This is a genomic window from Flavisolibacter ginsengiterrae DSM 18136 (assembly GCF_059568575.1).
In genome coordinates, this window is record NZ_JCANTR010000001.1 from 57,672 (window position 1) to 288,357 (window position 230,686).

The following is a 230,686-nucleotide window of genomic DNA, read 5'->3' on the forward strand; positions in this document are numbered from 1 at the left end:
TGCCAGCCAGGAGATCTGCGGGATCGGCATAGCCACTGCTGACATCATCAAGGTAATCTGTAAATGTTTTGCGCAAACCTACTTCAAGTCCTATTTGCACCCTGTCACTGATGGCATATTTTACACCAGCACCAAAAGGAATGGCAAGCTGTGTTAGTTTATAAGGCTTTTCCGGATAGCCCTGTAACCCCTGCCCTTCTGTACTCAGGGGTTGCAGGTAAACTTTAGATTGAATGGAGTCGTAAGTAAAAGGATTAAAATGAAAAAGTGCAAGCCCGCCAAACAGATAGGGTGTCCAGCGAATATCTTCTATATTAAAAATATTATATTCTCCCAGCACACTAAACTCGGTGATCTTAGATTGGAAACTAAGGTTGCGGGCAATCAATTCAGGCTTGTCACCTAAACTATCTGCTCCGGCTATTTTTCCCAGGGTAAGTCCTGTCCTGATGCTGAATCGTTGTGTTATTGGAAAAGAGGCTGTAATGCCAAAAGCAGTTTTAGAGCTTTTATAAGGTTTGTCTGTTAGATCGCCCTGGTAATTGGATAACCCTCCAAAGATGCCTAATCTAACCTGGCTGAAAGATGGTAAAGTGATGATGGATACAAGAAAAAAAACAATGGTTTTTCGCATCAAGAGGAAATTTTATTCCTATTTAACAAATTTAAGGCCGCTTTATTGTACGCGAGGTATTAAAAGAGATTTTTGAAACCATACAGCTGTAAAGACTACAGTCAACGGCAGAGAACATACGTGTGTTATTTATTTTCTGAAGGAACGTCAGTAACCAATGCACCCAGGTGGTCCATGCCCGCAACATTGGCTGCTGTCCACCTGATATTAAACAAGCCGCCAGCCAACAACCTGATATTTGTGAATCCCTTTTGCACCAATGTATTAGCTGCCATATAAGCCTCAGGCGATCCTGAAAAAGCATACACGAAAACCGGTTTATTACGATAAGCTTCTATCTCATTCATCCGTGCTTCTAATTCAGCAACTGGAATACTGACTGCATTCTTTATATGACCAATGTTCTTATAACTTTCCTTTGCCTTGTTAGATACTTCATCCAGGGTACGTACATCAAGGATAAGGTGATCATTTTTATTTTTTATCAGATTTCCAAATTCAGCAGAACTTATGATAAGGTAACTGACAGCAGGAATATAAATATCCTTGCATGATGTATTATCACTGCTGGTAATTAACCACCTGTCAATTCCCTCCAGCAAAACTGAAACATTTGTAAAGCCTTTATCAACCAGTAGGTTGGCCGCTTTTGCCGCATCAGCACCATAATTATCAGTCAGGATGATCGCTTTATTCTTAGGCAGATCGTTGATTTGCGATGAAAGTTCATCCAGGGCAATATGCCTGGTGTTTTTAAAACTTCCCATGGCATTGACTTTTGGATTGGAAGTAATATGTTGCCAGGCTGAATCAGGCCGAACATCCAGAAGTATCATGTTTTTAGAATGGCCCTTCCACTGCCTGCACAGTTCTGAAGCCGAGATAATCGCATATTTATTTTTCGTTTCCAGCAAGGTATTACTGCAGGGTAACTGGTTATTATCCAGAGCTCTTATTGCAGTCATGCCACCATTGATATTGATCACATTACGAAACCCACTATCCGCAAGCATTTTGCTGGCCCTTCGGCTCCGTTGGCTATGGGAGCAATAAACAAAAACCGCTTTGTCTCTATAAGCATCTAATGAATGCAATTGCAGGGGCAACTGGCGCACATCTATATTCAGAGCGTTTTTTAAATGTCCAATATTCAACCCTGTGCTGGAGGATGTATCATTGTATTCCCCTTGCGATCTTACATCCAATACAAGAGCACCGGGATATTTATTTAATTCCTTACATAGATCTTCGGGATACGTAGTCCTGAAAAGAAGGTTATCATTTTTATACTGGGCATTTGAAAACCTACAAAGCAGCAGGCAGGAGAATAATAACGCAGTCCTGGTTATCTTAAAAAGTTTCATTCTTTAATGTATAAAAGAAAAGCTAATAACTATGCTCTTTTATTATGAATGGAAAACCGGGAACTATTTCATTGGCATCGTTTCCCTAAGTTTTATGGATAAGGTGATTTGTAGAAGGTAAAGGACAAAAATATTCGGGTTCCAGTCCCAGGTAAAAATCATATCATTTGGCATTAATCCGGGTAACACCGCTCCTGAACAATGATTTAGGCAAAACAGGGCTTTTTTTGTAACTTTAGAATACAACTCCAGCATCCTGCAAAAAGCTGTTTGAATACCAATTTTTCGTGGCAAAGCTTTTGAATCAATACTAAAAAAGATTGGTTATGTACTTAATGGAAATTGCTGGTGATATCACAGAAAGGATCCAGGAAATTGCTTTTGGATTGTCCATTATTATTTCCGGATTGTTCCTGCTTGAGTATAAGCGCTTTACGCAGGAGCAGGAAAAACAGGAAATGATAGACAGTTTTTTAAATGACAATTGATCATCCTGCTACTTCCTTCATTCAACTGTCCCGAATCTTTTCCTTTTTAATAGATCCATCAAGGGATACACATCTCTCACAATCATACGCTACCTCATTATATAATCGGTGGCCACCCGATGAACCTGTTTGACAGTATACTAGTAATCCAATAATTGATACCTTCAGCCTTTTTAAAATCAACCAACTGATGAATGTCAAGATTGAATCGTCCTGGAAAAATGAATTAAAGGATGAATTCAAAAAGCCCTATTTCAAGAATATCACAGAACATTTAAAAACAGAAAAAGCACAGGGAAAAGTAATTTACCCTCCAGGATCATTGATCTTTAATGCGTTTGACAAAACCCCTTTTGATGCTGTGAAAGTGGTCATCCTGGGCCAGGATCCTTACCATGGTCCAAAGCAGGCAATGGGTCTGAGCTTCTCTGTTCCAAAAGGAATTCCCGAACCACCTTCACTGGTAAATATTTTTAAGGAATTACAGGATGATGTGGGCATTCCTGTTCCAAAGGATGGAGACCTGACCCCCTGGGCGCTGCAAGGCGTTCTATTATTAAATGCTTCCCTCACGGTGAGAGCCGGAGAGCCTATGAGTCATTCAAAAATAGGCTGGCACAGTTTTACCAATTGTGTCATCCGAACTTTGTCGGAAAAGAAGGAGCACATTGTATTCCTGTTATGGGGGAAATTTGCGCAGGAGAAGATGGAGCTGATCAACATAAAAAAACACCATATATTGAAAGCTGCCCACCCCTCACCTCTTTCCGCCCATAATGGTTTTTTTGGATGCCGGCATTTTTCGAAAACCAACACTTATTTAATGAAACAGAATTTGGATCCAATTGACTGGGCTTTATAATATTTGCACATGAATTTATTGAAGAATATACTGGGAAGGATCTTTGCATTGTGGGCACTGTTGGTTTTTGCTATTTCCCTGCTGCTCTATTTTATACCTATCTGGATAACAGGATTATGGCCGGAACCGAAAAGGACCATATATGTGTTTAAGATCTTTGATATATGGATGACCACTTTTTTTGTTTTCTCAGGCGTCAGGAGAAAAATTACAGGCAAGGGAAACTTTAAAAAAGGACAGGTTTACGTGGTTGTCTGCAATCATAATTCCTTTATGGATGTTCCCCTATCCAGTTCGGCCATACCTGGGGCTAACAAAACCATTGCAAAGCATGAAATGGCGAAAATACCTGTATTTGGTGTGATCTATAAAAGAGGCAGTGTGCTTGTGAACCGCAAAAGTGAAGAAAGCCGTAGGGCCAGCTATACCAAAATGAAAGAAGTGCTGAAAATGGGTTTACATATGTGTATCTACCCTGAAGGTACCCGTAATAAAACCTCGCAACCATTACAGCGTTTCCATGACGGTGCTTTTAAACTGGCGGTCGAAACCGGAAAAGCGGTTATACCAGCTGTTATTTTTAATACAACCAAAGTGCTCCCTACGAACAAGACCTTTTTCTTCTGGCCGCAAAGAGTGGAAATGCATTTTCTTCCGGCCATCGAATCCGCAGGTATAACTACCCAGGAACTAAAAGAGGAAGTGTTTGAAGTGATGAAGAACTATTACTTAAATCATCAATAGTTCACAAAGGTCCTGGTACGGTTGATCCTGAGATCCTGCAGGATTGAAGACTTGGGGCTAATGCTGATATTAAAATACCGGTAGTTACCAATTGGGGTAACGTTAATGGCCATTTGCCAGCAGTGCATATCTCTTGATATAGACATGGTAAACGTCGTTAACTGTTTTGTTTTAAAATCATAAAAGCCATTGGTAGTAAAATTCCATTTTGGCGTCAGGCTAAAACTATTATTAAAGGAAGCACTCGAGGTAACAGTTGTCTTGAATTTTTTTTGTGCCTGGTCGAATTGCTTAAAGAAACTCAAGGAAAATGATAACCCAATAGACCATGGAATATTGAAATCTACAAATTCAGCCGGGTTCCTTCGCATATAATCCTGCAATCTTTGTTCATCAGCCATGAGTGCAGGATCATTGATATGGCGCCCGATTTGCGCATTGGGATTGGGTCCCTGTTTAGGATCACGGGGCTTGCTTTGGAATTGGGTGGACATGGACACACTTCCGGATCTTAACTGGCCAAGACTCAAACGCCCCCCACTCCAGGCATATTTATTAATTCTTCTTCCCAACGTATCGTATTGGTAGGGATCGAGGTCGCCGGTAGCAGAAAGACTGAGCTTTTCAAACAAGGTGCTTCTCAGGTATAAATTGAATGGGATCAGTTTAAAAGAATCCAGCAGGAAATTATACCCGCTCTGGAAACCAAAACCATCTATCAATCTTATTTTTTTAATGGCTGCATCGCCTGTGTCCTTTTTACTGCGCCATTTCATTTCCAGGTTATTATCTACGCCAAAACTGATACCTCCAAACCTGCCATATCCATAACCGGAAAAGATCCTGTTATTGATAAACTGGGGCAATGCTGCAATATGCCCAAAACTGTCCACCTGGATCACATCATATTTTCCTTTGGAAAGGTTGGGTGTATAGTTAAAACTAAAGCTGGGCCGGACTACGTGTCGTATGGCCATGAGCCTTGATTTTTTGAAAGCCAGGGTTCCGTAAATATTGGTGTTGACGCCCAATGAAAAACTCATACGCCTGTCGGTAAAAAATCCTTTTTCATTGGATATGGTGTCGATCTTGCTGGCCACAGGATTCCACTGTCGTCTCATCCGGTGTGTCAGCCAGGTCTCTTCATAAGAGATGGAGGGAGAAACAATGAATTTACCTAATGGTGGCAAGGAAAGGCTTATAGGAAACCGGTGTTGTGCGCCCCATTCCAAAGTATCTAATATTTTGCCAATACTATTAGATGCCGTATCATAAAAAGATACCTGGTTCCTGGCAGTAACAGTATAGCCCAATCCTATTTTCTCATACCATTTTGGAGATCCTATCACTTCCTTGCGCTGAAAAGGATAGAAGGTACTGATGTTGAAGCCGGCATCCGGGAGTGTAAGATTCATCAAATGGTTTACACTGTTCTGGCTTTGGTTGGCGCTCATGGTAAAGTTCATGGGCGTGGTCCCCGTCCAGGTCTTGGAATAGTTGATGGAGGATTGCTGGCTGTTGCTCACATTGCGGATGGGATTGTCAGCCAAAAGCTGGTTGTACTTCGTTGATCCAAAGTTCACATTGGCACCGAAGTTGGTTCCCGGCTTGGCTTTACTATCAACAGAGTGGTTCCATGAAACATTAAAGGTTTTATTCACACTGAAATCCGGATCACCCTTGAAGTTTTGCTTGGTGCGCATCAAACTTATGTTCAGGGAACCATTGTACCGGTAACGCCTTCTATAGGTAGGTGTCAGGTTGGCCATCCATCCGCCATAGGAATAAATATTCCCCCGCAGTGTGACATCCACATAATCATTCAGCACATGGTAATAGCCACCATTGATCAGCCCTATACCAAATTGTTCATTTACTTCAAAGGTTGGCGCCAGTATGCCCGAATGCCGCCCGGGGTTCAAAGGGAATAAACCAAATGGTAAATAAATAGGTATGGGAACCCCTTCAAATTCCGGGTGTATGGGTCCTGTAACCGCTATTTTATTATTGATAAATTTTCCCTTACTGCTCACAAAACCAAAATGGGGTTCATCGTAATCACAGGTGGTCATGATCACATGCCTGGCAAAAGTGGTATTGGCATTTACTTTTTTAATAAGGTTGGCCTGCACCCACATATCCTGCTGCTTGGTATAGGTATTAAAGGTCAACCCACGTTGCGTTTTAAAATTGTAGGTAATGGTATCGCTTTCAAAATTCTGTTCGGTACCTTGCTGGAACCTCGCCCGCGTTGCCACATTACCAAGGCTGTCCCTTGAATTGTAAGCCGTCACAATGCCGGTTTCCTGGTTGATCAAAACTTTGGGAGCAGTTAAGGTTACATCTTTATAAGTCGTTTTTGTTTTTCCATATAGGATAAACATTTTCTCCTTCACCAACAGCACCGCACTATCCTCGGCCTCGTAATTTACAGGAGCATCCAATGTGTCTTTTGACATCCTGATGGAGAACGTATCTATTTTCGGGCTGGGAGGAAGTGTATCTGTATGCTTTAATGAATCGCGTAATGTGTCAGTGCTGAGAGATAAGGAATCGTTTCGTGATAGTGAATCCCTCAAATTATTTTTACGAAGGGGTATTGTGTCAGTTGTTAAAGTGCTGTAAATTTCAGCGGTGAACAAACCATGGGCTTGTGTTTTACACGTTATGGCAATGCTAAATGCAATAGCTGCAGATACAAAACAGAAATATTTTGGCCTAAATTTGTGCAGTTGAGCCATAAGGATGTTAAAACAAAAGTAACCCTTTGAAACTTAAACAATTTGTGAAGATTAAACCGTCAAACAAAATCTGATATGCTTAAAAAAACTTTAGTGCTTGTTTCATTCCTTGCTGGTTCTGCTCTTCTCTATTCATTTACTAAAGTTACTCCTCACCAACAGGTTTTAAAGACGATCATCATAGATGCAGGACATGGTATCATGTCAAATGGCGGTTATAACGGAGCACGGGGCTCTTATTCTTATGAAGATGAGATCTGCCTTTCTGTTTCCAAAAAATTAGTGGCTATGGTAGCCAAAGATCTGCCCAATGTTAAGATCATTGAGACCAGGCCTACAAAGTATATAACAGATCTGCATGAACGGGCAGATATTGCCAACCAGAACCGGGGCGATCTATTTGTATCGATCCATGTGAATGCCATGCCCCCGATTCAAAAAAGGGAATTTGTTGGATATAGAACCAGTGTTCACTATACCGGCAAAGGCAAGAAAAAAAGAAAGCATACAAGCAAAGTTGCCCAGTACAGGTATTATGAAGTGCCTAATACTTCTGCCCGTGGCACACAAACCTACATCTGGGGTGCACACAAAAGTGAAGACAAGGAAGTGGCAGTGAGAGAAAATGCCCCAATGCTTGCTGAAGACAATTACAAAGAAAAATATGGGGATATAGATCCTAACTCTCCCGAATTTGTTGCACTTTCATTGGTAAAAACCAGGCAATTCGCTAAACGAAGTGTGACACTTGCCAGTATGGTGGAAGAACAATTTTCTAAAGTGGGGCGTATCAGTGGTGGAGCTCACCAGCGCCAGGTAGGCATCTGGGTTTTACAGGCTACAGCCATGCCAAGTATATTGGTAGAAACCGGGTTTATTACCAACCCCCAGGAAGAAGAATACCTCAATAGCGATTCAGGACAAACCGAGATCGCACAGTGCATCACTAATGCACTTAAAAACTATGTGGACTGGCTGGAAAAGAAGCAAAACACAAATACAGTAACCGGCTTTAGCACTCCTAAAACCAACTCTAACCCTGCAGCCTTCCTACAGGATGTGGAAATAGCTGAAAGGAAAGCAGCTTCACGGTAATATTATATTTTAATCCTCTATCTGGGTAAAGGTTAAGCCTGGTGCTACCTAAGGCCCCGCCATTCCACCATTATCGGCGGATCTATCCAATTATACCAGTGAATTTAATCCTCTATATGGTTGGTATGATTTTTTAACCAAAGCTCTTGCAAGGACCGGGCAGTTATAAGGTTGGAGATTTATTTCTTATTTTGAGACGGAATTAAGGATTTGCATTATAGATAGTGATCAATAGACAGCCTGTGAATAAACGAATACTGGCAGGTATGGAAAAAATAAAGATTATACATGAAATTAACCAATGAAACTAAGGTAGGCTTACTGGCTATTGCATCTATAGTGGTCCTGGTTTTAGGCTTTAACTTTTTAAAGGGTAAAAGTTTATTTTCTAAAACACCTGTTCTTTTTGCGGAGTTCTCTAACATTGGTACCCTGGAAAAATCCAACCAGGTAAAAATTAATGGGCTGCCTGTGGGCACTGTTTATACAATGGTGCCAAAAGATAAGGAGGTCAACAAGATCATTGTTGAAATTCATTTATCCCGCGATGTCAATATTCCTAAAAATTCTGTGGCTTTTATTGATGGTCCCTTAGTCGGTGGTTCATTTATTAATATAACAAAAGGCGATGCCAATACTTATTTAGCTCCGGGGGATACCATTTCAACTAAACTTGACCAGGGACTCATGAGTGATATAAAAGCGCAGATAACCCCTACCATTACACGTGTCAATGAAACTTTGGATTCATTGAAACTGACCATTGGAGCGATAAATGATATATTCGATCCCAATACCAAGAACAACATGCGCAGCCTGATTGCCAACCTGGCTATTTCTTCCGGCCATCTGCAACAAATGCTGAATGCCCAATCCGGCATGTTGGCGAAGTCGCTGAACAATATGAATTCTATAACCGGTAACCTGGCTTCGAATAATGATGCTATCACCAGTTCGATAAGAAACGTAGAGGTTACCACTTCCAAACTGGCCAACTCCAATATTGATGGTACAGTTGCTGCCTTACAGGCTACGATCAATGAACTAAAGAATACGGTCAGCAGTTTCAACAGCAGTAAAGGAACCCTTGGTTTATTGATGAATGACCGCGCCATTTATGACCGTTTGGACAATATGACCAACAGGTTAAACACGGTTGCTTTAAGTGCGGAAATATTATTTGATGATATACGTGTGCACCCCAAACGCTACGTTAATATTTCTGTGTTTGGTGGAAAGAACAAGGGTGAGCCTTTAACTTCGCCTGTAGCCAAAGATACCCTTGTGGTGGTTAAGCAATAAGATGAAACAAAAGCTAACTTCTTTCCTGTTCTTTTATTTCTTTCTTCTTACACTGGCACATGCGCAAGCCCCAACAGGTGATACGACCAAAGTGAATATCATCAGGGCTAATTTCCTATACCTCAAACCTGAAGGTCAGTTACAAATATTATCCGGTAATGTACAATTAAGACAAGGCACTACCCTTTTCAATTGTGACAGCTGCATCGTTAACAGCAGCGCCAATACATTTGAAGCTTTTGGAAATGTACACATCAATGATAGTGATACAACGAATGTATGGGCCAACCACCTGAATTACATTGGAAACAAAAAAATGGCCTACCTGAATGGCAATGTAAGGCTTAGCGACGGTCATGCAACACTGACTACCAAAGACCTTGACTATGATGTGGCGACAAAGATTGGCACCTACCATAATGGTGGCAAGGTTGTCAATAAAAAATCAGTACTTACCAGCCGTGAAGGCGTATATTATACAGATATCAGGGATATCTATTTCAAAGACAATGTGGAATTGAAAGATCCTGCGTACTATTTAAAAACAGATTCACTTCTTTATAATACTGAAACACAGGTTGCCAGGTTCATTGCGGAAACCTTTATAAAAGATAGTGCAGGTAAAACAATAGCAACAAAGGAGGGTTATTATGATGTGGCGCATAGCCGTGCAGAATTTACCTCCCGTACAACGATAAAGGACAAGGCAATGACGGCCACCGGCGACAGGATCGCCAGTGATGATTCCACCGGCATCATCCAGATTGAGGGTCGTGGCGTATTGATAGATACAGCGCAGGGAGTGAACATACTTGCCAATCGGATTTTTGCCAACAAAAAGACCAGTGCTTACCTGGCCACTCAAAAGCCTCTAATGATCATTAAGCAGGAAAAGGATTCACTGTACCTGACTGCAGATACTTTGTTCTCGGCAAGGCTAACAGATCTTTATAAAAACGCTGACAGTATTTTAAAAAAACTGGGTGTGAAGGAAAAAGACAGTACCAACCGGTATTTTGAAGCATTCAGGCATGTTCGCATATTTTCTGATTCCATGCAGGCGGTAAGTGACAGTGTATTTTATTCATTTAAAGATTCCATTTTCCACTTATACCAAAACCCTGTGGTATGGAGCCGGAAAAGCCAGATGACGGGTGATACCATTTACCTGTATACGAAAAACAAAAAGGCCGATAAGATCAAGACCTTTGAAAATAGCTTTATGGTGAATGAAGTGCAGCGGGGAGTATACAACCAGGTAAAGTCAACAAGGATGGACGGTTTTTTCAAGGAAGGAGTTATTGATTCTGTGAGGGCCCGGGGTGCAGCCGAATCGGTTTATTTTATACAGGACAAGGACAGTGCCTTTACCAGTGTCAATCAAACCAGCAGTGATGTACTGGATGTATTTTTTGTAAAAGGAGAAGTTTATAAAGTGATCCTGAGAAGTACAGTAAAAGGAACACTCTATCCTATCTCGCAAAAGCATCCTTCGGAAATGCACCTGCCCAGTTTCCAGTGGCTGGAAGAAAGAAGACCCAAGACCAAGTATGAACTTTTCGAGTAGGCATACCTGGTTTATTAAACCAGGCAAGGTATTTACTACCCGCCAAATATCTTTTCCTGCAGTATATAGATCAATGCACCTGAAAAATATCCCATGAGTGCTAACCAGCTGATCTTTTTCAGGTACCACATAAAGTCAATTTTTTCAATACCCATGGCAGCTACCCCTGCAGCTGAACCAATGATAAGCGCACTGCCACCTGTTCCCGTACAATAGGCCAGGAACTCCCAGAAATAATGATCGGTAGGGTATCTTTCCAAAGGATACATTCCCATAGAAGCTGCCACCAATGGTACGTTATCAACTATGGAAGATATCAGTCCTATTGACAATACAATGATGTTTACATCCTTAATATTTGAATCCAAATTGGCGGCAAGGCTTGTGAGCTGGCCGGTTGACTCCAGTGCGGCAATAGCCAGTAATATGCCCAGGAAGAATAAAATGCTGGGTGCATCTATCTTTCGAAGCGCATAGGTAACCGTATAAAATTTACGGTCCGCTTCATCCTTATCGCTGTGCAATATTTCCACGATGACCCATAATAATCCCAGTCCTAATAATATGCCCATAAATGGCGGTAAATGGGTCACTGTTTTGAATACGGGTACAAGCAGGAGAATTCCTATACCGGCAAAAAACACAATATTACGATGCCTTTCCAGCGGTTCATTTTCTCCTGCTTCTTCCTCCTGTACAGGACGAGTGACATTACCTTTCAAAATAAAGCCTAATGCCATTAAGGGAACAAGCAGGCATACCATGCTGGGGAGCAATAATTTAATAATGATATTGAAGGCAGTGATCTGTCCTCCAATCCAAAGCATGGTGGTTGTAACATCACCAATAGGCGACCAGGCACCACCGGCATTGGCAGCAATGACAACAGCACCCGTGAACATCAGCCGGTCTTTTTTATCATCCATCAGCTTTTTGACCAGTGATACCATTACAATGGTTGTGGTCAGGTTATCCAGGATGGCGGAAAGAAAAAAAGTGAGCAGGCAAATGATCCAAATGAGCCTTTTTTTATTGAGGGTAGTAATGCGACGGGTAATGATCTCAAATCCATCATGAGCATCTATCAGTTCGACAATGGTCATGGCCCCAAGGAGGAAAAAAAGAATTTGCGATAATTCACCCAGGTGATGGCTCAGGTTAGAATCCACTGCGTGTACGTCGTCTGCATAAAGAATATATACCGTCCAGCATAGAATACCTGTGATCAAAGCAATGGCGGCTTTATTGATCTTCACTTTATGCTCGAAGGCGATGGCCAGGTAACCTATAATAAAGATCGAAAGTAAAAGCCCTGCCATAATTCTTTTATTTGGTTTCTTATGATAGCGTAAACTTTACAAATAAACAACTTAAGAAAAATACTGAACAGTTTTATGTCCATAGGTATAGGATTGATAAAGTAGAATGTCCTTTCATTACAGATAAGCTTAAATTGCGTTTTTACTCATTCAAGATTTCTCAAATGCGGGTATTTGGCATAATTCTTAAATTTTTCTTAAGGTTTTTGCGGTTTTGTGCAGCATATTACTTTATTTTGGCGGCAATTGAACTAACGAGATGCTTAAAAGAGAAAGACAAGCCTACATTCTCCACCAGGTAAACCTGCACAATAAGGTACTTTCCACAGACCTCAGTCATCATATCAATGTGTCTGATGACACCATCAGGAGGGATCTGCAGGAATTAGCTGAAGCCGGCAAACTGATCAAGGTTCATGGAGGAGCCCTCTCCCCTTCTTTTCATCACGGCAATCAATCTTCCAGAGAAATCTACTCCTATACACAAAAGAAGATCATCGCCCAAAAAGCTGTTTCACTGGTACAGGATGGCATGTTTGTGCTTACGGGAGGTGGAACCACAATTATTGAACTGGCGAAGGTGCTACCCACACAATTGCACGCCACTTTCATTTCAGGTAGCATACCAGCCATATATGAATACATGAACCATCCGAACATTGATGTTATTGTTATTGGAGACAAGATATCCAAGAACTCCAAGATCACTGTCGGGCTGGAAGCTATTTCACGCATCAGGCAATTACGGGCTGACCTCTGCATTTTAGGTATTAATGCTATCAACCTGGAAAGTGGAGTTTCCGACAATGACTGGGAAGTGGTTCAGATCAAAAAAGCAATGATCGAATCGGCAAAAAGGCTGGTATGCCTGACCATTTCAGAAAAGATCAATTCGCAACAGCCCATACAGGTTTGTGACATTCAAAAAATAGATACGCTTATTACCGAACTATCACCAGATGATCCTGTTTTAGAGCCTTATATAAAAGCGGGGATCAAGGTATTATAATATTTAAAGAGCTATATAGAACTACGAAAGGATGAGTCTAACAAACAGACATTTTTTTATTGCACAATTAAAGTTTAAAACGCTTAACATGAGAAGAATTCTCCAACTGGCATTCCTAAGTTTTGGATTGCTATTATTTGGTTTTTCCGGTCTTGCACAGGAAAGACCCATCTCAGGTAAGATAACCGGGGATGATGGTACACCGTTAATAGGTGTTACTGTATCAATTAAAGGCACTGACCGGGCCACCCAAACTGATGCCCAGGGTCGTTTTACCATTGCAGCTCAAACCGGGCAAACCCTGCATTTTTCCTATGTAGGATATACCGCCCAGGAAGCTGTGGTTGGTGAAGGCAATACGGTATCAGTGAAATTGGCTACACTTACCAATAATTCATTGGAAGATGTAGTGGTGGTTGGTTATAGCACCCAAAAAAGAGGTAACCTCACTGGAGCCGTATCAACCATTGATGTAAAGAAAACATTAGGTGGAAGGCCAATTGCAGATGTAGGAAGAGGTTTACAGGGTTCTGCATCCGGACTTAGTGTAACCGTTCCAAGTGGTGAAGTAGGATCTGATCCCATTATCAAGATCAGAGGACAGTTGGGATCTTTACAGGGAGGAAGTTCACCATTGATCTTATTGGATAATGTTGAAATTCCAAGCATCCAGGTTGTCAATCCAAATGATATCGCTTCCATCACTGTATTAAAAGACGCCGCTTCTGCATCCATCTATGGTTCTAAAGGTTCGTTTGGTGTTATATTGATCACCACCAAGAAAGGTTCAGGTACCAGCAAACCTCAAATAAACTATTCCAACAACTTTTCTTTCCAGAATGTATGGAAAGACATTAAAATGGCTGATGTTGATGGCCTGAGATATACAGTAGACGCAGCGGAACGTATTGGTGTAACCACTCCTACCGGGGCTTTCTATTATGTGGACAGGGCAAGCTATAATAAAGCAGTTGAATGGAAAGAAAAGTATGGCAGTACGCTTGGAGCCAATGATCCTACAGTATTTGGAAGGGATTGGTATACACAGGGACCTACTAACCAAAAAATGGGCGTAAGGACTTATGATCCATACGACTATATGGTAAGAGAATGGGCGCCTACCCAACAACATAATTTGTCAGTAGGACTTACGCAAGGAAAAACATCTTACAACCTTGGTCTTGGTTTGTTAGACCAGAGCGGTATGATGAAACCTGCACAATCTGATAAATTTTCCCGTTACAATGTTTCAATGAAAATATCCAGTGATATCAATAAGTACCTGACCATTCGTGGGGGAACATTGTATTCCAGGAGAAATAAAGAATATGCCTATGCCACCAACTCCACAACCGCAGATCCCTGGTATTATCTATACAGGTGGAGTTCATTGTATCCATTAGGCAGGGATGAAAACGGTGATCTTATCAGGAGCCCATACAGTGAAATAGCTTCTGCGAACACCGCTAATATTTTGCAGAACTATTCCAATTATAGCCTGGGAGCAACAGTTAACATTACCAATAACTGGAAAGTAGATTTCGATTATACTTTCTCTAACCAGGACGAAACATGGAAAAGACCGGGAACAAGATTTACTGCCAGGAACTCATGGGCAGCACCAAAGGCCCGCTTAGATGCCAATGGTAATCCTGTATATGTAGATAGCACAGGTAAAGTAGTTGCAAGCACTGCTCAAGGTGCCAAACCTGCATTTGACCTGACAAATGAAACATATACAGCAGCCGGATCCAACCCGGATCATATTGCCCGGACTGCAACAAACTTCTTTAGTAATACCATTAATGCTTTGACGACGTATAACCTGAATGTAAAGGAAGACCACGCCTTTAAGTTTATTCTTGGTATCAACCGTGTAACGGCAACTACAGAATGGCAATCATCCCAGGTGACAAATAATCTGGATATTACAAACCCACAGATCCCATTTGGTATTGGAACAGCAACTGTTGCCGGAGATAAAAATTGGGAATCTCAATTGGGCTATTTCGGACGTATCAACTATGCTTTCAAAAACAAATATCTTTTGGAAGGAAACTTACGTTATGATGGTTCTTCCAAATTCCCGGAATTCTTATGGTGGAGATGGTATCCATCTGTTTCTGCCGGTTGGGTAGCTAGCGAAGAGAAGTTTATGGAATGGACAAAACCAGTACTTAATTCTCTTAAGTTCAGAGGCTCATGGGGTTCTATTGGTGACCAAAGTGTCCCTAACACTTTATACCTGCCTATTATGCCAATCGGTCAATCAAACTGGATCAATGGAACAAGGGTAAGCTATGTAGGATCGCCTGCTGCCATTGACGCCAATATACAATGGCAGGATATCATTAGTAAAAATATTGGTGTAGATATTGGACTGCTTAAAAATAAAGTAAACGTTTCTTTTGACCTGTTCCAAAGAAACACAGAGAACATGATCGTCCCTCAGGAAGGCATTCCTTTAACATTCGGGATAGGTGCACCGCTAGGAAACTATGGCGCACTTGAAACAAAAGGATGGGAATTGACAGTTGATTTTAACCACAGGTTTGACAATGGCCTGGGCATTAATTTCAGAGGAAATATCTCTGATGCGAAAAGTATATTAACTTCTTATGGTTCAGGAACCCAGGTTACCGGCAATTATAATGGCAAAACCATTGGTGAGATCTGGGGATATCGTACAGACAGGTTGTACCAGAATGAAGATTTTGAACTGGATGCCAATGGTAAACCTATCCTGATTACACTTACATCTGCTGAGAGTGCGCTTTATGCAGGCAAAAAAGTTTATAAATTAAAAGCTGGTGCTGATGGCAAAAAACCTGTTTACCAGCCATTTTTGCAAACCTCATCCAACTTCTTTTTTGGCCCTGGCGATGTGAAGTTTAAAGATGTTAATGGCGATGGTGAAATCAATAATGGTAAAGGAACATTGGCTGATCATGGCGACCTTGAAATGATTGGAAATTCAAACCCCCGTTATGAGTATGGAGTAAGACTGGGAGCTGATTATAAAGGTTTTGATATCAGTGCTTTTTTCCAGGGCGTAGGAAGCAGGAAAATATGGGGAGATGGAATGCTGGCCATACCTGGATATAACTCTGGTGATGGCGCCATGCCTGAAGCATTTGCAGGCGACTACTGGAGACCTGACAATACAGGTGCCTTCTACCCTGCAGCCTATAATAATGGTGGCAGCAATGCAGCCAATAACATGCAGGTTCAGGACAGGTATCTTCTGGATATGTCTTACCTGAGGTTGAAAAACTTCACAGTAGGATATTCCCTGCCAAAATCGCTGACGGATAGAGCCAGAATTAGTTCCTTAAGAGTGTATGTAGGTCTTGAAAACTTCATTACCTGGGATCATTTAGGTGATCTGCCAATTGATCCTGAAACGATCAGTGGTTACTCCATGTGGAATGGTTCAAACTATAATTCAGGACGTACCGGAATGGGTGTTCCAGCTTTCAAAAGTGTTTCTTTTGGTGCACAATTAAATTTTTAAAACTATCATGATGAAATTTTCAACATACTTCTATAGCTTAATAGCTTGCCTGGTCCTTCTTTCCTGTAAGAAGGAAGTATTGGACAGGCCCCCACTTACTAAAGTAATTGATGGACCTGATTTCTGGAGAAATGAAAATGATCTCCGTTTGTATGCTAATAACTTTTATACTAATTATTTTAATGGATATAACTCTTCGTTTACCGTAGACTATACACCCGTAAGAGGATATACTTTTTCTGATGACCTGACAGGCAAGAATGTTCAGTCAAATTTTGAAAGCAGTGTCCCAACATCCAGGGGCTCTACTTCAGAAGCAGCTGCCTGGATGTCGCAGTATGCCGGACCAACATGGGACTTTGCATGGGTGCGTAATTCAAATATTTTTATAGATCGACTTAACACGGTGGTAAAGCCTAAGATTTCTGAAGAAGCTTATAACCATTGGATGGCCGTTGCCAAATTCTTTAGGGGCTTTGAATACAGCCGTTTGGTGAGTGTGTTTGGAGATGTGCCTTATTTTGATAAGGAAGTATTAAACACTGATCTCGCCACCTTATATAAGGACAGGGATAACAGGGGTGTGGTAATGGATAAAGTATATGATGACTTTAAATATGTACTTGCTAATATCCGCGAAAATGACGGCCCCTTGAATTTAAACAAATATATCGCTGCGGGTTTCATTTCCAGGTTCATGCTATTTGAAGGCACCTACCAGCATTACCATAATTTGGATGCTGCCAGAGCCAAAAAATACCTGGAGTTTGCTGTAGAAGCAGCGGATATAGTAATCAATAGCGGTAAATATAATTTCAGTAAGGATTTTAAATCGCTATTTACATCAGAAAGCCTGGCAGGTCATCCTGAAGTGCTGTTGTACAGGGTTTATGATGCTGCATTAAACATCACGCACAGTATTGGTTCTTATTCCAATGGAACTGAAGTTGTAGGTGTTGATCCCAACCTGGTTCTGATCAAATCGTTTATTGCCAATGACGGAAAAGTATGGCAAAACTCTACAGTTCCAAACGCTAACAGTTTCGCGATTGCAGACCTGGTGAAAACCAGGGATCCACGTTTCGAGGCTTCTTTTATAGATAAAGTGAATGCTGCATCAGCTACACTTTTATACGGGTATAAGTTTGCATCAAGAGAAGCGATCACCTATATCGGCAAAACATATCCTGCTGCATGGGGTAGTAATACCAACACCAGTGATGCACCAGTTATGCGCCTGGCGGAGGTTGTGCTGAACTGGATTGAAGCCAAGGCCGTATTAGCTGAATATTATGGAGGTCCTGCTGTAACACAGGGTGACCTTGATAAATCAATTAATGCCATTCGTAATCGTCCATTAGAAGCCGCAGCAATAGCTAAGGGTGTACAAAAAACAGCACCTCTTATGTTAAGCGCCCTTCCGAATGATCCGGCAAAGGATGCAGAAATTTCGGATCTGATATGGGAAATTCGCAGGGAAAGAAGAATGGAATTTGTATTTGAGCATACAAGGTTATTAGACCTTAAACGCTGGAAGAAATTGCAGTATATGGATTTCAGCACCAATCCTGATTATTTACTGGGTCCATGGGTGAACGTGAAAGCTGAAATACCCAGCTATCTTACTACCGCAAACAAGGGCAAAGTAAGAGTTAAGAAGGAAGATGGCACCATTGTAACCTGGGATGGTACCAATGCAGATGCCATGGTAGGATTCTGGATGGTAGAGAATGGCCAAAACAGGCTTTCTTTTACTGACAAGTCTTACCTGTCCCCTATAGGTCAGGCACAGATCATTCAGTACCAGGAAAAGGGCTTCACGCTCACACAAACAACCGGCTGGTAAAAGTTCATAATTAGTATTTAATCGGAAGTCTCAAAAAGACTTCCGATTTTTCTTTTACTCTATTTGACAATGAAAAAACTCCTATTCTCCCTTATCACCTTATTTTCTTTCATCCAATTATTTTCACAAAACAACCCGCTTACTTTCGTTCATTTAACGGATACCCACGTGGGTAGTAGCACCGGGGCAGAAGACCTGCGACGAACTGTTATAGACATCAATCAAAATGATTCGATCCAGTTTGTTGTTATCTCAGGCGACATAACTGAGTTTGGCGCCGATACTGAAATTCAGCTGGCCAAACAGATACTTGACAGCCTGAATAAACCCTGGTATATCATTCCGGGTAATCACGATGGCAACTGGTCCGAAAGTGGCGCCAATACCTTCAAGAAAGTGTTTGGTAATGAGACCTTCTATTTCCAAAAAGGTGGATATTATTTTTTAGGTACCAATTGTGGGCCTAACATACGCATGGGTCCCGGCCAAATACCCAGGGAGAATATCGTATGGCTGGATTCTGCCTTGCAAACCATACCTGATAAAGCACCCATCATATTCGTAAACCACTATCCACAGGATTCTTCATTGAACAATTGGTTTGAAGCCATCGACAGGTTGAAAAGAAAGAATGTCCAGTTGATACTTTGTGGTCATGGCCATTCCAACCATAAACTCAATTTCGAAGGCATACCTGCGGTAATGGGTCGATCAAACCTGAGGGCAAAAGATACAGTCGGAGGATACAATATTGTAACCATCATTAACAACCAGGTAAGCTACCGGGTCAGGATACCCGGCGTGCAAACAAAACCTGTTTGGTTAACGCTTCCAATGGAGGAACATGATTTTTCACATGATGCTGCAAATTATCCACGACCCTCCTACACTGTTAACGACAGCTTTCCCCAGGTAAAAGAAAAATGGAATTACCAGGATAACAGTGACATTGGTTCCGGCACGGCATACAATGAAAATCTTGTATTCACCACCAATACCAATGGAGGGATATTGGCCCTTACAAAGAGAAACGGTAAGGTTAAATGGAAGTATAAGACAGGTGGAAAGATCTATTCCATCCCTGCAGTAAAAGACGGTCTTGTTATCGCAGGCTCTTCCGATGATCATATCTATGCACTTTCAGTTACAACTGGCAAACTCGCGTGGAAATACAAAGCAGAAAAAGCTGTTTTGGGTAATCCAGTGATCCATCAACATGCCGTTTATATAGGTTCTTCTGATGGACACTTCAGGAAGCTGGATTTGCATAGTGGAAACGTTCTATGGGATTTCCCTGGAGTTATAGGATTTGTGGTAACCAAACCATTGATATATAATAACAGGATACTTTTCGGTTGCTGGAATAATGATTTTTATTGCCTTGATATTTCCACCGGCAGCTTATTGTGGAAGTGGAACAATGGTAGTTCCAACCGGATGCTCTCTCCTGCTGCCTGTTTCCCGGTGGCCACGCATAACCGTGTATTCATTGTGGCACCTGACAGGTATATGACTGCACTGGATGTAAATACAGGTAGTGTAATCTGGAGAAAACAGGTCCCTGAAATAAAGGTTAGGGAATCCATGGGATTATCAACGGATAGCTCGTTGGTATATGTAAAAACCATGCAGGGATATGTAGAAGGAATTTCAACTACTGCCAATGAGATGAGCTCAGTTTGGAAGGCTGATGTATCACTTGGCTACGAGATCTGCCCTACGGCTATTGTTGAAAAGAATAACATAGTATTTGTACCCACGCAATCCGGTGTAACGGTGGCGCTGGACAGGGCTAGCGGCAAAGTTTTATGGAAACATAAAACATCAAATGGATTAATTACCAATCTGCTACCTGTAGGTAATAAAGAAATATTAGTAACCACCATGGATGGGAAAATCAGTTTACTGAACTTTTGAATCTTTGGGTTATAGTAAAAGAGGCAACAATTTCATTTTGTTGCCTCTTTTTTATTGGTTCAATCTTTAACGTCCGAAAAACATATAAGCCAGTAAAATGGCAGTAATAACTCCAACAAGGTCGGCCAGAAGCATAGCACCCACAGCATACCTTGTATCCTTGATGTTGACGGCTCCAAAATAAACTGCTATCACATAAAATGTAGTATCTGAAGCACCTTGCATAATACTCGACAATCTACCTGGAAAAGAATCAGCGCCGAATGTTGTCATTGTACTTACCATCATACCTCTTGCACCACCGCCACTTAAAGGTCTTATGAGGGCCGTTGGCAAAGCATCAACAAACCGTGTATCCATTCCCAGGAAAGCAAAAAATGCTTTCATACCATCAATGACCATATCAAAGCTGCCGCTGGTCCTCAATAAACTGATCGCCACCAACATACCCACCAGGTAAGGAATGATCTTGACTGCAGTATCAAATCCTCCTTTGGCGCCATCAATAAAAGCATCAAATACATCGATCCTTTTATAAAAAGCACCTAAAATGATCAGCAGGAATATCAAAAGAATAAGCCCATTGCTTAAAATACTGGAGAATGTCTGGAGGCCTTCTACACTTAACCTGTTCAGGTAAATGACCAGCATAACAATGAGTGCAGAAAACCCACCCACCCAGGCCATTATTACAGGTTGAAATAAATTGATCTTTTGTTTATAGGATACAATAAACATAGCAGCCATGGTAGCCACAAATGTGGTGATCATGCAGGGAACAAATATGTCGGTAGGATTTGCAGATCTCAATGCGGCTCTTACAGCTATAACGCTTACAGGAATTAAGGAAAACCCTGCTGCATGCAGGCATAAAAACATGATCTGTGCGTTCGATGCTCTTTCTGCACTTGGGTTTATTTCCTGAAGGCTTTGCATGGCTTTTAATCCGAATGGCGTAGCTGCATTGTCTAAACCTAAAAGGTTGGCAGAAAAATTCATCATCATATGACCCATGGCAGGATGCCCTTTTGGAAGTTCAGGAAAAAGCTTTGAGAAAAACGGGCCAATGATCTTAGACAACAACCTGATGCCCCCTGCCCTTTCTGCAATGCTCATAAACCCCATGAACAAGGCCATTATGCCGATCAATCCGATACTGATGTTAACAGCGCTTTTGCAGGTTTCAATAATTCCATCAGCATTCTGCACCTGGTAATATTCCAGCTTGCCATTGCTGGTTCGCTTTACTGAAGCATTACCCATTGCCATATACCCAACAGAATCCAGATGGTGTAGTTGTATTTCAGATAATGTCGTGGTATCTGTTTGCCTTAAATGAATGGTATCACCGCTTTTACCGGTAACCATTGAGCTGAAAATTACCTTATTGTCCGATGCGACAATTCTTATAGAAGCCACTAAAACTGCAATAATCACAAATGCCGACCATATTCTGCTTAACGCCATACTAAAGGTTTAAGGTTTAAGGCCAGGGTTCTAAGGTTCTGAAAGCCATGGCTTAACCTTTACCGCCTTCCTTTTTCGGGTTTGAAGTTAAACGTTTCATTTTGAAATCGGCAACCCGAGATGCTTATCTTTGCGTCCCGAAAAAATAGCTGGCGGTTAACTGGTAAATAATTGTTCATGTTTGATGAGTACCGCCGGCAAAACATAAATAAGAAATTGCAATTATGGCTTTACAAGCAGGTATAGTAGGACTACCCAACGTAGGAAAATCAACCTTGTTCAATGCAGTAAGCAATAGTGCCAAGGCGCAGGCCAGCAACTATCGCTTTTGTACCATTGATCCTAATGTGGGACTGGTGGATGTTCCGGATGCCCGGTTGAATAAACTGGCGGAACTTGTTCAACCAAACAGGGTGGTTCCCACTCAAATAGAGATCGTGGACATTGCAGGCCTGGTACGTGGTGCCAGCAAGGGCGAAGGATTGGGCAACAAATTCCTGGGAAACATTAGGGAAGTGGATGCCATCATTCATGTGATCCGCTGTTTTGAGGATGAAAACGTGCTGCGTGAAGAAGGAGCCATCAACCCGGTTAGTGATAAAGAGATCATTGATACCGAATTACAATTGAAAGACCTGGAAAGTGTAGAAAAGAAATTGAGCCGTACGGAAAAGATGGCTAAAACAGATCCAAAAGCGAAGGTGGAATTAGATATCCTTCAGCGTTGCAAAACACACCTGGAACAGGGAAAAAGCATTCGCTCCCTTGACCTGGATAAAGAAGAACAGGCAGCTATTGCTGATCTTTTCCTGTTAACCTCCAAGCCAGTTCTGTATGTGGCCAATGTGGATGAGGCTTCCATGGACACGGGGAATAAATATTCCGAAATGTTGAAAGAGGCTGTAAAAAATGAAGACGCACAGGTTATCATCATGAATAACAACGTGGAGGCACAGATCTCTGAACTGGAAAATAAGGAAGATCAGCAAATGTTCATGGAAGAATACGGCATGAAGGAGCCGGCATTAGACCGTTTGATCCACTCAGCCTATAAATTACTGACCCTGCAAACTTATTTCACAGCCGGAGTGCAGGAAGTAAGGGCCTGGACCATACATGAAGGCTGGAAAGCACCGCAGGCAGCCAGTGTTATCCATACTGATTTTGAAAAAGGCTTTATTAAAGCTGAAGTGATCAGCTATGAAGATTTTGTAAAATATGGTTCAGAAGCTGCCGCCAGGGAATCTGGAAGATTACGCATCGAAGGAAAAGAGTACGTTGTTAAAGACGGGGACGTGATGCATTTCAGGTTTAATGTCTAAGAAAATCACAAGCGAATAATAAATGATTACTACCGGAAGAGCCTTCACTAATGAAGGCTCTTTTTATTTCTTTCGTTACATACCTTTCAATGCCTGGTCAGAATAATGCCCTGATCGCTGCCCTCCCCACATGGACGGTTCTTGCCTCGCCAGGTTTCCTTCCCTCATATTGAAAGTTTAACTCCACATTATTCAGTAAGCGCTTGGTAAAATCAACAGACCATAAATAGTTTTTGCCGGGCAGCAATCCATCCAGCATTATATAACTCACAGTTGTATTAGCCGGGTAATTATAATTAATATTATTGAAGGTAAACCTGGCATTGATGGAACTGTTTTGCAAAACATTGTACTTGGTCTCCAGGTTCAATGCATTAGATGTCGATCTCTCACCCCCATATTCCTGGCTATTTTCTTTTTGTTCATAACGGTAACTGGTTTGAATGCGGAATACCGTACCGCGGATATAGGATATCCTGGGTTCTGTATTGTAAATGCTTAAAGCATAATTGCGGTTGGAAAAGCTTGTATTAGGTGTGTACAATGCATTCAGGCCTTTCTTTGAATTGATGTCAAAAGTAATTGAAGTACTGAGGTTCCATCTTAATTTGGCTATCCAGTCATTTGCCTTGCGACTTTCATATCCATAAGTGAGCAGGGCCTTACCTGTGTTTTGTAAATTACTGATATCAATCCCCCATTTACTTGAAAAACGATTAAAGGAAATTGTATTCAGAAAGGAGGTTGAAAGTGTTAATAAGGCGGTATCATTAATGCCGTACTTGAATGGATTGAATTCAAAATCACCCTTTGCAATTGACTTCTTATTCTTTTGCATGGAGGTTTGCCAGTTAAATCGGCTGATGAATTTTCCTATATTACCTACGCCTTCATAATTAAGCGCTGCTTTTGGATTGAAAGAAAAATTGTAATTCAGAGTAGTATAATTAGCCTTGGTAAACTGGTTGGTGGGAATAAATATCCGAATGAATTTGGCCTGGTCCTGGAACAGGGCTGTTTCAAATTCATTTAATTGCTGGATGCCATCATTATTATAATCGTTCCAGGTATATTGTCCCTGGCCAGCCGGTACTTCCAGGTAGGCAAAATCTCTTCTTTGCTCCTGTCCTGTTCCCAGTTCATAGAGGACACTTCCAGTTAACAGTCCTTTCCATTCGTTCACCAGGTATTCTGTCCTACCCAGAATAGTCTTATCGTTTTCCTGCTTCGAATAGGTATTATCATATACTTTCAACACCCTGTAGGTAGCATTGAACAATAGCTGGTGCCTGCTGCTTTGTAATATCTCAGCCTGGAAATTGACATTATAACTTCTGTCAGCTTTTATCAACTCTTTCCTTGCAGGATATTTATCGGCCCTGGTGAAAAAAGTAAGCCCGTATTTATTCTTTTTTTTCTCGTTTGATTTAAGGTAAGCAGTATAGGTGTCGAAAGAAAAGCTCTGGAGAGACAGTGTATCTTTTACTTTATCCCTTATATCATTCTTTTCAAGTGCATACTTAAAACCAACTTTCATTGAAGCCATCTGCTTCAATTCTTTGCTTATATCTATAACAGGTCTTATATAGCTACCTTTTGAAGAAACTGTATTGAATTGAGTAATTGCAAATTGATTGACCATGTTCCATCCCAGCCAATTAGCTGAATGTTGTACCAGGTTTTGAAAGCCTTTGTACTCATCACTTCTCTGGTAACTCATAAACTGGTAACTAAGGCCATGGTTGTTTTTGTCTTTTAAGGCAGATGAGAAACGAATAATGTTTTCAGTGGCCGGCTGTACAAGTAGTGGCAATCCCCAGTCACGACTGAATTCCACATAACGAAGGCGCTCCAGTGGCTTGAACTTCTTATCTACGTGTTCTACATCAATATTTGAAGTAAGAGATAGTTTCCGCGATGATCCTAAGGCAGTAATATTAGTGTATTGAACCTTTGCCGCCATTCCTTTATCATCACCTCCATCCTTTGAAGAAAATGTATTGACATCATTATTACTCAGTGCAAATTCTGTTTTGATAGAATTGTTCTTGTCAACCTGGTAGTCTGCCCCTATACTGATCAATTGCTGTTTCTTTGGGGTCACCAGGATCATTACCGGTTCATACCGGCCCTGTTTCAAACCATTTAAACGCGGTACAAAACGAAATACTTTTCCATTGGCCCCATTAAAATCCGGCATATAATCACCATTTCCCTGCCCGAGGTCAGTAAAAGACAAAGAATAACGGGCAGCACCAGGATCGACAGAATACCGGTAGAAAGAATCGATGGTGGCGCCACTTGAATCATAAACCCTTTCGTAGAGGATCTTATCTTTTGCAAATGTATCCAAAGCCACCGTGGGGTATAATGCCTTCCCGATACTATCGCCTACATCATACAGAAACTGTTTCTGGCGTGTATCCAGCGTCTGGTTGATCTGGGAGTTTTTGGCATCGCTGTTATTAAAGGCACTCACTCTCAGTTTCAGCTTATCATTGATCCCAATTTCCTGGTAGGCATATAAATTGGCATTCAGGTAATTCCTGTCAGCATATTCAAACTCTATCTGTATGCGCGAATCTTTGGTGATCATCCGGTTAGGCATGAACGTTACTTCCGCCGTATTATAATTGATGATATAGTCCCTGTCCTCTCCTCTTTGCAGCAACTCTCCATCCAGGTACACTCTTTCTGTATTGGCCAGGACAATAAAGAAGAATTCATTGTTGGCACCCGTCAACCTGTAGGGTCCCTGGTTGCCTTCCATTCCCTGCAATACATTCCTTGTAAATTTACCTTTGGCAATTGACCCACTAACAAGTGTAGTTGACTGCACCGATGATGAAAGATGAGACGTGGTTTGAAACGATATCCCCTGCAGCCTTTTATAAAAGTTCAGGAAATACATATTGTTTTGCCTGATATCGATATCACCAAGGTTCAACTGCCAGTTCTTCTTTTTGAATTGAAGAAATACCTGGTCAAATTCATTGAGTTGCTGCGTTGTGCCATCTGGCTGTATGGGAATGTTATTATCTGAAAGAGCCGCAGCTATTTCGATGCTGTCCTTCAACATTCCATTTAACTGCAACTGGAATGTAGAATTGACCACGGCATCCTGGTTATTGCCAAAGGAAAGCGCTCTTCCGAAACTTCCATTGTACTGAATGCTTCCAAAATCAAACAAACCCTTCGACTCAGCCCCTCCTGCATTGAACTCGTATGGCTCCATGTAAAAATTGTTCATCACACTTTCATAGCTAAGCCTTTGTACTACAGAATTTAATTTATAAGGAAATACACGGTAGGTTATCAAGACAGTATCTGTAACAGGTCGCTTTTTCCAATACAGCTTCGCCTGTACAAAGTCTAAATGATAAGTGGATGTATCAACACCTGCGATGGCGAATGTCTTTGGAATGATGCTTACAGTATCGAGCAATAAACTATCAGAATTGAATGCAACTTTTTTGAAGCGGAAGTTGGAATGTGTGGCCGAGGGAAAAGGTGCCTGTGCCCTGCCCTGTTCAACAAAAGCCAGCATGAGTCCCAAAAGCAGTATACAGCTCCAAAGCTTCAATAGTAAAGGTTTTTCAGGAATGGTTGCTATTCCAGGTTTTTCAACGCTTAAACATAATAATAATTGTTCAAATTCAGGCAGATCGCGGGTTTTGGGCAGTATTGCAACCCTGTCGCAAAGGAACCAAAACAAAAAAAGCAGGGACTGGCCCTGCTTTCTGTATTGAGATCTTCCCTGGTTAATTATTTTTCTGAAGAAAGGCCTGCAAAAAGGTAATCCTTGTGCATCCTTGATATGTTGGTGATGGATATCTCCTTTGGACAAACTGCCTCGCAGGCCCCTGTAAAGGTGCAGCTGCCGAAACCTTCCTTGTCCATCTGTGATACCATGCTTAAAACCCTGTTCTTCTTTTCAGGATATCCCTGGGGCAATAAACCCAGGTGGGCTACCTTGGCTGAAAGGAATAAAGAAGCAGATGCATTTTTGCAGGCTGCCACACAAGCACCACAGGCTATGCAGGCCGCCGCCGCAAAAGAAGCATCAGCTTTATCTTTTTCAATTGGAATGGCATTACCATCAACAGCATTTCCTGTATTCACAGAGATAAAACCCCCTGCCTGGATGATACGGTCAAAAGATGTTCTGTCAGTGACAAGATCTTTCAATACCGGGAAACCATTAGCCCTCCATGGTTCTACCACGATGGTATCTCCATCTTTGAAAGCCCGCATATGCAACTGGCAGGTGGTGGTAGCATGCCATGGACCATGAGGACGCCCATTGATAAACATGGAGCACATGCCACAAATACCTTCACGGCAATCATGGTCAAAGGCAATGGGATCTTTTCCTTCCAGCACCAGTTGTTCATTCAAAACGTCGAACATTTCGAGGAAAGACATTTCCGACGAAATATTCTTCACCTGGTAAGTTTCAAATTTGCCTTCACTGGTTTTATTGGATTGACGCCAAACCTTCAGCGTCAGATTCATATTGTAATGTTCCATTAATAAATTTTTATAGAACGCAGATAATTTTGATTGTTTACTGCAGGCCTCAAATGATTCAAATCCCGCATTGCTTTATTTATAAGAACGTTGCGTTGGTTTCACTACATCATATTCCAGTGTTTCTTTGTGCAGCTCCCATTGATGCGGTGACTGGTATTCCCAGGCAGCTACGAACATAAATTCCGCATCATGACGCAATGCCTCACCTTCTTCTGTCTGGTGTTCTTCCCTGAAATGACCTCCGCAACTTTCACTTCGCTGTAACGCATCAATGCACATCAATTCACCCAATTCAATGAAATCGGCCACACGTCCTGCCTTATCCAGTTCCGGGTTGAATTCATTGATAGTACCCGGAATTTTCAGGTCACTCCAGAATTCCTGCTTCAACTGGCGGATCTCCTGAATGGCTTCCTGCAACCCCTGTGCATTACGGGCCATACCGCATTTATCCCACATAATCTTGCCCAGCCTTTTATGCATACTTTCCACTGTCTGGGAACCTTTGATATTCATCAGTTCTTCGATCCTGTCTCTTACTTTTCTTTCTGCTTCTTCGAATGCAGGATGGGATGTGGGTATCGCATTCACCCTGATCTCGTCTGCCAGGTAATTTCCAATGGTATAAGGAATTACAAAATATCCATCAGCCAGTCCTTGCATCAATGCTGAAGCTCCCAGGCGGTTAGCACCATGGTCAGAGAAATTACATTCACCCAAAGCGTATAAACCGGGAATGGTGGTCATTAGCTCATAATCCACCCAAAGGCCGCCCATGGTATAGTGTACCGCAGGATAAATACGCATCGGCACTTCATAGGGATTCTCACCGGTGATCTTTTCATACATGTCGAAAAGGTTACCATATTTTTCCTTCACCACTTCCTTACCCATAAGGGTTATGGTCTCTGCATCCACATTAGACAAACCTCTTTTACCGGCTTCTATTTTACCATACCGTTGAATAGCCGCTGCAAAATCCAGGAATACGGCCTGCTTTGAAGTGCCCACACCATAACCTGCATCACACCTTTCTTTTGCCGCCCTCGAGGCCACATCTCTTGGAACCAGGTTTCCAAAAGCAGGATATCTCCTCTCGAGGTAATAATCTCTTTCTTCTTCAGGAATATCTTTTGATTTCCTGGTATCTCCCTGTTTTTTTGGTACCCAGATCCTGCCGTCATTACGCAATGACTCTGACATCAATGTCAGTTTCGACTGGTGATCTCCTGTAACAGGAATACAGGTTGGATGTATCTGTGTATAACAGGGATTACCAAAATAAGCCCCTTTCTTATGTGCTTTCCAGATTGCTGTTGTATTGCTTCCCATGGCATTTGTGGAGAGATAGAATACATTTCCGTATCCACCGCTGCACAAAAGGACGGCATGGCCAAAATGCCTTTCCAGTTCGCCTGAAACCAGGTTGCGGGTAATGATACCTCTTGCCTTTCCATCAATGGTCACCAGCTCCAGCATCTCGTGGCGGGTATACATATCCACGTTACCTAGGGCCACCTGTCTTTCCAGTGCCTGGTAAGCGCCGATCAATAATTGCTGGCCGGTTTGACCTGCTGCATAAAATGTTCTTTGTACCTGCGTGCCACCAAAAGAACGGTTGCTTAACAAGCCGCCATATTCCCTGGCAAAGGGTACACCCTGCGCCACACACTGGTCTATAATATTGGCACTCACTTCTGCCAGGCGGTGCACATTGGCTTCACGGGAACGGTAGTCTCCCCCTTTGATAGTATCATAAAAAAGACGGAACACAGAGTCTCCGTCATTTTGATAATTTTTGGCTGCATTGATCCCACCTTGTGCAGCAATGGAGTGCGCACGGCGTGGAGAATCCTGGAAACAAAAAGCTTTCACTTTATAACCCAGCTCTCCTAAAGCTGCTGCTGCAGATGCACCAGCGAGACCTGTACCTACAACGATGATCTCGAGTTTGCGCTTATTAGCAGGATTAACCAGCTTTACATGGCTTTTATAATCATCCCATTTTTTATCTAAATTTCCTGCAGGGATTTTTGCGTCAAGCATAATTCGTATTTCTGTTTTTTGAATGGCCGGATAGCTTCAAATGCCGCCGGTCATAAATTCTATTTTTTCATTCGCTGTATTGAAACTGGTACTACATCAAACCAGTTAAAAGCTAATTAAATGGACTTACCCAATTTAAATACATGCTTACAGGCATTAAGGCAAATAACAGGCAAACCACAATAGAAAATCCATATCCAAGACTCTTCAGCATGACCAGGTATTTTTTATTGTGCACTCCAATAGAACGGAAGGCACTATGAAAACCATGTAGTAAATGAAACCCAAGTGCAGCTACACCAACAAGATAGAGGATCACCACCCAACCATGTTGAAAGACCTCGTACATTCTGAGATAAAGGTTATGCATCTCTATACCATTATACGTTACTTTTTCAAGGTCGTGAGACACCCTTGATGGCCACCAGAACTGGGCTACGTGAATGACGAGGTATAAGAAGACAAGTGTTCCCAGTAAGGCCATGCTCCGGCTCATCCAGGTACTGCCCCTGCTTCCCAGGCTGACCTGGTAACCTTTGCTACGCAGACTCCTGTTCTTTAGTTCAACAGCATAACCCTGTATAATGTGTAACAGGATGCCTGCAAACAAACCGATCTCCATGATTCGTATAACCAGAGAAGCTCCCATAAAATGAGCTGCACGGTTAAACATGGAACCATTATCATTATGGTCAAAATAAGGAAGATCATTAAAAATGCAGGAATTTAGCCCGACGTGAACAATTAAAAAAGAGATCAAGAATAAACCCGTTAACGCCATCACTATTTTTCTACCAACAGCAGATGTGAAGAAGTGGGACCATTTCATATTATGACAAAAGGGGTTGAAAAAATTTGACGCAAAGGTAAGTGCCGATTGTTAAAAATTATAACAATTAAATAAAATAAAAGGTTCTAAAGTGGCAGCCTGCTGTTTAACTCTGTATCTATTTTTTTGTATAAATGGAAGGGACTATAAATTCTCCAGTTAGAGATGTCCATCAGTTCAATAAAGTAATTGAGCTTCGCTTTTTTAAAATCATACTGCGTGGCTTCCGGCATGTTCAGGCATACAATCCAGCCATTTTCATCACTTGCTTCTTCATACCATTCTTCGTAATAATCCTTATCACCGCTGTGAAAATTAAGTACGTTCTCCGCTATGAGAATGAATTTACTGATACCCTCATGTTCAAACTGGTCAATGACATCCCGCTTTAAGGTCATGATATCATTTTCGATGGCATCATTCCATTCACCTATCAGTTCAATGATCACGTAATTTTCTTCATAATTGGCCTGCAACACTTTTAAATACAATGTGCGGCTACCAAATTCATCCCATTGCGGATGTATATAATAATTGTAAACAGTAGCAGTGAATTCAAACTCAGAGTATTCCCTTTGATAGAAAGGTGACCTTTCATCTTCCTCGCTGACATAAATATGTCTCCAGTTATAAAATGGCTCTATATCGTGCACTTATTCCTTTAGTTTAAAATTATCAACTGCTTTTTTCACACTGCCATATTTCAACAATAAGCTCTTAGCCTGCTCATAATCGGAAAGGCTTAAATTATCCATTATCATTTTCGTGCCACGATCGATCAACTTCTCATTGGTAAGCTGCATATTCACCATCTTGTTATCTTCTACCCTTCCCAATTGTATCATTACTGTTGTAGAGATCATGTTAAGGATGAGTTTTTGTGAAGTACCGCTTTTCATCCGGGTGCTACCCGTAACAAATTCAGGACCTACTTCCACTTCTATTGGAAAGTCTGAAACATCTGTCAATGGAGATCCTGGGTTGTTGGTAATACAGCCCGTAATGATCCCTCTTTTTTGACATTCCCTTAAAGCTTCAATGACATAGGGCGTAGTGCCGCTGGCGGCAATGCCTACCACTACATCTTTGCTGTTGACGGCGTGTTTTTTCAGGTCCAGCCAGCCCTGCTCTTCATTGTCTTCAGCATTTTCAACCGCTTTTGTAATGGCCTCGTCACCACCTGCAATTACCGCAATGACCAAACCATAGGGCACACCATAGGTAGGCGGACATTCACTGGCATCTACCACTGCCAGTCTTCCACTGGTACCAGCGCCTATGTAAAAAAGGCGCCCACCTGCCAGCATTTTATCGGTCACTGCACTTACCAGTCTTTTTACCTGCGGAATAGCTTTTTCTACTGCCAGGGGAACGGTTTTGTCCTCCTTATTAATATTCGTCAACAATTCACTGATAGACATTTTTTCCAAATGCCTGTACCTGCTTGATTGTTCAGTAATTTTTTCAAAATTGTTCATCAAAGATTTCAAGGTTGTTTTAATTTTCAGGGTAATAGATTAATTCAAACATCAGGATACTATAAATTGTTCAAAGTTACACCGTAGTTACATCATGGTATTTCACCAGTCCCTGCATCGGGTTTTTCAATATGTTTCCCAATTCGAATTCATAGGAATTACATAACTGCTGTATCACATCTTTAAATCCATCCGCTACGCTTCCCACAAAATTCACAGGATATTTCCAGACCTCATTGTACTTACAGAGGTGCTGAAAGAAGAAGTCATTCAAACCATCTTCTATAATATTCTCTATCATATAATGCCCCCGGTTCTCTGCCAGGAACATGGCAAAACCTGCCAGGTAACGGTTAGGCAATGGTTTCTTATATACATTATCCAATATCTCCACCTGGGTGGTAACAAATTTGGCATCGAATAAGGAACGCAGATCCTCGTCAAAGGTGTTGTATAAATAATACTGTATTACCTTTTTGCCAAGATAAGCCCCACTACCCTCATCACCCAAAACATACCCAAGCCCTGGACTGTTCTTAATTATGTTCTTTCCATTGTAGTAGCAACTATTAGATCCGGTACCCAGTATACTGGCGATGCCTTTCTGATCTCCACAAACTGCTCTTGCCGCAGCCATCAGGTCTGTATTCACTTCTATCTTTGCACCGTTGAATAGTTTTTGCAAGGCCTTTTTGATGCTCTTTGCATTTTCAGGGTTCGAACAGCCGGTACCATAATAGTACACCTCCTCTACTTCTACATTTTTGATCTTTTGCTTTAATTCCTGGTCCACCAGTTGACCAACCTGTGCCGTATCAAGGAAGTAAGGACTGATGCCCTGCGTAAATATGGTTTTTTTTCTCCCATCTCCTATCAACACCCATTCTGCTTTTGTGGCCCCGCTATCGGCTATTAGTGTTACTGACATCGCTTAAAGTATTGTTGAAATATTTATCGAATCGCCTTTCATTCTATCAAATCAGCTATTTTGCAACAATTTACAAAGTAACAGCAGACGATGAGGAATAAAAAATTACAGGTATGGCTTCCACTGATTTTTTCGATCGTAATGATCGGTGGAATGTTCTTTGGTTTCAAATTGCACCAGGAAACCGGGAGCAGGGAAAGCTTTTTTAAGAACGCTAAAAAAACATCCTTACAGGAAGCGCTCGACCTGATACATGACAGGTATGTAGATTCTGTAAAAATGGATTCCCTGCAAAATGATGCCATCAATGATGTCATGAATCACCTGGATCCGCATTCTATATATATACCTGCCTCCAACCTGGGCGAAATGACAGAGGACCTTGTAGGAAACTTCCAGGGCATTGGAATTGAATTCAATATTTTTAATGACACCGTGCATGTGCTGTACGTGGTGCCAAACGGCCCCAGTGATAAGGCGGGCCTGCACATTGGCGATAAGATCCTTAAAGTGAATGATTCTTCCATCGTTAGTAAAACCTTACCCAGTGCTGATATCAGGAAGATGATCAGGGGGGAAAGTGGTTCAAAGGTCAAGCTTACCGTTTTGAGAGGAAGCACAGTTCAATATTACGATGTGGTCAGGGGCACTATTCCATTACCCTCGCTCGATGCTTCCTATATCCTGGAGCCGGGAACTGGTTACATCAAACTGAGTAAATTTTCAGAAACCACTTACGGGGAGTTTATGAGAGCTATGGAGGACCTTCAGAAAAAAGGAATGCAGAAATTGATCCTTGATCTGCGGGGCAACGGCGGTGGTTTCATTACCCAGGCTACCAATATAGCGGACGAATTTCTTGATGGCAATAAACTCATTGTATATACTGAAGGATCCAATATTAAAAGGCAGGATTACAGGGCCAGCAAGGAAGGTGTTTTTGAAAAAGGAAAACTAGTGGTACTGGTAGATGAATTAACTGCCAGCGCCAGCGAGATCCTCGCGGGTGCCTTACAGGATTGGGACAGGGCTACTATTATTGGCAGGCGCACATTTGGCAAGGGACTGGTGCAGGAACAATACGGATTGGCAGACGGTTCGGCAATACGCCTAACTGTTGCCAGGTACTTCACTCCTTCAGGACGCAGCATTCAACGCCCTTATGATCATGGCAAAAAGATCTATATGGAAGAATTGTATAACCGTTATGAAAAGGGCGAGTTACTCACAGCAGATTCCATTCATTTGTCAAAAGACCATCCTTATAAGACCAATGGTGGCAAAACAGTGTACGGAGGTGGTGGTATCATGCCAGATGTTTTTGTTCCTATTGACACCAGCCTGTATACAAGAAGTGTTACCCGGCTTTACCTGGATGGACGTTTCAATAATTTTGTTTATCAATACTATATTGGTCACATTCCCCTGTTTGAACAATACAAAGCGCCGGTAGACCTGGCTACGAAATACCAGAATACTTCAGATGCATGGGCTCAACTGGTTACCTATGCTATGAAGGATAGTATCAACCTTTCCAAAATTCCTGAAGAAGACAAAAAGATCATTCAAAACCGCATCAAGGCCTACCTGGCAAGGTTAAAATGGAGAACCCAGGGTTTTTACCAGGTTTACAATATGTCTGACCCGGTTATTATTAAAGCCAAAGAAATTCTTGACAAATAAAAAGAGGCTACCTCCTTTTGGAGACAGCCTCTTTATTGTATAAGCAATTAGGCTTAGATGTCCCTTCTTTTGTTTAACCACTCTTTCTTTTCTACAGCATAGGAGCTAATCAAACCCAGTCCACCACCTATAGCGATCAGGGAGAAATAAATGGCAGGGTTATCGTGATGACTGTTGGCCATATTCATGTCTATCAGGTAGGCTATTAATAATCCCAGGCCTGCACCCATGAACAATAATCCTGTTTTTAAACTACGATACGGAGCGGGGCGGTTATTGTATTCTTTTGGATTGATACCTTTTTCCAACATGGCAAGGTTTTCCCGGGTACGTAAATAATAAATGCCAAAGACCATAGCGAAAGCTCCGATGCAAATTAAGATTGGTACTAATATTCCAGCGTCATGCATAAAATAAGATTTATAGTTTTTATTAAATTTTGATTGCCAGCTTTTTAAGGCATTTGAACTATCTGACTACAACTTGTCGACCCAGGTTACAGGTAATTCAAATATTTTTTTAAAGAACTGGTTTACAAGATATAGGACTACAGGTTTTATTGTCCGGTTACAGTCTTTGGGAAGATATTTCAGAAAATCCAGGAAATTCCCGACACTGGCCTGGTTACCAGGGTCCATTATATATAAATAGTACCCGAATGTAAGTATTCAAACAAGATGAGTTAGGATAGGATTTTACCTATAATGATATATATTAATACCTGATACAGCGCTGTTGAAATGAAATAGGACCCTAAAATAGGAATTGGACCAAGGGTTTGGTCCAATTTCAACGACCTGTTTCCATTAATAAATAACTAACAGGTTATAATTGAATAACCTGGGTATTTCAAAAGCAGCCTGATAAACTTAACTTGCAGCTGTAACCTAACTGCATATTATAGAGTCATATACTTCAGAATGCATACCGAGCCTGCTGATATGGACATCATCTCCCTGGTGTTGAAAGGTGACCAAAATGCCTATTCAATACTGGTTGAACGTTACCAGAACTATGTTTTTACCATAGTGCTGCGGTATATTAAAAGCCGTGAGGATGCGGAGGAAGTGGCACAGGATGTATTTATTAAGGCCTATCGTTCCTTAGCAGCGTTTAAAGGGGATGCCAAGTTCAGCACCTGGTTGTACACGGTTACGACAACCACCTGCATCACATTTTTGAGAAAGAAAAAACTGGAGGTGCATTCGCTGGATAATGAAAGGGTATTTGAAGTGGCCGATAGCGTGGACAGTGGGATGAGTGCTAACCAGATAGAACAAAAGAGCAAGGTAAATATGGTGAATGAAGCCATTAAGATGCTTAGCCCGGATGATGCACAGGTGATCACCTTGTTTTATAAAGGAGAGCAAACGCTGGAAGAGATAGCACAAATAATGGGAAAAGAACCCAATGCGGTTAAAGTGCAGTTGCACCGGGCAAGAGGCAGGTTGAAAGAAAAAATGGAAAAATATTTCAGCGCCGAGGTCAGGGATATCTGATCTCAGGGTTAAAAATAATTAGATAACTGTAAAACGGTACAGATATGAAAGATACGTTCAACGTTCCTTTAGAAGAGGATGATATAGAGGTAAAGCTTTGGGAATATATTGATGGCCAGGCTAAAGCAGATGAAAGATCTGCCATAGAAAAGCTGGTGCAGGAAAATGCCGAATGGAAGGCAAAGTACCAGGAATTGCTGGAGATCCATCAATCACTGAACCTTATTGAACTGGAGCAGCCTTCATTGCGTTTTACCAAAAACGTGATGGAAGAAATTGCCAGGTTGCAGATAGCCCCGGCCGCAAAGCAATATATCAACAGTAAGATTATCTGGGGTATTGGAGGATTTTTTATCACAGTCATTGTCAGCTTCCTGGTGTATGGCCTGGCACAAATAGACTGGTCAACATCGCAAAGTGTAAACACAGGTGTGCTTGATAAAATAACTGAAGCAGATTACAGCAAGGTATTTAACAACACATTTGTGAATGTCTTCCTGATGCTTAATGTAGTATTGGGCCTGATGTTGTTTGACAGGTACCTGAATGATAAGAAGAAAAAATTAATAAAAGAAGCTTGAGTGATCCGCCGGCTTTCAATAGCTGGTGCCTATCTCAGGTTCGGTAACGCCCTTCTGTTTCCAGGAGGGCTTTTTTATGCAGGTAAAAATATCGAGGTTTTATAATGCTTCCAGTATCTCTTTCACTGAAATCCTTTTGCGGTAATCTTCGTTGAAATACCTGAAAGTGACAGCTCCATCCCTGTTGATAATGTAGACAGCTGGTACAGGCAATAATGCTTCTTTTTGATGGTTCAATGCCAGCAGGTCTATGCCAGCATTCTTATAACGACCAACCGTCCTATCATCCACTTTAAAACTAACGCCGTAATTGCTGCTGATCTTCATGCCCTCATCGCTGATAATGGAAAAAGCAGCCCCCGTTTTGGCAACGGTTGAATCTATACCTTGTTTTCCTTCAGGGGTAATGGCAATGAGTGTTGCACCCTTATCTTTTATCAATTGCAGCGAGTCGTTCATGCGCTTCAAAGCCTTATTGCAATAGGGACACCAGTATCCACGGTAAAACATAACCACCACCGGCCCTTTCTTTCTCAGGTCCTTTAGTACAACCTGGGAACCATTTTGATCTACAGCCTGGAAATCGGCAGCCTTGGAATTGATAAACAAACCTTCAGGCTTTTCCTGGGCATTCACCACCATTCCCGCAGCCATTATAAAAAAACACAAAAACAGATTCTTCATATCATAGGTTGTACTATAAAATTATTGGCTGTTTTATTTAAACAGAAGAAAAGAACTAATAATTAACACAATCTTCAGCCATTTGGAGGGGCTAATTAGAATAGCCTATGGCTTCCCTGTTACTAATTTATGTAAGGCTCGTAAGTTTCTTTAGAGGGTCAGGAAGATGGCTTTCTTTGATTTGCCATACAATGAGTAATCAATACCAAAATAATGGTGAACTATTCGATCAAGAAAGCCTCTCAATCATGCCCAATTTGATGTATGTTGATCCTGGAATTGATCAGGCGTGGCCTCCCTGATTCTTTCTTGTTTTTAAGTAAATTATTGAAGCCTATTTGTGCGCAGGCATCAGGAAAGACTGATAGGCCTTCCAAGTACCACCTTAATCCGCTTAAATAGTGTCATCCGTTGAAAGCCAAGGTTATGCATGTACTTTAATGATAATCGAAATGCCTCAATATTTGAACAAAAAAACTCATCAACATAGGCAATCACCTTTCCTTGTCTCCTTAAATAAATTAATTCGTATGAAGTATTCATTTTCCCTCGCCAGATCGAAGATCTAAACATGCCATCGAAATCTTCAAAGTGAAATATTTGCTGCCGGCCAATCAGACTCTTTATACTAATGGTTTTACCAATTGTGTCAACTATAATCTGTTTTGAATTATGCCAGACAACAGGCGCTGTCATAGTTAGCGCAAGCAGGACCAATACTGTCTGCAGAACGAATTCACGATCAGAATTTATCGAGATTTTAATAAGTTGAATTCCTATAAGGTGTTGGCTTAAACCAGATATGAAAAGAGCTATCAGAAATATAGTCACTCCTACAAATAACCAATAAGTAAAATTCCCTTTTGCTCGCACCATAATGTTCTGTTACAGGCTTATCTTTCCCGCGTGTCTCATTTGCCACTTAAGCAAATGGACTTGGGGAATATAAAAAGATTAGTATTCAATTTACAGGGCCTGATCACTCGCCGCCGCTACCCAAAACATAAAATAAACCGGCAGAAATAGTACCGTTCTTCACATCAGAGCCGTTTTTATCTAAAGATGTCAATCCTGCACTATAGCGGGCATTAATGCCAAAACCGGAACCAAACTTATAACCCAGGCCCAGGTTCAAGGCAAAATCAACCGATTTCATTTCGCTCTTAACATCTGCAGAAACGCCATCTACTTTTGCTTTGGCTGTAACAAGGAAACCTACCTGTGGACCAGTTTCAAGATAAAAACCAGAAGAGGCCACATAGCGCTGGATCATAACCGGTACGTTTACATAAGAGAGAACAGTTTTTTGTTCACCAAATTTTGCACCCTGCATGGAGTAAAATATTTCAGGCTGAAGCGCGTAGGAAAGAAATCCCTCCTCATCCTGGCCAATAGTAATCTGGGCAAGACCACCGAAATGCGGCCCTTTTAACGCACTAGCTTCAGGAGCTTCGCTACCTGTGAAGGTTGAGAAATTAGCACCACCCTTTAAGCCAAAGTTCACATTAACCTGTGCCTGGAGTGTAAAACTGCAGAAAAGAAATGCAGCAATTGAAAAAAACAAAGCTCTCGCTCTCATAAAGTTTTTGGTTTTTGAATTTGTAAAAAAATGATTGATCATATGTCAGTTTGGATTGGTTCCCAAAGTATTGGAAATATACCCCGGTTAGCCTGGTACACATTTTCTCAAAAATGTATTTGAAAAAAATATTATGGGGCTAAAGAAACTAGTTGTTTCTGTAAATGGCAACTACCGGAGTTAGAAATGTTATTATTTTTTACCAGTTGTGGAAAAGTCCTACTACTATTTGTAATGAGTAATACTTTACCCCTAGATAAAAGACAACGGAGTCCTTAATTTTGGGCTCAAGATCCCAAGATGCGTTTTGCACATCAAACTGAAATAATCCAGTTCAACCAAAACACCTATTTGCTTGAATCACAAAGTAACCGGGATGTGTCGAACCGTAATTAGAGTTAGTAGAAAATTATTGATTGAACTCCGCCATTTTTTTGGCAATATGATCCATTACTTCTTTTAATTCACTTTCGGGACTAAAATCAATCAATTTTGCATCTTTCTCCACGATAGCTGTATGTCCAGGCTGCATATAGAAAACATCACCTGCCTGTATTCTTTCTTCTTTTCCATCATCATATTTCATCAATAACTCACCTTCTAAAACATATCCCCAATGTGGACACTGACAACTATTATTTTTTAGTCCCTGCAACAAAGGAGAAATGTCTGTACCTGCAGGCATCTCATTAAAAGCGACAGTCATTCCTCCCCAACCGGGAAGTCCTCTCATTACTGTACCAGGAGCTTCCATTGTAACAGGAATTTCTTCCTTTTTCACTTTCATAAAATTTGTTTTAATAGTTATGAAAGACAACAGCTAATAACTAATTTAAGATCTATGATCCTACCAAATCATATAGAGATAATCCTTTAAACTTTTCTTGTTACTGCAAAAATAATACACCATTAATAAGTTGTGTACAGACAAAAGCGAGGGCAAAACGACTATTCCCTTCCCCGATGAGTCACCGCAGCAGTAGCTTGCATCTCAAATCTCTCCGGCGGGACTCATCGGTTCTGTTCCTCCCCTCCCTTCCGTCCAAGTATAGCAAGACTCCCATAATCTCCAGGTAATCACGCAGCAGAGGATTGTCTCTATAGCCCATTTCATAAAAAGCCGCAGAACGATTACGCATTGTCATATTTATTCTTGCATTACCCATTGTTTCATGCGGGGATCTGATGCATTTTAATTGAGTTGGTAAAACTATTTAAACACCAACAGTACCCGTCTTCACTTCCCCATCACGCTTGTAATTAGTAATGATTACTCCCTTTGGTGTAACAATACTATCCTTTAATGTAAATGCTGCTGGTATTGCTCCATTTCCAAAAAGCTTTTTTCCTTTACCTAAGGTCAGTGGATGAATTTTGAGCCTGAGTTCGTCAACAAGGTCATTTTTCAATAGTAGCTGAATAAGCTCACTGCTCCCCCACACCTGGATGTCAGCGCCTTTTGATGCTTTGAGCTTTTTGATAGCTGCTAGGGTTTTTACAACTACTGAGTTTTTCCAACCAGTCACCAACGGATCTGTGTTTTTCATGCCTTTGGAAAACACATATTTGGCACCCTCATTAATGCGCGGCCAAAAGTCTCCATGATCAGGCCAGTAGGCCGCCCAAATCTCAAAAGTTTTTCTGCCCAAAAGATAATCGGCAGGCTGTTGCAACTCTTCCTGTACCACTTTACCATATACTTCATCTCCATAGGTTGCCGTCCAACCCCCATATTTAAAATTGCCTGATGTGTCTTCCTTCGGTCCACCGGGTGCCTGCATCACCCCATCCAATGTGATCATTGATAAAACAATTATTTTTCTCATTGTATGGCTTTAATTTATATGCCGTCGCTATTTGGTTTCAACAACCTTTTGCCAATGCTGTTAATCTAATATCTCACAATTAAATCCATGCTCTTTTACCAGTATCATTATCCTTACCGTTTCCATGTTGTCTCCTTCAACCCTGAGAACCTTGTCACAATCCGAAAGGTCAAAATTAATTCTGAATGTGGGAAATGCTTCAGACAAAACGCAAAGCAGCATTTTGCTTTGTGACTTCTTCTGAACATTTGTTTTAAAAACTTCAACCATTGCTTAATAAATTACTGTATATGCCAGTAGCTTGTATCAGATCGTGATGCTTGTATATTCTTTAATATGCAGTTTGGCCTACTGGTCAAAGCCCAAAGGATACTCTTTTTATAAGCCCTATTCAACCACCTCCCCCCGATGTTCGGGGTATTAAATGTTGATAGCTAGCCTGACTTTTTTAGTGCTGTTTGAAAGGATAGATAAGGGCTATAATTATAGTTTATGGATTGTTAAGTTGATTACTTCCCTGGTTGTTTTGACAGGGCTTTGTAATAACGCAAATTATTTTTTAGATAAGGTGGCCAATAGTTCTTCCAGGTTGCTCAATGACATTTTCATCCCCTTAGTGAAGCCATCAAGAATTCGCTCCAATCTTTCAAGGGATTCATTGTAAATAGAAATGTACACTTTAGTGGTTCCATTATGCTCACTGAAAGTATGATCCCATTCAGAACCTGGCAGTTCAGGATTTTCATCTTTGTCTGCAAAAGCATTGTACATTTTAAAATTGGTCTTTGGCGTAATGGAAGTGTATTCCTGGATTGCCCAACGTTCTTGTCCTTCTGGGGTTATCATAGCATAAAATCTTTTGCCACCAACTTTAAAATCCTGGTATTTTGTTTTGGCTGTCATGGGTTTAGGTGGTAACCATTGGTCAAGTAATTCTGACCTGGTGAAAGCATCCCATACCAATGAAAGTTCAGCGTCAAATTCCCTTGTGATGTTGACTGTTTTGGCTGCTTTGTCCACTGTAAAGTCAAATAATAAGCTGTTGTTCCCTGCTTCGGAAGCATTTACATTGTTCATCATTTTTTTTGTTTTTTTATGGTTGATAATACATTGTCCAATTGATTGAAACGGGTTTCCCAAATTTTCCTGTATTGGTTAAGCCATTTGTCTATCTCTTTCATCTTTTCAATTTGCAGCGAGTAATAAATTTCCCTGCCTTGTTGCTCCTGTTTTACCAGGTCGCATTCTGTTAGTATCCGAAGGTGTTTAGAAACAGCCTGCCTGGTAGTATTAAAATTTTCAGCAATGGCGTTTGGCGTCATAGCCTGCAGAGCAATTAAGGCTATAATAGCCCGCCTTGTCGGGTCGGCTATGGCCTGGAAAATATCTCTTCTCATTTTCTCTGATTTTTAAATCATGAAACTATTCAGTTGCAAATATATGCGCAACTTATTGGTTTCGCAATTTATTCATGGTTTTTTTTAAAATTGAGTGTTAGATGTCTTACTCTTCCTGTCACAATAATTTTATAATCATACTGGGAATCGGAGTTTTCTACTATCTGGTTAGGCTTGTCGAAAAAAACTTAAAGCTTATCCATCTTCAAACATCAAATTCTGACTTCTCCGCTTTTAGTCCATTTTAAGCCTATCCCAAACCCTATCATAGGAAGGAATATCCTCGGGACATCTGTGGCTGATGTTCGGAAAATATTTGGGTCATCTATTGCTTTATTAGCAATTTGCTATTATTTTTAGCATTTTTTAGTAAAACGTACCTTATGGCCAAACTAAACGGACCCCTGGATTTTGAGGGAAAACTGGGCGGTATCTCCGCCTATAAAATGAAAGGAGTTAAAAAATCAATCGTGAGAAAACCTGGAGGACCTTCCAGGGATTATATCAAGACAAAACCAAGCTGTGATATTGTAAGAAGGATCAACTATGAATTTGGAGGATGCTCCACGGCAGGCAAACATGTACGGTGGTGCTTTAAACCGTTGATGTCAGTTTCTGATTTTAACCCCGGCCCTTCCATTTGCTCAATCATGCATAGCATACAACTTCTTGACACAGTAAGTGAATATGGTAAGCGAAGTGTACTTATTTCCAAAGCCCTCTATTTACTGAATGGCTTTAATATCAACTTAAGAAATCCTTTTGATACTATGGTGTGCCATCAACCACAAGCAATAATTGACAAGGCCAGCTTGTCTGCATCTGTTGGGTTCACCGCCCTGGTGCCAAACGTAAATTTCTTTCCACCCGGCTCCCACTCCTATTTCAGGATAGTGGCGGTGCTGGCAGTGCTGCCCGACCAGTTTTTTAAAGTTGAAGATTATGGTCCGGAAGGCGAGTTTTCCATTTATCCTGTAAAGACTGTGAGTGAATGGCTGATCGTAAAGACAGGTTCAGAGCCCATTCAACTGGACCTGCAGCTTCCTGCTGCTCCCTCCTTCAATAGCTATAGCCTGGTGCTGTCTGTTGGAGTAGAAATGGGTGGAGCTGGCAAAGGGGGAACTATTGAAACTATAAAACACACCGGTTGTGGAAAGATACTTGCAACCGCTTAACCCTTAATTCCTGAACATGAAATAAACGGCTCCTAAAAGGAAACAAAAACTAACAAGGTATTTTAAATGAAAGGGCTCTTTTAAAACCAGCACGGCAAAAAAGCTAAAGACAACAAGGGTGATCACTTCCTGTACGATCTTTAACTGGAAAGCACTGTAGCCATCTACAAAGCCAATACGGTTGGCCGGTACCATCAGCATGTATTCAAACAAGGCTATCACCCAGCTGAGAACTATAGCTTTCCAGAGAGGCCAGCCTGTATGCTTTAAATGGTAATACCAGGCTGTTGTCATGAATATATTGGAGGCTGTTAAAAGTCCGATGGTTTTGAGCATGGAATGAATTATTGAAATGAATACGATATTATATAAAACTACTGAATGCAGTAATTGTTTAGGTTCTGATTAACTATGTCAAAATAAAAAAGTCTTCCGGGGAAGACTTTAATGAAATTATGCAAAGTTCTTTCTGATTAGTTTAGGCTCCTGAAATCTACAGGCACCAGCTTGCTTACTCCGGGCTCCTGCATGGTCACTCCATAAATAACATCCACCGTACTCATGGTAGTTTTATTGTGCGTAACAATAATGAACTGGGAGTTGTTGCTGAATTCACGGATCATATTGGTGAACTTACCAACGTTGGCGTCATCAAGCGGCGCATCCACCTCGTCAAGAATACAGAATGGTGCCGGCTTTATCAGGTAAATGGCAAATAACAATGCCGTAGCGGTTAGTGTTCTCTCTCCCCCGCTTAACTGCCCGATGCTGCTGGGACGTTTACCTTTTGGCTTAGCCATGATATCGATTCCAGTTTCAGCCAGGTTATCTGGGTTGTCCAGAATCAGGTCGCACTGATCATCTTCTGTAAACAGGCTTTTAAATACACGGCGGAAGTTTTCCCTTACCTGGTTGAAGGTTTCGAGAAATTTCTGGTTAGCTGTTGTTTCCACTTCAGCAATGGTTTGCAATAAACTTTGTTTGGCATTAACCAGGTCATCTTTTTGCTCAACGATAAACTCGTAACGCTTTTTCATTTCTTCAAAAGCTTCGATAGCCGTAGGATTCACCTCGCCCAGGTTTTCCAGGCGCTTTTTCATGCGGTCAGACTTTTCCTGCAATTCTTCCACAGGCGTCTCTGATGTTCGAGGTTCATCTAAAATATCTTCCAGGACGATTCTAAATTCTACATTTAAACGTTCTTTCATTCCTGCCAGCTGAAGCTTGACATCCGTAAGCTTGTCTTTTATTTCAGAAAGCAAATGTTCGATCTGCTCTTTTTCCTTGACCTTATGTCTCAATTCACTTTCCTTGGCTGACAATTGATTTCTTAAATTGTAATAGGCCTGGTCAGCTTCATTTAAAATATGCTCCTGGTCTTCTTTTCTGCGCATCAACTCAAAAAGCCCTTCTTCCACCTGTTTCAGGTTATCCTGGGAGGATGTAATATTCTCTGTTGTTTCCTTGAGTTGTACCGTATTTAATTCAACCTGGCTTTTGAGGTCATTCAGCTGGTTGCTTTTAAAATTCAGCTCCTGCTTTAATGCCGTGATCTTGCTTTGTTCACGGGTAACCTGGAGATTCAGGTTATTATACTGCGTATTGATCTCGTTGTATTCCAGCTCAATATTCCTGTAGGCTGTTTCTGCTTCCTGTAATTGAGCAGCATAATCGGAAAGTGTCTGATTTAACTGGGTAAGTTCATTGCGCACATTTTCAATGGAAGCATGCGTACTGTCCAATTGAGATTGGAGATCCTCAACCCGGTTTTGCGCAGTAGCCTGTGAATGGGTTAAATTTTCCAGTTTATTCTGCTGGCCATACAATTGGTTATTCAATTGCTGTATCTCCTGTTCCGTTTGCCTGATCACGTTTTCTTTCAGATCGGCATTGAAGGTTATTACCTCATTATGACGGGCCTGTATCTGGCTATTGAGTTCATCAACGATCAGTTTTTGAGAGGCGATCTGTTCCCTTAATTTCTCTAGGTTCTTGGCCCTTCCGATCTTTTTTCCTTCAAACAAACCCACACTACCACCAGATAATGTATAGCTGCCTTTTACATATTTACCATGCTTCTCCAAAATAACAAATCCATTGCTATTCACCAGGGCTGAATCGTCATTGGCTATAAATACATTGCTCAATAATTGCTCCGCTAATTTGCGGTATTGTTCATCTACCTCTATGACATCAAGAGCTGGAATGGTATCACCTGGTAAATGGCCGGGAGATACAATCGTAGCATCATTGACCTTGTCAAGCAAAAAGAAATTTGCTTTTCCTTTTTTATTATCATCCAGCAAATGAACTGCCTGTAAGCCTTCTTTCAAATCATTGACTACGTAATAATTCAGGTAAGGCTCCAGCACATTTTCAACCGCCGCCCTGAATTCTTCTTTTACATAAATGATATCAGAAAGAATGGGCGCCTTATGATTCCAGCCATTGTTGTTGTGAAGGAATTTTACGCTTTCAGGATAACCTTCCATTGAATCTATAAGACTCTTTAAAAGGTCATGCTCATTTCTTTTGGAATCGAGCTTTCTTGTTTCTTCGGCCAGTTTGGATCTTAATCCTTCAAGAACTGCCTGCGTTTGTAATATCTGTTCTTTGGTATTATTATGGTGCTGTTGCAACTGCTCAAGGTCTACCTGCCTGGCCTCAAGCGTCTTTTGCTTTTCTTCTTTTTCAATTTCCAATTGCTGTATCTGGTCCTGCCTGTTGGCTTTCTCTTCTTCCAACTGGAATATGGTTCTTTGCAGATTTTGTATGGAAGTATCGGCTACAGCCACTTTTTTCTCCGCATCGAACTGGCTGCGTTGTACCTGCTGGTAGGAAGAACGCAGGTTGTTCAGCGTGTTCCTGTTCTCATCCAATACATTTCTGCGGGCATCTACCTGTGAACGCAATTCTTCCAATTGACCCGTTAAGGATTCCAGTGTCTGTTCTTCTTCGCTTAACTGCTGCTGGGTGAAATTGATGCTTTCATCAATCCCGGTTATCTGGCCTTCAGCTTTACCCAGGAACTGGGTAAGGCTTGTTTCCCTTTCCTTTAAATATTCAAGACGTTGTGCTGCCAGGTTCTTTTCATTTTCCCTGGTTCGTACGGTTTGAACCAGTTCATTGAAGCCTTGCTGCAGGGAATGTAATTCTTTCTCTCTTGTGATGAAACCTACCCTTTCCTGTTCCAGGCTGGCTTCTTCACCAGCCACCAGGGCTTCCAGGGCAATGCGCTTGTCTGTTTCGGTATCATGTTGTTCATTGAGTGATCTGAAGGTCAGGTTAAAGCCTTCCAGGGCAGCCTTGGCCAATTCTATGCTTATCTCCCTGTAATCCTTTTTGATCTCGTAATATTTCTGGGCCTTCTTTGCCTGGTTTTCGAGTGTTTTCAACTGGTTGTTGATCTCAAACAACAGGTCTTCAATACGGGCAAGGTCCTGCTCCGTGGCATCCAGTTTTTGCTTCGCTTCTTTTTTACGGGTCTTATAGATGGAGATACCAGCAGCCTGCTCCAGCATCCTGCGGCGGCTATTTTCCTTATCCTTGATCAGGTCATCCACCATTCCCAATTCAATGATGGCATAGCTATCGGTAGAGATACCGGTATCCATAAAAAGATTCTGGATATCCTTTAAACGGCATTGCACATCATTCAGCCGGTATTCACTTTCACCATTCTTATAGAATTTCCGCGTGATAGTGATAGTAGTAAATTCAGTAGGGAGGAGATTCTTGGTATTTTCAAATGTCAGGCTTACTTCGGCCAATCCACTTGCACTCCTGGTTTTGGAGCCATTAAAAACAAGGCTTTCCAGGTTTTCAGATCTTAGATGAGATATCTTTTGTTCGCCAATAACCCAGCGTATACTGTCCACAATGTTGCTTTTACCGCACCCATTGGGACCTACGATACCAGTAATGTTTTCATCGAAACTAACCAGTGTTTTATCAGCAAAGCTTTTAAAACCCTTGATTTCCAGTGATTTTAGTCGCACTCTTCAGCAATTTTATGACCGGCAAATATAACGGAATGAATGTAGAAAATCAGTCATTTTAACAGTAGGCTCAGCGTCTTTATACCCATTTTTTTCACAGGAGGGACTGCAATATTGTCTGTTTATTGTGATGTAAACAGGCTTCTGCATTTTTAATCTCTGATAATTTTTACTTCTTTTGTGGGGTAACAAAAATTCCAACGAATATGAACATTATTGTTCCTACTGATTTTAGCCCAATTTCCCTGAATGCCGCCAATTTTGCCGCGAAAATGCTTGCTGGTCAATATGAGTCGACCCTGGTATTGTACCATGTTTACGGTAACGCCAAAGAAGCTGCTGATGCCAACAATAAACTCCAGGAGCTGAGAGAACAACTATTAGGTGAAGGCATAGTAAAAATAGAAACCATAGCAGAAGAAAGTGATGATTTTATAGAAAGCCTGGATCGCAGGATACGTTACCTGGACGCTGTGCTTGTGGTTATGTCAGTTAATGATAAGACCAAGCTGGAGCAGGTGATATCCAGCAGCAATTCACTGAGGATGATTGAAAAGAACCTATGCCCTGTTTTGGTGGTTCCCCATAATGCCAAATTCAACCAAATCAGGAACGTGGCGTTGGCCTCTGATTTTAAAGATGTGCAGAATTCCATTCCATTGGTTCCTGTAAAAAAGGTTTTGAGCCTGTTCGGCCCTAACCTGCATATTGTAAATATCAATAGTGAGATCTATGTTTCCCTGAGTGAGGAATACCTGGAACAAAGAAAGATCATGCTGGATATGTTCCATGAATTCCATCCAGAATTCTACTTTATAACGACTTATGATTTTCATGAGACTTTACGCCAGTTCATAGATGATAAAAATATAGACCTGGTACTTACCTTTCCACGTAAACATTCCTTTATTAATAATTTGATAAAAGGGAATAACACCAGGAAATTAGTATTGGAGAGTGCCATACCGGTACTGGCTGCACACGAATAATATATCGACACAGACCAGTTTTCAGGAAACCATACTTTCCAGGATCAGATCAAGGTACCGGCATTCTATACAAGGCCAGTAACTTTTTTTTACGAACCTCCTGGCCTAATTTCGGCCCGGAGGTTTTTTATTAACGATTGTTTGCTTTTATGAAGAATATTAAGCTGATAGAGGTTCCATCCGAAATAGGTGCCGGCACACGGGGTGCGAGCCTTGGGATTGAAGCTATCAAGATTGCCGCCCTGGATTTCATGAGTAATTTCTTTATTCATTTTCCATCAGAAAAGATCCCTACCGAAAATAAATTATTGTACGAAGCCATTGAGTCACCTTATGCCAAACGCATAAAGGGCATCGTATCCATGTATGATAAGGTAAGCAAGGCAGTATCTGATTCCATAAAGAACAATTTTTTCCCTGTAATATTAAGTGGAGATCATTCCATTGCAGGCGCTACCATAGCCGGGATAAAAATGGCTAAACCCAAGAGCAAACTGGGTGTGATATGGATAGATGCCCATGCTGACCTGCATACGCCCTTTACTACACCATCGGGGAACCTGCATGGTATGTCACTGGCGACTGCCATCAATGAGGACAATAGTGAAAGTGCAGTTCACGAGCCGGATCCTGAAACGGTGAAACAATGGAATTACCTGAAAACAATTGGCAAAATAGCTCCCAAGGTATTACCTGAAGATGTGGTTTACATTTCCTTAAGGGATTTTGAAAAAGAGGAAAAGAATCTTATCGACAAATATGGCATGAAGGTGATCACCACCAAGGAGGTCCGAAGCAAGGGCCCGGAGAATATAGTAAGAGCTGTTACCCGCTACTTTAGCGATTGCTCTGATATTTATATTTCGCTGGATGTGGACAGCCTTGATTCTTCCATCAGCAAAGGAACAGGCACACCGGTAAGTAACGGTTTAAAGGAAAGGGAAGCAGAAGACCTGATCAGCAAGTTCATGCAAAACAGGAAAGTATGCTGTTTTGAAATTACCGAAGTAAACCCTACCCTCGACAAAGAAAACCTTATGGCAGAAATAGCCTTTAATATATTGCAACGCAGCGTGAACGTGTTATTAATGAGTTAGTGCAACACTTGATAAAATATGATTGTCAGGTTAAAAAAATTATTGCAAGGATCATCCCCCTTTTATCATTTGTCTTTTTATATTTCAGTTGCAGTAAAGAATCAGGAAACGATATGCCTTCCCGTTTCTTACAGGAAGAGAAAAAGATCAGTTTTTCCTTATGGACAGATATAGGATCTTACTATTTCTCCTCTACCTTAGCACCTCATATCCTGGAAGTGAAGGATGTTTCTGAAGAATAAATTTTATGCGTAAAATACTATCCGTAGCCTGTCTATGTTTTTTCAGCCTGGTATCAATGGCACAGCATAGTTATAAAGATTCAATCAGGTTATTTATTGATCAATACAGGGACAGTCATGAAGTAGTCAAAGGAGATGATAAAAAGAAACTCCGGTTTTTTCCTGTAAATGAGAAGTATCGGGTAAAAGCCAGGTTTGAAAAGACGGAAGCCAATACCTGGTTCCTGATGCCAACATCAGGACTGCTTAAAAAAACATACAGGTTATATGGAGTGCTGCATTTTAAGATTGATGGTAGTACCCTTCAACTGAATGTGTATCAATCACAGGGTCTTTTACAAAATGACAAATATAAAAACTATTTATTCCTGCCTTTTACTGATGCTACCTCAGGGAAGGAAAGTTACCATGGTGGCAGGTACCTGGACCTAACATTTGATGATATACAAAACAACGAGGTTATCCTGGATTTCAACAAAGCTTACAATCCTTATTGTGCATACGTAACAGGTAAGTACAATTGTCCTATTCCTCCACCCGAGAACCATCTTACTATTGCCCTTAAAGCCGGTGAAAAATCTTACAAGAAAGAATGATGTGCAGCAAGGTAAATTGTCCAGTAGAATAGTTTGACTGAATCACTAGCTGAAAGTCTTTTCTAATCCTTCAGCAAATCGAATAGGGCTGTAGCCCAGTTCGCGTTGGGCTTTGGAAATGGTAAACCCTGTTTTTAATGGCCTCTTTGCGGGTTCTTTCAAATCCTTTTCCGTAATTTCTTTTATTAAGCTGGCGTCGAGGTTTAAATAATGGGCTACACTGACAGCCACTTCGTAGGGAGATAGCCTATCAATACCAGAAAGGTGGAATATGCCATTGGCATTCCTTTCGATGATTCGCAGGATCCCATCAGCCAGGTCCTCTACATAGGTGGGTGTTCTCAACTGGTCTGAGAAAATAGTTAATGACCTACCCTCTTTTAATGCTTTTGATACAACCGTCAATAAGTTATCCCTGTTGGCAAAAGGCTTACCGTACACCAGTACAGTTCGAACAATAGCCCAGGAGTGAGGGTATCGCATGACAGCATCTTCGGCGAGAATTTTTGTTTGTCCATAATAATTAACGGCGCTTCTTTCATCCTCTTCCCTGTACATGCCAGTTGTTCCATCAAATACAAAATCAGTGGAAAGAAAAATAAACCTGGATCCCACCTTATTACAGGCATTTAATAAATGAATGGTTGCGGCCACATTGGTTTGATAAGCATGGTGGCGGTCCCGTTCACATTCATCGGGTTTGGAAACAGCTCCGCAATGAACCACAATACCAGGTTGATGTGTTGCAATAAGATTTTCCACCAGTTCCTTTTGTGTAAAATCCAGGGAGATATATTGAAATCCTACATCCTGAAAAGGTAACCGAGATTGACCCCTGCCAGTTGCTATTACGGTGAAATTATTTTTCAATAACAATTCTGTAAGATAATAGCCCAGGAAACCATTAGCTCCTGTGATCAAAACCTTGTTCATCAATCAAAAATAATGGCAACCTTCCTGCCTGCAATGCAAAATGATAACCGAAGTCAATTTTGCTTAGGTTTGCGCTTCCATAAATAAGAACTTATGAATAGAGTTTCAGTTATTGGCGCCGGAACCATGGGGAACGGTATAGCTCACCTGTTTGCCCAAAATGGTTTTGATGTAAACCTTATAGATGTTTCCAGCGACCAACTCCATACTGCCATTGGTACCATAACCAAAAATCTTGACCGACAGGTTGCCAAGGGTTTGCTTACTCCTGAAGCTAAGGATGCAGCTTTAAAGAAAATAACAAAACATACCTCGTTGGCAGAAGGAGTGAAATTCGCCGAATTGGTAGTGGAAGCCGCCACGGAAAATAAGGAATTGAAACTGAATATATTTAAGGACCTGGATGCTCATGCGCCTGCAGGTTGCATTCTGGCTTCAAATACATCTTCCATCTCCATCACCAGTATTGCTTCGGTCACATCCCGTCCCGAACAGGTTATAGGCATGCACTTTATGAACCCTGTTCCTGTTATGAAGCTGGTGGAGATTATTAATGGATATGCTACAAATAAAGCGGTAACAGAAACCATTGTGGAACTAAGCAAGCGCCTAAATAAGGTGCCCTGCATAGTCAATGACTACCCAGGATTTATTGCTAACCGGATTTTGATGCCTATGATCAATGAAGCCATATACAGCCTGTATGAAGGAGTGGCAACTGTGGAAGCCATCGATACCGTTATGAAGCTAGGTATGGCACATCCCATGGGACCCCTGCAATTGGCCGATTTTATAGGCCTGGATGTGTGCCTGAGTATATTGAATGTATTACACGAAGGTTTTGGAAATCCGAAATATGCCCCTTGTCCCTTATTAGTGAATATGGTTACTGCCAAAAAGCTTGGGGTAAAGACCAAAGAAGGATTTTATAGCTATACTACCAATTCGAAAGATCTTATTGTAAGTGATCGTTTTCAATAAGGAATAAAAAAAAGCGCATGAATCATGCGCTTTTTTTATTTTATTTTTTAGCTGCTTTATTGATATCCCAATTTCAATTCCACTCTCCTGTTCCTGGAACGGCCCGCAGCAGTTTTGTTATCAGCAACAGGCTTGTCCATACCATAACCAACAGAACTGATTCTGCTATCAGCAATACCTTTAGCAACCAGGTATTGTTTTACACTGGCAGCTCTTTTCTCACTCAAAGTTTGATTGTATTCAGCTTTTCCTACATTATCTGTATGGCCTTCGATAGAAAGCTTTAAATTATTGTCATCGTTTAGGATTGAAACGATTTCATCTAAAGCCTTATTTGACCTGGATGATAATTTCGCACTGCCGGTTATGAAGAAAATATTCTTGGCAGCATAGTTTACTTTAGCGATCACTTCCTGTTTTACTTCCGGACAACCATTATTTTCTTTTGTACCAGCAATTGTTGGACATTTATCCTCTTCATCATTTACACCATCATTATCCGTATCAGGTACAGGACAGCCATTGTAACGGGCAACCCCTGCAACCGTTGGGCACTTATCCTCTTCATCATTGATGCCATCCTTATCCGTATCAGGAACAGGGCAGCCTTTGTACTTAGCCAGGCCTGCCACGGTAGGACATTGGTCTTCTTCATCATTGATACCATCGTTATCGGTATCAGGAACGGGGCAACCATTATATTTCAGGGTACCAGCTACGGTAGGGCATTTATCGGAATTGTCAGGAATACCATCACCATCCGTATCTACAGGAGGTGGCGGAGTAGCTTCCTTGATAACAGGCTCTTTTTTGTTAGCAATAACACCAGAAATACCAATACTGTTTACGAAATGATAATTATTGGTTTCTGTAGTGACCGGAACACGGTATTGAGAAGAAATGAATAAGGATGCTTCATCAAAAAAGTTGATTTTAAATCCTAATCCTAATGGCATGAATGCGCCATAATAACTTTTATACTTGCTGGCCCCTACACCTGCAATCAGGTAGGGAGTCAATATATACTTTTCAGGCAGGAGCTTGAAATTGAAAGAAGCATCGCCTTCAAAAAGCGCAGCACTGTTGGTGCTGGTATTTTTATCGGGAAGAGGAATGGTAGGAAAAGAAATGCCTATAGTACCAGCAAAATCTATATATTTTCTTAAGCCATTGAAATAGGTAACAGCGATTCCAGGTGACATTTCACTGAACTTCGCCCACTGATTATGTGTAAACACACTGGAAAGGCTTCCCTGGCGGATACGTTGTGGCGTAACAAAATCATTGAAAAAGAAACTTACCCCAATAGCTTTAGGCCTGATATTGTTTTCCTGGGCAGATACGGATTGAAAAAGAGAACCAAGTATAAGTAACGAAGCCGCGACTTTCTTCATAAAAGTTGTTTGGTTTATGCGGGACAAAATTAAAAGCATTGCAATAAAAATAGGAAAATATTTAACCTTAATGCAGAAGTTGGTCTCAGCCAGGATCTTTTTCCAATACTTCTACTTTTACCTGGGTAAGCCCCCTGCCTGTATAAGCCAGTTTTTTTGCAGCAGATCTGCTTAGGTCCACGATGCGTTTCATCCTGGGGTGCAACCTGTCATTGGTCTTTACAATGACTGATTTATTATTTTTAAGGTTAGTGACCCGGATCCAGGTGCCAAGTGGAAGAATATTACAGGCGGCCGTTAGTTTATCATGGTCATAAATCTCTCCATTGGCCGTGGGACGTCCATTGAATTTGTCGGCATAATAACTCGCAATGCCATAATACACCTTAGGTTTGGGATCACGATAGTTTTGTAAGCTGATTTCCCTGGCTTCCCAATTCAAACCGAAAAAAAGATGAAAGATGGAATAAAGCAGGATAACATGTTTCATAGGAATTATTTATCTGAAAAAATCTTTTCTCTAATTCTCCTATCATCGCCATAAACATCCTCATAAAAAATTACATCGTCTTTTACAACATCGCAAGTAAAGTACCTGATAAACAAAGGAATCTTTTTTCTCACTGTGATCAGGTGCTTTTCTTTCAGCGCAAGCCAGTTGTTTACTGAATCAACCGGAACAAATTTTTCACTATATAAACTATCATTGCGCAAAATAAAATTGGTAAGCTCCTGCCAGGCCTGCACCCGCACACATCCATGACTCAAAGCTCGTTTGGATTTGCTGAATAAATAACGCTGGTTGGTATCATGTAAATAAACAGCGTATTTGTTAGGGAAATTAAACTTCATTACCCCTAAAGCATTTTCATCGCCACTCCCCTGCACTACGCTATATGGAATACTTTCCTTGTATTTAGCCCAGGTAATTGTGTAAGGGTCTATTTCATTGCCATCTTCATCAAATAATGTATATCCCTTACGGATAGTATAACCCGGATCCCTTTTCAGACCAGGTAAAATATCTTTTTTGATAATACTTTCAGGAATATGCCATTTGGGGTAAGTAATTAAATCTGTAATGGCACTGGTGATCAATGGCGTTTTGGTTTCAGGTTTGCCAACCACAACTCTTGATTTTAAAACCACGGAGTCACTATCTATCAGCTGGAGGTAATAAGCAGGGATGTTCACCCATATGTATTGTTGGGGTAAGCGCTGCAGCATCTTATATTTATCCAGGGTGATAGCTATCCTGATAAATCTTTCTTTATCCGTATCATTAAGCCTGTCTACCAATGACTGGGATACCAGTCCATCTGCCTTTAAACCTTTTTTCTTTTGATATTTTTTTATGGCCCTGGATATGGTAACAGAATCAGGATCATCATTGTTCAATAAAGTGGAATCTTCTTCTGAGAGCCTTTTATAAACCAGTTCGGGAAATTGTAAACTGTCTTTTGGTTTTATTATAAAGTAATTTTTAAAATGAGCCTTTGAAAGAAATCTCTTTAACCCATTTTTTAATTTTCTGTACCCTGGATTGACTGGCTCCAGTTGAGCGGTAAAAGAATCTATATTATCCCGGCCAAATTGCTTTAGCTGTTTGGAAAAAAATTCCGGTGTCAATAAGGAGTCGGTGGCCAACAGGCTATCTGGCAGTAATCTTCCTCTTGAAAGGTCTTTGACTATTTGTACGAATGCGGATGTCAACAATAAATCACTGTAGGCCCATTTTGAAGCGTCAAGTTTTATTTGTGAGGATGTATCCAGTTTTAATTCTTTTTTTAAAGATCCCAACCTGCTGTAGTAATAATCGCTGGAGAATAATCCATAGTTCCGTGCACTATCCATTAGCCTGAAAAGGGAATCTCCATTATTTAAAAAGCTGCCTTTTTTTGACCATATGGGTTGAAAGGAGTATTCGTTATAGATGTATTGAAGTATGGAGGCATTTTTAAGCTGGAAGGAATCTTCAATTTGCCTGTTATTTTGAAGAACATCTTTTAATGTGCCTTCAATAATATCTTCAGCACTTATATTTATATCTTCTGCTTTTGCAACGATCTTTTTATCTTCTATGGTAACATGGTGATCATTGCAGGCGCTGATCAAACAAACTGGGAGCAGGAGTAAAAAACCAATAATGCCTGCAAAGGAAAGGTCACATTTAGGTTTGATCATAGGTTAAATAGCTTAACGACCATACAATATAAATATTTTGCCTGATCCTTTAAGAGCGCATTTATTTGTAATTCTATTATGATTAATTCTAATAATTGCCGGGAAAAATAAAACTAAATATTGAGAAAGTATAATTGAGAAGCCTTTTCTAAGACTTCTTTAATAAGGAATGAAAGAAAAAACGGTAATTTTTTTACTTCTTTAGGAATTACATACACGTGGAAGCCTTTGCTCCAGGAGCATAAGGTCTGCAAGGACCATTGCAGTTATGGCTTCTAGAACCGGTGGTACACGTAAAGCAATGCAAAGATCGTGACGACCTTTTACAGAAAACTTTTCCAATGCACTGGTCTCCCAATTCCATGATTCCTGTTCTTTGGGAGTGGATGATGTGGGCTTAACAACCACCCTGAAAATTATATCATTACCATTACTGATGCCGCCCACAACGCCACCAGCATGATTTGTTACTGTATGGCCGGATGCGGTGTTTATTGCATCATTATGATCACTGCCAAACATGCTAGCTGCTTTAAACCCCGCTCCAAATTCGATGCCCTTGATGGCAGGAATGGAGAATGCCGCATGACTGATAAGAGATTCTACCGAGTTAAAAAAAGGCTCGCCCAAACCCAGAGGCACTCCTGTAACCTGGCATTCAACTATGCCACCAACTGAATCTTTGGCATCTATTGCTTTTTGTAAACCCTTGTCAATGTCTTTTTCACCTGCTACTTCTATAATTTTTGCTGAAACAGTTATGCCACCTAATATTTTTTTGGCTACCACTCCTGCCGCAACCAGGCAAACAGTCAGCCTTCCACTAAAATGACCACCGCCTCTGAAATCCTCAAAGCCACCATATTTTTCATGAGCTACAAAATCGGCATGTCCCGGACGGGGTATTGCTCTTTGCTTTTCATAGTCGCCTGACCGGGTATTTTTATTTTCGAATAATATAGTTAATGGAGCACCAGTGGTTTTATTATTAAATACACCTGTAATAAAAATGGGTATGTCATCTTCTTTCCTGGGAGTAGTACCTTTTTGCAAACCTCCTTTTCTTCTTTCGATATCAGTTACAAAATCTTCCTCATTTATTGGGAGGCCTGCCGGAACTCCATCAATGGTAATACCTACAGAGGGACCGTGTGACTCACCGAAAATTGACGACCTGAATATTTGTCCAAAGGTGTTCATGCAATGAAATTAAAGAGGTTTAGGTTATAGAAGCTTGTATAGAACGAAGATCATTATAAAAGCCGGGATAGGATTTATTTACAGCATCAGCATTATCAATAACTACCTCACCGTTAGCTGCTAATGCGGCAACTGCACAAGCCATTGCAATCCTGTGATCATGGTGAGAATGAGTGACCGCCCCATTTACTCCGGTTCCACCTTTGATCAGCATGAGATCTTCCTGCAGTATGATTTCAATTCCCATTTTCCAAAATTCCTCCTGTAAGGTTACGGCGCGGTTACTTTCCTTGTGCGTAAGGCGGTGAACACCCTCTATGACAGAAGTACCATTGGCATATGCTGCTAAACTTACCAGGGGTGGAAACAAGTCAGGACAATCAGTAGCATTAAAATGAAAAGGTTTCAAGGCGCTTTTACGTATTTCAATTTCAGATTCCCTGATGCTCATAGAAACATCCGCCTGCTGTAATGCCTGCAAAATGGCTTTATCAGCCTGGGTAGAGAAAAGATCCAAACCTTTCACCGTGATATTGCCGGCAATAGCGCCTGCAACCAGCAAAAAAGCTCCCCCACTCCAGTCGCCTTCTACATTATAATTGATCTCGTTATTGGGAAAGCTGGCAATTGACTGCATAGGGAAATAAAATTCTTCATACCGATTGTTCATGGGAACATGTAATCCAAAATCCGACATCACTTTTAATGTCAGTTCGATATAGGGTTTACTATTCAAATTCCTGACAGTAATAGTAATGTCACGTGCATTTGCTGCAGCATAAGCCATCAACAGTCCCGTAAGAAACTGGGATGATAAGGAGCCATCAACAGTAATATTCTCCGGCACCAGGGGGCCTTTGACAGTTAAGGGCAAAAGTCCATTATTTGAGCTTGTCTCTACGTGAAGTTTTGGTAACACCTCACTAAAAAATGATAAGGGTCTTTTCAATAAACTTCCCTTCCCGGTGATGGTAATGGGCTTATTGCTTAATGCTGCTATGGGGGTAAACATGCGAACAGACAATCCACTTTCACCACAATTAATACTTCCTGAAACAGGGTCAACACCCTTACTATTTATGATAATAGTGGCTCCTGATCTTTCAACAGTAGCACCCAATTGTTTAATAATATCCAGTGCTGCATTGTCGTCTGCCGATATGCCGGGATTGTGTAAAATGGTCCTGCCTTTTTTGATCAGTGCAGCAGCGCAAGCCCTTTGCATGGCACTTTTGGAAGCTGGCGCCGTAACTATCCCGTTTAATGATCCTGGTTGTACAGTTATCCTCATTATAAAGTGCTATATAATTGATCTATGGAAATTTTTTCTATAACAGCCTTACCAATTTTCTCCAATAAAATAAAATTGATAGCGTTGTTTTCCTTTTTCTTATCCATCTTTAAAACGTTGATCACTTTCTCTTTATCAAATTGGGCATAGGTCGGAAGTCCATATTGTTGTAAGACGCCTGGAATACGTTCTGTGCTTTTACAACCATTTACTTTCCCTGAAAGATCAGAGGCGTAGGTCATACCAATAGAGATGGCCTGGCCATGAGAAAGTTCATATTGGTTTTCCAGGGCATGTCCAAGTGTATGTCCAAAATTCAGGAGTTTGCGGTCTCCTTTTTCAAATTCATCCTGCATTACTACCCTGGTCTTTATAAGAACATTCCTGCGAATAAGGCTGGATATTTCCTTTTTGCGTTTCATATAAAATGCCAGGTCATTTGATTCCAGGCTCCTGAACATAGCAGCATCTTTAATACAGGCATGTTTTATGATCTCTGCAAATCCATTTTGCCATTCCGGTTCGGGTAGAGAACTTAAAAACTGTAGATCCTGTAGAATAAATGATGGTTGCTTAATTGCCCCAACCATATTTTTATAAACGCCCACATCTATACCATTCTTGCCTCCTATGGAAGCATCAACAAGTGCCAACAAAGTGGTGGGAATGAATCCAAAGGAAATACCTCTCATGTAAATGGATGCAATATATCCTGTGAGGTCTGTTATCACTCCTCCTCCAACACCGATTAGCGTTGTCTGGCGGTCAGCACCCATTTCTATCAATTGTTCAATAACTGAATCCACCGTGCCCTGTATCTTAAATTCTTCACCAGTCTTTAAAACAATGGTATTCCAATTTTTAAACCTTTTAGAATGTGCAGCAAAAACATTTTCGTCTGTAAGTATAATGGAATTCTTTCTATCAACAATTTCCTTCAATTGACTCATACCAGACCCGAAAAAATAATTAACGGATGAAGTGCTGAAGCGGAATGTTTTCTTATCCATTAATCATTAAAGATTTTAGTTTGGTGTGTAATGCTTTCCAGGTGAACGGCATCAAAGTATTTAGTAATGAACTCTTTACTTAACCCTAATTTTTCTCCCTTTGTGCATGCTCTTTCCAGTATCTCATTCCATCTTTTCGTTTGAAGGATGGTAATATTATTCTCTTTTTTATAGGTAGCGATCTTTTCAGCGATTTTCATCCGCTGGCTTAATATAAACATCAACTCATCATCCAGGTGATTGATCTGTTGTCGTAATTTCTCAAGAGCAGCATGATATTCTTCTGATGCAACGTCTTCCTTTCTCCAAATAATCTCTTCCAGCATCACTGCCAATTGCTCCGGTGTTATTTGTTGTTTGGCATCGCTCCATGCGTTGTCAGGATCAATATGGGTTTCGATCATTAAACCATCATAGTCAAGGTCAATGGCTTTTTGTGCCACTTCCAACAAAATATCACGGCGACCGCAGATATGAGATGGATCATTAATGATCGGCAATTCCGGGTTCCGGCGTTTCATTTCAATGGCGAGGTGCCACATTGGGGCATTGCGGTATTCTGTATTGCCATAGGAAGAAAAGCCACGATGGATCAGGCCAATATCTTTGATACCTGCTTTGGCAACCCTTTCCACAGCACCTGTCCACAATTCCAGGTCAGGATTGATCGGGTTTTTGATCAAAACAGGAACATTAACACCCCGTAAAGCATCAGCCACTTCCTGAACGCTGAAAGGATTAACAGTGGTGCGGGCACCAAGCCACAATACATCTACATCAAAATGAAGTGCATCTTCAACCTGTTTAGCAGTTGCAACTTCAATGGCAGTAGGTATGCCTGTGATTTCCTTTGCTTTTTGCAACCAGGGAAGTCCTTTTGTTCCAATACCTTCAAAACTTCCAGGCCTGGTTCGTGGTTTCCAGATACCTGCCCGTAAAATATCCACTTTACCTGTTTTGGCAAGTCTTGAGGCTGTTTCAATCACCTGCTCTTCTGTTTCGGCGCTGCAGGGACCTGAGATGATCAATGGACGTTTATTCCATTTTTCTTTTACCAGGTCAGCATTTACTTTTTGTTGTGTTTGCATACTATAGTAATTTTTTAATGAATGGACTTATCAGGCCCCGGTTATTTTAGTATTCTTTTGATCTTATTGGCATTCTCTATCAACTCCTGTAAATAATCATAATTTTCCTTTTCCAGGCATGCTTTGAACTTTCTTAACTGGCTTAAATGTTCATTTAATACATCGAGGACATTTTCCCGGTTTTGCATCAAAACCGGTACCCACATGGCAGCATTACTTTTTGCCAAACGTACGGTACTTTCAAAACCGGCACTTGCCAACTCGAATATGGCATCCTCTTCCCTTTCTTTTTCCAGGACTGTATTAGCCAGTGCAAATGAAGTGATGTGGGAAATATGACTGATATAGGCAACATGCACATCATGTTCCGCTGCTGTCATATATACCAGGTGCATGCCCAATTTGCGGTACAGATGTTCTACTAATGCAACCGCATCATTGTCTGATCTTTCATGGTCACAGATGACGGTAGCTTTGCCAATAAAGGCGCCTTGCACGGCAGCCCCGGGACCGCTGTATTCTGTACCCCACATAGGATGCGTGGCAACAAACCGGCTACGCTTTGGATGACTGGACACGGCAGCTAATATCCCATTTTTTATAGAACCAACATCCATGATCACTTGCTGATCTACCATATTCAACATTGCAGGCAATAATTCTTCAACAGCATTTACAGGTATAGCAAGAATTACAAGGTCTGATTGACTTACTGCTTCTTCCCATCCGGTGATCTCATCAACAAGTCCAAGAGACAAAGCCAGGGCGGCATGTTCTTTATTAGATTCAACGCCGAGGATTTTTTCTGCCATTCCATTTTCCTTCAATGCAATGGCAAAAGAACCACCAATAAGTCCTGTACCAATTATAGAAACAATCATACTTTTTGCTCCTTTGTTTTTTTGATCCTTTCTATTGCCTCGGATATTTTTTCTTCTGCTGTGCACAGGCTGATCCTGATAAACTGATCTCCATTGTTACCAAAAATTCCACCGGGTGTAATGAATACACGTGCCTGATCCAATACCTGGTCACTTAATTGATATGCATTTTCAAAATGGCCTGGTATCCTTGCCCAAACAAACAGTCCGACCTGTTCTTTATCGTAAAAACAATTCAAATCATCTAACAGCTCATATACTTTTTGTCTCCGGACAGCATACACTTTATTTAACTGAGCATGCCAGTCTTCATCAAGTGTCAGGGCTTTGGCGGCTGCCATTTGGATAGGTTGAAACATACCACTATCCATATTACTTTTAAACCGAAGTATCTTTTCAATATTTTGAGCAGAGGCAGCAATTAATCCAACTCTCCATCCTGCCATGTTATGTGATTTGCTGAGGGAATTCAGTTCAATGGATACTTCTTTCGAACCAGGTATGCTCAATAAGCTTATTGGTGACTCATTGTTCAGAATAAAACTATAGGGATTGTCGTGGCAAATCAAAATGTCATTATTCATTCCGAATTTTACAAGCTTCTCGAAAAGCTCATGATTCGCAGGTTGTCCTGTAGGCATATGAGGATAATTGACCCACATAATTTTTACCTTGCTCAGGTCCCTGCTTTCCAATTCATTGAAATCGGGTTGCCATTGATTAGACTCCAACAGATCATACCCGAGGCAAACGCCTCCTGCCAATTGGGTAGCACTCCTGTAGGTTGGGTAGCCAGGATTTGGTATTAAAACCTGGTCCCCCTCATTTAAAAAGCTCATGCTGATGTGCATGATACCTTCCTTGGATCCAATCAATGGAAGTATCTCTGTATTTGGATCAAGGTGAACGGAATACCAACGCTGATACCAGTCGCCAAAAGCTTTACGTAAAGCAGGTATCCCTTTATAGTTTTGATAGCCATGAACATTTGGCTTTGAAGCTTCTTCCTGTAAGATCCGTATAACTTCAGGATGCGGGGGCATATCCGGGCTGCCAATACCCAGGTTAATGACATTTTCACCTTTTTGGTTTAATTCATCGATCTGGCGGAGCTTTTGAGAAAAATAATATTCTCCTATGCCATTTAATCTTTGAGCAATTTCAAGTTTCATACGCTTTTCTTTGCATTTCCATTTTTGTAGACCCCATAGATCTTTATGGCTTCAGTAATTTGCTGCATGCCATTTATTACAGCATTGAATTGTTCAATGGATTCAAATTCCATGTCTGCATGAAAATTATATTTCCAGTCACTACCCGGGATCGGGAAGCTTTGCAGTTTGCTTAAATTGATGCCGCCATTTGCTATGGTAGTTAAAACCCTGGCAAGGCTACCTTTGGAATGATCGGTTGAAAAACTGACAGAGGCTTTATCTGCATCCAGCTGATTCACGGCCTCCCTGTTCAGCACCAGGAACCTAGTATAATTATGCTTTTCAGTATGTATATTTTCTGCAAGGATGTCCAGTTCAAATAATTCGGCTGCTAATTTTCCGGCTATAGCTGCAGTATGTTTATTCTTATGCTGGTGAATTTTTTTGGCGCTTAAAGCGGTATCCTCTGTTTCTACCAGTTTCCAGTTATACTGCACCAGGTATTCGAGGCATTGCTGAATAGCCATGGGGTGTGAATGAACTTCGTGGATATCCTCGAGCGCCACTCCAGGATTAACCAACAAATGTTGCCTGATAGGCAGGTAAACTTCACCGGTAATTTTTAAGTTCGATTTTTGTAACAGATTATAATTTGGCAGTATACTGCCTGCAATAGAATTTTCAATGGCCATGATTCCAGCATCTGTTTGCCCGCTGGTTGTGAGGTCAATAACTTCCCTGAATGTAGCACAAGTGGCTACAGATATCTCTTTACCAAAAAACTGCCTTGCTGCTATCTGGTGGAAACTGCCTTCAAAACCTTGTATTGATACTTTCATAATCATACTGAAAACAAAAATCCCGACCATTTGGCCGGGATCTCTTATGCTGAATTGGTTTACTCATTTTCAACAAAAGCAGTCCCGGCTCCTACTAAAATAGAAGAAACTAAAATAGCAACCGTATGCTTTTGTAATTGTCATTGCCTGACAAATATAGAAATCATTTCAAAATGAACAAATTTTTTATCTGCGGACAGAATCAGCTTCATTCATTCGCAATCTTCTGCCTTTATATTTCTTTCCATCGATTGATTCGATCATTTTATTAGCTACCTGCTTATCAATTTCAATCCAGCTATTCATTTCCTTCATATCTATCCTGCCCAATACATCTTTAGACAGATCACTCATATCCAGAATAAATTGGAGGAAACTAGCCTTATAAAATCCATCCTTTGTTCCAAGGTTGATAAATAACCTGGTTGAGTTACCGCCCCCACTGAATTCCCTTCCCCTGGTATCGCGGCGTTTGTCTCCAAATCTTTCTCCACGTCCATCAGGTGCAGTTCTTGACCTATCATCTTTTCTTTCCCTTGTATTGAGATCTTCTGAATTCTCGTAGTATTTTAAGAACCTGTCAAATTCCAGTGCTGCCACTCTTTTAAGCACTTCATCCTTGCTCACATCCGCAAATTTTTCCTGGAGCATGGGCAGATAGGTTTCATAATCACCATGACTGATGTCTGTTTGCAATAGCTTATCCATGAAATAGAAGAATTGCTTCCTGCAAACATCTTTTCCAGAAGGAATTTCGAGTTTGTGGAAGGGCACCTGTACCATTCTCTCGATTTGTCTGATCCTGCCGGTTTCTCTTGAATGCACTATCGACATACAAACACCTGTCTTACCTGCTCTCCCTGTTCTACCGCTGCGGTGGGTATATACCTCAACATCATCAGGCAATTCAAAATTGATAACATGGGTGATACCCTGAACGTCAATACCCCTGGCAGCCACATCCGTGGCAATAAGGAGTTGCAAGGTTTTCTCCCTAAACTCATCCATAACTTTGTTGCGTTGGGCCTGTGTCAGGTCGCCATGTAAAGCATCAATATCGTATCCCTCACGGGTAAGCTTTTCTGCTATTTCCTGTGCATCAGCTTTTGTACGAGTAAATACAATCGCGTACATGCCCGGGTTAAAATCAATAAGTCTTTTCAATGCTTCATACCTATGTGAAGCAGTTGTAACAAAATATTGGTGATCCACATTCTTGTTCGCAGTATTCATCTTGCCGACAGTGATCTCCACCGGGGATTGCATGTACTTCTTACTTACCTTCCTGATCTCCGGAGGCATAGTGGCACTGAACAGCCAGGTGCTATCACGCTGAGGGGTATTCTGCAAAATAAATTCAATGTCTTCCTGGAATCCCATATTCAACATTTCATCTGCTTCGTCCAGGACAACATACTTTATCTGTTCGAGGTTGATGGCTTTCCTTTCTATCAGGTCAATCAACCTTCCAGGCGTAGCAACTATAATATGAACACCTCTACGGATATCCCTGATCTGCATGGAAATAGAAGCGCCACCGTAAACGGCTACAACATGAACGCCTGTCATATGTTTTTTGAACAATTCAATCTCGTTCACGATTTGCATGCACAATTCGCGGGTGGGACATATAATTAATGCCTGAGGATATTTTTCTTTAGATTCAATTAATTGCAATAATGGCAATCCAAAGGCTGCCGTTTTACCGGTTCCGGTTTGGGCTAAACCTATCAGGTCTTTAGTGCCGGATAACAAAACTGGTATGGCTTTTTCCTGGATGGGTGTTGGTTGGGTAAAACCTAGTTCACCTACAGACTTTAATAAGTTTTCCTGCAGGCCTAACTCTTCAAACGTACTCATATAAAAATTTGGGCAAAGGTAAATCACTCATAGCACAGATAATAAAGGAATTGTGCGATTTAAGGCAAACTATTCACAATTCTCCTTTAGAAAAACAGGGATGATTTCTTTTGATTTAGCATAATGGGAAAAAAGAAAGCCATCCCAAAACAGGATGGCTTTTCCAAGGATTGCTTGCCATATGAATTAGTTGATAACTACATCCGTGTTGGCAAAGCTTAACTACTCTTAGTGCTTTACTGTATCAGTAGCAGCATGAGTTGTATCTACTTTCACGGTAGTGGTAGTATCTACAGTTGTAACGGTAGTATCAGTTGTTAGAGGGGCTGTTGTTGTCGTTGTTGTTGAGTCTGTAGTTGTAGTGCTCTCGCTATTGCTTTTACAAGCAACTAGTGAACCAGCAATTACAATAATTCCAAGAACTTTTTTCATTGATATTATTTATGATTGTTTGATAATGACTGTTTATGGAAAAGAATCAATTCAATTATTATTTCTTAGTTGAATCGATCATTTCTTTTTTTGCATCCACTGAAGAATCGATCTTATCTTTCTTAACATCTACAGTAGAATCAATTTTATTCTTTGTTGCATCTGCAGAAGAATCAAGTTTATCCTTTTGCTCAGAAGCTACTGAATCCATAGTATCTTTTGCGTTATCTGCACTGTTGTTACATGCTGTTAATGCACCAGCTACTGCTAAAACCATGAAAATCTTTTTCATTCTTTTGTTTTTAAGGTTATTTATTATCTGCCTTTTTTGAAGCAGAATCTTTTTGATCAAGTTTATTTTCGATCTTTTGTTTTATTTCTTTGGCTTTTTCCTTGGTTGAGTCCCAAATTCTTTCTGCCGAGGTATCAAACTTTCTACCTATGGAATCGATTTTAATCCTGGTAGAACTTCCACTATCATTACATGCAGATAGAACAGAACCCAACACTATTACCACAAAACCAATTGTTTTCATATCTACGCTTGATAATGAGATTAATACCAATAATTAAAAAAGGTAACCCCCTAATTCAAAATATTTTTTTTATCACCTCGTTGGGTTACTATTTTTAGATTTTGGTATTAAATAGAGATAATTGAAAGCTGAGAATAACGAGAAGGCATTGCTCCAGGGTTTATCTAAAAGTGATAAAAAGGCTGTAGAAACAATATATAAGGATAATTTCAATATCGTTCAGGCATTGATTATCAATAACAATGGTACCGCAGACGATGCTAAAGATGTTTTCCAGGAGGCCATGATTGTGTTGTATGAAAAGGTTCAGTCCGGCTCTTTTGAATTGAATTGCCAGATCAAAACATTCATTTATTCAGTAAGCCGCAGAATCTGGTTGAAGAAGTTGATGCATCAAAACCGCTTTAATTTATTGGAAGGTCACGCTGAGATAGTCCCAGTGGATGAAGAAATGGATGACCATGAACAAAGGAACAATGAATACGGGATGATGGAAAAAGCGATGAATAATCTCGGGGAACCATGTAAAAGTTTATTAGAGGCTTTTTACATTCATAAAAGAACCATGACAGATATAGCAACTGGTTTTGGATACACAAATGCAGAAAATGCCAAAAACCAGAAGTATAAATGCCTGGTTCGCTTAAAAAGACTTTTCTTTTCTCAATATAAAAATGAGTCACTGTGATAGAAGATATTAAAATTCTGGAGGCTGTTGAACGTTACATTTCCGGGGAAATGACTCCTGATGAGCGGGTTTATTTCGAAGGATTGCGTAAGACCAACCCGGAAATCGACCAAATGGTGGTGGAACACACTTTCTTTCTTCAACAAATGAACAGGTTTGATGATATTAAGAATTTCAAGAACCTTTTAAATGAAAATCATATTCATCTGGCTGAAAAAGGACTCATTAAATCCCCTCGTTTAAAAGGAAAGGCCAAGGTTATTTATTTATACAATCGATATAAACGGGTGGCTGCTATTGCCGCATCTATCGCTGGTATTACTGCTTTAACCATGAGCGCTTTGGTTTGGTCCTTCTCACCAGGCAAACCAACACAGGAAGTGCAGGCTCTGAGAAGAGAATTGAAACAAAGCATTTCAAAGCTTGAGAATAAAAACCATGAACTCAACCAAAAGATTGACAATGTAAAAGACCAGGCGCAGGAAGTTATACAGACCCCAGCTATTACCTATAAAAGCGGCGGTACAGGTTTTTTACTGGATTCCAAAGGGTATATCGTTACCAATCAACACGTCATTGAAGATGCAAAACATATTGCTGTGCAGGACAATAATGGTGTGGATCTGAATGCGGTAGTTGTATATAGTGATCCTCAAAGAGACATTGCTATTTTAAAAATCACTGATAAACGCTATAAATCCCCAGGTTCCATTCCTTATTCCATAAAACGTTACGGTGGAGACATTGCTGAGCCAATTTACACACTTGGCTATCCGCGTAATGATATTGTTTATGGTGAAGGTTACCTTTCTGCTAAAACCGGTTACAATGGCGACACTTTAAGCTGCCAGATTACCGTACCGGCTAACAGGGGAAATAGCGGAAGTCCTATCCTCAATAAAAACGGTGAGATTATTGGTATATTAAGTGCCAAACAAAATACGGCTGAGGGTGCTGTTTTTGCTATTCATTCTAAATATATTCTTAATGCCCTTAATGAATTGCAAAAAGACACTTCCTTCAAAAACGTAAAAACCCCATCATCACCTGGCCTGAAAGGAGCTGATAGAATGCAACAGGTGAAGAAGATCTCTAATTTCGTTTTCATGGTGAAAGTTGATTAAGAGATATCATATAAAAGTAAAAGGTCCTGGCAAAAACCAGGACCTTTTACTTTGAAGATTAGTTATAATAAAATTATACACTGGAAGAAACGCTCCAAAGACTTTTTGGATAAGCACCTTTTTCAACCAGTTCACTCAAACTTTTTTGAACTACGGGTGCGTCTTCTTTATAGGTTACACCAAACCATTGTGAAGATGTAGGAATAACTTTTATGACGCCAAGATCCTTTTTAATAAACTGATCGGCAGAAAATGGGATAAGGTATTCTGATTTGGGATTATCTATATTCTCATCAAGAAAAGTTTTGAACCCAGCCTGGAGAAATGAAAATATGGAGGGATGAAAACACCAGAAATTCATTGATGCAATGGAATCTTCAGGTAAAGAATGTTTCTCTCCATTGGGATCCTCATAAACCATACTTCCATTTTCTCTATAGATCTTTAAACGTTCATTTATTGCCACCAGGTTGCTATGCTTATCAATCTCACAGACTCCCCGACTAACAGATCCGTTTTCAGAAAGTGTTTTGGCGAGTTCGTATCCTACGATAGCATATACATCTTCTTTGCACTCATTTTTTAAAAACCCGCAAGCTTTCTGAAATGCATCACTTCCATAAAAATCATCTGCATTTATTACAGCAAAAGGGCCATCAACTGCATCTTTTGCACACATAATGGCATGTGAAGTTCCCCATGGTTTTGTCCTGTTTTCCGGAACTTCATAACCCTCCAGGTATTTGTCCATTTCCTGGTACACATATTCTGTTTCTATCCGGCCATTGAGTTTGGGCTCAAATATTTCCTTGAAATCTTCAGCGAAATCTTCCCTGATAATAAATACAACTTTTTGGAATCCGGCCTTTATAGCGTCATAAATTGAATAATCCATAATGGTTTCACCGCTGGGGCCAAACTGTTGGATCTGTTTCATACTTCCATATCTTGATGCCATTCCGGCGGCCATTATAACTAATGTAGGTTTCATAAATGATTTTTAAATCGGGCCCGAAATTAAATAAATTAGAATTTTGACTGATAATGAGTTTGATCCCCTTCCAAAAAAGTAAAGTCGGTCCGATTTCTATTAACTATAAATTTCATACCACGGTTGATGCTCTAAGGCTGGATGAGATCCACCCGGTTGTTTCCGGGAATAAATGGTTTAAGCTAAAAAATTATCTTCACGATGCAGTAAATCGCAACAAAAAAACGATCCTTACTTTTGGTGGCCCATATTCCAATCACATAGTGGCCACAGCTGCAGCCAGCCAATATTATAATTTAAAAAGTATTGGAATCATAAGAGGTGAAAGGCCAAAAAACCTTTCTCATACGCTTCAACAGGCTCTCGCGTATAATATGGAACTGTATTTTATTTCAAGAAGCGATTATAAAGCTAAAGTCATACCTGGTGAAGCTCTGGTTAACCTTGATCCAGGAGATGTATACATGGTGGATGAAGGAGGATTTGGAAAAATGGGAATGACAGGCGCTATGGAAATATTACAGGAATTAAATTGTAATATTTATACGCATATCCTGGCTGCAGTAGGAACAGGAACCATGCTTAGTGGTTTGATTGCTGCCGCCCTTCCGGGACAAAGCATCATTGGATTCCCGGTATTGCAGGATGACAGCCTGGAACTTAAAATCAATAGTTTGTTGCCAGGAAAAAAGCAAGGTTTCCAATTGATATATGATTACCATTTTGGAGGTTATGCCAAAACTTCTCCGGAATTGATTCAATTCATGAATGACTGGTATCAACAAACCGGTATACCTACAGATTTTGTTTATACAGGGAAATTATTTTATGGGGCAAATGATCTCCTGATGAAAAATTTTTTTCCAAAAGAAAGTAAGGTGCTGATCATTCATAGTGGTGGCTTACAGGGAAACCTGTCCCTCCCGAAGGGAACGTTAATATTTTAAGCTAAAAAGCGCCCTGCAATTATATTTGCATGGATTGTAAGGAAGAAAGCTAAAGTCTTATTATGATGCGTATTATTTGTCTGTATTTTTTACTGATATGTTCTGCTGGTTTTTCAACATTGTCCGCCCAGGATACCTTGCCTGGATTTACAGTGAAAAATGCCGGCAATAACCGGATCATCATAGGTTGGGTGAATAATTACCCTGTCACCAAACAGATTTCTGTTCAGCGATCTTTCGATAGTTTGAAAAATTATAAAACTATTCTAAGTGTGACAGATCCATCTGCCATTCAAAATGGATTTGCTGATACAAAAGCTCCTAATGATCATATGTTTTACCGCCTGTTCATCAACCTTGATAAAGGCGAATTTTTTGTTACAGCTCCAAGAAAACCTTTCATTGATTCTTCTATTGCCGTTGTGTCTCCCGTGGTTGAACCGGCCCGGAATAAAGAAACCATTGTCAACAAATCAATACCCAAAAAACCAGATTTTGTTCCCTCTTTTTATGTCTATACCAATAAGGATGGGTATGTTTTTATAAATCTACCCGATGCAGACCGGAAAAAATACCACATTAAATTCTTTGAGGAGAATGATGAACCGCTTTTTGAAATAAAGAATATTAAACAACCCGCTTTAACCCTGGATAAGACAAATTTCATCCATTCAGGATGGTTCAAATTTGAATTGTATAGTGATGAAAAACTTGTAGAAAAAAACAAATTCTACCTTTCCAAGGAGTTTTGATTAGAAGCCATTTTCACTTTAAATACCTTCTCAAAGTTTTGTAAAATCTTTTCTTTTACAGAGGAAAGCTCTATTGCATGTCCCAATTCTGCTTTCATTGATGTCACTTGTTTATTCTGTATACCACAGGGTATAATATGATCAAAATATCCCAGGTCGGTATTCACATTCAAAGCAAAGCCATGCATAGTAATCCACCTGCTACACCTTACACCCATTGCGCAGATCTTACGTTCTTTACCTTTTATAAAACTATCTATCCAAACCCCCGTTTCGCCCGTTGACCTTTCACCGGTTATACCAAAATCTTTCAGGGTAAGTATGATTACTTCCTCCAGTTCACGTAGGTAACGTCCAATATCTGTATAGAAATTTTCAAGATCCAGAATAGGATACCCAACTATTTGTTCAGGGCCGTGAAAGGTTATATCCCCACCCCTGTTGGTGTGAAAAAACTGTATGCCCCTGGCATTTCGCTCTTCTTCACTGATCAGGATATGATCCATTTTGCCGCTTTTCCCTAAAGTATAGACGGGAGGATGTTCTACCAATAGTAAATAGTTGTTAGTGGGAATAACGGTATCACCATTTTTTTTAGACTTGGCCTCCAGGTTTCTTTTCAATAAATTTTCCTGGTAATCCCAGGCTTCCTTATAATTCATCTTCCCCAGGTCTCTGAATTCCACCATTTGAGTATCCATTACTCAAAAATACCAACTTTACACCCTTTATTTTTGCAGCATATGAGTACAGAGGCAATTGGTCCGGTAAACGACGACCAACAGGAAAGCAATGATGAACTGTATGAAAGGTTCACCTTTACTATTGACAAAGGCCAGGAGCCTTACCGGGTAGATAAATTTCTTATGAACCGGTTGGAAGGTGCTACCCGAAATAAACTACAGAGGGCTATCAATTCGGGGCTGGTGCTGGTGAATAATAAAGAAATCAAACAGAACTATAAAGTAAAACCTTACGATCAAATAGTTATCTATTCAGATCTTTCGCCTGAATCAACTGAAATTGTTCCGGAAAATATTCCGCTGAATATAGTTTTCGAAGATGATGACATTATTATCATCAACAAACCTGCCGGTATGGTGGTACACCCGGGAAGTGGAAACTATAATGGCACCTTGCTGAACGGCATTGCCTGGTACCTCCAACAAAAAATCCCTGATATTTCAGAAGAAGTCTTGCCAAGATTTGGTCTGGTTCACAGGATAGACAAAAATACCAGTGGCCTGTTGGTATTGGCTAAAAATGACAAAGCCATGCGACATTTGGCCAAGCAATTTTATGACCATACGGTCAAAAGAAAATACATGGCACTGGTCTGGGGTGATGTGCAAGATGATTCAGGAACTATTGTGGCTCATGTAGGACGCAACTTAAGACACAGGAAGCTGTTTGAGGCTTACCCTGAAGGAGACCATGGAAAAGAAGCTATTACGCACTATTCAGTATTAGAAAGATTTAATTATGTTACATTGGTACAGTGTATCCTGGAAACTGGACGAACACACCAGATACGTGTTCATATGAAACATATTGGGCACCCATTATTCAACGATGATTTTTATGGGGGCGATAAGATCGTGAAAGGTACCATCTTCAGTAAGTATAAACAATTTGTAGACAATTGTTTTATGATTTGTCAAAGACAGGCTTTACATGCCAAGACTCTTGGGTTTGTACATCCGGGCACAGGAAAAGAGGTCTTTTTTGAAACAGAGCTACCTGATGATATTAGCCAGGTTATAGAAAAATGGAGAAATTATGTGAAAACCATTAAAGATTAGAAAAAGAAATTTATTCTTTTTCAAAATCAAATAATGTGGCAGTGAATATGCCCCTTTCTCTTTTTTTGAATAGCACTTTCCAGTTTCCATTATACCTAAGAACCTGGGGAACCAGCCATTCACCAAATTTTGTCATTTCAACCTCCATGTGGACTTTAAAATCATATAAGGGAGTGTTATAGCTAAGATCATAATTGCGGGCTACGATCTCCATGGTTTTGGCATTGAACCAGGTAGTGATGTCGTCAAAAACGATTTTATCCCTATCCGAAGAACTCAGTTCATCCTTTGCCTTTATACTGAATACATAACAATTCTGGCCACTCATCTCCCCCATGTCGATTAGATAATTATAATATCGGGACATGCCAGGATCAAAAATATCCACTTTATCTCCCATGAATGGTATCCCGGGAATTTTCTTCCCGGGATCAAAAAACAACATCTTTAATTGCTCCTTATGCTTCTCTACTCCGGATTTGTTTTTTACTGACCTTTCAATACCATTTACGATATTGGATTCATTACAAACTTTTCCTTTGGTAAAAAAAAGACTTGAATACAATTCAGCTGTATAAAACGCCTTTATATCGCCATTCAACTTTTCCTGCAAAACTTCCATTTCCCTGCAATTATTAAAACGGCGTTGTTTTGTTTTACTGTACAGGGAAGCACTAACATTACCTGTTTTATCCAGCATCTTAATGTCATTGATAGATGTGTACCCTACAAGATGAAGATTTTTAAAAGCTTTATAAAAGCTGGAGTCATTTTTTACCCTTTGGAGAAAGTTCATCACATCCAGGTCATTACGGATCACCACCTCGCTCATTACAGTGATCTTGCTTAATATCTGGGCGTCAGAGGTATCAGTTTGTCCATAACAACTAGTGGTAAAACAACCGGAACAAATGGTGATACTACATATAATAAGCTTAGCAAAATTTACCATAATAGCAAATTAATGGACTGACCGGTGCGCCAAATGGCACATTATATTCCTATTGGAAATGGTATAGTTGGCCTATTTTGAGAATGACATTTTATAGTCAACCTTTATATTGCCTTTGGAAATATCATCAAGCTTTCTTTTCAAAAGCTTTCTTTTTAAAGGCGACAGGTAATCAATAAATAGTTTCCCGTCTATATGGTCATATTCATGAAGAATGATACGGGCTGTTACACCATTAAAAGTACGGGTATGCTTTTTAAAATTTTGATCCTGGTATTCAAGTGTAACTTCCTCGGCCCGGTAAATATCTTCCCTGATCTTAGGTATGCTTAAACAACCTTCATTATAAGACCAGTCATCACCGTGCTCTTCAATAATATGAGCATTGATGAATACCTGTTTAATGCCGGGAGCATCCGGGTAATTTTCTTCTTCCTTATCTTTTTCATCCATGTTGGAGAATATCTGGGCGCTATCCATGACAAACAACCTGATATCCCTTCCCACCTGTGGAGCAGCAAGTCCTACCCCATTACTGGCATACATGGTTTCCCACATATCCTCGATAAGTTTGTCAAGGTTAGGATAATTCTGATCAATATCATGACCTACTTTTCTTAAAATAGGATTACCATATGCTACAATAGGAAGAATCATTATTAAATATAATTTGGAATTCCTGCCCCGCAAAAATAAAGCAATGTTGTAAAGCTATGGTGGTCGAAAATCTTATTAAATCCTAAAGTTGGCTGGATTGCATGTATTCCTGCAATAGAATAGTTGCAGCTATTTCATCTATCCTACCCTTTTCCTGCCTTTGCTTTTTTCTTAGTCCCATGTCTATCATAGCTTGGGATGCCATTTTTGATGAAAACCTTTCATCAACTTCTTTAATAGGCGTGCCAGGAAAGAATTTTTTAAATGCAGTGATGAATTTTTGGACAAGTGGCGTAGCGTGCGTAGCAGAATCATCCCAATTCACAGGCATTCCAATGATAACCAATTCAACTTCTTCCTTTATAAAATATTCTTTTAAAAAACCAATCAGTTTTGGTGTTTCAACTGTGGTCAGGCCGGTAGCTATAATTTTAAGCGGATCGGAAACCGCCAGGCCACTTCTTTTACCACCATAATCTATTGAAAGTATTCTGCCCATTGAATTTCCTTATTACATCTTATTGAAGCGGAAAATAACCTTGGCTATATTATTTGATAAAAAGGTCACTTATTACAAATACAGCAAAAACTACGCTTGCTATACCATTCAGGGTCATAAAGGCCAGGTTCACCCTTCTAAGGTCATTGGGTTTCACTATTGAATGTTGATAAACCAGGCAAATGCCAAAAACCAAAACGCCCAGCCAGTACAACCATCCAAAGGCAGCCAATTTACCAGCCAGTACAACAGTTGACAGGCTTAAAAAATGCAATACTTCGGAAATTCTTAATCCGTTTTCTTTTCCCACCAGGGCTGGAATTGAATAAAGACTTTGTGATTGATCAAATTCTACGTCCTGTAAAGCATATATGATATCAAAACCACTTACCCAGAATAATACTGCGAAGGAAAATAGAATTGGCAACCAATGAAAACTGCCTGTTACTGCTAAATAGGCGCCTATTGGCGCTAAAGACAAACCCAAACCCAGGATAATATGACATAGTGCTGTAAAACGCTTGGTATAGCTATATCCCAACACCACCGCCAGGGCAACGGGTGAAAGGAAAAAACATACACGGTTTATAAAAAAGGTTGTGGCAATAAATAAAATACAATTGATAATGGTGAAAGCCAGGGCATTATTAGGTGTGATAATTCCTTTAGGAATTTCCCTTACGGCAGTTCTTGGATTCAAGGCATCCCATTTATGGTCAAGAAAACGGTTAAAAGCCATTGCAGCACTCCTGGCAAATACCATACATAGAATTACCAAAACCAATTTTACCAGTATGATTTTCCAGTCAATGAATAATGGAAAGATCCTGGTATGCCAACCCGGGACTATAGAAGTAAATTCAGCTAACCCTAAAAAAAAACCAATCAGGGCAAATGGCATCGCGAAAATGGTATGCGAAAATTTGACTAAAGAAAGATAATTTTTTACTTTATACATAATGAAGTCGCAAAGGTAATTTCAATTTTCACAGGTAAACAGCTGATTTGATTGGGTAGAAGATATGAGTAAAATCATTGTCTTATCCCGGAATTCCAGATTGTACCCTATTACGGACAAGTTCCCAAAGCACAACTCCGGCAGCAACAGAAACATTCAAGGAATGCTTCATTCCAAATTGAGGTATTTCCAGGCAACCGTCGCAGCTTTCAATAGTTGATTGCTCTACACCTGTCACTTCATTTCCAAAGACCACTGCAATCTTACCTTTGAGTTCAATTTCATTCAATTTTAAGCTGTTCACTGCCTGTTCCACGGCATAAATCGTATACCCCTCCTGCTTCAATTCCAATATTGCATCACTTATATGTTTAAAATGTTTCCAGGATACTGTTTCATCAGCACCCAAGGCTGTCTTTTTAATCTCTTTATGAGGTGGATGCGCAGTATAACCGCAGATATAAATAGCTTCCAGTAAAAAAGCATCCGCGGTTCGAAAAATACTTCCAACATTATATGCACTTCTGACATTTTCCAGAATAGCGATGATCGGCATTTTACTGGATTCCCTGAACTCTTCCACTGATTTGCGGTTCAATTCATCCATTGATAGTTTTCTTACCAAATTTTCCTGTTTTGCAGCAAAAGTAACCACCCAACTCTTACGTGGATAAAAAGTCCGTTTATAAAGGGAGATTTCCTTTGGTGCCGCTTATTTTTGCTCCAATCACATGAGCAAGGCACAAACTACCGAAACACCTCTGATGCAGCAGCATAAAGCCATTAAGGCCAAATATCCTGATGCTATCCTTTTATTTCGTGTTGGCGATTTTTATGAAACTTTCGGAGGAGATGCTATAATTGCTTCACAGGTATTGGGCATAACCCTTACAAAAAGAAACAATGGTTCGGCTTCAGAAAATGAATTGGCCGGTTTCCCGCACCATGCCTTGGATACCTACCTCCATAAACTGGTAAAAGCCGGTTACCGGGTAGCTATATGTGACCAGTTGGAAGACCCAAAAACTGTAAAAGGTATTGTTAAGCGGGGAGTTACCGAAATGGTTACGCCTGGCACAGCTACAAACGATAAACTTTTGGATTTAAGCTCCAATAATTTCCTGGCAGCGCTCCATGCAAATGATGAAAAATATGGAATGGCCTTCCTTGACATTTCCACAGGGGAATTTTTCATTGCAGAAGGTGATAAGGAATATGCTGATAAACTATTAAGCGGATTCAAACCCGCGGAGGTAATATTTCAACGCCATCACCAAAAGAAATTTAAGGAAGAATTTGGTTCCCGTTATTATACATATACCCTTGATGAGTGGATATTTCAACAGTCTTATGCAGAGGAAAGCCTGTTAAAGCATTTCGGCACACACTCCCTCAAAGGATTTGGTGTGGAGGGTTTAAGTTTTGGTTTGGTCGCAGCAGGTGCCATACTCCATTATTTGAAAGATACAGAGCATCCCAATTTACAGCATATAACTTCCATCCAGCGACTGGAACAGAATGATTATTTATGGATGGACAAATTCACCATTCGGAACCTGGAATTGTTGTACAGTAATGTAGAGAATGGTAATACGCTTTTGAAAGTCATTGACAATACCTGTACTCCAATGGGAGCAAGATTGTTGAAAAGATGGGTGGTGTTTCCATTGAAAGATATTCGTAAAATCAATGAACGGCTTGACGTAGTGGAGTATCTTATCCTTCAAACAGACCTGCGGAATAAATTCCTTCACGCCATGCGCCAATGCGGGGACATGGAACGACTGGTTTCTAAAATCCCATTGAAAAAAATCAATCCCAGGGAATTGCTGCAGCTGGCACGGGCCCTTCGACAAATTGATGTGGTGAAAGATCTGGCATCGAATACTCCCAACGAATATTTACAACGACTGGCTGATACACTCAACCCATGCCATTATATTGCAGATAAGATTGTCAAAGAGATCATAGAAAATCCACCTGCCCTAGCCAGCAAAGGAGGATTTATCAATATACAGGTTAACAGGGAATTGGATGACCTTAGAAATATCGCTCATCATGGAAAGGAATACTTACTTCAATTGCAACAAAAAGAAGCTGAACGCACAGGTATTTCTTCCCTCAAGATCAGCTATAATAACGTTTTTGGATACTATCTTGAAGTTACTAACTCTCATAAAAGCAAGGTTCCGGCTGAATGGATGCGCAAACAAACCTTGGCCAACGCTGAAAGATATATCACGCCAGAACTGAAAGAATATGAAGAAAAGATCACTGGCGCTGAAGAAAAAATGCTGCAGCTGGAGTTGCAGTTGTTTGAAAGCCTGATCAATGAACTATTTGACTTTCTATCCTGTATCCAGATCAATGCCCAAATGATCGCCACATTGGATTGTCTTACCTGTTTTGCCAACAACTCTTTGCAATACAATTATAAAAAACCTCAATTACATACCGGTGAACAACTACAAATAAAAAATGGCCGCCACCCTGTAATTGAAAGAACACTTCCACCATCAGAAGCCTACATAGGAAACGATGTCAGTTTTGATAAAGCAGATCAACAGATCATCATTCTTACTGGGCCTAATATGAGTGGTAAATCAGCCCTACTCAGGCAAACGGGGTTGATCACGTTGATGGCACATATGGGAAGCTTCGTGCCGGCTGATGAGGCCTTTATTTCACTTACAGATAAAATATTCACCAGGGTTGGAGCTTCAGATAATCTCAGCGCAGGCGAATCGACGTTCATGGTTGAAATGAATGAAACAGCATCAATTATCAACAATATCAGTAGTAGCTGCCTTATCCTGCTTGATGAAATTGGCAGAGGTACGTCAACTTATGATGGCATCTCCATAGCGTGGAGTATTGCAGAATACCTGCATAATGCACCCACTCAACCCAAGACATTTTTTGCTACACACTATCATGAATTGAATGAACTGGAAAATAAACTTCCCAGGGTTAAGAATTACCATGTTACCAATAAAGAAATTGGCAACAGGGTAATTTTCCTCCGAAAATTAGCACCGGGAGGAAGTACCCATAGCTTCGGTATCCATGTAGCAAGGATGGCAGGCATGCCCCCTGATCTTATTGAAAGAGCAAAAGAAGTCCTGGCACAATTGGAGGCTATGCACGCTGATGCAAAAGTGGAAAACATCAAATCCTTATCTGCACCCAGGCTACAGTTAAGCATTTTTGATGCCCATACCCAAACCTTTGATGACATACGAAATATGCTGGGGAATATTGATATCAACAGGCTTACCCCGGTAGAGGCCTTATTAAAACTGAATGAGATCAAAAATCTTTTAAAATAAACGACAGGCGGCATCCCGGCTTGTCAATAAACAGAACTCATACAATCCTGAAAAAGCTTAAAATGGTTGTATTAACTTTTAGGCGCATCAAACCATACTCTTGATTTGTTATTCCAGTCTCCGTTATAATTAATAAATAATTCTTCCCCTGGCTCAATGGCTTTCACTGTTTTGACAGTAATGGTTTGCTTGCTGAAATTCATTTCATATTCACAATTTGACTTATAGGAGTGGTTGTATAAAGGAATATATCCCAAAGCCATGCAACATTCCTGTCTTTTATCTCCCCATTCAAAAATATAATCATGAAGCAGGGTTTGATCAATCAACACCCTATCCCTGGCACTCATAACAATAACTGGTGAAATCTCAATGACAGTATTGGGTTTCAAAAAGCTCCTGGCAAAAACTCCCCTGCCCATATCCTTTGATTTATCTACATATATATCTTCTGAAATAAAATTTTTAGTCACTCCTTTCGAATTTTACACAAATTAATTTCACTAAATCATATTGAGATATAATCCATCCCTAATTTTGAAAATATGTCTGTGGAACTTTTAAAGGAACAATTAGAACAGGTGATCCATTCAGGTGATCCTTTACAGATCCGTGACCTGCTCGACCGCCAGAATATCAGTGATGTGGCCGACCTGGTTTACGAAATGCCTGATTATGAAAGCCAGATCATTGCTGCTATGTCTGTTCACAGGGCTGCAGGCGTTTTCAAAATTCTTGAATTTCCAACACAGCAAACGATCATTCAAACATTACCTCCTATCAAAACCGCAGAGCTCCTCAATGAACTTCCACCAGATGACAGAACGGACTTTTTAGAAGAACTACCCAGTAGCGCAGTGCGGGAGCTGATTAAGTTATTGGATAATGAGGAAAGAAAGATCACCTTATCGCTTCTGGGTTATCCGGAAAACAGCGTGGGCAGGCTAATGACACCTGATTATGTATATGTGTATGAAAATAACACCGTACAACAGGTGCTGGAAACCATTCGCAGGGTGGGAAAAAACAGTGAGACCATCGATGTGATCTATGTGATCAATAATAAAGGGGAGCTTTTGGATGATATCAGGATACGGGAATTCATATTGGCGACACCTGATAAAAAAGTGATGGACCTCATGGACAACAGGGTCGTGGCTTTAAATGCATATGATGACCAGGAACTGGCCAATGAAGCTTTTAAAATGAATAACCGCGTAGCCCTTCCTGTTGTAAGTAACAGCAATAAATTACTAGGGATTGTTACCATTGATGATATTCTTTGGGTTGCCAGTGAAGAATTCAGTGAGGATATTCAAAAGATCGGGGGTACGGCTGCTTTAGATCAGCCTTACCTCGAAATGCCTTTATTTCAACTTTTTAAAAAACGTATCGGGTGGCTGGTGGTCCTTTTTCTCGGAGAAATGCTTACTGCAACCGCTATGGCCTATTTTGAAGATGAAATTGCCCGTGCAACGGTTCTTGCCTTATTTATTCCACTGATCATTTCCAGTGGTGGTAACAGCGGGTCCCAGGCCTCTACCCTCATCATCCAGGCAATGGCAGTGGGTGAGATCAGTCTGCGAGACTGGTGGCGTGTTATGAGAAGAGAGATCCTCTCAGGGCTCTTACTCGGATCGGTCCTGGGGATCATAGGCTTTTTCAGGATTTTTGTATGGAACAGCATCAACCCTAATTTATATGGTGTTCATTGGATGCTTGTAGGTATTACTGTTGGATTTGCACTCCTTGGTGTGGTACTCTGGGGTACTCTTTGTGGTAGTATGTTGCCCATGGCCTTGAAACGCCTGGGCGCTGATCCTGCGGTTAGTTCCGCACCTTTTGTAGCTACCCTTGTTGACGTCACAGGTTTGATCATCTACTTCTCGGTAGCTTTTTTCACTTTAAGTGGTAAATTATTATAACTATCCTTTCTCACACTAATTTTTGGGTTCTCAGTCTTTTTATAGATTTTCGCAAGGCTTATCAAATCGAAATTAAACTCAAACACTTATGTGTGGTATCGTTGCGTACATTGGTCCACGGGAAGCGTATCCTATAATTCTGAAAGGTTTAAAAAGACTGGAATACAGGGGGTATGACAGTGCCGGCGTGGCTTTATTAAATAGCGGATTAAAAGTTTATAAAAAGAAAGGAAGGGTTTCAGAACTAGAAGAAAGCCTGCAGGGCGTTGATCTGCATGCCCACACTGGCATCGGGCATACCCGCTGGGCCACACACGGTGAGCCTAATGACCGTAATGCTCACCCCCATACTTCCGCCAGTGGCAAATTGGCCATGATTCATAACGGTATCATTGAAAATTATGCCCAGTTAAAAAAAGAGCTTTCCAATAAGGGATATACCTTCAAAAGCGATACCGACACTGAGGTCCTGCTCAATTTTATCGAAGAGATCAAAACAAATAATAACTGTTCTTTAGAGGAAGCATTGCGCATTGCTTTGAAAAGGGTGGTTGGGGCTTATGTAATAGTATTGATTGATAAAGAGAATCCTGATACCCTTATTGCTGCACGTAAGGGTAGTCCCCTTGTAATTGGCATTGGCAAGAACGAACATTTCCTGGCTTCAGATGCCTCCCCTATAATCGAGTATACCAAAGAAGTGGTGTATGTAAATGACTATGAAATAGCCATTATAAAAGCAGATGAATTGATCCTGAAGAACCTGGGTAATGAAAGGCAAACTCCTTTTATTACAAAGCTGGATATGGAGTTGGCAGCCATAGAAAAAGGTGGTTACGATCATTTCATGCTGAAAGAAATATTTGAGCAACCGCAAACGATTTATGATTGCCTGAGAGGAAGGCTGGATGCCCATGCAGGGACAATTACCATGAGCGGTATCCAGAAATATGCCGATCAGATCATGAATGCGAACAGGATCATAATGGTTGCCTGCGGAACAAGCTGGCATGCTGGCCTGGTGGCCGAATATATATTCGAAGAATTGTGCCGCATTAATGTGGAAGTAGAATATGCATCGGAATTCAGGTACCGCAACCCCGTCATCAATAAAGGTGATGTTATTATAGCTATATCTCAAAGTGGTGAAACCGCTGATACGCTTGTTGCAATTGAAAATGCCAAGGCTAAGGGTGCGCTCATCCTTGGCGTAGTTAATGTGGTGGGTTCTTCCATTGCCCGCCTTTCCGATGCAGGTGCTTATACACATGCCGGACCTGAAATTGGCGTTGCATCTACCAAGGCTTTCACAGCTCAATTAGCTGTTCTTACCATGATCGCTCTGAAAATTGGCTATGAGAAAGGCACACTCGATCATGACCGGTATATGCAATTATTGCAGGAACTGGACGCTATACCCGATAAGGTATCAGAAGTGCTAAGGTCAAAAGATAATATCAGGACAATCGCTGAAAAATATAAGGGTGCCAAGGATGCCTTATACCTGGGAAGAGGTTATAATTTTCCCGTAGCATTGGAAGGAGCCTTGAAGTTAAAAGAGATCTCCTATATCCATGCAGAAGGATATCCAGCTGCAGAAATGAAACACGGTCCTATAGCTTTAGTTGATGAAGAGCTCCCGGTAGTATTTGTGGCAACCAGGGATTCTTATCATGAAAAAGTAGTGAGCAATATGCAGGAGATCAAAGCCCGTAAGGGAAAAATCATAGCAGTGATCAATGAAGGCGATGAGCAAAGCTCTGCGCTTGCACAGGACGTCATTACGGTTCCAGAGGCTGATGAGATTGTGGCTCCTATGCTCAGTGCCATACCTATGCAATTATTGGCTTATTATATTGGTGTTGCCAGGGGATATGATGTTGATAAACCAAGAAACCTTGCCAAATCCGTGACAGTAGAATAAAAATTACCGTGACATTTTATTAAAGCTTCTAAAGAAAGGTAAGATGAATGAGATCATAAAAAGACCCCTTCGTTCTATTGGATACAACTTCATAAAAAATGAATACCTCCCGCAGGGGACTGATGAATATTACCTGCGCAATAAACAGAATAAAAGTGGTATCAACTATCGCAATCTTACCGCTTATGAAATAGAAGTTCTGGTCCGTAACAATAATACTTCTGACGACTGGAATAAATTACAGGTTTCCGATGCTTTCACCCCTGAGCTGGTAAAGAACTGTAAGTTTTTTGGGCTGGTGCGCATCGGCAAGCTGGAAGCCATTTCGCTTGAGTATCATAATGTCTGCATGCCGGTTGGATTATACAACAGCACGATCATCAGTTGTGATTTTGGAGACAATGTAGTGATCAATAATGTCAATTATATCTCGCACTATATTGTTGGTAACGAAGTAATGATTTCCAATGTACATGAACTGCATGTTACCGACCATGCTAAATTCGGGAATGGCATATTAAAAGAAGGAGAACAGGAAAACATACGTGTCTGGGTGGAAGTATGCAATGAAAATGCTGGCCGCAAGATCCTTCCTTTCAATGGAATGCTCCCGGGGGATGCGTATCTCTGGTCAAAGTACAGAGACGATGATGAGTTGATGGAAAAACTCAAACAACTCACGGAAAAACAATTTGATAAACTTCGTGGCTATTATGGTAAGATCGGTGACAGGTCTGTGATCAAGAATACCAGCATTATAAAAGATGTTTGGATTGGTAGTGATGCCTATATAAAGGGGGCCAACAAACTGAAAAACCTTACCATAAATTCAAATCCCAAGGCACAATCGCAAATTGGTGAAGGATGTGAGCTGGTAAATGGTATCATCGATTATGGATGCCGTATATTTTATGGAGTAAAAGCTGTCAGGTTTGTCATGGGTTCCAACTCCCAGTTAAAATATGGAGCAAGATTGATCAATTCATTCCTGGGTAATAACTCAACGATCTCCTGTTGCGAAGTACTTAATTCATTGATCTTCCCTGCCCATGAACAACACCACAATAATTCTTTCCTTTGTGCAGCGCTTGTTATGGGCCAGAGCAATATTGCGGCCGGAGCTACCATCGGTTCCAACCACAATAGCAGGGCAGCTGATGGTGAATTTGTAAGTTCCAGGGGATTTTGGCCAGGGTTGTGTGTTAGTCTTAAGCACAATTCAAAATTCGCAACATTCACCCTGCTGGCAAAAGGAGATTATCCAAACGAATTGAATATTCCTTTACCTTTTAGCCTGGTAAGCAATGATGAAAGTAATGACCGTTTAATTGTCATGCCTGCTTACTGGTTTATGTATAATTTGTATGCCCTTGCCAGGAATGAATCAAAGTACCAGGACAGGGACAAAAGACCAGAAAAAATACAACTCATTGAATACGATTGCCTCGCTCCTGACAGTATTAATGAAATATTTTCAGCAATAAGCTTATTGAAAAAGCTGGTTGCGCGCGCATATGACCCTTCCTTGTCCGGTGATACTGTTTCTGAAACTACCCTTGAACACAAAGGCGAAGCCATTTTAAATGACCCGGCCATTGATTTTAGCAAGCTGGAAATAATAGCACCAGGTTTTGAGAACAATAACCGCCCGGTGATTATAATAAAAACAAGGGAAGCGTATTTGATATATAAAAGGCTTATTATTTACTATGCAGCTGTTAATCTGCTGAGATATATTGAAGACAACAAGATCCTGACATTCAAATCCCTTATTGATTCATTGCCCGATGAACCAATACGTTTAAGCTGGATCAATATTGGAGGACAACTCATGCCTGAACCTGCGGTGGCTACTTTAATGACTGGTATAAAAACAGACAGCATTCAAAGCTGGGAGGAAGTTCATGAATTTTACCGCACAAATGGAGCATTATATAAGGATCAAAAATTACAACACGCTTATGCCTCACTGATGGAACTGGCAAAACCATCATCAAAGCAATTATCTCCAGCATTCTTTAAACAAATCCTGAACGAGGCCCTGGAAACAAAAGAATGGATGACAGAAAATATCTATACCTCAAGGGCCAAGGACTACCAGAATTACTTCAAAAAAATGGTTTATGACTCGGAAAAAGAAATGGAGGCCGTAGTAGGCAAATTGGAAGACAATTCCTTTATTAACCAGCAGAATGAAGAATTAACTGCTTTCAGGGAACGTATTAAAACCTTGTTATCAAATTTCTCCCTATAAAAAAAGCCCCTTAAAAAGGGGCCTTTTAATATCTATTTTACAGCTTATTTTTTAGTGCTGTCTACAGTAGTAGTAGTGGTTGTTGTTTTCTTAGTAGTATCAACTGTAGTAGTAGCTGTAGAATCAGTTACTGTTGGTGTAACTACAGTAGAATCAGTAGTGGTAGTTTTTGTTGTGGAATCAGCAGTAGTTGTGTTTTCGCTGCTGTTGCCGCAAGCAACTAATCCGCCTGCGATAGCGATGATGGCAAGAAACTTTTTCATTGTACTTTTTAAATATTTAGTTAACTAATGGGCGCAAAGGTAACGGCTGAAACGAATTATCCAAATTTTGAGTGATAATTTCCCTCTTTTATTTCTTTCTGAAGAAAATGCGTACAGGCACCCCGGTGAAATTGAAATTTTCTCTTAATTTATTTTCCAGGTAATTCTTATAAGGGGTCTTAATATCATCTGGAAAATTGGAAAAGAATGCAAATGATGGAACCACAGTTGGTAATTGCGTTATGTATTTGATCTTAACCGGGTTGCCACGAACCACAGGGGGATGATATGATTCGATTGCTTTCAGCATGATATCATTCAATTGAGCAGTAGGTATTTTACGTTTCCGGTTTTCATACACTTCCAAACCCACTTCAATGCCCTTGAATATCCTGGTCTTTTCTTTTGCGGATATAAAAAGGATGGGCACATCATTAAACGGTGCCATACGCTGTTTTAACTCTTTTTCATATTCCTTTGCGGTGTTTGTTTCTTTCGCCACAAGATCCCACTTATTGACAAGAACCACTAAACCCTTTCCCTTTTTAGCTGCAAGGCTATAAATAGTCAGATCCTGGGCGGTGATTCCTTTTTCCGCATCCAGTATCAACAAACAAACATCTGCTTCATCCAATGCCTTAATAGCACGTATCACTGAATAAAACTCGAGGTCTTCATGCACCTTGGCTTTTCTTCGGATACCTGCAGTATCTATCAATACGAAGTCTTTCTGAAATAACTTGTATCGTGTGTGGATGGTATCCCTTGTAGTACCGGCAATATCACTTACAATAGTCCTTTCTTCTCCTATCAATGCATTGAGAAGGGATGATTTTCCTACATTGGGCTGACCAATGATCGCAAATTTTGGCAAACCCTGTTCCTCTTGAAACTCTGAGTCATCTTTTATCAACCCGGTCACTGCATCCAAAAGGTCTCCTGTTCCACTGCCACTGATAGCTGAAAGAAAAAAAACATTTTCAAATCCTAGGCTATAAAATTCAGACGCTTCCAACAACCGTTCATTATTATCAACTTTATTCACTACCAGGTAAACCGGTTTGGTAGAACGCCTTAAAACATCAGCCATGGCATCGTCAAGATCTGTCATACCTGTAGCTGCATCAACTACAAATAAAATAGCACTGGCTTCATTTACGGCCACCTGCACCTGTTTACGGATCTCTGTTTCAAATACATCTTCACTATCAGGTACAAAGCCTCCCGTATCGATCACATAAAAGTTCTTACCATTCCAATCAGCAATGCCATACTGGCGATCACGGGTCACGCCTGGTGTATCTTCCACTATAGCTTTGCGTTGCTCTAAAAGACGGTTGAAAAATGTACTCTTCCCAACATTGGGTCTTCCTACTATTGCTACTGTAAATGCCATGCTTGCAAACCCCAAAGGGTATTTTCTGTTTTAAAAATTATGCTGAACAACACCTCTATATCTAAAGGCCCGTTTTATTATTACTTTTTTAATATTGAATTTAGCTCTGAAGCTTGCATCAATAACCATATTCCCTAAGGAATAATTCATTCTCCCTCCACTTGGGTCTCACTTTCACAAACAATTCCAGGAAGATCTTTTGATCCAAAAAATGTTCAATCTCTTTACGCGCCTGGAATCCTATCTCCCGGATCATTTTCCCTCCTTCTCCTATGATAATTGCCTTCTGTGATTCCCTTTGCACAATGATCTCAGCCCTTATTTTAATCAGGGTGGATTTTTGTTTGAATTCATTGACGGTTACCGTGGTATGGTAAGGTATTTCATCTTCAAACAGACTATAAATTTTTTCCCTGATGATCTCAGCAACAAAAAACTTTGTTGGGAGATCAGAGATCTCGTCCTCATTATAAAATGCCTGTCCCTCAGGTAATAACTGGACTATCTTGTCAAGAAGCTCAGGCACATTGCCAGATGTTAAAGCAGAAATGGCTACGGCTTCCTTGCAATATTTTTTGTCCTTAAAAAAACTGATAGCTTCTTTTATTTTTTCAGGATTGGTTTTGTCCGTTTTATTGATAACCACTAAGGCCGCAGCTTTCAATCGCAAAGAGGTAAACAAGCTATCTACTTCACCCCAGTTATCATTGATATCAACCAGTAATAGGGCAAGGTCCGCATCTTCCAAAGCGCTTTTTACGGCCATCATCATCTTTTCGTGCAACTTGTATTTTGGATCGATGATGCCCGGCGTATCCGAAAAAATAATCTGATAGGCTTCCGTGGTCAATATTCCCTTGATCCGGTGTCGGGTTGTTTGAACTTTTGACGAAACAATGGCAAGCTTCTCTCCCATCAATGCATTAAGCAAAGTGCTTTTCCCCGCATTAGGCTTTCCAAATATGTTAACAAACCCTGATTTCACCCTATTAAATTATTGACCGGCAAAAATAGACTATTAAAATTGTTTGGTAGTAAAGATGTACGCTTGTATATTTGCAACCCACATCGCGAAGTAGAGCAGCGGTAGCTCGTCGGGCTCATAACCCGAAGGTCGGAGGTTCGATCCCTCCCTTCGCAACAAGATCCCCCTTTTTGGGGGATTTTTTATGGACTTTCAAGTACATTTCGGAATTTCTACAGGAAATGTTAATTGATCTGAATTGCATTAGTTTCATCTGTCATTCCACCTTTTAAGGATCCTAATAACACCTTTCTGGTATTTATTAATCACCGGTAAGCTACATGCTGGATTTCTTCGATTTTCAAATACCTTCTCTTATCCCTTATCGTCCTATTCTAATATCCATTTTTAAAAATTCCACTTCCCGCTATTTACTTTCCATAAAAAAATGGTTAGCCTAAAGAGACAAGATTTGACCCATACAAAAGCCCGGCTATGAACCGGGCTTGCTGTTATTGTATCTGCTTTGACTGACTTTTAAGACTTTTTTGAAATTGAACTGGCTCCACTGGTTTTAATATCTCTTATCATGGCTGATCCTTTATAGTTGACACTACTGGCACCGCTTAATTTTGCTGATAATTCCTTATCTACAGTTATTTTAATACTGCTGGCTCCACTGGCGTCCACCGTGCAGTTCGTGGTAGTAAAATCATAGGCCTTAACATCACTGGCCCCACTAGCATCAATTTTAACTTCATCAGCTGTTCCATTGATCTCAACATCTGACGCTCCACTAATATGTATATCCAATGAACCATTCACATTCAATTTGCCTTTCAGGTCACTAGCCCCTGAAAAATCCAGTTTTAAACCTGTAGATGAAATAGAACCATCTATCCTGATATTAGAAGCACCTCCTGCTTTAATTTCATCTACATTCCTGATAGCTATATAGGCTTTCAGCTTCCTGTTCTTTGGCCACCAGCCTTTCTGGTCAAACCAAATTTTGAGCACACCATTTTCAACCGATGTTTTGATTCCGGCAATATCTTCTTTATTATTAGCACTCACAGCCAGGCCTTCCCTGGCATCCTGTGAAAGAATCACTTCAAAAGCATTGGAAATATGAATGGCGTGAAAAGAATTGACTGTTCTGGGTTCTGCATTGGCATCATTCACCACTTTTTGGGCATGAGCTATAACGCCAAAGCAGACTAAAGTAAAAGCAATTAGCAATGACCTCATAAAATGTTTTTTTTATGAAACGGCAGAATGATGAAAAGGTTACAGCGCATCAGAAAAAAATCTTTATTAATTTTACAGGGTTAATTTCAGATTCCCGGGGTGCTAATTCGCCATGAGGCAGAAAAGGCTGAGATCATACCCGCAGAACCTGATCAGGGTAATGCCTGCGCAGGGAGGCTTTGTTCATTTCAAAGTCGGGTTTCAGGGTATACATGAAACCTATAAACTTTGAATAAGGCACGTAACCTTCTCTTTCAACAGCATTTCCCTTTCATTTTAAAAAATCATGAAAATGAATAGGATTGTTTTTTCAGTTTGTCTTCTATCTTCTTTAAGCCTGGCAGCCCAGCAGAAAGACACTATTGACCTCTTACCTGTGGAGGTAAGGGCTGTAAGGGCGGGCTCCACTGCTCCATTTGCCAAAACAAACATCAGCAAGTCAGAGATTCAAAAGCAAAACCTGGGACAGGATCTGCCATTCTTACTATCACAGACACCATCTGTAATAGTAAATTCCGATGCAGGGAATGGTATTGGTTATACAGGTATAAGAATAAGAGGAACTGACGCCACCCGTATCAATGTGACGCTCAATGGAATTCCCTATAATGACGCAGAAAGCCAGGGAACTTTTTTTGTCGATCTTCCTGATTTTGCATCTTCCATCAGTAGCATCCAGGTGCAAAGGGGCGTAGGAACTTCAACAAACGGAGCCGGTGCCTTTGGTGCCACCCTCAACTTCGGCACCAATGAAGTAAATAAAAAACAGTACCTGGAATTGAATAATAGTTTTGGATCATTCAACACCTGGAAAAACACTATAAAGGCAGGTACAGGGTTGGTTGGCGATCATTTCACTGCGGATTTACGCGTATCCAGGTTAGTAAGTGATGGTTATATCGACAGAGCCAGCAGTAATTTAAAATCATTGTATTTCTCCACTGCGTATTTATCTCAAAAATCAGATCTAAGGCTAAATATATTTACCGGAAAAGAAAAAACATACCAGGCCTGGTATGGCGTTTCCGAAAATGACCTTACCACTAATCGCACCATAAATTATGCAGGGATGGAGAAGCCCGGTACTCCTTATGATAATGAGACGGATAATTACCAGCAAACCCATTATCAATTATTTTTCACCTATCGGTTTACACCTTTATTTGATTTCAACAGCGCGGTTTTTCTTACAAAGGGTAAAGGATATTACGAAGAATACAGAGCGGCGCAGGCATATGCAGATTATGGGCTAACCTCTCCTGCTCCAGGAATAGATACTACTGATCTTGTTCGCCAGTTATGGCTTGATAACAGTTTCTATGGGACTATTTTTTCTCTGCAGCACCATTCAGATAGATCATCCATCATATTCGGAGGTGCCATAACCCGGTACGATGGAAACCATTATGGAAAGGTCACCTGGGCAGAAAAAGGATTGATCAACCCTAAAAATTGGTATGATCTGGATGCAAATAAAAATGACCTTACATTATATGGGAAGTGGCAGCAGAACCTGACCAACCATCTCCAGGTATTTACTGACCTGCAATACCGGAAAGCAGGTTATGATATTAATGGATTTAAAGATAACCCTGGCCTGTTGATCAATAAAAACTATAATTTTTTTAATCCAAAACTGGGGCTTAGCTATCACTCCAATGATTGGTTAGCCTATGCCTCGTACAGTGTTGCCAATAAAGAGCCAAACAGGGATGATTTTGAAGCAAATATCAACGAACTACCCCGACCCGAAAAACTTAATGATATAGAAGCAGGTATTGAAAACAAGACCAGCAGGAGCAGCTTTGGAGCCAACCTGTATTATATGAAATATAAGGATCAACTTATCCTGACAGGTAAAATCAATGATGTAGGAGCTTATACCCGTACAAATATTAAGGACAGCTATCGTCTTGGCCTGGAATTACAGGGATCTGTAATTGCAAGTAACTGGTTTAAGGCTGCTGCCAATGTAACTCTCAGCCGTAATAAGATCAGGAACTTTGATGAATTTATTGATGATTATGATAATGGAGGCCAAAAAGTCAACTTTTATCCCGAAACAGATATTGCATTATCTCCTTCAATCATTGGTTCAGCTACATTGACCCTAACACCTGTACACTTTTTGTCTATTGACTTACTTAGCAAATATGTAGGTAAACAATACCTTGATAATACAAAAAATGAAGATCGCAGGTTAAATGCTTATTTTCTGCAGGATGCCAGGGCCTCCTATTCATTTGGTTATAAATGGTTGAAAAACGTGAGCCTTATTTTACAGGTAAATAACCTGCTGAATAAAAAATATGAACCAAATGGCTATACTTTCAGCTATTATTACAATAATAACCTGTCAACAGAGAATTATTATTTTCCTATGGCGGGCACCAATTGGATGGCAGGATTGAATATCAAACTATAAGTTCATCATAACAAATCCCGCCAGCAGCGGGATTTGTTTTATTAAGTTGTACACCAAAAAGAACAAATAATCTTTGCCCTTTTCTTGCATTATTCACTAAATTTCTCTCTCCATGCAAGAATGCCACCTTCAACATTATACGTATTTGTAAAACCCATTTGGTCCAGCACCATACAAGCCATCATGCTACGTTTGCCGCTGCGGCAATGAACGATTACTTCCTCATCTTTCAGGTCTTCGAGATCATCGATCTGCATGGTTTGAATTTTACCCAGGGGTACCAGTTTGCCACCCAGGTTAAATTCTTCATATTCATGTGGTTCACGGCAATCTATAAGGTTGATCTTTTCGCCGCTATCCATTTTCTGCTTCAATTCTTCTACGGTAATATTTTTCATTGTTAAAGTTCTTATTCTTAAGGTTGTTGTTTTGCCGGCAAAGAATCAGTTACAGGCTTTTCAAGGCTTAGCCAGATGTCGATCATTTGCCCGGCCCTGATACGCAACCTGGCTCCGTCGGTTGTCCTGGGCATAGGGTTTTGTTTGTAAACAAAGGCACTGGCAGTGTCTTTTACGTTAGGATCAACAATCACCAGCCCTGATAAACCCTGTGCATCCAGTAAGGCCCTTGCCTCATCGTAGCTTCTACCAACCAGGTCGGGCACATTTACATCCTCACTTCCCAGGCCACTTCCCAATACCAAAGATATTGTACTTCCCATTTTCAGCTTCGTGCCTGCTTTTATAGAACTGCCATTATACAATTGTTCCAGTACAGAATTTTTAGCGAAATCGAACCTGTAACTGGTATCTCCCATTCGCAAACCTAAATTTCGCAATACCATTTCTGCATTGCGATAGCTGGATCCTAAGAGATTAGGCATTTCAACATCGGGCGGTACAAACCGGTTGATGGTCACGTACACCGTGCGATTTATTTTAACCACTTCGTCTGCTTCAGGAACCTGCCTTAATACAAATCCGGGAGGCAAAGAATCATAATAGGCCGAATCCTGGACTACCACCTCAAAACCCTTTGTGTCAAGGAACTTTTCTACCTCGTTAATATTTTTCCCAACAACGGCGGGAACAGTTCGTGATTCACCATGCCTGGTGATCCAGTTAAGTGATAACAGGAATACCAGGATCAAAACAATGACAGCAACTATGGCAATTGCGATATGAAACCATAATGGCCGGGAAGGTTGAGTCTTTATTTTCTGTTTTTGTTGGGTTTTGATCATTCAGGTTTTTCTGTTTGGTGTGCAATATATAAAATTGATGCTAAGTCAGCCTGTCACTATGAATATCCCTGGCACCTGGTCTGTTGTTACCACCATCAGTAGGTCTGGCCAGGAAGGATATTATTATTACATGTTAATGATTTTGCAAAGCCTCTTCCAGCAGTTTGGAGTAAAAATCTTCCAGTTTTTCACCTTTAGCCCTTACCTGTTGGGGAATTACACTGGCATCACTTTGACCCGGTATGGTGTTGATCTCAAGCATGTAAGGGCGGTTTTCAACGGCATTGTAGATAAAATCTATTCTTACCACCCCACGGCAATTAAATACCTGGTAGATATTTGCCGCTGTACTTTCCAGCTGCTCTTTCCAATCATTTGTAATTTCGGCCGGGGTAACTTCAGTTGATTTGCCACCATACTTGGCTTCAAAATCAAAGAAATCTTTTTCTTTATGTGCAATCACTTCGGTGATTGGCAAAACTGTTATAGCACCCTGGGTTTTAAAAACCCCTACTGTAAATTCCCTGCCTTCAATCATTTGTTCCACCAATACCTGGTCATCTTCCCGGAAAGCCTTTTCCAGGGCCTCTTCTAACTGCGAGGGTTCATTCACCTTGCTCATACCAATACTCGAACCACCATTATTGGGTTTTACAAATAGGGGGGGTACAAGCTGCGAAAGAATTTCATCGAGATTATAAGCGGTATGCCTGAACAGGTGCACTGATTTTGCAACAGGAATGCCTGCCATATGCGCAACAGCAACAGTATATCTTTTATTAAAGGTGAGCGCAGATGTTGCAGCATTGCATGATGTATAAGGCAGGTCCAGCATATCAAAATAACCCTGCAATTTTCCATCTTCGCCTGGTGTGCCATGCATGCCAATAAAAACAGCGTCAAATTGAATTTTGCTGCCGCCGGGAGCTATTGTAAAATCATTCTTATCAACTTCGGTTCTGACACCGTTTACATCCTCATAAAACCATCCTGAAGGGCTGATATCAATTTTGTAAACCTCGTATTTTTCCTTTTCCAGGTGGTTATAAATTGTTGTGGCAGATTTGTAAGAAATGATAGCCTCGCCAGAGTAACCGCCAGTAACTAACGCAATTTTTTTCTTCATGTATATTGGTAATTAAAATGGGAAAGTAGAAAATAATTTGATAAAAACAGGAGCACCTTAGCACTTACCTGGTAATTGAAACGGATTTAAGACATGAACATTTGATCTAAGGTAATCTGGGCATGTTTGACGACAAATAATAAAGGTGAAGAAATTATACTCCTTCACCTTTTTACACAGGACATATCACCTGTTTAATTAGCAGCAAAGCTGCACCCTTACGGATAATGTTAAGGTACAACAATTATATATGAAGCCGCTCTTTTTTACTTAATAATTCTTCTACCGTCTCCCTGTACATTTCATCAGGAATACAGCAATCCACAGGACAAACCGCTGCGCACTGCGGTTCTTCGTGAAAGCCCTGGCATTCTGTGCACTTGCTGGGTACGATATAATAAGTGTCAACCGCTATAGGTGCATTTCGCTGGTCAACGCTGACAACGGTTCCATCAACAAGGGTATACTCACCTTTGACAGTTGTTCCGTCTGCAATAGCCCACTCTACACCACCTTCGTATATTGCATTATTGGGGCACTCTGGTTCGCAAGCTCCGCAATTGATACATTCTTCTGTAATCTTTATAGCCATAATCTATGTTTAATTAGATGGGAATTAATTTTGCTGACAAATTTAAAGTTCGGAAATGAAATTACAACAAAGAAAAGAGTTACTGGCCCAATTGGGAGCCTATATGAAGGGAAATGATGAGGAATGGGCAATTGTAAAACAAAGAGCCTACCAGGAAAACAATTGGTTCATTCCGGAATTTATAAACCTCGCGGTAAATAATATGGCAACAGGATTTTTACAACCTGGCCTACTGGATAAGCTTGCAGTTACCTACTCTATTCCCCAGGAAAACCCTTCTCCTCAAATGATTGGGATTGTCATGGCTGGAAATATTCCATTGGTTGGGTTTCATGACCTTCTCTGTGTTTTCCTTTCAGGGCATCGGGCTAAAATAAAAGCTTCTTCAAAAGATGAGGTATTGATAACGCACCTGGTTGATAAAATGATCAGCTGGCAACCTGAAACAGAATATTATTTTGCCTTCAGTGCAATGCTGAAGGAATGTGATGCCTATATAGCCACCGGAAGTAATAATTCATCTCGCTATTTTGAATACTATTTCAGCAAATACCCACATGTCATCAGGAAAAACAGGTCTTCAGTTGGTATTTTGAATGGACAAGAATCTGCAGCGGAGCTGGAAGCATTGGCAGATGATGTTTACCAGTACTTTGGACTTGGATGTCGTAATGTCACTAAGATCTTTGTCCCCCGGAATTATGATTTTCGGCCGCTTCTTGAAGCCTTTCGTAAATATGATCACCTGTCAGACTACCACAAGTATAAGAACAACTACGATTATAACCTTGCAGTGTATATGTTGAACAACAGGTATTATATGACTAATGGAAGTATTCTGCTGGTTGAAGACAGTTCCATCACATCCCCTATCAGCCAGCTAAACTATGAGTACTACAACAATGAAGATGATGTACGGGCCAGGCTTTTGAACAATGATTCTGTGCAATGCGTTGTAGGAAAAAATAATATACCTTTTGGTGAGGCACAGTGCCCGGGTATTATGGAATTTGCCGATGGAATTGACACTTTGGAGTTTCTATTGCATCTGCCGGACAATAAACAGGTACCAACTGTTAATGAAGTACGAAGACCTTAGTAAATTAATTGTTAAACTGCTTTAATGGTTTTAAAATAGCCTGACAGAATAGTTATTTTGTTATGCGAAGGCACACAATTTGAAACATTAGATTAATAAATTCAAACTGAATAACCATGAAATTTAAACAGCTTCTTTTAATTGTTGCTATCAGCGCAGGTTCTGCAGTGGGCAGTGTTGCGTTGTATAATAAATACCTTAATTCTGATAATATAACTGTGGGTTCGGCTGAAAAAGGATTACCTGCCAACTATGCAGGTTTTTTTGATGGTAAGCCTGGCGCCCCTGCCGAAGGTCTTGATTTTGTAAAAGCTGCGAATTCCGCAGTGCCGGCTGTGGTTCACATTAAAACCAAGATCCCTGCAAAAAAGGTTTCCAACAACCTTCCCCGCAACAGGAGCTTTGATGATTTTTTCGACCAGTTCTTTGGAGAAGGATTTGGACCTAATATCATTCCTGAACAAAGAGCTTCAGGTAGTGGTGTGATCATTAGCGAAGATGGATACATTGTTACCAACAACCACGTAATTTCCGACCAGGGAGGTGGAGTTGCAGCTGAGATCAATGTAACACTCTCCAATCGTAAGACCTATAAAGCCCGGGTTATCGGCCGTGACCCAAGCAGTGATCTTGCTGTGCTCAAGATCGATGCAAGCAAGCTACCTTTTATGGTATATGGCAACTCAGATAATATCCAGTTGGGCCAGTGGGTATTAGCCATCGGTTATCCTCTTACATTGGATGCTACAGTAACAGCAGGTATCGTTTCTGCTACAGGCCGTAGCATCGGCATCAATAGCCGTCAGACACAAAAGGGTGACACACCAGTAGAATCCTTTATTCAAACAGATGCTGCTGTAAACCAGGGTAATAGTGGTGGGGCATTGATCAATACAAATGGTGAGCTTATAGGCGTTAACTCTGCAATACTGGCCCCTTCAGGCACATATGCGGGTTATTCCTTTGCCATACCTGTCAATATTATCAAAAAGATCGTTAACGACATCATCCAGTATGGCGATGTTCAAAGAGGTTACCTGGGTGTAAGCTATTATCCTACCGATGATGTCTCAGATGAACAATTGAAATCTTTAGGCATACCCACCAATGTGGAAGGTGTATATGTATCATCAGTAAGTACAGATGGTGGTGCTTCAGCTGCCGGCATTCGCAAGGGTGATGTCATTACCAAGGTCAATAACAACCGGGTTGTTTCCGGCTTACAAATGAGTGCTCAGATTGCAGGTTTTCATCCTGGCGATAAGGTACCAGTTACCTACATACGTGCGGGTAAGGAATATACTGTAACCGTTGCCTTAAAGAAAAAAACAGATGTGATCAGCGCCAATATTTCCACCAGGTTAAAAGCCGACCTGTCAACCCTAAGCAGTGATAAAGCTGCCAAATACGGGATTGATGGAGGAGTGGTAATTAATAAGATTTACGAAGACAGTCCTTTTGGACGTGCCAGGATCCAACCAGGCTTCATTATCACCGGTGTGGCTGGCCAGCAGGTTACCAGCGTTGAAGACCTTACAGAATTGTTATCCAACATAGCAGGCACTGTGAAGGTGGAAGGTGTTTACCCGGGTAACGATATGCCTTATTCTTACCCCGTTAATCTTGACCAGTAATTCATCAATGTAAATAATATCAGAAGCCTTCTCTAATCGGAAGGCTTCTTTTTTTATATCACCTATACTTTATAAACTCCTTTCCCTCAACTCCCGGGTCCGTACATACGATTCAGTTGCCGGACCTAATTCTTCTTGCAACTGTCTTAAACTGAATACTTATATTTATTCCAAAAAATTACATGCGCATTTTTTTTCTTAGTGTAGCTATGGTATCACTGGCCACAGGTTGTAATAATAACAGCAGGGACAGTGAAGCATCTTTGAACGCAGATTCTGTGAAAAATAAACCTGACGTTCTAAGGGTGGACATGGACACTTCTGTAAATCCATCCAATGATTTCTTCATGTATGCGAACGGTGGCTGGATCAAATCAAATCCAATTCCAGCAGACCAGGGAAGCTGGAGTATCGGAAACCTGGTTATAGAAGAAAACCTGAAGCGATTGAGGTCAATCAGTGAAAAAGCCGCTGCTACAAAAGCTGCCCATGGATCTGCTGAACAAAAGATCGGTGACTACTGGTCAACAGCCATGGATAGTGCAAGGATCGAATCACAGGGATTACAACCATTGAAGCCTTACCTTGATATGATCAATGCCATTACTGATACCAAATCACTGGTGGCAACTGTGGCTGAATTAAAAAAAATCGGGTCCTCTACCCTCTTCAGCGATTATGTTGCACAGGATGACAAGAACAGTGATGTTATGAGTTATAAACTGGTACAGGGAGGCATAGGATTACCGGAAAGAGAATACTATTTTAAAACAGATTCTGCTACTTCTGATATACGGGCAAAATATGTGAATTATATCACAAGGACGCTTATCATGTCGGGAGAAGACAGCACTAAAGCTATAGCAGATGCAAAAAATATTCTTTCCCTTGAAACCAAACTGGCCAGGGCATCAAGAAAGATCGAAGACCTAAGAGACCCTTATGCCAATTACAATAAAATGGCCTTGACTGATCTTCCTAAAATGTCTCCCAACATTGACTGGAGCGTGTTTTTAAACAACACAGGCGTTAAAAGCCTTGACTCTGTAATAGTAGGACAACCGGAGTTTTTTAAGGCCTTGAATCTCATCCTGAAGACAACACCAATGGATGTCTGGAAAAGCGATCTGAAATTCAACCTCATCTCAGATTTCTCAGGAGCATTGCCTGATCAATATGGTTTGGAGTCATTCAACTTCACCAAATTATTTACAGGAGCCAAAGAAAGAAGACCCAGGTGGAAAAGGGTTATTCAGAGTGAAGAATCTTCCATGGGTGAAATGTTGGGTCAGCTATATGTAAAGGAATTTTTTAGCGAAACAGCTAAAAAGCGTTATTCAGATATGGTGGAAGCCATTCGGGAAGCACTAAAGGACCGTATAGGAAAACTTACCTGGATGACAGACAGTACCAAACAAAAAGCCTATGTAAAACTGTCCGCCATGAAGAAAAAAGTAGGTTATCCGGATAAATGGAAAGATTTTTCTTCCATGGATATAGGTAAAGAAAGTTATGTGCAAAACCTGGTAAACGCACGTACCTGGTGGCATAACTATAACATGAACAAATTGGGCAAACCTGTAGATCGTGATGAGTGGGACATGACACCCCAAACCTATAATGCCTATTACAATCCATCCAATAATGAGATCGTGTTGCCAGCCGGTATATTTACTGTTCCGGGTTATAGAGATGAACAACTGGATGACGCAACCGTGTATGGTTATGCAGGTGCCAGTACCATTGGCCATGAGATTACCCATGGATTTGATGATGAAGGACGCCAATTTGATGAAAAAGGAAACCTTAAAAGCTGGTGGACAAAAAAAGATGAGGAAGAATTTAAAAAGCGGGCAGAAGTGATGGTGAAGCAGTTCAATGAATACGAGCCTGTGAAAGGTTATCACATCAATGGAAAAGCCACGCTTGGAGAGAACATCGCGGATCTTGGTGGTATTTTGCTGGGTATTGAAGCCTTTAAAAAGACGGAACAATTCAAAAAAGGCGAAAAGATCCAGGGATTGAACCCCATGCAACGCTATTTCCTGGGATATGCCCTGGGATGGCTTGGACAGATCAGGGATGAACAACTACGCAATCGCTTGCTCACTGATGTTCACTCCCCTGCAAAATACCGTGTCAATGGCCCGTTTGTAGATGTGGATGAATTTTATACAACTTTTCCCATAACACCTAATACTGCTATGTTCAGACCCGACAGCCTTAGAGTACGGATATGGTAAGATATCAAACACTGTAAACAGAAAAGCATCCTGAGACAGGATGCTTTTCTGTTTTTATAAAGCGTCAAAAAATGGTCGCATTGATCTTATCCGAGGCAAACACATGACCTTTATAATTTATTCCAAGGCCTGGCAGATTAGAAGTTTGTATTTCCCCATTAGTATCATAATTAAGACCCGTTGCAAGGTCTTCTTCTAATAACAGTGGACCATCCGCGTCAATATAATCAGCTTGTGGCATCAGGTGCGCGATAGCAGCAGAACCAACAGAGGATTCATTCATACTTCCGATCATTACCTTCATATATAGTTCACGGGCTCTTTTTATCATGCGAAGCGCGGGAGTGATCCCGCTACACTTTGTAAGTTTAATGTTAATACCATGAAAATGACCGTGGCATTTTTCGACATCTCCCTCAGCCACACAACTTTCATCAGCAATTAATGGCAAGGGTGATTGGTCAAAAAGGTATTTCATTCCTTCCCAATCATCTTTAGCTAGTGGTTGTTCAATAAATTCCACTCCCAGGTCTTTAAATGCTTTTATTTTTTCCAGTGCCTCTCCCGCTTTCCAGGCTGCATTGGCATCTATACGAAATATGGAGTCGGTATGTTTCCGTAATTGTTCCAATATCTCAATATCCCTTTCTGTACCTAATTTGATCTTATAGATTGGCCATGGTTTTTCCTTTAGTTTTTCCACCATTTTATCAATGGTATCAATTCCAATGGTGTAATCTGTCCTGGGGTGAAGTACAGTTTCTACCGGCCAGAGATCTTTTAAAGGCTTACCTTTTATTTTACCATAGAGATCCCAACCTGCAATATCGAGTGCACAAACAAGGAATGAATTTGCAGGAAACAAATGATGCAGGTAATGCCAATAGCGCTCTGGTTCAGTAAAGGCAAACTTCTCCGTAAATATTTTTTTCCGTTCCAGGTCTTCGATCATTTTTTCCACGGGAATGTGGTAATAACTGATGGCAGGCGCCTCGCCAAATCCTGTATGTCCTAAATGCTGCAACTCAACTACCAGTGTGGGCTGATGCGTTTTGGTGCCTCTTGAAATTCCAAAAGGATATTTGAACTTAAGATTGTAAGATTGGTAAGATACTTTCATAGTATTAGATCTATTGATTTTACGAAGCTTCCACTCAATTTGTTGAACAGGAAACTGTTGCCAACCTAATAAAATTGACTGTTTTCCTATCTCCCGCTGTTACTGATATAGTCCTTCAACTCCTTATTAAAATCTTTTTCTTTAATTAATTGTTCCAGCGGAATATGCATCCTGTAATTCCAGTAGTGGTTAGGATTTGCCGGGTTGTTGATCCTTTCTTCACTGGGATCTTCCCTGCGTAGTTTTTCATTCATCCCCAATATGTCCTGCAACTGGAATACAGCCCACATGGCAGGTGAATACAAATGCTGCAGGATGATGGCCCTGTTGACCCATGGTTCGCAGAAATAAGGAGCAGTGCCATGTTCCCCAAGTATCATATTATAAAAGCGCTGGGTCTTTTCCCTGTTTTCTTCCCACCAGCCCCTGATGGTGCTCATATCGTGGGAAGAAGGTGTGATCACGGAGAGAAAGGGAGCATCTTTTGGATGGAAAAATTCTGTCTGTGGATTCTTTGGCATCCGCTGAATTTCCAGGCTTAAAATGCCCAGTTGCTGCATCACTTCAGGAACGGAATGAGGAACCATACCCAGGTCCTCACCACATATAAGCATATTGGTGGCATCCTTAAGTGCAGGAAGTTTTTTTAATGCTTCCTTTTTCCAGAACTCATCCTGCCTGCGATAAAAATAATCGACATAGAGTTCCTTCAATTTATGCCGGTCAGTTTCATTGAGGTGCTGGAATGAATAGGTGGAATCAACAAGTATGCGGAAATGAAAACGCTGCTGGCTGCTACCCGGCTCTTCGAAAAGAATCACATTGGTGATCAGGTCAAACAAACCCTGCCTGAGAAAGGCATTGGATTCAGAGGCTTCTTCAAGGGCGAAATACTCTTCCACTTTTTGCTGGGTGGCAAAATCCTCTTTCAGATCATACCCGTTTCTATTATTGGCAATTAAAAAATGATCTTTTACAAAAGGTGCATGTTCGAAAAATACCGACTGCAGAACAGTATCAGTTATGTAGGGTTTACAAAAGCGGTCAAAATCAAACCAGATACCCCTTTCACCAAATTCATGAACATGTACCGGCAAAGCAGGAATAAATCTTCCCAGTATGCCTTCTACTGAATGAACAGGGATGCTCCATATCCTGAAAAATCCAAGTATATGATCGATACGGAATGCATCAAAATAGTTGCTCATCTGGTGAAAGCGCTGGCGCCACCACTCAAACTGGTCTTCCTCCATTTTTTTCCAGTTATAAGTTGGAAACCCCCAATTCTGACCCTTAATAGTAAAGTCGTCCGGCGGTGCTCCTGCCTGCATATCCATATTATACAATTCAGGCGCCGTCCATGCATCACAACCATACCGGTAAATACCTATTGGAATATCACCTTTTACAGCTATGCCTTTTTTATGTGCATAATCAGTAGCTTCTTTTAACTGCAGGTGAAGGTGGTACTGAACAAAATAATAAAAAGCTATAGAGCGGAATTGCTTGGATTTTGTAGCTGTAAGCCTTTCTATTTCTTCTTTATTATAGACGGAATATGTTTTCCATTTGGAAAAGTCAGAGGTGCTGTATTTATCCCTGAGAAAACAAAATGCCGCATAGGGAATGAGCCATGATTTGTTATCCCCGTAGAACGATTCATATTCTTTATCCTTAATAAAGGACATGCCATCCATTTCGAATAATTCCCTGAGCACATTGATCTTAAACTGGATCACCTGTTCGTAATCGATCTCTGTCAATGCATTTAATTGCTTTTGTTTCTTAGCCAAAGACTTTATGATCTGGCTATGCTTTTTACCCGCAACTTTCTGCAGGTTGATATAAATGGGATGTAAAGCGAAAGCCGAGATGGCGGCATATGGGTAAGAATCTTTCCAGCTGTAAGTGGCAGAAGTATCATTAACCGGCAAGATCTGAACCATCTTCAAACCGGTCTCCCTTGCCCAATCTACGAGCAGTTTCATGTCTGCAAACTCTCCTACACCAAAGCTGTTATTGCTGCGCAGGCTAAAAACAGGAATAGCTATACCTGAGCCTTTCCATGTATTATTAGGCACCCTCAAAAATCCATCATGCACCAATATTCTTTTGTCAGCAGGAATATCATAGTGCAATACCCGGTTGTCACCTTCTTCAAATCGCACAAAGGTTTCTTTTTTCACATCATATATACCATACTTATATGCCACCGGGAAGATGGTTCCTGAAAGGTCTGCTTCAAATACCCACCAGTTCCCTTTCTTCTGCAATAACAATGGTTTTTCAATATCCCAGTTATTGAAAGCAGCTGAGTTTCCAGTAATAAAAACAGCTTCATGGTCACCCAATAGTGGTGCCTTTATTTTAATAGTATGGGTTGCAGCATCTGCCTTCTTTTGCCTGCTTTTAGCCCCGGAAGATGCTAAGAAGACATCGGTGAACGGAGCTGTAAAAAAAGCATTTTCATAAAAACTTTCATCATTCCATGTATCAAAAGCTACAAGGTCTTTGTGGTTTTTTTTAAGCTCAATGACCCTTTCTTTTTCAGCTTCCTTTTTTCTTTCACCCAGTTCATTCGTAAATACATACCTGTAGTGCAGGGAATGATAATCCGAAGGGTCTATTTCTATAGATGTGTGCCAGAACTCCTCGTTAAAAAAGGTAAGAGGCAGGGCCTTATTCGCATCATTTAAGCCTAACGAAGGAATATTTCCAACAAGCGAAATCGTTTGACCGAATTGCGTATGAAAACGCAAATAAAAATCTATTCTCATCAATAATATTTAGCAGATGTTAACGGTCGTGTGTAAAATACACATTACGGCGAAAATAATAAACCTTTACAAGATTAGTAAAACCTTCCTGTGTTTTAAATGCGATTATTTGATTCTGTGCCCTATTTTTGCGCAAAATTTTTATCATGGAAGTGAAAAGAAGTTCAAAAGGATTATACTGGATCTTATTCTTTATTTCAGTTATTGCTCTTGTTGTTGCCATTGCCACTCATTGGCCTTGGTTAACCCTTATCCTTCCATTTGTAACTACTTTCTTTGTATTGGCCATGGATATCATTTGATAATTCTTTTACCTTTTTATCTATAATGCCGGCTAAAAACCGGCAATTTTATTATTTGCCATTCATGATCCCGTACAGGTATGACCTGCTTGTTTTCTGGATCAGGCGCAGGGAATCCCTCCCCATTGACTTCATGCCTGGTAAATACTGTCCATATTGATACGAAGCGCTATCCATCTTTTGAAGGGCAGCAAGATCATTTACATATTTCCTGTGGTTGTCCAAAAGCCTGCCATTTTGGTCGTACACTTTTGCTGCCCCGGCAAAATTGTCTTTATCCACTTCAGTCATCACAGCCTCCAAATTCTCTCCCATTGCATAAACCAGCACTTTGCCGATAACCTCCCTGTTATAAAAGGCCAGGTACTGATTATATGGTGCAGGTTCAAGCTTATTATGGTTTTCCAGCAGCTTTTTTTGGCCTGTCCTGACCTCGGTATAAGAAAGAACTGACCTGAATGCCAGTGGAGACCTTGTACTATCAGCAATTTTCAAATTCAATAAAACTGGTTTCACTTCGCCATCTTTCAGGTTTCTGAATTTGATAATTATTTCCTTACCATTTACAAATGATGTGTATGGATATAATTTTTCAACTTTTACCCCTTCAGGCAATTGCAGGGTAAGTACAGCTTCGCGAATTGTAATATGCATCAAGCTATTGAGTTCCGTTTGAAGCATACCTGTTATTTTTCCCGGTTCATCAATAAAGTAATAATTACCGGATCCTGCCTCCGCCATGTCATTCAGTAATACTTCATTGAAATCCAGGCCAACTCCAAAGCCGGATAGGGTGATCCCCTCATCGTCCTTAAATCGTTGTACATTGGCTTTGATGCCTTTAGCACTGGTTAATCCTACATTTGCCAATCCATCAGTTATCAGGAATACGTGGTTGATATACCCCGGCTTACTATTTTTGAGCACCTGGTAATAACCGGTTTCGCATCCGCCCCAGAGGTTAGTTCCTCCCCGGGGCATTATAAGGTTGATCTTCTCTTTGATTCTTTCCTTCTCTTTGTCTGCAGCTGCAATGGCGGGTTGAACAATATCCACCTCATCTCCATAAGCAATGATGCTGACTATATCAGTTTCTCCTAATTGATCAACTATATTTTTGGCAGCTTCTATGGCACGATCCATTTTTTCTCCCTTCATAGAACCACTGCGGTCGATCACGATGGACAGGTTCAGGGGCAGTCTTTTTACACTGTCGACCTTATTTGTTTTAATTGCCGTTTCCAGGTAAAAGTAGCAATGCCTTGAGGTTTTATCCCTGGGGTACAAATCATTGTCTGTGCCGGATGAAAACAGGGTTATCCCGTTGGTTGAAATAATGGTCTTTCCCCTGTAATCCAGTGCATTTATAAAAGAAGGAAAACTGGTATCTGCACGCCCTAATATGCTGTGTGGAACTCGTCCAGGTAAATAAGAAAATGAAGCAAGGAATACGGATAATCCAACAATAGCAAGTAAGTGTAAAAACTTCATTCTCATTAATACAGTTGGTAACAGTTAGCGGCTTAAAAAAAGAAAGATAAGAAATCAACATTAAGAAAATGCAGCAAAAGAAATATACAGCATTTCTTTCAATAAACGCCTGTTTTACGACTGTACTTTATCTGGAATTAATAAGTAACTTAGGGAAAGCCTATTTTTATGAATCCAGAATTAAAACAGAAATTACACCTTTTGGTGGACAACTGTACTGACGAATTTTTGCTAGAAGAAGCCAAGGCCGTTTTGGAATCAGATCAATCAGGAAAAGAATTTTGGGATGAACTCGACGAAGAGGACAAGGAATCATTTCTTGGTGGTGAAGAGGAACATGAGCAGGGCCATTCCATTACCCACAACAGGTTGATGCATCAGTTTGGTGAATGGAAAAAGAAGTAAGCCACATGGCTTAATGAATAGTGCAACCGGCACAACAACCGGCTTAATGCACTATTTTGCTAAGAAGATAACAAATTATAAATAAAAAGATCCCACAGATAGCTGCGGGATCTTTTATTTTATTAAGGCCTGTTCTTCCAGGCATTATTATTTATTTCACTTCTTCGTATTCTGCATCTGTAACATTCTCGCCCTGTCCGCCCTGGTTGTGCTGTTCGCCACCAGCAGCGCTGGCTCCATCTCCTGCACCAGGTTGTCCAGCCCCTTGGGTAGCCTTGTACATTTCTTCACTGGCTGCTGTCCATGCATTGTTCAATTCAGTTACAGCAGGATCTATTTGAGCAATATCCTGTGATTTATGCGCCTCTTTCAATTTAGTAAGCGCGCCTTCGATAACAGATTTCTTATCCCCAGGTATCTTGTCACCATATTCTTTCAACTGTTTTTCAGTTTGGAAGATAAGGCTGTCAGCCTGGTTTAATTTTTCAACCTTTTCACGTTCTGCTTTATCTGTAGCTTCATTGGCCTTTGCCTCTGCCTTCATTTTTTCCACTTCCTCTTTGCTCAATCCACTTCCTGCTTCAATACGAATCTTTTGTTCTTTTCCAGTGCCTTTGTCCTTTGCCGTTACATGCAGGATACCATTGGCATCTATATCAAATATCACTTCTATTTGTGGAACACCTCTTGGAGCAGGAGGGATACCATCAAGATTGAAGATACCAAGGCTCTTGTTTTGGTTAGACATAGGGCGTTCACCCTGCAAAACATGTATCTGCACACCTGGCTGGTTGTCAGATGCCGTTGAAAATGTCTCGGATTTTTTAGTTGGGATCGTAGTATTAGATGGGATCATCGCAGTCATAACACCACCATAGGTTTCTATACCAAGGGTCAGTGGCGTTACGTCAAGCAGCAATACATCCTTTACTTCTCCTGTTAAAACTGCACCCTGGATGGCGGCTCCCACAGCCACTACTTCATCAGGATTTACACCTTTATTAGGCTTTTTACCAAAGAATTTTTCCACGATCTCCTGCACCTTTGGAATACGGGTAGAACCACCCACCAGGATCACTTCATCTATTTGCGAAGTGCTCAATCCGGCATCTTTCAGTGCTTGTGTGCAAGGCTTCAGGCAACGCTCAAATAAGCTATCTGCCAGTTGCTCAAATTTGGCGCGGCTTAATTTCTTGACCAGGTGTTTGGGCACACCGTCGATAGCAGTAATATAGGGTAAATTAATTTCTGTCTCAGAAGAAGAAGATAATTCCACCTTAGCTTTTTCAGAAGCTTCTTTCAGGCGCTGAAGTGCCATTGGGTCCTTTCGCAGGTCAACATTCTCTTCTTTTTTGAATTCCTCTGCCAGCCAATCCATGATCACTTTATCAAAATCATCACCACCCAGGTGCGTATCTCCGTTGGTAGATTTTACTTCAAATACACCATCACCTAATTCCAGCACAGAGATATCAAAAGTACCACCACCAAGGTCAAATACAGCAATATGATGATCCTTGCCACCTTTATCCAGCCCATAGGCCAGGGCGGCAGCTGTAGGTTCATTCACTATGCGTCGAACATTCAATCCGGCGATCTCACCAGCTTCTTTGGTAGCCTGGCGCTGCGCATCATTAAAATAGGCCGGAACAGTGATCACTGCATCGGTAACTTCCTGCCCCAGGTAATCTTCTGCAGTTTTCTTCATTTTCTGCAATATCATGGCTGAAATCTCCTGTGGAGTATATAATCTGCCATCTATATCTATACGAACGGTATTATTGTCACCTTTTGCCACTTTATAGCTCCAATGGCTGATCTCTTCAGTAACCTCGTCATAGCGGCGGCCCATAAAACGCTTCACACTCATGATGGTGTTTTGCGGATTGGTTATGGCCTGGCGTTTAGCAGGATCTCCCACCTTGCGCTCACCATTTTTCAAAAAAGCCACTACCGAAGGTGTTGTGCGCCTGCCTTCATCATTGGCTATCACCACGGGCTCATTTCCTTCCATTACAGCCACGCAACTATTAGTTGTACCTAAGTCAATACCAATTATTTTTCCCATTTGATTAATGAATTTAATAGTTCACTATTGTTTATCAATGATTATGCCGTGGGATAAATGAATGCAATTTTGGCAGTAAGGCCCCAGCTTATGCCATTTAAAATACCTTCTCCTATTTAATAAGGTTTATCTGCCAGGCCATTATGCATATTTACCTTTTCCGGGATATGGATAACTATTTTACAATGATTATAGGTTGAAAATTTCTATTTAATGGAAATCAGTGGATTTATGTATGGTTTGGTATCCTATTTTAGATGAAAGATTCTTTATGGCTGGCACATCCACAGCACAAAAAATGCGCATAAAAGAAGGTTATACCCTCTTGCCTATCCATGCACCCTCCACTTTTCAAAAAGAAATGGAACCCCTCCCTGCTGGTGTAACAATAAATGACAGGGCAAAAAAATATAACCAGGTGCACTGGTTTGTAAAGGATAAGGCTCAACTGGATGAAGAAATGGATGCTGTGATCCGCATGGTAAAAGATGATGTAGTTTGTTGGATCTATTACCCCAAAGGAAGCTCAGGAATACAAACAGATCTCACCCGGGATAAAGGATGGGAAGCATTGTTGAACCGCAAGGAAATGCAGTGGATCAGCCTGATATCATTCAATGATACCTGGTCTTCCTTTGGCATGCGTTTGAAAACCGACAAAGACAGGAAAAAAGAAGGAACTCCAAAAGAAAGAGAGATCTTTAAATACATCGACCCGGTTAAGAAATTAACTTTTCTGCCAGATGACTTTTCCAATGCACTTAAAAGGGTCCCTAAGGAAGAAGCATTCTTTTATTCCCTATCTTTTACCAATCGTAAAGAATACCTGGAGTGGATAGTCACGGCAAAAAGAGAAGACACCCGGGCTACCAGGATCAGAGAATCTATTGACAGGTTGTCAAAAGGGTGGAAAAACCCCGCCAACAGGTAATAAAAAATAATTTTTGAAACTTTTCCAGATAACTTTAATCAACCATTACATCAAAATGAAGACTGCTTTACACATTGAGGATGATAACCTGAAAAAAGCCGCCTTAAGACTCAGGGCTATTAACAACAAACTAAGGGTCATAATTCTCCAGTTGATCCATAAAAAAGGCTCTTTAATAGTCCAGGATATTTATCGAAAGCTCAAAATTGAACAATCCGTTGCTTCCCAACACCTGGCTATTTTAAGAAATGCAAATCTGGTAATTACAAAAAGAGAAGGAAAATGTATCTACTATTCTGTAAACTATCAACAATTGGATTTTTTGCATAAAACAGCTCAAAAGTTTTTAGAAATACGAAATACCAGCCCTGAAAAACTGGAGAAAAACTAAATGCAGATCATCACAAAGTCCGATAAAAAGAATTGAAATTCCTGTAGATCAAGTGGTAGTTGATCGTTTCTTTTAAACAAATTCCTAAATAGTTGTACCTGATAAGTAAATGTTGTCAGGAGATCTTGTGCAGTTTAAAATAATTCCTATTCGTACTGGCACGAAAATTTAATCTTTATCAGTATGAGATACAGGAATAAAATACCATAATACTGTAAATCAAATCCATAATCTTGTAACCCTGGATTAATGAGGCCTGATATCTTTGTAAAATAAATTATGTCGACACAACAAAAAAATAGTATTAAGGCGCTTTTCCTTCTGGTGGTATTCTCCATGAATACCCTGGCAGGGTTCGCTTGTTCTATTGGCGTTGACATGGGTTATAATAACCATCACCATGATCAGGAACATTCGCATAAGCATAAACATGAAGTAGCACATCATAATCATACGCACCCACATGTTCATCTGTCACCAGCTTCTTCGTTTAAAGACATAGACAAAGATGATTGTTGCTCTAATGCCGTCACAAAATTGAATCTTTCAGATAAATTAATTGTACATAACATTCAATTACAAGCCTCATTATTCGCAATTACCTATTTACCAGCTTTTACAGTTATTATTGAAAATCCAGTAGGTATCAATGTAAACTCCCTGTTTCAGTTTGTCCGACGAAGTTGTTCCCTCGACGATACCGATATTCGAATTGCTATTCAGTCCTTCCAGATCTGATTTAATGTAATGCTATGCTATGGTTACGCATGGAATACCATGCACGTATATATTCAATTACATAAATCAGGATAAAATGAAAAAAATACTTTTATTAGCAGTCCTTATAATAGGAGCATTTGTACACAACAGCTATTCACAGGATTCTACATCCCAACAACAACTCTCCCTATTACTAACAAACTATTATTCCATAAAAGATGCCCTGGTGGCCGGAAATTCAGGTACCGTTGCAATAAAGGCCGAAGAGTTTTTAAAAACTGCCAATAGCATTGATTATAAGATCATTTCAGAAGGAAATATCAATGCCCTCGTAAAAGATGCCACAGTCATCTCAGGATTAAAAGATATCAATAAGCAGCGGGCACGTTTTGCTAACCTTTCTGACAACATGTCTTCTTTGGCCAAACTGGTAAAACTTTCTTCAGAGCCTATCTACCAGGTTTACTGCCCGATGAAGAAAGCAAATTGGCTGAGCAGCGAAAAGGATATTAAAAATCCTTACTATGGTAGCGCTATGCTCACCTGCGGCAAGGTTGTAGACACCATACAATAAATTATCTTAACCATCATATTATAGGGAGTACTCGCTTTATCCCTTTTATCAATAACACATAAAACAAACTAATATGAAAACAATCCTATTCACAGGCTTCCTGGCAATAACAATGCTCTTTAGTGCCTGTGCTGATAATAGCGGTAAAACAAATGAATCGGCAGCTAATAATAAAGATTCTCTCACTCCTTCTGTTTCAGTCAATAAAGGATCCACAAGTTCATTAACAACCAAGGAAATAGTCTCTGCCTATTTAAATCTGAAGAATGCATTAACAAATGACAATGGAAAAGAAGCGGCTGATGCAGCTAATGGTATTAAGGCATCTTTGGAAAAAATGAATACAGGTTCTTTTACAACGGATCAAAAGAAAACTTATGAAGATGTAAAGGACGATCTGAAAGAACATGCCGAACATATCGCATCCAATAGTACCAATATTTCACACCAGCGGGAGCATTTCGATATGATGAGCCAGGACATGATCGACCTGGTAAAATCCACCGGATCAACTCAAACCCTTTTTAAAGACTTTTGCCCGATGTATAATAATAACAAAGGTGCATCCTGGCTAAGCGAAACGAAGGAGATTAAAAATCCATACCTCGGCAAAAAAATGCCGACTTGCGGCGAAATAAAAGAGGAGATCAAAGCAAAAGAATGAAATGGAGTAAAAAAATAGCCATTGTAATTATAGTTGGATTATTGATTATACAATTTTTTCGACCTGCCCGCAATAGGAGTAATAAAATATTAGAAACAGATATTTCTAAGACGTATGTTATTCCTGCGACTGTGGAACAGGTTTTAAAGACCTCCTGCTATGATTGTCACAGTAACAATACAAACTATCCCTGGTATGCTAATATTCAGCCGTTTGGTTGGTTATTAGCCAATCATATCAGGGAAGGTAAAGCAGAACTCAATTTCAGTGAATTCGGGTCGTACACGTCAAGAAGGAAAAAAAGCAAATTGAAAGGCATAGAAAATAGCATTAAGGATGGTTCCATGCCTCTGGAGTCATATACACTGATGCACAGGGAAGCTTTGCTCTCTAATAAGGAAAAAAAATTACTGATAGACTGGTCGGTTAAACTAAAGGACAGTTTATCCTTTAATGATCAAAGAAGATAAAATGATAAAGATTTTAGTAATAATGGTATTACTGTTTGCATGGTCATATGCCGGAGCACAAACCAAGGTCATTTATACCTGTCCAATGCATTCGCAAATAAAAATGGAGAAACCCGGAAATTGCCCTATCTGCGGAATGACCCTGGTAAAAAAAACCATTAAGGCTGCTCCACCAAAAGCTGTTCCCAAAAAACAAGTAGCTTCTAAAGAAGTTCAGCAGCCTGTTAAAAGAGACATGGAAGCAAAGAATATGGACATGGGAAAGGACACCGTAAAAAAAATGGATCTATCACAGCATGACCACCTTATGGAAATGGATACAGCTGAAACAGATTTGGCAAACCAGATCCAATCTAAAGTAAACCTACTACCAGGAAAAACGGTACGCTACGATCTATATGTAACGGATACCCTTGTAAACTTTACAGGTAAGCAAAAACATGCTTATGCAATCAATGGATCTATCCCCGCCCTTGTTCTGGAATTTACAGAAGGAGATACAGCAGAAATTTACCTGCACAATAAGCTGAAAAATGAAGAAACATCATTACACTGGCACGGGGTTATCCTGCCCAATCGGTTTGATGGCGTTCCCTATCTTACCAGTGCCCGCATTGGACCGGGAGAGACCCATTTATATAAATTCAAGGTAGTACAGTATGGAACCTATTGGTACCACTCCCATTCCAAATTGCAGGAGCAGGCAGGAATCTATGGCGCATTGGTATTCAAAAAAAGAGATGAAGCACCATTAGTCGCCAAAGAATTTCATGGAGGAATGCCTGGTGTCAATAAAATACTATCGGAATATACGCTGGTGCTAAGCGAATGGACAGATGAAAAGCCTGGACAGGTACAAAGAAGACTGCGTTCCGCCAATGACTGGTACGCCATTAAAAAAGGTAGTGTGCAGAGCTATTCTGAAGCCATCAGGGAAGGACATTTCGCAACAAAGCTAACTAATGAATGGAAGCGGATGAAAGCAATGGATGTAAGTGATGTGTATTATGATCGTTTCCTTTCCAACGGGAAACCCGAAAACACAATCCCACAATACAAAGCAGGTGACAAAATAAAAATACGGGTAGTCAATGGTGGAGCATCCAGTTATTTCTGGTTGCAATACGCTGGTGGTAAAATGACCGTAGTAGCCAATGATGGCAATGATGTTGAACCTGTTAAAGTCGACCGCCTGATCATAGGTGTTTCCGAAACCTATGATGTAGTGGTAACAATTCCGGAAAATATGAGCTATGAATTCCGGTCAACCCCGGAAGACCGCACAAAGGCAACTTCGCTCTGGCTCGGCTCAGGTATGAAAATGAAAGCACCGGTTTTGCCCCGATTGAAATACTTTGAAGGCATGAAGATGATGAATGATATGATGAAGATGAATGGAGACATGAAAGAAATGGGTATGAAGATGAGCCTTCAAAAAATGGACATGAATTCAGTAATGTATCCGGAACTAATGGATGCAGACGACAGCCAGGACACTATGCAAATGGATCATTCACAACATATGAAAATGGATGACCAAAAAAAGGATACAATGCCTTCAGACCATGACAATATGAAGGAAATGGATATGAACAGTAGCAGTTCAGGTATAGTAACCCTCAATTATGATATGCTTCGGGCTCCGGTTAAAACCACCCTGGCTGATGTGCCCTTTAAGGAACTACATTTTACGCTTACAGGCAATATGAACCGATATGTCTGGTCTATCAATAACAAAACAGTCAGTGAGTGGGACAAGATCATGATTGAAAAAGGAAAAAATGTGCGTATCATTCTTTTCAATAATTCCATGATGCGTCATCCCATGCATCTTCATGGCCATGACTTCAGGCTTGTCAATGGCCAGGGTGAATACGCTCCTCTTAAAAATGTAGTGGATATAATGCCTATGGAAACAGACACCCTGGAATTTGCGGCTAATCAAAGTGGCAATTGGTTTTTCCATTGCCACATCCTTTATCACATGATGGCGGGCATGGGAAACGTATTTTCTTATATCAACTCACCTGTTAACCCTGAATTACCGGATAGTAATAAAGCTTACAGGAATTTTTTGAAAGACAATCGCATGTTACATTTTATGGGCAGGGCTGGCATTGAAAGTAATGGCAGTGATGGTGAAATTATGCTGAATGGCAACAGGTATGCCTTACAGGGCCTATGGCACTTAGGCTATCATCCCGAACATGGTTATGAAGCCGAATTGAACTTCGGAAGATACCTGGGCAAAATGCAATGGTTGTTCCCCTATATAGGGCTTGACTATCATTACAAGAAGGTTGATGGCATTAAATCAGGTCAACCTGGCTACAAAAACATGTTTGGTCAGGTAAGTAACAAAAATGACCGGAAAACATTTGTTGCAGGTTTGCAATACACATTGCCTCTTTTATTGGTAGCAGATGCCCGTATTGACGGTGATGGAAAATTCAGGTTCCAGGTAAGCCGGGAAGATATACCTGTTACTCCGAGGTTAAGATTTAGTTTAATGGGCAATTCCGATAAAGAATATATGGCTGGTTTCAGGTATATAATTTCTAAATGGTTTGCACTTTCCACTCACTACGATAGTGATATGGGTTGGGGTGCTGGGATAACACTAACTTATTAATAAAATCACAAAACAAAAGCTTTGCAAAAAAGTGAACGTAAGATTACGCAAACCAACTGGTACGTCATTACCGGTGGCCCCGGCTCAGGTAAAACCACAACTGTAAACCTGCTGAAAGGCATGGGTTATACAACAACCATTGAACATGCCAGGCATTACATTGACACCATGCGTGTGAGAGGGAAAACTGTGGAAGAGATCAGGAAGAATCAAATTGAATTTCAATTAAAAATCCTGGACATGCAGATCGAAGAAGAACGATCACATGCTCCGGAAGAAATCATATTTTTAGACAGGGCAATTCCGGACGCCCGTGCGTATTACCGGTTCCTGAACATTCCTGAAGATCCAAAACTTGCCGATGTTCTGGAAAATGTCTGTTATAAAAAGATTTTTATACTGGATCCATTACCCCTGGTAAATGATTATGCGCGAACCGAAAATGCCACAGCGCAGAAACAAATTCACTTTTTCATTACAGAGGTGTATGAATCGCTTGGCTTCCCGGTAATTCATGTTCCGAAACTTCCCCCTGAAGCCCGCGTCCAATATATTTTGAATAAAATGTAACTAATAGCTATTCATTTAGACCTGGAATAATCATAACAGTTATGGAACACAACCATTCACAACATCAGCAGTATACCTGTCCCATGCATCCCGAAGTAATAAAACCATTGCCAGGAAACTGTCCGAAATGCGGAATGGATTTGGTTCCTGTTCAACAATCAGGAAATATAAAGCCACATGATCAATCGCTCCATCATGGTCATTCTAATGATGAACACACAGGTCATGATAAACATGCTGGTCACCATACGGAAGATTTTTTAAAACGCTTCTGGGTTTGCCTGGTATTGACAGTGCCCGTACTACTTCTCTCCCAAATGATCCAGCATTGGTTGGGATTTCATATTAGTTTTCCAGGTGATCAATATGTGCTGTTACTACTGGGAACTATCATTTATGTCTATGGTGGAAAGCCTTTTTTAAAGGGTATGGTCGGTGAGATCAGGGATAAGGCCATCGGTATGATGACGCTGGTAGCCTTAGCCATCAGTGTAGCTTTTCTATACAGTGTGGCGGTAATATTTGGATTAAAAGGCATGGACTTTTTCTGGGAACTGGCCACACTTATAGATATAATGCTCTTAGGCCACTGGCTGGAAATGCGTTCCACTATGGCAGCCTCTAAAGCTTTGGAATCGCTGGTAGCATTACTTCCTTCTACAGTCCATGTTGAAAAAGAAGGAGATGTGGTAGATATTCCATTGCAGGATTTAAAAAACGGGGATACAGCACTCATTAAACCGGGTGAGAAAATACCTGCAGATGGAATGGTGATCGATGGCAGTTCCTATGTAAATGAAAGTATGCTCACCGGGGAGAGCGTGCCGGTAAGAAAAGGGAAGGATGAGAAAGTGATCGCAGGTGCAATAAATGGTGATGGTGCACTTAGGATAAAAACCACGGGTGCAGGAAAAGATAGTTATTTGAATAAGGTCATAACAATGGTTCAGGCAGCCCAAAATGCCAAATCAAAAACCCAGAACCTGGCAGATAAGGTTGCTAAATGGCTGACCATTGTTTCTATAACCGTTGGAGTAGTCACTTTCATCTATTGGTTTAGTGTTCAGAAAGACATAGCCTTTGCCCTGGAAAGAATGGTTACAGTAATGGTTACTTCCTGCCCTCATGCCTTAGGTGTAGCCATACCGTTGGTAATTGCCATATCAACCACCTTATCAGCTACCCATGGTTTATTGATCAGGAACAGGACAGCTTTTGAAAGTGCGCGAAAACTTACCACGATCATTTTTGATAAAACCGGCACTTTGACAAAAGGATCTCATGAAGTTCAGAACATCATTTCAATCAATAATGAATACAGTCAAAAAGAAATTTTGCAATGGGCAGCCGCCGTACAGCAAAACTCTGAACACCATATTGCACATGGCATAGTGAATAAACTTAAAGATCAATCCCTGCAATTGTGGCCCGTAAATGATTTTATTTACACCCAGGGAATTGGCGTACAAGGTAAAGTGAATGGCAAGCAGGTTATATCAGCAGGTCCCAACTATTTTACTCAAAACAATATTATCCCCCCGGCCATACCCGAGACAATTGATCAAAATATCGAGACCATTAGCTTTCTTATAATTGACAATGAACCTGCAGGGATTATAACATTGGCTGATTCAATAAGAGAAACATCTAACGAAGCCATTCAGCAATTAAAAGAGATGAACATAAAATCATTCCTGCTCACCGGTGACAATGAAAAGATTGCCAGAGCTGTTTCCAGCAAATTAGGAATGGATGGCTATTTGGCTAATGTCCTTCCCCATGATAAACAAAATAAAGTAAAGGATTTCCAGGCTAAAGGTGAGATTGTAGCGATGACGGGTGATGGCGTAAACGATGCACCTGCATTGGCCCAGGCAGATGTCGGTATCGCTGTAGGTTCTGGTACAGATGTAGCAGCTGAAACAGCTGATATAATTTTAGTAAACAGCGATCCTAAAGATGTGGTTCAAATGATTTCCTTTGGAAAAGCCACTTACCGCAAAATGATTCAAAACCTCGCCTGGGCCGTTGGATACAATATCATTGCTATTCCATTGGCTGCAGGTGTTCTCTATCCTTATTTTACTTTAAGTCCTGCAATGGGCGCAGTGCTGATGAGTTTAAGTACCATTATAGTGGCTTTAAATGCACAGTTATTAAAAAACCAATTTAAATCGTAATGGTTAAATATCCTTTCATAGGCAAATTGGTAAATTTGATCAACCTCTAATTCTTATGTTATGAACAGAAGAACTGTTTACTTCATATGCTTTATTTTCTTTTTTCCCATAGTTATAATTACTGCGGCAGCTGCACAGCAAAAAGTAAAGGAAGAAAAAATGAACATGGAGGGGAATTCTGCTCCACTGGATACGGTAGCTATTGAAAAAATAATGGGCTTGAAAGGAAAGTTCAATAATGGAGAATATAAGATAACCGTTCCTCAAAATGACCTGAATATTGAAGTAGATGGTTTTAAGATTATCCCTGCCATGGGATTAGGCACCTGGATTGATTTTGCTCCTTCATCTGATGGGGCCATGATTATGGGCGACATTGTTGTTACCGAATCAGATCTAAAGCCTGTCCAACAGGAGATCATTCACCAGGGATTAACCATAAGCGCCATACACAATCATTTTGTCCGAAATCATCCCAATATTCTGTTCATGCACCTGGGTGGTTCAGGTCCCCTGGAACAACTGGCTCAAAAGGCAAAAGCGGTTTTGGATAAAATAAAAGAATTAAGAGCTGGCGATCCGTCAAAGGGTTTGGCTTCCAACGGAACAGTTGCAAATAGCCTTGATACAAAAAAACTGGATGAAATGATCGGCTTCAAGGGTGAAATGAGCAAGGGCGTTTATAAATATACCATTGGCCGGCCGGATGTACACCTCAAAGAGCATGGCATTACCATAACTACATTTATGGGCTTTAATACCTGGGCCGCTTTCCAGGGCACACCCGAAAAAGCTGCAGTGGCAGGAGATTTTACAATGTTGGAAAATGAAGTTGCGCCTGTTATCAAATCGCTGGTTGAAAATGGAATTGAAGTTGTGGCAGTACACAACCACATGGTACGCGAGCAGCCCCGGATTTTCTTTTTGCATTATTGGGGAATAGGCAATGCTGAAAGCCTGGCAAAGGGTTTAAAAGCAGCATTGGATCAAACAGGGAAATTGAGATCACCCATGAAGGCAATGAATAAGCATAACCAGGGCTAAAAAAATGTAAATGAGTTTATAAATGATTTAAAAACCCTTTCTAAGCATTTCGGCATATGCATCCGGCAACGGGCTATCCTCTACAGCTTTTGCAGCTTTTTCCACATCATATTCGAAACGAATAAATTCTACCTGAACTGAATCTTTTTTTATGATCGAACTTTCTGCATCTATGGTTAACATTACATAACAACCTTTCGGTGTACCATCCTTGGGTTTTCCTACCGAACCAATATTTATGGCATGGCGGTAATGAGTATTTTCAACCGGTTCCGTTGGCAATATCCTGTGATAAGGTTTGTGAGTATGTCCAAAACACATAATATCAGCATCCGCCTGCTCCATGATCCTTAACAAGCTCTTTTCTTCCCTGTCTTCAAATAAATATTCATTGATCTTCCTGGGACTGCCGTGTACTAAAAGCAGATTCAGCTTATCATTATTTAATTGAAACTCCACTTTTATATGAGCTGGCAAGGTCCTCAGATAATTTCTTTCTTCTGGCTTTACAATGGAGTTTGTATATGAAATGGATATTTTTCCCATATCCTTCTCAGTATCTGTTTTATAAGCACAACCACATTCATCACTCATCAGGCCAATCCCCTGGTCATAGTTGCCTGCAATAGTGGGAATGCCACGTTTCCTGATCTCATTGATCACTTCATTGGGCCAGATATTATAACCCACCAGGTCACCAAGACAGTAAACAGCATAAGGCTTCTGCTCTTCCATGCTTTTTAAACAAGCCTCTAAAGCCGGGAGGTTGGCATGAATATCACTGAATAATGCGATCCGCATAATGTAAACTTTAAGCGTTTTGTATTTGTTGCTTTGTATAGTATTTACGTCTTAACCAGAATGCTACATTCACCAGGGCTATCAGAGCCGGCACTTCTACCAGCGGACCAATCACCCCGGCAAAAGCTTGCCCGCTGTTGATGCCAAATACACCAATGGCTACAGCAATGGCTAATTCAAAATTGTTTCCAGCAGCGGTAAAGGCGATGGATGCATTGGTGGAATAATCCGCACCCATTTTCTTACCAATAAAGAAACTGACCATAAACATGATAGCAAAATAGATCACCAATGGAATGGCTATTCGTATTACATCAAAGGGTATCTGAACAATCAGCTCCCCTTTAAGACTGAACATGATAATAATGGTAAATAGCAAAGCCACCAATGTAATGGGTGAAATAATAGGAATGAATTTGTTTTGATACCAGTCCTCTCCCATTGACCTTCTTAATAACAGCCTGGTAAGTACGCCGGCAGCAAAAGGTATTCCCAGGTAAATAACAACGCTTTTAGCTATTTGCCCCATGGTAATATTAACTACTGAACCGGAAATGCCAAATAGAGGTGGCAGTACTGTTATGAACACATAAGCGTACACACTGTACAGCAACACCTGGAAAATGCTGTTCAACGCTACCAACCCAGCCGCATATTCCCGGCTGCCTTCTGCCAGTTCATTCCATACTATGACCATGGCAATACACCTGGCAAGACCAATAAGAATCAAACCAATCATATATTCTGGATAGCCGTGAAGAAAAATAATTGCCAGCATGAACATTAATATTGGTCCGATCACCCAGTTCAGCAGCAGGGACATGCCCAGCACTTTAGTATGGGTAAATACTTCCCTTAGCTTTTCATACCGAACCTTGGCAAAAGGGGGATACATCATAAGGATTAATCCCACAGCTAAAGGAATATTGGTGGTACCAGAGGAGAACGAGTTGATAAATACAGAGGAATTGGGAAAAAAGTAACCAATACCTACACCAATACCCATGGCCAAAAAGATCCACAATGTTAAATACCTGTCTAAAAAACTTAGTTGCTTTAGTTCATTTGCCGGCGCACAATTGCTTGTTGACATTGTATTGCTATAATTTTTTATTCTTTCAATCTTTAATAATTGCAATATTGCGATGAATCTAATTAAAAAAAATCAACAACAACCGTTCTTAACCTCGTAAGCGACAAAGAATTGCTGCATTTGCTGTTGATACTTTTTCCAAACCTTTTCGTCTATACAGTAGCATACACTAGCTCCTTCAATCGTTCCCTTAATAATCCCCGCAGTTTTCAATTCTTTTAAATGTTGCGAAATGGTTGCCTGGGCTAGTCCCAATTCTTCCACCAGGTCGCCACAAATACAGGATTTGGATTTGATCAGGTATTCAATAATGGCAATGCGTGCCGGGTGGGCCAAAGCTTTGAGCATAGTGGCCATCCTGTTCTGCTTTTCTGTAAATATTTCTGATTTGGTGGTACCCATCCATTGCAATATTACGATAAGCAATTTAAACCCATTATTTTTGACAATTAAATTATTTACCCGCGTGAATTGTAATGTACCTGAGTTATGGATCGAGCATAAAGATGCCTTGAGAGCATTTATTCTCAAACGTGTTCAAAATAAGGACGATACAGAGGATATATTACAGGATGTGCTATTAAAGGTCTATAACTTTTGCATGGCTAAGTCCGGGGTTGGCAATGTCCGAAGCTGGCTATTTCAAATAGCTCATAATACCATTGTGGATAGAACAAGGAAAAAAACGTTTGTAACGGCATCAGAAGAATTGCCAGAGATTTCTGATGATATTCATAATGATGCTTATAAGGAGGCTGTTGAATATATCCTGCCCATGATTGGCCTTCTTCCAAAAGAGTATGCTATCCCTTTGCGACTATCTGATATTGAAGGACTGAAACAATCTGAAATTGCTGAACAATTGAATGTAGGCCTCTCTGCAACCAAATCAAGGATCCAGAGAGCCAGGCAAATGCTCAAAGAAATATTCGTTGAATGTTGTGTCATGGAAACTACTGCGGATGGGAAATTAGTTTCATTTGATATTAAGACCGGGTGTAAGCCCTTACAGGCTCATAAAAGAAATTTGAAAAAACTTTAAAAAATCTGCGTCTTTTGAAACCTCCCTACGTCTTGGTGTTGTAAATAAAAATTTAAACATTAAAAAGATCAAAAATGAAAAGGTTTCATGTTCATGTAAGGGTAAAAGACCTAACAGATAGCATCAATTTTTACAATGCGTTATTTAATACAAAGCCTGCAGTTAAAAAAGAAGATTATGCAAAATGGATGCTGGAAGACCCCCGCGTAAATTTTGCCATTTCGACTGGCCATGCAGAAACTGGCATTGAGCATTTGGGGTTGCAGGTTGACAGCACCAATGAACTGAACCAGGTATATAGCAATATGCAAAATGCAAAAGGGACCATCAGGGAAGAAGGTGAATGTACCTGTTGTTATTCAAAATCGCAAAAAAGCTGGATCACAGATCCCCAGGGTGTTGACTGGGAAGCATTCTTTACGCATGGCACAGCTACTGTTTATGGTGAAGGTATCAATGCAAGACCAGCGCCTGAAGTAATGGAAAAATGGATAGGCAATGATGGTAAGGATGCATCATTAAATGCTGAGACTGTTGAAGAAAATAATTCCGAGGCAATTTGTAAGGTTTGTTCAAATTAACACAGGTTACTACCAAAGAAAGTATAAGAATTGGTATTGCACTGCCAATGCCAGTTCTTATGTAAATAATGAACCCATACAGAATCATTCTAAACATAACTTTCATCTGTTAGATAAGGTTATAGGCTTATTACCATAACCTTTGCAATACCAGTTCCCATCATCAGCTTCCGAAACCAGAACCCGGAAGATTTTATAATCCTTTTTTGAGTGGCATAGTCAACATATACAAGCCCAAACCTTGGCCTGTAACCTTCTGCCCATTCAAAATTATCGGTAAAGCTCCAGGCAAAATAACCATCTACTTTTACGCCTTCTTTCTTCGCCCTTAACACCTGTTCCAGGTATAGCTGATAAAAATGAATGCGTTGTTGGTCATCAACCTTCCCATCACGCAATTCATCATCTATGGCTACCCCATTTTCAGTGATGATGATCTTTTTGATCTTGCCATACCCGTCAAATTGTTTCAGCACTTTATATATCCCTTCAGGATATACTTCCCATCCCATGGCAGTATGCGCAACGCCACGGGCGCTTGCTTTCACCAATTTGGCATTTACATATGGCATCACAGCACTATACCGCACCACTTCACGCGTATAATTTTGCAATCCGATAAAATCCATGTCAAACTGTAATAATGCTTCATCACCGGCTTCCATATAATTTTGTAACTGCTGCAATATTTTAAGATCATACCATGGATACCCCATGCCTAATAATGGTTCAATAAACAACCGGTTGGTGAGCGCATCAACCCTTTGCGCAGCTTCTATTGTCAAAATGGAATCATCTTCTGGTTCCACTGGTGAACAGGACAAAGTAGTACCTGCCCATAAATTGGATTTGTGTGATTTGATGATCCTTCCCCCCAAAGCCTGGCATAAAGCAGCATGGTGAACGGCAGGTAAGAAATTATTTAAGCCTTTTTTCCCTGGCGCATGAATGCCTAAAAAATAACCCGCCCCGGTAAAAACGATCGGCTCATTTAATACCATCCATTTTTGAACCCTATCCCCAAACTTTTTGAGACAAAAGGATACATAGTTTTCAAACCAACCAACAATGTCCCTGTTTACCCATCCACCCTTATTTTGTAATGCCTGCGGAAGGTCCCAATGGTAAAGGGTTATCCAGGGTTCAATTCCACATTCCAGGCAAAAATCAATTATCCGGTTATAATATTCCACTCCCTTTTCATTGGGCAATCCTGTCCCTTCAGGAAATAACCGGGACCATGATAACGAGAACCGGAAATTGGGAATGTTCAGGTATTGCATTAAAATGATGTCCTGTATATACCGCTCGTGAAAATGGCAGGCATCATTGCCGGTATGCCCTTTATATATTTTCCCCTGTTGTGTAAACACATCCCAGATGGAAGCGCCCTTTCCGTCCTCATTATACGCACCTTCTGTTTGATAGGCAGAACTGGAAACACCCCAGCTAAATTCAGATCCAAAATCCTCCGCACTAATATTCATATCAGGCCTTTAATTGATAAAATATTTTCCTGATCATCAGGTGCCTGAATTTAGAAGCTGAAATACCTGGTTCAGGGCTTTTGAGTTTCTTCCTGTTTTCAGCAACGCTGTTTTCAAGGATCTCATCCAGGATATATTCTGTCTCATTCGGAAAACTCAATGTCACCTGGCAATCATCTTCCATCCATTTTTTTATAACCTGTAATTGTTTTGTTTTGATGTTTTTCAATACGGGTACACCCAGCAATTTTAGAGCTGCAGCATTACATTGCTGCTCATACTGACCTTTCATCGGTATGACCATCAACTTCTTTTTCAGAAACAGCACTTCTGAAGGTGTTTGAAATCCAGCCCCACAAAGAACACCTTCTGATGAGACCATACTTTGTATAAATTCTTCATTATTTACCGGGCGGATATGGATGTTATTATGCACATACGCCACATCGCTGTGCTTTGAAAATACTTCCCACCTGGTTTCAGGAAACAATTCCAGCAGGCGAAGGATCTTTTTGTCACTGAATGCTGGCAGGTACACTGTGAAATGTCCATTATTTGTTACCGGCAGTTCCCTGATTTCCTTGCGAATAATAGGTGTAAAAATGTTTTTATCATAAGGCAGAAAGTGAAAACCATACTTTGGGGAAGCAGGTGCATAATTTTTCAATACAGCTTTACCTATGATGTCCTTCTTATTAGGCTTTGGTGAACCCTTTTTGACAACGGCGGCCTGGTGGCTAGAGCCTATGCACATTTTATTTCTCAAATAACAAGCCCAGGCACTTACAGGTTCAAAATCCGAGATAACAAGATCATAATCTTCCACGGGTAGGTGCTGTATCTCCCTGAAAAACTTTTTGATCCTGCTCTTTTTATAAGTCTCCAGGTAATCAATGCCTCCATTCTTTCCAAAAACAAGCAAAGTCCATGCAACCTGTATTTAATCTCAAAGGGAAGTCCCACATCCACCTGCGTTCCACTTAAAAGGATATCAACTTCCGCTCTTCTCTTCAGGATGGGGATCACTTCCCTGGCCACCGTTATATGGCCATTACCTGTTCCCTGGATGGCATACAATATCTTCATATTTTTAAACTGCTTTTAACTGGTCAAATTCCTTTACCATATTTTCAAACAACTGGTTGCAGGAAAGTTCTTCTTCCTCTGATTCTATATCGCTCCAACTTTCTTCACTATAGAAATAGATCTCCCATTTACCCTTGGAATATTCCAATGCTGAAAGATTTTCTATCCAATCCCCTGAATTGAGATACACTGTAATTCCTTTCGGTGTTTTTACTTCCCTCATTTGAGGATGGTGAATATGGTCACAGATCACATAATGATACCCATTAATGATCCCTATATCTGCAGCTGTTTGTTCAAAATCATCGATATAGGAAACAGCTTTCTTAACACTGTTCTTAATTTTTTTGGATAACGACAACTTGCCCTTTTTAAATACCTTTTCCGATAAGTAGTTTACAAACCGGTTTAATAGAATTAGCGCATCGTATCCAACTGCCCCTGTCCTGGCCAGCCATTTGGAATGTCTCATGGTAACATCAAAAACATCACCGTGAAAGATCCAGGCCTTTTCCTTATTATCCAGGTCCAAAACCAGTTTGTTGACGATGGTAAATGACCCCATTTTAAACCCTTCGAACCTTCGCAATACCTCATCATGATTACCGGTCACATACCACACCTTAACGCCTTTTGATATCCATTTCATGATATGCCTGATCACCTTCATATGCGCTTTGGGCCAGTACCGTTTATTAAATTGCCACATATCAATAAAGTCGCCATTCAGAATGACTGTTTTCGGTTTGATGGAGCGCAGGTAATGAACCAGTTCTTTGGCATGACATCCATAAGTACCAAGATGCACATCAGAAATAACAACAATATCAACCTTACGAAGATTTTGCTTTTTCATATTTGATTGGTTGACCATTCATAAAGGGATGGTTATGAATAAACAGCTTTATGGATACAATTTAGCTCGCGGGTTTAAACGGAATGTTACCCTTACATTATGTAATTATGAACGGGCTCTAACCTGGAATGCAAATATTTCCTTTGTTGCATGGAACCTCAGTTTCTATTCGAAACACTGTTGATTTACAATAGCACGCCTTGTTACTATAAGATTTTTCGTTGCGCAGACTTATTCATTGGAGAACCTGTGAAGCACCATTACTTCAATAAAATAAAATTTCCCTACTTCATCATTAAAAAGAAAAATGAGGAATGGATCACAGAAGGATTTGAAGATGATAGTAAGCTATCCTTCTTATATAGTCAATTGGAAAATCACATAACTTCTCCGTAACAATTATGTAACAATATGGATAAATGGAATTGACAGTATTGAAAGAATATAAGCGTTTCTTTGCCTTAGTTCAAAGCAGCAATTTTCGTCCAGTTTGTCAGAAGCCAGGCCTCTCAAGCCTGGTTTTTTTATTCAGGGCTTTTCACCAGCTCTAACTATAGGCATAAGGACGTGGCTCTTTTGTTAACCAGAAGTCCAGTTGGGTAGCTTCATGAATAAACTGTAATATATTATCCTTGATCTGATCCCTTAATCTTCTTGTCTTTTCAAGTATTTCTTCTGGTGCTCCTGTAAATTGGGAAGGATCCGGAAACGACCAGTCGATTCTTTTACTTAACCCTGGAAATATAGGTGCCTGCTCAGAGGCTGATGCATCACAAAGGCTGATTACTGCCTGGTAATGTTTTCCCTTTTTAAATAAATCGAAAATATCCCTGGTTTCATTGCGCTTCACATCAATCCCTTCTTCTTCCATCACCTGTACTACATAAGGATTTAGCTCCCCTTTTTCCAGGCCGGCACTTTCCGCCCTAAACAATCCTTTACCATATTTCTGGAGAAATGATTCAGCCATTTGGCTTCTTGCAGCACTATGCTTGCAGACAAACAAAATGTTCCACATAAACTAATTTTAAAAGGCAAGGCTCAACTAACATCATATTTACATTAGTTGCCCGGTCAAGGGCCTGGTTTCTTCAATCACTATGAAATTATGATAAAAATTAGCTGGCCAATATTAAATCGAAGCTGATCATTAAGATTAATAAAACTGGTAAAAAAATGAAAATGATGTACAAAATCAGAATTTCCTTTTGTTTAATTTAATTCGTTACGTGAAGGTAACCTAGCTAGTAAGTATAGGATGTGAAGTATTTATACGTTTAACGAAAAGACAGTCAAACTCAAGTTTGCGCGAACCATTTGCCCTACTGATTGTTGATTATTAGTAAAACCCTTATCGTGTCCCGGAAATCTTCCCCAACATTAATATTTCCTTAATGAATCGAAGCCATGGAACCAGCATTACCGGCGTAACTTCACAACTCTCCGGCACTTTAGTGTCCTGCTTTCTGGGGCAAACTACATGTTGCCAGCCAGAATTACGTGCAACCTGCTTCTGCTTTCAAAAACGTTAAACAAATAGCATATTTATGAAAAAAGGAAAGAAACCAGATAAACAGGACATAATCAGCAAATATGTTGATCAACTTCTTACCGATGGTGAGCGGCCGGCCAATGTTTACAATTTCGCTAAAAAGCATGGTATGGATGAACAGGATTTTTACGAAAACTTTGCTTCCTTTGAAAGTATTGAGCAATCCATATTCACCAATTTATTCCAATCCACGCTTGATCTGTTGGAAAAAACAGAAGAATATGACCAGTACGATGCTAAAACAAAGCTGGTAAGTCTTTACTTCACTTTTTTTGAGCAGTTAACCGCCAACAGGAGCCTAATATTGACACTACTGGGCAAACAAAGGAATCAGTTGGAAAAGCTGAAGATCCTATCCGGTTTCCGAACCCTTTTCCTGGAATACATTAAAGGTCTTGAACTGGATACCCTGGAAATTCCGGTTAATAAGCTGAAAAAGCTTAAAAACAAAAGTATCGCGGAAGCTTCCTGGATGCAAATGTTACTCGTACTGAAGTTCTGGATGGATGACAATTCACCTGCTTTTGAAAAAACAGATCTGTTTATTGAAAAATCCCTTAATGCTGGCTTCGATGTGATCAGGTTGTTTGACCAGCAGAATATTATTGACCTTGGCAAGTTTATCTGGAAAGAAAAACTAAGCTTTAATTAATAACGCCCATGAAAACCATTGATAAAATACCAACCTCTAAAATCCATCGTGCTTCCAGGCTAATTCAAACAGGTGCTAAAGTTGGCATGAATTATATCAAGTATTATGGTGACAAAATGGTGAGCACCAAAGAGGAAGCTAAAGAAACCCTGGATGAATCGAATGCAAGGGATATTTATGATGGCTTGAAACAATTGAAAGGTAGTGCACTGAAGGTGGCGCAAATGCTTAGTATGGAAAAAAACCTGCTGCCGCAGGCTTACGTGGAGAAGTTTAGCCTGGCCCAGTTCTCTGTACCTCCTTTATCGCCCCCCCTTGTTATCAAAACTTTCAGGAAATATTTTGGAAAAGCTCCTTCCGAGATCTTCGAACGTTTTGATCCCGTAGCGATAAATGCAGCCAGTATCGGCCAGGTGCATAAAGCTTTTAAGAATGAGAAGGAGTTAGCCATCAAGATACAATACCCGGGTGTTGCGGAAAGCATCTCCTCCGACCTTGCAATGGTCAAGCCGGTGGCCATGAAAATGTTTAACATCAAAGGCAAAGATTCTGATCAATATTTTAAAGAAGTAGAAGGCAAACTCCTTGAGGAAACTGATTATTTAAACGAGATCAGGCAAAGCATGGCTATTGCCAGTGCCTGCAGCATCCTGCCCCACATTTCTTTCCCTACATATTATCCTGAACTTTCCACTGAACGCATCATCACCATGGATTGGATGCATGGAAAACATTTTTCAGATTTTACAAAGCAAAACAAGGATCCGGAACTGGCTAACCTCATAGGACAAACGCTTTGGGATTTTTATATGTTCCAGGTGCATAAACTTAGGAAAGTGCATGCCGACCCTCACCCGGGGAACTTCCTTGTGTCGGCCGATAAGAAATTGATCGTTATAGATTTTGGTTGTGTGAAAGCGATACCCGATGATTTTTATATTCCTTATTTCGAATTAGCCAGGGCAGAAAGCCTGGCAAACAAATCTCTTTTTGAAGCAAAATTGTATGAACTGGAGATCTTAAAACCTTCTGATTCAAAAGCAGAAAAAAAGTATTTCCTGCAATTATTTCATGAGCTGTTGTCGCTGTTCACCAAGCCATTCAACAGTGAAAGTTTTGACTTCTCCGATGAAGGTTTTTTTGAGCAGATTGCCGGCCTTGCACAGAAATATGCAAAAAGCTCAGAGCTTAGAAATATGAATGGCAACCGGGGCTCAAGGCATTTTATTTATATCAACCGAACCTTTTTCGGATTATTCAGCCTTATGCACGATTTAAAATGCAGCAATACCATAATTAATAATTATCGCGGTTATAACGTATAAATAGCTGACCAGCGGGATTTGTTGTTACATCTAAAGCCCTGCACCGCGGGTCTCATTTGCTTAAAGCAAACTGATTAGCGGTTATGGAATAATAATACAGCTGAAATTCAATGAAGGAATTTCCATAATAATTATCCTAACTAATCATAGTTTTACGTTCTACGTAAAATTTGCATCGCTGTATGCTTAAAATTAAATCCCCGGCCTCACTCACCAGCGCAGGTCTGCTATCGGCCATGGCAGCTTCACTCTGTTGCATAACACCTGTAGTTGCCCTGGTGGCAGGCAGTAGCCTGGCAGCCAACTTTTCCTGGCTGGAGCCGGCAAGGCCTTTCCTGGTGGGTTTATCTATTGGAGTTCTTGCACTAGCCTGGTACATCCAACTAAGGCCTCTCACGAAAACCAATAAAGATTGCTGCGAAACCACAAAAAACTCATCCTTCCTTCAATCAAAAACATTCCTGGGCATTGTAACATTCTTTGCTCTCCTCATGATGACGTTTCCCCTATATGCCAATTTGTTTTATCCAAAAGCTAAGACCCAGGTATCAACAATAATACATACCAATACCACGCAACAGGTCAAATTCAACATACAGGGTATGACCTGCGCGGGTTGTGAGGAGCATGTAAATAAGGAACTTTCGAAAGAAAACGGTGTCCTGGCCTACACAACATCATATACCAGTCGCAGCAGCCTGGTAAGTTTTGATTATTCAAAAACGGGTGTAAAAGCCATAGAAGCTGCCATCAACAGGTCAGGTTATAAAGTAAAAAGCTATGAACCTTTCCCCGCTTCCCATTCAGCAGGTTCATCCTCTACATCGACCGGGTCCTCTTCTGAAGCAAAGTAAAATCCTGTTGCGAAAAAGTCCAATAGCCATGGAGAAAACACTAACCTTTCAATCAACTATTACCTGTCCGGCCTGTGGTTTTCAAAAAGAAGAAACAATGCCCACAGACGCCTGCCAGTATTTTTATACATGCACCAATTGCCAGACCGTACTCAAACCAAAGAAAGGAGATTGCTGTGTATTTTGCAGTTATGGCACCGTAAAATGCCCGCCCATCCAGGCAGGATCTTCCTGCTGTTCCTGATATCATTTAGTCTTGAACCTAACAGTATAAGGTTTCAGCACATAACCTTCAGCTGACGTAAAACTTTTTTCAGTAAGGATAAATTCATATTCATGACCAGGTTTCAAATCTACCCCTACTGTAAAAGAATAACCATCTTTTGAATACCCGATAACACTGGCAATGGGTGAAAATTCTTTTCCCTTTTCTCCGTAGTTGATAGAATACCCTTCTTTATTCATAGGTACAGAAAAAACAATTTTTATTTCTTTAGTTGCTGCATCTACATCGGTATCTCCATTCATAAAAGGTTCTATTCGCAATACGTAAGGTCTTCTTGCTTCAAATCTTTGTACCAGTTCTTGTTTGTTTAATGGTTCTGTGTAGTAATTGGACCTGTTGAGGAAGGTTTCCACAGCGGCAGTATCAGAATAATTTAATTCGATGATCTCTTTGATAGCTCTCTTCTTGTTTGAGGAATGATTATAGTAGGCTTTGCAAATGGCATATCCCATAAAATAACCCAGGTCGGCTACCGATTTAGCCCTCGAGCCATTGTATAGCCAATTGGTGTAAACCTCACTAAACATTTCTAATTTGAATTGCTCTTTTAATTCAGTTTCATGAGCTCGTCCATAAACCAGGTAGTTATTCAGTAAAGGTTGACCCATTACCAGTTCCGTAATAAAGTCGCAAGCTCCTTCCCTTATGGATTGGTCCAGTAGCCTCCGCGATTCGCCCTTTTGCTGGGTATGAACATATTCATGTACGTTTAATGAAACTATATTCCCTGGCAGCTGTCTTTTAAATACTCCTTCCAGCCATTTGCCGGGCAATTCAGATACATCAGTAGTGGCATCGCCTGTGGCAATTTCCGATCCTACCAAAACCATATGGTTCATGGTGGTACCGCCAGAACGCAATCCACCAATAGTAAAATACATTTTTAATTTTTTAAGGCCTGGATACATCTTTTTCAGCTTTTGAATTCCAAGTTCAATTTACTTTGCCTTTTGTTTTACAGTAAGGGTGTTCGGCCTGATAGACCTCCAGAACCTGGGGTAACTACGAATGAGACTTACCCAGCGTTCCGTTGTATAATCCCTGGCTTCCATAAAGGCTTTTAGCCCTATTGTTCCTTTATCAACATACAATATTTGCATGTACTCCAGCTGCTTCAAACTGTCTGATGTAGTTAAACAACTATCATAGGCTATCCAGAAATTGTCTATATCAGATGTAATTACATTTTTTGAATTGTTTTGTCCAGATGCTTGAATATAAACGGCAAGAAAAGAAAGTATGGCTACTACTATCCGCTTCATAAATAGATATAGGTATGTACTTTTTTGAATACTAATGTATGTTATAATCCTAACCCATGAATAAAAGTATCACGGAACATTTACCGGGAAAAAACATAAAAATTTGCGTAGATTAACAGTAAGATTATTACCTCCTGTATCCTGCCGGAATTTCACTTCTTATAACTTTCAAACTGCAGATTATGTATAAGATTAATGAAATCGCTCCAGACGTTTATCGTATCTCGGTTTTTGTACCTGAAATTCAATTACAGTTCAATCACTTCCTGGTAAGGGATGACGAGCCATTGTTGTACCATGCAGGATTAAAACAAATGTTCCCTGTTTTGCTGGAAGCCGTTACTACTTTACTTGATCCTAAACTGATCCGCTGGATTGGCTTTAGCCATTTTGAAGTAGACGAATGCGGCGCCTTGAACGAATGGCTCCAGGTTGCTCCAAATGCCAAAGCAATTTGTAGTGAAGTAGGCGCCATTGTTAATATGTCTGATTTTGCCATGCGGCCTGTGCTCGCTATGAAAACAGGGGAAATACTGCAAACCGGAAGGCGGAAATACCGCTTTATTAGCACTCCACATTTGCCACATGGCTGGGATGCAGGCGTAATGTTTGAAGAAACAGACAAGACCTTGCTTTGCTCAGATCTGTTCCATCAGAATGGCGATGTGGTTGCACTCACTGATAAAGATATCCTGGGAGCTCACAAATCATCCATGCAATTCCTGGAGGCCGGGCCTTTAATGGAGTATACTCCATATAACCATAAAACAAAAGGATTGCTTTACGGGTTGGCCGATCTGAAACCAAAAACACTGGCAACCATGCATGGTTCTTCCTTTTTTGGTGATTGCTCCAAAGCACTGATGGACCTGGATGAAGTAATGAAAGAAATATGGGGGGAAAAATTGGAACAGCCAGTAGTACCTGCTTTTAAACCCTAAACTGGTTCAACCTCGCTTGAATGCGGTAAGTTCAGGTTTAAGCTCTCTGAACTGCTATCACTATTCCCTATTCCTTATTTGATCTTATATTGTTAAGAAGGGTTTTGTTGGGAACAGTTTAAATGGTCATGTAGAAAGGAGTCGGCGGGCCCATATAATTTAACAGTAACAGGTAAATAATCTATTAAGCTTAGGAAAGTTCAGTATATTCATAGTCTTCCGCACTTATCAAAGCAACTGCCACGCTCCTTTCTGGAAAACGTCATATTTCCTAATTAAACAATTAAACATTTATGAAATCGGTCAATCACCTGCAGGGAATCCTTGTCCTTGCCTTAAGCATTTTAACCATCACTTCATGCCAGAAACAGGTTCAGAAAGACGTAGTTGCCGCCAATGAAACATTGTCAGCAACTGAAAAGATTATGATGCCCAATCCCGGTAACAACTTAACTTCTTCTGTTGCAAGGGCTAATGCGGAGGATTACAACACATTTTACGGTCCTGCCGTGCAAGTGGGTAACGGCCACGCACGTTCGTGGATTAATATCAGTCGCGCTGATAATAAACCCCTCGCAATAGGTATGGAACTGACTGGCAAAACCATGGATGGTTTGACGCAAGACCCTATGGACATGGCTGCCAGTACCTTTGTTTTGCCTTTGCATCAGAAAGCGGAAGCTGTCACGCCATTTGATCACATCACCATCAACTGGAATCCCCATGGCCATGAACCTGAACACATTTATGATGTGCCCCATTTTGATTTGCATTTTTATAAAATAAGTCTGGAAGAGCAAATGAGCATTACCGGCGTGCCCACAGCAGCTCCACCTGCTGGTTACCTCCCTGCTTCATACGTGATCCAGGGTGCTACGGTTCCTCAAATGGGCACCCATTGGCTGGATCCACATTCACCCGAATTGCCTCCAACTATGGCCCCTTTTACCTATACTATGATCTATGGTTCCAATAATGGACAAGTTATCTTTATTGAACCAATGATCACAAGGGCATTTTTGCTGTCAGGTACTACTGTATCAAAGGATATCCCGCAACCCATCCATTTTTCTCCTTCAAATACCTATTATCCAAGCTCCTATTCTATATGGACGAATCCTGCTAATGACAGGATATACGTTAGTTTGAATGACTTTGTTTGGAGATAAACAACCAAGTTTTTAAAGAGCTCCAGTTACCTTAATACGACAAAGGGTCCCTTCCATCTGGAAGCGACCCTTTGTTATTGTAAAATTATTTTCCAAACTACCAATTATCAGTTTACAGAAACAAAATTAGTGCATTTAATTGCTGAATTACAGACAACGCTGTCTTGCAATTTAAATTTCTAACCGTGTATCTCAGTGTCATTGTGCCGCAGTGGTTCCTTCCTCTACTCCTGACTCATGACTTTCGACTTCCCACTGACCTAGGGTTCCAGAAATCCAAATTTTCCCATATTAAAATCATTAATGGCCTGCAACAATTCGGCTTTGGTATTCATTACAAACGGGCCCTGTGCGGCTATGGGTTCATTGATGGGTTCACCACTGAGCACCAGTACAATAGTATCTTCAATGGCTTTAATTGAGAAAGTTTCCCCTTCATTTTCAAACAATACAAAATGGTCAGCAGCCACTTCCTCCGAGGTATTCACTTCAATACTTCCTTCAATCACCAGTAGGGCGGTATTATAATGAGCAGGAAAGGAAAATTCTGCGCTTCCACCTTTTTTCAATTTTGCATTAAAAAGGTGCAGGGGTGTAAAACTGGTTGCCGATCCTTTTACATCCTGGTATTGACCAGCGATCACTTCTATAAAGCCTGCTTCGCCGGGCAATTGAAATTTATTGATATCATCATTAATGATGCTTTGATATCCCGGTTCACTCATCTTATCTTTAGCCGGAAGATTTACCCACAACTGCACCATTTGAAAATCCCCTCCTTCCCTGCTAAAGTTTTCTTCATGGTATTCTTTGTGTAAAACACCCGAAGCAGCCGTCATCCATTGAACGTCTCCCTCCGCTATCACGCCACCGCCCCCACTGCTGTCATGATGTGCCACTTTCCCTTTATAGGCAATGGTCACTGTTTCAAAGCCCCGGTGAGGATGTACACCCACACCTTTGGGCTTATCTGAGGGTGGGAAATAAAATTTCGAATTGTAGTCCAGCATGATAAAAGGGTCCATCCTTTTCATATCCAGCCTGTATCCACCGGGAATGAAATTATGCACCCTGAAACCATCACCTACGAAATGGGGTTCTCTTGGCGGAACAACCACTTCTATATTTTTTGTTGCCATAATATTTATTTATTACACAAATTTACTATCCTGGGCAGCCTTTGACATTGATGTATGGTAAGAAATGATAGCGATTAAGTGCGGGCTGAATGTCATCCGTATACGAAATGCGGTTGTTTATAGACCACCAATTACCTACCTTATAATAATTACATACCCTTGCAGAAGATGAAAGAAAATATAAACTACACTTTGCTTCGCAATGCTGCTCTCAGTGCCGGGATAAGCTTACTGGTTATGGTGATTGCTGCGCCTTTTGTTGAGCTTTTTGCATATCCAAAACTGGTAATTCCTGGCAGGGCAGCAGAAACTATACAAAACATCAAAGACAACAAGGGACTTTTTACTTATGTGATATTTGGATACCTGCTTAAATTTATTGCTGATATTGTTGTAGCCTGGGTATTGTACATTTTATTAAAACCCGTAAATGAACATCTTTCTTTACTAACTGCCATATTCAGGTGGATCTATACTGTCATTGCCCTGGTTGCACTCCTTAATCTTGTAACTGTTTACCGGATAGTAAATACTTCCGACTATCTAAATGTTTTCCAACCTGGCCAGTTGAATGCTGAAATAATGATATTACTCAAAACTTTTAAAAGCAGCTGGTATTTCGGGCTCATCTTTTTTAGCATTCACCTGTTTTTACTTGGATATTTAGTAATAAGGTCCGGCTATATCCCTTTTATACTAGGTATATTATTGATTATTACTGGCTTCGGTTACCTGTTAACCAATGTAAGACCTTATTTGTTTCCAACCATTACTATCGATTTTGCCACCTACACATTTTATGGGGAACTGATTTTTATGCTATGGTTACTAATAAAAGGCTGGCGAATAAAAGCACTGAATTAAAATAAACCCCGGGAACTTCTGCCTTCTGGTGAAATAGTCATAACTTTTTTTGATGTCAAGCCTTTACATTACTGCTATTACCTTCATAGCTTTTGCTTACATGTGATAATAATCAGGCCGGGTAGGTATTTTGAAATTATTGCCCACCATAAGTATGCAATAATTCCATGTATTTGAAAGGTCTACTTAAACTTACTTGAAAATTTAGATGTATGAACCAGCTGTAAAAAATACAGGTTGGCAACAAAGGCTGAATGCCCCAAACAAAAATAAAATCATTTATTTTTCAGGCTGCCTGCCAGTTCCTTTCTACCAACTCCCAATCTACGCCCTACTTACTTTATAGTTACAGTATAGATACTGCGTGATCATCACGCACTAAGTATATCGTAGGTAGGGGGTTGATAGGCTTTTGCTATATGGTAGATAGGAAGGGAGAACTAAGATTTATAAGATTAATAAGGATTATTGAGGAGAAAGGGAGTCATCTATTGCCTTTCCCCTATCAACTTTTCAACTTGTTAACCTGTTCATTTCAACCTTCCTTAGCGGCCAAAAGCGGACAAAACCGGTCAAATCGGCCAAAAACGGCCAAAACGGACAGGGTGGTTTTGAACTGCCGTGGATTTTCAAAAACTTGCAGCTATAAAACCAATATCACATGGCTAAGCAAGTAGGCTACATCAAGGCAATTGGAACAGTGGATGATAACGTGAACTTTTATTATGACCTCGAATGGGGTTACCTGGTACGACTGCTGCCCGGAGTGGACTCCAGACGCTACTGGAGTGATCCTGCCTTTGAAGGAAGCCGCAGAAGCGCCCAAAGGTTTGGTACAGGTAATATCATGTCTTCGATCATCTACCGCTTTGTACCGGTTAAAAGAAGGTACAGGCATTTGTTTAAACAGGTAAGGACCATAGCCATTGTTTGTTTGAAGACGGGAATGGCTAAAGTGGATGTATTTACTGCCCTTTACCATTTCCTAGAAGAGCAAAAGCGTATCTCCCTTACCCAGGAGCAGTTTTCTTTACTTCTCTCTTCCTTCGAAGCGGAACTGGAAGGCAGGCTGAAAGAACCAAAGCCCGAAAAGGTAAAGAAGCTAAAAAACAAGCTGGATATTAAAGTTCAGGCACCCTTAAGTGATGATGACAAGGAATTCATGGAACTATACATGAATGACTATGATTGGAAGGTGAGGTTTGAAGGGGATTTTCCACCGGGATATATGATTCCACTGTTTTTGCTTAAGCATGTAGCATAGTAGTGTAGATTGCAAAAGCCTCAAAAAGCTGCAGTCCATTCGTTAATGTTCTGATGGATAGTTTTGGTAATGCCCAATGGGAAGAGTACTGCAGAGTAAGACAATGAAATGCTTTGGTACTATCTTAATCCTGAAATAGTTATTGTAAATAAATTATGCAAAGAACCTTGTCGTAATGCTACCTTTTACGTTCAGTTAAAATTTGTAAACTTTGTACAATAAGATCTGCTATAATAATCCCATAAATTACAACCCGGGAAAGGCAATTAAATAACAGATTATGAATGTAACCGAACAGCTGGCAAAGCAATTCAGGGAGCTTTATTTCGGGGGCAGCTGGACATCAGTAAGCATGAAAGACAGTCTTAGCAATGTAAATTTGGAACAAGCCACAAAGAAGCTGGGTTCCTTGAATACCATTGCAGCACTGGTTTTTCATACCAATTATTATGTGAGTGCAGTACTCAAAGTTTTACAGGGTGGAACATTGGATGCTAAGGATAAGTTCAGTTTTGACCTGCCTCCTATCCGGTCTGAAGAGGATTGGCAGCAATTATTAGAAAAGACCTGGAATGATGCCCATAACTTTTCAGACATGGTTGAGCAATTACCTGAAAGAAAGCTGGATGAAATCTTTGCAGATGAAAAATATGGCACTTACTTCAGGAACATCCTGGGCATTATAGAACATACCTATTATCACCTGGGCCAGATCGTTATTTTAAAGAAATTATTGTATGATAAAAACAATTCAATGGCAAGTGATTCCCGCATGTGATCCTGGTGAAAGCCCTTGAGAGATACGCGGACTAAGACGATCGGGAAACGAGTGGCAGAAAAAGCAAACACCAGCTATAGCTATAGAAAATAAAGTAAGGTGCTAAGTGGCTGAATTTAGAAACTGTAATCCAACTTCACATACATTAACTATTACAAGGCTAATCGATTTTTAATTAGGATATGAGATTCAATAAACTGACACCGGTAATTTACACCCGGGACATACATGGAACTGTGAACTTTTATATGCAAACACTCGGATTTACATGCCCATCTTGTGATTATAAATCAGGCTGGGCTTTTGTAGCATTTGATCTTGTTGAACTGATGATTTGTACCCCCAATGATCACAGACCCTTTGACAAACCAGTATTTACAGGTTCATTTTATTTCAATACAGATAATGTAGAAGATGTTTGGAATAAGGTTAAAGACCTGGCAGTGGTCTGTTACCCTCCAGAAAATTTTGAATATGGAATGAAAGAATTTGCAGTTTATGACAATAATGGATATTTACTTCAGTTTGGACAGGAAATGGCTGAATCAGCAATTGATTAAAAAAAGCCTGACCCCATGTAACAGATTGTTATTTAATGGGAAAATAATCTGTCGATTTCAAAAATCTTTGCAACGGCTTACATCCTGTTGTTGTCATTAATTAAACAAATTATCATGATAGCCAGGGTTTTACCAATAATGATACTTTTTGTACTGGCTTTATTCAATTGTAAAAAAGAAACTGCAAAACAACAGGTCATTCCCATTCCCAATGGTGACTTTGAACAATGGGATAATATGCCCAATTTGTATAATTGGGAAACCAATAGTTGCCCTGCTTGTGTTCCCCCTTATGAAACGTATATTGTACAGAAAGTAACAGAGGCAGCTAGCGGACAGTTCGCTGCTAAATTTATTTACAATAATGTTTACAGGAGTTATGCTGATAATAAATTTCCTGTTTCTTCCCACCCGGATTTATTGACAGGTTATATAAAATCTACTATTACTGGTGGAGATACAGCTATAATTCACATTGATTTGTTATCAGGAAATACTATTGTTGACCATGGCGAATATTTCGAAACTTCATCCAATAAGATGTACAGAAAAATTGTTATCCCGGTTTCACAAAATGCTACACATGTTGACTCCGCGCTGATCAAAATTACAGGCGGGAATAAACAAGGCACGGAACTCTTTGTTGACAATTTAATGCTACTTAAGACCAACTAATGAATAAGTTATTTCAATAGCAAAAGAATGATAGCTGCAACAATACCTGCAATAGTGAGGTAAACACCTGAACTGAAAAGCTTTGTTCCGGGCTTGAACATCCAGAATGCTGATACAGACATGAAGAGCAAGGCTATGCCAAAGAGTGTGGTAAAATAATGCGCCAGGCTTTTACTTGAAGATTTGTGCAACCCTGTAAACGGAAGTATCCAGGCATACCATTCTTTAGTGACATATTTGGCCATACCCGTATTGGCATTGTAGGTACCTTCTTTATAATAAACAATATCTCCTTCTGTTTTTAATGGTTTAAGATCCCTGATCTTTAGTTTAGAGCCCAACTCTGAAACAGGAAGGTTTGGCACCAATTGCACTTCATGCACCACATCATGCTTTAGCAACTCCGTATCCCTGTAAGTCTGTATGATGCCGCTCAGCCCATAAATGAGCACCAGGCCCACAATAAAAAAACCGATCTTGTTATGAAGAAAGCGCATATACCAGCGTATATTTCTTTTAGGCCTTGATGTTTCGTTTACCATTTTAATGAAATTAATCAGATTGTAAAATTTCCTGCTATGGCTCCAATCACTGGTGCGCAACAGTAACTATTGCAATATAAAACCCGCCTTATTAAAATGAACACTGCATTTGTTAAGTTGGGTTAAAGAATTGAATTTTGGATCAGTTGAGTTTTTGATTGGTTGAATTTTTATTACGATATTCTAAAATGTAATCAGAGCCATTTCTCGCCTGATCAACCACACATTCAGTTAAACTTTATCTTTGAATGGAAAAAAGCAATTGGGTCCAACAGCCCATTTAAAACCTTAAAACCGAAACCATGGCCAGCGTAAGTACTTACCTGAATTTTGTTCGTAACACGGAGGAGGCATTCAATTTTTACAAGTCTGTATTTGGAGGAGAATTCATAGGCAACAGGATTGCGCGATTTGGAGATATCCCAGCTTCACCTGATCAACCACCTATGAAGGAAGAAGATAAAAACCTGGTGATGCATATTGAATTGCGGATTCTGGACAGCCATACATTGATGGGTACAGATGCCCCAGAATCAATGGGCTTCCACGTAAACTTTGGCAATAACAGCCATATCAATCTTCAACCTGACACAAGAAAGGAAACCAGGGAATTGTTCGACAAGCTATCTGCCGGCGGAAAAGTAACCATGGACCTGCAGGATATGTTCTGGGGCGATTATTATGGCAGTTGTACTGATAAATTTGGAGTTCAATGGATGTTTAATTGCAGTGAGAAGTAGAACCAGGAATAGAGAACCAGGATTAGATGGATTGAAAAGGATTTTTGAGGAGCAATGGAACTTCAAAATAAGGTTAATCGTAGAAAAGAATTCTGTCCAATTGTAGTTCATGAATTCTAATTGATATTTGGATGAAATTACCCCTGCCTAATTTTTACTTTTGACTTTTGATTTTTGAATTATCCTCTCCATTCAAATTCATAAGGTATTCAAACAAATTAACCTCAGTAGGGATACCCAGTTTTTTGCGCAGGCGGTAGCGGCTGATCTCCACTCCTCTTACGGAAATATTCATCAGTTGGGCGATCTCCTTGGTGGATAGGTTCATGCGCAGGTAAGCAGAGAGTTTCATTTCGTTGCCCGTTATAGCAGGATGCTTTTCTTTCAGCTTTACTACAAAATCACTGTGCACCTTATCGAAATGCTTGGCAAAATTCTCCCATTCCTTATCAACCTGGTCATCTTCACTGAGCGTTTTGATCATCTTTTTCAATTCGCTGATGGCTTGCTCATTGTCCAGTCTTTTCATTACCTGTGTCAACTCACCTTTCACTTTTGTCAGCAACTCTCCTTTCTTCACCAGGTGCATGGCTGAAGAGGCTAGCTCAGAATTTTTGAAATGTATATCTGATTCCAGCTTCTGGTTGCGCAGAGAAACTAGTTCACTTTCTGTTTTGTTGCGCTCCAGCTCATGGATATATAAAAGCTTCTGCTGCTCTTCTTCAAACTTTTTATGCTGGAGCCGAAACTTCTTATGTTGCCAACGGTACACCCCATAAATGATAGCCACCAATATAAGCAGGTATACCAGTTTGGCTATGGTGGATAGGTACCAGGGTGGCAAAATAGTAAAAGCATAGCCTGAAACCGGAGACTCATTCCCCAGGTTATTGCGCACCTTTACCTCAAAACGGTAATTGCCTGCAGGAAGATTGGTATATTCTTTTTCAGTGCGGCGAGTCCATTCAGACCAGTTTTCTTCAAATCCATCCAGGCGGTAACTATATTCCAGGTTAGCCTGGTATCCAAATAAGGAAGAAGCAAATTCAAAATGAAGTGTTTTCCAACTGTAGGACAAATCAGGTATATCCTTTTTATCCTGCTCCTGCCTGTCATTGACATTATGAAAATAACCGCCAAATAAGAGGCTGTCATTTTTACCACTGATGCGTACTGTTCTCACCTGGACCCTGAGTTCTGGTATCGTTTTTTTATATTTGGCCAGGTTAATATGATAAAAACCTTTCTCCCCGCCCAGGAATACATTGGCTTCGTCAACCGGGTAAATGCATTCAAACCCACTCAGCATCTTATTATTCAATTCGGGCAGGTATATGATATTGGGCTTCTCGCCTGAAAGATCTACCACCCCCAGGTTCTTTTCGTGGATAAACCAGAGATTCCCGCCAGCATCTTCTTTTAAGTAGCGCAGGCTTTGGTTACCCAGGATCTTCTGATAATAAGGTGAAGGTTCAAAAGCATCTTTTTGCGTATTGTATTGGTAAATCCCTTTTTCAGTTGCAACCAGAACGCTGTTCTTTATTTTATAGGCATGGTTGTTTAACAGGGATGGCAGACCGTCTTTATCGGTGTAAATATGTTCAGTATAGGTGCCATCTGTTTTTTTACTAATCCTGAAAACTCCATGGTAAGGATGTGAAACCCAAATATTGTCATCCTGGTCAAGGGCAACAAATCTTGATGATTCAGTAAACCAGGGAAGATCATTGGCGGGAATAAAACTGCCCCCTTTATAATCAAAGAACTGCAGCCCCTTGTAATGACCAGCCACGATTTGTGCGCTGGGGTAAGTGGAAGATAACGGGATAAAATTCCAGAACCCGGGCTTATGCGAAATAGGTACGGCCCTGTTACCACTAACAAGGAAAGCGCCTTCATGGTGCCCGAGCAACAATTGGTCATTGATCTCTCCAAGGCTCCAGGTCTGACCCTTTGTGCCTTCCACCAGTGAAAAATTTCCTTTACTGAAGCTAAGATCTTTAACAGGCTGCAGCGGAACCTGGTATAATCCATTGGAAGTGCCCATGTATAAATTCCGGTCATGGATCATGACAGTATAGCCCGATCCTTCACCCATAAGAGGGCTAATATGTTTTATAGCGCTGTTATAGGTTATAAAATCGATACCGTTATCCAGTCCAAGCCAAAGGTTTCCCTGGTTGTCCAAAAAGAGACTTAGTACATTATTGTTCTGGATCTGTTCTTTCCTGGAAAATCCCTGGATAATATTTCCTTTATGATCTATAATATAAATGCCACTGCTGTTAGTTGCCAGCCCCACCCAATCTGTATTGATAGTTACCGCAGAATAGATCCTGTCATTTTTAAAAACCTGGTTACTGGCTGCATTCAAGCCTGAGATCCCAGAATTGCTCAAATAGAAGATCCCATTTTTTAAAGTAGTGATAAGTGCACTGTCGCTACCCACGGGTAGTATGGCTGTTATGGGGTCATTGGCCGGCAATTGGCTATGAATGCCAAGGGGTTTCCATGTATTGGCAATAAACTGCAGGAGTCCTGCCTTATAATCCTGTGCATACAACTGGCCACGGCACTGGCCCATAAAAGCCCATTCCAGCGGTGCATTAAAACTGGCAATCGTTTCATCCGTTAGCCGGAATATTTTATTGGAGGAACGGAAAAATACGTCTTTTTTTAAGGCAATAATATCCCATACATCTCCGAAAGAACGGTCTTTGGCCGGAATCTGCCTGACCAGGGAATGGTACTGCAACCTGCCACCGGCATCTGGAAGAAAATAACCCATTTCATCCTGTCCGCCTACATAGATACGGCTGTCAGGACCTATCTCCAGGGACCTTACTATGGTCTTATTAGGCAAAGGATATAATTTCCAGTACCTGCCATCAAAACTGAGCAAGCCTTCATTATTGGCCACATAAATGACCCCATTCCGATCCTGTTTAATATCCCAGTTTTGCAAACCAGCGCTATAAGAAGCTTTGGAATAATTGATCACATCGGGGAAGCCGATGGTATTCTGGGAGTACAGGGATAGGGGTATCAGGAGCAGTAAAAGCAATTTTCTCATCTGGTGGCAAGCTAATAGGGTTGTGAAAGTATAAAAAATTAGATGATGTAGTAATGATGTAGCTCATTTCCCTTTAAAATCAATGATTACGTCAGGATGATGTAGTAATGAAGGGGCGCTTTATTTTAAAGTTGTAGGGTGGCTGATTATTTTTATTCCTTCTTCAATTAAACTAAAACGATTTGCTTTATGAGAGTAAAGAGACTACTTCTGTGCCTGGTATTGTTATCAGGAAGTTTTATGCACCAGGTGATGGGTCAAAACCTGGCTGTTTCAGGCACAGTGAAAAGCAAGACCTCCGGTGATCCCCTGGTTGGGGCTACTGTCACCGTTGAAGGTTCTACCAATTCCACCCTAACAGATCCTGGTGGAAGATTTAGCATCACGGCTTCCAAAGGGGCTGTTCTCCAGATCACCCATACAGGCATGGTGCCTTATATGCACGTGGTTTCCAAAACAGAGGATATCATTATCAGTATGGAAGAAAGTTCCGCCTCTACGCTCAGTGATGTGATAGTGGTGGGATACGGCACCCAGAAAGTTACAAAGGTGTCTGGATCCATTTCAACCATCAAAAGCGCTGATATTGAAAAGCTGCGGCCTGTAAGGACCGAAGAAGCACTCCAGGGTAAGGCAGCCGGTGTCAGTGTCATCCAAAGCGGATCGCCTGGTTCAAAGCCAACAGTCCTGATAAGAGGTATTCCCTCTTTTTCCGGTACCGATCCAATGGTGATCATTGACGGAGTACCGCAAACACTTACCGATTTTAATTCTATCAATCCTGCTGATATTGAATCGATCAACGTGTTAAAAGATGCAGCTACTACCGCCATTTATGGCGTTAAAGGTGGCAATGGTGTAATTGTCGTAACCACCCGCACGGGTAGAAAGAACCAGAAAACGGAGATCTCCATTAATAGTAACTATGGTGTGCAGGAAGTGATGAAAACTATAGGCGTATTGAATGCTACGGAATATGCCGCCATGATCAATGAGGGAAGCGTAACGGCAGGAGGAAATATTATTTTCCCAGACCTTTCTTCCATAGGTGTTGGAACCAATTGGCAAAATGAAGTATTCCATAGAGCTCCTTTACAAACACATACTATCAGCGCCAGGGGTGGCGGGGATAAAATGGCATTTTTCCTTTCTGCAGGCTACCTCGGCCAGGGTGGCATCGTTGGTGGCATTGATAAATCAAGGTTTGACAGGGGTAACTTCACTGCCAACCTAAATTTCGATATCTCTTCACGTTTAAAGTTCATTTTAAACGCAACAGGAGTTATCCTGAATGGCAAAGGAATCCAGGAAAACTCTTTCAACAGCGTGTTGGGAAGCGCCCTGAATTTTGACCCTACTGTTCCTTTATATAACACCAATACAGCCATGGCTGGCAAGTATGGTTACAGTAACCTGTTATTATCAGAGATCTTTAACCCGCTTACCAAGCTGGATAATACCTATAATAAAAATGTAGGGAATAAACTCTATGGCAAGTTTGAATTGCAATACGATGTATTGAAAAACCTGAAGTTGACCTCCCGATTAGGATATACAAAATATGATGGCAATTCAAAATCCTTTAGCCCCCTGGTATTCTACGGACCACTAAATGTGGAGAATTCCATGAATGCCGATGGTTCTACTGTAACGGGTAAGCATAACAGCGTATCTCATGACAAGACAAGTAATTTCAACTATACCTGGGAAACATTTGGTAACTATAATTTCAATGTATTTACAGACCATCATTTTGAAACAGTATTGGGCTTTTCTTTAGCCAAGACCTCCGGCAATGCTGCAGGTGCTACACGCCAGGACGTGCCCTTCAATTCCTGGGAGTTTGCAGACTTTACAGCCGCCACTGGAAATAATTCAGCTACCAATACCAATGCTATGAGCGGCTACTATTACCAGTATTTCAGGAGAAACCTCTCCTATTTTGGACGTATGAACTATGATTTCAGGGAGAAATACCTGGCATCTTTCACAGCTCGCCGCGACGGTTCCTATGCATTTGGTAAGGATAATAAATATGCCAATTTCTATTCCGGGTCTTTAGGCTGGGTAGTAAGCCGTGAGGATTTCTTTCACAGCAACTTCATTGACCTTTTTAAGATCAGGGGTAGCTATGGCTCTATTGGTAATGAAAATGTGAATCCGCAATATGTAGGCATAATCACAGGTGGTCCAAGCTATGACGCGATGGCGAACAGCAATGGCTATACTTTTGGAGATGTCTTTTATCCAGGATCAACAGTTGGCTCGGCTGCCAACGATGCATTGAGATGGGAAAAACAGTTGCAGGCCAATATTGGGTTTGACCTGAACTTCTCTCATAATCGTTTCTATTTATCAGCAGATTATTTCCAGAAAAAAGTGGACGGCTTGTTATTCACGCCTTCTGCATCGCTTTACCTGGGAACAGTACCAATCCCTACTGCTAATATCGGCTCTACCGAAAGCAAGGGCGTTGACCTTACCTTAGGCTATAATGACAGGTTTGGAAAGGATGTGCGTTTATCCACTTCCCTGACTTTTACAACGGCAAAGAATAAAGTTACCGCTACCAACAGTGATGGAACAGCGAAGATCTTTGGTGGTGGATATTTTAATGGCCAGTCGCAAACGGTAACCGTATTTGAAAAAGGCTATACACCTGGATATTTTTATGGCTATAAAACCAATGGCCTGTTCCAGACTGCTGAAGACATCAGTGCTTCTGCCGCACAGAATGGTGCACAACCAGGAGATATTCGTTTTGTGGATGTCAATGGTGATAAAGTGATCACTGCTGCAGACCAAACCAAGATTGGTGATCCCTTCCCTGACTTCACTATGGGATGGAGCCTGAATTTCGAGGTCAAAAATTTTGATTTCAATGCCTTCACTTATGCATCTGTAGGCAATGATATTTACAGGGCTTATGAAAGAAATGCCAACTACTCCAACAAGTTCAGGGGTGTGCTGGCAAGATGGACAGCCCCGGGTACAACCAACGAGGCAACTAATCCAAGGTATTCATTCACAGATGCCAACAGCAACATTCGTGTTTCTGACAGGTATGTGGAAGATGGTTCATTTGTAAAGATCAAAAACCTTCAACTGGGTTATACATTCCCACAGGGTGTGACTAAAAATATATTCAGTAAGCTGCGTATATACGTGCAGGTGAAAAATGCATACACTTTTACAAAATACCAGGGGTATGATCCTGAGATATCAGGTGGCATATTGGACACTGGAGTGGATCGTGGCGCCTACCCCCAGCCAAGGGTGTACTCATTTGGTGTTGATATCAAATTATAAATCTTCCAAAACAACTACAATGAAGAACAATCATATAATAATACTCAGCATGGTGCTGGTGATGGCCCTGCTGACGTCCTGTAAAAAATGGGTGGATTACAACCCACATGAGGATTACAAGATCACGGAACTGGATTACCTCAAATCCGAAAGTGATTACCGTACCATGGTGATCAGCGTTTACACGCCTTTGCAATGGATCAACCAGGTGGTGCCTATAGGAGAAATAGCATCGGACAACGCGGTGAGTGGTGGAGAAAATGCTTCAGATGTATTGTCATTGCAACAAATAGATGATTATACCATGACCCCTGTCAACTCAACTTTGACAGAGATCTGGAGATCCGCTTATGAAGGAATCAACAGGGCCAACTACATGCACCAATACAAGGCGGCCAATCTTGCCGGGCAGGCAGTTGATTTTGCCGGTAAGGAAGCATTGTATGGCGAAGTGTATTTTTTAAGAGCCTATTACTATTTCACACTGGTGAAAATGTTTGGGGATGTACCTCTTTTCACTGAAAAAAGGTTAAGTCTCTCCGATTCCAAAACACTTCAGCGCGCTTCAAAAGCGGAAGTGTACAAACAGATTGAAGCTGACCTCACCCAGGCGGTTTCCGTATTACCTGCGATACAAACGCAAAAAGGCAGGATCACGAAATATGCGGCACAGGCCATGCTTGGCAAGGTGTACCTGTACCAGAACAAATTTGATGCTGCAGCAGCCATGCTGGAGAATGTGATTTCGGCCAACGCATTTACGCTGGTAGATAATTTCGGATCTATATTTTTGGCAAGCGGTGAGAATGGACCAGAGTCCGTTTTCGAGATCCAATATTCCAACACCTCACCTTACTACAATTGGGGTGGTGCAACCCGGGGACAAGGCAACTATGCTGTTCAGCAAACGGGCATCAGGGGATTGAACGGATCGGCACAAATGCCCTATGCAGCCGGATGGAGTACCAACCTGCCCACCCAGGACCTGGCGAATGCTTACCAACCAGGGGACCAGCGCAAGGATGTTACGGTTCTGGATATAGAAGCCTACAAGGCAGCACATCCGGATTACAATATCACCTACCAGGTAGCACCCTATAAGAACACAGGATTGTATAACCAGAAATACCTGCCACGCAAGGGTGAGACCTCCGGACAACTGGAGTTGAACTATACCAATAACTTCAGGATCATCCGTTATGCAGATGTGTTATTAATGGCTGCAGAAGCATATAACCGCGCCACTACACCCAATGATGCCAAAGCACAGGGATACCTGAATAAGGTTCGTCGCCGTGCCTTTGGAGACAACCAGCATGATATAACAGCTACTGGCAGTGCGCTTACACAGGCCATCTGGGATGAAAGAAGAATGGAACTGGGCATGGAAGGTGATCGTTTTTTTGACCTGGTAAGAACAGGACAGGCAAAGGTAAAACTGCCCAAGTTCGTTGTTGGTAAAAATGAAGTGTTCCCTATCCCTCAGCAGGAAGTTGATATTTCAGGTCTTACTCAAAATACAGGGTACTAATCACTAACTATTTAAACATTCAACATGAACGCATCAAAATATATAATAGGAATAGCGATGGCGGCCCTGGCTGTTATGCCGGGATGTAAGAAGGAAGAGTACAATGATGTTTCCTTTGTACAAACTGCCAGTTCACCTGACAAGCTTTCGGCATTTTTCGATATTACACAGGACAATACAGGCCTGGTAACCATAACTCCCAACGGGGAAGGTGCCAGCTCCTACCAGATCTTTTTTGGAGATAATACTACCACTCCTGTAAGCATTGCACCTGGAAAAAATACCCAGCACGTATATGCTGAAGGTGTGTACAATGTAAAGATCGTTGGTCATGGTCTGAACGGCAAAACAACTGAAGCTACAAAGCAACTGACTGTTTCCTTCAGGGCTCCGGAAAACCTGGAAGTAACGGCAGCAGCAGATGCATCGAATCAATTTAAATATACAGTATCAGCCAAGGCCAGTTATGAAACGGTTTTTAAAGTATACTTTGGCGATGTGGCCAATGAAGTACCACAATCATTTTTGGAAGGAGAATCCATTACACATACTTATACCAGTGTAGGTACGTATACCATAAAAGTTGTAGCCTTGAGTGGCGGTGCCGCTACAGCAGAATTTACAAAGACCATCACCATTGTTGACCCGGTTCTGTTACCACTCACCTTTGAGTCAGCCACTCTGAATTATGCCTTTTCTAATTTTGACGGAGGTAACACAACCCTCATTGCCAATCCACATATTGGCGGCATCAACACCAGTGCAAAAGTGGGTAAAATGGTCAAAAATCCAGGCCAAATATGGGGCGGAAGTGTTATTAAGCTGGGAGAACCCATTAATTTCTCTACCAACAAGATCTTCCGGATGAAAGTGTATTCACCAAGGGTGGGTGCTAAGGTGCTGTTGAAAGTGGAAAATCCTTCTGACGGTACTATAAGCTATGAAAAAGAAGTTACGACTACCGTGGCCAATGCCTGGGAAGAGCTGGGCTTTGATTATAACGCCATCAATACCAGTAAGGTTTACCAGAATATTGTATTGATATTTGAGTTGGGCACAGTGGGTGATGGTTCAGACAATTTTACCTTCTTTTTTGATGATATCAGGTTAACTAACAGCATGCCGGTGCCTCCTAGTGCTGCTCAAATTTCTTTGCCTGTAACATTTGATGATGCGGGTATCAATTACACAGTAACAGATTTTGGAAATAACCTGACTGTGGATGCAGTAGACCCGGTGGACGCATCCAATAAAGTGAAAAAAACAACGAAACAAAATGGTGCTGAAACCTGGGCAGGAACAACTATAGGAACACCTTTAGGATTTGCTACTGCCATACCGATATCAGCTACATCATCCAAAATGAGCATGAGGGTATATTCTCCTGCTGCCGGAATACATGTCAGACTGAAAATAGAGGATCATAATGATAATACAAGATCTGTAGAAACAGAAGCGATAACCACCGTTGCCAACGCCTGGGAGACCTTGGTTTTTGATTTTAGCAACCCGGCAGCTGGCACTGCAGCCTTTAATAGTTCCTATACTTATGACAAGGCATCAGTTTTCTTTGATTTTAATACTTCCGGAAATGGTAAGGTATTCTATTGGGATGATGTGAAGATGGCGGCTGCTGCACCTCCTTCCACGACATTGGGATTACCCTTAGACTTTCAATCAACCACACTGAATTATGCCTTCACCAATTTTGATGGAGGTAATGTAACAGTGGTTAATAACCCGGATGCTTCAGGTATCAATACCAGCACGAAGGTGGCCAAAATGGTGAAGAACGCAGGACAACCATGGGCAGGCAGTTATATCACGCTGGACAATCCCATTGATTTCTCTACCCAGAAAACTTTTAAAGTGAAAGTGTATTCCCCGCGTGTGGGTGCTAAGGTGTTGCTGAAAGTGGAAAACCTTACAAATGGTGGCATCAGCTATGAAAAAGAAGTAACCACGACTACGGCAAACGCCTGGGAAGAATTAACCTTTGACTACAGTGGTATCAATACTGCCAATTCTTACCAGAAGGTTGTATTAATATTTGACAATGGCACCATGGGTGACGGTTCTGCGAACTTTACTTATTTATTTGACGATATCAGGCTTAATTAATTTCAAAACAAAACTGTATGAATAGTACGATAAAAACATTTGCAATGCTTATTCTGGCAGTTATTGCCGGTATCTGCGGTTGTAAAAAAACGGAATATCAATTCGGCGATCTGAAAACGCCTTCAGGCCTGGCACTGGCAACAGTTATAGCCGGTGTTGATGCCAATAATCCAGATGGCAATGGAACAGGGGCTGTTACCATAACCACAAGTGCATCGAATGCCATCACTTACAATATAGATTTTGGAGATGGAACGAAACAGATCGTTCCTACCGGCACGATACATTATAAGTACACAACTCCTGGCACACATGAATACACCATTACTGCCAATGCCATTGGAACAGGCGGCAATACTTCTACGATCAGTAAAAAGGTCAAGGTTTTTGTAGCATTCGAAATACCTGCCAACATTATCCAGTTCCTGACAGGTGGGTCTTCAAAAACCTGGAAGACAGCCAACGAAGAACCCGGGCATGTGGGAGTTGGCCCGGCAGACCAGTTCTCTCCTATCTGGTATGCCGCTACACCTAACCAACGGGCTCAATGCCTCTATGATGATGAGATCACCTTTACAAAAGATGCAAATAATAACATATCCATGTCGATAGATAATAAAGGGCAATCTTTTTCTATTGGAGCAGCTAGTGGATATTATGGTGCGAGTGGTGGCGATGATTGTTATACGATTGATGTTGCTGCCTCAAGGAAACTTGCGTTCATGGGGGCCACGTCAGCTTCCACGACTGCCAATTCCACCCGAATACAGTTTGTAGTTCCAGGTAATGGATTGATCAACTTCGGAACAGGTGGAAACACCTACGAGATCCTGTCCATTTCTGAAACGCTTGTCCAGTTACGCAATATTGGAATCGACGGCAATGCCTGGTATCAAATATTAAAAGCCAAATAATGAAATACGGATAAGGCCTTATGGGTCTTATCCGATTTCCCTGTTAGTGCAATAAAATCAATAAAATGAGATCTATGCCCTTTTATATACTGGCCATCTTATTGGGATTGTTTTCGTGTAGCAAGAAGAGTGATCCGGCTCCACAAAACCCTGCGCCATCAAACCTGGTAGTGAATGCAATAGCCAGCACTGATAATAGTGGCAATGTCAGTTTTACCGCCACTGCCACCAACGCTGTAAGCTATGAATATGATTTTGGCAATGGTATTTTTCAAACCGTACCTACAGGCATTGTAACCTATCAATACCCAAACGGTGGCACTTATACTGTTAATGTAACAGCTAAAGGTAGTGGTGGACAAACCATTTCCAAATCATTACAGGTAACGGTAGCTACAGCACTTGGACTGGTATGGTCAGATGAATTTAATACCAACGGCGCACCGGATCCTGCCAAATGGGGCTATGACCTTGGCGGAGGTGGCTATGGTAATAATGAATTGGAATATTATACCAACAGGCCAGAAAATGTGATTGTTGAAAATGGCGTATTGAAGATCAAGGCCATCAAAGAGAACTACAATGGCAGCGCATATACTTCTGCACGCCTGCTTTCAAAAGGCAAATTTGCATTCAAATATGGCAAGGTGGAAGTGAGTGCCAAATTACCTGCAGGGGTTGGTACCTGGCCTGCCATCTGGATGCTGGGTAATAATATTTCCACAGCAGGTTGGCCTGACTGCGGGGAAATAGATATCATGGAACACAGAGGCAGCGAACTGAATAAGATCTTTGGAACACTGCACTATCCTGGTCACTCCGGGGGTAACGCTGATGGTAATTCGAAGATGATCAGTAATGCCACGACTGCCTTTCATAAATATTCTTTGGACTGGTCAGCATCATACATAAAGATTTATGTTGATGACCAGTTGATTCATACTGTTGCCAATACAGCAAGCCTTCCGTTTAACCAGGATTTCTTCCTGATTCTCAATGTAGCAATGGGAGGAAGTTTTGGCGGAACAGTTGATCCAAATTTTTCCAATGCCACAATGGAGGTGGATTATGTAAGGGTGTATAAATAAAGGAATTTCATTACTACTTACAAAATTTTCTGACGCTGCCCGGTCAACGTATGCCGGAAGTATGCCCTTTCAATAGTGGTAATGTTATTGGTCGCAGATTATTATTCATTTATAAATCACAAAACATGTCTCAACATAAATACAAAACATTTTCCGCCTGCCTGCTCATTGTTTCACTGGTCTGCAGCATGAACAGCTATGGGCAGGAGTTTAAAAAACTGGTATGGGCAGACGAATTCAACTATTCTGGCTTACCGGATAGTACAAAATGGAGTTATGATATAGGAAGGGGCTGCCCGGACAACTGTGGATGGGGCAATAAGGAATTGCAATATTACACAGTGAAGCGGCCGGAAAACGCAAGGGTGGAAAATGGTCAACTGGTGATTGAAGCAAGGAAAGAAATATTTGCAGATGCCGGCTACACTTCAGCAAGGCTGGTGTCGAAAAATAAGGGTGACTGGAAGTATGGACGTTTTGAAATAAAAGCAAAGATTCCCGAAGGAAAAGGTATGTGGTCTGCCATCTGGATGTTGCCCACTAAATGGGAATATGGGGGCTGGCCTCATAGTGGTGAAATAGATATCATGGAAAACGTGGGTTATCTCCCCGACTCATTATTTGGTACAGTCCATACCGGAGCCTACAATGGAATGATCGGAACCCAGAAGACAGGCGGAGTAATTCGGAATGATCTGTCAAAAGCTTTTCACATTTATGCCATGGAATGGACAGCAACAACCATCTCCTTTTTTATTGATGGTCAGAAATACCATGTTTTCCATAACGAGAATAATGGCAGCGAGGCCTGGCCTTTTGACAAGGAATTTCATGTATTGCTGAATATTGCTATCGGTGGCAACTGGGGAGGAAAGATGGGTGTTGATGACAGCTATTTCCCACAAAAAATGGAAATAGATTATGTAAGGATCTATCAATAAGCAGTGGAATACAATAAAGCGCGTTTTCAGTGTTCAGTTAGGGAGGTGGAACGAAAGTTTCACCTTTCCTTTTTTAAAATGTTCTAATTAACGTTTTATGCCATTAAATCAAATAGTGCATTTATATATTTGATAAAAGCATCGTTACAGAATGAGAATTGTTTTCCTTTCCCTGGTGTTATTATTTTCCATTGGTTCAATAGCCCAAAAAACAGGCAGTAATGCAACAATTGACTCCCTGCCTGTTTCGCAAATTGATATACCTATTCACGTGAGCCTGTTATCCATATTTAAACTGGCAGAAAGAAATGTAGACACAGTATTTACATCACCCAACTATCCCAACGACTGGGTGCAGTCTGATTGCGCTACCCGGTATAAATATCATTTTCGGCGGTCGCCATTGAAAATGAAAATGAGTGGCACTACCATGGACCTGGGTTTTACCGGTTATTACCGCATTATAGGGTCTACAAGGGCCTGTGCAGGCAATACTGTTTTTTCACCCTGGACACCAGCCTGCCGCTGCGGTTTTGATGAACCAGAACGGCGGGTGAACATTGGTTTCACCAGTAAATTTGAATTACTGCCTAATCATCTATTAAAGACAAAGATCACCCGTACAGAGCCCCAACCTTTAGATAAATGCGCTGTATGTTTCTGGGGACAGGATGTTACCAATAGTGTCATGGATGGATTGAAAGCGGAACTGGACCTTTCTAAAAAAACCATGGAAGATTCTTTCGGTACTTATAATTTAAGACCATACCTGCAACAGGCCTGGAATAAGATGAATGATGTATATTCCATTCCCGGAATTGGTTTCTTTAGTTTACACCCTAAAAGCCTGCGCATGGAAAAAATAAACGCTCAAAATGATTTCCTGAATATTAATATAGGCATCTCTGCAACTCCGGTCATTAGCTTTTTAAAACCAGCACCAGCAACATCGGCAGTACCCGACCTTTCCAACAGTAACAACCCCGGCGGCTTTAATATTTACCTGGAAGCTGCCCTTCAATATGATTCGTTAAGTAAAGTATTGAATGGCTACCTTGTCAATAAAAGGTTTGATGTTTCTGAAGGTTTGTTCAAAAAACATATCATAATTGAAAACACATTGGTTTCCGGCAACGAAGATGGCAATATGCTGATCCGGCTGGATTTTAGCGGATCCTTTGAGGGAACAGTTTATTTTACTGGCAAACCTGTATACAATGCCGACATCAAAACAATCGAAGTGCATGAAATGGATTATGATCTGCGCACAAAGAACCTGTTATTAAAAACTGCCAAATGGTTATTCAATAACAAGATCATTTCGGAGTTGAAAAAGTACACATCCTTTAGAATGGATAATTATTATGCAACGGCTGCAACTAATTTGAATGCATGGCTGAATAAAGAATGGACAAAAGGGATAAAAGGTACAGGGTCTGTTAAAGATCTTACCCTGACTTCGGTAAAAGCGCTACCGGAACATTTGTTGATCCGCAGTAATTGTAATGGGCAACTGGCAGTTGCAGTTACTGAACTGGAACCTGGTCTTTAGTTTTAAACGATTTGCCATTTCCGGCTTTGCTGGCAACACGAAAGGAAAAATGCCGCTGGGAAAAATAACTGAAACAGATCACGATGCCCGTAGTAAGGACCTGGGAAGGTGTAGGATACCAGCCAAAAGATTCGACAAAAAGTTTCAGGCAAAAATAATTTATGGTCATACTACCCATCACCACCAGGAAATAGCGGAATAACTGTATACGTCTTCTTAATTGGGAACCCTGGAATACCACGAACATGCTTAAGTAAAAGCCTATAGGAAAAGTGATGAAAAAGGCAATAAATAAGGCAGCTATATGCGGTTTAAAGGCCATAAAACCAAGATCCAGCACCTGCTTATGCAGGATGAAGTTATAGGAGAGAAAATAGATCAACAGGCTTAAAACAGTGTTTCCTCCCCCACAGGCTGCATAATGGTAAGTTTGCAAAGGCATGAACCGCCTGAAGAGCGGGTAGAATATATCCAGTACTTTAAAAATGGACTTCCTTACCTTATGGTGGATCTTACGCATGAAAGCTGCGAAAATAAAAGCTATTTCGGCAGAATCTGCATAGAATTCGTTAAGTATGGTTAAAGTGTCGGGGGGTGCTCTGCTGCCGATTAATTAAATTGCGGCGCAAATCTCAACAGATCAGTATGAGTTTACTACAACAAATCAAAGAAGCAACGGTCGCAGCCCTGTCAGAAGCTTATAATATTTCATTAAAGGCAGAAGATATAGCTGTGAACCAGACCAAACCGGAATTTGAGGGTGATTACACCATTGTTCTTTTTGGCCTGGTAAAACAATTGAAAAAATCGCCGGAACAATTAGGCAAGGAGCTGGGAGATATTCTTTTAGGCAAAAACGGAAAACTTTTTACATCCTACAATATCATAAAAGGTTTTTTAAACCTCACGGTTAATGATGAATATTACGCATCATTTTTAAGCAGGCAATATGCAAACAGCGAAGTGGCAAGACCAGGGGCGTGTGGTCTTAATATGATGGTGGAATATTCTTCCCCCAATACCAATAAGCCACTCCATCTTGGTCATTTGCGTAACAACTTTTTAGGATGGAGTGTAGCTGAGATCCTCAAAGCAAATGGACACACGGTCATGAAGACCTGTATTGTAAATGACAGGGGTATCCATATATGTAAAAGCATGGTGGGCTGGCAGCTATTCGGTAATGGACAGACACCTGAATCTACCGGGATAAAAGGAGATCACCTGGTGGGTGATTATTATGTGCGTTTCAGCAATGAACTGAAGAAAGAAACCCAGCAACTGATAGAGCAGGGCCAGACTAAAGAGGAAGCAGAGCGCAATGCACCTATTATGCAAAAGACACAACAAATGCTGGTGGACTGGGAAGCCGGAAAACCTGAGGTGATGGAATTGTGGAAGAAAATGAATGGATGGGTGTATAAAGGATTTGATGTCACCTACAAAACCATCGGAAGTGATTTTGACAAGACCTATTATGAAAGTGATACCTACCTGCTGGGAAGAAAATTTGTAGAAAAAGGATTGGAAAAGAGCGTATTCTTCAAAAAAGAAGATGGCAGTGTGTGGATAGACCTAACCGATGAAGGCCTGGACGAGAAACTGGTAATGCGGAAAGACGGTACATCTGTTTACATTACCCAGGACCTTGGTCTTGCTGATCAGAAATACGAAGAGTTTCATTACGATAAGAGCATTTATGTAATTGGAGACGAACAGAATTACCATATGAAAGTGCTCAGGCTTATTTTAAAAAAGCTTGAAATGCCCTATGCCGATGCCATCTTTCACCTTAGTTATGGTATGGTGGAATTGCCAAGTGGAAGAATGAAGAGCCGGGAAGGAACAGTAGTGGATGCAGACGACCTGGTAGCGGAAATGATAAAAGAAGCAGAAAAGAAAACGGCTGAGAAAAGCAAGGTAGAAGAATTTTCCAAGGATGAATTACAGGCCCTGTACAGCATGATTGCCTTAGGAGCCCTGAAGTTCTTCCTCCTGAAAGTGGATCCAAAAAAGAAAATGGTCTTTAACCCGGAAGAATCGATAGACTTCCATGGTTTTACCGGTCCCTTTATACAGTACACGCATGCCAGGATAAAATCAATACTCAGGAAGGAATCTGTAAATACCTCAACTTCAATAGAAGTAGCCACACTCCTGCCGCTTGAAAAGGAATTGTTATTATTACTGGAACAATACCCTGACGTCACGAAGCAGGCCGGATTGGAATATAATCCTTCGGCCATTGCCAATTACATTTATAGCGTGGCACAAACCTATAATACTTTTTATACGGCACACAGTGTGTTAAAAGCAGAAAATGAAGAGAAAAAACAATTACGCCTGAGGTTGTGCCAATTAACAGCCACTGTTATCAAAGATGCTATGCACCTGTTAGGAATTAAAGTTCCGGAAAGAATGTAATATGATATTGTTTAACGAAAAAGGGAACCTGGATAAGGTTCCCTTTGTAATATAGATGATGGGTCAATTAAAATCCTCCCGGCATTTCTTTTTTCTGCTTTAGATTCTGAAGGCTGGGATCCATTTGGATGGCCTTATCACAAAGATCCATTCCCTTTTGTTTTTCACCTTTCCTCTGGTAACACATACCAATCATATACAATGCCTCGGCATTCTGTTTATTTGCTGCTAAAACTTCATCATAATAATTAATGGCGTCATCATATTTCTTAGCATTATAATAGGCTTCGGCGATGGTATACAAAAGATTCATATCGCTGGGACGTAAACGCAATAAGTCCTGCAAAACGCCAATCCCTTCATTGAACCGGCCGGCATTGATATAGGCTGTAGAAAGGTTTTGCATGTAGTTATTATCCTTTTTGAGGCCTTTTTCAGCCGCTTCCAGCATATATTTTAAAGAATTCTGGTCATCATTCATGGCATAGTATATCAGCGCCATTTCGTAGGTCCAATAGCTTTGAGATGGATTGAGTTTTACTGCTTTTTGAAAATAAGGAATGGCACGGGAGTAATTTTGCATGTCAGCATAGGCTTTTGCCACCATGTATGGTATATATGCATTTTGATCATCTTCCTTTGCTGCTACTTCCAGGTATTTAATGGCATTACCAAGGTCCTCTTTTTCATAATAAGCTTTCCCTACATAATAGGAAGTTTTTGAAGCAGGACTTATTTTCTTTAATTCACCGGCATATGTAATGGCATCATCAAACTGGCGCATATTAAAGGAAAGCAGCATCAGTTGACGGTAAGTACTATCAGTTCTGTCGCCCATGTCAGCCAGCAGCTTAAATTGATCCCTGGCCTGCCCATACCGGCGAAGGTCCAGGTAGGCAGCAGCCAACTGGCTTACTACTTCTTTATCTGCTCTATTATATTGAAAGGCTTTTTCAAAATGTTTTAAAGACTCCATGCGGCGTCCTTTTGACTTTTCTTCAATGCCTTTTTGTAAAAAATAAGTTGAACTATCAGCCTGGGCAAAAACTGAGAAGGATATGGCCATAACAGCGCCCGCGAGGATCACTTTCAGCATAGGATATTGTTTTGTGGTTCTTCGGTTTCGAAAATAAAAAATAAGTCCCGTAATTGCCAGCGAATTACGGGTTTTAAATATTTTTTACATAAAAACACGTATACCCGGCTTTAGTAACCATTTTAATGTTCTTTAACCACTAAGCGACCGGCTATTTAAGAATAATGCCTGAAAGCGGAGGCAGGTTTATTGTCAGCCTGTAACTTCCTTCTTCACTATTAAGGGTTTCTGTTCTGATATCAGGGTTATAGATATTTCCTGATCCTCCATATTTTTCAGCATCAGAATTAAATATCTCTTTCCTGTATATATGGCGAACATCAATTACCCAGTCCATTCTCACCACAGGTGTAAGGTTGAGGATCACCAATATATCATCGTCTTCTTTCTTACCTTTTCTTCTATAGACCACGACTGATTCATCACGGTGATTCAGGTCTATCCATTCAAAACCATCTGTATTAAACTGGTTGATATATAAAGCTTCTTCAGAAGTCAGCAAGTGGTTGAGGTCCTTAACACAATCCTGCAATTTTTTGTGAATGGGATGGTCGAGGAGAAACCAATCAAGCTCGGATTTATAGTTCCATTCAGAGGTCTGTCCAAACTCGCTGCCCATGAACAGCAACCGGGCACCAGGATGGGTCCACATGTAGGTATACATGGTGCGCAGATTGGCAAACTTTTGCCATTCATCTCCAGGCATTTTATAGATCATGGGTGATTTGCCATGAACCACTTCATCATGACTGATGGGAAGCATGAAATTTTCATCATAATAATACATCATGCTAAAAGTGAGTTTGTTCTGGTGGTCCTTGCGAAACAGTGGATCAAACTTGAAATAATCCAGGGTGTCATGCATCCAGCCCATCATCCACTTCATGCCAAAACCAAGACCACCGCCAAAGGTTGGTTTTGAGATCCCCGGCCAGTCAGTAGCTTCTTCTGCAATGGTCTGTATATCGTGGAAATCCCGAAAAAGAGTTTCATTGAGGTCTTTGATAAATGCTATGGCTTCAAGATTACCATTGCCCCCGAATTCATTGGGCTCCCATTCTCCTTCATTGCGTGAATAATCCAGCTTTAACATGGAAGAAACAGCATCTACCCGGATACCATCAATATGGAACAGGTCGAACCAGAATCGGGCGCTGCTTATCAGGAATGATTTTACTTCTCCCCTTTTATAGTTAAAAATATAACTGTTCCAGTCAGGATGGAATCCCTTACGCATATCTGCATATTCATAGGTATGGGTTCCATCAAACATGAACAACCCATGTGCATCATAGGGGAAATGGGATGGCACCCAATCAAGGATAACGCCAATGCCTGCCTGGTGAAACCTGTCAATGAGGTACATGAAATCTTCGGGAGCTCCAAAACGTGAAGTGGGCGCAAAGAATCCCGTACATTGATAACCCCAGCTTCCATCGAAAGGGTGTTCCATCACAGGCATCAATTCCACATGTGTAAAGCCCATTTCTTTCACATAAGGCACCAGCAGATCAGCAAGCTGGCTGTAACTATTATAGGATTCTTCATTGTACCTGTCGGGGCGCATCCAGCTGGCGAGGTGTACCTCGTAAACACTCCATGGCGCATCAAGGGAATTGTGTTTCTTTCTCTCTTTCATCCACTGTTCATCATTCCATTTGTAGTCAAATTCCCAGGTAATGGAAGAAGTCAATGGGCGCTTTTCCCAAAAATTGGCAAAAGGATCTCCTTTTTCCGTCTCTTTTCCCTCGTAGCCCCGGATATTATATTTGTATAGCTCTCCTTTAGGAATGCCAGGTATAAATCCTTCCCAAATACCGCTTTTGTCCCACCTTGGGTGCAATACATGTGAATGCTTATCCCAGTCATTAAAATTGCCTACTACGGTAACCCTGGTTGCATTGGGAGCCCATACACAGAAATAATATCCTTCCTTTCCCAATACTACCAAACGTTTAGAACCAAATTTTTTATACAGGTTGTAATGCGTTCCATTCTGGTAGTTTGAAATATCATCATCATACAAAATGGAATAATTCCACACCGGCAATGATGTATCAACGAAATTCCGGTCTTCGTATTTCTCTTTACTGGTAGGTGAATGCCTTTCCACTAATCCGGAACTATTTTCCATTTCCCCTGGGTGATGAGAACCACCTGGCGCATTTATAGGATCTGACATAAGTTGATAATTACCGTTTAAGTAAAGTTAACAAGTCAATAAGGTTTTTCATATTATTATTGTTAGCAATAAACCAAGCAAACCTGCACATGAGAAAATTCTTCACAGGAATATTCTTACTCCTCCTCGCCCACCTCGCCACAGCTCAACAATCGTCAGTAACCGGAAATGTTACCGACACATTGGGTAAGAAATCTTTAGCCAATGCTGTTGTCAGTTTAGTACATAAGAAAGATTCCATTTTATATAAGTTTACAAGGACGGACCATGAAGGCAATTTTAAATTTACAAAACTGGATACAGGAAAATATGTTCTGATGGTTAGTTTTCCCAGGTTTGCCGATTATGCCGATGAAGTTGTTGTAACTCCCGGACAAAATAATTCACTTGGTACTATACCCCTCACGTTAAAATCGCAATTACTGGATGCCGTGGTGATAAGGAGTGCAGGCGCCATTCGTATAAAAGGCGACACGACAGAATTTGTAGCAGACAGCTTTCATGTCAAAGAAGGTGCAACAGTGGAAGAATTATTAAAAAAGCTACCGGGATTCCAGGTAAATAGTAAAGGTGAGATAACGGCCCAGGGACAGCGTGTTCAGAAAGTCCTGGTAGATGGCGAAGAGTTTTTTGGAGATGATCCTACCATGGCCACTAAGAATATTGGTGCGAAAGCCGTTGACAAAGTGCAGGTATTTGATAACAAATCAGAACAACAGAATCTCACCGGTATTTCTACAGGTTCGGAAGGAAAGACGGTTAACATCAAACTAAAAGAAGACAAGAAAACGGGTGCCTTTGGAAAAGCTGAGATCGGTTCTGATTTTGACAAACTGCTTGATGCAAGGCTGCTATACAATAAATTCATTGGCAAGAAGAAATTTTCTCTTTACGGCACTAAAAGCAAAACCAATACAGGGAGCCTGAATTGGCAGGATCAAAGAAAGCTGGGATTTGAAAATGATTTTGAATACGATGAATTGAGCGGGTATTATTTCAGCTTTGGCACTTCAGATGACTTTAATGATTGGAGCTTAAAAGGTTTACCTGATGCCTATACGGCAGGAGCATTATATATTGACAGGTGGAATAATGATAAACAGGCTGTAAATGGTTCCTATCGGTTTAACAGGCTTGGTACCTGTAACATTGCCTCAAAATACACACAAAGCATCATACCGGGAAGGTTGATCAATACCAGCACCTTGACCAGGTCTAATGGTTTAAATCAACAGCATGCTATCAACTTTAAATATGAATGGAAACTGGATTCACTTGCCTCATTGAAACTGGTAACCGCAGGTACAAGAAAAGCCACAACTTCTTTTAATAATACCAATACGGACATCACCAACGAAACTGATAATAAAGAAACGATCAACCAGGGCAACACCTCCTATGATTCAAAACGTGTGCAAAGCGACAACCAGCTTCAATACAAACAATTGTTTCATAAAAAGGACAGGCAGTTATTGTCCACCATACGTTATGGTGTAACCAATGATGATCAAAAGAACTTTATTTATTCACTAGCAGATTTTTATACGGGTGGCAATCTTGATTCCTCGAAATTGCAGGACCAGCAAAAGATCAATAGTGGTAGTAGCACCAGCCTTGGAGCTAAGGTTACCTATAGCGAGCCATTGAATGATAAATGGAGTTTGGTGGGAGAATACAGCTACAACCAGAATAATTCCACCTCCCATAAAAACACTTTTGATAAAGACTTTAACGGCAAATATGAAATCCTGAACCAGGCATTTAGCAACAATTTTGACCTGAGGGCCAATTCAAATAGCGGGACCCTGATCACCAAATTTGTATATAAGAAAATCAGGATGGCCTTTGGATCTGGCTTGTCTTCTATAAAGCTGAAATTGAATAACCTTGACCATAGCAGCTTTACCAATTATAACTTTACCAATTTTACACCCCAGGCCTCCTTCAATTTCAGACCAAGGCAACAGTCAGGAATTGGGATCAATTACCGGGGCACCACACGCCAGCCTACCATTGATCAATTACAACCAATTCGTGATAACAACGACCAGCTTAATGTGGTGGTGGGAAATCCGGATCTAAAGGTTGGATTTAACCACAACCTTTCCGTGTTTTATAATAGTTATAAAGTACTCAGTGCCCGGGGCATATGGATAAACCTGGGTATAAACTTCACGGATAATGCGATAACCCAGGATAATATCATTGATGCTTCTGGTAAGCGAATCTTTAAACCTGTTAATGTAAATGGTAATAATAACTGGTACATGTGGAGTGAATGGAATAAGGGTGAAGGGGAAAAGAAATTTAACCACACGGTCAGGTTCAATGGTAACGGTGGCAGAAATATAAATTTCATCAATAGTCAGAAGAACCAGACCGACTATTACCAATTAGAAATAGCTTATGGAATACGGTATGAATATCCGGAAAAGTATAGTATTAATATTAATCCGGAATTGAATTATAATGCGTCAAAATCGACCTTAAACCCCAACCAAAAAAATAATTACTTTTCCTACGGCGGAGAAACTGAAGCGTATTTGATGTTGCCTGGAAAACTGGAATTAAATACAGATTGTAAATTTCAGCTCTACCAGCAATTGGCCGGATTTGTTGGAAACCGGAATATAACTATCTGGAATGCCAACCTATCAAGAAAGATCTTTAAGGACAAATCAGGTAAGATCATTTTTGCCGCCAATGATATTTTAAAAAAGAACCAGGGTTTTGACCGGAACATCAACAGCAGCATGATCAGTGAAGAACGTTTCCAACGGATCAGCAATTACTATATGCTTAAGTTCGAATGGTCTTTTAATAAAATGCCAGGTCAAAAATAAAATCATGAAAAAACTATTCTTTGTCATTTGCATATTGATGACAACCTTCCCGGGTTGGTCGCAAACCTTTCACCCTGCCGTAAAAATAGAGTTTGAAAAAGTAGTGTATGTAAGGCAGTTATACAAGGAACTGGAGCCAGAATGGTATGAACGTATCAAGGATCGTCTTCCACAACTGGCAACGAGTTATTTTGATTTCATTGGCGATACTTCCCGTTCCATTTACAAACCTGGGAAAGAAGTGAAGGTGGATTCAAGATCCTGGTACCAGGGAATTGCTGATAAAAATGTGGTGTATAATGACTACAGTGCCGGAACTACCATAACGCAAAAACCGGTTTTCGAAGAAACCTTCCTGGTGCAGGATAGTTTGCAAAAGATCAAATGGAAGCTTACCAGTGATACCCGCAACATTGCAGGCTTTGATTGCCGCAAAGCTATTGGTCTCATAGATGATTCCATTGCCATTTTTGCCTTTTATACCGACGAGATATTGATCAATGGCGGCCCGGAAAGCGCCAATGGATTGCCGGGAATGATATTAGGCCTCGGTATGCCACGAATACATACCACGTGGTTCGCTACCAGGGTAGAAGTGAATGGATTGAATCTTAATGTTGTCGCTCCAGCCACCAAGGGTAAAAAAGTGGATCGCAAGACCATGATCAGTTCCATAGATAAAGTACTAAAGAACTGGGGAGATTACGGAAAGAACATGGTCTGGAACTTTGTTATTTAACCAGTTCAAGGATCCATATCGACTTAGCCGGAAGTTTCCATTTGGTAGTCAGATCCTCCAGCTTTGAATTCGTAATATTTCTGCCTTTTGTGAAACCCCTGGTACTTTCAGAAAATCTTTTAGGGTCGATGGTTCTTTCTTCATTGGCTGTATTCATCACAACCATGACGGTTTGCTTATCATCATATCGAAAGTAGGTATACACCCAGTCTTCCGGCACGTATTGCATTAATTTACCAGTTTTAATGGCAGATGCACCCTTTCTGAAATTAGCAATGGTCTTTGTCCAGTTAAACACTTCATTTTCCTTATCCGTTCTTCCTTCAGCAGTGAATTTATTGCTGCCATCCTCTTTCCAGCCACCTGGAAAATCGCCACGGACCAGCCCATCGGGGTTGGAGATTCCTTTTAATAATATTTCAGTGCCATAATACAATTCGGGAATACCCCTGGTTGTGAGTAACCAACCAATTCCAACTTTAAGTTTATCGACGTCTTCGCCTACTTGTGAAAGGAACCTTGTCATATCATGATTATCAAGAAATACCACGTTCATCATAGGATCCTTATACACAAAATCATTGGCAAGCGTCTGATAGAGTTTATTAACTCCTTCTGTCCAGCCAAAATTTTGTGTCAGCGCCGGGTTGATGCCATACATATTTGTTTGAAAATCCGTGACCGAAGGGAGGTTGCTTTTGAATCGCAGATTGGTTAGATTGTTCTCGGTGAAATAAGCCTGGTTTAAAACACCATGTACCCATGTTTCACCAAACATCGTCATCTTTGGATATTCATCTATCAAAGCCTTGTTGCAGCGGTTCATAAAGTTCAGGTCATTATAGATGTATGTATCGATCCTCCATCCATCCACACCAAATTCTTCTACACTCCAAATGGCATTCTGTATTAGATAATTGGCCACATAAGGATTGCCCTGGTTAAGGTCTGGCATTTGAGGCGTGAACCAACCATCAGACATCCTGGTTTCATCGGCTTTGGATGCATGCGTATCCATCAGTGGCTGATCCTTATAATTGGTCCCGGTATACGAAGGCCATTGATGCACCCAATCCTTCATGGGCATATCACGTATAAAGAAGTTTTGCAGACCTGAATGATTATATACAGCATCCTGGATCAGTTTCATTCCCCTCTTGTGTAATTCATCACTAAGCATTTTATAGGTTTCATTACCACCTTGCCTTGGGTCAACCTTGTAATAATTGGTAATAGCATAACCGTGTTCTGTGCGGTTTGCCATATCATTTTCCATGACAGGCGTCATCCATACTGCAGTTACGCCAAGATCTTTCAGGTAATCCAGGTGTTGTATCACACCTTTGATATCTCCACCATGGCGATGATACATGGAATCCCTGTTGAGTGATTGATCCCTCATTCCGGGAATTTTATCATTGCTGTAATCACCATTGGCAAAGCGATCTGGCATGATCAGATAAACAAGATCCTGGGAGCGAAGTCCCTGGGCGAATGACGTTCCTTTTCCTTTCCTTCGTGATTGTAATTCAAAAACAACCTGTTCTGCATTACCACTCTTAATGTTGATCTTTCCAGGTTTTGCTGCTGGAGAAATAATCAGGTCGAGAAATACATAATTCTTATTTTCCACCTTATTGACCTTTACAAGACGTACCCCAGGGTAACTAATTGCAAAATTGTTACCCGCAATATTATCACCATGAAGCATTAACTGCAACCGGGGTTCTTTCATTCCTACCCACCAGTTGGCAGGATACACTTCAATTTTTTGGGCACTAAGATGGAAAGAGGCAACGAAGAGTACGACAGCGGTACTAAATATTTTCAAGTGTTTCATTTGGCATTGCGATTTCTTCTGTAATTCTTTTAGAGGCTGGATCATATACATAAATAACACTGATAGCGGCGCAGATCATAAAGATCCCAGCCAGGACAATTGCATAAATAGGTTGGTTGTTATACAGGTGTTTTACGATCCACCCTCCAAACAATCCATTGATGATCTGGGGAAGAGTGATAAAGAAATTAAAGATTCCCATATATATCCCAAGTTTGCCTGCAGGAATAGAACTGGAAAGGATCACGTAAGGCATAGCCAGGATACTGGCCCAGGCAAACCCCACACCTACCATAGAATATTTAAGCATGGCTGGATCCTTTATAAAATAAATGGAGATTAGCCCAATGCCTCCTGCTATTAATGAAACTGAATGTGTCAGTTTCCGGCCAATATACCTTGCCACGACAGGAAGAAAAAGGGCATAGATCATAGCTATAAAGTTATACACGCCAAATGCGGATCCGACCTTATTTCCTGCTTCATTGTATTGTATGGATTTGGAGTAATCCCCGGTCAGCCCATATACATGCGTCGCAACAGCATCTGTGGTAAACACCCACATACTAAACAGGGCAAACCAGCTGAAGAACTGCACCAATCCCAATTGTTTCATGGTCTTTGGCATTTTGCCAAAATCTGAGAATATTTCGCTTATACCGTGCTTTTCAGATACTGCAGGTTTACCATGGTACCTTTCATATTCCCGGGGTGCATATTCCTTACTGAAAAATACCGTTATGAGAATAGCGATGATGAATACCGCTGCTCCTATATAGAAAGCATATTTGATATTGTTTGCCACACCATCAGGTCCGGCTACCATACTTACACCACTGTTTGCCAATATCTCGGGTAAGGCGGAACCAACAACAGCACCAAGTCCTATCAGGAATGTCTGTATACTAAAGCCCATGGTACGCTGGCTATCGGGAAGATTATCAGCAACTAGCGCCCTGAATGGCTCCATGGCAACATTAAAAGATGCATCCATCACCATTACCATACCTGCACCGATCCATAAAGCAGGAATGACGGCCGACAAGGAAGCGGAATTGGGAAGAAAAATCAGCGCCAGGGAAGAAAGGATGGCACCTGTAAGGAAATAGGGTTTTCTGCGGCCAAGCCTGTTCCAGGTTCGGTCACTATAATGACCGATCAATGGCTGGACGATCATGCCCACTAAAGGTGCAACGATCCAGAACATGGGTAGCTGATCTACGTCAGCTCCAAATGAACGGAGTATGCGGCTGGTGTTTCCGTTTTGAAGTGCAAAGCCAAACTGGATACCAAGGAAGCCAAAACTCATTGTGAAGATCTGGAATACGGAGAGTTTTGGTTTTGGATATTTACCTTCCTGTAATGCTGTAGAAGACTGAATAGCCATAAGCAATCATTAGATTTGATTGCGAAAGTTAGTAAGGAAATGTGTAATAATGTGTTTTAATTACACATTTCCTTACAGAAGCTTTTTGATTATTTTCTATACACCAATGGTATAGCCATTAGGAAGGACCGCGCCTTTCTTTAAGACCACGATACCGTCCTTAACTGTGTACAATGGAGAGTCTCCATCTTCAATATGTGAGCCTCCCATAATACGCACATCATCTCCTATGCGGCAGTTCTTATCAATAATGGCATTCTGGATCTGGCATCTTGATCCTATCCCGAGTTGCGGAATGCCGTGCTGCAGATCAAGGGCAATATCTTCCAGGGTTTCATAATAATCACTACCCATGATATACACATCTGTGAGGTTAGATTCGTTACCAATGCGGGCGCGGATGCCAATGACGCAATTTTCTATATGCGCTGCGTTGATGATGCACCCATCCGCAATAATACTGTGGTCCAGCCTTGTTCCACTCACCTTGGCAGGTGGCAGCATGCGCGCACGGGTATAAATGGTCTTGTTGTTATCAAACAGGTTGAATTCAGGAATATCTTTTGTCAATCCAATATTGGCATGAAAGAAAGCAGGAATGTTTCCAATGTCTTCCCAATAACCCTCATATTGGTAGCTGGCAACTTTATACTTGTTGATTGATTGAGGAATGATCTCCTTACCGAAATCAGCGGCATCTTTATTTTCATTTTGGAGCAAGTCGAATAACAAGTGACGGTTGAAGATGTAGATACCCATTGAGGCCAGGTAAACTTTACCCTTTGCACGCATTTCATCACCGGTATCGCTGACCCAGTTTTCCAGGCCTGATTTTGGTTTTTCAACAAAAGAGGTGATCATACCATCCTCGGTTTTCAGAATACCAAATTCCGAGGCCTCCTTTTCAGTTACAGGAATGGTGGCAATGGTTATATCCGCACCCTTCTCTTTATGATTGAAAAGCATTTCCTGGAAGTCGATCTGGTAAAGCTGGTCTCCTGAGAGGATCAAAATGTATTCACTGTCAAATGGCGCTATATGTCTCAACCCTTGTCTAACCGCATCAGCAGTACCCTGGAACCAGGTAGGATTATCCGGGGTTTGCTCGGCAGCCAGAATATCCACAAAAGCAGAACTAAATGCACTGAAGTGATAGGTATTTTTTATGTGCCTGTTCAGGGAAGCTGAATTGTACATTGTTAATACAAACATCCGCGTGATACCTGAATTCAAACAATTGGAAATAGGAATATCAACCAACCTGTATTTACCAGCAATAGGAACTGCCGGTTTTGAACGGCTTGCCGTTAAAGGAAACAAACGGGTTCCAGCACCTCCTCCCAAAATAACTGATAACATTTGCTTGCTCATAGTTCTTCTTTTTATATGTATAATAACTACAACTGAAATTAATAAATACTGTTGGTGATAATCATAAGATTGGCTTCATTTATTTCTGCACCGCATGATTTTATGGATGAACCATTAAACTATCCTATCAAGGAGGACAATTATATTCATTACAAAGATTGGTACAGTCTTATATAATCTTCTGCAGATACATCCCAGGAATGGTCAATGTTCATCATGAAACTCCGCATCCAGTTATAAAGGTCCTTCTTATTATAATAGAGATCTATGGCTCTTCCTACTGAGTAGGTAACATCATTGACATCGGCATTGTTGAAACGAATGCCAAATCCCTGCCATTCGCCAAAATCACGCACTGTATCTTTCAAACCACCTGTACTTCTCACCATTGGAACCGTCCCATATCTCAGGGCATACATTTGATTTAATCCGCAGGGCTCTACGCGGCTGGGCATCAGTAAAAAATCAGCACCGGCATAAATCAAATGACTCAGGGCCTCATTGTAACCTATGTATGTACCAACAAATCCACCCAACTGGTGTTTGGTTTCCTCAAGCCTGGCTTCAACCACAGGATCTCCTGAACCCAGTATTATAAAATTTACCGCACCATGGTGCTGGTAGATGGAATTTCGGATTGCATCAGGTAGAATATCAGCAGCCTTCTCTCCTACCAATCTGCCAATGAATGCAATGAGCGGTTTATCTGCATCAAGGCCAAAGCGTGTTGCCAGTTCCTTCTTATTTTTTTTCTTACCTTCTTTCACCTCGTGATCATCAAAATTTTTGACCAGGAGTTCATCGGTTGCAGGATTCCAAACATCTGTATCTATACCATTTAATATACCTACACATTTTCCCTGCTCATATTGCATCAGCATTTCCACGCCATTGGCAGCGTATTTAAGCTCATCTAAGTAACTGGGACTGACAGTTGTTACTTTCCAGGCACATTTGACCGCTGAAGCAAATGGATTAATGGTATTGTTCCAATCCAAATACCCCCATTTATAAGTATCATAGGACGGAAGAAGATGAGATCTTTCCCAGCCAAACTGGCCCTGGTACTCTCCATTGTGTATGGTAAAGACCGTAGGAACATTGGCTAAATGATTGAATTGAAAAGCATATTTAAAGAAGAAAGGAATAAGTCCTGTATGGTGGTCATGACAATGAACAATATCAGGAGCATGTGTCCATTTACTGATCCAGTCTGCCACCGCCACCTGGAAGGCTACAAACCTGTCAGTATCATCATCATATCCATAAACCTTTTCACGATCAAGAAGACCGTATATATCAACGAGGTAGAGATCAAAGCCAAGTTTGTTGGTCTTTTCTTTGATTACGGCATAATTAAAATGGTGTGATCCGATCTGCTGGCCACCTTCATGGACCAGGTCCCATTCATTATTGACCAGGAATTTGGTGCGGTACATGGGCATGACCACTTTTGCCAAATGCCCCAACTTTGATTGATATTTAGGTAAAGCGCCTACCACATCCCCTAATCCGCCTGCCTTTGCTACGGGATAACATTCTGCTGATACGTGAATTATTTCCATATTTCTAATACATCCTGCTTGAAGGTAGATAAAATCTTTTTCAAGATATTCACCCAACTCAATTTTTCTATCAGCGAAACTTATTATTTTCAACCCTTCTTAAAACCAAAAACCGTATGGCAACATCGATGGGACCGAACAGGAATGTTACAAAAGTGTCACAAGGACCAGGCATTCCCACAAACTATGGTGCTTTAAGCACACTCGTGACCGTTTTCTTTTTCTGGGGTTTTATCGCCGCAGGGAACAGTGTTTTTATTCCTTTCTGTAAACACTACTTTCAGCTTGACCAGTTCCAAAGCCAGTTGGTAGATTTCGCTTTTTATACCGCTTACTATATCGGTGCATTGGTATTATTTGCCTATGGTGCTTTTGGAGGAAACGACCTGGTGGCCAAATGGGGTTTTAAAAAGAGCATCGTTTATGGATTATTATTTTCCGCCCTTGGCGCTGTGGCCATGATCATTGCCGTTAATGCAAATGCATTTGCAGGTATGCTTTTCGGACTTTTTGTGGTGGCCCTTGGTTTTTCGCTTCAGCAAACAGCAGCACAACCTTTTGCCATTGCACTTGGTGATCCGGCAACCGGAACCAGCCGTGTGAACCTGGGTGGGGGTGTAAATTCCTTTGGTACGATGATCGGTCCATTGGTGGTAGCCTTTGCTTTGTTTGGAACCACTGCAGCCCTGACAGATGAAAAGATTCAATCACTTAGCCTGAGCAAGGTAATCATTCTATATGCAGGTGTGGGTGCTTTATTTGTTGCTGCCGCAGCATTATTCTTTTTCTCCAAAAAAGTTCCTTCCGGAATATCTACGGAAAAAACTGAAAAAGCGAATAAGGCTTTGTATTCATTGCTGATCATGACTGGCTTGCTGATTATTATGTTCGTACCTGTATTCCATAGTTACCAGACAGATCCGGCTACCTTAACTGAAGCTGAAAGACATGGACTGGAGACGTACCGGATGAAATGGCTTTTTGGAGCTTTATCTGTTGTTGTCTTTGGACTTTTAATTTCTAATTGGAGAGCTACAAAAAATCCTGATGGCTGGGGAGCAATGAAATACCCTCAATTAGTATTAGGAATGCTGGGCATCTTTGTATATGTGGGTGTTGAGGTTTCCATTGTAAGTAACATGGGTGAGTTATTGAAACAACCTGACTTTGGAAGTTATTCCTCATCACAGGTGGCTCCATTTGTTTCCATGTATTGGGGAAGCCTTATGATTGGAAGGTGGACAGGTGCTATTTCTGCGTTTGACCTGAAACGTTCTACCAGGCAGTTAATGATGTTATTGGTTCCATTGGTAGCATTTGGTGTTGTCATCGGTGTAATTGCTATTTCTCAATATGATGTAAAACCCCTGCTATATTATATAGTATGTGTCATGATCCAGATGGTGGCTTTTTATGTAAGCAAGGACAGGCCGGCAAGAACACTGTTGATCTTTGCGAGCCTTGGGCTGCTGGCAATGGTCATTGGTTTATTGTCAAAAGGCAACCTTGCCATTTATGCTTTTCTAAGTGGTGGTTTGTTTTGTTCTATCATGTGGCCTTCCATCTTTAACCTATCCATTTTAGGCCTAGGCAAATACCAGACACAGGGATCGGCCTTCCTGATCATGATGATCCTGGGTGGTGGAATCATCCCTCCTATCCAGGGAAAACTGGCGGACTATATTCAAACAAAAACAAATGTCATTGGTTATGGTATTCACCAGTCTTACTGGGTTCCGGTAATTTGTTTTGCGTACCTTGCATTCTTTGCATTCATAGTCCGCGGTATACTGAAACGCCAGGGCATTGATTATGAAGGCACTGCCAATGAAGACCTGCAACCATTAGAAACCTCCCCCGAAGGTGCTTTAGATGTAACTGATAAAAAATTATAATAAGGATGATCGATTTATCAAATGAGTTTGCTATAGGTATAGATATTGGTGGTACCAATACAAAATATGGAATTGTCAATCATAGGGGAGATATCATTGAAAAAGGTGAATTACGAACCGATGCTTACCCCGAGATAGATGATTATATCAATGCCTTGTACGAAACATTAACGCCTATTCTCAAAGTTCATGCAGACGAAGGGAAGATGAAAGGCATAGGTATTGGTGCACCTAATGGGAACTTCTATACGGGGACCATTGATTATGCTCCTAACCTGCACTGGAAAGGGGTTATACCATTGACAAAATTGGTTACAGCCAAATTTGGTTTGCCCTGCTCATTGACCAATGATGCCAATGCCGCTGCTGTTGGGGAAATGAACTATGGTGCTGCCCGCGGTATGCGTGATTTTATTATGATCACTTTGGGAACTGGCGTAGGTAGCGGAATTGTTGCCAATGGCCAACTGATTTATGGGCATGATGGATTTGCCGGTGAGTTGGGTCATACTATAATTCGTCATGGAGGACGCAAGCATTGGTCTACCAAACTTGACGGATCCCTGGAGGCTTATTGTTCTGCAACGGGGATTGCCATTACTGCACGCGAATTATTAGAAAAAAATGGTAATAGCCTGCTGGCAAAATACAAACCTGAAGAAATAGATTCAAAGCTGGTTTGCGACTGTGCATTGCAGGGAGATGAAACTGCCCTGGAAGTATATCGTTTTACAGGTCAAATTCTGGGTGAATCATTGGCCAACTTCATTATGTTCTCCTCTCCTGAGGCCATTGTATTATTTGGTGGAGTTATCAAAGCAGGTGACCTTATTATGAATCCTACAAGGGAGCATATGGAGAAAAACCTTCTTCCCATTTTCCAGGATAAAGTAAAACTTGTTTTCAGCGAGCTCCAGGAAGCAGATGCAGCAATACTTGGCGCCAGTGCCCTTGTATGGGAAATGAGAGAATAATGCTAATAAAATGATTACAATAGAAATCCCCCTGACTATGCTGCCAGGGGGATTTTATTTTATAATATGCGTATAAGATATATACCTGTTAACTTGCTTTCTCTCCTGCCCAGGCTATCTTTCCCAATCCCGGGGTCACATGTTTTTCACTATGGTAGGAAGACCTGACCAATGGACCACTTTCGACATAATCCAATCCCATCTGGTATCCGGCCTCACGGTATTCTGCAAACTCGTCCGGGTGAACATAACGGTGAACCGGCAAATGCTTTTTAGAGGGTTGCAGGTATTGTCCTATGGTAACCACATCGCAACCCGCATGAGCAAGGTCCTGCAAAGTTTGAAACACTTCATCTTTTTTCTCTCCAAGTCCCAGCATGATACCACTTTTTGTTCTCATCCCTCCCTCTTTCAGTATCCGGATCACTTCCATGCTTCGCCAGTATTTAGCCTGGATGCGAACCTGGCGGGTCAACCTTTCCACTGTTTCAATATTGTGTGACACAACTTCAGGCGCTGCTTCAATGATCCGTTGGATATTTTCTTTCTCACCTTTAAAGTCAGGTATCAATGTTTCCAGTGTTGTATCGGGGTTAAGTGTTTTTACAGCATGAATGGTATTAAACCAAATCACGGATCCTCCATCTTTTAATTCATCCCTGTCAACAGAGGTAATTACCGCATGTTTGATCTTCATTAAATTGATAGCTTCTGCTACCCGTTGCGGTTCATCCCAGTCTACAGAGCCTGGCCTGCCTGTTGCAACCGCACAAAAACCACAACTGCGGGTGCAAACATTACCAAGTATCATAAAAGTAGCTGTGCCGGCGCCCCAGCATTCGCCCATATTAGGGCAATTGCCACTTTCACAAATAGTATGAAGCTTATGGGTATCTACAAGTTCTCGTACATTTTTATAACTCTCACCTATCGGAAGCTTGACGCGCAACCAATCGGGTTTAGTTCTCCTGGGAGGCTCGGACTGTGAAGCTATTGGAAGTTCGATCATTACAAATCAGTTCAAAATTATAAGGGGATTATGCCCATAAAAGGGCAAATTTCCTAATAATCTGCGGAAAACCATCATAAATATCGGTGAAGGCAAATGTGTTACTTCCTGCGACCAAAAACAAAGGCAATATGACCCTGGTAAAAGAATCGTTGGGGTCCCGCTGCTTTACCATCAAGGGTTACAGGTGCCATGATAGAGATCTTGTCGGCATAGGCATTCAGGCTCATTCCTATCTCGATGGCACTAACCGATTCATTGAAACGCCCAAAATCAAATCGCAAAGCGGTCTTTACATAGGCCCCAGGCTTTAATTTAATTTCTCCCCAACCCTTTGTAAACCCTGCACCTGAATTTTGATTGTTATACGTAAGAAATACGAGACTGTCTTCCGGGCTGTATTTTATGGTTTCATCGGAACCGCTGGTATTGGTAGTGATATAATATGGTTTTAATAAACCAAGGGATAGTCCTCCCTGGGCAAGCCCAATTACAGCAACACCATTTTTGTTTCCTTTTTGTCCAAAAATATATTGCTTACCAAAGCCTAAATTAAGCTGGTAAAAATTGTTGATCTTACCATATATAAAAGGATTGGAAAAAAAATTACCACCAGTTTTTTCTTCTTTGGGATGTTTAATTTCTGTAAGTTCTATACTATAGGTACTAGTAACCCGCTGTGTTTTCCTCCGGCCAACTTCAAAGAAAATGCCATAACCATTGGTACGAAGCTGGATACCGAATCCATTCTGTTTTACATAATTAAGATTACCTTCTTCCTCCTGCTTCATCAAAGTGTTGGTACGCTGGCGTTTTTCGTCTTTAGATGATTCATCATTATTTACCCGGCTTGTTGAATCTTGTGCCATAACTACGGCACCACTTGTCAATAGGACTAAAAACAGAATTACTTTTTTCACTGAGATAGAATATGTTAGGTTGTACAACGTAAATTTAGGCAAAAAAGTATGACGTCAACAGTTGTTTATGAAGGCGCATTAAGAACTACATGTACGCACCTGCATTCGGGCTCCAACATTGAAACAGATGCTCCTGTAGACAACCAGGGAAAAGGAGAAAGGTTCTCACCAACTGACCTAATGGCGACTTCATTGGGCACCTGTATGATAACAGTGATGGGTATTAAAGCCAGGTCAATAGGTATTGACCTCAATGATGTAAAAGTGGAGGTGGAAAAGTTGATGAAGCCTGAGCCCAGGCGTGTGGCCGGCATTAACCTGGTCTTTCATTTTCCCAAAAGTCTTGATAGTGTTGATGAGAAAACCAAAACCATACTTAAGAATACAGGAATCAATTGCCCGGTGCAAAAAAGTCTTCATCCAGATCTTGAAGTAAATATTGACTGGGGCTCCTGGAGCTAGAAGTTTGATAATTGCTCCTTCACAAGAATGAACTAAGTAAAAAATCCCCATACGAAAGGTAGTTTTACCAGGTAGATAAACATCGGGTTTTATTTAGTTTTCAGAAATCTCCCTGTTAGCTTTGTTCAAAATGATCCTATGAAATTCCAGCTCCTGATCTTCTGCCTTATCGCCATTTTACTGGTATCATGTGCCCGTTCGGTTACTCCTTCAGAAGCAGCCAGTGGCCGCTATAAAAAATGTCGGGGGGTTATGTAATTAATTTTTGAGGAGTGCATTGCCTACAGAACAATTCAAACAATGCCGGTGATCGCAATACTGAGTTTTTAATTCAATAAAAGCCTGGGATTCGTATGCTGTTTGATTGGTAAGCCCCAGGGCCTCAAAACCTTTGGTTATATTGTTTACCTCTGCCGGGGTATGCTCCAGCCATTCCAATGCCTTAAGTTTATATTTTTCTTCTTTATGATGAAGGCCATATGCAAAGATCACAGGAGCCATTGTATTGATGATAAGGTTTTCAACCATAGTTTTTCCAACAACTTTTCTTTTGAAGGATGTGGGTTCATCAAACCTGTAATGGTAATGCCAATAATCATTTGCCGTGACCTCAAACAAGCCATAGATATCTTTGAAATTTTCCGTTTCAAGTATAGCAGAAAACAAATGGGCTGAGTTATGTATCAGCATGGCCAGTTGGGCCAGGCGCACAGTTGGGAAATTACCGGGTCGCATCCTGTGAAAATATATCGGCACCAGTATTGGCTTTAAAGCATACTTCTTTTGCAAAAACTTATACTCCCTTTGTAAAAGGCGGGGATAATCTTCGGTAAAATTTCCATTCAATAAACCTGCCTGTCCCATCAAAAGTGCTTCTACCTGGTGTATCTGGCTTTTATGGCGTGCCAGTATCCTTATGGGTATTGAACGGGCCACGGCTTCAAAGGCCTCAATATTCACCTTTAATCCAAAATTCCGCGCAAGCATCCACCAAAATATCTCTTCCCAATGGTCTGCCTTCTCTTGCAAAAAATCAAATACGATTGCTGATTTTCTTGTAAGTCTTTCTGCCAGCAATCTTTCCTTCCAGGAAATCCAGATGATATCCCTGGTTGTTGCAATACTATTGTGGCAGGCAATAAATGCCCGGGTGTCCATTAAGGAGGCATATCGTTCAATTAATAAATTAGAAATCCTTGGTTGCAGTTCAAGTATAGGCAGGGGAAAAGCCAGGTCTGTCTCCTTGTCATTTTCAAATACTACGTGAAGAATTACATTATTATAATTAGCATCAGCCTGGTGACCATGTTCGATCCATTGCGAGGTACGTAAGTGGATCTCAACCGAACCTACCATTATAGTTCCATCAATTCTAACCTGCGCTTCAGAAAAATCTGGTCCCTGGTTGTTATTAAGTCTGCCGGGATATAAAATTTCAATGGTTTCTCCACTGGTAGTTTTAAGATCGGTCTTATTAAAATACTGGAATTGCCAAAGATATTGTAGCAATTTTTCGTTCAACCTGTCAATATTTTTATAGGCAAGGGGAGCCTGGATATATTTATCCATTAAAAAAGTTTAAGCTCCTCTAACTTAAAAAATATTTAAAAGAATAACAATATAACTGCCTGCTTACCTCATTTTTTCTAAAGCTTGAACTACCCTGCTCACCGGTAAGCCCATAACATTATAAAAATCACCTTTGATGGTCTTTATCCCTACTACACCGATCCATTCCTGTATAGCATACGCCCCTGCTTTATCATATGGTTTGTATTTATCAACGTAAAACTCAATTTGTGCGGGAGTCAAAGAATGAAATTCAACATCTGTCAGGTCCGAAAATGAAACTTCAGTTGCTTCATTCCAGATAGAAACCCCGGTGATCACCTGGTGGTGGCTGCCACTAAGCTTACTTAAGATCTGAATGGCATCCTGCCTGTCCCTTGGTTTGCCAATGATCTCGTTATTCAAAACCACAATGGTATCCGCAGCAATGATGATCTTGCCCCTGGCCATGGGTTTGACAGCTTCAGCTTTTTGCGTGGCAATATATATGGCCACGTTACCCGGATCAAGGTTTTCGGGATAAGTTTCATCAGTGGGCTCAATGATAATATCAAAATCAATCTCTGCCCACTCCAGGAGTTGTTTTCTTCTTGGTGATTGTGATGCCAGGATAATATTAGCCATAACTAAAAATAAATTCGGAAAAAGACCATAGAAAGTATACCGGTAAACATGATCCACTTGGTAAGCTTGCTTAAATTACTGAACTCAGGTAATCCGGAAGCCTTAACAAGTTTGGAAGTAGTGTACAATAAAGGCAATACTACAAGGAGAATACTATATAATACTGCTATCCACCATCCAAATTGCAAGATGTACAGTTGTAGTATTAGCAGGGCTGCCGTTAAAACCACCATCCAAACCAGCGTATATATTTTGGTTGCTTTAAGCCCAAATACGATAGGAAGTGTTTTACAACCATACCTGGCATCACCTTCAATGTCTTCCATATCTTTAATGGCTTCCCTGACCAGTGATATAACGAATGCGAACCCACCATACAGAAAAGCGATCCTGAAAAATTTCACTGATGCAGGATCAGCAACAAAAGCGTGTTGAGGATTGGTGAAAGCAAAAAAAACGATGAGTACAGTCCATGCGGTCAACAGGGAAATAACAAGGTTGCCAATTATTACCTGGCGCTTAAATGAAGTTGAATAAAACCAAAGCAGGAATACAACAATGATGTTGGCCAGTACCAGGTACCATTTATATAGTCCTACTGCAGCAAGCGTGGCTCCCACACCTATCAGGCTAAAGATAAAATGCCAAATGATTGCCCATCGCCTGTTAACAGTTCGGACAAACACATTTCTTTCAGGCTTGTTTACCTGGTCTATGTTGAGGTCGAAATAATCATTGATGATATACCCAGCTGCCGCAATAAAAATAGATGCAATAATGAGCCATAGCAATTTTGCATAATCATTTACACCAAACAAGGGAATGTAAACACAATAATAAAATAGCAACTGGGTCAATATTATAAAGACAAGGTTAGGCCAGCGTATTAACTTAAAAAAAGCACCGATCATCCAGATTTATCTTGAGGAAATATTTGAATAATACTTCCAATGGTTATTCAATTTTAAAACCTTTTCAATCACATCTCTTACGCAACCGTTTCCTCCATTTATGGGTGAGATGTATTTACTCACCTGCTTTACCTCCACCGCAGCATCTGCGGGACAACAGGAAAGACCCACTTTTTGTAACACTTCCACATCTGGAAGATCATCACCCATATATAAGATCTTTTCCCATTGCAAGCCGTTTTGTTCAATAAATAATTCCAGGAAATACAATTTGTCTGTAATACCTAAATGGATCTCATCTATTCCAAGGTACCGAAACCTATGGATCACAGGTTCAGAAGCTGCACCTGAAATAATAACCACCTTATACCCATTTTTTACAGCCATCTGGAGTCCAAGACCATCCTTTATATTCATTTTTCTTGCCTGTAATCCATTTTCCAGGAGAAGTACTGAGCCGTCGGTCAATACACCATCAACATCGAAAACGAATGTATTAATGTTATGAAAATGGGCCAGTACATTATCGCCGGAGGCAGTCTGATTTTCTGGGATGTTGCCTTTTTGTGAAGTGTTTGGCATAATAGAAAAATGAAAGATATAAATAATACTGATAACCCTGCAATTACATTACCCTTCCACAATTTGATCCGGTAATTACCGAGATCCTTGCAGGGGTCATACCACCTTTTCCAAATAAATACTTTCACTCATTAAAGAATATATTCTCTTCATTTCAGGATATGCTTCGAGCATTTTCAAGTGTTCTTCCAGGGTAGATTGGTCATCTCTAACCGCAGGACCTGTCTGTGATATTCCCGGACTTGTAAATTCTACCCTACTAGCGGTTTCTTTTATCAATGGTAATAATAGTTTGAAATCTATTCCTTCCCTACTACAATATTTTTCGGCTAATGCATATAAATGGTTGACAAAATTGTTGCAAAATACGGCTGCCAGGTGAACTTTCTTTCGTTGCTCATCATCTGCCACGATAACATGGTTTGTAATAGTCAAAGCCAGCTTTTCCAATTGCTCAAGAGTGGATTGATCGCTGGCATCAATAATCATGGGAATATCCGGTAGCAGCTGTATTTCTTTCCTGAGGCTTTGAAGCGGGTAAAATACACCATAGTGTTCTGAGGATTTTCCAAGAATAGATTTAGACACAGAAGCGGCAGTATGAACTATAGTCTTCCCGGGGAAATGAAGTTCCCTGACGATCTCACCAATAGCTATATCCGAAACCGCAAGAATATACAAGTCAGCATCTTTATTGACTACATTCCAATAATTGGTAGATTCTGTTGCCAGTTCGTAGGCCAATTCGCTGGCAGCCATGGAATTTCGGCCATAGACCTGGAGAATGCGATGTCCTGCTGCCTTTAATTTGCGTCCCAATACAGAAGCCGTGTTTCCTGTGCCAATTAATACAATATCCATTTTCAATTCAAAACTTAATCTCCGAAGTTATTGCAAAGGATAAAATTTTCAGCAGATTGATCAAATAAGCGAATTCCAGGTAACAGGGCTTTCATTTACTCAATAACTTCGATCTTCGGCGCTCAAATCATTTCCCCTAATGGCATTGCAGAAACGCTATCTTATTACCTATATCAGAACTAAATTTGCGCTTCTTTCGGCAGTTTCGAAAAAAAAAGCAGCCAAAGCAGCCTTTCATCTTTTCTGCACGCCACAGTTTAAGAATACCAAACCCCTTCCTGCTTCCTTTGAAAAATCTGAAAAAATTGAATTTACATTAGGCAATGACATGATCAGGGGATATCGTTGGAATCATCCTTCTTCAAAAAAAGTATTGATCCTTCATGGATTTGAATCCAGTGTTGTCAATTTTGACAGGTATGTGGGTCCCCTGGTTAAAAAAGGATATGAAGTTTTAGCATTTGATGCACCGGCACACGGCAAGAGTACCGGCAGGGAAGTGAATGTGCTAATGTATAGAAACATGATACAGCAAATCTATGCTGACCATGGCCCCATAGATGCATTCCTGTCACATTCGTTCGGTGGGCTGGCAGTTAGTTTATTTTTGGAAACAATACCCCATAATGAAAATTTGAAAGTGGTTCTGATTGCGCCTGCCATGGAAACGAAAACAGCAGCGGATCATTTTTTTAAATTATTAAACCTTGATGCAGACGTAAGGAAGGAGTTTGACCATTACCTCACCCATCTGGGTGGGAATCCTCCCGGCTGGTATTCCATTTTAAGAGCTTCAGAGAACATCAAAGCACAGGTACTGTTTTTGCAGGATAAGCATGATGATATGACTCCACTATCGGATGTTAAACCTTTAATGGAAAAAAACTATCCTAATTTCCATTTCATTATTTCTGAAGGATTGGGGCATCGAAGGATTTACAGGGATAATAGCTCCGTAAAAGCCATTTTGGAGTTTCTATGAACCTTGTGGTCCAGCGTAATATTTATAAAAGCAAAGTGCATGCATTCAAATTTTACTTACCTGGCATTAGGAGATTCATATACTATTGGCGAAGGCCTGCCATTGTCTGAAAGCTTTCCCTATCAAACAGTTTACCAGTTGCGCCAATCCGGTTACAACTTCCTCGCCCCTGAAATTATTGCCAAAACAGGGTGGACCACAGACGAGTTGGAGGAAGGGATTAAAAAATGTCATTTATTACCACGGTATGATTTCGTCACTTTATTAATAGGAGTTAACAATCAGTATAGGGGACGTGATGTGATGCTGTATAAAATGGAGTTTGAGGAATTATTAAAGAAAGCCATTAGTTTTTCAAATAACAAGCCGGCACATGTATTCGTAATTTCTATTCCGGATTATAGCGTAATGCCTTTTGCTGCCCAATTGGATAAAGAAAAGATCGCAAGGGAGATCGATGTATTTAACACCATCTCCAAAGCTCTTTCACTGCAATACAAAACGGGATATATAGATATAACTCCCGACTCCAGGAAAGCGGGTGATGATGCAACACTGGTGGGTGGAGATGGACTTCATTTTTCTGGCAAAGAATACAAAATTTGGACAGGTTTATTAAGTAAAAGAATAGCTCAGCAACTAAAATAACAGCTTCTCCCGTTGAGCCTGAAAAGGCCGTTTTTCTATAATTAATGTTCTTTGCCTTATACTTGCATGTTCGCAACCCCGAAATTTTGGGATAAAAATTGAACAGAAATACGCGCATATGGCGAAGAATTTGTTGATAGTTGAGTCTCCGGCAAAGGCTAAGACCATTGAAAAGATTTTGGGAAGCAACTTCGAGGTCAAGAGTTGCTATGGTCACATTCGTGACCTGGAAAAAGATGACATGGGCATAGATGTGAAAAATAACTTTCGGCCCAGGTATATAGTTCCCGAAGAAAAAAGAAAGGTCGTGAACGACCTGAAACAACTGGCCAAGAAAAGTGAAGAAGTATGGCTGGCAACGGATGAGGACCGTGAAGGAGAAGCTATTAGCTGGCATTTGTGTGAAGTATTAGGTCTGAACCCCGAAACTACTAAGCGCATTGTTTTCCATGAGATCACCAAACCTGCCATTCAGAAAGCTGTGGGCAATCCAAGAACGGTCAATATGAACCTTGTGAATGCCCAGCAGGCCAGGAGGGTATTGGACAGAATAGTTGGTTTTGAGCTCAGCCCTGTGCTGTGGCGCAAGATCAGCATGAAAAATAACCTGAGTGCCGGCAGGGTGCAAAGTGTGGCTGTAAGGTTAATTGCTGAAAGAGAAAGGGAGATCAACGCCTTTACTCCTCAAAGTAGTTTTAAAGTAGAAGCTATTTTCACTGCTACTGATATAGCTGGCAAACAGGTTTCCTTTAAGGCAGAAGGATCCAAGTTTTCCAAAGCTGCTGAGGCGGAACAATTCCTCAAAGAATGCATTGGGGCAAAGTATGCTGTAAATGATATACAGGTTAAACCTACACGTCGTTCCCCGGCAGCGCCATTTACCACTTCTACCTTGCAACAGGAAGCCAGCCGGAAATTAGGTTATGGAGTTAGCCGAACCATGTTGCTGGCTCAAAAGCTATATGAGAATGGCCAGATAACCTATATGCGTACCGATTCGGTAAACCTGAGCGAAACGGCTATGGAAGATATTGAGAAAACCATTACATCTTCTTACGGCAATAAATACCATAAGGCACGACGCTATAAAAATAAAAATGAATCCGCCCAGGAAGCGCACGAAGCCATACGGCCAACCTATATGTCCAATACAACTATAAGTGATGCTGAAACAAGACGCTTATATGAATTGATATGGAAAAGAACGATGGCCAGCCAGATGGCTGATGCAGAATTGGAAAAAACTATAGCTAAAATTGGAATATCCACCAATAAGGCAGAATTAACTGCACAAGGTGAAGTTTTGAAATTTGATGGGTTCATAAAAGTTTACCGCGAAGACCTGGACGATGAAGATATTGAAGGCGAAGAAGCTGAGGGACAGGAAGGCATGTTACCTCCCCTATCCATTGGTCAGCAATTGAGCTTCAGGGAAATGAAAGCAATAGAACGTTTTTCAAGGGCGCTCCCTCGTTATACAGAAGCTTCCCTTGTTAAAAAATTAGAAGAACTGGGTATTGGCCGGCCTTCTACCTACGCACCCACCATATCTACCATTCAAAAAAGAGGGTATGTTGAAAAGAGAGATAAGGAAGGAATACAAAGGTCATACAGTGTTTTTATTTTGAATAATGATAATATTTCCAGGAAAACTGAAACAGAAAATACAGGTGCAGAAAAATCAAAACTATTTCCAACAGACCTTGGGTTGGTGGTCACTGATTTTTTAAAGCAGTATTTTGATGATATCATGGATTACAGCTTCACAGCACGAATTGAAGAAGAATTTGATGATGTGGCACAGGGAAAGATCCTTTGGAGCAAAATGATCAATGACTTTTACAACCCGTTTAAAAAAGATGTGGAAAACACCATTGAAACGGCTGAACGGATTAGTGGTGAAAGGGACCTGGGAACTGAACCCAGGACAGGCAAACCGGTAATTGCCCGTATGGGTCGCTATGGACCCATGGTACAAATTGGAGCAACTGAAAGTGAAGAAAAGCCCCGGTTTGCCAAACTGAAACAGGGTCAAAGCATTGAAACGATATCGCTGGATGAGGCCATGGATCTTTTCAGACTGCCTCTCACTTTAGGTGAATATGAGGGACAGGAAATCTCAGTTAATACTGGCAGGTTTGGTCCTTATATTAAATATGGAGAACAATTTATTTCACTTCCAAAGGGATTGGAACCACTGGATGTTGACCTGGATAAGGCCAAAGAACTTATAGGGGATAAACAAGTGGCTGATGCTCCCATAGGACAATTTGAGGGACAGCCGGTAACAAAGGGAAAAGGAAGATTCGGTCCCTTTATTAAATGGAATAACCTATTCATAAATGTTCCCAGGGCATACAATTTTGATTCATTGAACCAAAAGGATATTGAAGAACTTATTCAAAAAAAGGTAGAAAAAGAGGCAAACCGCTTTATACAGCAGTGGCCTTCAGAAAAAATAAGCATTGAAAATGGGCGTTGGGGACCTTTTATACGTTTTAATAAAAAAATGCTGAAATTAGGGCGTGCAGCAAATGGTGAAAAATTGTCAGCAGAGGAATTGACCACAATTCCTCTGGAGGATGTAAAGAAAATGATTGAAACACAAGTGCCTGGTGCTTTTGCCAAGAAAGCAGCTGCCAAGAAAACCGCCAGTAAAAAAGCAGCCCCTAAAAAAGCGGCCAGCAAAAAAACAGCAACGAAAAAAAGCCCTAAAAAATAAACGGTTTAGCTATTACGATATAGTGAAGAATGGAACAAACGAAAGAAATATCAGCCTTATTAAACCTGATAGATGATCCGGATGAGGAAGTATTCGGTGCAGTATCCAACAAGATCGTAGGATTTGGGAGGACCATAATACCTAATCTTGAAAACCTTTGGGAATTAACACCAGACCAGCAAATCCAGGAACGGATTGAATTGATTATTCATCGTCTGCATTACACAGATCTTGTTGAAGATTTCAGGCAATGGAATCTTGCCGGTCATCATGACCTGTTGGTAGGTTCGCTGCTGGTATCTAAATTTCAATTCCCTGAACTAAGTACCAGCCCGGTGCTACTGGAAGTGGAAAAAATAAGACGGAATATATGGTTGGAATTAAATAATTACCTGACCCCTCTTGAACAGGTTCGCATCATTACAGGAATTCTTTATAGCTATCATAGTCTGAAGGGTACAGAGATTGCCTATTCGGATATAAATGAATTTTTGCTACACAAGGTTTTGGAATCCAAAAGAGGTAACCAATTAAGTAATGGAATTTTATACCTCATTCTTTGCGACCTTCTTGATATACCGGTTAAAGCTATTGGAGTGCCCAGGCAGTTTGTTTTAGCCTACTTCAAACCAGGGTATAGCAACGAGCACTCCATGGATCATTTAGATAAAATAGAATTTTTCATTGATCCTACCAGTGGAATGGTTTTTACGCACAAGGACATTGAAAATTATTTTAAAAGAATTTCTGTTCCTCTTGTAGATACTTATTTTAAGCCACTGAGCAATAAAAAAGTCATTCAACATCTTTTAGAAGAAGGTGCAAAATGTTTTGACAATGACAAAGATCAGTACAAGAAAGAAGAAATGCTAAACCTGGCTAAACTGCTGGACTAAATATACATGAACACGATAAACTGGGATGATTTTGAAAAGATAGATATCAGGACAGGCACAATTGTCTCTGTACTGCCATTTCCAAAAGCTAAAAAACCTGCTTACCAGTTAACCATTGATTTTGGACCCATCGGTACCAGACATTCTTCCGCTCAAATCACGCAACTATATTCTCCTGATGAACTAAAGGGTCAACAGGTAATTGCTGTGGTAAATTTCCCTCCCAAGCAAATAGCCAATTTTACCAGCGAGTGCCTGGTACTTGGCATTTATAATGAAAACAACGAGGTGGTATTACTACAACCCCACTCAAAAGTTTCTAACGGTTTAAAGGTCGGGTGATGGAATTGTTTTCGTTCTCGTATAGTTCACCACTTGGACAGATTAAAATTCAATGTACTAATACACATCTCGTTTCTGCTTCTTTTATGGATACAGATGAAAATTTGATTAATGATCGTCATCCCATCCTTGAAGATACTATTACTCAATTGAGTGCTTATTTTGAGGGTAACCTCCGGACTTTCGATATTCCCATGTGCCAGGATGGTACTGAGTTTCAAAAAAAGGTTTGGGACCTGCTTTATGCTATACCGTATGGAAAAACCATCAGCTATCAGGACCTGGCCAAACAATATGGTGATATTAAAGCCATAAGAGCCGTTGCGGCTGCCAATGGAAAGAATGATATAGCTATTATCATTCCATGCCATCGGGTAATAGGAAGTGACAGGTCGCTTACTGGATATGCTGGTGGGCTATGGAGAAAAAAGTGGCTCCTTGACCATGAAGCAAAATTTTACTCCGGTGTGCAGCAACTATTTTAAATGAAAATGCTATTATGAAAATATCATAATAGCACATCCAATTACTTAGGTAATGTTTATCTAAGTTCTTCGCTTGTAAAAGCCAATGGCAATAACCTGCTGGCACTATCAATCACATAGACGGGGCCTGTCATGCCTCCCAGGATAAGTTGCACAGGATGATCTACCCTGCTTTCGAATTCCTGTAATGACTGCCTGCAGATACCACAAGGGGAAATCGGATGGTCGCTCACCTGGTGCTCACTCTTATAACTGATTGCAATGGTCTCAATAGGTATCTTGGGAAATACAGATGAAATAGAAGCCAGTAACACCCTTTCTGCACAAAGTCCCACAGGGAAAGAAGCATTTTCCTGGTTACTTCCTGCAATGATCTCTCCATTGGCCATCTTGGCCACCGCTCCTACCTGGAACTTTGAATAAGGTGCATAAGCCTGTTCTGTCACCTCCCTGGCTTCATTCAATAACCATCGTTGTTCATCGGGTAATTCTTCAATACTGTCGTAAACCGTGTAATTAAACTCAAATTTTTTTTCCTTCATACTATTCAATTAGAGACAAAAATGCCCTTCAGTTTTCCTGAAAGGCAATTAAAGGTAGCTTATTTTACTGTCTTGAACAACCTGCTCCAGCGAGGACCTCCATCCCAGCTAAACCAGATTAGCCAGGCTTTGCCCACAACACGGTCCTCAGGCACAAATCCCCAATACCTTGAATCCTGTGAACCCTGGCGGTTATCTCCCATCATCCAGTAATAATTCATTTTAAAAGTATAAGAAGTAACTTCTTTTCCATTGAGTAAAAACTTACCATCCTTCATTTCAAAATCATTATGCTCATATACACGAATAGCACGTTCGTACAAACTATAATTATCAGCTGTTAACTGGAGAGAGGCGCCTTTCTTAGGAATCCATATAGGACCATAATTATCCCTGGTCCAGTTGTGCTTTATATCATATGGAAAAACAGCACCACCGCCGGCCTGGTAATTAACAGTTGGTACAACCTGTCGTGCAACACCACTTTTTATAAGGTCATTCTTGGCTTTTTCGGTAAGCGACATATAATATACATTGGGCTGATCGCCCTGCATAAATTCACCTTTTTCTATATCTGCATTATATTGCTCCTTCATGGTCTCAGCATCCAGGGTCTGGCCATTGGTGATCACAGTATAATTAATCATGGACATGGGCGGATTAGGCTCTTCCTTTCCATTGGTGTATACCACGTTATTCCTTACTTCTACCATATCACCCGATACACCTGTACATCGTTTGATATAATTATCCGTTTTATCCGGTGGATGCACTGCTATCGGGTATTGGTCCTGGTTGGATAAAATGAAGTTCCGTCCCGCAGCAGGATTACCATTGAATTCCTGGCTGCGAATCACATCATAATATGGCCTGGCAGATTGAAAATCGGGCAGGTTGATTACAGTATCGCCTGCAGGAAAATTGAATACCACCACATCACCTCTTTTTACTGGTGAAGACCACCAGCGTATATAAGGCAATTCAATTAATTCGCTGTATGATTTGCGGCTGGTGCCCGGAATATAATTATGTACAAATGGAATGGATAGTGGCGTATTGGGAATACGGGGCCCATAACTGAACTTACTTACAAATAGAAAATCATTGATCAGCAAGGTTTTCTCCATTGAACCAGATGGAATGGTATAAGCCTCAAAGATAAAAGTTCGTATAAGCGTAGCCGCTACAATAGCAAAGATAGCTGCGTCCACCCACTCCCTCCATCCCGGCTTTTGGTATCGTTTAGCACCTTCAGGACCTATGTAATGAATTTTATCGTTGTAACCCAGGTATGGAAAATAAAAAGGTGCGAACAAGGCGGCCAATGTGTGTTCCCAAAATCCGAAGCGCCCAAACAATTTGACAAATTCAATGAATATGCCTGGTGTAATGAACCATCCAACGACCGGAATAAATTGCCAGAATACCCAATGTTTGGGTCTTTTTGCAAGATCCTGCATTACCCATGTATTATAAAATGGGATATAGGCCTTCCATGTTGCCACACCTGCCTTTTTAAACATACCGGCAGCCCCAAATGATGGGAGAAAAACAAGAAGTACAGAAATTAAATAAACAATAAAAAGATGATAAGCAGGCATTCTCTTACTTTTAAGCCAAACAAATGTATTATTTAAAAAATGTTGCGGCTGCCAATGTAAGCAAAGTTTTTGCTAAAGTGTATGATTGGCAATTCCGTTTTTAATTATATGCAGGTATTTACGATTAGGGATATAGAGAATTTAACCGGTATCAAGGCCCATACTTTACGCATATGGGAGCAACGTTATGACCTGTTTACACCCAGGCGGAAGGAAAGTCAGCACAGGATCTATGATAATGAGGACCTAAAGCAATTACTACGTATATCGTTTTTATACCATAGTGGCTGGAAAGTTTCAAAGATTGCAGCACTATCTGACAGCCAGATAACCGGGCTGGTGAACGAAGCTACTGTAGGGAATATGAACTATAGGGTTTTTATTAACCAACTAATAGAAGCAGCACTCGACTTTGATGAAAAAAGATTTATTACCGTAGTGAACCAGGTAACTGAAAAAATCGGTTTTGAAAAATGCGTAGTGGATCTTTGTTATCCTTTTCTTGTAAAAATTGGTTTACTCTGGTCAACCAATAATGTCATCCCTGCACAGGAGCATTTTACAAGCTATATCATACAGAATAAGATCATTGTGGAAACAGAAAAATTGGAGATGGGTAATACCAGGCCCTCCATTGTATTAATGAGTCCTAAAGGTGAATTTCATGAACTTCCCTTACTATTCATAAACTACCTGCTTAAAAAATCCGGGTGGGGTACTGTATACCTTGGATCAAATATTCAAACAGATGAAGCATTTGAGGTGGTGAACCGACCGGGGATCAATTACCTATACATCCATACACTAACCAATTTCACCGGTCTTGATATTGATGATTATTTTGAATCTGTCTGTAAAAGATTCCAAGACAAAAAGATCATTACATCAGGAGAAGGCATTCAAAAAGTACAAAGGTCTTTTGTTAACCTTACTGTTTTAAAAAATGATGCACAGATCTATGAGTTTATTAGTACGGCGAAATAATTCTACCCATTTACAGTATTAACCCACCTGATAACATTAAATTGTTCAGCACACTATTTATTTGGGAAGGACATAATTCCTGACATCTTCTTTTGTTATGCTTTTACCAGAAAGAATAACAAGCCGTTCAACCACATTGCGCAATTCACGGATATTCCCTGTCCAGTTATATTCCTGTAGCAATTTCATGGCATCATCTGACATCATTTTTCTTGATACACCATAATCGTCGCAGATATCGTCCAGAAAGGTTTCTATAAGTAATGGAATATCATCCCTTCGTTCGTTCAGGGAAGGAACATGTATAACAATTACACTCAACCGATGGTACAGGTCCAAACGAAAATTTTTTGCCTCCACTTCTTTCAACAGGTCCTTATTCGTTGCAGCCACAACACGCACATCCACTGTTATATCCTTATCAGCACCTACCCTTGTGATCTTTCCTTCCTGTAAAGCCCTAAGCACCTTTGCCTGGGCACTCAGGCTCATATCACCTATTTCATCCAGGAACAATGTTCCTCCATTAGCTTGTTCAAATTTTCCAATTCTTTGCTTGATAGCTGAAGTGAATGAACCTTTTTCATGACCAAAAAGTTCGCTCTCAATCAGCTCGCTTGGTATGGCAGCACAGTTCACTTCAACCAGGGCATTACCCGCCCGGTTACTTTTTTCATGCAGCCAACGGGCAACTAACTCCTTTCCTACTCCATTCTCCCCTGTGATCAATACTCTTGCTTCTGTAGGAGCTACCTTTTCAATAGTATCCTTGATTTTTTTGATGGGGTCAGATTCACCGATCATCTCCTGGACCTTGAAAGCTTTTCGCTTAAGCGTTTTAGTTTCATTGACTAAAGTATTTCGCTCCATGGCATTACGGATGGTAATCAACAACCTGTTAAGATCCGGTGGCTTTTGAATAAAATCGTAAGCTCCTTTTTTTACGGCCTCTACTGCTGTTTCAATATTCCCATGGCCAGAGATCATAATAATGGGTACATCCGCATTGATCTCGACTGCCTTCTGCAAAAAGTCAATTCCATCAATCTTTGGCATTTTTATATCACAAAGCACTGCATCAAATGCCTTTTCTTTAAATTTCTTCAACCCTTCTTCCCCATCTGCAGCTTCTTCTATCTTATAACCCTCAAATGAAAGTATTTCTGTAAGCGTCTTCCGGATTGCTTTTTCATCATCAATAATGAGAATTGTGGCCATAGATTTTATTAAGTTGGCAAAGTAAACGAAATCAGGACAATAATGGGGAGAGTGACCAGGGGAAAAGAAAAAGGCCGGATAGAAATCCAGCCTCGTGTAAAATCCAATATCCTATGAAAAACCGAGACAAAGATGTGGGGTAAAAATGATATTTCAAAACTTATTTTAAAATATTTATTTTTAAATAAACCACATGAAAATGAATGAGTTACAGAGTTTATGCCCAAAAACGAGCTGAAACTCTGCAACAGTTCGGTAAAAGAAATTTGTCTGTGGGGTTCTTATTTTTTTAAATACATGACTTCCTTGACCAGTTTCACAGTGCGGGGCACATCCGGTAATGCAGCAGCAACAAGGTTGGGAGCATAGTGTAAAGGTGCGTCAGCAGCAGTTATCCTGCGAATAGGTGCATCCAGGTAGTCAAAACCTTCTTTTTGTATCCGGTAAGTAATTTCAGAAGAAATAGAAGCAAAAGGCCATTGCTCTTCGACAATCACCAACCTATTGGTTTTCTTTACGCTTTCCAAAATGGTCATCCAGTCCAATGGACGAATAGTACGGAGGTCTATAACTTCAGCACTGATACCTTCTTTTTCCAATTCAGCCGCCGCACCCAGGGCCACCTTCATCATTTTATTGAAAGAGACAATAGTTACATCATTACCCTGCTTTTTCACATCGGCCTTGCCAAGTGGTATATAATATTCCTCTTCAGGAATTTCACTTTTTTCACCATACATCACCTCGCTTTCCATAAATATCACAGGATCTTCTTCATAACGTATGGCTTGTTTTAATAAACCTTTTCCATCATAACCATTACTTACAGAGACCACTTTTAATCCTGGTATGTTGGCATACAGTGATTCAAAGGCAGTGGAGTGTTGCGCGCCTAACTGGCCAGCTGACCCATTGGGCCCTCTCAGGACTATTGGACAAGTTATCTGTCCTCCGCTCATTGCCAGCATTTTAGAGGCTGTATTAAGAATCTGGTCCAGGGCCAGGACGGCAAAATTCCAGGTCATGAATTCAACTATGGGACGAAGACCATTTTGAGCAGCACCTACTCCTACTGCTGTAAAACCCAGTTCTGCTATTGGGGTATCCAATACACGCCTGGGTCCGAATTCTGCAAGCATACCCTGGCTTACCTTATAGGCTCCATTGTACTCAGCTACTTCTTCACCCATTAAAAACACCCTGTCATCCCTGCGCATTTCTTCACTCATAGCTTCACGAAGGGCTTCACGAAAAGGAATTTGTCTCATTGTAGAATAAATTAATTAAAAGCGGGGCAAAATTAGCAGAGTGAGTGGACAAAACCTAAAATGAATGGAACATAGTATTTTAAGTACCATAGGTGCGTTTATCATCAAGAACATTTGTTCTGTTTTACGCATGTTTCCCTCCCATTATTCCCTGCATCGCTTTCCAATAGAATACAATGCAGTATCTGCTTTTATATATTTCAGGTCGGAAGGGTCCGGGTAACGTTTTTTAACCTGCTGTAACATACAATCACAATAATTCTTTGCTTTCACACTATCCATATCATTAAAAGCTCCTTTTAAACATCCTCCAGTAAAATGTTGCTCGTCAACCTTTGTCCAGCGCCTTGAACATGAGCATAGAACTATTCCTGTCAATAGTATGATTATAAGCCTCATTTTAACTTATTGAGATAAAAAGTAAACATAATTATTTCTCTTTTTAAGCTGGCGAACAATTTGCAACGTACCTGTATGGATTCCACACAGATCATTGGTTTAGCGGCAGGCATACTGACCGCATGCTCCTTACTTCCACAGGTAATCAAAACATTTAAGGAAAAGAAAGCCGAAGATGTTTCACTGCTTATGTTACTGGTATTGATGGCCGGTTTAATTCTATGGATCGTTTATGGGATAAAAAGAGAGGACCTGCCCATTATAGCCACCAATTGCTTTTCAGTTTTAGTCAATGTAACCATGGTGATCTTAAGAATTAAGTATAAACAATCATAATTGAAAGATTACATGAAATTCGATGTATAAGTATCATAGGGTCTATCAGTGACTACATTGTCTTTTTGCAGGTGCTCTATACTCAGTTATATCATGTGTCCCCACATAACTAAGGATAAGCCACGCCTGATCTTCCCGCTAATTACAGCTATATAACTCCGAGGTTTAGCAGATGGTATCCCATAGTATACCCGTTCTATCCACGTTTGAAAACGAGGATAGAACGGGGAAAGAACGGGGTTAGTACGGGGATACTACGGAGTTACTATATTGTTGGTAGCATCAAGGTATACTCCAGGTATAACGGAAACAGGAAAGAAATGAGAATACTGAAGTCTAAGTAGTAATATGCAAAACAACCCCAGTTGACCAAACATAAAAAAGTCGCCTCATTGAATTTTGAGACGGCTTTTTTTATGAGGTTCTTTATTTTTTAGCTTGCGACACTTTCTAAAACCATAGCAGAGGCACCGCCTCCACCGTTGCAAATACCTGCTGCACCATACTTCCCCTTATTTTGTTTCAACACATTGATAAGGGTTACAATGATCCTGGCCCCGCTGCAACCCAAAGGATGACCGATGGACACTGCTCCCCCATTTACATTTACCCGGGCTGGGTCAAGATCCATTTTGCGGGTATTGACTATGCCAACCACACTGAAGGCCTCATTGAGCTCTACATAATCAATATCCTTCATAGAAAGTCCAGCTTTTTTAACTGCAGCAGGTACTGCGATGCTTGGCGTTGTAGTAAACCATACTGGCTCCTGTTCTGCATCTGCATAACCCCTGATGATGGCCAATGGTTGTATGCCTAACTCTTTTGCCTTTTCACTGCTCATTAATACTACCGCGGCCGCACCATCATTCATGGTAGATGCGTTGGCAGCAGTTACTGTTCCTTCCTTTCCAAAGGCTGGTTTTAAGGAGGCTATCTTATCAAATTTCACATTCCACGGTTCTTCATCTTTAGTTACAACAACAGGGTCGCCTTTACGTGAAGGGAATTCAACCTGAACTACTTCGTCACTGAATTTACCATTATCCCATGCAGTTTGGCTCCTTTTATAACTTTCTGTTGCAAATGCATCCTGTTCTTCCCTGGTTATTACATTTTCTGAAGCGCAAAGGTCGGCTGCATTACCCATGGCCGTATTACTGTAACAGTCTGTCAGACCGTCCTTGGCCAGACCATCAATCATGTTGGTATTTCCATATTTATTACCCCATCTTAAATTTTCAACATAGAAAGGAACGGAACTCATATTTTCCATTCCACCTGCGACAACAATATCCGCATCGCCCAGGAGAATGCTTTGAGCGCCCTGCGCAATAGCTTTCATTCCACTTGCACAGACCTTATTGACGGTTGTACAAACTACATTATCAGGAAGTTCTGCATAACGGGCAGCCTGGCGTGCAGGAGCTTGTCCAAGGTTGGCCTGGAGAACACATCCCATTAAAACCTCGTTTACCTGTGCTGGTGTAATACCGGCTTTTTCAACTGCTGCCTTAATGGCAATAGCGCCAAGCCTGGGGGCGGGTATATCTTTTAATATACCTCCAAAACTTCCTATAGGCGTACGTACTGCGGAGACGATGTATACTTCTTTATTCATATAGCAAGATTAAGCGCGGCAAAGATAATGCATGTTTTCAAGCCCAGGCAGTTGTGTAAATTGAATAAGCTGGGGTTTATCTTTGAGAATGGCCAGTAATTTTTTATCAGCAGAGTGGAGAAATTTGATAATGGCTAATTACATTATTGATCCTTCTATTTTAAAAAAACATCTTCCCTGCAAAACAGAACTTGAAGATTATAATGGCAACTATTATGTAAGCCTTGTAGGATTTCTTTTTCATGACACAAGGGTCATGGGTGTATCCTTTCCCTTTCATACTACTTTTGAAGAAGTGAACCTTCGTTTTTATGTACGGTATAAAGAAGAACATACCTGGAAAAGAGGAGTTGTTTTTTTAAAGGAAATTGTTCCCAAAAGGATGATCAGCTTTATAGCGAATTCTATTTATGGAGAGAATTATGTTACCCTCCCAATGAAGCATAATTGGAGCCTTACGCCTGATTCTTTTGATGTGGGATACGAATGGAAAACGAACGAGGGATGGAATCATATAAGAGTAGTATCGCAAAAAGTACCTATTGATATAACCAAAGGTTCTGCAGAAGAATTCATTACAGAGCACTACTGGGGTTATACACAAATCAATGACCAATGCACAGGCATATACGAAGTACAGCATCCAAAGTGGAGGGTGCACCCGGTCATATCTTATAGTATAAATTGTAATACAGCGTTATTGTATGGTAAGGAGTTTGCAGAAGCAATGACTCATCCACCGGCATCTGTTTTCCTTGCTGAGGGATCGCCAATCCAGGTCAGGAAAGGAAGCAAAATCCGACATGTAAATAATTAAATCATTATCAAAATTTACTCATTGAATAATAACCGGTCTTATACATTGATCATAATCGGCGGAGGCCCAATTGGGATCGCTTGTGCACTGGAAGCTAAAAAACGGAATATCGATTATTTGATACTTGAAAAGGGTACGCTGGTAAATTCCTTATACAATTACCCGGTAAATATGACCTTTTTCTCTACCTCGGAAAGACTGGAAATTGGTGGCGTTCCCTTTGTTTCCAATAATCCTAAGCCAACAAGAAACGAAGCTTTAGAATATTACCGTAGGGTGGCTTCTGATAATCATGTAAATATTCACCTTTTTGAAGAAGTTATAGATATCAATAAAAATCCGGCAAGCAAAACAGAACAGTGGTATGAGGTGGTAACAAATAAAAAAACTTACGAGGCTAAACATATCATTATATCAACTGGCTTTTATGATATTCCTTATATGCTACATGTGCCGGGAGAAAACCTGTCCAAAGTAAAACATTACTATAAAGACCCTCATTTTTATGCTTTTCAAAAACTCATTGTAGCAGGTGCTCAAAATTCAGCCGTTGATGCAGCGCTGGAAACCTGGAGAAAGGGTGCCGAAGTTACAATGGTGATCAGGGGGCCTGAAGTTGGCCAGAGGGTCAAGTATTGGGTGAGACCGGATATAGAGAATCGCATAAAAGAAGGTTCAATCAAGGCTTATTACAATTCCAGGATAGTTGCCATAAGGGAGAACGAAGTGGAAATTGAAACGCCGGAAGGCAGGGTGACAATAGAAAATGATTGGGTTTTGGCTTTAACAGGATACCAGCCCAATCTACCATTTTTACGTAAAACAGGAATAGAACTTTGTGACGATGAAACCTGTAAACCCAATTACAATGAAGAAACCCACGAAACAAATCAAAAAAATATTTATCTCGCAGGTGTGATATGTGGCGGTATGAATACACACCGCCTTTTTATTGAAAATTCAAGGGAACATGCGGTCAGGATCCTTGATGATATAGCAAAAAAGATCTTCTAATGGAGGTAAAACACCATTCTTTAACGAAGCAGGAACGACAATAAATTTTATGAATCTTCAGGCTTATTAGTCACCAGGGAAAGCTTTGCGAAATCAGAACCGGCAAAAATTTTAGCCAGGTTTATATCCTGTGTTTTTTGGTAAGCTGCCAGGTTAGTTTGTGTAACTATCCTCCAGAAATTCTTGGCTTTCAAATCATTATAATCACGACCCTGAACTATTAAGCCACGGACCGGATTCCTTTTTTTTAGTTCAAACCGAATAATTTTTCCTTGTGGAATGGTTTCTTTAGCCAAAAACGTTTCAATTTGTTCTACTGTCATAGCGGGCTAAGGTAAGGTTTTACACTATTCAATTCTATGGTTAAACGTTAAAAAAATGCTATGCCATTTCAATTATTCAATCCTTTGCCCATAGGAACTAAATAATTATGTCAAAACCGGGATAAAAGATACCAGATGTTATGAAAAAATCTATTGCGTTTGCGTCTCTTTTTGATGGTCTGATTCTTTCATTTCCTGTTCGATATACCCTTTCTTTAGTTGTTCATAAAAAGAGTGTTTGTCAACAACCAGGGCTGCAATATGAGAAATAAGGGCGGCCAGCATCAGGTGAAATATCACACTGTGCCTGTCGGTCATTTCTAATACCAATATAGCAGATGTAAAAGGAGTACGTGTAACCCCGGTTAAAAATCCAACCATACCACATAGGATAAGAATGTTTGCATTGGAATCCACATAGTGAAATACCTGTGAAAATAAAGCTCCTATAGATGCACCAGCAGTAAGAGATGGCGCAAATATGCCACCGGCAGCCCCTGTATTAAAACATATAATGGGACCTATGATTCTAAGTAACGCCGTATCCCAGGAAGCATTTTTATCCTGGGTAAACAAAACGTGGTTCATAAGATCTTTACCGGAGCCTAATACCTGATCATTAATAAAATAGGCAACAGAAGCAATGAACAAACCAGCAAGTATTACAAATACAAAGGATTGAAAGTTATTGAATGTAGCCTTCCATCGCATCATTTTTAAAATGAGTAGGCACATTAAACTTCCAGCCATCCCGGATATAATGGCAGTTGCAGCAACTCCTAGTAATATCCATACCTGTAAATTTTTAACATCTGGATATCCAAGGTATAAATATGGACCCAATAAACCTTGTGCTGTAAGGCCCGAAATGATCACCGCAGAAAATAAGGCTGTGCGAAAAAAACGTACGTGTACCTTAGCCAGTTCTTCCATCGCAAAGACCACTCCGCCTAAAGGAGTATTAAATGCAGCCGCAAGTCCTGCTGCTGCACCAGTAAGTATAAAACTTTGTTTGGATAACCGGGGCCATGAAGCAGGTATCCATTTCTGAATGATTCTAAAAATTGAACCTGCAACCTGTATGGTAGGACCTTCCCTGCCTATAGCGCCACCGCCCATAACCATCATTAAGCTGGAACCGATCTTGGTAAATAATATGGGAAAGCTGAGTAGATTTTTTATTTTATTATTATGCTTTGGAGTTGCCAAATCTATGGCTGCCATCACCTGCGGTATACCACTACCCCTGGCATTAGGTGCAAATAACTGGACCATACCCCAGGCAATGAAAAAACATACAGGGGTGACAATAAATATCATCCACTGTTTCCAATGCAAAATGCTATGTAATAGGTTCTCCGAATAACCAAATAATTTGGTATATCCCACGGCAACCAAACCCGTTACCAGGGAAGCTACCCAAAATGGCAAGGCTTGTAAAATATTCCTTTTGATACGATCTGTCGCTAACAGATCAAACAAATATTTACCGCCTCTTCGCACCTTTGCCAGCCATAAAATTTTCATCGATGCAAGTTAAGCAGCATCAAAATTTAAAATTTTGATTTGTTCAATACTAACATACTCTAATTGCATTTTAATATCTCCGTAAAGTTTTCGGTTTATACATCAGGAATTAAAAGATTTAAGGGAATGGGCACTGGGAAGCAGGATAGTAAATATTGTTTCCTTATTCTGTTCAGAACTGACGTGGATATTTCCCTTGTGTAATTTTACGATTCTATGTGCAAGTGATAGACCCAAACCAAACCCCCTGGTTGATTTGTTTTCTTCAACCCTATAGAATGGATCGAATATACTTGCCAGTTCCTCTTTGGGAATACCTTTACCATTGTTCCCCACATAGATCACCAGGTTATCATCCATGGCCTTTAACTTTACAGTAGCCCTATTATCGTTGGAATATTTACAGGCGTTTAAAACAATGTTCTTTATTGCTGTTAGCAATAAAGCTTCATTGCCAAAAACAAACAACCGCTCTTCCTCTTCCGGAAGATCATCGAAATGAAGCATGACAGTAAACTTTTGATCCACCTTACTGATCTCAGCTGGCAAGTCAAGTAATATCTCATCGATACGTACCAGGTTGATCTCTAATCCACCGGTGTTTCCCGATGCCTTTGCAAACTCCAGTAATGTCTGGGTTAATTTGATCATGTGCTGCACATCCTGGTAAGTGGATTCTATCACCATATGATACTCTTCGGGAGACCTTTGACGTTGTAATGCCACTTCCAGCTGGCTGGAAATAGAAGTTAATGGAGTTGAAAGTTCATGAGAAGCATTGGAAATAAATCTTCTATGCAGATCAAAACTATCCTGAAGGCGGTTCAGAAGATCATTGATGGTCTGTGACAATTGTTGCCATTCATCTTTAGCTTCCCCTTGCGGTAATCGCCTGGTAAGATTTTGGGCAGAAATTTCAGTAACGTCTTTATTGATCCTTTTAATGGGGCGCAACAAACGACCAGAAAATACATACCCGGCGACAAGGATAATAATATTGCCAACAAGAAAGCTTAATAACAATATCCTTGATAAACTTTTTAAATTGGCCTTTCCATCAGCATCCTCTCCTGCTGTAACTACAACAATTCGGGTAGATGGATGATTATAATAGTAAGCCACAATTTCCTTATTGCCCTCAACAAAATAATAAGTTCCGCTTTTCCTGGCATTACTTAATGTGCTTTCGTCAACTGATACGCGGTCTCCTGGCTGGTCGGTATAATTGTAGATCGGTTTATTATTTTCATCATAAACCATTACCACCTTGTTTATCAATGAAAGCGTTGTTGATGAATCAATTCTTTTTACCAGTTTCTCATCAAATATTTCTTTTTGACTTAATAACCGTGCAGTTGTCAAAGCTCTGTTTGACAATCGTGACTTGATTGTATCGATCCGGAGTTCGTACGAGAAATAATAAACACTGGCACAAACAATGCTCAGGATGATAAAAGCCAAAAGGGAAAATAATAAGGTGATCCGGGAGCGTACAGGCATTGTTAGCCATTTTCTTTTAAAATATAACCCATTCCAACCTGCGTCTGTATCAATTTTTGTTCAAAACGCTTGTCTATTTTATTTCGGACATAATTAATATATACATCAATCACATTGGTATTGGTATCAAAATCAATATCCCAGACATTGATAGCGATATCAGCTCTTGAAACTACACGATTTTTGTTGCGTATCAAATATTCCAGTAACTGGAATTCCTTAGCGGTAAGGTTGATCAATTCCCCGTTCCTTTTCACTTCCTTACTATCCAGGTTCATTTCCAGGTCAGAAGCGCGCAACACATTGCCGACAGGTATATGCTGATCCATTGACCGTTTTAATAATACCCGGATTTTCATTAACAATTCCCTGAACTCAAAGGGCTTAACAATATAATCATCGGCTCCTGCATCATAACCCTCTATTTTATCCTGCAGGGCACTTAAAGCTGTTAACATGATGATAGGTACCTGGGGGCTCCTGGAACGAATGATCTTACAAAGCTGGTACCCATTTAATCCTGGAAGATTTATATCAAGTATAACCAGGTTGAATTTTTGTTGTTCAAATAACTTCAACCCAATCTGGCCATCATAGGCCACTTCCACATAATAATCATTTTCACTTAACCCGAGTTTTAAAGTGTCAGCAATTTTTTGCTCATCTTCTACAATAAGTATTTTTCTTTCATCCATGTGAGATTGGCAATTTACGAATTACATATACAGCATTTCAGCTTCTAATAGCATTTTAATACCAGACTAATTCTGGATTAATGCGGGCGACCTAGATTTACTCCAGTTAACAGGTTATGATGTGCCAGTCGTTTAAAACCATATTAGTGCCGGTAGATTTCTCAATAAATACCGAGGTGGCTATCAAAAAAGCATTGGAAGTAGTTGACAGGCAAGGTGGGGTGATTCATCTTTTTCACGTAAAGAAGAATATAAATCACAATTTATTGTCCCTTGTATGGAGTAAACCTCAGGACATAAAAGGATATGCAAAAATTCTTGCCAGATGGAAAACTTTCCTGGAAGTAGCAGATGTTACTGTAAAAGTTACTTATAGTATTGAAAACCACTTTTCAATCCAGAGATGCATTGAACAAAAAACGAAACAAATAAAAGCTGACCTGGTTGTTATTGGCAAAAAATCCAATCACTCCCTTTTATTCTTTTTGAATACGGTTTTTCCAGATAAATTATGTGAGCTGACCAACAGTGCAGTTCTTACGGTGAAACCAGGTTCATTACATAATAAGATCAGGACCCTTGTGGTACCCATTACTACCGGCTTTCCCAGTTATAAAATAGATGCTATAGCTGCGCTTTCCAGGAAGGGCTGTTTAAAAGTTTTCCTGGTAACTTTTTCTAATGCTCAATATGTGCCTGCTGAGTTTTCTGCCAGCGCTCTTTTAAAAGCTTACCAATGGCTCCGGGGTTCCGTTCATTGCCAGGTTGAATATTCGGTATTACAGGGAAAGAATAAATCTAAGGCGCTCATGCTTTTTGCAAAAAAAATAAATGCAGATGTATTATTGCTTGATCCCTCATCTGAAACAAAAGTTGGTTGGATAAACAGGCATTTGGATAATCTGAAGGCAGGTTCAAATGTCCAGGTGCTTTCCGTAAAATGTCCCAGTTATTAAACAAAATATGGCTTGTATGAAAAAAATATTTTTATCCTTTATCCTCGTTATCTCCGGAGGCTTGTTACTCCAGGCTCAAACCCTGGAATCAGCCAATCAATTCTATTATCATGAACGATATCAAAGTGCAGAAAACGCTTACCATGCTGTATTAAACCAACAGGCAGAAAAACCAGAAGCATGGTTGGGCCTGACAAAAACCTATCTCGCTGAAGAAAAAATAGATAAAGGATTTGACACAATATTAAAGGCGCCGGTTTCTATTCGGGAAAATCCTTTATTCCAGGTAGCATTAGGATCTGTTTTGTTATACCAGGGTAAAAAAGATAAGGCAGCTGAACTTTTTACTGCTGCTTTAAAGGAAACCAAAGAAAAGGATGAGACAGTATTGGGCGCAATCGCCCAGTCCTACATTAATCTAAAGAATGGTGATGCTAATTATGCCATTTCTCTTTTAACGAAGGCTATAAAAAGAGACAAACATAACCCTGCCTGGATAGTTCTTTTAGGTGATGCTTACAGAAAATTGAATAATGGAACTGAGGCATATAAAGCATACAAGGAAGCCCTGGATAAAAATGAAAATTATGCAGCTGCCTATTATAAGTTAGGCGAAATATTCCTCTCACAAAAAAACCCCGACCTATACCTGGAATATTTTAATAAAGCTATTGCTGCAGATCCAGATTATGCACCGGCCCTGTATCAACTATATGTTTATAATTTCTACCACGATATTGCCAGGGCATTTCAACTCTACAATCAATACCTGGCAAAATCAGATCCTTCCATTCAAAATCAATATGACCTTACAGACCTTTTCTACCTGAACAAGGAATATGATAAAGCCATTGAAAACGCTAATTCATTGATGGCAACCCAAGGCAACAAACTGGAACCGCGTATCTATAAGTTATTGGCATATAGCTATGCTGAAACTAAAGATTCCATTAAGGCTTTACGTTTTATGCACGATTACTTCCTTAAGGAAGAGGACAGTAACCTGGTAGCTAAAGATTTTGAACTAATGGCCGGATTATACGCCAATAGTTCCCATAAACAGGATTCCGCACTGGTGTATTTAGAAAAAGCCGCGGGGCTTCAGAAAGATTCTGCCGCACTGTTCAACTATTATAAAAAACTGGCAACAATGGCTAAATCCAATAAGGATTACGCTTCCGAAGCCAAATGGATGGAGAAATTTTACCGGGGAAATGACAATGCTACCAATGTTGACCTGTTTAATTGGGGACTAGCTAATTTCCTGGCCCAGGACTTCAGGATGGCTGATTCAGTATTTGGTATGTACGTAGCTAAATACCCTGAACAAAGCTTTGGATATTATTGGCAGGCCCGGAGCAATGCTTCTTTGGATAAAGACATGAAGGAGAGCTTGGCCATACCTGTTTACAAAAAGCTGATTGAAGTGTTACAGGGTGATACCACCAACGCTAATTACAAAAAATGGATGGTGGAAGCATATGCCTACCTGGCTGCTTATGAAGCTAATACGCAAAAGGATTATAATGAAGCTGTGGATTATTTTGAAAAAGTATTGGAGGTAGATCCGGATAATGCAGATGCAAAACGATATATAGCTATACTGGAGAAAAATAACTCAACCGATGGTAGTAAGTAAAAAGGAAGAATCGTATTTTTTATGTGTACTGGTTGGTTTTCTGCCCCGCTTTTAAGCGGGGCAATTTTTTTACCATTATAACCTCAACAAAAAGAACAAGTTGCATCTATTTATAGCTATTGGATGAATGTGAAATAAGGTTAGAAAGGAATTCTAATAAAGTTCTAATCTCTATCTGATTTCTTTTCAGAGCTTTTTAACCACTTTTGATAAGACACTTATCTCATAAGTAGTTCTTTTTGGTGATAATTAATGGACGGGCTTTGTTTTAACAAGGCCCTTTTTTTACATCTTTGGGCACAAAAAAAACGCAATGTGCAGACACATTACGTTTACTCAATATCATCTCCGGATTTATGCTTGTTTTATTAATTGTATCTCAGCCAATAACCTGATTTCATCACTTACCACTACCTGTCCGGCTTCAGTAACAGCACTCCATGTTAAGCCAAACTCTTTCCTGCTGATCTTTCCGTTAACTGTAAAACCAGCTTTTGTCTGGCCATAAGGATCTACAACAATACCTCCATATTCCACATTTAAAGTAATTGGTTTCGTCGTTCCTCTGATTGTAAGATCACCTGTTAAATTGGCTTTATCCCCGTCAGCATTAAATTTTTTACCAACGAATTTAATCTGCTGATTATTCTCACTATCAAAGAAATCAGCTGATTTCAGGTGTGCATCTCTTTGTGCATTATTCGTATCTATTGAATCAACCTGGGCAGTAAATTCAATGCGGTTAGCTGAAGAAAAATCCTCAGTCTGAGTTTCTACTTCGAGGTCAAAATTTCTGAAATACCCGGTCACTGTAGTGATCATCAGGTGTTTTACCTTAAACTGAATCTCTGAGTGTGCCGGATCGATCTTCCATGTAATTGCCATAATTCTTATTTTTTACTGTTTTATAAAGTTAATTAAAGTTTGAACATTAATATTAGCCAGAGTTATCCAGGTTTATATGCAAATATGTTACCCATATACTTCCAAGCTGTATTTTCCGGGGTCATGGTATGAGTTCCAGTGTTACCCTGCATTTGTCTATAAGTGTAATGAATATTATTTTTTCACTTATTTATGAAGACTTATGTCCTTTGATCATTACAGGTACAAAGCTATAATTTGTCATAGCTAATGCCATTGAGGTAGGCTAAGAAATGGCATTGATGTATATCAAGAGATTTACGCAAAGATGAATTCCTTTCGATGTAAAAATTTAAACAATTGGCAGGTCAAATGCTCTGCATTTACTTTCTTAAGGTCATTTGTTTTCGTATCCTGCTCAGGGTTTCTGGTGTAATCCCAAGATAACTGGCCATCATGTGCTGGGGTACTCTTTGAGGGATGGTGGGACAAGATGTAACCAATTCCAGGTATTTTTCTTCTGCAGAATGGCTTAATGAACTCATTAGCCGGCGCTGGGTTGCAATTAAGTTATTTTGCAATAAGATCCTGAAATACTTCTCCATTTTTGGAATTTTTTCCATCAACTGATCTTCTGCTTGTTTTGTTAATAACAACAATTCGCAATCTTCAAGGGCATCTATGGTATATATGGAAGGTTCGCCGGTTAGAAAACTATATTGGTCAGCGATCCACCAACCTTCAAAAGCAAATTGAACCACATGTTCCGCACCCTTTTCATCAATAGCATACAACCTGAGCATCCCTTTTTCAACAAAGGCAATTGACCTGCATGGGTCACCTTCCTGCAACAGGTATTGTTTCTTCCGAAGTTTTTTTGGCGCAAAGTACGTTTTGCTTAATTCTTTTTCTTCTTCAGTCAGGCTAACTTTCTCATCAAACTTTTGAAATAACAACTCAAACATGGGCTTCGTCTTACAAGCAAAAATAGTGGAGTTGGTTTATACCGGTAAGTTATACTACCTGTAAGTATTACCGGTATTTCCCCTGTTTTTACCGGCAATTACCCTTTGGGTTACCTATAATAGCTTGACAGCAAGGCTTTCAAACTTTTATTTTGTTTAAAATTCAGAATATGAACGAAGAATTTAAATCCGAAATAGAAAGAAAATGGGGTAAAAGAAGAAGCGAGAACAGGATATTGGCTGGTTTAATGCTATTAGTAGTTGGAGGACTATTACTCTTAAAAGCTTTACATATTATTGTTTTTCCCTCATGGTTTTTTACCTGGCCAATGATACTTATTGCTGTTGGGCTGTTCTCTGGCTTGCGGCATAATTTCAAAGGCGGATTTTGGATCATACTATTATTGTTTGGTGCGTTCTCCCTGGCTGACGATATCAATCCATCACTTAACCTTGACCGTTTTATCGCTCCTTTCATCATAATAGCAATTGGGATGTTATTCATTTTAAGGCCAAAAAGAAGTCATTGGCGTAAATGGAGGTATGAACACAGGGATGCCTGGAGCAATTCTCATGCTATGGACGAAAATTCTTCTGCTGGCAGTTCTAATGAATCTATTATGCCAGACCGCAGGGATTTTATAGACATTACAGCAGTCTTTGGTGGCGTAAAAAAAAATATTCTGAGCAAGAATTTTAAAGGAGGTGATATTGTCACCTTTATGGGTGGATCCGAAATCAATTTATCCCAGGCCGATTTGAATGGCCGGGTGGTTATTGACACCACCAATATTTTTGGCGGCACCAAGCTCATAGTTCCTTCATCATGGGATGTGCAAAGTGATGTCACTGCGATATTTGGAGGTGTTGACGATAAGCGACAGGTTGTTGGTGTTCAAATGGATCCCAATAAAGTGTTGATCCTTGATGGCACCTGTATGTTTGGTGGCATTGAAATACGAAGTTTCTGATAATTAACCTTCAAACTCCTTAAATAATGAAATGGTATCTTGCAAAACTGGTTTACCAGGTGATATGTGGTGATGGACTGCATAAACCACAGTTTGATGAACAATTAAGGCTTATAACTGCAGTGGATGAGGCTGTGGCCTATCAAAAAGCATTCGATACAGGTTTACGTGAAGAAGTAAGTTTTGATAATCAAAAAAAGGAATTGGTTCGATGGAAGTTCATTAACATATCAGAATTGATTTATCTTAACAAACTAACTGACGGTGCCGAAATCTATTCAAGGATCAATGAAGTAGAAGATGCAAACGCATATACTAGTTTTGTTCATAAGAAAGCTGATTCCATTAAACAGGGACAAACACACCAAATCCTGAATTTTATCTAAGTGGCTTCACTAACCAAGACAATTCGTTTTCGTATCCTTTTTGGAACTGTATGGTTTACCTGGGCCATCCTTCACGCACTGGCAATTTCGAATTTCGGTTTTGCCTGGGAAATCTCTGTTTCCGATAGCATTATTTTCAATATCCTGCTGGCAGGTTCAGCTCTATTGGTTACCCTAATGCTCCAATTCTATATTCCGGATAAAAATAAATACGGATATATTCTGGCCCTTGTTTTTACCCTATCAATTCTGTGGTTATCCCTATCCAAGTTCATTTTATCTATTTTATTTAAAAATATACCTGCATATAATTCCTTTTTGTCCGATTCTTTATTTATAAGGGAAGCAATAGGCTTTTTGATCATTGGATGTATGTCCCTTATCAGTGTATTGTGGTACACTACCCAGGATCAGCAGGACGCTGAAAAAAGAAAATCTGAAGCTCAGCAACTTTCCAAAGAGGCAGAATTATACAAACTCAGGCAACAGCTACAACCACATTTTCTCTTCAATAGCCTTAATTCGATTAATGCCTTAATTAGTTCACACCCTCAACAGGCACGAACCATGGTGCAACAATTATCCGATTTCTTAAGAGGTACATTGAAAAAAGATGAAAAACAATGGGCAAGCCTGGAAGATGAACTGGAGCATTTACAGTTGTACCTGGACATAGAAAAAATCAGGTTCGGCGATCGACTTACATCGATCATAACAAATGATACCGAAAAGCCAGCCTATTTACCAAATATGCTCTTACAACCTGTAGTTGAAAATGCCATAAAGTTTGGATTATACGATACCACCGAAGGGGTTGTCATTACAGTTATGGCAGTGTTGGAAGATGATAACCTTTGTATTACAATCACCAATCCATTTGGTCCCCAGACTAAAAATTCTACAAAGGGAATGGGCTTTGGACTTCATTCCATTCAACGTAGGCTTTTTCTTTTATTTGCAAGACAAGACTTATTACAAACCAGGATTCATAATAACTTGTTTAGTACGATTATAAAAATTCCACAACATGACCAGGGTAATAATAATAGATGATGAACCATTAGCCCGATCTATAGTCAAAGAATATCTGATTGAATTTTCCGGAATGGAATTGATAGCTGAATGCAATGATGGTTTTGAAGGTGTAAAAGCCATAATGCAATTGCAGCCCGACCTGGTTTTTCTTGATATACAAATGCCGAAGATCAACGGATTTGAAATGCTTGAACTGGTAGAACCCGCTCCTGCCGTAATTTTCACTACTGCTTTTGATGAATATGCCATTAAAGCATTTGAAACACATGCTATAGATTATTTATTGAAACCCTTTAGCAGGGAAAGGTTCAGTAAGGCAGTTCATAAATTCCTGGATCAAATAAATATACAGCAGCAAAAGGAGGCAACAACCCGGCTTCTTTATTCAGGAACCGGCAGTTTGTCTCAGGCTGAGCGGGTTGTAGTAAAAACAGGAGGAAAGATTAAAATTATTCCCTTTACAGATATTCTATACTTTGAAGCTTCAGATGATTATGTAAAGATCCATACGCCTGAAGGCGCTTATCTGAAGAATAAAACCATGAGCTATTTCGAAAATACCTTACCTAAAAATATGTTCGTGCGCACCCACCGTTCTTATATCATCAATGTCCAGGAGATTACAAGGATAGACCCTTATGAAAAAGAAAATCATCTGGCAATCCTGAGATCGGGGCTAAGAGTACCTGTTAGCAAAACTGGTTATCCAAAGCTCAGAGAAGTTTTGGGTCTATAATTCAAAAACTACCGGCTTATTTACCAGCTCATACAATTCATTCATCTGGCAGGCATTGATAAACTTTGTATCAGATGAATTTCTAATACCGAATGATTCGTGAATATGTCCAAAAAGGTGCACTTTAGGCTTGATGCTTTTTACGGTTTGTAACAGGTCCACACAACCGACATGGGTTTCATTGACTACCTGGTCTAATATGCCATATGGAGGGCCATGAGTGATCAATATATCAGTAGAAGCAGGAATTAACTTCCAATGTCTTTTAATGGCCTCTCCCCTGGTCCTGTTGAATGCCCAATTAAAAAATTTTGGAGTAATAGGTGACCCCCATACCTGGAAACCATTGATATTAACACCACTATCATTTAAATAAATGACACCATCGGGTAGCAACCGCTCCAAATCCCTGGTTTTTATTTTTTCCAAAAGAAAATCATGGTTGCCTGCAATAAAGATCTTAAACTCGAAATCCTGTTTGCCAAACCAGGAAAGAAAATCTTCAATTTCCAACTTTTCCCCCCTGAAGCTTATATCTCCGCCATGAATAAGTACATCCCCTTTCGGAAGAATAATACCTCTATGACGTGAATGAGAATCTGCAATGCCAACAAACTTCAATGAAAATACTTTTGAATGAATGATAAATATATCCGTTCTGGAATAAATTTCGGCTTTATATAAGATGAATTAAGCAATCATTATAAGCTTTGACCCAGTTACAAACTATCGCACGATTTCCTGGTTTACCTGTTGCAATTCTTTGCATGTTTTAAGCTAGTCTTTCCCTTCCTTAATTAAGAAATTTTTTATTTACAAATATTGATTAATCTTTATGGAGCAGTAATTATGCCATTAACACTTGTTTCCATTGCTTATGAAGATTTCCATTATCCTCTCTATTATCCTATTTGCAGGCCCATTCTTATCTCAGGCACAACAAACTGACACTACAAAGAAAAACGTTCTTCCGGAAGTCGTCATTCATGCATTTGAGCAGAACACAAGACTAAAGAATGTTCCTGTTGCCTTAAACTATGTTGGAGAGAGTTCCTTGAAAAGATTCAGTCCCAATTCCATTGTCATGGCAGTAAATTCTACTCCAGGAGTACATATGGAAGAAAGATCTCCGGGAAGTTACCGGTTTAACATCAGGGGAAGTTCTCTGCGTTCCCCATTCGGTGTAAGAAATGTAAAAGTTTACTTTAATGATATTCCCATAACAGATCCGGGCGGGCAAACATATTTAAATCAGTTAGGTTTTTACAATTTTAATTCCATTGAAATTATCAAAGGACCCGGAAGCAGTTTATATGGCGCTGGCACGGGAGGTGTATTATTGATACGGGAAACGGGTGATACATTACAGCCGGGTATCACCGCCGGGTTAACTGTAGGGAGCTATGGTTCATCACTATTACATACAAATCTTATTACTTCTAATTCAAAATGGAATAATGTAGTAAATATCCAGTTGCAAAAATCTGATGGCTACCGTGAACATTCAAGTCTTCACAAGGAGATCGTAAGCTGGAATGGCATATTCAGACCCAACGAGAAGCAGGTTTTAAAAACTACTTTTCTCTTAAGCAATCTTTATTATGAAACACCCGGAGGATTAAACCTGGCTGAATATTCCAAAGAACCCACAGCAGCAAGGCCTAATACCGGAAGTTTGCCGGGGGCTGCTCAAAGCCATGCTTCTATCAGGCAAAAAGAGTTTCTTGCAGGGATCTCATTTTTACAGCAATTTTCCAATGAATGGCAAAATAAAACTACAGCCTATGGAATGTTCACTGAATTAAGAAATCCGACTTTTAGAAATTATGGCAAGAACGCAGAACCACATACCGGGGCAAGGACGGTTTTTCAATATACAAGCCACATAAATAATTCAATATTGAAATGGAACACCGGAGCTGAATGGCAGCAGGAATTAGCAACAATAGACGTGTATAGAAATAAAGCAGGTAATCCCGATTCTTTGCAAACTCATGATGATCTGTCTAACAGATCCTGGTTCATTTTTTCACAGGCTTCCTGGAACCCGGCCAATTGGATTTTTTCTGCCGGCGCAAGCCTGAATAAATCTGCACTTGAAATACAAAGATTTCAACCTACTACAGCAGGAATTTTAAAAAGAACACTTGATTACAGTATAATGCCAAGATTCTCTGTTGCAAAAAAAATGAAAGATATCATGGTATATACCTCACTGTCTAAGGGATTTTCACCACCCACCACTGCTGAGTTAAGTCCATCGGGTAGTGTACTTAATTTTAATTTACAGGCAGAACAAGGCATCAACTATGAACTAGGCTTTAAGGCCACTTCATCCTTTGGTTTGTACATGGACGTCAACGCTTTCTATTTTTCGCTGGAAAATACTATTGTGCAGCGGAAAGATTCTGCCGGAGGAGACTTTTATATTAATGCAGGCAAAACAAAGCAGCAGGGAGTTGAAACGTACCTCAGTTACCCATTCCTGTCCAACATATCTTTTATCAGCAAAAGCCTGCTATGGGTCAGCCATACCTATCATAATTTCAGTTACAGAAGTTTTAAGCAGGTAAATACTGATTTTTCTGGCAAACAATTACCAGGCACTCCCCCACATATTCTGTCAGCAGGCATGGATGCTGATTTAAAAAATGGACTTTTTGGCAACATCGCCTATTATTACAGTGATAAGATCGCCTTGAACGATGCGAATAGTGAATTTGGTAAGCAATACCATCTTTTAAGCCTGCACCTGGGATACCAGGGCATGCTGAACAGACAGTATAAATACACTGTCTCCGGTGGTGTGGAAAATTTATTGAACCAGGAATATAGTCTGGGTAATGATATCAATGTTGCCGGAGGAAGGTATTATAATGCAGCACCCGGGAGAACTTATTTCATTAGCCTGCTATTGAACTGGATGGCAAAAAAGCAACAATAATTGTTTGCATATTTAAGTTTGAATTATACATCATGGTCATGCCATAGAGGAAGTTACCAGGCGGCGCTCCCAATCCTCATTTTTCCTGTGCTTTTTTCTTGCCAGCAATTTCATAACACCTGCAGCCACCAAACCACCTACGACAAATAATCCTACTGTCATGATCTTTGTTTCGATGCTCTTATTACTTGGATGCTCATTTAAGCCCATAGGTTTAGGCAATAATACTGCGCCAAGTCCTGCAGCCAACCCTAAAGCAGCACCACGTGCAAGAGCATTTTCTCTCTGGCCTATACCTGCGAAACTATAAAACAAACTATTACTTATGATATCTCCTGCCAATGTCCAGGCATACAGGCTTCTCTCGTTAGGGGTCCTAGCACCAATTACTTTTAAACCCTTGGCAAGTGCATTCATTCCCAACAAATCCATCCTGGGTGCATTAGGAACCTTATTTTTTACAGTTTCATGTAGCAGGGTCATTGCGGTGGCACCAGCAATACCCCCTTCTAATGCATATATAGCTTTCATTTTTTTCATTTTAAGTATACCAATCCACTGGAAAACATAAAAATTCAATGCCAGCTATTTTAAAGGGGATATATATAGAAATATGTGAAAAAGTGTTGAATAGATTTACCAAATCCCATATCCTGGTATTCCTCAACACACCAGGCAGGTAGAAATCTTAACCATGAAGGCAAGCGTAATTATTTGATGACTACAGATCCTAATTTCCGCGACAAATCGATTTCCATTTGTTTCAAATGAACATGGGTCAGAAATAATGTTTGTTGATCTGCGGGACTTGCTTTTTCAAGATCCTGTTGATTTTCCAGAAGCAGCCTTTTTACCTTTCGCAATTTTAAATAATTGATAGCGCTTTCCACTTCTTCGTTTGTGGTATCTTTTTGCATATTCAAAAAGCCCATAAGATCTTCTTCATTTTCCGGTCGAAGTGAATGGATAAAATCTTTATAATCCTGTTCAAAAAGGCTTTTTTGATATCCGGTAGACTGGCTTAATTCTCTTTTCCAGTGCGGGCTTTCCTCATAAGGAAAATACGCCAGGGAAACGGCCAGGGTACTTATCACAGGATCTGAGTGATATAAAAAGTAGTTTTTATCAGGCTTGATATGATCAGCTAATACATCCTTATAGGTATGTATAAACTTAACGATCACTTCATTGTCAATAAGATCTTCTTCCGGAAGTTCAGTTAACACATGCTGCGCTATCAATTGAGAATCATCCCACTTTTTATACCCATGTTCTAAAAGTATCCTGGCTATTTCCCTTTCCTGCAGGTCATCTTTAAAAAGTAAGTTGAAGGTCTGATCACTGAAATTGTTTTCTGCGGCCTGTCTTGCATTTTCTTCTATTGACTTTGCTTCATCAAAAGGTATTTTACTTTCGGTAAGAGAAATGCGGTTCCGGATAAATTTATTTACAAGATTTGTAAACCCAGTTTCATCTACGTGTAACAATTCGGAAGATTGCCTGATATAATCCTGCTGCCTGGTAAAATCTTCTGTTTTATCAATCCTCGCAAGAGTCTCAGCAATCTGGTTGACAACTGCTGCTTTCTTATTCGCATCTGTTCCGGCATCCTTTAAGGAAACTTCTATCTGGAAAAGGATAAAATCCTTTTTATTATGAAGTATAAAATTCCGAAAAGCCGAAGCTCCCACTTTTTTTACGTAGCTATCCGGATCTTCCTTATCAGGAATTAATACCAACTTGACATTGAGGCTTTCTTCCAGGGCCATATCCAACCCCCGCATGGCGGCCTTTACGCCGGCGGCATCACCATCATAAATGATAGTAAGGTTCTTTGTGTATTTTTTGATCAGCCTTAACTGGTCCTGTGTTAGGGAAGTACCACCACTTGCCACCACATTTTCAATACCCGCCTGGTGCAGCGAGGTTACATCCGTATAACCTTCAACCAATAAACATTCATCTGCTTTATCTATAGCATGCCGGGCAAAATAAGTTCCATAAAGGATCTTACTCTTTACATACAATTCATTCTCGGGGGTATTGATATATTTAGGCGCTTTTTCATTGCTCTTTATCAGCCTTGCACCAAAACCAATGATCTTACCACTGTTGTTATGTATGGGGAAAATGATACGGTCCCTATAATTATCTACCAACTGACCCTGTCTTTCTACTGCAAGACCTGATTTTTGTAAAAGCTCAGGGTTATACTGTTGTTGCAATGCTTCTTTTACAAAAGCATCTTTTTTTTCTGGTGCATAACCAATTCCAAACTTTCTGATAGTGTCTTCGGTAAAGCCCCGTTCCTTTAAATATTCAAGTCCTATATTTTGTCCATCTTCAGTTTCAAACAACTGGTGGGCATAAAATTGTTGGGCAAACTGGTTGATAATAAAGAGACTTTCGGAGGTCTGTTGAGCCAGTTTTTTCTCAGGTGAGGATTCAGTTTCTTCAACCTCAACGTTATACCTGTTAGCCAACCATTTCAGCGCTTCAACATAAGAGAGCTTTTCGTGTTCCATTATGAAAGAAATGGTATTGCCACTTTTTCCACAACCAAAACATTTAAAGATCTCTTTAGATGGTGAAACAGTAAAGGAAGGGGTCTTTTCGTGGTGAAAAGGACAATTCCCCAAATAGTTTGAACCTCGCCTTTTTAATTTGACGAAGTTTCCAACCACATCAATAATATCGATCCGGGAAAGGATCTGTTGTATCGTATTAGGCGAAATCACAAGATAGCAAATATAGGAACCTCAAGCATGATTAATGTAAGCATTTAAGGTGATAAAAATCTTATTTTTTTAAGCTTAAAGAGTTTTAAATTTAATGTACCATCCTACACCGGGGATAGTGAAGCGAAAAAACCTATTTATTTAACAATAAAACCTTCATCCCATGGTTCAGACAGACATCTCACAGTTGTCCGCCGAAAGCGCCGAATGGCGGCAGATTTTAAGGAATCATCGCATAGAACTGAATGATTTCAAAAAGGCGCTCCAGGAAACCTGTAAAAACTCTCTATCTAAAGACCAACTCCAGGAAGTAGAACACTACGACAATCAATTTCACATCCAGCTCATTAACATTCACGATCTCAAACAATCTATTAAATCGCACGAGAAAAAAGTAATTTCTGAAGGTGATCAGATTTCCGAGTCCACCTATGCGGAACATGAACAATTATTGAACGATTTTTTGCACGAAGAAAACCTGCTCCAGGAACTTCGGAACGAGTTTCAACAATTTGTCAGCAAGACTAGCTGTCTATAATATTTCATACTCCATTTTATAAAACATACACGTAAGGGTATGTATAGAATCTCTATTGCCTCATACAAAAACTATATTTTATGCCAGAGTTTGATACCTCTCATGTCAAAAATATTGTTTTGCTGGGCCATGCTGGCTCCGGCAAAACAACATTAGCGGAATGCATGTTATATGAAGCCGGATTGCTATCCCGCCGCGGTTCTGTTTATGAGAATACAACAGTGGGTGATTATCACCCCCTGGAGCAGGAACGCGGCAATTCTATTTTTTCTAAATTAATGCATACTAAGTGGCGTGGTTTTAAAATAAATATTCTCGACACTCCTGGTTATGATGATTTCGTAGGTGAAGTTCTATCTGCGTTAAGGGTGGCAGATACAGGTGTGATGCTATTGAATGCTACCATGGGAGTTGAAGTAGGAACAGAAATCATATGGGAATATACAGACCGGTTTAAAACGCCTATGATAATTGCCGTTAATAAACTGGATGATGAGCAGTCTGACTTTGAGAAGACGGTTCAGCAGGCAAAAGATCATTTTGGATCCAATATAACCATTGTACAATACCCAAGGCAGCAGGGGGCCGGCTTTCACGAGATCATTGATGTCCTGAGAATGGTCATGTATAAATTCACAGATACAGGTGGCAAACCTGACAAACTCCCTATTCCTGAAAATGAAAAAGAAAAAGCAGAAAATCTTCATAAGGAACTGGTTGAAGCGATTGCCAGCAATGATGAAACCCTGATGGAAAAATATTTTGATCAGGGTGAACTTACTGAAGATGAAATGAAAGCAGGCATGAAAAAAGCCATGATCAGGCACGATCTGTTCCCTGTATTTTGCCTGAGTGCCGAACGCAACATGGGTAGCGGACGTTTAATGGGATTCATTGACAATGTTTGTCCCAGTGCCAATGAAATGCCGCCACAAATAACTACCAGTGGCGAGGAATTACCCTGCCAGGAAAATGGGCCAGCCTGCATATTTGTGTACAAAACCATTTCAGAACCTCATGTTGGTGACCTTTCCTTTTTTAAAGTTTTCTCAGGAACCATAAAAACAGGCATGGAGCTAATCAATGAATCAAATGGGGTCAATGAAAAAATAAACCAGCTGTTTCTTATGGAAGGCAATAAGAGACTGCCCGTTAATGAACTAGTGGCCGGCGATATTGGTGCCACCTTGAAACTTCGCAATACGCATGTCAATAATACGCTTCATGTAAAAGGAAGAAATTACGAATTACCCCCAATTGAATTTCCTACTCCAAATATGACGGTTTGTATTGAGCCTGTAAATAAAGGAGAAGAAGAAAAACTGGCGCAGGCACTTCACCAGCTTCGGGAGGAAGACCCAACTTTAATAGTGGAAGTTTCGCAAGAATTGAAACAAACACTTATTCATTGCCAGGGTGATATGCACCTGGCTGTTGCAAAATGGAAAATAGAGAACTTGCATAAGGTGCCGGTGAAGTTTGGCAAACCCAGGATTCCCTACCGCGAAACGATCAGGAAAGTGGCTGAAGCCAATTACAGGCATAAAAAGCAATCTGGTGGTGCTGGCCAGTTTGGTGAAGTGTATATGAGGATCGAACCCTGGTATGAAGGTATGCCTGAACCTGATGGCCTGAATGTGAGAGCACGTGAAGTTTTCAACCTTGACTGGGGTGGCAAGTTGGTTTTTTATAATTGCATTGTGGGGGGTGCTATTGATACCCGCTTCCTGCCTTCCATTCTAAAAGGGGTCATGGAAAAAATGCAGGAGGGACCGTTAACCGGATCTTACGTCAGGGATGTAAGGGTCAGTGTTTATGATGGCAAAATGCACCCTGTTGATTCCAATGACATATCATTTAAGATCGCAGGCATCATGGCCTTTAAACAGGCATTTCAGCAAGCAGACCCACAAATATTGGAACCTATCAATTCCGTTGAGGTATTGTGTCCTGAAGATCTCACAGGGGCTGTAATGGGCGATTTGCAAAGCCGAAGGGGATTGGTGGAAGGTATGGACACAGAAAGCCATTTTCAAAAGATCATTGCTAAGGTTCCATTGTCAGAAATGCATGATTTCTCATCCTCCCTTCGATCACTTACCCAGGGAAGGGCTAAGTTTAAAATGCAATTTGATAGTTACCAGCCAATGACATATGAATTACAGAAAAAACTAACCGAAGAGTACAACAAGTCAGAAAAAGAAGTATTAGCATAAATTCAACACCATTTATTTTAACCTTAGCCGTCTATTTGAAGTCCAATAGTACGGCTAAGTGTTTTCCTGTAAACAAAGGAAATTTTCAGGGGGATTAGGAAATTCTGAACTTTTCTTATTATTTTGAAAGCACAAAGCAACCATTTATTAAAATCTTCCTCCTATGCATGCCTATTTTCGTAATCATCAATTGTACCTGGCTGAAAGGTCAGAATGGCTCGATCGCCATGTTGTAAAGACCAGTAAAAGAGCCCTAATGAAAATTGAAAGCTGGAAATTAATAGCACAGTCCGGCGACCAGGATAATCAATTAAGATTAGTTGAGAAATTAGTGAAGGATTCTTTACTTACAGCTATTCCCAATAAAACCGTTCTTCATAAAGAAGGATATTTTCTGGCAAACTTAAAAAACTAATAATAACTAGGCCGGCAAAACAATTGTCCGGTCTTTTTATTACTACCTGCATTACCGCCTTTCAATAAATCCAATCATATTAAAACCTCTGCCTTATGGGTGCGTTTTTATCCTATGTACAATCCAGAAACCAATTCAGCATCAGTTATCCCTATTATGGTTTATTTGGTACCGCAGATGTAAAACTGTTACAATCTGCAGAAGAACTCCTGTTCGAGTGTAAACTTGTTAATGGAGCAGTGGTATTGATCAAGAAGATAGGCCAATCAAGGAAATGGATAGATGCCCAGCTGGAAAGGGAAACTCCATTGTCATCTGTATTGGGAATGTACATTGAAGATTTTATCAAAGAGGCTTAAATAAAAAAAGAGGGCTTTATGGCCCTCTTTGATTGTATCTCTTTTAATTTCTTAAGCGTTTACTAATTTAGCTTTACGCTTAACTACTACTGTTTCTTCCAATTCAAGTTCTTCAAGCAAACCGTTCTTTTTAAAGTAAACGGCGTGCCATACATGATCTAAAGATACTTGTTCTGAACTTTCATATTCCGCTTCTGCAAGTTTGCTCCAGCTACCATCCCTGTTTAGGTCGGTAGTGATTTTTGAAGTTACTTTCGGGTAAGCAACCCAAAGTTTAGATTCTTCTTTTAATGCAGGCATAATGTCATCCAGGATGCTATTCAATTGGTTTTCACTTACAGCAAATACCAATGCAAAGTCGATTTTCCTGGAGCGTAACAATGGAGTAAGATTCTTTGCAAAAGAAAGTTTACAAAATTGTTTTTCAATTGAAGAAGGAAGGCCCTGAATTAAAATGTTCTTTTCGTTTTTAAGTTGAAGCTTTTCTAAAATTGTTTGTGACATACCGGGATAACTGTTTTTTTTAAACGTTGTGAAGTAGTACTAAGGTTTTTCACACAAACAGGTATGCAAAATTACGGAAAATACTAACCCTGACCAACGATTTAAACAAGAAAAAACCCGCCAATCGTGGATTTGCGGGTTTTTATTACAATTTATACAATTATTTGCCCATGGGCTTGTAATATTTCATGGCTTCAGGCATCCATTTCTTGATATCATTGATACGCCTTGTATCAGAAGGGTGATCACTCAGGAACTCAGGTGGACGGGCTGAATTACTCTGTGAGGCCATCCTTTCCCAGAAAGGAACTGCTTCCTGGGGATTATAGCCGGCAAGTGCAGTCCAGATCAATCCATAATGGTCAGCCTCAGACTCATCAGCACGGGAGAATTTTAATATGCCTAATGATGAACCTACACCAAAAGCCTGCAAAAAAACATTTTGGGTTGTACTGGGCTTATTGGATAAGGCAACTGAAAGTGCAGAACCTAATCCCTGCTGAAGCATTTGCTGGCTCATCCTTTCATTACCATGCTGGAATACGGCGTGTGTAATTTCGTGACCCAGAACGATTGCCAGCGCAGCCTCATTACGGGTATAAGGCAATAAACCAGTATACACAACTATTTTACCGCCGGGCATACACCAGGCGTTAGCTTCCTTATTATCAACCAGGTTATATTCCCATTTATATCCCTCTAATTGATTCTGTAAACCTTTTGAAGCAAAATATTTTTCAACAGCATTGGATAACCTCTGCCCCACTCTTCTTACCATTTCAGCATCCCTGTCGGCGGAAGCACTGACTACCTTATTGGTTGATAGGAATTGCTGGTACTGCTGAACTGCCATAGACTGGAGTTCTGACTCTGGCAATAATTTAAGCTGACTTCTTCCTGTAATTGTATTTGTTGAACAGGATACGAATAAAGTTGCGGCCAAAAAAACGACCGTTAATTTCCTTACCATCTTACTATTTTTAATGTTACGGATTCAATGATTATACCAAAGTAGTATAGATATCCAGGAAGACGATAGGCTTACTTCTGCTTTGTTAAAGCTTTTCACGTTCTTTACGACGACGATCGCGGTGTTTTAGAATGGGAACCTTGCTTTCACTGCCTTTAATCAACCTTCCTATATTTTTCTGGTGGGTAAGCAAAACAAGCATGGCAACAGTTAAAGCAAAAACCCTGTAGAGCTTTTCAGGCTCATTGAAGATAACAAGAATAAATATGGGGAATGCAATACTGGCAAGAATAGAACTCAGAGATACCCACCTTGTCAAATAAAGCACTAATATAAAAACACCTACACAACAAAGAGCAACGTTTGGCTGAATACCAAGTACCATCCCAAAAAGAGATGCTACCCCTTTACCCCCTCTGAATTCAGCCCAGATGGGGAAAATATGACCAACCACAGCGGCAAGTCCCAAACCCAGTTGCATGTTAACAAGGTAAATATCGTTCTCAAAAGAGTTTGGTAAAAAGAAAGCAAGCTTAACAGCAACGATTGCCTTAAGCATATCCACTATCATTACAATAGTTCCCCATTTGGATCCTAAAACCCGGTAAGTATTGGTAGCGCCTGAGTTACCACTACCATATTCTCTTATATCAAAACCAAAGAAAACTTTGCTAACTATGACAGCTGTAGGAATACTACCTATGAGATAAGCAAAGACAATCAATAAAACCTCATTCATAGAATAATGGTTGAAGCAACGCAAATTTAATAAAAATCAGCCAGAGTGTTTGTTATTTAAGAGGTAAAACATTACCTATTAACAAACAATAAGGATATCCAATTATTACGTTCCAGCGGCTTTAATAACTTAAGCCCTTGTTTTTCACAAGCTTCAACTATTATGTCCTGGTCAGTTACCAGTAGTCCACTTAATAGTAATGTACCATTTAAGGGATTCAGGAGGCTTTTCATTTGAACCAGGTATTCCAGAATTACATTACGGTTGATATTGGCAAGAATAATATCGAATTGCTGCGAGGGTAAATGTGGTGTAAGCTCAACAATAATTTTGGAACAACTATTTCTCATACAGTTTTCCTTTGCATTTTCAATGCTCCACTCGTCTATATCTATGGCCCTGATTTCTTTACTGCCCAGTTTTTCAGCCAGTATGGCCAATATCCCTGTCCCTGTTCCAAAATCAAAAACAGTTTTACCTGCAAAATCCATATCCTTCATTTGTTGTATCATCATATGTGTGGTAGCATGATGACCAGTGCCAAAACTCATCTTTGGTGTGATCACTATCTCATACGATACATTGGAAAAGGGTTTATGAAAATCTGCCCTGATGGCACAAAAATCATCAACAACCACTGGTTCAAAATTTTTCTCCCATACCTCGTTCCAGTTTTGTTCTTCCAGGGTTGTGATAGCATACTGGTATGGTTCCAGGATTTTATATATAGTATTTAAATCAAAATTATCTGCCGGGAAATAAGCGACCAATGAGTCCTGCGTTTGTTCAAAACCGTTAGCGTCCATATCTTCCAGTTGGCTGATCAGTATTTCCTGTTGTACCTCATTTGCCGATATATTTATTTGTATACTATTCATAATAATAAAAATTAAAAAGGCTGCCTGTGACAGACAGCCTTTACATACTATAAAAGATCTTCTTATTGATTTTCCTGTGGCCTGTTTTCCTGCTGCCTGTCCATTCTTGGTTGTCCTTCCGGCTTTGGCAATAAAATCTTACGGGACAATTTGAACTTACCAGTTTTAGGATCGGTACCTGTCAGTTTCACTTTCACCTTATCACCTTCATTCAATACGCCTTCAAGGGTTTCCAAACGCTTCCAGCTAACTTCAGAGATGTGCAATAATCCTTGCTTGCCCGGTAAGAACTCAACAAAAGCTCCATACGGCATGATTGATTTCACTACTGCTTCATACTCATCTCCTACTGTTGGCACAGCTACGATCCCTTTCACCCAATTGTGAGCCTTGTCAACCTTTTCCTTATCCGTACCGAAAATGCTGACTTCACCCATATTGTTTTTCTCTTCAATATTGATGGTAGTTCCTGTTTCGCGTTGTATTTCCTGTATAACTTTTCCACCTGGTCCGATCACAGCACCGATATATTCACGGTCAATGAACATTTTCACCATACGTGGCGCATGTGGCTTCACATCAGAACGGGCTTCAGGAATACAATTGTACATGGCATCAAGAATATGCATCCGTCCACGACGAGCCTGTTCAAGAGCATTACGCATGATCTCCATGCTCAGTCCGTCAACCTTGATATCCATCTGGATTCCGCAGATACCTTCGCGGGTACCAGTCACTTTAAAGTCCATATCTCCCAGGTGATCTTCATCGCCAAGGATATCAGTAAGCACTGCGAATTTTCCTTCCTTGGATATAAGTCCCATTGCAACACCAGCAACGTGCTTTGGCATTGGAACACCTGCATCAAACAATGCCAATGAACCTGCACAAACGGTAGCCATTGAAGAAGAACCATTGCTTTCCAGGATATCACTTACCACGCGCAATGTATAGGCGTAGTCAGCTCCTGGCAGCATTTGTTTCAGGGAACGTTGTGCCAGGTTACCATGTCCTACTTCACGACGGCCAGGTCCTCTTAAGAACTTTACCTCTCCGGTAGAGAATGGAGGGAAATTATAGTGTAAAATAAATTTTGAATACTCTGATTTGGCAGCGCTTTCAACCAACAATTCATCAAGTGGTGTACCCAGGGTTACTGTGGTCAGTGATTGGGTTTCTCCCCTTGTAAATAATGCAGAACCGTGTGGAGTAGGTAAAATATCAATTTCCATATCCAGCGGACGCACCTGGTCCAGTCCCCTGCCATCAAGGCGGATCTTATCATTCAATATCATATCGCGTACCACATCATATTGCAGGTCTGCGAGATAATTTTTGATCAGTTTCTTTGTGTCATCACTTAAGTCCTCACCTTCGGCCAGGTTAGCTTCTTTAGTGATGGTTTCCTTCAGCTCTTCGTAAAGCTTTTTATATTTTTCCTTGCGTTCTGTTTTTGGCAGATTAGCACGTGAATCGGCGTCAATTCTTGCTTTTGCAAATTCCTCTACCCTTTTGCGTAATACTACATTTTCTTCGGGTTTGGCATACTCCCTTTTAGTAGTAACACCAACCATGTCTCTTAGTTCCTCTTGAGCCTTGATCTGAACCTTGATCGCTTCATGGCCAACTTCAATTGCTTGAACAATATCTTCCTCACTGCACTCTTTGGCTTCACCTTCCACCATCATGATATTTTTCTCGGTGGCAGCAATGATAAAGTCCATATCGGACTTTTCCATTTCACTACGGCTTGGGTTGATCTTGAATTTGCCATCAATGCGGCTTACACGAACCTCAGAAATGATCTCCTGGATAGGAACAGTGGACACAGCAAGTGCTGCAGATGCAGCCAGGCAAGCCAGGGAATCTGGCATTACTTCCGCATCTGAAGATATCAGCGTTACTATAACCTGTACTTCACAGAAATAATCATCAGGAAAAAGAGGACGCAAAGCGCGGTCTATTAAGCGGGAGATCAATATTTCTCCATCGCTGAGCCTTCCTTCACGTTTAAAGAATGATCCGGGTATGCGGCCTGCTGAAGCGAATTTTTCCATATAGTCAACGCTTAATGGAAAAAACTCCTGGCCGGGCTTTGGTTCTTCCGTGGCAACTACAGTGGCTAACAATATGCTGTTGCCCATTGTAACTGTAACAGAACCATCTGCCTGGCGGGCCAACCTGCCCGTTTCGATGGTTACTTCACGACCATCGCCTATGCTGAATGTTTTACTGAACTTTTGTGATAACATGAGTAGAATTTGAGGGTGTTTGATAATTAAAAAATAAGCCGGTATAAAAGCCAAAACCCAACTGAATAAAGTTGGGAGGTAGCTTATACATTCTTTACTATACTTATTTTCTTATTCCTAATTTCTCAATTAAAGTACGGTAACCCTGGAGGTTATGCTTTTGCAGGTAGTTTAATAAGCGACGACGCTTACCAACCAATTGCATAAGACCGCGATGCGTAGAGAAATCTTTTTTGTTTTGTTGCAGATGACCTGAGATTTGTGCGATGCGTTCAGTGAGCAAAGCGATCTGACCCTCAATAGACCCTGTGTTGGTTTCCTTACCGCCAAAATTGGCAAAAATGTTAGCTTTTTTTTCTTTTGTTACTGACATCGTGAATTTTTTAGAATTGCATCCGATTAGATACCTTAGTATATTTTGGCGGCGAAGGTAAGTAAAACCTTGCTAAAAAGAGCTTAAACTAAAGCTTAAATCCTGATAATGGGAATGAAACTTTAATATATTTAAAGTTATTATCATACAATTAGCCTATGTTTCCATCAGCAAGTAGCCTGGGACTGAGTTTTGTTAATAAAGTTGAAGCTTAATTCGAGGTACCAAGGTTACAGTGATACCTTGATTTGACAACCTGGATCAAATTCCAAAATCATCACAGTTTTTGCCCCGGGAAGCGTAATCTTGAAGCTACAAATGGGCAAACAGTATTGTATTCCAATTTCTTGCTTTCCATCATCCGACAATGTGCCGGGTATATGCCGGCTCTTTAAAGGGGCGGCACAAAGGTGGCACAGAGGCGGCACACAGGCGGTACATTACAATCTTTGGCCGGTATTTGTATAATTCCAAAATAGGTTTTAAATGTTATTACAAAAAAAGTTGTCAGGTTAACATTGTAGACTATGATTAGGAATTGAATTTGTTATTGAAATCGCGATAAATAGGCTAAAGAAACGTTTGAACCAGGAAATACGAATGCACTTCCCAATTTTGACGTCCATGATTTATTCTACATAAGCGGATATTTTTGCGATATGGAAACGTACAATCAAATCTCCCCTGATGCCAGGGCTATTTTAGGACTACAACTGCCAACCGATCCCAGGTGGGTAGACCTGGCGGGTAAATCACTGGAAGAGATTTTGACCGATCATGCCTATTGCGAACAAAAGGCTGCTGTAAGCTGTATCTCCCTGATCCAGCGGTACAACCAAAAGGAAAGGCTGGTCACGGCCCTGGCACCCATAGTGACAGAAGAATGGGGACATTTTCGCCTGGTATTGGCGGAACTACAAAAAAGGAATTTAAAATTGGGCTTGCAGCGAAAAGATGCATACGCCAATGCCCTAATTTCTTTTTGTCAAACGGGCGGTGCTGAAGAAGGAAGATTACTGGACCAACTGCTGTTGATGGCTATGATCGAAGCCCGAAGCTGCGAACGATTCAAACGACTAAGTGAGGGACTGGAGGATGAATACCTGCGAAAGTTTTACCGCCGCTTCATGGAAAGTGAGGCGGGCCACTATACACTTTTTATTGATCTTGCCGAGACCTATATTGAAAAAGAAAAGGTTCGGAAAAGGTGGCAGGAATGGCTTGAGTTTGAGGGAAAACTGATCTCGGGTCTGGATGTCAGGGGCGACAGGATACATTGATCTTTCAAGCCCATAGCTTATAAAAAGAATTCTACTTATCCGACTGCTTGAAGAAATCCAGTTCCCTTTGCAGGTCCAGATAAGGAAATTGCGTCATCAAAGCGCTTGTCTTTTCATAATAGCTCTTAAGGAACTTTTGATGCTGCTCCGAAGCCTTGTTAAAAGGTTTATGCTGAAAAGCCAATTGAATCGATTGTATTTCCTTGATCAGGCTTTTAGTTTTTTCATTCATGCAGGCATCAACAAATTTCTCCCATACATATTGGGTGGCAAAATAATTAGGATGTACAAGGTCTTCTGCATAAAAACGATAATCGCGCAGGTCATCTATAACCAATTCATAAGCGGGGAAATAAAATAGCCTGTCAAACTTGTCCACCAAATGATGAACAGCCTGGATCAGTAAAGCCTTGCTTCTGTTATTTTCAACTACGCCTTCCCGTAAATGCCTTACAGGACTGATGGTAAAAATGATCCTGGCCCTGGAATTGAAAAGGAAGATGCGGTGCATGACATTATCAAGCACTTTCAAAATTTCTTCAAGCGTCAATAACCTCCTGCTAAACCAATCAGCAGGTGCTTTGTGATTATTGGCAGCAACGTTTCCCACCCGGGCATTTGCTGCTTTTTCCGTCAGTGTATATACCCATGCCGATCCCAATGTGATCATTATATATGCTGCTTCCCCAAGAAAGCTATGGGCATTTTCCGTTGAACGGTTGATTTTTTCAACTGATTCATTTATTGTAACCGCAGAGAACCGGCTATGATGCTTCCAGCTATGCCAGCCTTCGTTTAAATAAAAAAGATCCTCAGGGATGACCTTTACGTTTTCAATATATCCTGTAATCGCTTCAGCCACGCTTACAGGATTGAACAGGATCCCATTTGGATTTTCATGTACAGTAAACCCTGATCTTTTCAGTTTGTCTCCAATATTCTCAGTAAAACAGGAACCAATAAGAAATAGTTTATCCCTGTGCGTTATGGGCTCTGGTAATTTCCTGATATCGAATTCGTAATGAAACTTCATGTCAATAGCTATTCATTCATATCAAACAAAGATCCGGGATGCGAGTTCAAGGCATTTTTCAAGTGCTGCTTTATTAATATTATTCAATAAATTCCTTTCTTCCAGGTAATCTATGATCCATTCCGTATTCATATTGCCAACAAGATCATCCTGTGCCATTGGGCATCCTCCTATTCCTTTCAATGCCCCATCAATACGGGTGCAACCAGCATTCACTGCCGCTTCCAGCTTTTCCTTCCAGTTCCAGGGAGTCGAATGCAAATGTACCCCTATGGTAGTGGTGGGATACCTGGGTGTAAGGGTATTTAGGGCGAAACTGATTTGTTCAGGCGTAGCCAACCCTACTGTATCTGCCAATGAAAGAATTGTTATTCCTCTTTTGACCATTTCATCGGCCCAAAACAATAACACTTCTTTGCTATAGGCATCGCCGTAAGGATTCCCAAAACCCATGCTCAGGTAAACGACGAGCTTCTTATTCCGGCTGATACAGAGATTTTGGATGTCTTCCACTCTTTTCGCACTTTCCTCCATTGAACTGTTGGTATTCCGTAGCTGGAAAGTAGGTGATAAAGAAAATGGGAAACCCAGGTAAGCGATTTCATCAAACGACACTGCCATTTCTGCCCCACGTAAATTGGCAACAATACTTAACAATGATGATCTTGAATTATGATATTGTAGTCCTTTCAAAACCTCTGGAGTATCTGCCATTTGGGGGATGGCCTTTGAAGATACAAAACTCCCAAAGTCTATAGTATCGAACCCAACCTGCAATAAGGCATTGATATATTCTATTTTTTGTTTTGTGGGTATATTATGTTTCCAGCCCTGCATAGCATCCCGCGGACATTCAACAAGGTGAAAATTTTTATCAATTGACAACGGCATAGGCATGTTATATTCTATTATTTTCCTGATACTGAGTTTAGAAGAAGGAATAATATTACTATTACAGACCCTGGGTTCTTTGCTTCATAGCTTCATAAAGTATCATGCCTGTAGCCACTGACACATTGAGTGATTCAAAATCGCCGTTCATAGGAATGCTGAATTTTTCATCACTTATTTTCATCAAAGCAGGATAGATTCCTTTTTCTTCCCCACCCATAATTATAGCCAGAGGGGTGGTAAAATCAACGTCGTAGATTTTAGTCGCTGCAGTCATTTCACTTGCCAGGACTTTAATGCCGTTCAGGTGCAGTTCATCAACGGCTTTCATCAAACTGTTTACCCTGCACACCGTTACTTTTTCCAAAGCGCCAGCCGAGGTAAGAATGGCATCTTCATTTAAGGCACCGACGCCTTTCTCAGGTATAATTATAGCTTGGACGCCAGTACACAGGGCGGTCCTGGCGATACCGCCGATATTCCTTACATCAGTAATACCATCTAAAATAAGGAAAAGTGGTGTCTCACCCTTCTCTACCACCCATGATATGACCTCCTGGAGGTTATGATATTGCACTTTTGAGATCAATGCCACACAACCCTCATGGTTATCAACATTAAAGCTATTGAGCTTTTCCAGGGGCACATAACTTATCGGCACACCATGCTGCGAAGCCAGGTGCCGTATCTGGCTGACGGGATCACCAGTAGCTTTGGAATTCAAAAAAATTTTATCCAGGGCTTTCCCTGATTGCAGGGCATTGATGATGTTAGTCTTGCCTACGATCATGGAACTCTTCTTAGGCCTTTGCTGGGGTCTGAAATTTTTCACGCTTCAAAAATAACTTAGTCTGGCTTAGTTTATAAATAACTATAAATCCCACCTGGGCCTTTTCAGCAGTGCTACAGGTAACATAATGAGAATATAGAGTAAGACGATGCCTGCCAGGATAAACTTGGCCAGGGCGCAGTAGAATACCACCTGCAGTGCAAATGAAGGATTGAATCTGCCATTGATGATAAAGAGCATCACCAGGTTTTCACATACATCAAATAAAGCTGCAGCTATAGCCATTGAAATGAACCGGTCACTCCAGTTGACCAGGGGAAATTTTTCTTTCAGGTAGATACAGGAAGAAATAAAAAACCATGTATAAGCAGCTATAAAAACAAAATCCAGGTAAATGTTCAGGGCTATATCATTGTAGTTCCAGAAAAGCAATAGCTGGTTAAGGCGCACTGTGGTTTTGGCAAATTCGAGGTCAAGAATTCCTATGGAACTGGAGGGAGTGATCAAAGATTGCCCCTGCCAGCGCATAATGAACATCATGATCAGCAAGGAGAAAAAAGAGAACAGCAATGTTCTTTTCATAGGATGAAAATAAAAAACCTCTGTCGAAAGAACAGAGGTTTCTACAATTGTCTTTAATATTATTTTATTCCAAAAGCTTTTTTCACCTTCGGCACATAGTCCAGCTTCTCCCAGGTAAATAACTCAACTTTCTTCTTTACCACCTTTCCGTCGGGTGAAGAGAATTCTTTGGTTACTACTTCAGGCTTACGACCCATGTGGCCATAGGCTGCAGTTTCACTATAAATTGGGTTGCGAAGTTTTAAGCGCTGCTCTATAAAATAAGGACGCATATCAAAGATCTCTTCAACATATTTCCCAATTTCACCATCGCTCATATCAACTTTGGCAGTGCCATAGGTATTTACATTCACACTGGTAGGTTGCGCTACTCCAATAGCATAGGAAACCTGCACCAATACCTCATCACAAATGCCTGCGGCAACAAGGTTCTTTGCTATATGGCGTGTAGCATAAGCAGCTGAACGGTCAACCTTGGAAGGATCCTTACCACTAAAAGCGCCACCGCCGTGTGCACCTTTACCGCCATAGGTATCTACAATGATCTTTCTGCCTGTAAGACCGGTGTCGCCGTGAGGGCCACCAATCACAAACTTTCCGGTAGGGTTAATATGGTATTTGATATCATTATTGAAAAGCTTTGCGTATTTCTTATATTTTGCTTTTACCCTTGGAATCAGAATATTAATGATATCTTTTTTGATCTGCTCCTGCATTTTCGGCTCCGTGCCAAAATCATCGTGCTGTGTAGAAACCACTATAGCATCAATACGTACAGGCTTATTGTTGTCGTCATACTCCAACGTAACCTGGCTTTTGGCATCAGGACGCAGGTATTTGATCTGTTTATTTTCACGGCGTAATGCTGCCAGTTCCTGCAATAATTTATGGGCAAGATCAAGGGCAAGCGGCATGAAATCCTCGGTTTCATTGCTGGCATAGCCAAACATCATTCCCTGGTCGCCGGCACCCTGCTCTTCTTTGGTTTTGCGATCAACTCCCTGGTTAATATCTGAAGATTGCTCATGAATAGCTGAAAGTATGCCACAGGAATTGGATTCAAACATGTATTCGCTCTTGGTATAACCAATCCGGCGAATAACCTGGCGGGCAATTTCCTGTACATCCAGGTAAGCTTTAGATTTTACTTCTCCTGCCAATACAACCTGGCCCGTAGTCACCAATGTTTCGCAAGCCACCTTGGAATTAGGATCGAATGCTAAAAAATTATCAATTAAAGCATCAGAGATCTGGTCGGCAATTTTATCGGGATGACCTTCTGATACGCTTTCTGACGTAAATAAGTAAGGCATGAACTGGGAAAATTTATATTAGTTAGTAAATTAAAATCGGGTGCAAATATAACACCCGATCCATAATTATAAGTTGGAGTAAATAATACGTAGTCGCAAACGTTGATCGGCATTAAGATAATTGCCACCGCCAAGCACCACCCTGCCCATGCCAATACCTTGTGCTATTTGTGGTCTTACATAAGCTCCTGCCAATGGAACATACAGTTGTGTTCTTAAAGGAGCATATAAACGCAAGGTATCATTAGGAGTATGGCGTGTCACAATACCCTGGACATACCGCGTGATATCAAAATGATATTGGTTATTCTTTAAATTACCTCCAAAAAGGCTAAGGTCTATAGAATTGTTTACACCGAGGCTTATATCCCTGTCAAACAAAAATGCAGTATCGGGGGTTCCACTGTTGGTATGATCCAAAAATAAATAAGGAGGAGGGGTAAATTTCTCTGAACCAGTTGAAGGCAGCACTGAACTGATGATCTCCGCTTTGTGAATGACCTTATTTCCCAAGGTTGAAAGATCTGGTATATTGACAGAGGCATAAGATCCGGACGGCGCCGACTGGATGTATACCTTATCATCACCTGGAGTTCCATTATTCAAATAGGAGGCCCAGTTGGAAGCAGGTGTCATCTTTACATAATTAGCCTGTCCATTGGTGCGATGGGTAAAATCAGTAGACAAAGTATCCCTTGTACCATTGTTATGTACTATCTGGTAATATACTGTAAGCCTGGTTTTTGAAGTAGTAGTAAGGTCAAAATAACTGAGCATATTACTACCATTGTCTGCCTTAATGGCCAGTCCTGCAAACAATTTCCTGAAAATAGAACCATTGGTGGAATCCAGGTAGTAACCACCACTAAGCGAGCTACTGGTAGTGTCATATTGAGCAAACCTTTCTCCCAATGTATTATCTAGCCTGATCCTGACAACATTATTTACAGTGGTCGTATCGCCCTTCCTTATCAGACGGATAGAATCTTTGGCAGACTTCGCGGTAAACGTTGCAGTTCCTAATTCTGACCCGGTTGTTGGGAAATCTGTGGTTGGATCAGCATATTTATATAGAACAGTATCTTTAAAATCTGGGTTTTGAGCGATCTCGTAAACGTGAAGCGTCTGAACTCCATTAACTGTATCCCCATAACTATTATCATATTGAAGGGAAAGAACAACAGAGTCGATGATCTTTGTAGTGTCACGACCAAGAAATGGATTAGTACCTAAAGATACCGGCGTGAGATTGAAATGAAAACCTGCATGCGTAGTTCCAAATTCAGGGTCATTCAAATCACCTGCTGCTACCAGGTCACTATAATTAACCTTTGTGGTATCGTTATAAAGCAGGTTATTTGTAACGGTATTTAAAGCAACCTCGAAAGTATTTACATTATCGACTGCAGGAATTAAATCACCACCTAGATCTGTAGCTTCATTAATTTTTTTGCAAGAAATAAATCCAACTAATAAAAACAGGGCCGCAAAGAAAAAGATCCGGGTGTGCTTTTTCACAAATATTAATTAAAGCAGTTTGAAAAATTACTTGTTCGCAAGATCGCCATACAGTTGTAAATAGTCTGTTAAATCAGACTCCGCATTATAGGGCAATGTCTTCTTCCCGCGAACTTTAGAGAATTCATCTACCAGCTTTTTATCGATCTTTTCTGCACCGAAAGTTATGGCATCTGCATAGGTAGCGCCACCACGGAACATAGCCAGGTTATTTGCATCTTTATAGGGCTCAAGATCCTTTTCTTTTAAGGAAGGATGAATCATTGCTTTTTGTAAGAAATCGGTACCCAGCTTCTCCTTAAATGTGGTTTGCCCTATGGTATAAATGATTTTACTGTGAGAGAACACTGGTTCTTTTTTATATACCGTTTTAAGATACAGGGGTATTAATCCGGTCATCCATCCACTGCAATGAATGAGATCAGGAGGCCAGCCAAATTTTTTGACGGTTTCCAGGGCTCCCTTGCAAAAGAAAATGGTCCTTAAACCATTATCATCAAACCATTTTTCATTGTCGTCAGTGAAGATGTGTTTTCTTTTAAATAGATCTTCATTGTCAAGAAAATATACCTGCAAACGTGCATTAGGCAGGGATGCTACCTTTATCTGAAGGGGAAAATCTTCATTGTCAATAGAGACATTGATACCAGAAAGGCGCACTACTTCATGCAGCCTGTGGCGGCGCTCATTTATGGCTCCGAACCGGGGCATGATGCACCGAACTTCGTAACCGCTATCATTTGATTTTATCGCCAGCTTGTTTACAATTTCTGAAAACTCAGTCAATTCAAGGTATGGAGACATTTCGTTGGCAATGAATAAAATTCTTTTCTTTGCTGACATTGTAACCGTTTTAAACTCTGGAAAAAAGGTTTGCAAAGGTAACCATTTCTAATTAAAAGCAGCAGCCAGTAAAATCTGCACTCAAGATTTATGATCCTTTTCAAAAAGGCCGGGACAATAACAGACCATCTTCAAGACCAAAAGAATAAAGGCAAAACCGTAGGATTTGTCCCTACCATGGGTGCTCTTCATGAGGGCCATATATCCCTGGTCGAACAGTGCCGGGCAGCCAATGCAATCACTGTGTGCAGCATTTTTATCAACCCTACGCAGTTCAATAATCCAGATGATTTTACACTATATCCCGTAACTCTGGAAAAAGACATAGAACAATTGCTAAATGCCGGGTGTGATATATTATTTACGCCAACCATTGACGAGATATACCCCCCGGGTTACCAAAAAAAACATTATGAACTGGGTCCTATAGAGCATCGATTGGAAGGATTTTACCGCCCGGGGCATTTCCAGGGTGTATGCCAGGTAGTCGACAGGTTGCTGGAGATCGTAGGTCCGGATAATCTGTATATGGGTCAAAAAGATTTCCAGCAATGTATGGTTATCAGGAAATTATTGGATCTGACGCATCGCTCGGGAAAAGTTCAACTGCATATAAGCCCTACAAAAAGAGAGACTTCAGGTCTTGCCATGAGCAGCCGTAATTTAAGATTAAGCCAGGATGAAAGGTTATTGGCCGTTACCATTTTTAAAGAGCTGGAAAGCATAAAATACGGACTGGACAAACTACCACTAAAGTCACTAAAGGAAAAAGCCACAGAACATTTAATTGAAAAAGGCTTCAAGGTTGATTATGTGGAGATAACCAGGGCTGAAGATCTGCTACCCAGCCAAAATACAAACGAAGCTGATGTTGCCCTGGTGGCTGCCAGCATTGGAAAGGTGAGATTAATAGATAATCTTCTTTTGAATTAACAAAGACTTCACGTCCATAAATTACCTTTGCGTCCGCTATGAATATTGCAGTTTTGAAATCTAAAGTGCACCGTGCAGTTATTACCGAGGCAAATCTTCATTATGTTGGTAGTCTTACATTGGATGAAGACATTATGGAGGCTGCCAATATGATTGAAAATGAAAAAGTAACTGTGGTGAATGTCAATAACGGAGAAAGACTGGACACTTACCTGATCAAAGGGAAAAGAGGTTCAGGCGTTTGTTGCTTAAATGGCCCGGCAGC

General features: G+C 40.5%; 209 protein-coding genes, 1 tRNA gene and 1 riboswitch (2 of these 211 only partly in view). Of the genes, 97 read left to right on the forward strand and 113 right to left on the reverse strand.

The window, feature by feature from the left end:
• Positions 1 to 634: the 5' portion of a type IX secretion system protein PorG gene (porG, locus tag BP74_RS00255; protein ID WP_496369854.1), read on the reverse strand. Its footprint begins 200 nt before the window's first position; the window shows 634 of its 834 coding nt (coding positions 1–634); its start codon is at positions 632 to 634; the stop codon falls past the left edge of the window.
• A 125-nt stretch (positions 635 to 759) separates the two neighbouring features.
• A complete protein-coding gene (locus tag BP74_RS00260) occupies positions 760 to 1,998 on the reverse strand; it encodes a rhodanese-like domain-containing protein (protein WP_496369856.1) in 1,239 nt (412 codons plus the stop codon).
• Between the two features lie 326 nt (positions 1,999 to 2,324).
• On the opposite strand from BP74_RS00260, the gene BP74_RS00265 reads away from it, so the two are divergent.
• The 3 genes from BP74_RS00265 (at position 2,325) to BP74_RS00275 (ending at position 4,092) form a co-directional block, all read left to right on the forward strand.
• A complete protein-coding gene (locus BP74_RS00265) occupies positions 2,325 to 2,486 on the forward strand; it encodes a hypothetical protein (RefSeq protein ID WP_496369858.1) in 162 nt (53 codons plus the stop codon).
• Positions 2,487 to 2,676: 190 nt separating this feature from the next.
• Entirely contained in the window at positions 2,677 to 3,348 is a 672-nt protein-coding gene (gene ung, locus BP74_RS00270; protein ID WP_496369860.1) for a uracil-DNA glycosylase, read from the forward strand.
• Between the two features lie 9 nt (positions 3,349 to 3,357).
• Positions 3,358 to 4,092 carry a lysophospholipid acyltransferase family protein gene (locus BP74_RS00275; protein ID WP_496369862.1) on the forward strand — a complete coding sequence of 245 codons (735 nt, stop codon included), beginning with the start codon at positions 3,358 to 3,360 and terminating at the stop codon, positions 4,090 to 4,092.
• On the opposite strand, the gene BP74_RS00280 is transcribed toward BP74_RS00275, so the two are convergent.
• Entirely contained in the window at positions 4,086 to 6,833 is a 2,748-nt protein-coding gene (locus BP74_RS00280) for a putative LPS assembly protein LptD (protein ID WP_496369864.1), read from the reverse strand. The genes BP74_RS00275 and BP74_RS00280 overlap by 7 nt on opposite strands.
• Before the next feature lie 75 nt (positions 6,834 to 6,908).
• Between BP74_RS00280 and BP74_RS00285 the strand changes: the two genes are divergently transcribed.
• The 3 genes from BP74_RS00285 (at position 6,909) to BP74_RS00295 (ending at position 10,797) form a co-directional block, all read left to right on the forward strand.
• Entirely contained in the window at positions 6,909 to 7,928 is a 1,020-nt protein-coding gene (locus BP74_RS00285) for an N-acetylmuramoyl-L-alanine amidase family protein (protein ID WP_496369866.1), read from the forward strand.
• Between the two features lie 288 nt (positions 7,929 to 8,216).
• Positions 8,217 to 9,230 (forward strand): MlaD family protein, encoded by a 1,014-nt coding sequence (locus BP74_RS00290; RefSeq protein WP_496369868.1) that lies wholly within the window; start codon positions 8,217 to 8,219, stop codon positions 9,228 to 9,230.
• Between the two features lies 1 nt (position 9,231).
• Positions 9,232 to 10,797: an OstA-like protein gene (locus BP74_RS00295; RefSeq protein ID WP_496369870.1), complete on the forward strand. Its 1,566-nt coding sequence runs from the start codon at positions 9,232 to 9,234 to the stop codon at positions 10,795 to 10,797.
• 35 nt (positions 10,798 to 10,832) lie between these two features.
• On the opposite strand, the gene nhaD is transcribed toward BP74_RS00295, so the two are convergent.
• Positions 10,833 to 12,116: a sodium:proton antiporter NhaD gene (nhaD, locus tag BP74_RS00300; RefSeq protein ID WP_496369872.1), complete on the reverse strand. Its 1,284-nt coding sequence runs from the start codon at positions 12,114 to 12,116 to the stop codon at positions 10,833 to 10,835.
• Positions 12,117 to 12,375: 259 nt separating this feature from the next.
• Between nhaD and BP74_RS00305 the strand changes: the two genes are divergently transcribed.
• The 4 genes from BP74_RS00305 to BP74_RS00320 all read left to right on the forward strand — a co-directional run bounded on the left by BP74_RS00305 (position 12,376) and on the right by BP74_RS00320 (position 20,402).
• Entirely contained in the window at positions 12,376 to 13,125 is a 750-nt protein-coding gene (locus BP74_RS00305; RefSeq protein WP_496369874.1) for a DeoR/GlpR family DNA-binding transcription regulator, read from the forward strand.
• Positions 13,126 to 13,213: 88 nt separating this feature from the next.
• On the forward strand, positions 13,214 to 16,639 hold the full coding sequence (locus BP74_RS00310) for a SusC/RagA family TonB-linked outer membrane protein (RefSeq protein WP_496369876.1): 3,426 nt from the start codon (positions 13,214 to 13,216) through the stop codon (positions 16,637 to 16,639).
• 10 nt (positions 16,640 to 16,649) lie between these two features.
• A complete protein-coding gene (locus BP74_RS00315; protein WP_496369878.1) occupies positions 16,650 to 18,485 on the forward strand; it encodes a RagB/SusD family nutrient uptake outer membrane protein in 1,836 nt (611 codons plus the stop codon).
• Between the two features lie 69 nt (positions 18,486 to 18,554).
• Positions 18,555 to 20,402, forward strand: coding sequence for an outer membrane protein assembly factor BamB family protein (locus BP74_RS00320; RefSeq protein WP_496369880.1), 1,848 nt, complete (start codon positions 18,555 to 18,557; stop codon positions 20,400 to 20,402).
• A 66-nt stretch (positions 20,403 to 20,468) separates the two neighbouring features.
• On the opposite strand, the gene BP74_RS00325 is transcribed toward BP74_RS00320, so the two are convergent.
• Complete coding sequence (locus BP74_RS00325; protein WP_496369882.1) at positions 20,469 to 21,869, reverse strand: nucleoside recognition domain-containing protein; 1,401 nt, start codon at positions 21,867 to 21,869, stop codon at positions 20,469 to 20,471.
• A 224-nt stretch (positions 21,870 to 22,093) separates the two neighbouring features.
• Here BP74_RS00325 and ychF point away from each other — a divergent pair, with 224 nt between their 5' ends.
• Positions 22,094 to 23,191, forward strand: coding sequence for a redox-regulated ATPase YchF (ychF, locus tag BP74_RS00330; protein WP_496369884.1), 1,098 nt, complete (start codon positions 22,094 to 22,096; stop codon positions 23,189 to 23,191).
• Between the two features lie 97 nt (positions 23,192 to 23,288).
• Here the strand turns inward: ychF and BP74_RS00335 are convergent, their stop codons facing one another.
• The 7 genes from BP74_RS00335 to BP74_RS00365 form a co-directional block, all read right to left on the reverse strand.
• The gene (locus BP74_RS00335; RefSeq protein WP_496369886.1) at positions 23,289 to 26,906 is read right to left on the reverse strand and encodes a DUF8818 domain-containing protein; all 3,618 of its coding nucleotides are present in this window, start codon (positions 26,904 to 26,906) and stop codon (positions 23,289 to 23,291) included.
• 50 nt (positions 26,907 to 26,956) lie between these two features.
• Entirely contained in the window at positions 26,957 to 27,721 is a 765-nt protein-coding gene (locus BP74_RS00340) for a succinate dehydrogenase/fumarate reductase iron-sulfur subunit (protein WP_496369888.1), read from the reverse strand.
• Between the two features lie 75 nt (positions 27,722 to 27,796).
• Positions 27,797 to 29,770, reverse strand: a complete 1,974-nt coding sequence (locus BP74_RS00345; RefSeq protein WP_496369890.1) for a fumarate reductase/succinate dehydrogenase flavoprotein subunit — start codon at positions 29,768 to 29,770, stop codon at positions 27,797 to 27,799.
• A gap of 112 nt (positions 29,771 to 29,882) precedes the next feature.
• A complete protein-coding gene (locus BP74_RS00350; protein ID WP_496369892.1) occupies positions 29,883 to 30,599 on the reverse strand; it encodes a succinate dehydrogenase cytochrome b subunit in 717 nt (238 codons plus the stop codon).
• Between the two features lie 86 nt (positions 30,600 to 30,685).
• Complete coding sequence (locus BP74_RS00355) at positions 30,686 to 31,252, reverse strand: hypothetical protein (protein WP_496369894.1); 567 nt, start codon at positions 31,250 to 31,252, stop codon at positions 30,686 to 30,688.
• Positions 31,253 to 32,089 (reverse strand): N-acetylmuramic acid 6-phosphate etherase, encoded by an 837-nt coding sequence (locus BP74_RS00360; protein WP_496369896.1) that lies wholly within the window; start codon positions 32,087 to 32,089, stop codon positions 31,253 to 31,255.
• A gap of 64 nt (positions 32,090 to 32,153) precedes the next feature.
• The gene (locus BP74_RS00365) at positions 32,154 to 33,005 is read right to left on the reverse strand and encodes an N-acetylglucosamine kinase (protein WP_496369898.1); all 852 of its coding nucleotides are present in this window, start codon (positions 33,003 to 33,005) and stop codon (positions 32,154 to 32,156) included.
• 90 nt (positions 33,006 to 33,095) lie between these two features.
• Between BP74_RS00365 and BP74_RS00370 the strand changes: the two genes are divergently transcribed.
• Entirely contained in the window at positions 33,096 to 34,688 is a 1,593-nt protein-coding gene (locus tag BP74_RS00370) for a S41 family peptidase (RefSeq protein ID WP_496369900.1), read from the forward strand.
• Between the two features lie 53 nt (positions 34,689 to 34,741).
• On the opposite strand, the gene BP74_RS00375 is transcribed toward BP74_RS00370, so the two are convergent.
• Positions 34,742 to 35,098: a DUF6249 domain-containing protein gene (locus BP74_RS00375; protein ID WP_496369902.1), complete on the reverse strand. Its 357-nt coding sequence runs from the start codon at positions 35,096 to 35,098 to the stop codon at positions 34,742 to 34,744.
• A gap of 510 nt (positions 35,099 to 35,608) precedes the next feature.
• On the opposite strand from BP74_RS00375, the gene BP74_RS00380 reads away from it, so the two are divergent.
• A complete protein-coding gene (locus BP74_RS00380; protein WP_496369904.1) occupies positions 35,609 to 36,187 on the forward strand; it encodes an RNA polymerase sigma factor in 579 nt (192 codons plus the stop codon).
• Between the two features lie 44 nt (positions 36,188 to 36,231).
• Entirely contained in the window at positions 36,232 to 36,768 is a 537-nt protein-coding gene (locus BP74_RS00385) for an anti-sigma factor family protein (RefSeq protein ID WP_496369906.1), read from the forward strand.
• A 99-nt stretch (positions 36,769 to 36,867) separates the two neighbouring features.
• Here the strand turns inward: BP74_RS00385 and BP74_RS00390 are convergent, their stop codons facing one another.
• The 8 genes from BP74_RS00390 to BP74_RS00425 form a co-directional block, all read right to left on the reverse strand.
• Complete coding sequence (locus tag BP74_RS00390) at positions 36,868 to 37,452, reverse strand: peroxiredoxin-like family protein (protein WP_496369908.1); 585 nt, start codon at positions 37,450 to 37,452, stop codon at positions 36,868 to 36,870.
• Positions 37,453 to 37,803: 351 nt separating this feature from the next.
• Positions 37,804 to 38,328 (reverse strand): hypothetical protein, encoded by a 525-nt coding sequence (locus BP74_RS00395; protein WP_496369910.1) that lies wholly within the window; start codon positions 38,326 to 38,328, stop codon positions 37,804 to 37,806.
• Between the two features lie 103 nt (positions 38,329 to 38,431).
• Positions 38,432 to 39,031 (reverse strand): porin family protein, encoded by a 600-nt coding sequence (locus tag BP74_RS00400; protein ID WP_496369912.1) that lies wholly within the window; start codon positions 39,029 to 39,031, stop codon positions 38,432 to 38,434.
• A 409-nt stretch (positions 39,032 to 39,440) separates the two neighbouring features.
• Positions 39,441 to 39,818, reverse strand: a complete 378-nt coding sequence (locus BP74_RS00405; RefSeq protein WP_496369914.1) for a cupin domain-containing protein — start codon at positions 39,816 to 39,818, stop codon at positions 39,441 to 39,443.
• A gap of 427 nt (positions 39,819 to 40,245) precedes the next feature.
• A complete protein-coding gene (locus tag BP74_RS00410) occupies positions 40,246 to 40,857 on the reverse strand; it encodes a dihydrofolate reductase family protein (protein WP_496369916.1) in 612 nt (203 codons plus the stop codon).
• Between the two features lie 60 nt (positions 40,858 to 40,917).
• On the reverse strand, positions 40,918 to 41,127 hold the full coding sequence (locus BP74_RS00415) for a hypothetical protein (protein ID WP_496369918.1): 210 nt from the start codon (positions 41,125 to 41,127) through the stop codon (positions 40,918 to 40,920).
• A gap of 282 nt (positions 41,128 to 41,409) precedes the next feature.
• Positions 41,410 to 41,937: an SRPBCC family protein gene (locus tag BP74_RS00420; protein ID WP_496369920.1), complete on the reverse strand. Its 528-nt coding sequence runs from the start codon at positions 41,935 to 41,937 to the stop codon at positions 41,410 to 41,412.
• Complete coding sequence (locus BP74_RS00425) at positions 41,934 to 42,254, reverse strand: ArsR/SmtB family transcription factor (protein WP_496369922.1); 321 nt, start codon at positions 42,252 to 42,254, stop codon at positions 41,934 to 41,936. The genes BP74_RS00420 and BP74_RS00425 overlap by 4 nt, the downstream gene beginning before the upstream one ends.
• A 383-nt stretch (positions 42,255 to 42,637) precedes the next feature.
• Here BP74_RS00425 and BP74_RS00430 point away from each other — a divergent pair, with 383 nt between their 5' ends.
• Entirely contained in the window at positions 42,638 to 43,429 is a 792-nt protein-coding gene (locus BP74_RS00430) for a hypothetical protein (protein WP_496369924.1), read from the forward strand.
• Positions 43,430 to 43,432: 3 nt separating this feature from the next.
• Here BP74_RS00430 and BP74_RS00435 read toward each other — a convergent pair whose 3' ends face one another.
• Positions 43,433 to 43,765, reverse strand: coding sequence for a DMT family protein (locus tag BP74_RS00435; RefSeq protein WP_496369926.1), 333 nt, complete (start codon positions 43,763 to 43,765; stop codon positions 43,433 to 43,435).
• 137 nt (positions 43,766 to 43,902) lie between these two features.
• Entirely contained in the window at positions 43,903 to 47,427 is a 3,525-nt protein-coding gene (gene smc, locus BP74_RS00440; RefSeq protein ID WP_496369928.1) for a chromosome segregation protein SMC, read from the reverse strand.
• A 206-nt stretch (positions 47,428 to 47,633) separates the two neighbouring features.
• Here smc and BP74_RS00445 point away from each other — a divergent pair, with 206 nt between their 5' ends.
• The 4 genes from BP74_RS00445 (at position 47,634) to BP74_RS00460 (ending at position 50,351) form a co-directional block, all read left to right on the forward strand.
• Complete coding sequence (locus tag BP74_RS00445; protein ID WP_496369930.1) at positions 47,634 to 48,416, forward strand: universal stress protein; 783 nt, start codon at positions 47,634 to 47,636, stop codon at positions 48,414 to 48,416.
• 149 nt (positions 48,417 to 48,565) lie between these two features.
• A complete protein-coding gene (locus BP74_RS00450) occupies positions 48,566 to 49,513 on the forward strand; it encodes an arginase (protein WP_496369932.1) in 948 nt (315 codons plus the stop codon).
• A 113-nt stretch (positions 49,514 to 49,626) separates the two neighbouring features.
• Entirely contained in the window at positions 49,627 to 49,755 is a 129-nt protein-coding gene (locus tag BP74_RS00455; RefSeq protein WP_496369934.1) for a hypothetical protein, read from the forward strand.
• Between the two features lie 5 nt (positions 49,756 to 49,760).
• Positions 49,761 to 50,351, forward strand: coding sequence for a DUF1684 domain-containing protein (locus BP74_RS00460; RefSeq protein WP_496369936.1), 591 nt, complete (start codon positions 49,761 to 49,763; stop codon positions 50,349 to 50,351).
• A 45-nt stretch (positions 50,352 to 50,396) separates the two neighbouring features.
• On the opposite strand, the gene BP74_RS00465 is transcribed toward BP74_RS00460, so the two are convergent.
• Positions 50,397 to 51,284: an SDR family oxidoreductase gene (locus tag BP74_RS00465; protein WP_496369938.1), complete on the reverse strand. Its 888-nt coding sequence runs from the start codon at positions 51,282 to 51,284 to the stop codon at positions 50,397 to 50,399.
• Between the two features lie 93 nt (positions 51,285 to 51,377).
• Here BP74_RS00465 and BP74_RS00470 point away from each other — a divergent pair, with 93 nt between their 5' ends.
• Complete coding sequence (locus tag BP74_RS00470) at positions 51,378 to 52,265, forward strand: 3-hydroxyacyl-CoA dehydrogenase NAD-binding domain-containing protein (protein ID WP_496369940.1); 888 nt, start codon at positions 51,378 to 51,380, stop codon at positions 52,263 to 52,265.
• A 56-nt stretch (positions 52,266 to 52,321) separates the two neighbouring features.
• Here the strand turns inward: BP74_RS00470 and BP74_RS00475 are convergent, their stop codons facing one another.
• From BP74_RS00475 to BP74_RS00540, 14 genes are all read right to left on the reverse strand, one after another.
• Positions 52,322 to 53,659: an OmpA family protein gene (locus tag BP74_RS00475; protein ID WP_496369942.1), complete on the reverse strand. Its 1,338-nt coding sequence runs from the start codon at positions 53,657 to 53,659 to the stop codon at positions 52,322 to 52,324.
• An 85-nt stretch (positions 53,660 to 53,744) separates the two neighbouring features.
• A complete protein-coding gene (locus BP74_RS00480) occupies positions 53,745 to 54,149 on the reverse strand; it encodes a septal ring lytic transglycosylase RlpA family protein (RefSeq protein WP_496369944.1) in 405 nt (134 codons plus the stop codon).
• Positions 54,150 to 54,154: 5 nt separating this feature from the next.
• Entirely contained in the window at positions 54,155 to 55,843 is a 1,689-nt protein-coding gene (locus BP74_RS00485) for a L,D-transpeptidase family protein (RefSeq protein ID WP_496369946.1), read from the reverse strand.
• Between the two features lie 201 nt (positions 55,844 to 56,044).
• The gene (locus BP74_RS00490) at positions 56,045 to 57,043 is read right to left on the reverse strand and encodes a chorismate synthase (RefSeq protein WP_496369948.1); all 999 of its coding nucleotides are present in this window, start codon (positions 57,041 to 57,043) and stop codon (positions 56,045 to 56,047) included.
• 19 nt (positions 57,044 to 57,062) lie between these two features.
• Positions 57,063 to 58,334 (reverse strand): 3-phosphoshikimate 1-carboxyvinyltransferase, encoded by a 1,272-nt coding sequence (gene aroA / locus BP74_RS00495; protein WP_496369950.1) that lies wholly within the window; start codon positions 58,332 to 58,334, stop codon positions 57,063 to 57,065.
• Positions 58,334 to 59,344 carry a 3-dehydroquinate synthase gene (aroB, locus tag BP74_RS00500; RefSeq protein ID WP_496369952.1) on the reverse strand — a complete coding sequence of 337 codons (1,011 nt, stop codon included), beginning with the start codon at positions 59,342 to 59,344 and terminating at the stop codon, positions 58,334 to 58,336. Before aroB ends, aroA begins: the two co-directional genes overlap by 1 nt.
• The gene (locus BP74_RS00505; RefSeq protein WP_496369954.1) at positions 59,344 to 60,432 is read right to left on the reverse strand and encodes a chorismate mutase; all 1,089 of its coding nucleotides are present in this window, start codon (positions 60,430 to 60,432) and stop codon (positions 59,344 to 59,346) included. Before BP74_RS00505 ends, aroB begins: the two co-directional genes overlap by 1 nt.
• Positions 60,433 to 60,473: 41 nt before the next feature.
• On the reverse strand, positions 60,474 to 61,313 hold the full coding sequence (locus BP74_RS00510) for a prephenate dehydrogenase (RefSeq protein WP_496369956.1): 840 nt from the start codon (positions 61,311 to 61,313) through the stop codon (positions 60,474 to 60,476).
• Positions 61,310 to 62,485 carry a pyridoxal phosphate-dependent aminotransferase gene (locus tag BP74_RS00515; protein ID WP_496369958.1) on the reverse strand — a complete coding sequence of 392 codons (1,176 nt, stop codon included), beginning with the start codon at positions 62,483 to 62,485 and terminating at the stop codon, positions 61,310 to 61,312. The genes BP74_RS00510 and BP74_RS00515 overlap by 4 nt, the downstream gene beginning before the upstream one ends.
• Complete coding sequence (locus BP74_RS00520) at positions 62,482 to 63,306, reverse strand: prephenate dehydratase (protein ID WP_496369960.1); 825 nt, start codon at positions 63,304 to 63,306, stop codon at positions 62,482 to 62,484. The genes BP74_RS00515 and BP74_RS00520 overlap by 4 nt, the downstream gene beginning before the upstream one ends.
• 186 nt (positions 63,307 to 63,492) lie before the next feature.
• Positions 63,493 to 65,166 carry a DEAD/DEAH box helicase gene (locus tag BP74_RS00525; RefSeq protein ID WP_496369962.1) on the reverse strand — a complete coding sequence of 558 codons (1,674 nt, stop codon included), beginning with the start codon at positions 65,164 to 65,166 and terminating at the stop codon, positions 63,493 to 63,495.
• Positions 65,167 to 65,394: 228 nt separating this feature from the next.
• Positions 65,395 to 65,598 carry a hypothetical protein gene (locus BP74_RS00530; RefSeq protein ID WP_496369964.1) on the reverse strand — a complete coding sequence of 68 codons (204 nt, stop codon included), beginning with the start codon at positions 65,596 to 65,598 and terminating at the stop codon, positions 65,395 to 65,397.
• Positions 65,599 to 65,656: 58 nt separating this feature from the next.
• A complete protein-coding gene (locus BP74_RS00535) occupies positions 65,657 to 65,890 on the reverse strand; it encodes a hypothetical protein (RefSeq protein WP_496369966.1) in 234 nt (77 codons plus the stop codon).
• 16 nt (positions 65,891 to 65,906) lie between these two features.
• Positions 65,907 to 66,134, reverse strand: a complete 228-nt coding sequence (locus BP74_RS00540) for a hypothetical protein (RefSeq protein WP_496369968.1) — start codon at positions 66,132 to 66,134, stop codon at positions 65,907 to 65,909.
• A gap of 121 nt (positions 66,135 to 66,255) precedes the next feature.
• Between BP74_RS00540 and BP74_RS00545 the strand changes: the two genes are divergently transcribed.
• Both BP74_RS00545 and BP74_RS00550 read left to right on the forward strand, forming a co-directional pair.
• Positions 66,256 to 66,822, forward strand: coding sequence for an RNA polymerase sigma factor (locus tag BP74_RS00545; protein WP_496369970.1), 567 nt, complete (start codon positions 66,256 to 66,258; stop codon positions 66,820 to 66,822).
• The gene (locus tag BP74_RS00550) at positions 66,819 to 67,946 is read left to right on the forward strand and encodes a S1C family serine protease (protein WP_496369974.1); all 1,128 of its coding nucleotides are present in this window, start codon (positions 66,819 to 66,821) and stop codon (positions 67,944 to 67,946) included. The genes BP74_RS00545 and BP74_RS00550 overlap by 4 nt, the downstream gene beginning before the upstream one ends.
• Before the next feature lie 73 nt (positions 67,947 to 68,019).
• Here BP74_RS00550 and BP74_RS00555 read toward each other — a convergent pair whose 3' ends face one another.
• Complete coding sequence (locus BP74_RS00555) at positions 68,020 to 68,937, reverse strand: sugar phosphate nucleotidyltransferase (protein ID WP_496369977.1); 918 nt, start codon at positions 68,935 to 68,937, stop codon at positions 68,020 to 68,022.
• Positions 68,938 to 68,990: 53 nt separating this feature from the next.
• On the opposite strand from BP74_RS00555, the gene BP74_RS00560 reads away from it, so the two are divergent.
• Positions 68,991 to 69,884, forward strand: coding sequence for a 1-aminocyclopropane-1-carboxylate deaminase/D-cysteine desulfhydrase (locus tag BP74_RS00560; RefSeq protein ID WP_496369978.1), 894 nt, complete (start codon positions 68,991 to 68,993; stop codon positions 69,882 to 69,884).
• Between the two features lie 62 nt (positions 69,885 to 69,946).
• Positions 69,947 to 70,636: a hypothetical protein gene (locus tag BP74_RS00565; protein WP_496369980.1), complete on the forward strand. Its 690-nt coding sequence runs from the start codon at positions 69,947 to 69,949 to the stop codon at positions 70,634 to 70,636.
• Here the strand turns inward: BP74_RS00565 and lipB are convergent.
• Positions 70,615 to 71,337 (reverse strand): lipoyl(octanoyl) transferase LipB, encoded by a 723-nt coding sequence (gene lipB, locus BP74_RS00570; protein ID WP_496369981.1) that lies wholly within the window; start codon positions 71,335 to 71,337, stop codon positions 70,615 to 70,617. The genes BP74_RS00565 and lipB overlap by 22 nt on opposite strands.
• Positions 71,338 to 71,379: 42 nt before the next feature.
• On the opposite strand from lipB, the gene BP74_RS00575 reads away from it, so the two are divergent.
• Entirely contained in the window at positions 71,380 to 72,438 is a 1,059-nt protein-coding gene (locus tag BP74_RS00575; RefSeq protein WP_496369982.1) for an RluA family pseudouridine synthase, read from the forward strand.
• A 10-nt stretch (positions 72,439 to 72,448) separates the two neighbouring features.
• Here the strand turns inward: BP74_RS00575 and BP74_RS00580 are convergent, their stop codons facing one another.
• From BP74_RS00580 to BP74_RS00600, 5 genes are all read right to left on the reverse strand, one after another.
• A complete protein-coding gene (locus BP74_RS00580; RefSeq protein WP_496369984.1) occupies positions 72,449 to 73,390 on the reverse strand; it encodes a hypothetical protein in 942 nt (313 codons plus the stop codon).
• Positions 73,391 to 73,462: 72 nt separating this feature from the next.
• Positions 73,463 to 74,047 carry a peptide deformylase gene (def, locus tag BP74_RS00585; RefSeq protein WP_496369986.1) on the reverse strand — a complete coding sequence of 195 codons (585 nt, stop codon included), beginning with the start codon at positions 74,045 to 74,047 and terminating at the stop codon, positions 73,463 to 73,465.
• A gap of 82 nt (positions 74,048 to 74,129) precedes the next feature.
• On the reverse strand, positions 74,130 to 74,546 hold the full coding sequence (gene ruvX / locus BP74_RS00590; RefSeq protein ID WP_496369988.1) for a Holliday junction resolvase RuvX: 417 nt from the start codon (positions 74,544 to 74,546) through the stop codon (positions 74,130 to 74,132).
• 49 nt (positions 74,547 to 74,595) lie between these two features.
• Positions 74,596 to 75,504, reverse strand: coding sequence for a UbiA-like polyprenyltransferase (locus BP74_RS00595; protein WP_496369990.1), 909 nt, complete (start codon positions 75,502 to 75,504; stop codon positions 74,596 to 74,598).
• 82 nt (positions 75,505 to 75,586) lie between these two features.
• Positions 75,587 to 76,129 carry an RNA methyltransferase gene (locus BP74_RS00600; RefSeq protein ID WP_496369992.1) on the reverse strand — a complete coding sequence of 181 codons (543 nt, stop codon included), beginning with the start codon at positions 76,127 to 76,129 and terminating at the stop codon, positions 75,587 to 75,589.
• Positions 76,130 to 76,235: 106 nt separating this feature from the next.
• Here BP74_RS00600 and mutS point away from each other — a divergent pair, with 106 nt between their 5' ends.
• Entirely contained in the window at positions 76,236 to 78,833 is a 2,598-nt protein-coding gene (gene mutS / locus BP74_RS00605; protein ID WP_496369994.1) for a DNA mismatch repair protein MutS, read from the forward strand.
• Positions 78,834 to 78,904: 71 nt separating this feature from the next.
• Here mutS and BP74_RS00610 read toward each other — a convergent pair whose 3' ends face one another.
• Positions 78,905 to 79,306, reverse strand: coding sequence for an SET domain-containing protein (locus BP74_RS00610; protein ID WP_496369996.1), 402 nt, complete (start codon positions 79,304 to 79,306; stop codon positions 78,905 to 78,907).
• 72 nt (positions 79,307 to 79,378) lie between these two features.
• Between BP74_RS00610 and mgtE the strand changes: the two genes are divergently transcribed.
• The 3 genes from mgtE to BP74_RS00625 all read left to right on the forward strand — a co-directional run bounded on the left by mgtE (position 79,379) and on the right by BP74_RS00625 (position 84,936).
• Positions 79,379 to 80,758 (forward strand): magnesium transporter, encoded by a 1,380-nt coding sequence (gene mgtE / locus BP74_RS00615; protein ID WP_496369998.1) that lies wholly within the window; start codon positions 79,379 to 79,381, stop codon positions 80,756 to 80,758.
• A gap of 88 nt (positions 80,759 to 80,846) precedes the next feature.
• Positions 80,847 to 82,682 carry a glutamine--fructose-6-phosphate transaminase (isomerizing) gene (gene glmS / locus BP74_RS00620; protein WP_496370000.1) on the forward strand — a complete coding sequence of 612 codons (1,836 nt, stop codon included), beginning with the start codon at positions 80,847 to 80,849 and terminating at the stop codon, positions 82,680 to 82,682.
• Positions 82,683 to 82,725: 43 nt separating this feature from the next.
• Positions 82,726 to 84,936: a DUF4954 family protein gene (locus BP74_RS00625; RefSeq protein WP_496370002.1), complete on the forward strand. Its 2,211-nt coding sequence runs from the start codon at positions 82,726 to 82,728 to the stop codon at positions 84,934 to 84,936.
• A gap of 44 nt (positions 84,937 to 84,980) precedes the next feature.
• Here BP74_RS00625 and BP74_RS00630 read toward each other — a convergent pair whose 3' ends face one another.
• The 3 genes from BP74_RS00630 to era form a co-directional block, all read right to left on the reverse strand.
• On the reverse strand, positions 84,981 to 85,199 hold the full coding sequence (locus BP74_RS00630) for a hypothetical protein (protein WP_496370004.1): 219 nt from the start codon (positions 85,197 to 85,199) through the stop codon (positions 84,981 to 84,983).
• An 88-nt stretch (positions 85,200 to 85,287) separates the two neighbouring features.
• Positions 85,288 to 86,595, reverse strand: coding sequence for a ribosome biogenesis GTPase Der (der, locus tag BP74_RS00635; protein WP_496370006.1), 1,308 nt, complete (start codon positions 86,593 to 86,595; stop codon positions 85,288 to 85,290).
• 118 nt (positions 86,596 to 86,713) lie between these two features.
• Entirely contained in the window at positions 86,714 to 87,580 is an 867-nt protein-coding gene (gene era / locus BP74_RS00640; protein WP_496370008.1) for a GTPase Era, read from the reverse strand.
• An 84-nt stretch (positions 87,581 to 87,664) separates the two neighbouring features.
• On the opposite strand from era, the gene BP74_RS00645 reads away from it, so the two are divergent.
• Positions 87,665 to 87,736 (forward strand) — tRNA-Met (locus tag BP74_RS00645).
• 360 nt (positions 87,737 to 88,096) lie between these two features.
• Here BP74_RS00645 and BP74_RS00650 read toward each other — a convergent pair.
• Complete coding sequence (locus BP74_RS00650) at positions 88,097 to 88,807, reverse strand: head GIN domain-containing protein (protein ID WP_496370010.1); 711 nt, start codon at positions 88,805 to 88,807, stop codon at positions 88,097 to 88,099.
• 85 nt (positions 88,808 to 88,892) lie between these two features.
• A riboswitch (TPP riboswitch) is annotated at positions 88,893 to 88,999 on the forward strand.
• A 100-nt stretch (positions 89,000 to 89,099) separates the two neighbouring features.
• Here BP74_RS00650 and BP74_RS00655 point away from each other — a divergent pair.
• Complete coding sequence (locus BP74_RS00655) at positions 89,100 to 91,232, forward strand: TonB-dependent receptor (RefSeq protein ID WP_496370012.1); 2,133 nt, start codon at positions 89,100 to 89,102, stop codon at positions 91,230 to 91,232.
• A gap of 89 nt (positions 91,233 to 91,321) precedes the next feature.
• On the opposite strand, the gene BP74_RS00660 is transcribed toward BP74_RS00655, so the two are convergent.
• From BP74_RS00660 to BP74_RS00675, 4 genes are all read right to left on the reverse strand, one after another.
• Positions 91,322 to 91,630 carry a rhodanese-like domain-containing protein gene (locus BP74_RS00660; protein ID WP_496370014.1) on the reverse strand — a complete coding sequence of 103 codons (309 nt, stop codon included), beginning with the start codon at positions 91,628 to 91,630 and terminating at the stop codon, positions 91,322 to 91,324.
• 17 nt (positions 91,631 to 91,647) lie between these two features.
• Entirely contained in the window at positions 91,648 to 92,475 is an 828-nt protein-coding gene (locus BP74_RS00665; RefSeq protein WP_496370016.1) for a PASTA domain-containing protein, read from the reverse strand.
• A 133-nt stretch (positions 92,476 to 92,608) separates the two neighbouring features.
• Positions 92,609 to 93,601 carry a D-alanine--D-alanine ligase gene (locus BP74_RS00670; RefSeq protein WP_496370018.1) on the reverse strand — a complete coding sequence of 331 codons (993 nt, stop codon included), beginning with the start codon at positions 93,599 to 93,601 and terminating at the stop codon, positions 92,609 to 92,611.
• Positions 93,602 to 93,845: 244 nt separating this feature from the next.
• A complete protein-coding gene (locus BP74_RS00675) occupies positions 93,846 to 94,193 on the reverse strand; it encodes a 4Fe-4S dicluster domain-containing protein (RefSeq protein WP_496370020.1) in 348 nt (115 codons plus the stop codon).
• A 55-nt stretch (positions 94,194 to 94,248) separates the two neighbouring features.
• On the opposite strand from BP74_RS00675, the gene BP74_RS00680 reads away from it, so the two are divergent.
• The 3 genes from BP74_RS00680 (at position 94,249) to BP74_RS00690 (ending at position 99,169) form a co-directional block, all read left to right on the forward strand.
• Positions 94,249 to 95,292, forward strand: a complete 1,044-nt coding sequence (locus tag BP74_RS00680; RefSeq protein WP_496370022.1) for an acyl-CoA reductase — start codon at positions 94,249 to 94,251, stop codon at positions 95,290 to 95,292.
• Between the two features lie 116 nt (positions 95,293 to 95,408).
• Entirely contained in the window at positions 95,409 to 96,926 is a 1,518-nt protein-coding gene (locus BP74_RS00685) for a trypsin-like peptidase domain-containing protein (protein WP_496370024.1), read from the forward strand.
• A 182-nt stretch (positions 96,927 to 97,108) separates the two neighbouring features.
• A complete protein-coding gene (locus tag BP74_RS00690; RefSeq protein ID WP_496370026.1) occupies positions 97,109 to 99,169 on the forward strand; it encodes a M13 family metallopeptidase in 2,061 nt (686 codons plus the stop codon).
• Between the two features lie 64 nt (positions 99,170 to 99,233).
• Here the strand turns inward: BP74_RS00690 and BP74_RS00695 are convergent, their stop codons facing one another.
• Positions 99,234 to 100,289, reverse strand: a complete 1,056-nt coding sequence (locus BP74_RS00695; protein ID WP_496370028.1) for a dipeptide epimerase — start codon at positions 100,287 to 100,289, stop codon at positions 99,234 to 99,236.
• An 86-nt stretch (positions 100,290 to 100,375) separates the two neighbouring features.
• On the reverse strand, positions 100,376 to 103,066 hold the full coding sequence (locus BP74_RS00700) for a 4-alpha-glucanotransferase (protein WP_496370030.1): 2,691 nt from the start codon (positions 103,064 to 103,066) through the stop codon (positions 100,376 to 100,378).
• 146 nt (positions 103,067 to 103,212) lie between these two features.
• Here BP74_RS00700 and BP74_RS00705 point away from each other — a divergent pair, with 146 nt between their 5' ends.
• Positions 103,213 to 103,368, forward strand: a complete 156-nt coding sequence (locus tag BP74_RS00705; RefSeq protein WP_496370032.1) for a hypothetical protein — start codon at positions 103,213 to 103,215, stop codon at positions 103,366 to 103,368.
• A 51-nt stretch (positions 103,369 to 103,419) separates the two neighbouring features.
• Here the strand turns inward: BP74_RS00705 and BP74_RS00710 are convergent, their stop codons facing one another.
• Complete coding sequence (locus BP74_RS00710; RefSeq protein ID WP_496370034.1) at positions 103,420 to 104,859, reverse strand: vWA domain-containing protein; 1,440 nt, start codon at positions 104,857 to 104,859, stop codon at positions 103,420 to 103,422.
• A 168-nt stretch (positions 104,860 to 105,027) separates the two neighbouring features.
• On the opposite strand from BP74_RS00710, the gene BP74_RS00715 reads away from it, so the two are divergent.
• A complete protein-coding gene (locus BP74_RS00715) occupies positions 105,028 to 105,264 on the forward strand; it encodes a hypothetical protein (RefSeq protein WP_072834546.1) in 237 nt (78 codons plus the stop codon).
• Between the two features lie 151 nt (positions 105,265 to 105,415).
• Here the strand turns inward: BP74_RS00715 and dnaK are convergent, their stop codons facing one another.
• Positions 105,416 to 107,332 carry a molecular chaperone DnaK gene (dnaK, locus tag BP74_RS00720; RefSeq protein ID WP_496370037.1) on the reverse strand — a complete coding sequence of 639 codons (1,917 nt, stop codon included), beginning with the start codon at positions 107,330 to 107,332 and terminating at the stop codon, positions 105,416 to 105,418.
• Between the two features lie 271 nt (positions 107,333 to 107,603).
• Here dnaK and BP74_RS00725 point away from each other — a divergent pair, with 271 nt between their 5' ends.
• The 10 genes from BP74_RS00725 to BP74_RS00770 all read left to right on the forward strand — a co-directional run bounded on the left by BP74_RS00725 (position 107,604) and on the right by BP74_RS00770 (position 117,508).
• Entirely contained in the window at positions 107,604 to 108,263 is a 660-nt protein-coding gene (locus tag BP74_RS00725; protein ID WP_496370039.1) for a YdeI/OmpD-associated family protein, read from the forward strand.
• 55 nt (positions 108,264 to 108,318) lie between these two features.
• Positions 108,319 to 108,654 (forward strand): ArsR/SmtB family transcription factor, encoded by a 336-nt coding sequence (locus BP74_RS00730; protein ID WP_496370041.1) that lies wholly within the window; start codon positions 108,319 to 108,321, stop codon positions 108,652 to 108,654.
• A 279-nt stretch (positions 108,655 to 108,933) separates the two neighbouring features.
• Positions 108,934 to 109,392: a hypothetical protein gene (locus BP74_RS00735; protein ID WP_496370043.1), complete on the forward strand. Its 459-nt coding sequence runs from the start codon at positions 108,934 to 108,936 to the stop codon at positions 109,390 to 109,392.
• Positions 109,393 to 109,468: 76 nt separating this feature from the next.
• Positions 109,469 to 109,948, forward strand: a complete 480-nt coding sequence (locus BP74_RS00740; protein ID WP_496370045.1) for a DUF3347 domain-containing protein — start codon at positions 109,469 to 109,471, stop codon at positions 109,946 to 109,948.
• A gap of 73 nt (positions 109,949 to 110,021) precedes the next feature.
• Complete coding sequence (locus tag BP74_RS00745) at positions 110,022 to 110,612, forward strand: DUF3347 domain-containing protein (protein ID WP_496370047.1); 591 nt, start codon at positions 110,022 to 110,024, stop codon at positions 110,610 to 110,612.
• Positions 110,609 to 111,082: a heme-binding domain-containing protein gene (locus BP74_RS00750; protein WP_496370049.1), complete on the forward strand. Its 474-nt coding sequence runs from the start codon at positions 110,609 to 110,611 to the stop codon at positions 111,080 to 111,082. The genes BP74_RS00745 and BP74_RS00750 overlap by 4 nt, the downstream gene beginning before the upstream one ends.
• 1 nt (position 111,083) lies before the next feature.
• Positions 111,084 to 113,714, forward strand: coding sequence for a multicopper oxidase domain-containing protein (locus BP74_RS00755; protein WP_496370051.1), 2,631 nt, complete (start codon positions 111,084 to 111,086; stop codon positions 113,712 to 113,714).
• A 21-nt stretch (positions 113,715 to 113,735) separates the two neighbouring features.
• A complete protein-coding gene (locus BP74_RS00760; protein ID WP_496370053.1) occupies positions 113,736 to 114,284 on the forward strand; it encodes an AAA family ATPase in 549 nt (182 codons plus the stop codon).
• Between the two features lie 41 nt (positions 114,285 to 114,325).
• Positions 114,326 to 116,464: a copper-translocating P-type ATPase gene (locus tag BP74_RS00765; RefSeq protein WP_496370055.1), complete on the forward strand. Its 2,139-nt coding sequence runs from the start codon at positions 114,326 to 114,328 to the stop codon at positions 116,462 to 116,464.
• 60 nt (positions 116,465 to 116,524) lie between these two features.
• On the forward strand, positions 116,525 to 117,508 hold the full coding sequence (locus BP74_RS00770; protein ID WP_496370057.1) for a DUF1259 domain-containing protein: 984 nt from the start codon (positions 116,525 to 116,527) through the stop codon (positions 117,506 to 117,508).
• A 27-nt stretch (positions 117,509 to 117,535) separates the two neighbouring features.
• Here the strand turns inward: BP74_RS00770 and BP74_RS00775 are convergent, their stop codons facing one another.
• The 3 genes from BP74_RS00775 to BP74_RS00785 all read right to left on the reverse strand — a co-directional run bounded on the left by BP74_RS00775 (position 117,536) and on the right by BP74_RS00785 (position 119,828).
• Complete coding sequence (locus tag BP74_RS00775; RefSeq protein ID WP_496370059.1) at positions 117,536 to 118,309, reverse strand: metallophosphoesterase family protein; 774 nt, start codon at positions 118,307 to 118,309, stop codon at positions 117,536 to 117,538.
• Between the two features lie 10 nt (positions 118,310 to 118,319).
• The gene (gene arsB, locus BP74_RS00780) at positions 118,320 to 119,402 is read right to left on the reverse strand and encodes an ACR3 family arsenite efflux transporter (RefSeq protein WP_496370061.1); all 1,083 of its coding nucleotides are present in this window, start codon (positions 119,400 to 119,402) and stop codon (positions 118,320 to 118,322) included.
• Between the two features lie 72 nt (positions 119,403 to 119,474).
• A complete protein-coding gene (locus tag BP74_RS00785) occupies positions 119,475 to 119,828 on the reverse strand; it encodes an ArsR/SmtB family transcription factor (protein WP_496370063.1) in 354 nt (117 codons plus the stop codon).
• A 16-nt stretch (positions 119,829 to 119,844) separates the two neighbouring features.
• Here BP74_RS00785 and BP74_RS00790 point away from each other — a divergent pair, with 16 nt between their 5' ends.
• On the forward strand, positions 119,845 to 120,444 hold the full coding sequence (locus tag BP74_RS00790) for a sigma-70 family RNA polymerase sigma factor (protein WP_496370065.1): 600 nt from the start codon (positions 119,845 to 119,847) through the stop codon (positions 120,442 to 120,444).
• A 74-nt stretch (positions 120,445 to 120,518) separates the two neighbouring features.
• Positions 120,519 to 121,025, forward strand: a complete 507-nt coding sequence (locus tag BP74_RS00795) for an ArsI/CadI family heavy metal resistance metalloenzyme (RefSeq protein ID WP_496370067.1) — start codon at positions 120,519 to 120,521, stop codon at positions 121,023 to 121,025.
• A gap of 119 nt (positions 121,026 to 121,144) precedes the next feature.
• Here BP74_RS00795 and BP74_RS00800 read toward each other — a convergent pair whose 3' ends face one another.
• From BP74_RS00800 to BP74_RS00820, 5 genes are all read right to left on the reverse strand, one after another.
• A complete protein-coding gene (locus BP74_RS00800) occupies positions 121,145 to 122,512 on the reverse strand; it encodes a GH1 family beta-glucosidase (protein ID WP_496370069.1) in 1,368 nt (455 codons plus the stop codon).
• Position 122,513: 1 nt separating this feature from the next.
• Positions 122,514 to 123,338 carry a glycosyltransferase family protein gene (locus BP74_RS00805; protein ID WP_496370071.1) on the reverse strand — a complete coding sequence of 275 codons (825 nt, stop codon included), beginning with the start codon at positions 123,336 to 123,338 and terminating at the stop codon, positions 122,514 to 122,516.
• Entirely contained in the window at positions 123,296 to 123,598 is a 303-nt protein-coding gene (locus BP74_RS00810) for a hypothetical protein (RefSeq protein ID WP_496370073.1), read from the reverse strand. The genes BP74_RS00805 and BP74_RS00810 overlap by 43 nt, the downstream gene beginning before the upstream one ends.
• A gap of 4 nt (positions 123,599 to 123,602) precedes the next feature.
• A complete protein-coding gene (locus tag BP74_RS00815) occupies positions 123,603 to 124,454 on the reverse strand; it encodes a UDP-2,3-diacylglucosamine diphosphatase (protein ID WP_496370075.1) in 852 nt (283 codons plus the stop codon).
• Positions 124,455 to 125,001: 547 nt separating this feature from the next.
• On the reverse strand, positions 125,002 to 125,472 hold the full coding sequence (locus BP74_RS00820; protein ID WP_496370077.1) for an arsenate reductase ArsC: 471 nt from the start codon (positions 125,470 to 125,472) through the stop codon (positions 125,002 to 125,004).
• Between the two features lie 529 nt (positions 125,473 to 126,001).
• Between BP74_RS00820 and BP74_RS00825 the strand changes: the two genes are divergently transcribed.
• The 4 genes from BP74_RS00825 (at position 126,002) to BP74_RS00840 (ending at position 129,081) form a co-directional block, all read left to right on the forward strand.
• Complete coding sequence (locus BP74_RS00825; protein ID WP_496370079.1) at positions 126,002 to 126,658, forward strand: TetR family transcriptional regulator C-terminal domain-containing protein; 657 nt, start codon at positions 126,002 to 126,004, stop codon at positions 126,656 to 126,658.
• Between the two features lie 8 nt (positions 126,659 to 126,666).
• Positions 126,667 to 127,983, forward strand: coding sequence for an ABC1 kinase family protein (locus BP74_RS00830; RefSeq protein WP_496370081.1), 1,317 nt, complete (start codon positions 126,667 to 126,669; stop codon positions 127,981 to 127,983).
• A 182-nt stretch (positions 127,984 to 128,165) separates the two neighbouring features.
• Positions 128,166 to 128,837, forward strand: a complete 672-nt coding sequence (gene merTP, locus BP74_RS00835; protein WP_496370083.1) for a mercuric transport protein MerTP — start codon at positions 128,166 to 128,168, stop codon at positions 128,835 to 128,837.
• A gap of 28 nt (positions 128,838 to 128,865) precedes the next feature.
• Complete coding sequence (locus BP74_RS00840; RefSeq protein WP_496370085.1) at positions 128,866 to 129,081, forward strand: GDCCVxC domain-containing (seleno)protein; 216 nt, start codon at positions 128,866 to 128,868, stop codon at positions 129,079 to 129,081.
• Positions 129,082 to 129,083: 2 nt separating this feature from the next.
• Here the strand turns inward: BP74_RS00840 and BP74_RS00845 are convergent, their stop codons facing one another.
• Together BP74_RS00845 and BP74_RS00850 are read right to left on the reverse strand one after the other, a co-directional pair.
• A complete protein-coding gene (locus BP74_RS00845; RefSeq protein ID WP_496370087.1) occupies positions 129,084 to 130,004 on the reverse strand; it encodes a DUF2268 domain-containing putative Zn-dependent protease in 921 nt (306 codons plus the stop codon).
• Between the two features lie 57 nt (positions 130,005 to 130,061).
• Positions 130,062 to 130,385, reverse strand: a complete 324-nt coding sequence (locus tag BP74_RS00850; protein WP_496370089.1) for a hypothetical protein — start codon at positions 130,383 to 130,385, stop codon at positions 130,062 to 130,064.
• Between the two features lie 182 nt (positions 130,386 to 130,567).
• Between BP74_RS00850 and BP74_RS00855 the strand changes: the two genes are divergently transcribed.
• Together BP74_RS00855 and BP74_RS00860 are read left to right on the forward strand one after the other, a co-directional pair.
• Positions 130,568 to 131,326: an oxygen-binding di-iron domain-containing protein gene (locus BP74_RS00855; protein WP_496370091.1), complete on the forward strand. Its 759-nt coding sequence runs from the start codon at positions 130,568 to 130,570 to the stop codon at positions 131,324 to 131,326.
• A 293-nt stretch (positions 131,327 to 131,619) separates the two neighbouring features.
• Positions 131,620 to 132,495: a hypothetical protein gene (locus BP74_RS00860; RefSeq protein ID WP_496370093.1), complete on the forward strand. Its 876-nt coding sequence runs from the start codon at positions 131,620 to 131,622 to the stop codon at positions 132,493 to 132,495.
• A gap of 260 nt (positions 132,496 to 132,755) precedes the next feature.
• On the opposite strand, the gene BP74_RS00865 is transcribed toward BP74_RS00860, so the two are convergent.
• The gene (locus BP74_RS00865) at positions 132,756 to 133,634 is read right to left on the reverse strand and encodes a pirin family protein (protein ID WP_496370095.1); all 879 of its coding nucleotides are present in this window, start codon (positions 133,632 to 133,634) and stop codon (positions 132,756 to 132,758) included.
• A 168-nt stretch (positions 133,635 to 133,802) separates the two neighbouring features.
• Between BP74_RS00865 and BP74_RS00870 the strand changes: the two genes are divergently transcribed.
• The 5 genes from BP74_RS00870 to BP74_RS00890 all read left to right on the forward strand — a co-directional run bounded on the left by BP74_RS00870 (position 133,803) and on the right by BP74_RS00890 (position 137,775).
• Positions 133,803 to 134,498 (forward strand): DUF4386 domain-containing protein, encoded by a 696-nt coding sequence (locus BP74_RS00870; protein WP_496370097.1) that lies wholly within the window; start codon positions 133,803 to 133,805, stop codon positions 134,496 to 134,498.
• Positions 134,499 to 135,159: 661 nt separating this feature from the next.
• Positions 135,160 to 135,762, forward strand: coding sequence for a hypothetical protein (locus BP74_RS00875; protein WP_496370099.1), 603 nt, complete (start codon positions 135,160 to 135,162; stop codon positions 135,760 to 135,762).
• Positions 135,763 to 136,042: 280 nt separating this feature from the next.
• Positions 136,043 to 136,540 (forward strand): DinB family protein, encoded by a 498-nt coding sequence (locus tag BP74_RS00880; protein WP_496370101.1) that lies wholly within the window; start codon positions 136,043 to 136,045, stop codon positions 136,538 to 136,540.
• Between the two features lie 182 nt (positions 136,541 to 136,722).
• On the forward strand, positions 136,723 to 137,100 hold the full coding sequence (locus BP74_RS00885) for a VOC family protein (RefSeq protein WP_496370103.1): 378 nt from the start codon (positions 136,723 to 136,725) through the stop codon (positions 137,098 to 137,100).
• Between the two features lie 114 nt (positions 137,101 to 137,214).
• Positions 137,215 to 137,775 carry a hypothetical protein gene (locus BP74_RS00890; protein ID WP_496370105.1) on the forward strand — a complete coding sequence of 187 codons (561 nt, stop codon included), beginning with the start codon at positions 137,215 to 137,217 and terminating at the stop codon, positions 137,773 to 137,775.
• 8 nt (positions 137,776 to 137,783) lie between these two features.
• Here the strand turns inward: BP74_RS00890 and BP74_RS00895 are convergent, their stop codons facing one another.
• Entirely contained in the window at positions 137,784 to 138,317 is a 534-nt protein-coding gene (locus BP74_RS00895; RefSeq protein ID WP_496370107.1) for a hypothetical protein, read from the reverse strand.
• Positions 138,318 to 138,619: 302 nt separating this feature from the next.
• On the opposite strand from BP74_RS00895, the gene BP74_RS00900 reads away from it, so the two are divergent.
• A complete protein-coding gene (locus BP74_RS00900; protein ID WP_496370109.1) occupies positions 138,620 to 139,057 on the forward strand; it encodes a VOC family protein in 438 nt (145 codons plus the stop codon).
• A gap of 154 nt (positions 139,058 to 139,211) precedes the next feature.
• On the opposite strand, the gene BP74_RS00905 is transcribed toward BP74_RS00900, so the two are convergent.
• Positions 139,212 to 142,130, reverse strand: coding sequence for a ligand-binding sensor domain-containing protein (locus BP74_RS00905; RefSeq protein WP_496370111.1), 2,919 nt, complete (start codon positions 142,128 to 142,130; stop codon positions 139,212 to 139,214).
• A gap of 189 nt (positions 142,131 to 142,319) precedes the next feature.
• Here BP74_RS00905 and BP74_RS00910 point away from each other — a divergent pair, with 189 nt between their 5' ends.
• From BP74_RS00910 to BP74_RS00940, 7 genes are all read left to right on the forward strand, one after another.
• A complete protein-coding gene (locus tag BP74_RS00910; RefSeq protein ID WP_496370113.1) occupies positions 142,320 to 145,439 on the forward strand; it encodes a SusC/RagA family TonB-linked outer membrane protein in 3,120 nt (1,039 codons plus the stop codon).
• A gap of 19 nt (positions 145,440 to 145,458) precedes the next feature.
• Positions 145,459 to 146,970 (forward strand): RagB/SusD family nutrient uptake outer membrane protein, encoded by a 1,512-nt coding sequence (locus BP74_RS00915; protein WP_496370115.1) that lies wholly within the window; start codon positions 145,459 to 145,461, stop codon positions 146,968 to 146,970.
• Positions 146,971 to 146,994: 24 nt separating this feature from the next.
• Entirely contained in the window at positions 146,995 to 149,091 is a 2,097-nt protein-coding gene (locus tag BP74_RS00920) for a hypothetical protein (RefSeq protein ID WP_496370117.1), read from the forward strand.
• 17 nt (positions 149,092 to 149,108) lie between these two features.
• Positions 149,109 to 150,005: a PKD domain-containing protein gene (locus BP74_RS00925; RefSeq protein ID WP_496370119.1), complete on the forward strand. Its 897-nt coding sequence runs from the start codon at positions 149,109 to 149,111 to the stop codon at positions 150,003 to 150,005.
• Between the two features lie 65 nt (positions 150,006 to 150,070).
• Complete coding sequence (locus BP74_RS00930; RefSeq protein ID WP_496370121.1) at positions 150,071 to 151,093, forward strand: family 16 glycosylhydrolase; 1,023 nt, start codon at positions 150,071 to 150,073, stop codon at positions 151,091 to 151,093.
• A gap of 125 nt (positions 151,094 to 151,218) precedes the next feature.
• Complete coding sequence (locus BP74_RS00935) at positions 151,219 to 152,034, forward strand: glycoside hydrolase family 16 protein (RefSeq protein ID WP_496370123.1); 816 nt, start codon at positions 151,219 to 151,221, stop codon at positions 152,032 to 152,034.
• A gap of 151 nt (positions 152,035 to 152,185) precedes the next feature.
• Positions 152,186 to 153,586 carry a DUF4403 family protein gene (locus BP74_RS00940; protein ID WP_496370125.1) on the forward strand — a complete coding sequence of 467 codons (1,401 nt, stop codon included), beginning with the start codon at positions 152,186 to 152,188 and terminating at the stop codon, positions 153,584 to 153,586.
• On the opposite strand, the gene BP74_RS00945 is transcribed toward BP74_RS00940, so the two are convergent.
• Entirely contained in the window at positions 153,561 to 154,106 is a 546-nt protein-coding gene (locus tag BP74_RS00945; RefSeq protein ID WP_496370127.1) for a GtrA family protein, read from the reverse strand. The genes BP74_RS00940 and BP74_RS00945 overlap by 26 nt on opposite strands.
• 125 nt (positions 154,107 to 154,231) lie before the next feature.
• On the opposite strand from BP74_RS00945, the gene argS reads away from it, so the two are divergent.
• Entirely contained in the window at positions 154,232 to 156,010 is a 1,779-nt protein-coding gene (argS, locus tag BP74_RS00950) for an arginine--tRNA ligase (RefSeq protein WP_496370129.1), read from the forward strand.
• Between the two features lie 67 nt (positions 156,011 to 156,077).
• Here the strand turns inward: argS and BP74_RS00955 are convergent, their stop codons facing one another.
• Together BP74_RS00955 and glgB are read right to left on the reverse strand one after the other, a co-directional pair.
• Positions 156,078 to 157,106, reverse strand: a complete 1,029-nt coding sequence (locus BP74_RS00955) for a tetratricopeptide repeat protein (protein WP_496370131.1) — start codon at positions 157,104 to 157,106, stop codon at positions 156,078 to 156,080.
• Positions 157,107 to 157,257: 151 nt separating this feature from the next.
• The gene (gene glgB, locus BP74_RS00960; protein WP_496370133.1) at positions 157,258 to 159,288 is read right to left on the reverse strand and encodes a 1,4-alpha-glucan branching protein GlgB; all 2,031 of its coding nucleotides are present in this window, start codon (positions 159,286 to 159,288) and stop codon (positions 157,258 to 157,260) included.
• 89 nt (positions 159,289 to 159,377) lie between these two features.
• Between glgB and BP74_RS00965 the strand changes: the two genes are divergently transcribed.
• Both BP74_RS00965 and BP74_RS00970 read left to right on the forward strand, forming a co-directional pair.
• Entirely contained in the window at positions 159,378 to 162,131 is a 2,754-nt protein-coding gene (locus BP74_RS00965; protein ID WP_496370135.1) for a TonB-dependent receptor, read from the forward strand.
• Positions 162,132 to 162,135: 4 nt separating this feature from the next.
• Positions 162,136 to 162,870: a GLPGLI family protein gene (locus BP74_RS00970; RefSeq protein WP_496370137.1), complete on the forward strand. Its 735-nt coding sequence runs from the start codon at positions 162,136 to 162,138 to the stop codon at positions 162,868 to 162,870.
• On the opposite strand, the gene BP74_RS00975 is transcribed toward BP74_RS00970, so the two are convergent.
• The 4 genes from BP74_RS00975 to BP74_RS00990 all read right to left on the reverse strand — a co-directional run bounded on the left by BP74_RS00975 (position 162,863) and on the right by BP74_RS00990 (position 169,033).
• Positions 162,863 to 164,710, reverse strand: a complete 1,848-nt coding sequence (locus BP74_RS00975) for a glycoside hydrolase family 13 protein (protein ID WP_496370139.1) — start codon at positions 164,708 to 164,710, stop codon at positions 162,863 to 162,865. The genes BP74_RS00970 and BP74_RS00975 overlap by 8 nt on opposite strands.
• Positions 164,688 to 166,097: an MFS transporter gene (locus BP74_RS00980; RefSeq protein WP_496370141.1), complete on the reverse strand. Its 1,410-nt coding sequence runs from the start codon at positions 166,095 to 166,097 to the stop codon at positions 164,688 to 164,690. Before BP74_RS00980 ends, BP74_RS00975 begins: the two co-directional genes overlap by 23 nt.
• A 96-nt stretch (positions 166,098 to 166,193) precedes the next feature.
• Positions 166,194 to 167,468 carry a glucose-1-phosphate adenylyltransferase gene (locus tag BP74_RS00985; protein ID WP_496370143.1) on the reverse strand — a complete coding sequence of 425 codons (1,275 nt, stop codon included), beginning with the start codon at positions 167,466 to 167,468 and terminating at the stop codon, positions 166,194 to 166,196.
• A gap of 149 nt (positions 167,469 to 167,617) precedes the next feature.
• The gene (locus BP74_RS00990; protein ID WP_496370145.1) at positions 167,618 to 169,033 is read right to left on the reverse strand and encodes a glycogen synthase; all 1,416 of its coding nucleotides are present in this window, start codon (positions 169,031 to 169,033) and stop codon (positions 167,618 to 167,620) included.
• Between the two features lie 116 nt (positions 169,034 to 169,149).
• On the opposite strand from BP74_RS00990, the gene BP74_RS00995 reads away from it, so the two are divergent.
• Positions 169,150 to 170,928, forward strand: coding sequence for an MFS transporter (locus BP74_RS00995; RefSeq protein WP_496370147.1), 1,779 nt, complete (start codon positions 169,150 to 169,152; stop codon positions 170,926 to 170,928).
• Positions 170,929 to 170,933: 5 nt separating this feature from the next.
• Entirely contained in the window at positions 170,934 to 171,902 is a 969-nt protein-coding gene (locus BP74_RS01000; RefSeq protein ID WP_496370149.1) for an ROK family protein, read from the forward strand.
• A gap of 88 nt (positions 171,903 to 171,990) precedes the next feature.
• Here the strand turns inward: BP74_RS01000 and lipA are convergent, their stop codons facing one another.
• Together lipA and BP74_RS01010 are read right to left on the reverse strand one after the other, a co-directional pair.
• Positions 171,991 to 172,911: a lipoyl synthase gene (gene lipA / locus BP74_RS01005; RefSeq protein WP_496370151.1), complete on the reverse strand. Its 921-nt coding sequence runs from the start codon at positions 172,909 to 172,911 to the stop codon at positions 171,991 to 171,993.
• A 101-nt stretch (positions 172,912 to 173,012) separates the two neighbouring features.
• Positions 173,013 to 173,831 (reverse strand): hypothetical protein, encoded by an 819-nt coding sequence (locus BP74_RS01010; protein ID WP_496370153.1) that lies wholly within the window; start codon positions 173,829 to 173,831, stop codon positions 173,013 to 173,015.
• Positions 173,832 to 173,879: 48 nt separating this feature from the next.
• Here BP74_RS01010 and BP74_RS01015 point away from each other — a divergent pair, with 48 nt between their 5' ends.
• Positions 173,880 to 174,293: an OsmC family protein gene (locus BP74_RS01015; RefSeq protein ID WP_496370155.1), complete on the forward strand. Its 414-nt coding sequence runs from the start codon at positions 173,880 to 173,882 to the stop codon at positions 174,291 to 174,293.
• A 258-nt stretch (positions 174,294 to 174,551) separates the two neighbouring features.
• On the opposite strand, the gene BP74_RS01020 is transcribed toward BP74_RS01015, so the two are convergent.
• From BP74_RS01020 to BP74_RS01040, 5 genes are all read right to left on the reverse strand, one after another.
• Positions 174,552 to 175,862, reverse strand: coding sequence for a DUF2851 family protein (locus tag BP74_RS01020; RefSeq protein ID WP_496370157.1), 1,311 nt, complete (start codon positions 175,860 to 175,862; stop codon positions 174,552 to 174,554).
• Between the two features lie 63 nt (positions 175,863 to 175,925).
• Complete coding sequence (locus BP74_RS01025) at positions 175,926 to 176,486, reverse strand: Maf family protein (RefSeq protein WP_496370159.1); 561 nt, start codon at positions 176,484 to 176,486, stop codon at positions 175,926 to 175,928.
• Between the two features lie 2 nt (positions 176,487 to 176,488).
• Positions 176,489 to 177,343 (reverse strand): geranylgeranylglycerol-phosphate geranylgeranyltransferase, encoded by an 855-nt coding sequence (locus BP74_RS01030; RefSeq protein ID WP_496370161.1) that lies wholly within the window; start codon positions 177,341 to 177,343, stop codon positions 176,489 to 176,491.
• A 60-nt stretch (positions 177,344 to 177,403) separates the two neighbouring features.
• Complete coding sequence (locus BP74_RS01035; protein WP_496370163.1) at positions 177,404 to 177,979, reverse strand: KdsC family phosphatase; 576 nt, start codon at positions 177,977 to 177,979, stop codon at positions 177,404 to 177,406.
• A 96-nt stretch (positions 177,980 to 178,075) separates the two neighbouring features.
• Entirely contained in the window at positions 178,076 to 178,840 is a 765-nt protein-coding gene (locus BP74_RS01040) for a Rossmann-like and DUF2520 domain-containing protein (protein ID WP_496370165.1), read from the reverse strand.
• Between the two features lie 139 nt (positions 178,841 to 178,979).
• Here BP74_RS01040 and BP74_RS01045 point away from each other — a divergent pair, with 139 nt between their 5' ends.
• From BP74_RS01045 to BP74_RS01070, 6 genes are all read left to right on the forward strand, one after another.
• Positions 178,980 to 179,822, forward strand: coding sequence for an alpha/beta hydrolase (locus tag BP74_RS01045; protein ID WP_496370167.1), 843 nt, complete (start codon positions 178,980 to 178,982; stop codon positions 179,820 to 179,822).
• A gap of 39 nt (positions 179,823 to 179,861) precedes the next feature.
• Positions 179,862 to 180,470, forward strand: coding sequence for an SGNH/GDSL hydrolase family protein (locus BP74_RS01050; RefSeq protein ID WP_496370169.1), 609 nt, complete (start codon positions 179,862 to 179,864; stop codon positions 180,468 to 180,470).
• Positions 180,471 to 180,588: 118 nt separating this feature from the next.
• Positions 180,589 to 183,192 carry a type I DNA topoisomerase gene (gene topA / locus BP74_RS01055; RefSeq protein ID WP_496370171.1) on the forward strand — a complete coding sequence of 868 codons (2,604 nt, stop codon included), beginning with the start codon at positions 180,589 to 180,591 and terminating at the stop codon, positions 183,190 to 183,192.
• A gap of 29 nt (positions 183,193 to 183,221) precedes the next feature.
• Positions 183,222 to 184,088 (forward strand): transglutaminase family protein, encoded by an 867-nt coding sequence (locus tag BP74_RS01060; RefSeq protein WP_496370173.1) that lies wholly within the window; start codon positions 183,222 to 183,224, stop codon positions 184,086 to 184,088.
• Positions 184,089 to 184,094: 6 nt separating this feature from the next.
• The gene (locus BP74_RS01065; protein ID WP_496370175.1) at positions 184,095 to 184,430 is read left to right on the forward strand and encodes a tRNA-binding protein; all 336 of its coding nucleotides are present in this window, start codon (positions 184,095 to 184,097) and stop codon (positions 184,428 to 184,430) included.
• Entirely contained in the window at positions 184,430 to 184,915 is a 486-nt protein-coding gene (locus BP74_RS01070) for a methylated-DNA--[protein]-cysteine S-methyltransferase (protein ID WP_496370177.1), read from the forward strand. Before BP74_RS01065 ends, BP74_RS01070 begins: the two co-directional genes overlap by 1 nt.
• 56 nt (positions 184,916 to 184,971) lie before the next feature.
• Here BP74_RS01070 and BP74_RS01075 read toward each other — a convergent pair whose 3' ends face one another.
• Both BP74_RS01075 and lepB read right to left on the reverse strand, forming a co-directional pair.
• On the reverse strand, positions 184,972 to 185,457 hold the full coding sequence (locus tag BP74_RS01075) for a cytidine deaminase (RefSeq protein ID WP_496370179.1): 486 nt from the start codon (positions 185,455 to 185,457) through the stop codon (positions 184,972 to 184,974).
• Between the two features lie 59 nt (positions 185,458 to 185,516).
• Positions 185,517 to 187,058 (reverse strand): signal peptidase I, encoded by a 1,542-nt coding sequence (lepB, locus tag BP74_RS01080; protein WP_496370181.1) that lies wholly within the window; start codon positions 187,056 to 187,058, stop codon positions 185,517 to 185,519.
• Between the two features lie 81 nt (positions 187,059 to 187,139).
• On the opposite strand from lepB, the gene BP74_RS01085 reads away from it, so the two are divergent.
• Positions 187,140 to 188,042, forward strand: coding sequence for a MerR family transcriptional regulator (locus BP74_RS01085; protein WP_496370183.1), 903 nt, complete (start codon positions 187,140 to 187,142; stop codon positions 188,040 to 188,042).
• A gap of 57 nt (positions 188,043 to 188,099) precedes the next feature.
• Here the strand turns inward: BP74_RS01085 and BP74_RS01090 are convergent, their stop codons facing one another.
• From BP74_RS01090 to BP74_RS01100, 3 genes are all read right to left on the reverse strand, one after another.
• Positions 188,100 to 189,260 (reverse strand): sigma-54-dependent transcriptional regulator, encoded by a 1,161-nt coding sequence (locus BP74_RS01090; protein ID WP_496370185.1) that lies wholly within the window; start codon positions 189,258 to 189,260, stop codon positions 188,100 to 188,102.
• A 281-nt stretch (positions 189,261 to 189,541) separates the two neighbouring features.
• Positions 189,542 to 190,528 carry a pyruvate dehydrogenase complex E1 component subunit beta gene (locus BP74_RS01095; protein WP_496370187.1) on the reverse strand — a complete coding sequence of 329 codons (987 nt, stop codon included), beginning with the start codon at positions 190,526 to 190,528 and terminating at the stop codon, positions 189,542 to 189,544.
• 144 nt (positions 190,529 to 190,672) lie between these two features.
• Complete coding sequence (locus BP74_RS01100; protein ID WP_496370189.1) at positions 190,673 to 190,927, reverse strand: hypothetical protein; 255 nt, start codon at positions 190,925 to 190,927, stop codon at positions 190,673 to 190,675.
• A 75-nt stretch (positions 190,928 to 191,002) separates the two neighbouring features.
• On the opposite strand from BP74_RS01100, the gene BP74_RS01105 reads away from it, so the two are divergent.
• Positions 191,003 to 191,263: a SemiSWEET family sugar transporter gene (locus BP74_RS01105; protein ID WP_496370191.1), complete on the forward strand. Its 261-nt coding sequence runs from the start codon at positions 191,003 to 191,005 to the stop codon at positions 191,261 to 191,263.
• 433 nt (positions 191,264 to 191,696) lie between these two features.
• Here BP74_RS01105 and BP74_RS01110 read toward each other — a convergent pair whose 3' ends face one another.
• On the reverse strand, positions 191,697 to 192,884 hold the full coding sequence (locus BP74_RS01110) for a thiolase family protein (protein WP_496370193.1): 1,188 nt from the start codon (positions 192,882 to 192,884) through the stop codon (positions 191,697 to 191,699).
• Positions 192,885 to 192,972: 88 nt separating this feature from the next.
• Between BP74_RS01110 and BP74_RS01115 the strand changes: the two genes are divergently transcribed.
• Positions 192,973 to 193,701, forward strand: coding sequence for a YqjF family protein (locus BP74_RS01115; RefSeq protein WP_496370195.1), 729 nt, complete (start codon positions 192,973 to 192,975; stop codon positions 193,699 to 193,701).
• 21 nt (positions 193,702 to 193,722) lie between these two features.
• Positions 193,723 to 194,715: a YpdA family putative bacillithiol disulfide reductase gene (locus tag BP74_RS01120; RefSeq protein WP_496370197.1), complete on the forward strand. Its 993-nt coding sequence runs from the start codon at positions 193,723 to 193,725 to the stop codon at positions 194,713 to 194,715.
• 47 nt (positions 194,716 to 194,762) lie between these two features.
• Here BP74_RS01120 and BP74_RS01125 read toward each other — a convergent pair whose 3' ends face one another.
• From BP74_RS01125 to BP74_RS01140, 4 genes are all read right to left on the reverse strand, one after another.
• The gene (locus tag BP74_RS01125; protein ID WP_072834623.1) at positions 194,763 to 195,038 is read right to left on the reverse strand and encodes a hypothetical protein; all 276 of its coding nucleotides are present in this window, start codon (positions 195,036 to 195,038) and stop codon (positions 194,763 to 194,765) included.
• Between the two features lie 150 nt (positions 195,039 to 195,188).
• Positions 195,189 to 196,565, reverse strand: coding sequence for a chloride channel protein (locus BP74_RS01130; RefSeq protein ID WP_496370199.1), 1,377 nt, complete (start codon positions 196,563 to 196,565; stop codon positions 195,189 to 195,191).
• Between the two features lie 102 nt (positions 196,566 to 196,667).
• Positions 196,668 to 198,065 (reverse strand): sensor histidine kinase, encoded by a 1,398-nt coding sequence (locus BP74_RS01135; protein ID WP_496370201.1) that lies wholly within the window; start codon positions 198,063 to 198,065, stop codon positions 196,668 to 196,670.
• A 2-nt stretch (positions 198,066 to 198,067) separates the two neighbouring features.
• Positions 198,068 to 198,760 (reverse strand): response regulator transcription factor, encoded by a 693-nt coding sequence (locus BP74_RS01140; RefSeq protein ID WP_496370203.1) that lies wholly within the window; start codon positions 198,758 to 198,760, stop codon positions 198,068 to 198,070.
• Positions 198,761 to 198,879: 119 nt separating this feature from the next.
• Here BP74_RS01140 and BP74_RS01145 point away from each other — a divergent pair, with 119 nt between their 5' ends.
• A complete protein-coding gene (locus BP74_RS01145; protein WP_496370205.1) occupies positions 198,880 to 199,716 on the forward strand; it encodes a universal stress protein in 837 nt (278 codons plus the stop codon).
• Positions 199,717 to 199,732: 16 nt separating this feature from the next.
• On the forward strand, positions 199,733 to 201,355 hold the full coding sequence (locus BP74_RS01150) for a tetratricopeptide repeat protein (protein ID WP_496370207.1): 1,623 nt from the start codon (positions 199,733 to 199,735) through the stop codon (positions 201,353 to 201,355).
• A 354-nt stretch (positions 201,356 to 201,709) separates the two neighbouring features.
• On the opposite strand, the gene BP74_RS01155 is transcribed toward BP74_RS01150, so the two are convergent.
• Entirely contained in the window at positions 201,710 to 202,240 is a 531-nt protein-coding gene (locus BP74_RS01155) for a YceI family protein (RefSeq protein WP_496370209.1), read from the reverse strand.
• Between the two features lie 362 nt (positions 202,241 to 202,602).
• Entirely contained in the window at positions 202,603 to 203,184 is a 582-nt protein-coding gene (locus BP74_RS01160) for a Crp/Fnr family transcriptional regulator (protein WP_496370211.1), read from the reverse strand.
• A gap of 170 nt (positions 203,185 to 203,354) precedes the next feature.
• Between BP74_RS01160 and BP74_RS01165 the strand changes: the two genes are divergently transcribed.
• The 4 genes from BP74_RS01165 to BP74_RS01180 are packed head-to-tail and all read left to right on the forward strand — an operon-like array spanning position 203,355 to position 206,312.
• Positions 203,355 to 204,155 carry a LiaF transmembrane domain-containing protein gene (locus tag BP74_RS01165; protein ID WP_496370213.1) on the forward strand — a complete coding sequence of 267 codons (801 nt, stop codon included), beginning with the start codon at positions 203,355 to 203,357 and terminating at the stop codon, positions 204,153 to 204,155.
• A gap of 26 nt (positions 204,156 to 204,181) precedes the next feature.
• Positions 204,182 to 204,541 (forward strand): DUF4288 domain-containing protein, encoded by a 360-nt coding sequence (locus tag BP74_RS01170; protein WP_496370215.1) that lies wholly within the window; start codon positions 204,182 to 204,184, stop codon positions 204,539 to 204,541.
• On the forward strand, positions 204,542 to 205,594 hold the full coding sequence (locus tag BP74_RS01175) for a sensor histidine kinase (RefSeq protein WP_496370217.1): 1,053 nt from the start codon (positions 204,542 to 204,544) through the stop codon (positions 205,592 to 205,594).
• Positions 205,569 to 206,312 (forward strand): LytR/AlgR family response regulator transcription factor, encoded by a 744-nt coding sequence (locus BP74_RS01180; protein ID WP_496370219.1) that lies wholly within the window; start codon positions 205,569 to 205,571, stop codon positions 206,310 to 206,312. The genes BP74_RS01175 and BP74_RS01180 overlap by 26 nt, the downstream gene beginning before the upstream one ends.
• Here the strand turns inward: BP74_RS01180 and BP74_RS01185 are convergent.
• Positions 206,307 to 206,933 carry a metallophosphatase domain-containing protein gene (locus BP74_RS01185; RefSeq protein ID WP_496370221.1) on the reverse strand — a complete coding sequence of 209 codons (627 nt, stop codon included), beginning with the start codon at positions 206,931 to 206,933 and terminating at the stop codon, positions 206,307 to 206,309. The genes BP74_RS01180 and BP74_RS01185 overlap by 6 nt on opposite strands.
• A 256-nt stretch (positions 206,934 to 207,189) precedes the next feature.
• Between BP74_RS01185 and BP74_RS01190 the strand changes: the two genes are divergently transcribed.
• Positions 207,190 to 209,256, forward strand: a complete 2,067-nt coding sequence (locus BP74_RS01190; protein WP_496370223.1) for a TonB-dependent receptor — start codon at positions 207,190 to 207,192, stop codon at positions 209,254 to 209,256.
• Between the two features lie 36 nt (positions 209,257 to 209,292).
• Here BP74_RS01190 and BP74_RS01195 read toward each other — a convergent pair whose 3' ends face one another.
• Positions 209,293 to 209,787 carry a hypothetical protein gene (locus BP74_RS01195; RefSeq protein ID WP_496370225.1) on the reverse strand — a complete coding sequence of 165 codons (495 nt, stop codon included), beginning with the start codon at positions 209,785 to 209,787 and terminating at the stop codon, positions 209,293 to 209,295.
• 179 nt (positions 209,788 to 209,966) lie between these two features.
• A complete protein-coding gene (dnaG, locus tag BP74_RS01200) occupies positions 209,967 to 211,994 on the reverse strand; it encodes a DNA primase (protein WP_496370227.1) in 2,028 nt (675 codons plus the stop codon).
• A gap of 163 nt (positions 211,995 to 212,157) precedes the next feature.
• Between dnaG and BP74_RS01205 the strand changes: the two genes are divergently transcribed.
• The 4 genes from BP74_RS01205 (at position 212,158) to BP74_RS01220 (ending at position 215,522) form a co-directional block, all read left to right on the forward strand.
• A complete protein-coding gene (locus BP74_RS01205) occupies positions 212,158 to 212,532 on the forward strand; it encodes a hypothetical protein (RefSeq protein WP_496370229.1) in 375 nt (124 codons plus the stop codon).
• A gap of 80 nt (positions 212,533 to 212,612) precedes the next feature.
• The gene (gene fusA2, locus BP74_RS01210; RefSeq protein WP_496370231.1) at positions 212,613 to 214,748 is read left to right on the forward strand and encodes an elongation factor G2; all 2,136 of its coding nucleotides are present in this window, start codon (positions 212,613 to 212,615) and stop codon (positions 214,746 to 214,748) included.
• Positions 214,749 to 214,911: 163 nt separating this feature from the next.
• Positions 214,912 to 215,163 (forward strand): hypothetical protein, encoded by a 252-nt coding sequence (locus BP74_RS01215; protein ID WP_496370233.1) that lies wholly within the window; start codon positions 214,912 to 214,914, stop codon positions 215,161 to 215,163.
• Positions 215,164 to 215,258: 95 nt separating this feature from the next.
• Positions 215,259 to 215,522, forward strand: a complete 264-nt coding sequence (locus tag BP74_RS01220; protein WP_496370235.1) for a hypothetical protein — start codon at positions 215,259 to 215,261, stop codon at positions 215,520 to 215,522.
• A 51-nt stretch (positions 215,523 to 215,573) separates the two neighbouring features.
• Here the strand turns inward: BP74_RS01220 and BP74_RS01225 are convergent, their stop codons facing one another.
• From BP74_RS01225 to rpsO, 6 genes are all read right to left on the reverse strand, one after another.
• Positions 215,574 to 216,026, reverse strand: a complete 453-nt coding sequence (locus BP74_RS01225; protein ID WP_496370237.1) for a hypothetical protein — start codon at positions 216,024 to 216,026, stop codon at positions 215,574 to 215,576.
• Positions 216,027 to 216,186: 160 nt separating this feature from the next.
• Complete coding sequence (locus BP74_RS01230) at positions 216,187 to 216,879, reverse strand: M48 family metallopeptidase (RefSeq protein WP_496370239.1); 693 nt, start codon at positions 216,877 to 216,879, stop codon at positions 216,187 to 216,189.
• A gap of 202 nt (positions 216,880 to 217,081) precedes the next feature.
• Positions 217,082 to 217,735 (reverse strand): glycerol-3-phosphate 1-O-acyltransferase PlsY, encoded by a 654-nt coding sequence (gene plsY / locus BP74_RS01235; RefSeq protein ID WP_496370241.1) that lies wholly within the window; start codon positions 217,733 to 217,735, stop codon positions 217,082 to 217,084.
• 71 nt (positions 217,736 to 217,806) lie between these two features.
• On the reverse strand, positions 217,807 to 218,613 hold the full coding sequence (gene prmA, locus BP74_RS01240) for a 50S ribosomal protein L11 methyltransferase (protein ID WP_496370243.1): 807 nt from the start codon (positions 218,611 to 218,613) through the stop codon (positions 217,807 to 217,809).
• A gap of 62 nt (positions 218,614 to 218,675) precedes the next feature.
• Entirely contained in the window at positions 218,676 to 220,865 is a 2,190-nt protein-coding gene (gene pnp / locus BP74_RS01245) for a polyribonucleotide nucleotidyltransferase (RefSeq protein WP_496370245.1), read from the reverse strand.
• 103 nt (positions 220,866 to 220,968) lie between these two features.
• Positions 220,969 to 221,238: a 30S ribosomal protein S15 gene (gene rpsO / locus BP74_RS01250; protein ID WP_072834646.1), complete on the reverse strand. Its 270-nt coding sequence runs from the start codon at positions 221,236 to 221,238 to the stop codon at positions 220,969 to 220,971.
• 659 nt (positions 221,239 to 221,897) lie between these two features.
• Here rpsO and BP74_RS01255 point away from each other — a divergent pair.
• Positions 221,898 to 222,518 carry a MiaE family protein gene (locus tag BP74_RS01255; RefSeq protein WP_496370248.1) on the forward strand — a complete coding sequence of 207 codons (621 nt, stop codon included), beginning with the start codon at positions 221,898 to 221,900 and terminating at the stop codon, positions 222,516 to 222,518.
• 31 nt (positions 222,519 to 222,549) lie between these two features.
• On the opposite strand, the gene BP74_RS01260 is transcribed toward BP74_RS01255, so the two are convergent.
• The 7 genes from BP74_RS01260 to BP74_RS01290 all read right to left on the reverse strand — a co-directional run bounded on the left by BP74_RS01260 (position 222,550) and on the right by BP74_RS01290 (position 229,488).
• Positions 222,550 to 223,551, reverse strand: coding sequence for a GSCFA domain-containing protein (locus BP74_RS01260; protein WP_496370250.1), 1,002 nt, complete (start codon positions 223,549 to 223,551; stop codon positions 222,550 to 222,552).
• 21 nt (positions 223,552 to 223,572) lie between these two features.
• Positions 223,573 to 224,442: a hydroxymethylglutaryl-CoA lyase gene (locus tag BP74_RS01265; RefSeq protein ID WP_496370252.1), complete on the reverse strand. Its 870-nt coding sequence runs from the start codon at positions 224,440 to 224,442 to the stop codon at positions 223,573 to 223,575.
• 61 nt (positions 224,443 to 224,503) lie between these two features.
• Positions 224,504 to 225,274 carry a 23S rRNA (guanosine(2251)-2'-O)-methyltransferase RlmB gene (gene rlmB / locus BP74_RS01270; protein WP_496370254.1) on the reverse strand — a complete coding sequence of 257 codons (771 nt, stop codon included), beginning with the start codon at positions 225,272 to 225,274 and terminating at the stop codon, positions 224,504 to 224,506.
• Between the two features lie 39 nt (positions 225,275 to 225,313).
• Positions 225,314 to 225,814 carry a hypothetical protein gene (locus BP74_RS01275; protein ID WP_496370256.1) on the reverse strand — a complete coding sequence of 167 codons (501 nt, stop codon included), beginning with the start codon at positions 225,812 to 225,814 and terminating at the stop codon, positions 225,314 to 225,316.
• 59 nt (positions 225,815 to 225,873) lie between these two features.
• On the reverse strand, positions 225,874 to 227,127 hold the full coding sequence (metK, locus tag BP74_RS01280; protein ID WP_496370258.1) for a methionine adenosyltransferase: 1,254 nt from the start codon (positions 227,125 to 227,127) through the stop codon (positions 225,874 to 225,876).
• Between the two features lie 66 nt (positions 227,128 to 227,193).
• On the reverse strand, positions 227,194 to 228,645 hold the full coding sequence (locus tag BP74_RS01285) for a hypothetical protein (protein WP_496370260.1): 1,452 nt from the start codon (positions 228,643 to 228,645) through the stop codon (positions 227,194 to 227,196).
• Positions 228,646 to 228,672: 27 nt separating this feature from the next.
• The gene (locus tag BP74_RS01290) at positions 228,673 to 229,488 is read right to left on the reverse strand and encodes a glycogen/starch synthase (RefSeq protein ID WP_496370262.1); all 816 of its coding nucleotides are present in this window, start codon (positions 229,486 to 229,488) and stop codon (positions 228,673 to 228,675) included.
• A 90-nt stretch (positions 229,489 to 229,578) separates the two neighbouring features.
• Between BP74_RS01290 and panC the strand changes: the two genes are divergently transcribed.
• Entirely contained in the window at positions 229,579 to 230,421 is an 843-nt protein-coding gene (panC, locus tag BP74_RS01295) for a pantoate--beta-alanine ligase (RefSeq protein WP_496370264.1), read from the forward strand.
• 38 nt (positions 230,422 to 230,459) lie between these two features.
• On the forward strand, positions 230,460 to 230,686 hold the 5' portion of the coding sequence (gene panD, locus BP74_RS01300; protein ID WP_496370266.1) for an aspartate 1-decarboxylase. The gene runs 118 nt beyond the window's last position; only the first 227 of its 345 coding nucleotides appear in the window; the start codon lies at positions 230,460 to 230,462; the stop codon falls past the right edge of the window.

Bases quoted from the DNA above. Each gene is read 5' to 3' on its own strand.
- BP74_RS00685 (WP_496370024.1), top strand. From the start codon at position 95,409: ATGAAATTTAAACAGCTTCTTTTAATTGTTGCTATCAGCGCAGGTTCT.
- BP74_RS00870 (WP_496370097.1), top strand. From the start codon at position 133,803: ATGAAAGAAAATATAAACTACACTTTGCTTCGCAATGCTGCTCTCAGT.
- mgtE (WP_496369998.1), top strand. From the start codon at position 79,379: ATGTCTGTGGAACTTTTAAAGGAACAATTAGAACAGGTGATCCATTCA.
- BP74_RS01130 (WP_496370199.1), bottom strand. From the start codon at position 196,565: ATGAAAATTTTATGGCTGGCAAAGGTGCGAAGAGGCGGTAAATATTTG.
- BP74_RS00900 (WP_496370109.1), top strand. From the start codon at position 138,620: ATGGCCAGCGTAAGTACTTACCTGAATTTTGTTCGTAACACGGAGGAG.
- pnp (WP_496370245.1), bottom strand. From the start codon at position 220,865: ATGTTATCACAAAAGTTCAGTAAAACATTCAGCATAGGCGATGGTCGT.
- BP74_RS00650 (WP_496370010.1), bottom strand. From the start codon at position 88,807: ATGAGGTCATTGCTAATTGCTTTTACTTTAGTCTGCTTTGGCGTTATA.
- BP74_RS00535 (WP_496369966.1), bottom strand. From the start codon at position 65,890: ATGAAAAAGATTTTCATGGTTTTAGCAGTAGCTGGTGCATTAACAGCA.
- BP74_RS01265 (WP_496370252.1), bottom strand. From the start codon at position 224,442: ATGCCGTTGTCAATTGATAAAAATTTTCACCTTGTTGAATGTCCGCGG.
- BP74_RS00280 (WP_496369864.1), bottom strand. From the start codon at position 6,833: ATGGCTCAACTGCACAAATTTAGGCCAAAATATTTCTGTTTTGTATCT.
- BP74_RS01040 (WP_496370165.1), bottom strand. From the start codon at position 178,840: ATGGATATTGTATTAATTGGCACAGGAAACACGGCTTCTGTATTGGGA.
- BP74_RS00420 (WP_496369920.1), bottom strand. From the start codon at position 41,937: ATGATGAACAATGTAAATGCTTCCGAAGCAGGGAACAACAGCTTATTA.
- glmS (WP_496370000.1), top strand. From the start codon at position 80,847: ATGTGTGGTATCGTTGCGTACATTGGTCCACGGGAAGCGTATCCTATA.
- BP74_RS00410 (WP_496369916.1), bottom strand. From the start codon at position 40,857: ATGAGAAAAATAATTGTTTTATCAATGATCACATTGGATGGGGTGATG.
- BP74_RS00540 (WP_496369968.1), bottom strand. From the start codon at position 66,134: ATGAAAACAATTGGTTTTGTGGTAATAGTGTTGGGTTCTGTTCTATCT.
- arsB (WP_496370061.1), bottom strand. From the start codon at position 119,402: ATGTCAACAAGCAATTGTGCGCCGGCAAATGAACTAAAGCAACTAAGT.
- BP74_RS00750 (WP_496370049.1), top strand. From the start codon at position 110,609: ATGAAATGGAGTAAAAAAATAGCCATTGTAATTATAGTTGGATTATTG.
- BP74_RS00825 (WP_496370079.1), top strand. From the start codon at position 126,002: ATGAAAAAAGGAAAGAAACCAGATAAACAGGACATAATCAGCAAATAT.
- BP74_RS00480 (WP_496369944.1), bottom strand. From the start codon at position 54,149: ATGAAACATGTTATCCTGCTTTATTCCATCTTTCATCTTTTTTTCGGT.
- BP74_RS00985 (WP_496370143.1), bottom strand. From the start codon at position 167,468: ATGAGCAAGCAAATGTTATCAGTTATTTTGGGAGGAGGTGCTGGAACC.
- topA (WP_496370171.1), top strand. From the start codon at position 180,589: ATGGCGAAGAATTTGTTGATAGTTGAGTCTCCGGCAAAGGCTAAGACC.
- BP74_RS00890 (WP_496370105.1), top strand. From the start codon at position 137,215: ATGATAGCCAGGGTTTTACCAATAATGATACTTTTTGTACTGGCTTTA.
- BP74_RS00970 (WP_496370137.1), top strand. From the start codon at position 162,136: ATGAAAAAACTATTCTTTGTCATTTGCATATTGATGACAACCTTCCCG.
- BP74_RS00350 (WP_496369892.1), bottom strand. From the start codon at position 30,599: ATGAAATGGTCCCACTTCTTCACATCTGCTGTTGGTAGAAAAATAGTG.
- glgB (WP_496370133.1), bottom strand. From the start codon at position 159,288: ATGTCAGATCCTATAAATGCGCCAGGTGGTTCTCATCACCCAGGGGAA.
- BP74_RS00265 (WP_496369858.1), top strand. From the start codon at position 2,325: ATGTACTTAATGGAAATTGCTGGTGATATCACAGAAAGGATCCAGGAA.
- BP74_RS00560 (WP_496369978.1), top strand. From the start codon at position 68,991: ATGAGTTTGATCCCCTTCCAAAAAAGTAAAGTCGGTCCGATTTCTATT.
- BP74_RS00510 (WP_496369956.1), bottom strand. From the start codon at position 61,313: ATGATTGTTTCTATAATTGGTACAGGACTTATTGGTGGTTCTTTTGCC.
- aroB (WP_496369952.1), bottom strand. From the start codon at position 59,344: ATGGATAAGAAAACATTCCGCTTCAGCACTTCATCCGTTAATTATTTT.
- BP74_RS00955 (WP_496370131.1), bottom strand. From the start codon at position 157,106: ATGCTGAAAGTGATCCTCGCGGGCGCTGTTATGGCCATATCCTTCTCA.
- BP74_RS00995 (WP_496370147.1), top strand. From the start codon at position 169,150: ATGGCAACATCGATGGGACCGAACAGGAATGTTACAAAAGTGTCACAA.
- BP74_RS01015 (WP_496370155.1), top strand. From the start codon at position 173,880: ATGACGTCAACAGTTGTTTATGAAGGCGCATTAAGAACTACATGTACG.
- dnaK (WP_496370037.1), bottom strand. From the start codon at position 107,332: ATGGGAAAAATAATTGGTATTGACTTAGGTACAACTAATAGTTGCGTG.
- BP74_RS00830 (WP_496370081.1), top strand. From the start codon at position 126,667: ATGAAAACCATTGATAAAATACCAACCTCTAAAATCCATCGTGCTTCC.
- BP74_RS01050 (WP_496370169.1), top strand. From the start codon at position 179,862: ATGCATTCAAATTTTACTTACCTGGCATTAGGAGATTCATATACTATT.
- BP74_RS00920 (WP_496370117.1), top strand. From the start codon at position 146,995: ATGAACGCATCAAAATATATAATAGGAATAGCGATGGCGGCCCTGGCT.
- ung (WP_496369860.1), top strand. From the start codon at position 2,677: ATGAATGTCAAGATTGAATCGTCCTGGAAAAATGAATTAAAGGATGAA.
- BP74_RS01025 (WP_496370159.1), bottom strand. From the start codon at position 176,486: ATGGCTAATATTATCCTGGCATCACAATCACCAAGAAGAAAACAACTC.
- BP74_RS00505 (WP_496369954.1), bottom strand. From the start codon at position 60,432: ATGCAAACACAACAAAAAGTAAATGCTGACCTGGTAAAAGAAAAATGG.
- BP74_RS00755 (WP_496370051.1), top strand. From the start codon at position 111,084: ATGATAAAGATTTTAGTAATAATGGTATTACTGTTTGCATGGTCATAT.
- BP74_RS01260 (WP_496370250.1), bottom strand. From the start codon at position 223,551: ATGAAGTTTCATTACGAATTCGATATCAGGAAATTACCAGAGCCCATA.
- BP74_RS00435 (WP_496369926.1), bottom strand. From the start codon at position 43,765: ATGCTCAAAACCATCGGACTTTTAACAGCCTCCAATATATTCATGACA.
- BP74_RS00445 (WP_496369930.1), top strand. From the start codon at position 47,634: ATGAACATTATTGTTCCTACTGATTTTAGCCCAATTTCCCTGAATGCC.
- BP74_RS00275 (WP_496369862.1), top strand. From the start codon at position 3,358: ATGAATTTATTGAAGAATATACTGGGAAGGATCTTTGCATTGTGGGCA.
- BP74_RS01135 (WP_496370201.1), bottom strand. From the start codon at position 198,065: ATGCCTGTACGCTCCCGGATCACCTTATTATTTTCCCTTTTGGCTTTT.
- BP74_RS00990 (WP_496370145.1), bottom strand. From the start codon at position 169,033: ATGGAAATAATTCACGTATCAGCAGAATGTTATCCCGTAGCAAAGGCA.
- BP74_RS01215 (WP_496370233.1), top strand. From the start codon at position 214,912: ATGCATGCCTATTTTCGTAATCATCAATTGTACCTGGCTGAAAGGTCA.
- BP74_RS00595 (WP_496369990.1), bottom strand. From the start codon at position 75,504: ATGTATAAAGTAAAAAATTATCTTTCTTTAGTCAAATTTTCGCATACC.
- BP74_RS00375 (WP_496369902.1), bottom strand. From the start codon at position 35,098: ATGCATGACGCTGGAATATTAGTACCAATCTTAATTTGCATCGGAGCT.
- BP74_RS00460 (WP_496369936.1), top strand. From the start codon at position 49,761: ATGCGTAAAATACTATCCGTAGCCTGTCTATGTTTTTTCAGCCTGGTA.
- BP74_RS00485 (WP_496369946.1), bottom strand. From the start codon at position 55,843: ATGATCAAACCTAAATGTGACCTTTCCTTTGCAGGCATTATTGGTTTT.
- BP74_RS00400 (WP_496369912.1), bottom strand. From the start codon at position 39,031: ATGAGAGCGAGAGCTTTGTTTTTTTCAATTGCTGCATTTCTTTTCTGC.
- BP74_RS00260 (WP_496369856.1), bottom strand. From the start codon at position 1,998: ATGAAACTTTTTAAGATAACCAGGACTGCGTTATTATTCTCCTGCCTG.
- BP74_RS00520 (WP_496369960.1), bottom strand. From the start codon at position 63,306: ATGAAAGTATCAATACAAGGTTTTGAAGGCAGTTTCCACCAGATAGCA.
- BP74_RS01205 (WP_496370229.1), top strand. From the start codon at position 212,158: ATGGTTCAGACAGACATCTCACAGTTGTCCGCCGAAAGCGCCGAATGG.
- BP74_RS00795 (WP_496370067.1), top strand. From the start codon at position 120,519: ATGAAAAGGTTTCATGTTCATGTAAGGGTAAAAGACCTAACAGATAGC.
- panC (WP_496370264.1), top strand. From the start codon at position 229,579: ATGATCCTTTTCAAAAAGGCCGGGACAATAACAGACCATCTTCAAGAC.
- BP74_RS00625 (WP_496370002.1), top strand. From the start codon at position 82,726: ATGAATGAGATCATAAAAAGACCCCTTCGTTCTATTGGATACAACTTC.
- BP74_RS01085 (WP_496370183.1), top strand. From the start codon at position 187,140: ATGATTGGCAATTCCGTTTTTAATTATATGCAGGTATTTACGATTAGG.
- BP74_RS01070 (WP_496370177.1), top strand. From the start codon at position 184,430: ATGGAATTGTTTTCGTTCTCGTATAGTTCACCACTTGGACAGATTAAA.
- BP74_RS00695 (WP_496370028.1), bottom strand. From the start codon at position 100,289: ATGAAAGTATCTTACCAATCTTACAATCTTAAGTTCAAATATCCTTTT.
- BP74_RS00345 (WP_496369890.1), bottom strand. From the start codon at position 29,770: ATGCTTGACGCAAAAATCCCTGCAGGAAATTTAGATAAAAAATGGGAT.
- plsY (WP_496370241.1), bottom strand. From the start codon at position 217,735: ATGAATGAGGTTTTATTGATTGTCTTTGCTTATCTCATAGGTAGTATT.
- lepB (WP_496370181.1), bottom strand. From the start codon at position 187,058: ATGCCTGCTTATCATCTTTTTATTGTTTATTTAATTTCTGTACTTCTT.
- BP74_RS00930 (WP_496370121.1), top strand. From the start codon at position 150,071: ATGAGATCTATGCCCTTTTATATACTGGCCATCTTATTGGGATTGTTT.
- BP74_RS00765 (WP_496370055.1), top strand. From the start codon at position 114,326: ATGGAACACAACCATTCACAACATCAGCAGTATACCTGTCCCATGCAT.
- BP74_RS00320 (WP_496369880.1), top strand. From the start codon at position 18,555: ATGAAAAAACTCCTATTCTCCCTTATCACCTTATTTTCTTTCATCCAA.
- BP74_RS01065 (WP_496370175.1), top strand. From the start codon at position 184,095: ATGAACACGATAAACTGGGATGATTTTGAAAAGATAGATATCAGGACA.
- BP74_RS00530 (WP_496369964.1), bottom strand. From the start codon at position 65,598: ATGAAAAAAGTTCTTGGAATTATTGTAATTGCTGGTTCACTAGTTGCT.
- BP74_RS01115 (WP_496370195.1), top strand. From the start codon at position 192,973: ATGGCCAGTAATTTTTTATCAGCAGAGTGGAGAAATTTGATAATGGCT.
- BP74_RS00395 (WP_496369910.1), bottom strand. From the start codon at position 38,328: ATGGTGCGAGCAAAAGGGAATTTTACTTATTGGTTATTTGTAGGAGTG.
- BP74_RS00670 (WP_496370018.1), bottom strand. From the start codon at position 93,601: ATGAAGAAAAAAATTGCGTTAGTTACTGGCGGTTACTCTGGCGAGGCT.
- BP74_RS00935 (WP_496370123.1), top strand. From the start codon at position 151,219: ATGTCTCAACATAAATACAAAACATTTTCCGCCTGCCTGCTCATTGTT.
- BP74_RS00745 (WP_496370047.1), top strand. From the start codon at position 110,022: ATGAAAACAATCCTATTCACAGGCTTCCTGGCAATAACAATGCTCTTT.
- BP74_RS00365 (WP_496369898.1), bottom strand. From the start codon at position 33,005: ATGTCAGTAACACTAATAGCCGATAGCGGGGCCACAAAAGCAGAATGG.
- lipA (WP_496370151.1), bottom strand. From the start codon at position 172,911: ATGATCGAACTTCCAATAGCTTCACAGTCCGAGCCTCCCAGGAGAACT.
- BP74_RS00705 (WP_496370032.1), top strand. From the start codon at position 103,213: ATGGAAGTGAAAAGAAGTTCAAAAGGATTATACTGGATCTTATTCTTT.
- BP74_RS00690 (WP_496370026.1), top strand. From the start codon at position 97,109: ATGCGCATTTTTTTTCTTAGTGTAGCTATGGTATCACTGGCCACAGGT.
- BP74_RS00840 (WP_496370085.1), top strand. From the start codon at position 128,866: ATGGAGAAAACACTAACCTTTCAATCAACTATTACCTGTCCGGCCTGT.
- BP74_RS01180 (WP_496370219.1), top strand. From the start codon at position 205,569: ATGACCAGGGTAATAATAATAGATGATGAACCATTAGCCCGATCTATA.
- BP74_RS01035 (WP_496370163.1), bottom strand. From the start codon at position 177,979: ATGCCAAACACTTCACAAAAAGGCAACATCCCAGAAAATCAGACTGCC.
- BP74_RS00710 (WP_496370034.1), bottom strand. From the start codon at position 104,859: ATGAAGTTTTTACACTTACTTGCTATTGTTGGATTATCCGTATTCCTT.
- BP74_RS00665 (WP_496370016.1), bottom strand. From the start codon at position 92,475: ATGATCAAAACCCAACAAAAACAGAAAATAAAGACTCAACCTTCCCGG.
- BP74_RS01195 (WP_496370225.1), bottom strand. From the start codon at position 209,787: ATGAAAGCTATATATGCATTAGAAGGGGGTATTGCTGGTGCCACCGCA.
- BP74_RS00925 (WP_496370119.1), top strand. From the start codon at position 149,109: ATGAATAGTACGATAAAAACATTTGCAATGCTTATTCTGGCAGTTATT.
- BP74_RS00775 (WP_496370059.1), bottom strand. From the start codon at position 118,309: ATGCGGATCGCATTATTCAGTGATATTCATGCCAACCTCCCGGCTTTA.
- BP74_RS00980 (WP_496370141.1), bottom strand. From the start codon at position 166,097: ATGGCTATTCAGTCTTCTACAGCATTACAGGAAGGTAAATATCCAAAA.
- der (WP_496370006.1), bottom strand. From the start codon at position 86,595: ATGGCATTTACAGTAGCAATAGTAGGAAGACCCAATGTTGGGAAGAGT.
- merTP (WP_496370083.1), top strand. From the start codon at position 128,166: ATGCTTAAAATTAAATCCCCGGCCTCACTCACCAGCGCAGGTCTGCTA.
- BP74_RS01155 (WP_496370209.1), bottom strand. From the start codon at position 202,240: ATGGCAATTACATGGAAGATCGATCCGGCACACTCAGAGATTCAGTTT.
- BP74_RS00630 (WP_496370004.1), bottom strand. From the start codon at position 85,199: ATGAAAAAGTTTCTTGCCATCATCGCTATCGCAGGCGGATTAGTTGCT.
- aroA (WP_496369950.1), bottom strand. From the start codon at position 58,334: ATGAGGATAACTGTACAACCAGGATCATTAAACGGGATAGTTACGGCG.
- lipB (WP_496369981.1), bottom strand. From the start codon at position 71,337: ATGGATACTCAAATGGTGGAATTCAGAGACCTGGGGAAGATGAATTAT.
- ychF (WP_496369884.1), top strand. From the start codon at position 22,094: ATGGCTTTACAAGCAGGTATAGTAGGACTACCCAACGTAGGAAAATCA.
- BP74_RS00675 (WP_496370020.1), bottom strand. From the start codon at position 94,193: ATGGCTATAAAGATTACAGAAGAATGTATCAATTGCGGAGCTTGCGAA.
- BP74_RS00895 (WP_496370107.1), bottom strand. From the start codon at position 138,317: ATGGTAAACGAAACATCAAGGCCTAAAAGAAATATACGCTGGTATATG.
- BP74_RS00655 (WP_496370012.1), top strand. From the start codon at position 89,100: ATGAATAGGATTGTTTTTTCAGTTTGTCTTCTATCTTCTTTAAGCCTG.
- BP74_RS01220 (WP_496370235.1), top strand. From the start codon at position 215,259: ATGGGTGCGTTTTTATCCTATGTACAATCCAGAAACCAATTCAGCATC.
- BP74_RS01275 (WP_496370256.1), bottom strand. From the start codon at position 225,814: ATGAAAAGAACATTGCTGTTCTCTTTTTTCTCCTTGCTGATCATGATG.
- BP74_RS00470 (WP_496369940.1), top strand. From the start codon at position 51,378: ATGAATAGAGTTTCAGTTATTGGCGCCGGAACCATGGGGAACGGTATA.
- BP74_RS01165 (WP_496370213.1), top strand. From the start codon at position 203,355: ATGAACGAAGAATTTAAATCCGAAATAGAAAGAAAATGGGGTAAAAGA.
- nhaD (WP_496369872.1), bottom strand. From the start codon at position 12,116: ATGGCAGGGCTTTTACTTTCGATCTTTATTATAGGTTACCTGGCCATC.
- BP74_RS00810 (WP_496370073.1), bottom strand. From the start codon at position 123,598: ATGAAGATATTGTATGCCATCCAGGGAACAGGTAATGGCCATATAACG.
- BP74_RS00555 (WP_496369977.1), bottom strand. From the start codon at position 68,937: ATGAAACCTACATTAGTTATAATGGCCGCCGGAATGGCATCAAGATAT.
- fusA2 (WP_496370231.1), top strand. From the start codon at position 212,613: ATGCCAGAGTTTGATACCTCTCATGTCAAAAATATTGTTTTGCTGGGC.
- BP74_RS01020 (WP_496370157.1), bottom strand. From the start codon at position 175,862: ATGGATAAATATATCCAGGCTCCCCTTGCCTATAAAAATATTGACAGG.
- BP74_RS01230 (WP_496370239.1), bottom strand. From the start codon at position 216,879: ATGGCAGTTCAGCAGTACCAGCAATTCCTATCAACCAATAAGGTAGTC.
- BP74_RS01045 (WP_496370167.1), top strand. From the start codon at position 178,980: ATGGCATTGCAGAAACGCTATCTTATTACCTATATCAGAACTAAATTT.
- BP74_RS00725 (WP_496370039.1), top strand. From the start codon at position 107,604: ATGGCTGGCACATCCACAGCACAAAAAATGCGCATAAAAGAAGGTTAT.
- BP74_RS00290 (WP_496369868.1), top strand. From the start codon at position 8,217: ATGAAATTAACCAATGAAACTAAGGTAGGCTTACTGGCTATTGCATCT.
- metK (WP_496370258.1), bottom strand. From the start codon at position 227,127: ATGCCTTACTTATTTACGTCAGAAAGCGTATCAGAAGGTCATCCCGAT.
- BP74_RS00910 (WP_496370113.1), top strand. From the start codon at position 142,320: ATGAGAGTAAAGAGACTACTTCTGTGCCTGGTATTGTTATCAGGAAGT.
- BP74_RS00730 (WP_496370041.1), top strand. From the start codon at position 108,319: ATGAAGACTGCTTTACACATTGAGGATGATAACCTGAAAAAAGCCGCC.
- BP74_RS00515 (WP_496369958.1), bottom strand. From the start codon at position 62,485: ATGAAACTTGAAATTGCTCAAAGATTAAATGGCATAGGAGAATATTAT.
- BP74_RS00525 (WP_496369962.1), bottom strand. From the start codon at position 65,166: ATGAGTACGTTTGAAGAGTTAGGCCTGCAGGAAAACTTATTAAAGTCT.
- BP74_RS00945 (WP_496370127.1), bottom strand. From the start codon at position 154,106: ATGCGTAAGATCCACCATAAGGTAAGGAAGTCCATTTTTAAAGTACTG.
- BP74_RS00940 (WP_496370125.1), top strand. From the start codon at position 152,186: ATGAGAATTGTTTTCCTTTCCCTGGTGTTATTATTTTCCATTGGTTCA.
- BP74_RS00465 (WP_496369938.1), bottom strand. From the start codon at position 51,284: ATGAACAAGGTTTTGATCACAGGAGCTAATGGTTTCCTGGGCTATTAT.
- BP74_RS00295 (WP_496369870.1), top strand. From the start codon at position 9,232: ATGAAACAAAAGCTAACTTCTTTCCTGTTCTTTTATTTCTTTCTTCTT.
- BP74_RS00305 (WP_496369874.1), top strand. From the start codon at position 12,376: ATGCTTAAAAGAGAAAGACAAGCCTACATTCTCCACCAGGTAAACCTG.
- BP74_RS00975 (WP_496370139.1), bottom strand. From the start codon at position 164,710: ATGAAACACTTGAAAATATTTAGTACCGCTGTCGTACTCTTCGTTGCC.
- BP74_RS01150 (WP_496370207.1), top strand. From the start codon at position 199,733: ATGAAAAAAATATTTTTATCCTTTATCCTCGTTATCTCCGGAGGCTTG.
- BP74_RS00865 (WP_496370095.1), bottom strand. From the start codon at position 133,634: ATGGCAACAAAAAATATAGAAGTGGTTGTTCCGCCAAGAGAACCCCAT.
- BP74_RS00325 (WP_496369882.1), bottom strand. From the start codon at position 21,869: ATGGCGTTAAGCAGAATATGGTCGGCATTTGTGATTATTGCAGTTTTA.
- BP74_RS01095 (WP_496370187.1), bottom strand. From the start codon at position 190,528: ATGAGACAAATTCCTTTTCGTGAAGCCCTTCGTGAAGCTATGAGTGAA.
- BP74_RS00715 (WP_072834546.1), top strand. From the start codon at position 105,028: ATGAATCCAGAATTAAAACAGAAATTACACCTTTTGGTGGACAACTGT.
- BP74_RS00885 (WP_496370103.1), top strand. From the start codon at position 136,723: ATGAGATTCAATAAACTGACACCGGTAATTTACACCCGGGACATACAT.
- BP74_RS00340 (WP_496369888.1), bottom strand. From the start codon at position 27,721: ATGGAACATTACAATATGAATCTGACGCTGAAGGTTTGGCGTCAATCC.
- BP74_RS01090 (WP_496370185.1), bottom strand. From the start codon at position 189,260: ATGGCCACAATTCTCATTATTGATGATGAAAAAGCAATCCGGAAGACG.
- BP74_RS00965 (WP_496370135.1), top strand. From the start codon at position 159,378: ATGAGAAAATTCTTCACAGGAATATTCTTACTCCTCCTCGCCCACCTC.
- BP74_RS00850 (WP_496370089.1), bottom strand. From the start codon at position 130,385: ATGAAGCGGATAGTAGTAGCCATACTTTCTTTTCTTGCCGTTTATATT.
- argS (WP_496370129.1), top strand. From the start codon at position 154,232: ATGAGTTTACTACAACAAATCAAAGAAGCAACGGTCGCAGCCCTGTCA.
- BP74_RS01160 (WP_496370211.1), bottom strand. From the start codon at position 203,184: ATGTTTGAGTTGTTATTTCAAAAGTTTGATGAGAAAGTTAGCCTGACT.
- ruvX (WP_496369988.1), bottom strand. From the start codon at position 74,546: ATGGGCAGAATACTTTCAATAGATTATGGTGGTAAAAGAAGTGGCCTG.
- BP74_RS01225 (WP_496370237.1), bottom strand. From the start codon at position 216,026: ATGTCACAAACAATTTTAGAAAAGCTTCAACTTAAAAACGAAAAGAAC.
- BP74_RS00315 (WP_496369878.1), top strand. From the start codon at position 16,650: ATGAAATTTTCAACATACTTCTATAGCTTAATAGCTTGCCTGGTCCTT.
- BP74_RS00390 (WP_496369908.1), bottom strand. From the start codon at position 37,452: ATGAAGAATCTGTTTTTGTGTTTTTTTATAATGGCTGCGGGAATGGTG.
- BP74_RS00450 (WP_496369932.1), top strand. From the start codon at position 48,566: ATGAAGAATATTAAGCTGATAGAGGTTCCATCCGAAATAGGTGCCGGC.
- BP74_RS00475 (WP_496369942.1), bottom strand. From the start codon at position 53,659: ATGAAGAAAGTCGCGGCTTCGTTACTTATACTTGGTTCTCTTTTTCAA.
- BP74_RS00415 (WP_496369918.1), bottom strand. From the start codon at position 41,127: ATGGTTGAAGTTTTTAAAACAAATGTTCAGAAGAAGTCACAAAGCAAA.
- BP74_RS00875 (WP_496370099.1), top strand. From the start codon at position 135,160: ATGGCTAAGCAAGTAGGCTACATCAAGGCAATTGGAACAGTGGATGAT.
- BP74_RS00820 (WP_496370077.1), bottom strand. From the start codon at position 125,472: ATGTGGAACATTTTGTTTGTCTGCAAGCATAGTGCTGCAAGAAGCCAA.
- prmA (WP_496370243.1), bottom strand. From the start codon at position 218,613: ATGAATAGTATACAAATAAATATATCGGCAAATGAGGTACAACAGGAA.
- BP74_RS00815 (WP_496370075.1), bottom strand. From the start codon at position 124,454: ATGAAAAAGCAAAATCTTCGTAAGGTTGATATTGTTGTTATTTCTGAT.
- BP74_RS00430 (WP_496369924.1), top strand. From the start codon at position 42,638: ATGGCCAAACTAAACGGACCCCTGGATTTTGAGGGAAAACTGGGCGGT.
- BP74_RS00385 (WP_496369906.1), top strand. From the start codon at position 36,232: ATGAAAGATACGTTCAACGTTCCTTTAGAAGAGGATGATATAGAGGTA.
- BP74_RS00700 (WP_496370030.1), bottom strand. From the start codon at position 103,066: ATGAGAATAGATTTTTATTTGCGTTTTCATACGCAATTCGGTCAAACG.
- BP74_RS00905 (WP_496370111.1), bottom strand. From the start codon at position 142,130: ATGAGAAAATTGCTTTTACTGCTCCTGATACCCCTATCCCTGTACTCC.
- BP74_RS00845 (WP_496370087.1), bottom strand. From the start codon at position 130,004: ATGTATTTTACTATTGGTGGATTGCGTTCTGGCGGTACCACCATGAAC.
- BP74_RS01145 (WP_496370205.1), top strand. From the start codon at position 198,880: ATGTGCCAGTCGTTTAAAACCATATTAGTGCCGGTAGATTTCTCAATA.
- BP74_RS01110 (WP_496370193.1), bottom strand. From the start codon at position 192,884: ATGAATAAAGAAGTATACATCGTCTCCGCAGTACGTACGCCTATAGGA.
- BP74_RS00680 (WP_496370022.1), top strand. From the start codon at position 94,249: ATGAAATTACAACAAAGAAAAGAGTTACTGGCCCAATTGGGAGCCTAT.
- BP74_RS00310 (WP_496369876.1), top strand. From the start codon at position 13,214: ATGAGAAGAATTCTCCAACTGGCATTCCTAAGTTTTGGATTGCTATTA.
- BP74_RS00915 (WP_496370115.1), top strand. From the start codon at position 145,459: ATGAAGAACAATCATATAATAATACTCAGCATGGTGCTGGTGATGGCC.
- BP74_RS01170 (WP_496370215.1), top strand. From the start codon at position 204,182: ATGAAATGGTATCTTGCAAAACTGGTTTACCAGGTGATATGTGGTGAT.
- BP74_RS00490 (WP_496369948.1), bottom strand. From the start codon at position 57,043: ATGAACACCTTTGGACAAATATTCAGGTCGTCAATTTTCGGTGAGTCA.
- mutS (WP_496369994.1), top strand. From the start codon at position 76,236: ATGAGCAAGGCACAAACTACCGAAACACCTCTGATGCAGCAGCATAAA.
- BP74_RS00860 (WP_496370093.1), top strand. From the start codon at position 131,620: ATGAAATCGGTCAATCACCTGCAGGGAATCCTTGTCCTTGCCTTAAGC.
- BP74_RS00565 (WP_496369980.1), top strand. From the start codon at position 69,947: ATGATGCGTATTATTTGTCTGTATTTTTTACTGATATGTTCTGCTGGT.
- BP74_RS01105 (WP_496370191.1), top strand. From the start codon at position 191,003: ATGGATTCCACACAGATCATTGGTTTAGCGGCAGGCATACTGACCGCA.
- BP74_RS01125 (WP_072834623.1), bottom strand. From the start codon at position 195,038: ATGACAGTAGAACAAATTGAAACGTTTTTGGCTAAAGAAACCATTCCA.
- BP74_RS00285 (WP_496369866.1), top strand. From the start codon at position 6,909: ATGCTTAAAAAAACTTTAGTGCTTGTTTCATTCCTTGCTGGTTCTGCT.
- rpsO (WP_072834646.1), bottom strand. From the start codon at position 221,238: ATGTCAGTAACAAAAGAAAAAAAAGCTAACATTTTTGCCAATTTTGGC.
- BP74_RS00370 (WP_496369900.1), top strand. From the start codon at position 33,096: ATGAGGAATAAAAAATTACAGGTATGGCTTCCACTGATTTTTTCGATC.
- BP74_RS00455 (WP_496369934.1), top strand. From the start codon at position 49,627: ATGCCTTCCCGTTTCTTACAGGAAGAGAAAAAGATCAGTTTTTCCTTA.
- BP74_RS01100 (WP_496370189.1), bottom strand. From the start codon at position 190,927: ATGAGGCTTATAATCATACTATTGACAGGAATAGTTCTATGCTCATGT.
- BP74_RS00580 (WP_496369984.1), bottom strand. From the start codon at position 73,390: ATGGTAAATTTTGCTAAGCTTATTATATGTAGTATCACCATTTGTTCC.
- BP74_RS01000 (WP_496370149.1), top strand. From the start codon at position 170,934: ATGATCGATTTATCAAATGAGTTTGCTATAGGTATAGATATTGGTGGT.
- BP74_RS00380 (WP_496369904.1), top strand. From the start codon at position 35,609: ATGCATACCGAGCCTGCTGATATGGACATCATCTCCCTGGTGTTGAAA.
- BP74_RS00770 (WP_496370057.1), top strand. From the start codon at position 116,525: ATGAACAGAAGAACTGTTTACTTCATATGCTTTATTTTCTTTTTTCCC.
- BP74_RS01075 (WP_496370179.1), bottom strand. From the start codon at position 185,457: ATGAAGGAAAAAAAATTTGAGTTTAATTACACGGTTTACGACAGTATT.
- BP74_RS00575 (WP_496369982.1), top strand. From the start codon at position 71,380: ATGAGTACAGAGGCAATTGGTCCGGTAAACGACGACCAACAGGAAAGC.
- BP74_RS00425 (WP_496369922.1), bottom strand. From the start codon at position 42,254: ATGAGAAGAGATATTTTCCAGGCCATAGCCGACCCGACAAGGCGGGCT.
- BP74_RS00660 (WP_496370014.1), bottom strand. From the start codon at position 91,630: ATGAAAAATATTACCGTAGAAGAATTGAAGCAGAAAATGGATAGCGGC.
- BP74_RS00855 (WP_496370091.1), top strand. From the start codon at position 130,568: ATGTATAAGATTAATGAAATCGCTCCAGACGTTTATCGTATCTCGGTT.
- BP74_RS01290 (WP_496370262.1), bottom strand. From the start codon at position 229,488: ATGTCAGCAAAGAAAAGAATTTTATTCATTGCCAACGAAATGTCTCCA.
- BP74_RS00405 (WP_496369914.1), bottom strand. From the start codon at position 39,818: ATGAAAGTGAAAAAGGAAGAAATTCCTGTTACAATGGAAGCTCCTGGT.
- BP74_RS00740 (WP_496370045.1), top strand. From the start codon at position 109,469: ATGAAAAAAATACTTTTATTAGCAGTCCTTATAATAGGAGCATTTGTA.
- BP74_RS01140 (WP_496370203.1), bottom strand. From the start codon at position 198,760: ATGGATGAAAGAAAAATACTTATTGTAGAAGATGAGCAAAAAATTGCT.
- def (WP_496369986.1), bottom strand. From the start codon at position 74,047: ATGATTCTTCCTATTGTAGCATATGGTAATCCTATTTTAAGAAAAGTA.
- BP74_RS01190 (WP_496370223.1), top strand. From the start codon at position 207,190: ATGAAGATTTCCATTATCCTCTCTATTATCCTATTTGCAGGCCCATTC.
- BP74_RS01255 (WP_496370248.1), top strand. From the start codon at position 221,898: ATGGAAACGTACAATCAAATCTCCCCTGATGCCAGGGCTATTTTAGGA.
- BP74_RS00735 (WP_496370043.1), top strand. From the start codon at position 108,934: ATGTCGACACAACAAAAAAATAGTATTAAGGCGCTTTTCCTTCTGGTG.
- BP74_RS00800 (WP_496370069.1), bottom strand. From the start codon at position 122,512: ATGAATATTAGTGCGGAGGATTTTGGATCTGAATTTAGCTGGGGTGTT.
- BP74_RS01060 (WP_496370173.1), top strand. From the start codon at position 183,222: ATGGAACAAACGAAAGAAATATCAGCCTTATTAAACCTGATAGATGAT.
- BP74_RS00880 (WP_496370101.1), top strand. From the start codon at position 136,043: ATGAATGTAACCGAACAGCTGGCAAAGCAATTCAGGGAGCTTTATTTC.